This is a genomic window from Lacrimispora sp. 38-1 (assembly GCF_049890855.1).
Classification (GTDB): Bacteria; Bacillota; Clostridia; order Lachnospirales; family Lachnospiraceae; genus Lacrimispora.
The window spans coordinates 57,672-221,198 of sequence record NZ_JBANEW010000063.1 but is presented as its reverse complement, the minus strand read 5'-3'; the positions used below and the strand labels follow the sequence as shown (position 1 = coordinate 221,198).

Genomic DNA, 163,527 nt, shown 5'->3' with positions numbered 1-163,527 from the left:
ATACCAAAGCTTTCGGCAAAAGTCAACATGTTTTTCAAACTTTTTTGATTATTTTGAAAAACATAATTTTCATAACAATTAAGATAAAAAGGGAGCTCATCCCAACTTGCAGATGAGCTCCGGAATTTCTGTCTATGATCAGGCCTTTTTCCCACAGCATTTCTTGTATTTCTTACCGCTTCCACAAGGGCAGGTGTCGTTGGGATAGATCTTCTGAATGTTCTTCCTTTGAACACTTACTTCATCGAATCCCCTCATCACCATCTCATAAGGTTTATAACCTCTGTTTTGTACCATTCTGGTATTATTCCAGATATCAGTTACTATCACAGCCAGCTTTTCCATATGTTCGGAAGACTCCATGAGAATTCCTGCTGCCTCTAAATCGTTTACAACTTCCTGGAGTTGTCCACCCATACTGATCTCAGCCTGGACCTGACGTAGAATGAGCGGAATCATTTCATCCGGCACATTTAATTCAGAAACCAGGAATTGACTCAGCCTGCTTAATTCACCGCTCATTAAAAATCCGGAGTTATCCGCCATGAAGAGGATCTCCTGATGAGCAGGAATATAATAGGGAACTTTCTTCTGCGTACGCAAAAGGTTTGTATAGCTTTTTTGTTCTGATAATGCCGCATCTACGAAATTACCATCTATATAGGTTACCATTAAGCGGTAAGGTCTTAAAGATTCATATGCCTTTAAAAGTTCATCAGACGTCAGCTTCTTCTCTTCATATTTATTAAATGTTTCCAGAATAACAGACGGAGGGGTTATGGCATACAGGGAATTAGCCGCACAAAGATAGTCTCCGATTCTGCTTATGCGGGACCGTTCTTCCTGAAACTCTTCTGTATTAAATGCTTCATATGCCTTTATTACTTCCTTCGAAACCAGAAAACAGCGGTCTGGCCCTGAAGTTACATATCCTCCGGCATAAAGATAGTCCATATTTTCTGCTTCCAGAAAATTAAGCTCTGTGCTGCCGGATATAACCTGTTCAAATGCTTTCATCTCACTGTCGCGGACACAAAGAAAATAAGGCTTCATTATTTTTTCATTTAATATGTAAGAAATGGTCTTCTGCACTAATTCTTCTTTTTTTAACTTGCTGACACCATCCAAATGATGTCTTTTTGCGATTTCAAGAATGCTGTTTTTATCGTAGCAGTCAAATATATCTGAAATGATGATGTCTTCAGATTTATCAGCCATCTGTTCCAGACGCAGATTCACTGCCGCCATATCATATTCCATCCCTTTATCGGATGAAACTTCCATAAGACCTGCGTATTCTTCCAGGCTGCTGCAAGTCTCCGGAATCGATTCGCCCTTATATTTAATGACTCTTGCTGCAGTCTCCTGACATTCCTTTAAGTAATCTTCCGTCTGAATAACAAATTCCAAACTGCCTGCACCAAAAGATACATATGTAAATTTGGAATCCTTTGATATCTGCCCGTCAATGCGTTCCGTTACCAAATCATACCGGTACTGACCAGTATGTTCTATCTGATCTGATGCTGCCCGTATCTTCTCTGAACGAAACTCAAATTGATACGGGTATTGGCCGGACCAGCAAAATGACGCCTGAATCATATGGTGAAGTGTTTCAAACGTTATTCCTTCAGGTACCAGAATCCTTCTCCAAATCGGCGGCTTGCTTCCTTTGATCGTGATTTTCAGTTGATATGCTCCCATGAAAACGTCCTCCATTCTCGTATCCTTTGTATCCGTTCTTCAAATATTACGGAATCATCATTTGTTACTTCTATAATAAAATGCACGTAACAATTTACCACATTTGCTCCCATTCTGTCCAGTCCATCCCGCTATTTTTATAAAGAATAAAGGGATTTTTCCGTATTTCATCTGAAATTTCAGCATTTTTGAAACAGAATAGAAATGATTATGAATTTAAAGCTCTTTTCTGCAAATACTAGTTATGAAGAATTATACATCAATTATAGTGTTTTACACAAGCTTTACAGACTCTATACTAAAACATGATATCAGAAACACAGACTGACTGCTATACTCCATGATGTAAGCGAAAGCAATATTAAATGAAAAGAGGAGAAAGTGATTATGAAAAAAAATTTAGTAAAAATACTTGCTGCTGCCGGTATGGCAGTATTAACAATGGGAGCAATAGCCGGATGCAGTAACAGTACAACTGAGACTACTGCTGCCGAAACAAAAGCAGCTGAGACTACTGCCGCTGCCAGCGAAACTACTACCGCTGCTGCTGCAACAACCACCGCTAAAGCAACTGCAGACTTAAAGGGTTCCATCAGCATGGTTGGTTCTACCTCAATGGAAAAACTTGCAACTGCTTTAAGTGAAGTATTTATGGAAAAATATCCTGGTGTTACCGTTCAGGCTGAATTCGTTGGTTCCGGAGCAGGAATTGAAGCTGTTACCAACGGCGCTGCTGATATCGGAAATGCTTCCCGTAATTTAAAAGATGAAGAAAAAGCAAAAGGTGTTGTTGAAAATATTGTAGCGATTGATGGTATTGCAGTTGTAACCGATCCCGCTAATAAAGTTGAAAATCTGACAAAGGATCAGTTGATTGCCGTCTATAACGGAACAACTACCAACTGGAAAGACTTAGGCGGCGCTGATCAGCCTATCGTAGTAATCGGACGTGAATCCGGATCTGGTACAAGAAGTGCATTTGAAGAGTTATTAAAACTGGAAGATGCCTGCAAATACAGCAACGAACTTGACAGCACCGGCGCAGTAATGGCAAAGGTAGCATCTACCCCGGGTTCCATCGGTTACGTTTCCCTTGATGTACTTGACAAAACTGTAAAGACATTTAAGCTGGAAAACGTTGATCCTACACCAGAGAATATTAAAGCAGGATCCTACTTCTTAAGCCGTCCATTTGTTATGGCAACCAAAGGTGATATTTCCAAACAGAACGACAACGTAAAAGCATTATTTGATTATATCCATTCTGATGAAGGAAAAGAATTAGTAAAATCTGTTGGCTTAATCCCAGCTAACTAACCAGAACAGAAATAATCGTTTTTTCACATCATGAATGTACTGCATGGGGACGCAGCTGTAAGCTTACGCTACGTCCCCATTTCACGAAAGGAGCCATGATATGCAATCAAAGTCTTATTCCATATTTGGCGGTCACGGAAGTAAATCTGGTATTGAACATGCTGCAGAAGTGATTTTTACGATCTGCGGCTTCTTTGCTGTTCTGGCTGTGGCGTCAATCAGTATTTATATGCTAACAAGCGGTACTCCCGCTTTATTCAAAGTCGGAATTCTGGATATTTTATTTGGTTCTGTTTGGAAACCGGACGCGGCCGTACCAAGCTTTGGAATTCTGTATGTTATCTTAACCTCTATTGTGGGGACTGCCCTGGCAATATTAATCGGTGTGCCCATCGGGGTTATGACGTCCGTGTTTCTGGCAGAGGTAGCCCCTAAAAAACTGGCCGATATCGTTCGTCCCGCAGTGGAACTTTTAGCAGGAATCCCTTCTGTCATTTATGGCCTTCTGGGAATCCTGATTCTGAATCCTGTTATGTATGATCTGGAGCTGAAGATTTTTAAGGACTCTCCTACCCATCAGTTTACAGGCGGGGCGAATTTAATTTCAGCAGTTCTGGTGCTGGCTCTTATGATACTGCCTACTGTAATTAATATCAGCGAAACCGCACTGCGCTCTGTTCCCCAGCATTTTAGAAGCGCTTCCCTTGCATTAGGTGCAACAAAAATTCAGACTATCTTTCATGTGGTAATTCCTGCTGCAAAATCAGGTATTATTACAGCTATTGTTCTGGGTACAGGAAGAGCGATCGGTGAGGCCATGGCAATCAGTCTGGTATCAGGAAGTTCTGTGAACTTTCCACTTCCCTTCCATTCTGTCCGCTTCCTCACAACAGCCATTGTATCGGAAATGTCCTACGCCTCAGGTCTTCATAAGCAGGTTCTTTTCACAATAGGACTGGTTCTTTTCGTATTTATTATGATGATCAATGTGATTTTAAACGGCCTTTTAAAGAAAGGAGGGGACAAAAATGACAAATGATCTCACTATCCCCGTTCATAGAGATTCCATTGTTGTAAATAGTATTTATAATGGCAGAAAAAGAGTCTCAGACTCTCTCTTAACCTTACTTATTTATTTATGCGCTTTCATTTCCATTTTTATACTTATCGGCATTATGGGATACGTATTTGTAAGGGGGGTACCCCAACTGAGTATTGAGTTCCTGACTACAGTGCCAAGCACGATTAAAGGAACTTTCGGAATTGTTGGAAATATAGTAAATACTCTTTATGTTGTGGCAATCACGCTGGTTATCGCCACCCCAATAGGTGTAGGCTCCGCCATTTATTTAAACGAATATGCGAAAGGCGGAAAAGTGGTCCGTACCATCGAATTTACAACAGAAACACTCTCCGGCATTCCATCCATCATTTTCGGGCTTTTCGGATATGTATTCTTTGGCACAACCCTGGGACTTGGTTATTCCATACTCACCGGCGCACTAACCTTATCCATTATGGTTCTGCCGCTGATCACCCGAACTACACAGGAAGCATTAAAAACAGTTCCTGAAAGCTACCGCTCCGGTGCTCTGGGAATCGGTGCAACCAAATGGTATATGATCCGTACTATTTTACTTCCCAGCGCAATGCCAGGTATTGTAACAGGAATTATTCTTGCAATCGGGCGTATTGTAGGCGAATCAGCTGCTCTTCTTTTTACAGCAGGAAGCGGTTATATCCTTCCCAGAAGCTTTCTCGGTAAAATATTTGAATCCGGCGGTACACTGACGATCCAGCTTTACTTATGCATGCAGAAAGCCAAATACGATGAGGCATTTGGAATAGCGGTGGTACTGCTTGTTATCGTACTTGCCATTAATGGTCTCGCAAAATATCTGTCCCATAAATTCAACACGGAGGCGAAAGAATCGTGAATACCAATACAATTAAAATATCATCCAGCCATTTAAATCTATATTATGGTACCAATCACGCCTTAAAGGATGTGAACCTGGAACTTTACACCAACAAAATCACCGCATTTATCGGACCATCCGGGTGCGGAAAATCCACTTACTTAAAAACGTTAAACCGGATGAATGATCTGGTGCCCAATGTTAAAATTGAAGGGGAAGTCCTTTTAGATGGAGAAAATATCTATGATTCAAGGGTAGACACCACACTGCTGCGCAAAAAAATCGGCATGGTGTTCCAGCAGCCCAATCCGTTTCCCATGAGTATCTATGACAACGTTGCTTACGGACCCAGAATTCACGGTATCAAGAATAAATCGGAACTTGATGACATTGTGGAAAAAAGCTTAAAAGGAGCAGCTCTTTGGGAAGAAGTATCCGGGCGGTTAAAAAAGTCAGCTCTTGGTCTTTCCGGCGGCCAGCAGCAGCGTCTGTGCATTGCAAGAGCTTTGGCTGTAGAACCGGAGGTTCTGTTGATGGATGAACCCACGTCAGCCCTTGATCCTATCTCCACCCTGAAAATCGAGGACCTAATGGATGAACTGAAGGAAAAATATACCGTTGCAATCGTAACCCATAACATGCAGCAGGCAACCCGTATTGCTGATCACACCGCTTTCTTTCTGGTTGGTGAGGTTGTGGAGTACGCTCCTACAACTGAGCTTTTTACAGCGCCTAAGGATTCCAGGACTGAAGATTATATTACAGGCCGTTTCGGCTGATTCATTTTTAAATTTTTAAATAAATTAAAGGAGAACCCGACATGACAACAAGAGTAAATTATGAACATGAATTAAATCTCTTAAATGATGATATTAAGGAAATGGGACGGTTAGTGGAAAATTCAATTGAGCAGTGTTTCATCGCCTTTGAAGATCAGGATTTCGAAAAAGCGGAGGACATCATAAAAGGAGACCGTACCATTAATGATTTAGAGCGCTCCATAGAAGCCCGCTGCCTCTCCCTTATTCTTCGTCAGCAACCGGTAGCCGGTGACTTAAGAGTAGTTTCCAGTGCTTTGAAGGTGGTTACGGATCTGGAGAGAATTGGAGACCATGCATCTGATATTGCAGAACTGATACTTCGCATTAAAGGGGAGCATGTTTATCATGTAGTCCGCCATATTCCTTCCATGGCAACTGCAGCCAGAGAAATGGTGCGCAGATCCATTGAAGCATTTATCAAACAGGATCTGGATACAGCAAAAGAAATCGAGAAGCAGGATGATGTGGTTGATGAGCTGTTTGGTAAGGTAAAGGTTGATGTAGTAGATTTATTAAAACAGTCTACCGAGCATATTGACCAGTGTATCGATTTGCTGATGATTGCCAAATATCTGGAGCGAATCGGAGATCATGCGGTGAATGTATGCGAATGGACAGAGTTTTCCAAAACAGGGGCTCTGAAAAATGTCCGGATTTTATGATCTGTTTACAATATAATGGTGCCGCATAACAGCCGTCTGATGACTGTTATGCGGCACCATTGGTAAAATGCTAACACGGCTTCCTGTCAATCATTCTCATTCCTCTGCAATATGTCTCCACTACATCATAAGAATCATTCAGCACTACAAGATCCGCATCGTATCCGGCATTTAAACGCCCTTTCCTGTCATCCACTCCAAGACACTTTGCCGGGTTTATGGTGCAGGAATTAAGTGCAGAATCAAAGGGCACCATGGCTTCTTCCACCAGGAGTTTTAATCCCATGTTCATCTTTAAGGTACTGCCAGCTATGGTCTTAGTTCCCTTTAAATATGCAAGGCCATTCTCCCTGACTTCGATATCATGGCCGCCCAGCTGGTACTGACCTCCTGCCGGACAATTCTTGGCTCTCAGGGAATCGCTGATCATGATGGCGTAATCCCTGCCTTTTGCCGTATAATAGTTATTTAAGGCTGCCAGGTGGCTGTGACAGCCATCACAGATGATTTCCCCGTAAATATCCCGTACTCTGAGGGCGGTCCCTACCAGTCCCGGATCCCGGTGATGATAGGGTGTCATGCCGTTATAGACATGCGTCATGGAAGTGACTCCATTGGCAATTCCCATAAGAGCCTGGTCATACGTGGCAGCTGAATGTCCCATGCTCACCACTACACCATGCTTTTTGCAGTATTTTGTAAGAGCGAAGTTTTCGTCCCGTTCGGGTGCAAGAGTGATATATTTAATCTTTCCTTTAGCCGCCTTCTGATAACTCTCAAACTGCTCTACGGAGGGTTTTGCTATGGCCTCCGGAGGCTGTGCTCCCTTGTACTTCATATCCAGATAAGGTCCTTCAAAATGAATTCCCAGGATCTCAGCACCTTCGTAACCTTCATTCACCACATCTGCTATGTTGGAAACTGCTTTTTCCAGAACTCCGGGCATCTGTGTAACTGTCGTCGGCAAAAGTGCAGTAACCCCCTCTTCCGGAATCCTTTTAACCCAGTCTCTAAGTCCCTGGGGTTCTCCGTCATTGGTATCATAACCATATGCTCCATGGGTATGGATATCAATAAACCCCGGTACAATCCGGTTGTTTCCATAATCATGATCTGGCGGATGGGTTCCATACCCGTTCACTGCTGAAATTTTTCCTTCTGACAGCTCAAGCTGTGCCGGAATAAACTGTCCCGCGATCCAGACGCGTTTGCTCTGTATTATCATATTCGTACTCCTCTCTCCTTCCGGATTACTGTACTGGTGTGACAGACCGATTCTGATCTTTCTTCCAGTATAAACAGTTATTTTCCGGTTTTCAAGAAGTTTTGGAAATTATTTTTATTTTATTACTATTTTTGAAAATCATATCCTTACATAATAGGCCATCGTATCGTCACCCGGAATAAATCAGCCTCTGTTTCAACGGTAAGTTTTCCGTTCTGCAGCTCCACAAAACTTTTGGCTATTGCCATTCCAAGGCCGGAACCTTCTGTATTGCGGGCCTGATCACCTCTGGCAAAACGTTCCGTTATTTCCTCCGGATTAAAGGTCAGCTCTGCAGCTGAGATATTTTTTAATATAATAACGACCCAGTCATTATCTTTTTTCATGTCAATGTAAGCACGCGTTCCAGGCATTGCATATTTTATGATATTGGTCAGCAGATTATCAAAAATACGATAAGTCTTCTGGCTGTCCAGAGAAAGTATAATTTTCTCGTCGGGTAAGTTCCAGCGAAAATCAATGGTTGATTCCTCAATCTTATCACAAAGCTCAAAACTGACCTCTTTTAACAGACTGACTATATCAACATCCTCCAGATCCAAAGTCACATTATTGCTGTTCGCCTTGCTGATTTCAAATAAGTCCTCAATCAGCGCCTTTAACCGCATGGATTTCTGTTCCAGAATATCGATATAGGCTTTGCGCTGTTCCGGAGTGGCATGATCATCCTTTAATAAATTTACATAGGTTATTATGGCAGTAAGTGGTGTCTTTAAATCATGAGACATATTGCTGATTAAATCGGTTTTAAGTTTCTGGCTTTTTACCTCTTCATCAACCACCACCTTAAGGCCGCTCTGTATTTTTTGTATTTCCTTCTTAAATGCTTCAAACACACCCAGATCCTCTTCAATTACTACCTCTAAATTCCCTTCGGCAATCTGATTGGTTGCTTTTAACAGCATATTGTATTTGCTGCTTAAATCCAGGTAGTACTTTCTCATAACAAAAAACAGAATAATGGAATAAATAAATATTGCACCGATACCCAAAAACCACAGGCTGCATAAAACAGTAAGAACAATAAAATTCACTGCTGCAATTTTGAAGATTGTCCGGTCTGATTTATCCTGCAAATTGATGTTTGCCAGATATCCAAACAATTTTCTCAGACTCCTTATCACCCAGCCCCAGAACAGCCCGCATATGGTTCTCTCCCTTAAATAACGGCCGATACCGATGTGAAACACATCTCTGATACACAGGATGGACCAGTAAATGATAGCAAATGGTAGCAGCCACCAGAGAAAATTCCACAGCTTTACCATGATATCCGCTACCACAGGAAGAAAATTGGCACGTAAAAGAGCATTGTATAAATCCCCCCGGTTTGTCACAGCAACCAGGCTGGTAAGCCCTGCGCCAAAGGCAACCGCGCCTGCCCCGATGCCTGCCACCAGTTCGAAGGGGGTTCTTAAAAGAGCAGCACTGTCTGCAAGCGTTACATCAAAGCAGGAAATGAACAGGGCAAGAGCAGCCACTGCACAAATCAGTCCGATAAATATACGGGTAACACTTCCCGAGTTCTCATAAGCAGTCCAGATATTACCGTTGGTATCTTTCAAAGCAGAAATCTGCTGCTCCGACATGCCATAGGCAAATGTCACACTTCTGGGATTGGAAAGCCTTAACTTTCCTTCAGGAAAGTATTGTTCATCGTAATAACTCTCCATGGGATCTGCATCGCCGAAATCCTGAAGCTTATTGAGTAAGTAAGCTGTATTCTCACCTCTTACACAGGATATATCCATGCGTCCCAGTTCATCGTAATGCAAAACTGCCTGAAACACGTAATGGCTGTTGTTGGGGATAAACCGTCCTTCTGAATGATCCAGTATCACTTTGCCGTTTTCATCTATCATCTGATAATCAATGGAATTTCGAATGCTCCCGAAATACCGGTTCCAGTTTTCATATTCCCGGATGCAATTCTTGCGCAGACTCCTTAAATATTCAGTTTTTTCATCCCCGTCATCTGTAAAAATCTCATCATCAGGTGTCACAGCGCTCTTTTGGTTTTCACCGCCGCTTCCGGCTTTCAGCTCTGTCTCTGCTTCCGGTAAGAAATATTGAAAGGGCGAAAGTATCTTATTCTGCTCTGCCTGCGCATCTTCCATTGCCAGAACGTAGTTGCCGAAAACCAGGTGCCTTAAAAAAGCATTTTCTTCATATACCGGGGCTCCGTTCCGTGAAGATTCATTTTCAAAAAAGGGGTACAGCTCCACCATAACGAACGCCGCTGAAAAAACAACTGCAGCCGCAAGAAGCGCACTGATTCTATGCCTGTTTTTCAATTTTATATCCAACTCCCCACACCACCTTTAAATATTTCGGTTCCTTCGGATTTAATTCAATCTTTTCCCGGATTTTTCTTATATGCACCATAATGGTATCTGTATTGATAGCCCGCTCATTCCAGACTCTTTCATAAATTTCTTCCGCCGAAAATACCCTTCCAGGATTTTTCAGAAGAAGCGCAAGGATCTTAAATTCAATGGGAGTCAGCTTCACCAGTTTTTCATCTACTGTAACCTCAACCGTATCTTCATTTAATTCCAGCCCTCCGATGGAATAGACATTGCTTTTCTCTTTCTGTTCCTTCGCTTCCAGCATATCCATATACTTCCTATAACGTCTCAGTTGGGAATTCACTCTGGCAAGGAGTTCCATGGGGGTAAAGGGCTTTGCAACATAATCATCCGCTCCGATGTTTAAACCCATTATCTTATCCACTTCTTCTGACTTGGCCGACAGAATAATCACTGGAAAATCAAATTTTTCCCGCAGCTTCACAGTCATGGTAATTCCATCCATCCGCGGCATCATGACATCAACAATCGCCAGATGGATTTCCTCCTTCTCCAGTATTTTAAGGCCTTCTAAACCGTCTGCAGCCTGAAACACCTCGTATCCCTGACTTCTTAAGTATATTTCAACTCCCTGCCTGATTTCTTTGTCATCTTCAACTAATAAGATGTGGTTTGCGTCCATGTGATCTCTCCTTATCTATCATAATCCGCTGATTCCTCCCAGCGTTCCCTGCATTTATTATACCTCACTCCTATATGTTTTCTCTACATTCTTAGGATAAAATACCATTCTTAAATTGATTGACAGAGAAACCGAAAGAAATTCTAAAATTCCCCGTACATCTCTGCATGCAAAAAAGGTGCCAAGGAAAAACCGCTTCCTTATGCACCTTATAATCTAGATCTCGTTTGTAGTTTTTCTGATATTTGTATCCATCAGTCTGTTAAATCCAAGCCAGCCGTTATTATCCCCTGCAGCTTTCAGCACTTCAATCATCGTTTCCATCTTTGCATCTGTGTTATCCGCAAAGTTAAGAGCCAGAGCCTCTAAAAGAGCCGGTTTCTTCGGGGAACCGTATTCCAGTTCTCCATGATGGGCTAAGATGCAATGCTTTAATTCAGTAGCAGACTTCTCCGGGAATCCGGGAATAGTACGGATTCTCTCTCCCACCATCTCTGTTCCGATGATGATATGGCCAAGAAGCTGTCCGTCATCGGTGTAATCATTCTCAGGAAATGTGGAAAGTTCTTTTGTCTTTCCAATGTCATGAAACATGGCAGCCGTCAGCAAAAGATCCCGGTTAATCAAAGGATAGAATCCAGCATAATAATCGCAAAGCTTCACTACACCCAGTGTATGCTCCAGCAGTCCGCCTACAAATCCATGATGTACGCTTTTGGCTGCAGAGTGGAACTGGAACGCCTTGGCAAATGCTGCATCCTCTATAAAAAAGCTTTCTAGAAGTGCTCTGTAATGAGGGCTTTTTACAGAACGGATAAAGCCTGTCAGTTCTTCAAACATCACTTTTATATCTTTGGCAGAAACAGGAAGATAATCTCCCGGGATATATTCTCCTTCTTCCGCTTTCCTGATTCTCTTAATATTCAGCTGATTGGAATTCTGGAATACCGTTACATCTGCATCTATGTATACATAATCCAGAGTCTCAAAGTTTCCGATACCAGGGGATCCCAGATCCCAGATTTTAGCATCTACAGTCCCGGTTTTATCCTGAAGTATCAGGTTGCCGTACTCCTTTCCTGACTTTGTCAGGGAAATTTGCCTGTTTTTGCATAAAAACACGTCAGAAACATGCATTCCTTCCCGGAATGATTCAATATACTTCATTTTTTTCCTCCATATCTCACTGACAGCAACAAGGAAGCCAGGATATTTACCTGGCTCCGATGGTTACCTGATATTGTATCTTTTTATATTCTTCCCGTCCATTACGGGATACAGTCACGGGAATGATTTGCCCCGGACTGGATTTTTCCAGAACCACCTGAAAATCCTTCATGGTAACAATGGCTGCTCCGCCCATCTCGGTGATAATATCACCGCTCTGTATTCCTGTATTATAAGCAGGGCTGTCTGTATTCACTTCCACCACATAGACTCCCAGAGGCATACCGCTGCTGTTCATGACCGAAGTTACTTCCTGACCTTTGATTCCAAAGTACGGGAATGGCGCACCATTGCTCATCTTTTCCAAAATACTCTTATAATCGGATATGGCCATGGCTGCCGTCATATCTTTACTGCTGTCGTTCTTATATTGGTCCGTCACCCATCCGATAATCTGACCGGAAGTGTTCATGAGAAATGTACCGGTTCCGGCATTCCCCCTGACATCCGTATACAGGATTCTGGTCATACCATCTATCGTCTGTACATTCTTTGTTATAAAAGAAATAAAACCATATCCGGTGGAATGAACCATTCCTGCGGGAGCTCCGATTGCAACTACAATATCTCCCTGCTTAACCGAATAGGAATTGCCAAGTTCAATCGCCTTAATCTCTTCCAGCAGGGACCTGTTTAGTTCAGCTGTAGAAACGCTGACGATCGCCATACCTGACAGCTTATCTGTCTGCTTAATCTTTCCCTGAACTTCTGTTCCGTCGGAAAAAGCAACACGAATCGCTTCCGCATCTTCTACCGCACCTTCCGGCGTCAATATCAGAAGCTCCTGGTTAGCAGATGCAGTAATCACTCCGGAAAACAGACCTGAGTTTTCTACCGGATTATTAAACCAGTCCGTCTGAGTCTTTACGGAATGAACCGTAACGATTCCCTTGTCCGCCTTTTGTACCACAGATTTTAAGCTTCCGTATAGAGTACTCAGATCATCCACGGAAAATGGATATTTTTCCATGGCAGACTTCAGAATATCCTCTATCGGTTCCGTCTCAGCCACAGTTGAAGCGGTTTCAGCCGCAGAAGTAACGGTCTCAGGCTCATCCTTTGGTATGGTCACCGGAGTCGTCTCACCGGTGGATTCTCCCACAAGTAATCTCTCAGCTACAGGTCTGGATATGACAAATGTAACCGCCGCAACCATTCCGAAAATAACTGCAGTCACTAAAAGACCCAGAAATCTCTTAAGCATATCCCTTTTTGACATGGGCTGTTTTACAATCTTTTCATTGATAAAACGGCGAGGCTCCGCCTTTCTATCATCTGGCCCGTTATTTTCCGGCATACTTACCCTCCTTCTCAGAAGACCTAAGTACTATTATAAGGTTCTTCCCGGTTTTATGCAAGAAAAACATATGAAACAACCATAATAACCAGGAAAACAAAAACCAGAGGATTGCAGTTTTTATCTCTCCTATGCTATACTGTAACCGATCCCATTATTCAGGAACCGGTTATGATACCGGTCAATTATCCATAAAGAAAGCAGAATAATAAGGTATAATTTATGAACCAGAAAGCACTGAAAACATTAGAATACCACAAAATAATCGAGCAGCTCACTGAATATGCCTCCTGTGAATCCGGAAAAGAACTTTGCCGTAAACTGGTTCCATCCACGGATTATGAGGAAATAACCACCTCCTTACGTGAAACCACCGATGCAGTCACCAGAGTCCGTCAGAAGGGCGGAATTTCTTTCGGAGGTGTTAAGGATATCCGGGCCTCCTTAAAACGGCTGGAGGTAGGGAGTTCTCTCGGAATCATAGAGATTTTATCCATCAGCTCTATCCTCACTGCCTCGGCAAAAGCAAAGGCTTATGGCCGCCATGAGGATCAGGAGATTTCCGAAGATTCTCTGGAAGAATTTTTCCGTATACTGGAACCACTGACTCCTGTTAACAACGAGATCAAGCGCTGTATCATTTCTGAGGAAGAAGTCAGCGATGATGCCAGTCCCGGACTCCACCATGTCAGACGTTCCATGCGCTCGATCAATGATAAGATCCACACACAGATGAATTCAATTTTAAATTCCAGCCGTTCTTACTTACAGGATGCGGTTATTACCATGAGAGACGGAAGATACTGCCTCCCGGTAAAGGCCGAACACAAATCCCAGGTTTCCGGAATGGTACATGACCAGTCTTCTACCGGCTCCACACTCTTTATCGAGCCTATGGCAATTGTGAAGCTGAATAACGATTTAAGGGCTCTGGAAATCCAGGAACAGAAAGAAATTGAGATGATCCTGGCAGATTTAAGCAATCAGCTGGCACCATATTTAGAAGAGCTGGAGACAAACTTCCATACTCTTACCAGACTGGATTTCATCTTTGCAAAGGCGGCGCTGGCCAAACATTATAACGCCAGTGAACCTGTTTTTAACACAAAACATGAAATTCACATCAAAGACGGACGTCATCCTCTGCTGGATCCGAAAAAGGTTGTTCCCATTAACATTCACTTAGGAAAGACCTTCGACCTTTTAATTGTTACAGGTCCCAATACCGGCGGTAAGACAGTATCATTAAAAACGGTTGGTCTGTTTACCCTGATGGGACAGTCCGGTCTTCATATACCGGCATTTGACGGTTCGGAACTGGCAGTTTTTGATGAAGTGTTTGCGGATATCGGTGATGAACAGAGCATTGAACAGAGTCTCAGTACCTTTTCCGCTCACATGACGAATATCGTACAGATCTTAAGCAAGGCAGACAGCAATTCTCTCTGTCTGTTTGATGAGCTTGGAGCCGGTACGGATCCTACGGAAGGAGCCGCCCTGGCAATCTCCATCCTCTCTTTCCTTCACAATATGAAGTGCCGTACCATGGCAACCACTCATTACAGTGAATTAAAGGTCTTTGCCCTTACCACTCCCGGCGTGGAAAATGCCTGCTGTGAATTCAATGTAGAAACGCTGCAGCCTACCTACCGGATTCTGATCGGCGTACCAGGAAAAAGTAATGCCTTTGCCATCTCAAAGAAGCTTGGACTCCCGGAATATATCATCGATGAGGCAAAAAATCATCTGGAAGCAAAGGATGAGACATTTGAAGATCTGCTGACACATCTGGAAGAGAACAGGGTTACGATTGAAAAAGAACGGATTCAGATCGCCTCCTATAAGCTTGAAGTGGAGCAGTTAAAAGCACGCTTAACCCAGAAAGAGGAGCGGCTTGACGAACGCCGGGATAAGATGATTAAAGATGCCAGGGAAGAGGCCCAGAGAATCTTGCGGGATGCCAAGGACACGGCGGATCAGACCATACGCCAGATCAACAAGCTGGCTTCCGATTCCGGAGTCAGCAAGGAACTGGAGGCAGAACGAAGCCGGTTAAGAAATAAACTTCAGGATGTGGATTCTTCTCTGTCTTTAAAGAAAGAAAAGAAAAGTTCCGGAAAGGGTATTGATCCGAAAAAACTGAAGCTGGGAGACGGAGTCAGGGTTTTAAGCATGAACTTAAACGGAACCGTAAACTCCCTTCCTAATGCCAAGGGTGATTTATACGTTCAGATGGGCATTCTCCGGTCACTGGTTAACATATCGGATTTGGAACTGCTCTATGATGATTCTGTTTCGGCTCCTTCAAACAACGGAGCTAAGAAGTCAGGAAGCGGAAGCAGTACTACCCGTATGTCCAAATCCTTCTCCATTTCACCTGAAATCAATTTAATCGGCATGACCACAGATGAAGCGATTCCTCAGCTGGATAAATATCTGGACGATGCTTATCTTGCCCATCTTCCCCAGGTACGGGTGGTTCATGGTCGCGGTACCGGTGCCTTAAAAAATGCGGTCCATAAGCACTTAAAGAGATTAAAATACGTAAAAGAATTCCGGTTAGGTGTCTTCGGTGAAGGAGATTCCGGAGTAACCATTGTTATATTTAAATAAATTTAGAACGGGGGATCCATTATGGCAGAGAAACAGCGGATATTAATTGTGGACGACGACAGCAATATTGCAGAACTCATTTCCCTATATCTTTTAAAGGAATGCTACGAAACAGAAATCGTTGGGGACGGAGAGGAAGCGCTTCGGGTCTTTCCTGAGTTCAAGCCCAACCTGGTTCTGCTTGATTTAATGCTTCCAGGTATGGATGGCTATCAGGTCTGCAGAGAACTTCGGACCGGATCCCAGGTACCCATTATCATGCTTTCAGCAAAGGGCGAGGTATTTGATAAAGTACTGGGTCTGGAACTGGGCGCTGATGACTATATGATTAAACCCTTTGATTCCAAAGAGCTTGTGGCGCGGGTGAAGGCAGTGTTAAGGCGGTATCAGACATCTCCTGCTGCTGCCGCTTCTCACACAGACCAACAGGGTGACTATGTGGAATATCCGGATCTGATTGTAAACTTAACCAACTACTCCGTTATTTATATGGGGCATTCTATCGAAATGCCTCCAAAGGAGCTGGAACTTCTTTATTTCCTTGCTTCCTCTCCCAACCAGGTATTTACCAGAGAACAGCTTCTGGACCATATCTGGGGTTATGAGTATATCGGCGATACCAGGACCGTGGACGTTCACATCAAGCGTCTGAGAGAAAAAATCAAGGACCATTCTGGCTGGGCACTTTCCACCGTATGGGGGATTGGCTATAAATTTGAGGTCAAGAGGTAATTTCAGGTGATTAATAAGAGGCTGTCGCAAAATGAATTTTCCTTGCATTTTGCGGCAGCCCCTCTTTCAGTTTCACTTAACTGTCATTTTTACCTGGGTGATTGTTATAATTTCTAACTATATCATATAATAAGCGAAACACTATTGGAACAATGATAACGAACCACAATAGCTCATGCCTGAAAATGGTTCTTAGTCTGCCATACCCCTCTGTTAAACCATAAACATTAAATAACTGTATAAAAAGCCCGATCCCTAAAACCTGAATGATACAAAATATTATGTCACCAATCAAAAGGTCTTTTAATTTAATCTTTCTTAACAGCAGGACAACTCCGGTAAAAATAAAGAATAAGTAACAGGATATGAAAAAACCATTTGTAAAATAGCCTGAATATCTTTTCAGATTATCAGCCTGCAGGAGCATTAATTTCTTTACTTCCTTAGACGTTATGTCATTAGACTTTAACAGGATATTGAGAGAACGATAAACAAACCCTAATGCAGCCATATGCAGCATTAAAATTATTAATGAAAATGCAATTGTACAGAACTGATAAACCCGGTTATATTTATATTTTGTCACACAATCAATCTCCCCTCCTTTATTTTCCATGCTTTCATATTATATCATCTCCAGGCTCACTTCAATGCTAATATAAAATTTATCCACTCCAGACAAATGAAAATAAGGAATGACATGAATACTAAAAAGATGTATACTTGTTGCATCAGATACTCGAAAATATACAACTAAACATTTATATAAAACGCTATTGTTTGAGGTGAACATAAAATGACACACTCTTTATATTACAAATTTATCATGGGTTACTTACTCTTTGGTCTTTTAGGTTTTGTAACCATCGCATCCTTCTCTTCAAGGATCACGGACCAGTACCTCCTTCGCCAGCAGTCGGAATGTCTGTATGACGAAGCCAATCAGATTGCCACATCCTTCAGCAGCATGTATCACGGAAAGGATATGAAGCTTTCCTCATCCTATCCGGGACTTGTGAATGAAGCCGATTATCTCCATGGACGCATATGGATTGTGGACCGCCAGGGTAAGATCGTATCCGACAGCCTGCAGCCAGGTAAGGAAGGGGATATGATAGCGAATTTTGATCCTACCATTATGGGGAATAAATCCTACACAATCGGTAATTACTACAATGAATTTCCTTATGATGTGTTAAGTGTTCATGCCCCCATAACAGGAAACTATACCACTCACGGATATGTGGTTATTCATCTTCCCCTGTCCGATTTACAGTCCCAGAGAAATGGGATTTTAAATATTGTATACATTACCTCAGCGGTAGTATTCGGCTTTTCTCTGATTATCCTGCTGGTCTTTACAAAAAATGTTTACATCCCTCTGAAAAAGATCACAGCCGGAGCCAATGAATATGCACAGGGCAATTTAACTCATCATATTGATGTAAATACAAGGGACGAGATGGGATACCTGGCCGCCACTCTCAATTACATGTCCGATGAGATCAATAAGATGGAGGAATACCAGAGGACCTTTATCGCCAACGTTTCTCACGACTTCAGGTCCCCTCTTACTTCAATCAAGGGATACTTAGAAGCGATACTGGACGGCACAATTCCAACTCAGATGCATGAAAAGTATTTAAACCGGGTTATTTCTGAGACGGAACGGCTGAATAAACTGACGCAGAGCATGCTGACCCTTAATTCCCTTGACTGCAAAGGATATTTAAACCGGACCAATTTTGATATTAACCGGGTTATTAAAGATACGGCCGCTTCTTTAGAAGGTACCTGTAATTCAAAGAACATTACCTTTGATCTCACCTTCTCTGACAGCATTCAGATGGTCCATGCAGACCTTGGAAAAATCCAGCAGGTCCTTTATAACCTCATTGACAATGCCATCAAATTCAGCCATAACGATTCCACCATTTACATACAGGCTTCCGGCAAGTATGAAAAAATCTTTGTCTCCGTCAAAGATACGGGAATCGGTATTCCAAAGGACAGTATTAAAAAGATATGGGAACGATTCTATAAAACGGATCTTTCCAGAGGAAAGGACAAAAAAGGAACCGGACTGGGCCTTGCAATCGTCCGGGAGATTATCCAGTCTCACGGAGAAAATATCGATGTGGTCAGTACCGAAGGGGTAGGGTCTGAATTTATTTTCAGTCTTCCGAAATCAACTAATTTATAGGAAGTTCCTCATAATATAAAATAAGGCAGATAAAATCAGACTCTTCATTTGTCTGATTTTATCTGCCTGTTTTCTACCGGCTCAGCCACTCGCCGTTACTTGAAAACTCATATTGTTTTCCGTCAATTTCCAGGGTTGTATTGGTAACCATGGCTCCCTGCTTATCTAAATAAAACCATGTTCCATTATAATTCAACCAACCCGTGACATAGGAATGATTCTTTACATAATACCAGCGCTGATTATTTATGTACCAACCATCCGGGCGGTTTATTTGATTGCTGACCTGCGTTGTGTTCTTTGCAGGTACAGCATTCGGTTGCAATTCTGCCATTGCACCGTCAGCACCTAATTCATGTCCCTCTACAACAGTATTTTTTAATTTTACTCCATGGTTATCATAGTAATACCAGTTTCCATCTGATATAACCCAACCGACTGTAACATCATCCATAAATATATTTTCGGCATTTAAGGCATAAACAGGTATGTTATTAGTAAGTATTACAAATGCAGCCACTGTACATCCCAATACAGCGCTTGCCTTTATCTTATAGGATCCCTTTTTAAACCCTTTTATTAACCAGATTCTGTCACGTATCTGGGTTTTTGTTTCAAAAAATACTGGTAATTGTGAACCGTGACGTGTAACTCTATATAACTTCGAAAGATTTAAAAGAGTCATTCCGTATTCCACATTCTCTTCTTCATTCAGAAGTTCAAGAACGCATGCATCACAGGCACATTCTCTGCACAGATTCATCTTCTTAACTGCAATCCACACAAATGGATTAAACCAATGCAGAAAAAGTGCAAGGATTCCAAAAAAATTATAGATCAGATCTTTCCTTTTATAATGTATTAATTCATGCAGTAAAATGTAGGAGAGCTGATTTTTATCGTTCATATGCAACACATAGGTTGGAATATAAATTCTGGGTCTTAACACTCCTGATATACAGGGACTTTTTATGTCATCACACAAGTATACCGGAATCCTGGTTTTTATATTACACTTTCTAATCAGATTATCGATCTCAATATCACATGCGGCGTCTTTCGTCTTTTTGGCGAATTTAAGCTGAGATACAATTAGAGATAAGGTTAAAAAGCTAAAACCGGCAATCCAGATAACGGTCATTGACTTAAATAAAATCAAACGAAAATCCTTATTTTCATCTATTGACGCTGAAACCTGGCCGTAATTTACACCGGCATTTTGCTGATTGTAATCTGGAATCAAATCAGACTGATTGGTCCTTCCATAGTTTTCCTGTAATATACTAAAAATATTTGTATCCGCGTTGCCGTAAACAGGTATGAGTATTTTTATAAGCACCAGAATCCATATCCAGTTTTTCACTCTTGTACTGATTTTCTTATTGAATATTTTTAAAACTCCAATAACCACTAAAATAAGAATGCTTCCTGTGAATGAAGATTTTAAAATACACAAAAAAACACGAACTAACCAATCCATGAGCAGATCACCTTCATCGTATCAATTTTCACTTTAACGGCTCCTTGCTATCAGATGAATTTTTTACCTTTTTGTCCTTAAGAATACTTTCCAGTTCCTCAATCTGCTCCAGTGACAATTCTTCATCCAAAAACTTTGTAAAAAGCATATTCAGGGCACCGTCATAAACCTTTTTCAGGAAAAATTCATTCTCTGATCTGATACATTCCTCTTCAGAAAGCAAAGGATAATAGTAATAAATTCTTCCCTTTTTTTCAAATCCTATGGCTCCTTTTTTAATAAGCCTTGTTATAAATGTTTTAATTGTCTGTGCTGACCACATCATTTTAGTGGATAACTGATTAATGATCTCTTCTGAAGTTAATGGATTTGACTTCCATATTAATTTCATAATTTCCCATTCTGCCTCAGATATTTTAGGAAGTGTGCTCATTTATATGACTCCTTTTATGGTCTACATTTGTAAATTTCTTTTTAAGTTTATACCTGTAAGATATTTTTGTCAATTCAGAATTATCATTCTTTATTGGTACATATCCCCGCTTCTGAAAATATATAATCTTTGCCTTCAATTTCTATCGTTGTATTATGAATCATTGCACCCTGATCGTCCAGATAAAACCAGCTGCCTTCCAGGTTCAGCCAGCCTGTTACGTATGCATGATCCTTAATGTAGTGCCACTTTGGTTCCTTCTCCCCTTTATTTATATACCAGCCATCAGGCTGATTTAACTGCTCCTCCATAGATACCGTTTCCATATTTAATGCTTCATCTACTTGTGACTCAACCATTGCACCATCAGTGCCTAACTTATGTCCCTCTACAACCGTGTTCTTTGCCATGTCTCCCTTCTCATCATAATAATACCACTTTCCATTTGATTGTACCCAGCCTGTTGTTTTAGTGTTACAGGCTGATATTAACAAAATCGCCGTTAATACAATACCTGCCAATGCTGTAATCATTATTTTTTTTAATACGGACTTCATGCTGATTCTCCTTCTTATTCAATCTACAAATGTAAACTACTAATTTAGTTTACATTTGTAGATTGAAATTGTCAATACCATTTTCCACTTTTAACATAATAAAATAGGCATTCCATATGCTTAAGTCATCAGTTTGGGCTTGTGTCAAAAAAATTTATCAGGAATATTATAATATTGTAAACAAGTCTTGAGGGGCGCGATGTCGTTATGAAAATACAGGAAAATGCATTAGAAGAGTTGAAATCAGACGTATTAAAATCAATAGAAGGAAAATCAGATGTTGAAAAAATGGAATTCTTAAGAAAAAAATTTAACATTGACTGGGACATCCCCAGATGTTGTGAACGCAGACCATGTAAAACATGGTATGCACAAGTTTTTTCTTATTGTAGCGCAAGTGAGTTAGAGAGAGAATTAAATTTCTTCTTGTTCTTAATCAACCTTTTTGGCCACATTTTTGGTTTTTGCTTCAACGAGGAGAGTACAGTCTTTTTAGGCTGTACCTGCCATTGCGGTAATAAACAAGTGATTCTTTATTATACAATTACCTTTAGAGATTAGTAATCTTGCCGTCTGTTTATGTATATAAGGTTTCCCTGGTTCATTTACCGGGGAAACCTTATGGAAATTAAGAACTCTACATTCGCTTTACCGCATCCATTGCCAGCACAGACCGTTCGCATTCCTCTGCCTGCAGAGTGATCTGCCAGCACAAAGAACTTCCTTTCATATGTTCTGCAGCATAGCTGAGTCCGTTGGTCCGCTCATCAAGAAACGGGCGGTCAATCTGATTTGGATCCCCCAGAAGTACTATTTTAGTGCCTTTTCCAGCCCGGGTTATGATTCCCTTTACCTGATTAGGTGTCATATTCTGGGCCTCATCGATAATCAGGTAGGTCTGCACTATGGAACGCCCGCGGATAAAGGTCAGGGCTTCTGTCTTAATCATACCTCTGGCAAAAATCTCTTCTATTTTTCCAGCCAGTTCATCCTCATTCTCATATCGTTTTTCCTCATTGGAATCAATGAGCTGTTCCAGATTGTCAATCACAGGTCTCATCAGAGGGGAGATCTTCTCCTGCTCATCTCCCGGAAGAAATCCGATGTCTGAATCGAACTGGGCATTGGGCCGGCTGACGATGATCCGCCTGTATTCCCCTGTTGGATTATTTAGAACCTTTTCAAGTCCGACAGCAAGAGAATAAAAGGTTTTTGCGGTCCCTGCCATGCCCTTAATAATAACTAACGGTGCTGTTTCTGCCGGCTGCATCAGGGCTTCCTGGGCGAAATACTGTCCTGCATTTCTGGGGGCCACCCCGTAAGGCCTGCTTTTCAGGTAATCAAGCGGTACTATTTTATCTCCATTTACTCGTCCCAGCACCGTTTTTCTCGTTGACTGGTCCGCTTTTAAAATCACAAACTGATTCTCCCACAGCTTAGGGCTGTTTTTTGCCCCCGACCCATCGGTTACATAAACCCGGTCTGTAGAAATTCCTTTTTTCTTGAAATCCTTAAAATTTTCCTCCGGAGCAAAAACCTCGATTCTTCCTGTGTATTGCTCCTCACGTCCGGATACCTGCTCGGTTGTAAAATCCTCCGCCCGAATCCCGATGATCTGCGCTTTAATACGCAGCAATATGTCCTTTGTTACCAGTACAACCTCTCCCTCAAGCCCCTTGCACACCTTGAGAATGCGGTTATCCATTTTGTCATCGGGAAGGTCTGCAGGCAGTACAACATCTACAAAGTTTTTTTCAATTCTTATTGTTCCTCCATGCTCCAGTTGTACTCCTGTCAGTAAATCTCCCTGATGACGCAGCTGTTCCAAAAGTCTTATGGCTTTTCTTGCATTGGCACCTGTTTCGCCCTCAGCTTTTTTTAAGTGGTCCAGTTCTTCCAGTACTGCTACCGGAAGAACCACCCGGTTATCCTCAAAGCAATTGATGGCGTAAGGGGCCTGAATCAGAACATTGGTATCTACCACATAGGTTTTTATCATTTACCGGACTCCTTTGCAATTTCAGAAACTCTGGTTTCTGTAAATCCGATTATACCCTTTTCCAATTACTGCTGTAACCACAGTTTCGTAAAAGAAATGTAAAAACAGATTCATTTTTCTGGAATCCGGTTCCAGATATCCTAAATTTTATTATATGTGCTCCTGTTCTTCTTCCTCCAATGGCTCCGTCCGGGCTGGTCCTTTCAGCAGTATTTTCTTTAATGACCAGATAATCAGAATTGAACCCGTAATAAAAAACAATATCATAAAGACCAGCTGAATTATGTTTCTAAACCCGGAAGAGATAAGAAGATCCGGCACCAGCTGAAATGCCAGCCATACTAAATATCCGCCTCCCACCAGTCTTAAAAACAGGGTAATTGGTGCAGGCGACTCCCCCTGCTTCTTCTTATCTTCACTCATGTTCCCCCTCCTATACTCTGACGCGAACGGAATCCCGTTCCACTGCCTCGGAATCAAAAAGATAATTCCCATCGAAATAGGGATTCTCAATCATACGAATCATATTTTCTGCCGCTTTTTTACCCAGGGCCTCCATTGGGTGGGGATATGAAGTAATGGGAACCTCACCCAGAGAAGCAAGCTCTGAATTATCTATACTGACCAGGGACAGATCTTCAGGAATCAGAATTCCTCTTTTCATACAGATTCCTGACAGCATATAGGCCACCTCATCATTATAGCAGACCAATGCCGTACAGTCCTTTAGCCGGTCAAAAAGATAGTCGGACCAGGATTCCAGATCATTCTGGCTCTCCGAATCAATCCAGACGATCCCCCTTCTGTCAATGCCGAAACCAGCCTGCTTCATTGCCTTTACAAATCCCAGATAACGAAGATGCCCCTGCCCGTCATCACATTTAAAGATGCCGCCGATTCTCCTGTGCCCTGCACGGATCAGATACTCAACAGCCTTCCTGGCCACCAGTTCATCATGCAGTGCCACACAGGGAAATGGCAGCTGGGGATAGCTGCTGTTAAAGAACAGAACGGGAAGCTGCCGTTTCGCCAGCCTGCGGTAGGAATCCAGATTTGGATTTGGGAGCGCACTTTTCGCCGGTTCCACGATCAGCCCGTCAATGAACCCTTTTTTCAGCAGCTTATCAAGGATTTCTCCTTCTTTTTCAATCCTGTTTCCTGTAAATGCTACCTGCATGGTATAGCCGGCTTTTGATAATGTCTTTTCAATTCCTTTTAAGACAGGCGGAAAAATATAGCTGTCCACATAGGTACTGATCACCGCAATATTCTGATACCGATCCTTTCTCACTTCCCGGTTTCCCACGCCTAAATACGTTCCGCTTCCCCGGATTCTGGTGAGCATATTTTTCTGCTCCAGCACATCAATGGCATGACGGACGGTCTGCCTGCTCAGTTCAAACTCACGGCTCAGTTCGTTTTCAGACGGCAGCTTATCCCCTGTCTTAAACACTCCGCTTTGAATCTGCTCCATAACCCAGTTTACAACAGCCATATATTTTGCTTCCTGAGACTGCATCTTTTCTCCCACTGTCATTTATTATTTTTTCCTTTTGGATAATAAGTCAACCGTAACTGCACCTAATAACACAGCGCCTTTTACGATCTTCTGAATATCCGTAGACCAGCCGTAAAGAGACATGCCGTTGTTTAAGATTCCCATGATAAATGCACCTACAACCGCTCCTATGATGGTTCCGATTCCTCCTGAAGTTGCAGCACCGCCGATATAGCAGGAAGCAATGGCATCCATCTCAAACTGGTCTCCTGCCTTAGGCGTTGCCGATGCATTTCTTGCGGAAAGAACGATTCCTGCAATTGCGCACATGATTCCCATATTGGTATAAACCCAGAAAAATACTTTTTCCGTATTAATACCGGACAGGCGGGCTGCTTTTGCATTTCCACCCAATGCATAGATCTGCCTTCCTGCCACAGTCTTGCTGGTAATAAAGTGGTACAGGGCAACCAGAAGTCCCATAATAACGAGGACAAAGGGAATTCCGTTGTAACGTGCCAGTTTATAGAAGAAAAACCACACAATAACCATGACTACGCCCACCTTGACAGCCGTCTGCCACAGCGGATTAACAGGAAAATCGTATTTCTTTTTTGTTTTTATACTTCTGATTTCCGACAGGATAATGAAGGCAAATGCGATGAGTGCCGCACCGATGGATACCAGATCCAGTGTTCCCCCTCCAAAGGGGATTTTTACAGTTGGAAGAAATCCTGCGCCTATGTAGGTATAATTTGCCGGAAGCGGACCTTTGGTCTGTGCCTTTAACAGAGTATAGGTAAGCCCACGCCCCATAAGCATGGTTGCCAGTGTTACGATAAAGGGAGGTATGGAAAGCTTAGACACAAAAAATCCAACGAACATACCGGAGAGTGTACCTATAGCCAATGCTGCCAGTATTGCCACCCACATGCTGGTTTTATAATCTACGATCATAATTCCCACAACCGCTCCGCACACGGCGACAATGGAACCAACCCCCAGATCAATGTTACCGGTCAGAACACAAAGAAGCATGCCTACCGCAAGAATTACAATATAGCTGTTCTGCATGATTAAATTGTTAATGTTTGCCGGAGACATGTTTTTTCCGCCGGTCATTGCCGCAAAGATTAAGAAAACTACTATAAGAGCCAGAATCATACCATACTGCTTCATGTTAATATTAACTGTTTTCTTCTTATCCATCTTTATTCTTCCTTTCCGTTGTCTTCCATGATACACTTCATAATCTTTTCCTGTGAAACCTCTTCCCTGGTAAGTTCTCCGCAGATATGCCCTCCGTTGATGACATAGATGCGGTCACAGGTTCCGATTAACTCCTGAAGCTCTGACGATATGACAAGAATGGCCTTTCCGGCCTTTGCCAGATCATTGATGACACAGTATATTTCATACTTGGCGCCAATATCAATGCCCCGGGTGGGTTCATCAAGTATCAGGATATCAGGCTGGGTCAGCATCCATTTGGCGAGGACGACCTTCTGCTGATTTCCTCCAGACAGAGAGCTGACTGACTGGTTGATGGAATTAGACTTAACATTAATTTTTTTCCGGTAGTTTTCTGCGGAAATGATTTCATCATTCTTGTTAACAATACCTCTTTTGGAAAAGAAGTTTCTAAGAGCTGCCAGCGTCATATTCCCTTTCACAGTGTCTATGAGAATCAGTCCGTAGTTCTTACGGTCTTCCGATACATATGCCAGCTTGTTATTAATGGCATCTCTCACATTCTTTATAATAACCTGCTTCCCGTTAATTTTTATGGTTCCCCTGATTTTCTGCCCATAGGATCTCCCGAAAAGGCTCATCGCAAGTTCCGTTCTTCCTGCACCCATCAGTCCGGCAAATCCCACTACCTCACCGCCCCGTACATGAAAGGATACATCCTGAATCACATGGCGCTCAGGATCATCCGGATGATAAGCATTCCAGTTCTCCACCTCAAATATCTTATCTTTAATTTCGCTGGTCCTCTCCGGATAACGGTTCGTCAGTTCCCGTCCTACCATTCCCTTTATGATCCGGTCCTCACTGATCTCATCTTTCCCTTTATCCAGAGTCTCAATGGTCTTTCCATCCCGGATAACGGTAATGGAATCCGCAACATAACTGATTTCATTCAGCTTATGGGAAATCATAATGCAGGTTATTCCATGCTTTTTCAGTTCCAGCATAATGTTTAAAAGACGCTTGCTCTCTTCATCATTAAGCGCTGCCGTAGGTTCATCTAAAATCAGAAGTTCCACCTGCTTTGCCATTGCTCTTGCAATCTCAATTAGCTGCTGCTTGCCAACTCCAAGACTGTTTACCGGTACATTTAAATTTTCATTGGCAAGTCCGACTTTCGCCAGCATTTCCTGTGCCCGTTTATGGGTTTTGGTCCAGTCAATCACACCTTTTTTCCCTGTCTGCTCATTTCCCAGGAAAACATTTTCTGCTACAGACAGATATGGGCTTAATGCCAGCTCCTGATGAATGATTACAATGCCCTTTGCCTCACTTTGTTTAATGTTATGGAACTGGCACACCCCTCCGTGATAGACAATATCACCGCTATAGGTTCCATAAGGATAAACGCCGGAGAGTACGTTCATAAGCGTAGACTTTCCGGCCCCGTTTTCTCCGCAGAGAGCATGGATTTCCCCGCGTTTCACCTTGATATTCACATCATCAAGCGCCTTTACACCATAAAATTCTTTGGTGATGTGATTCATCTCCAGGATATAATCGGCCATCTTTCCAACTCCTTTTCTTTTTATCCTTCACGAAAACAGGCGGCAGTCTTTTCCACCGCCGCCTGTATGTACGTCTCTGCTACTGTGCCAGCTGTTGTTCTGTATAATAACCGCCATCAATAATAATCTTTTTGTAATTGTCCTTGTCAACTGCAACCGGTGTACACAGATAGGAAGGAACTACCACCTTACCGTTGTTATACTGGGTTGTATCGTTAATCTCAGGTTTTCCGCCTTCTAACACTGCCTGAACCATCGTTACACATTTTTCAGCCAGGAGTCTTGTGTCTTTATAAATGGACATGGTCTGATAACCGGAGATAACATTTTTTACTGCCATTAATTCTGCATCCTGACCAGTTACTAACGGCCAGTCAACACCTACTTTATAGCCTGCTCCCTCTAATGCAGCCTTGCATCCATAAGCAAAACCGTCAAATGCGGATGCACAGATATCAAGCTTTTTGTCTGCATAGAAACCGGTTAAGTAGTTCTCACAGTTCTGCTGAGCCGTTTCCTGAGACCATCTTAAGATACAGGTATCTTCAAATGAAGTACGTCCGGATTCGCATTTTAAGGTTCCGTCATCCAGATATGGCTTTAATACTTCCATTAATCCGTTATAGAGGAACAGTGCGTTGTTATCATCAGGAGAACCCATAAAGAATTCAATGGTATAGGATTTTCCTTCTGCTTTTGCCTTATCTAACTGCTTTGCTTCTTTGATGTACTCACCAATGGCTGTACCTACGCCCTTATTATCAAACGTTGCATAATAGGAAACAGCATCTGTATCCATCAGCAGGCGGTCATAGGCAATGATTGGGATTCCGGCGCTCTTGGCCTGAGCTTCCACGTTGACCAGAGCTGAGGAGTCGATGGAAGCAATGACCAGACACTTAACTCCGGAAGCAATCATGTTCTCAATCTGGGATACCTGCATCTGTACATCATCCTCGGCATACTGTAGATCTACCTCATATCCCAGAGCCTCCAGCTGTTTCTTCATGTTGGCACCATCATTAATCCAGCGTTCAGAAGACTGGGTTGGCATCGCCACACCTACTTTTCCGCCCTTTCCGGCTGCTTTAGCCGCTTCTGTGGCTGCGGTAGTTGTACCGGCTGTTGTCTCTGCCGCTGTTGTCTCTGCCGCTTTGGTTCCCGCCTCTGTGGTTGCAGCTGTCTGGGAAGTGCTGCATCCAAATAATGCAGATGCCGCCAACACTGCACTAAGCATGACTCCAAGTACTCTTCGTTTCATCATTTCATACCCTCCTAATAATAACTTTTTTAGTATATACAATTTGCACACAATGCAAATATGTATTTTGTTTGATTCGACATGTTTTGTCGAATTGTGACAGACGATGTATGTAATAATTGTTATATTATTTTTTTACATCCATTTTTTTCTAGTTATTTTTACTAAATTTAGTTATAAAACAAATATATAATTTCATCATTGTTTTGTCAATACATTTTTTAACATTTTAAGTAAATTTATTAAGTTGTATGTACAACTTTATGAAATTACCAAATTATGGTCGACAGTTTCGGACATGAAATCACAAAAAAACGGCTTGTTCTTAAAAACAGGAACAAGCCGCAGAAATCATTAATCATCATAGATATTCTTTTTAATAAATAACATGAAGCTTTTTATCATAAGCATTACCCAAAAGGGTCTCGACGTAAGCAGAGGGTGTAAATCCCGACATTTTCACAAACTCTTTTATAAAATGGGACTGATCATAATATCCTGATATCAGCGCCGTATCCGCGCCATTTGCACAGTGAATGGTTTCTACCAGCCTGCTGACTGATTTCTGAAATCGGATAAACCGGATCAGGTTTTTGGGGTTCATGCCAAAATCCTCATGAATTTTCTGATTTAAGTATCGCTCCGAATAGCCTGTATAGCTGCTTAATTCCGAGAGTTTCAGATTTCCGTCTGAATTCAGGATCCTCTGGTGAATTACGTACTTTAAACTATGTTTATCTTCCGGATGGTTAAAAAAATACTTCAAATAAAAGTCAAGAAATACTTCAGTTTTTTTATGAAAGGACCCGGCCTCGTACATACGCTCCAGTAAAGCCTCTCTCTCTCCTGCACTGGTTATAATATCCCCCAGGCTGATCTCGTTATTTACCAGCTCACTAAGCTTCACATTACCGGTAACAGGGCTGACTCCCGGCAGAAATCGAACTCCAAAATACTGACAGTTTAATTCCGTTTTCGTTATACCCTTTTCTAAGAAGGTACCAGCTGCCTTGGCTTTCATTACCCCATTTTTTTCCCAGAACAGCATATCAATACAGGCATCTGGAATCACTCCCATATGGTCTGATTCAGCGGTAAACTGATAGAAATGGGAAAGGTTATATTTCATAATACATTTCTTCGAATAGTCAGTCGTTGCCAGCACAAACTCGGGCTGTCTGGGACTAAGTGTTACAGCCTCTTCTTTTCTCCAGTCATTAATCATTTTGCCTGCTCCTTTCTGTTTTATCCTGATTTATAGGGGAAAAGACACAAAGGGTTCAGAACGCCTTTGTGTCTTTTGAAGCATTTTATCATCTTCTCTTTTCAAGGTCAAGAAATATTCTCATTTACAACCTGTCAGTTCTTTCCTTTCGACTTCCGATTTTTACAATACCCATATACCGAAAACAGTTAGAATGACAAAAAAAGACAGCGAGGTCTTATGATTCCATATCATAAGGCCTTTTTTAATGAAAGGAGGTACATGAGTGAAACGTATGAACTTTTCCTCCGGTGCTCCATTAGAGGAGCTGGTGGGTTACTCCAGGATGGTAAAAATCGGAGAACATATTTATATCGGCGGCACTACCGCCATCCTGCCCGACGGAACCGTAAACGGAGAAACAGCACTGGAGCAGGCAGATTATATCTTCAGAAAATTTATCAACTTATTAAAAGAAGCAGAAGCAAACGCCGGTGATGTTATAAAAATTAAGGCTTATGTAACTGATATGGGTTACGCAAAGGAAGTGGGAGAAGCTTACTCCCGTTATTTCAAACAAGTCCGTCCTTTATTTACCATAATCCAAACACCCAAACTCAACCGCCCGGCTCAAATGGTTGAGATTGAGCTGGAAGCGTTTATAACTGATAAAGCTTAAGAAAGAAGAGGAAAAACATATGGCATATCCTGAGGTTGATTTTATTTATCTAAATGAAGAAGACATGGTGAAAGCTGGGGTTACCGATATGAAAGGCTGTGTAGAGGCCATGGAAGAAATGTTCCGGCTGCTGAAAGCAGGCGATTTTAGAATGGGCGGTTCCAATGCCAATTCACATGGCATTATGATGACATTTCCGGAGGCATCCCCTTTTCCAAATATGCCGACAGACGGACCCGACAGACGGTTTATGGCGATGCCTGCCTACCTTGGCGGCAAGTTTGATATGGCAGGTATGAAATGGTACGGCTCCAATACGGAGAACCGAAAAAAGGGACTTCCCAGATCCATACTCATGCTGACGCTTAATGATAAAGATACGGGAGCACCGCTCGCCTATATGTCTGCCAATATTTTAAGTGCTTTCCGGACAGGAGCAGTACCTGGGGTTGGAATCAAATATTTTTCAAGAGAAGATTCCAAAGTTGTAGGCATCATCGGGCCAGGCGTCATGAGCAAAACTGCTTTTGATGCCGCAATGGCTGTCAGAGATCAGATTGAAACGGTGAAAATCAAGGGAAGAAGCCAGAAATCAGTGGATGGCTTCATCCAGTATGTCCGGGAAAAATATCCCCAGATCAAAGAGGTGATTGTAGTGGATACGGATGAAGAAGCAGTCCGGGATGCAGATATTGTAAGTATTGCCACTTCAAGTCCAACCGGAGATCCTTCCCTGTATCCTTACATCAAAGAAGAATGGATCAAACCAGGTGCCATCCTCTGCTGTCCTGCAGCTGCCAGATTTGACGATGACTTTATCTTAAACCGGGCAAGAAATGTGGCGGACAACATTCAGCTATATGAAGCCTGGGCGGAAGAACTGCCCTATCCTTCCTACAATTCTGTTCCCATACCTGCAGTACACTGCATGGATTTAATAAAGGACGGAGTCATGAAAGCAGACCAGGTGGATGATCTTGGGGATATGCTCACCGGAAAGGTTCCTGTTCATAGAAAGAAAAATGAAATCGTGATTTATTCCGTTGGCGGAATGCCTATTGAGGATGTGGCCTGGGGAACCATTGTTTACAGAAATGCCCTTAAAAACGGGATCGGGACCAGGCTGAACCTATGGAAAGAACCCTACCTCGCTTAAAAATTAAGGAAAAGGAGCTGACGAAATGAGAATAGAAGAACACCCTATACTGGGAAAACCGGAAGAACGAAAAGTCATTTTATTTACATACGACGGTACGCCGCTTACTGGTTATGAAGGGGAACCGGTCGCAATGGCTCTGGAAGCTGCAGGCATAATGATTCACCGGTATACAAAAAAATACCACAGGCCAAGAGGGGTTTTCTGCGCAATCGGCCGCTGTACGGACTGCGTTATGGTTGTGGACGGAATTCCCAATGTCAGAACCTGCATCACTCCTTTAAAAGAAGGTATGGTTATACAAACCCAGTACGGGGTATCGGCACAGGAGGAATAAATATGAATCGATATGACTTGATTATTATAGGAGCCGGACCTGCGGGATTATCTGCCGCCATCAGCGCCGCTAAAAACGGGCTCTCCGTGATTGTTTTCGATGAAAATTCCAAACCTGGCGGACAGCTCTTTAAACAGATTCATAAATTCTTCGGTTCAAAAGAACATAAGGCAAAGATCCGGGGCTTTCGTATCGGAGAAGAATTATTAAAAGAAGCAGAAGAATTGAACGTAACGGTTGTATTAGACGCAATTGTAACCGGGCTTTATCAGGATAAGGAAATAACCGTTAAAATCGGAGAAGAGATCTGCCACTATAAAGGGGATGCCGTGATTGCCGCTACAGGAGCCACAGAAAATATGGTTCCATTTGAAGGCTGGACGCTTCCGGGTGTCATCGGAGCCGGTGCTTCCCAGACCATGATGAATTTACATCACATAAAGCCGGGGAACCGGGTTTTGATGCTTGGAACCGGAAATGTAGGGCTGGTGGTCAGCTTCCAGCTGCTTCAGGCTGGCTGTCAGGTTGCCGCGCTTGTGGATGCCGCTCCGAAAATAGGAGGATATGGTGTGCATGCAGCCAAAGTCGCCAGATGCGGTGTTCCTTTTTTCCTCTCCCATACCATAATTAAGGCGGAGGGCGGGGATCGAGTCAGGGGAGTTGTAATCGGAGAGGTGGATTCTTCCTTTCAGCTGATCCCAGGCACAGAAAAGCATTTTGATGTTGACACCATCTGTCTCGCAGTGGGTTTATCTCCCATGTCACAGCTTCTTCATATGGCGGGCTGCAAGATGCAGGACACTTCTCTGGGATATGTCCCTGTCATTGATAAAAACGGTGCCACCAGCATACCCGGAATTTATGCGGCAGGCGACGTCTCAGGTATTGAAGAGGCCAGTTCAGCCATGATAGAGGGGCGAATTGCAGGAGCTAAAGCAGCGGAGTATCTGGGTTTTCTTTCAGAAGATGCCGCAGAAGAAACAACGGCTGAATTAGAACTGGCATTGGACCGTTTAAGAAAAGGCATGTTCGCACCGGAGAACCGGGGAAAGAAAATCACCCTGACAGACGAAGGGATCCCGGTTTCAGAAAGCCTTTTAACAAAAGGATATTTAGATGAGGATGAATTGGACCGTTTTCCTGGAATTGCAAAAGGAAAAGGTATACACCCAGTGATGGAATGTACCCAGAACATTCCCTGCAATCCCTGTCAGGACGCATGTCCCAGAAAATGCATTAAAATCGGGGAAACCATAACATCTCTCCCGGTCATTGATGAAGAAAATACATGCAGCGGCTGCGGAATGTGCGTTGCTTCCTGCTCCGGGCAGGCAATCTTTCTCCTAAACGAGGAATACGAACCCGGGTACGCTTCCATTACTCTTCCCTACGAATTCCTTCCGCTTCCGGTGAAAGGAGATACAGGAACCGCTCTTGACCGAAGCGGAAAAGAGGTATGTCAGGCGGAGATTATAGAAGTGAAAACTTTAAAGGCCTTTGATCATACCAGTTTACTGACTATGAAGGTTCCTGTTGATATGGCAATAAAAGCAAGATTTTATAAAAGCGGGGGGTGTTCCCGTGAATAAGCGAAACGACCGTTTTACGGAGACCGGACCATTCATTCCCCAGCCGGATGATGATATGATTATTTGCCGCTGTGAGGAAGTGACAAAGGGAGAAATCAGAAAAGCTGTACACGAAGGAATGTTTACTCTGACAGAAATACGGAGGTACTTGAGGGCTGGAATGGGACTTTGCCAGGGGCAGACCTGCTCCAGACTGGTAAAATCCATTGTGGCAAAGGAACTGGGGCTTACTCCGGGTGACATAGAACCAGCCGTAGCCCGTGCTCCCATGCGCCCCATAGAAATGAAGATTTTAGGCAATGACAGAAAGGAGGTATGATGGAATGGGAAACTGTGCTGATGTGATTATCATAGGCAGCGGAATAATCGGAAATGCAACTGCTTATTATCTTGCAAAGAAGGGCTGTTCTGTCATTGTCCTGGAGAAAAGTGACCACATAGGTGGCGGAGGTTCTTCCAGAAACGGCGGCGGCGTCCGACAGTCAGGCCGGGACAAGCGGGAACTTCCTCTGGCAATGTACGGAGCTTCCAGCCTTTGGCCTCACCTTTCTGAAGAGCTTGGAATGGATGTGGAGTATTATCAGAAAGGTAACTTACGCCTTGGAAAAACTGAGGATCATCTAAAAATATTAAAAGGTCTTACGGAGCGGGCGAGTGCCCAGGGTCTGGGAGTCACCATGATTGACGGGAAAGAAGCAAAGGATATCTGTCCATATCTTTCCGACCAGGTAACGGGCGCAAGCTGGTGTCCTACAGATGGTCACGCAAACCCTATGCTTGCAACCCTGGCTTATTACAGAAAAGCAAGACAGCTGGGAGTGCATTTTATTACCGGAGAAGAGGTTACTGAGATAAAAAAATACAGGGGGAAAGCAAGGCAGGTCCTTACAGACAGAGGAGTATATGAAGGAGAGACCATCATACTGGCAGCCGGATACGAAAGCCGGAAAATTGCGGCTACGGTAGGAGTGGATATTCCCATGACCCAGGCACTCTTGGAGGTTCTGGTAACAGAAGCCCAGCCCCCCATGTTCTATCAGATGCTGGGCACCGCAATGGCTGATTTTTATGGGCACCAGAGCACCCACGGTTCCTTTGTCTTTGGCGGTTCCTCCGGTTTTGAGGATTTTAATAAGAATAACGGGACTCCTGTAACCAACAGCCAGACTGCCTCCTGCATCTGCCGGGGGATCATGAAATATTTTCCCTGTCTCTCCGGTGTAAAGATCGTAAGGACGTGGGCAGGATTCATCGATGTCTGCGCCGATCACGTTCCTGTTATCAGCCATGTGGAGGAAGTTCCCGGACTGATTATCGCCTGTGCATTTACCGGCCATGGCTTCGGAATTTCTCCAACGGTTGGAACCATTTTATCCCAGATGGCTACAGGAGAAGAGCCGGTTTTAAGTATCAAAGATTTCCGGTACGACCGGTTTCAAACAAAGATTTGACACTATGGCAAAGACGTCTTTTTTAAGATGTCTTTGTTTTTTCACTTCATCGACTACATAAAAGGAGGAGCAATATGATCAGTAAAAAAATGGGACTAGGAAGTGCAGTTTCCGTATGTGTTGGATTAATCGTGGCAACCAGCTGTCTGTTGTCTTTGGGACTTGGTACCGGTCTTGCCGGAAAAGGCTTTATCATCGCTATGTTCATTGTCGTAATTTTAAATATTCTTCTAGCACTTTCCTTTCGTGAGCTTCACGATTTGATGCCGGAAGCCGAAGGAGGCCTGGGGCAGTATACACTTGCTGGACTGGGTCCTGTCCCTTCCATTGTCTCCAATCTTTCTGCCTATGTAATTACCAACATGCTGGCCGGGTCCGTAGAACTGGCCATGTGCGGACTGGTAATTCAGGAAACCTTTTTAAAAGGAGTTCCTGTACTGGTAATCAGCCTGTCCCTTCTTGCGTTCTTAACAGTTGTCAACTATCTGGGCGTGGATATCTTTGCTAAAATACAGAATTTAACGGTAATAGCGCTGATCGGTTCTCTGATTCTTCTTGGAGTTATCAGTACTTTAAAATTAGGAATCGGAACACCTCTTGCTCCAGGCGCCCAGACACCCCCTGTTGTGACGGGATTTTCAGGAATCCTCTCCCTCACCGCTTTGGCATTCTGGATGTTTATCGGAATTGAATTTGTCATCCCGGTTTCAAAAGACTTAAAAAATCCCAGGCGGGATGTTCCTCTGGCCATGATCCTTGGTGTATGTCTCCTGTTTCTTGTTCAGAGCTTATTAAGCACCGGCATGAGAAACTACGTTTCACTGGAGGAGCTTCGTAACAGCAGCATGCCTCACATTCTCTTTGCACAGCGGGTTATGGGTAAAGCGGGCAGCTACTGGATGGGGCTTATCACCATACTGGCCGGAATCAGCACCATCAACACGGTACTGGGCAGCGTAACCAGGATTTTATGCGGTATGGCAGATGCCGGTTTAATGCCATCTAATTTTAGTAAAAAAAATAAAAGAGGAACTCCAACACCAGGCCTTTTCCTTATGACAGGCGTTATCTCTTTCATTCTCGTAAGCGGCATTGCAAACTCATCCGGTTTAACCAACTTCCTGCTTGCAGCCTCCTGTTTTTGGCTCACTTCCTACATCCTGGTGAACCTTACCGTCCTGATGCTGCGCAGACGGTATCCCAATGCTCCTGGCAGGGATAAAAGTTTTACTTTATGGGGCATTCCCCAGATTATCTGTATTATAGGAGATGTTTACATGATCTGGAATATTGCAGAAGGCGATGCCAGAATATTTATTTATAAAATTTACTTTGCACTGCTTATTATTACTTTACTTTTTGCGTTCTTCTGGGTGAAGGTTATTAAAAAGGCAGATGCATTCCGTCCTGTTTCATTAGATGAGATCAATGATGTGAAACTGGAAAATCAGGCAGAAGATAGCCAGACTCCTGCTTCCCTGCTGGTCAATTAAATACAATTTTTATAAAAATACGCCTTAACCATGATATAAAAAACAGGTCAGGGCGTATTTTTTCATATTATTCTTTCCAATGCAGATGGTGAAGTTCTCCCTGCATAGTCATACGTTCAAATCCGTTCTGCCTTAATGCTTCATAAAGAACAATAGAAACAGAATTGGATAAATTGAGGGAACGTATATCACCCCACATGGGAATTCTCACACAGCGGTCCTCATTTTCTACAAGTATTTCTTCGGGTATTCCGGCGCTTTCCTTTCCAAACATGAGAAAGCAGTCCGGCTCATACTTTACATCAGAGTAAACATGATGCCCTTTTGTAGTTGCCATATAGATTTTTGCTCCTGGATTCCGGTCCAAAAAATCCTGATAATCACTGTATACGGTAACATCTAATTTATCCCAGTAATCAAGCCCCGCCCGTTTTATCAGCTTATCATTCAGCTTAAAGCCCAAAGGCTGAATCAGGTGAAGCCTGGTATCCGTAGCAACGCAGGTTCTGCCGATATTTCCTGTATTTGCCGGCATCTCCGGTTCCAATAGTACAATATTCATGATAATTACGCCTTTCCATCCAGTTTCTTGATAAAGCGGTCCATACGGCTTAAAGCTTCCTTTAAGCTTTTTAAGGAATACGCATAAGAAATACGCAGATAACCCTCTCCGCAGTCTCCGAATGCAGTACCTGGAACAACCGCCACTTTTTCTTCCATCAGAAGCTGGGTGGCGAATTCATCAGAGGTCATGCCAAACCGTTTGATACTTGGAAACATATAAAAGGCACCGTTAGGCTCAAAGCACTCAAGCCCCATTTCCTGAAATGCATGCATTAAATAACGTCTTCTCTGGTCATAGGATTCCCGCATGACTGCCACATCCTTATCCCCATCCCGCAGCGCAGCAACTGCTGCATACTGACTGGTCGTAGGCGCGCACATAATGGCAAACTGATGGATCTTTAACATCTGCTCCAGAATCAGTCTGGGGGCAGCGGCATAGCCAAGCCTCCACCCGGTCATTGCGTAGGATTTGGAGAATCCGTTAATTAAAACAGTCCTGTCCCTCATTCCCGGAAAAGCGGCTATTGTGGAGTGATCGCCGCCATAGGTAAGCTCTGCATAAATCTCGTCAGAAATAACGAATAAATCCTTTTCAAGAACAATATCTGCAATCTCCTTCAGCTCACTGGCATTCATAACAGCCCCCGTCGGATTGTTTGGAAACGGGAGAATGAGAACCTTTGTCTTTGGAGTGATCTTCTCAAGAAGCTTTTCCTTTGTCAGTTTAAACTGATCCTTTGCTTCCAGATCAATGATGACAGGGACACCGTTGGCCAGAATGGTACAGGGCACATAGGAAACATAGCTGGGCTGCGGAATCAGTACTTCATCTCCAGGATTCAACATGGCACGGAGTGCAATATCAATCGCTTCGCTTCCGCCTACCGTTACCATCACCTCATGATCAGGATCATATGTAACTTCAAAGCGGCGGCTTAAATAGCTGCAGATTTCCGTCTTTAGTTCTTTTAAACCAGCATTGGAGGTATAAAACGTCCGTCCCTTTTCCAGCGAATAAATACCCTCTTCCCTGATATGCCATGGCGTATCAAAATCAGGTTCTCCCACACCAAGGGAAATGGCATCCTTCATCTCACTTACAATATCAAAAAATTTACGGATTCCCGAAGAGGGAATCTCTGTTATTCGGTCTGATAATGGATTTCTCACGGCGTAATCAACATCCTTTCATCCGGTGTTTCTTCCGCAAGAACCGTCCCGTGATCTTTATACTTCTTCAACACAAAATGGGTGGCTGTGCTCAGTACGGATTCCATGGGAGAAAGTTTCTCAGATACAAACTGTGCTACTGCTCTCATCGTCTTTCCTTCAATAAATACGGTGAAATCAAAGGCTCCTGACATTAAATAAACTGCATTAACCTCGCTGTACTGATAAATGCGTTCTGCAATCTTGTCAAAACCCATGCCCCTTTGTGGTGTAACCTTTACTTCAATTAAGGCTACGACCTTTTCATCGCTGGTATTATCCCAGTTAATCAGGGTATGATATCCGCAGATGATATGTTCCTTTTCCATATCGGCAATCTCATTGGCAATGGCTGCCTCACTTTCTCCAAGAAGAACCGCCAGATCCTTTAAATCAATTCTGCTGTTTTTTTCAATAATTGCCAGTATCTTTTCTCTCATATCCTACCTCCGATTTACCTTTTTTTGGATAACACCTTATAAAGTTCGTCCTCTGAAGGGCGGTCCAGATAACCGATCCCGTCTTCATGGACAATAATCCGTTTGATGCCGCCTGTCACTTTCCCGATGACCGCAGCTTCCAGCCCATGCTCTTTTAAGGCAGATACTATATCTCCACCGTTGTCTGCTGCCAATACAAAGCAGCCATCAGAGAAAAGCCGGTATGGGTTTAAGTCATACCTCTCACAAACCTCTATCGTTTCCTGCCTTACAGGGATTTTATGGAGGTCAAAACGAATGCCCGTCATATATGCGCCGGATAAATCCCAGAGAGCCTTTAATATTCCACCCTCAAGTGCCGGTTCCCATTCAGTTGCTCCCAGATTCTTAAAAAACTCCGGTTCTTTCACCGGTAATAAAAATTCCCCATTTAAAATCCGGTCAATATATTGCGAGGAGAACCACTGATGCAGTTCTCCTTCTCTTTCTCTTACTATTTTTACCGTCCCGGCTAATCCTGCAAATCCTGCTGTCACAAGATCCTGCCCCGGCTTTACCGTTCCCGTATTCTCTCTTTCAATCCGTCTCATCGTCTGTACTTATTCTCCCGGTCCTGCTTCCGGACTATCCCCGGTATCCTCCCATTCAGGTTCTGGTGCTGCTCCGGAATCAGGCGCCTGTGCCGTCTCCTGAGATGGCTGGGTAACAACCTGAGGGATTTCAGACGGCTGAACCGGTATGGGCTCTGCCACTGCCGGTGCTGCCGGACCTACCTTTATGATTGCTTTGGAAGGATTATAGGTATCTGTGTGAAGAATCTCTCTGCTCTGTTCTGCACCGTCTACATAGACAATCTTCCAGAGTCGTGATTTAATGCCCTTATGAGCTGACTGAACCTGTTTTCTGGTTCCAGGCGGCATAGCGGGATCCACTACCTCTTTTGGTGCCCCCGGATCTGTTACACTGAGTGTTTCTGAAACAAATTCAAAGGTTCGGTTTGCGGGTCTGGTCTCTTTACCGTATATGGTAAAGGTAAGAGTCTTTCCCGATGTATAACCCTCTACATAAATCGGTGTGCTGTAATTGTTGGTTAACTTAATGTCTTTATAAGTTCCGGCAATTGCAGCATCCTCCGACGGTCTCACATAGCTTACCACCATGGAATGATTCTGTCTCTGGCTGATGTCTAATTCTGCCCTGAGTGCGGCATTATAAATCGTAGTTGCGATCTGGCACACCCCGCCTCCTACACTGTCAACCACCTGCCCGTTTTCATATGCAGCAGCAGTGGCGTAACCATTGCCTACTGTAAAGGGATGCATGCAGTCATAACCGGATAAAGTCTCTCCAGGCATCAGCACATGGCCGTTGATCTTGCCTGAACCCACCTTCAGGTTTTTTGATCTGGATGCGCCGCTGGATGAAAAATTGGTAGAGAAAGTTCCCAGCACATCCTGAATCGTGGATAAATCTTCCGTTGTAATAGCCGGTTTTACTTCAGCAATAACCGCATTTACCGTAACAGGATCTTTCAAACCATTTGCAAATGCCGCATTCAGCGCCTGCTTTGTGGCTTCCACATCCACTGTTTTTCCAATAACAGAAGGTGTGACTGTAAATGCTCCATTCTGGCGGATAATGGTGGCATTCTTTGGTTCCGTAACCGCTGGAGCACATTTTTCTGCTACAAATGACGCCAATCTGCCGTCATCCAGAGCGGTCTCCAAAGGAATGATCACAGGATTGTGTTCAATATCCTTTTTATTTAAATATCGCTTTAATAAATTCCCTCCCTGCCAGGAGGACGCTGCCTGGGCAACCGCTTCCGGGTTGCTCCAATGAAACCCCAGATCCTTAGCTGTCGTCTCCACCGGCTGTCCGTCCACAACCAGTGTGATTTTCTGATTTTCCATCTCATTAACCAGGCCCTGAACTTTCTGCCCGGCTTCTTCCTCTGTCAAACCGCCCAGATTATAATCTCCGACATAGATACCGTCCGGAAGCGTATCAGCCATAACGTATGCTGGTGAGAAAAAACCGATTCCCAGTGCCAGCAAGGAGGCTGCCAGGCATATGGACAAAGTCTTCTTTTTCATATTCATTCCTCTTACTCTATTGTTTCCGCTTGGCGGTCTTCCAAGTAAAAACGATTACATAAAACTGAACATCATGGGTAGTACCATTGCTACGATCAGTAAAGCTACGACTACGATTAAAACTACTGACATTAACTTCTTATTGTTCTTATTATTAAAATTAATCATTTTGTATCACCTCTCTTATATTCTTCCATATTGTGCAATGATTTTATCCGTGATTCTGGATATTTCATTTCTGGATAAATGATCCAATTGCACAGATAAAGCTATTTTATGATATTTTAATAAATCCTGCAAGTGTTCTTTTTGTCTGTTTGATGCCGGCTGTTCCTTTTTTACCTTATAAATCAGCACGTCTGAGTCAAACGCTTCGGATTTTGCCTGGCCGAACTCCCTTTTCATTGCCTGATACAGCTCATGAGCTGCGAAAGCATCGCATAAAGCACGGTGACTCTGTTTTATTTCTATACCGAAATACCGGCAGGCTGCAGAAAGGCTTTTGGGAGTGTCTTCCGGCATAAATTTTCTTGCAAGCTTTAACGTATCAATTCCCTGCCGTTCATAGCCTGATCCACTGTTTACAGCTGCGCGTTTTAAAAAACTGTAATCAAAGATAACATGATGTCCCAGAATGGGCAGATTTCCTGCGAAATCAAGGAACCGGCCGATTACTGTTTCAATCCCCTCTGCCTGATTCAGCTGACTGTCAGTAATTCCAGTCAGGGAAATTACACGTTCCTCCAGACTCCGGTACGGATTTACAAAGCACTCAAACGTATCTCCTGCCTCGCCTTTGGTCACACGCACTGCTCCGATTTCAATAATTTTATCCCGCTTAGGGTCAAGACCGGTAGTTTCTAAATCCACAGCAACATACGATGATATCACGTCCTGTTCTTCCTCTCCTCTTTTTCCCCCGTCACAGCGCCGGGACACAGCTCCTTTAAAAAGCAGTCTCTGCATTTGGGATTTCTTGCAATGCAGATGGATCTCCCCAGCGTGATAATCTGAATGTTCCACAGGATCCAGTGATCTCTTGGCAGTATCTCCATCAGTTCATACTCGATTTTTTCCGGATCTTCCGATTTGGCAAATCCCAGTTTTTTCGATATCCGCTTTACATGGGTGTCAACCACAATACTCGGTTCAAAATAGATATTTCCCAGAATAACATTAGCCGTTTTTCTCCCAACTCCCGCCAGACTTGTCAGTTCTTCCATGGTCTTTGGAACTTCACCGCCGTACTTTTCCATCAAATCCGTACAGCAGGAAATAATATTTTTGGCCTTCATATGATAAAATCCCAGGGAATGGATATCCTGCTCCAGCTCCTTTAAATCAGCCTTTGCAAATTTCTCCGGCGAGTCATACTTTTGAAATAAATCTGCAGTCACCATATTGACTCTGGCATCGGTGCACTGGGCACTTAAAATAACTGCAATCAGCAGCTGCCATGGTGTCTCATGGTTTAAATAGCAAATATATTCCGTTCCGTATTCCTGGTCAAGAGCCTCTAAAACTCTGTTTACCCTGGCTCTTTTCTCCGCTTTTGTCTCTTTTTTAGCCATCATTTCCTCCATATGCCAAGCTCATGGACTGCTGCATTATGGGAAAGTGCATCTCTCCTCTTATAATCGAAAAGAACTGCTCTTCCATTATGAAATACCTCAATATGAGCCATCTTTATCAACTGTCTGGCTTCAAATCCCTCATAACCTTCCTTTAAGTAACAATACCTGACCGCCTCATCAGCAAAAAATGCCTTTATCTGGTCTTTATAAGGCTCCTGGTCAGCAGAAAAATCAGGACGGCTTTTTAAGTTCTCCCTCAGATATAAGTCATATACCAGAAGATCTCTGTAATAAGGCCGCTTTTCGGGAACCCGAAGGCCGATAAACATATCTAATATCTCGTACCTCGCCATTCGGCTGTGACTTAGCTTTGACAATTCCTGTTTATCATAATATTCAGCCAGTGCCTCAAACATATCAAAGGGAGTATGAAATTCCCTGCAAAGTTCTTCCATCGTCGTTTGAAACTGTCCGCTGTTGCCATAAACCTCAAGCATCTCTTCCAGTCCCTTTAATTTAAGAACTTCTCCATAGTCAAGCCATCTGGTGGATAAGACTTCATAGGTCGGCTTTTCCTTATAACGGATCTCATAGTCTTCTGCCTTCTGTGACATATGGGAACCCTTTAATACCTTTAAAAATCCCAGCTGAAGCTGTTCCGGCTTCATATCATAGACCTGGTTAAAGGAGCGCCGAAAGCTTTCGTAATTTTCAAAGGGAAGTCCCGCGATCAGATCCAGGTGCTGGTGAATGGTTCCATAACTGTTTATGATTTCAACATTCTTCCTTAAAACAGAAAGATCCATACTCCGGCGAATTTCCTTAATGGTGGTTTCATTGGTACTCTGAACCCCGATCTCCAGCTGAATTAACCCTGGTCTCATACGGGACATCAGCTGTAATTCCTCCTGGTTCAGTAAATCCGCGGAAATTTCAAAATGGAAATTAGTTACCCCATTGTCATTCTGGATTAAATATTCCCAGATACGAAATGAGTGGTCTCTGCTGCAGTTAAAGGTTCTGTCTACAAATTTTACCTGAGGAACCCTTTTTTGAAGAAAAAATCCCAGCTCCTTTAATACCAGATCCGTATCACGGAACCGGACAGATTTATCAACAGAAGACAGGCAATAGCTGCAGGAAAACGGGCAGCCACGGCTGCTTTCATAATAAACGATACGGTTTTCAAAACCAGTCATGTCCTCATACAGAAATGGAATCTTGTTTAGATCAACTGCTGATTTTAAAGGATTTATAACCGTTCTTCCATCTTTATCTCTGACAGCGGTTCCATCTATCTCCTGAAAGGCTGATTTATTCCACCCCGTAGTTTTTCTCTGCTGATCCAGATAGCAGCAAACCACCTTTTTAAAGGTTTCTTCCCCTTCTCCCATCATAATGCCGAAAACATCAGGTTCTTCTTCTAAAATCCGGGCTGCATCGTAAGAAACCTCAGGACCTCCCAGCCAGATCTCCACATCAGGGAGAACTTTCGGAAGGTCCCGTACCAGTTCTAAAATATAGGAAATATTCCAGATGTAACAGGAGAATCCCACTGCATCCGGTTTTCTTCTATAAATATCGCTCAGTATTTCATCCATCTGATTATTAATGGTATATTCCCCGATTTCTATCTGAAACCTTCCGTCACGAAGCTCCGGTTCTCTGATCCACGCCTGCGAATAAGCCTTTAAACTGTAAACGCCCGGATTGGAGTGAATATATTTGGCATTCAGCGCCGCCAGTAAGAACTTCATATTAAACCTCAATCTCTATTTTTCTGCCGGATGGCTGATATTGATAATAGCGGACTCCTGCCGCATTGAGCATGCGCTTGGAGGCATTTACTGCGGGTGTTCCCGCATATTTGTCCGAACCATAAACAATTGTTTTAATTCCAGACTGAATGATTGCTTTTGCACACTCATTACAGGGAAAAAGTGTTACATAGAGTTTAGAACCTTCCAGGCTTCCTCCCCTGTAATTAAGAATAGCATTTAATTCACTGTGAGTGGAATAGAAATATTTGGCATTATAGGGATCCTCTGCCTCATTTTCTCTGCCCCAGGGAAACTCATCATCAGAACATCCCAGCGGAAATCCGTTATAACCCATGGATAAAATCTTATTATCCTGGCTGACGATACAGGCTCCTACCTGGGTGCTGGGATCCTTGGAACGTTTCCCTGATAATACTGCAACCCCCATAAAATATTCATCCCAGGTAATATAATCTTCTCTTTTTCCAGTCATCGTTTCTGCGCCTCCTTATCAAACCTGAATAATGTGGTATCCCGCTGCCTTGGTCAGCCGGTTCATAATCGCCTGTCCCAGATGATTTCTGGAAAAGCTTTCAGAAAATATATAGTCTGCATTTAAATCATCAAACTCCCGCAGAACTGCATATAAATTATGGGCAATGGATTCCTCCTGTACACGGCTGCCAATGCTCCTTATCATGCCCTGGGGATATAAATATAATGTCTCATCAGTACAGATTACACCAACGCGGTATCCTGCTTCCAGTTTTTCCTGTACCAGTTTATTAATGGCGGCTGCCACAGTTTCCTCTCCGCCTTCAAACAGTGTAAGATCTGCCTTGGGCGCATAATGCTTATACTTCATTCCAGGCGCTTTCGGTCTTACATCAGCCTTTAACGGCCCTGAAGTGATTGCAGGATCAAGGAAGATCTCTTTTCCTAAAACTGCAGAAGCCATCTCCTGAGTAACCGCACCAGGCCTGAGTATCATGGGCTCGTCCCCGGAAACATCAATAATTGTGGATTCCACACCGATTCCCACAGCACCGCCATCCACAATCATCTGGATCTTTCCGTTCATATCCTGCCATACATGATCTGCAGTCGTAGGGCTTGGACGGCCGGAGGTATTGGCGCTGGGAGCTGCTATGGGAACTCCTGCCAGCCGGATCAGAGCGCTTGCTGCGGGATCTGCAGGCATTCGGACTGCTACAGTATCAAGTCCGCCGGTGGTTCCATAGGGAACCAGACCGCTTTTGGGGAAAATTAAGGTCAGGGGACCCGGCCAGAATGCTTCCATGAGTTTTCTCCCCGCTTCCGGAACCTCAGTTACCAGAGGAAGCAGATCGTTAAAATCTGCAATATGAGCAATGAGAGGGTTGTCCGATGGTCTTCCCTTTGCCTCATAAATCTTTTTTGCAGCCTCTTCGTTTAAAGCATTAGCCCCAAGGCCGTAAACAGTTTCCGTAGGAAAGGCCACAAGACCGCCCTCCCGCAGTATTTTCGCCGGTTCCCTAAGCTGCTCTAAATCCGGATGCTCTTTGTCTTTTAATATAATTCGTTTCGTATTCATATCTTTCTGCTCTTTTCTTTTCACTTCCATTTATCATATCACAGCGTACAAGCTCATGCAATGCTTTTACCCCTTGCAAACTGGGCTTTCCCTGTCCTTTGTAATTAGCAGTTGTAAGTTTTTCATATCAATGATACCATAATAGCAGTATGTGTTGAAAGAGGAGAAAAACATGGAACTGATTATACCGCAAAACTATGATCCCAGGCTCTCTGTCAGGGAGACTCAGGAAGCAATTAAATACATAAGGGATACTTTTCAAAAAGAGCTTGGCAGGGAAATGAACCTGGAGCGGATATCCGCACCCTTATTTGTGGAACGCAGCAGCGGATTAAACGATAATTTAAACGGAGTGGAACGTCCGGTTCAGTTTGATCTTTCAGGGATCCCCGGAGAAACCATGGAAGTGGTACACTCCCTGGCCAAATGGAAACGCATGGCACTTCACGAATATGGTTTTCAGCCGGGAGAAGGACTTTATACCAATATGAATGCCATCCGCAGAGATGAGGATCTGGATAATCTTCACTCCTGTTATGTGGACCAGTGGGATTGGGAAAAGGTAATTACAAAGGAAGAAAGAAACGAAGATACATTAAAAGAAACCGTGAAAATTATTTTTAAGATCATCAAGCACATGGAGCATGAAGTCTGGTATAAGTATCCCCAGGCAGTCAAGCAGCTTCCTGATGATATCACTTTCATTACCTCCCAGGAACTGGAGGACCTCTATCCAGATCTGACGCCCAAGGAGCGTGAAAACAACATAACAAAAGAGCACGGATGTGTCTTTCTTATGAAAATCGGGGATAAATTAGGCAGTGGAAAACCTCATGACGGCAGAGCACCGGATTACGATGACTGGCAGCTGAATGGAGACATTCTTTTCTGGTTTGAGCATTTAAACTGTGCACTGGAGATCTCAAGCATGGGAATCCGCGTAGATGAAACAGCCCTGACGGAACAGTTAAAGAAAGCCGGATGCGAAGACCGCAAGGGACTTCCCTACCACAAAATGCTATTAAACGGGGAACTTCCATATACCATTGGCGGTGGAATCGGACAGTCCCGCCTCTGCATGCTTTTATTAGACCGCGCACACGTCGGTGAAGTTCAGGCCAGTATCTGGCCCGCCGAAATGCGGACAGAATGCAGGAAGAACAATATATTTCTTCTTTAATTTTTACATAGGAAGTGAATGAAATGAACGTATTTCTTTGTGATGACCAGGCGGAGTTTATGCATGAATTTGCAAATGATCTGGAAGGATATTTTCGTACCAGGAAAATATCCTTCCGGCTTTTCCTTTTTACAGATGGTGCAAACCTTCTTTGTTCCGGCATAGCTCCTGATATCATTTTTCTGGATATAAAAATGGGAAAAGAGTCCGGTCTGGAAACTGCCCGTAAAATCAGGGAGATCAATACGCGGACAAAAATTGTTTTTCTGACCGCCTATAAACAATATGTATTTCAGTCCTTTGATGTGGAAGCGTCACATTATCTCATTAAGCCGGTAAGCGAACAAAAGCTCTATGCAGTGCTGGATCATGTAATCAGACAGCTTAATCCGTTGAAAGAACCCCCCATTATAGTGAAATCCGGACAGACAACCTTATGCGTAACCTGTTTTGATCTCTTATATATTGAAGTAAATAATAAAACAGTGACACTTCATAATAAAAATGGCATAATAGAATATTCAGGAAAACTGGAGGCCATTGAAACGGATCTGCCTGCCCGGTTTTACCGGTGCCACAGAAGTTATATTGTTAACATGGACTATGTTGTCCGATTTGACAGAATGGATCTTCATCTTGCAAACGGAGAATCAATTCCAATCAGCAAACGAAAATACCAGGATTTTTCCAGCGCCTTCCTGAGACATATGAAAAAGGAGGGCTTGTTATAATTCTTCTCTTTTTTACCACTTATATAAACTATCGTTTCTTTAGCAAAATGCTGAGATGCAGGTATCACAAGTTTTTTACGCTTATTGGTGTTGCCGTCTTTTCTGGAGCCTCCAATTTTATCAACATTAATTTAGGACTTTACCGCATTTTTCCACAGGAATTGTTTTATTTCCTTACTTCACTGTTGATGATCTGGGTTTTATTCCAGTCCAGTGCCGGAAAAAAGGTGATGATTGCTATTTTCACTGACGGACTGGGATATACCTGCAATTTTGTTTTTCTGCCTCTGATTCAATATATCAGCAAAAATTTGATCGAAAGACCTGTTTTCTATGATCTTGCTTACAGACTTTGCGATATCTTAACCATACTTCTATACTCCTCTATATTGGAATGGGTTGGAAGGAAATACTCCAATCTTCATGGTGAGATTACGATGGCTGAGAATTTGTTCCTCCTGATTTTATGTTTCTTCACCAGGCAGACCGTCATTTACTATGGCTGTAGCCAGTTTCAGCACAACAACACTCTGATTTCAAATATAATGGCTACTGCAGTGGCGGCAGGCGGTGTTTCTCTCATTACTTTCTCCTCCTACTATGCGGACCGGAAGCTGAGTCTGCTGCTTGCAAATGAGAAAAACGGAATACTGGAAAAGCGGATTGCAGCATGGCAGGGAGAAGAAAAGCAACTGGCAGGGTTCCGCCATGACTTTAAAAACCATATGCTGTGTCTTAAAAATCTCCTCTCAATGAATAAAAATCAGGAGGCTGTAAAGTATCTGGACTGTATAACCGGAACCGTTAATTCTTTTTATCCGGAGTATTCTTCGGGAAATGCTTATGCAGATGCAGTCATACGGGAAAAGCTTGCTCTTGCGCGCACCTGGGAGATCCGCCTGGAAACGGATCTCATCTTCCCCGCCTCTGATCTGATTAATCCTGCTGATCTGTGTATTATTTTAAGCAATGCATTGGACAACGCACTGGAAGCCTGCCGGAAATTAACCGGTCAGACTGATAACCCGATTATAAAAGCGGCTTCCTGTGTCCGAAGTTCTTTTCTTATAATTGAAATAACGAATCCGGTACCATATGCCAGGAAGCTTAAGACCACCCACTTACACTCCACAAAAGAAGAGCCTCATCTCCACGGAATTGGCCTGTCCAATATCCACGATGCCGCTAAACGCTGCCATGGCACTGTGGAGCTGTCAATTTCGGAAGGAGTATTTCATTTCTGCGTCATGCTTCCCCTTTTCCCGCCATCTCTTTAAACTGGAACCCGTTTATACCAGTATCTTTACCGTTTACGCCAAGACGATTATTTCATCATTGTATCTGCCGATTTATAATCAGAACACAAGGAGGGAATGTAATGTATATAGGTAAAATGGAAACTCAGCCGGCAAAAATAAATATTGCTTCACTCAATCGCTCCGCTCATCAGAAGTACCAGGCACTCTACGGAAAAAATAAGGAAAAGGAGCAAACCGATGATGTGAAAATTTCCCCTGCCGGAAAAAAGCAGAGTATGCTGAAACAGCTTATGAATCAGAAACAGCTTATTCTGGAAAGAAAGCAGGCAATGCTGGATTCTGACCAGGCAAACGGCGCAGACAGCATGAACGAGAAGCTGAAAGAATATGAGAATCAGCTAAAAGCGATTGATGAACAGATAGCACAACTCCAGACAGATGAGCCGGATGATGCAAAATCCGATTCCGATGATCAAACCGGTACTATCTATAAAAAGCCAAAGTCTAAAGAAGAAGCAAATTCAGAACAGTTAAATGAGATAACAAAATTATCATCCGGAGTATCCCAGACAGAAGTAATCTCATCAGCGAAAGACCATATTGACAGAAAGATTAAGGTCCTGAAAAGTGAAATTGAATCCGGATATGGAAACACCAAACAGAAAATTGAAGATGTGGGCAGGCTGCAAAGCCAGTCCGATGAACTGGCCACACAAAAGTCTGAAAAGCTGGGTGAAATAAATAAGGCCGTTTCCACTCAAACCGTAGCGAAAGAACGCGACACTGAAACAGACAACGAAGCTGAGATGGAAAATGAATTACAGCCAAAAGAATAAATTCCATGCCGCTGACAAAAAACAGGAACCTCCTGCTTATGGGTTCCTGTTTTTATCTTTTACATCTATTTTTCATTTAAATATCTCATGATTCCCATGTGAATAGTCCACGCCACCCGGTCCTGATAATCTTCCGTATTTAAGAGTGCCGATTCTTTTTTATTTGTTAAAAATCCGCATTCCACAATTACAATCGGCGTCCTTACATGAAGCAGCAGGTAATAGTTGTCATTCGGCTTCGCAAGTCTTGTATTCTTCTCTCCTAATAAGAAATCAAACCGGTCCTGGATAATTTCAGCAAGCTTTTTCCCTTTTTCAGACTTTTTATAATAAAAAACCTGACCTCCCGAAATCTCCTCCTGATGATAACTGTTTTGATGGATGCTCACAGTCAGTGCAGGCTTGGTTTTATTGATGATCTCACACCGTTTGGTCATATCAGCCATCTTTTTTCTGTTATCTTTGACTGAGTAAAGTCCATTGTCATTATCTCTGGTAAGAACAACATCCACATCCGATGCTTCTAAATATTTTTTCAGCTTCATAGCGATCTGCAGATTAATATCTTTTTCCAGGCTGCCGTCTATTCCGATCTTTCCTGGGTCATTCCCGCCGTGACCTGCATCAATGACAACTACCGGCCTTTTCTTTCCCACAGATGGAACGTTATTTACTGCTGCCATCTTTCCCGCCTGGCTTGATATGACATAAACCAATATCAGCAAAATCACCGCCATAAACGGTTCCCATTTTTTTAAATTCACGTTTTTTACCTGATTCGCATTCTTAATGAATTATACTTTTTGGTGAATTAAAAAAGAACCGGTACAAATGACTTTCCTTCTAATTAACGCTTAATGTATTATAATCTCTGGCACCATCGGCAGTAATCCACTCCAGGTACTGGGATAGAATGCTGGGATAACCTTCTTCCTGCCACATCTTATATCCCTGCTTTGCCATAACCTTCTCACGAATATCCGCTACTTTTCCCTCATAACATGCAGTATTCAGCTCGGCGTACACCTTAGCCATCATATCCTTCTGATACTCGGTAAGACCCTGAAGGGAATTGAAACTCTTAAACTCATCCTGTGCCTGATTATAAAATACCTTGCTTAAATATTTTTTCCCGTAATCACTAAAATTCAAAAGATTCTTATCAGTGTTTCCTGTTTTCTCCGCCCAGGCTTTCATATCCAGAGATTTAGTATGGTAGTTAAACGTTCCCTTCGCTCCGTACTCCAGTATTCCGTAAAGGCAGGGCGGCGTAGAGAGGGAACCTGTCACAATCTCATAGATTCCGGTATCATCATGGGATCTCTTATAGTGCTGGACATGAAGGTGCCCGCTTAAAAATAAGGGGACTTCCCAGCTCTCCAGCTGGTCAATGAGCTGTTCACTGTGCTCAATGGTACAATCCTGAAGATAAACTTCACTCTCATCAAGAAGATTGTGATGGGCTACTGGAATCACGTTCATGCCCAGATTCCATGCTTCCTCCATCTGTTCTTCAATCCAGCTGTATGTATCATCCTTAATCATGCCACCTACCAGATTTTTAGGATCATACTGGCAGCTGTCAAGCATCAGTGCTCTGGTTTTATCATCGATCTGGTAGATATAACTTAATGAGGCAGGATCCCGGCTGACCGCCTCGCTATAACCGAACTCATCATAAATCTCTTCAAATTCCTGGGGAGAAATACTCTCCGTACTGATTATGGAATCTCCTTCAAACCGGCAGGCCTCAGGATTATTGATGTCGTGGTTTCCAGGAATGACGATAACAGGAATCCCTGCTTCCTCAATGGACTCCAGCTTTCCTGCAAGCTCTATATGGCTTTCCCGTTCCCCGTTATAGGTTAAATCTCCCTCTAATATTACAACATCCGGCTTTTCTGCTTTCACCTCTTCAATGAACGCATCTGTAATCTCCCAGATATACTTCATCACTTTCCCGTCACCGTGATCAGCCGTATATTCATAACTTTTCTGCATATCCGTCAGATCCCTGGCCAGATAATGAATATCCGTAGCTATGATGATCCTGGCTGTTCCTTCCTCCGGTACCTGGGATTGTTCTGGAAGTGACTCTCCGGTTGTCTCAGGAACTTGTGCTGTGGAAGGAGTCTGCACCCCGGTAACTGCTGTCTCAGGCTGCACTGTACTCTCTCCCTGTGTTTGCTCCGGCACTCCTTTTTTAAAAGAACACCCGGATGATACACAAACTGCAGCCGCCAGTGCTGCCAATAATACCCTCTTTCTCATAACCTGACCTTCCTGTCTGTCCATTTCTTATGTTATTCCTTATCAAGCCGGACTTCATCCCACAAATCAGCCGGCTCAAATCCCAGCTTCCAGCATGCCACACCAGCCAGATCGTACTGCCGGATCAAATTCATCTTCAGACCAATGGAGCGTTCCTCCTCAAGCCATACTGACTTTTTACCTTCTTCTGTCTGGAGTTCTCCATAATACTGTCCCAGTTCCTCCTGCCAGTACAGCTTTACGTCATTTTTAGTAACCCATTCCTTGGATTTTGCTATGCCGATGGAAGATGATGAAGTTTTTCCATCCGCTCCTTCTGTCCATATTCTGGTGTAAAAAGGAATCCCGTTAATAACCTTTTCTTTGGGAACAACTTTAAGAGTATTCTTAATTCCATCATCCACATATTGAATGGACGACACAGATCCAGCCTCTCCCCCTGCATAATGTTCATCATATCCCATAATAATCACATAATCAGCCACAATTCCCTGTTCTTTACGATTGTAAAATTCATTTCCCGGAACTGGAACGTAATTATCCACAGAAAGGACAAGCCCATTCTTTCTGCAGGGTATGGATAATTCTCTTATAAACTGGATATAGTGCGGTCCCGCTTCCTCCTTAATGCCCTCAAAATCCAGATTAATACCATCAAATCCATAGGTTTTTGCCTCTGCCATCAGAGCATCTATGAGTTTTTTTCTGGTGGATGTTTTAGACATCAGGATCTCTGTATTCACATTGTCACTGAAATTATTAATTAGCGCCCATACTTTTAATCCTTTTTCGTGAGCCTTTTTCACATAGCCCGCATCTGCAAGTGATCGGAACCCTCCTTCATTATCGGTTAATTCATACCATGTGGGAGAGATCACGTTAACTCCTGCTGTATTGGCTATCATGCTGTCAAAAGAAGAGTTCCCGTCTGCCGAGGTCACCTGATGCCATACCAGACAGACAGGCTGATCCATGGTTATATTCTTGTAAACCGGCTTTTCAAAGTTACTTACAGATGCAACTTTTTCTGTTTTTCCTAGTCGCCTGCGTTCCACATAACCAATAAAACCATCCTCTGTCCTGATTTTGTTCCATTTATCCATAGAATCAAGAACCGTCACCTTGCTTCCCTCAATTATATGAGTTGCAATCGGGCTCTTTACTCCGCCTTTAATACGCACATTGCCACTTTTTACAACCAGTGCCTGTTCTTTTTCTGTCCAGTTATTGTTGATAAACACCCGCTTATTTAAAGCTGTATCATATGCTGTAAATTCGGCATCTGTATAATTAGCGACAAGACCCAGGGATAAATACACTCCATCCTCTTTCTCCTGAATCAGGGATTTTCCGGAAGGACCTTTTGTATCACGGTCTGCATAAACAATGGAATCCGGCAGTGCATACACTAACAGCTTCTCGTTGCTGTCCCAGTAAAAACGCTCATTTAAATTTTCATTGATCCAGCTGATGGGAAGGTAGGTCTGACCCTCTGTAAAAAGACCTTTGGTTTCCTGAAGATTCTCATTGAAATAGACTGCCACCTCATCCCCTGTAACTCCCAAAACCTCAGTCAAATCTGCCTGCTCACTGGATGGAATATACCGCTCCAAAAACCGGATTCCGAAAAAACCGGCAAGAACCAGCAAAATCAATCCCAGCGCCACCATAACCGGCACTGCTCTCCTATTCATCTGTTTTCCTCCTGATCATGGATCGTATCTTAAGAACTTATTTCTGTAATATCTTCTAGATTATATCATACTTCTTTATTTTTGGAATTTACATTTTCATTACATTCTGTCCCCTAACCCTCCCTGACACGCATAAATTGATTCACTCCGGGCTGAAGATGGAATCCACCGGCGCGCCCCTGATCACATGTTCCAGAAATTACCGGTTGTATACACGGTCAAATCTGATTTCCTGCAGCTTACCTGTTTCCTTATCGGGAACATAGTCTGCCATATAAAAACTGTCATCCTCCCTTATTTCAAATATTTTCCCCCAGTCTGTCTCCGGGAGTTCCTCCCCATCAATTACTATGGAGATTCCCTTATTTCTGTACCTTTTCAGTCCTTCCAGATACTGATCTCTATTACCTTCTTTCCATTTACTGCTGTCCTCTTTACTCATATTGTTTTCTCCCCGCTACCTTTTCTTTTGTACTGTTAAAATAATTGCTCGTAAAAACTTATGATCTCAGCAGTGACAGAAAATGGATCTGTAGAAAACGGAATTCTTCTGACAGGAACCTTCAGTCTTTTTTCCAGACTTTTTCTTGCTTCCTCGCTTCCAAATGATACCAGACTTTCCCAGCTTCTTTCCGCTTTTATCTCCCTTTTTTCAAATTCCAGAAACTCACTTATCTGCCACTCGCTAAGACTCCCTATTACTAATTGCCTGCCGCATCGAAAAAACTCTCCCAGATTGCCTTCCTCTGCAGTCCCATAATCCACAATTACAGCCTGATAGCCGGACTTTTTACACAACAGCAGCGTATCAATCCCCGCTTTTGCAAAATAATCTGTCTCTAAAACCCGAAACGAATTTTCACCTTTTTTTTCACCACCGCAGACAGCTCCCATAGCATGAATGGACTCATGACTGTTCCACTCCAGAACTGCACACCGTATTCTCATCACACCGCTTAAGTATCCGGCTGTCATGACCGCAAAATGAGTCACTCCCGTACCCCTTCCGGTGCCGATGATGCCAATCAGTTCCGGTACTGCTTCTTCATTAAATGGTTTTATCATTTTCCAGACTCTTTTTACGATTCCCTTCATAGAAGTTTAATCCTTTCCCGACCGATGGCGCTCCCTTGTCCTGAATCTTTTAATTATGACTTTTATCCAGTATTTAAATTGAAAATACCGTTTATGACTTCCCCCTTTCCCCACCAGTATTGCATTTGTGACAGCCTGATAAAAAATCTCCGATTCATCACAGACTGTAAAGGGATCAGGGAAAAAAGGAGCCCGAAAAAATGATGATTGTCCTGCTCCTTTTGGAGTAAAGATTTTCATGCCAATAACCCAATGGTTATATATTACGGCATATGGAATTTTGGATTTCACTACTACTTCCACAGCTTCCCGGGCATGTATTCTGTTCCAGATACTGGCATCACACACCAGAATCACGGCATCAGGTTCCATGCTGACCGCCTGGCTTAAGTTCTCTCCCCAATCCATCAGACGCACACGAAAGGGCGGATCCTTTAATTTCACTCCGGGTCCGTAATAAGGCTTTACAATTAAATTCCTGTAATGCAGCAGCCCGCAGCTGTCACGCTTTGCTTTTGTGAATTTGAAAAGACTGGCCCCCATGAATGAGTCCTGTTTTTCTTCCAACAAGTTGGGATATCCCTGATTTCTTAGGTAGACAGACAGGCCGATTCCTATGTGGGTTGTTCCTGCCCCAGATTTGCTCCCTGAAAGAGCAATTGTAAGAGATGATGATTGCAGACGTTTTTTTGCATCCGTTCCCGTTTCTTTTAACTGACAGAGCCGTTCCACAAGCTCCTGTGCCGTTGAAAACCTGTTTTCTTTCTCTTTGCAGACGCACTGACCGATAACAGCTGCCAGGTCCGGATCCATCGAAGGATCTGGTATAAAGGGCAGCACAGGAAATGTTCCGGTGTACAGATAACAAAGAATTGTTCCAATCGCATAAATATCCGTTCTTTCATCAAGCACTCCGTCCGTCTGATACTGCTCCGGGGCAGCGCAGCCCACTGTACCGTACCGTTCTCCCGGCTCATTTGCTTCTTTTATAGACGCAGCCAGGCCAAAGTCGATGAGTTTTATGGTATCATGGCATAATAACAGGTTTTTTGGCTGTAAATCCAAATGTAATATAGGGGTTGTTCCTGCGAGATGCAGGTAATTAATGATGCTGGCAAGCTGAATTCCATAGAATACGGTCAGCTCCCGCGACAGATGACCCTGTTTTTTCACAAGATCATATAAAGAATCTCCTTCCAGATACTCTTCGATTAAATAACTGTAACTTTCATCTTCCTCTAAGTCGAATATAATGGGAATTCCAGGATGGCGCAGCTCCTTTAAAATGAATGCCTCGCGCCTGAATTGTTCATAATTGAGAAAGCTTTTGGATACACGTTTCACTGCCCTGTATTCCTCAAGCCCAAGATGAACCGCCAGAAAAACTGTCCCTTCCCGACCGGTTCCCAAGATACCGCATAGCTGATATTTTCCAAACAGAACGGTGCTTACTAAAATCACCTCCTTGTGTCTGTTCAATATCATCTCTGGAAATTATTGTAATATAATATTCTTCATTTTTCAACTATTTTATAATTTTTTCACATTTTTAGTGAGCGGGGCGATGCCCAAAACAATATCTCTGGAATTATTCTCCACGAATCAAAGAAGATAGCATTATGGAATTAAACTCAAATGAACACGCTGTTGTCCTGACAGTATTCGTCTTCCCTACATCAAAAGGGAATAAGAAATACTTGTGGATAAATCTGTGGAAACTCAAGTATATCTTACTATTGAAATACTAAACCAAATATGCTATATTAGAATTACAAAAGGAGCAACCGCCCCAATACAAGGGGTGGCCTATATTATGTATGATAGAGAACTCCACCCTGCACAACACGCCATGTTTTACAAGGGTGGTTTTCTATTGCCTGTTTCCAGGACTTTATAGAAAAACGTTACTTACAATTAATGAAAATAAAGGTAAGTAATGCGACTATGAACATACCAAAGGCCATAAGGTCTTTAAAGTCATATTTCATCCGCACCACCTCCCATCTATATATGATGGAAGGCCAACGCCCTTGCAGTGACACGATTGTTCCATACCACTATCGTAACATATCCCATTTCAATGTGCAATTACTTTTCCCAGGTATCAAGCTATAACGGTCCTGCTGTCGTATATTGACTTTCCCTTCGCTTTTTTCATTCTTCCCTCATGATTAGTATCATATCAGTATCACGCTGAAAATCCAAACTATTAAATCCCAGCAATTAGATAGGATACCCGTTTTTTTGCATATAAACCTTAAATTTATATAAATTTTTTCACATAGTAATTGCCTTTTTGCTATAATATATAGTATAGTTATGTTGAGGAAGTATGTAAAAAATATTCACCATTTTAAAAAGAACAGGAAGTGATCCTATGAAGATAGAACGTATCAATGAAAATCAGATCCGTTGTACGCTTACCAGCTTTGATTTAAGCGTCCGAAACCTTAATTTAGGCGAACTTGCCTACGGCAGTGAAAAAGCCCGCAACCTGTTCCGCGAGATGATTCAAAAAGCCTCTAACGAAGTGGGATTTGAAGCTGAAGACATTCCTCTCATGGTAGAAGCAATTCCGTTATCCAACGAAAGCGTGATGTTAGTGATCACTAAAATCGATGACCCGGAAGAATTAGATACAAGGTTTGCAAAATTTTCACCATCAACAGACGAAGAACTGGATTCCATGCCGGCAGATCTGGCAAGCGAGCTTCTAGAAGGTGCCGATGGCCTGTTAAATCTGTTGGGTATTGACAAAAAAGAAGAGCCGGAAGAAGAAAAACCCAAAGAGCAGTCAAACACTTCCTCAGTAAGAATCTACTGTTTTCAAAGTCTGGATCAGATTTCTGATGCCGCAAAGATCATCGGACAGGTTTACGATGGCAGGAATACTTTATATAAAAAACCAAATACCAGACAATATTATCTGGTTATACGTAACACCCCTGAGAAGTCTCTGGACTTCAGCCGGGTATGCAATCTTCTTGCAGAGTACGGAACCAAGATTCATCAGGATTACGCTTCCGAAGCGTACTACAAGGAACATTACGAGGTCCTGATTGAAGGGAATGCCCTTCAGTCACTTGCACAACTTTAATCCGTTCCTTTGTTCATAGTACTTCATCACAAGTCAAAATGAGGTTCGGCCCGCTATGGACCGAACCTCATTTTTAAATTTCTTCATTATCCAGAAAGAAAGCAGAGATTATCTCTAATGTCGCATCTGTCTCCCTGCATGGAATTAAAATCCAGTCATGAACCATGCCTGCTCCCTTTTTATAAACCAGCTCTGTATGATCGAAACTTCCCGCTTTCTCTGCAAGCAGATCACAGTCCGGAGTCATAATATCTTCCGTCCCTGAAAATACCAGAATTTTACCCAGATGATCCCAGTTTCCATATAGGGGTGAAACAAAGGGGTGATCGGATGCAAGCGTACCGCAGTAACGAATCCCAGTTTCTTTTAATGCTCCTGCAGGAAGGAGGCGGTCTGCCTTTTTCGCAATCTTTATCATGGGATTATCAAGTGTAATATCCAGCCAGGGCGAGATCACTACAGTCTTAACAGGCAAAGGCAGAATCTTCCTGTCCCGAAGCTCCTGTAAAAAGGAAAGCGCCAAACCTCCCCCTGAAAAATCACCTAAAAAACAGAATTCATCTTCCGGATATTCATTAATCAGGCGTATATAAACATTTAGCAGATACTGGTGTACTGCTAAAGCTGTGTATTCCGGTGACAGCGGGCAAAACGGGATGGTTACTTTCATTCTTTTTTTAATGGCAAAATACTCTGAGATTTCCAGATAACGGCGGGAAGGTTCCAGGGAATAAGCACCTCCCGGCAGCATTAAAATATGCTTTTGGCCGGTATAGCTTCCGTTGATGGTAACTCCTCCGAATCCATCAACGTCCCACTCCTTCACCCTTACCTTCCTGGTGAAATGATCCCGGTTGATGACGTTCCCCCCTCTTGGAGGTGCTGCAAGCTCCGCTTCCATCTTTTTTTCTGCATTAACAATTCCTGCTAAAAATTTTGTCATTTGTATTTTCAGGCTCACAGCTGTCTTTCTCCTTCCGGTTAAAGCTTATCAGGCCTTGCAGGCTCTGTCTAATTTACGTAATTCATGAATGATAAACTGACTGACTATCATCGCTGATATAATATCTGCCATAGGTCCTGCATACAAAATTCCATCCAGACCGAAGTAAAGAGGCAGAATCAGAATCAGGGGAATTAATAATAAAAGCTGTCTAAGCATGGATAAAACAGAAGCTTTTAAAGGCTGTCCGGTTGACTGGAAATAGCTTGTGCTCACAACCTGAAACCCGGCAGTAAAGATTCCAAGCATGTAAATTCTTAAGCAGCGTTCTGCAAACAGGTTAAACTGAGGATCCTGGGTACCAAACAGACTTAAAATTGCTCCCGGGAAAAGCTGACATACCAGCCAGCCGCACACTGCCACACCGGTGGATGCTGCCGCCGCGACCAGGAACGTTTTTCTCACCCGTTTCGGCTGATCTGCACCTTTATTAAACCCAAAAATTGGCTGAGATCCAATTCCGATCCCAAGGCAGACTGACAACAGAATCATTCCGATTTTATTGACAATTCCCATGGCACTGAGTGCCACATCCCCGCCTACTGCATTCTGATTACCATAATACACCAGAGAATTATTCATGACAACCTGTAATATAGTGGAAGCCACCTGTGTAATTCCGCTGGAAATACCCAGAGGAAGTGCCTGCCGGCATATTTCCGGATCAACAAACATGGTTTTTTTATGAAAACGCATATTTTTACCTTTTTTCATAAAATATACAATTAAAGCCACTGCTGAAATAATCTGGGAAGTGATGGTTGCAATGGCAGCTCCCGTAACGCCCCAGTCAAAAACAAAAATATAGATCGGATCCAGTATGGTATTTAAAAATGCTCCCACCAGCATAGCATACATTGCCAGCGCCGGACTGCCGTCGGTTCTTGCCATATTGCTCAGCACCACTGCCAGCATATTAAACGGAGTTCCGATTAAAATCACTGCAGTATACTGTCTGGCATAATCCATGGTATTCTCTGTAGCGCCAAAAAGCTTTAACATCGGATCAAGAAATAAAAAACCTGCAGCCACTACTACTGCACTTGCCGCCAGAGTCAGTACGGTAACGGTTCCTAGAGTTTTCTGTGCTTCCTCTTCTTTCTTTTCACCAAGCTTAATGGCAGCATACGCGCTTCCACCCGCTCCCAGAAGCGTTGAGACTGCTAAAATAATCGTTACAATTGGAAACGCGATAGTGGTAGCTGCATTTCCCAAATAGCCGATTCCCTGTCCAATAAATATCTGATCTACAATGTTATAAACTGAGTTTACCAGCATAGCAACAATTGCAGGAAGAGCGAACTGCATCAGCAGATGTCCAATTGGTTTGTATCCCAGGGGATTCCCCCCCTGATTTATCTTGTTGTGTTCCATAAAGTGTGTCATTCCTTTCCTTTTTGCTTCGCGTTAAATTGGTGTGCATTGGCAGCCATACGGATCAGCAGCTGCTCTGCTTCCTGACGCTCTTCGCCTGTAAGTCCTTCTAAAATAATTTCCGCCCATTCATCCACACACTCCATAGTCTTCTCCACGACCGGTTTTGCCAGGTCAGTCAGATAGATCCGCCGAACCCTTTTATCCCCTTCTTCTGTCTCTGTCCGGACATACCCCTCTTCTTCCAGCTTTTTTACTGCCCTTGTAGCTGTTGCCTTATCATAATGGCCGTTTAATGCCAGTTCATGAAAATTCATGCCTGGATTTTTAAAAATCTGCAATAAAAAAAACTGTTGTCCACAGCCTATCTGAAAAGAGGATAATCGGTTTGCGAAAAACATATTATTGAGTCTTTGGAGAATCGAAATATATTTCCCGATTTCCCTGTGTTTATCCAATTCATTCACCTCCTGGTGTCCAAACACATACATATAAATGCATTATTTCAAAAACAGCATATCACAAAATAGTTGCACTCGCAACTATTTTGTGATAATAAATATGAAAAAATATATGGTAAAAGGACCGGCCCTAAGGACCGATCCCTTTCAATTTAAAAAATAGTCACCAATTTTCAATTTTGGAAGATCTGGCAGGCTCTGGTACAGGCAGCCTCTGTTGCTGCGCACCCTCCCAGCGCCGTTTCTCTTAATTCAAATGGTATAGAACGGCCAACCACCATCATGGTTTCCACCATCTGGTCAAATGGAATCAGCTGTCTGATTCCGGCCAGAGCCATTTCGGCACAAACCAGGGCATTGGAAGCACCTATTACATTCCGGCTCTGACAGGGACATTCCACCAGTCCTGCTACCGGGTCACAGACAAGTCCAAGTAAATTAACAATGGCTGCGGAAGCCGCATCCATACACTGCTGGGGTGTTCCTCCCATAATTTCCGCAGCTGCCGCAGCTGCCATGGCAGAAGCTGCACCCACCTCAGCCTGACAGCCAGCCTGAGCACCTGCAACGGAGGCATTCCTCATAATTAAATATCCTATGGCACTTGCTGTAAAAAGTCCGTCAATGATCTGTTCATCATCAAGAGAAAATTCTTCCTCCAGAGCCAGTAAAAGACCGGGAAGGACTCCGGAGCTTCCGGCAGTGGGTGCCGCCACGATCAGGCCCATGGAAGCATTCACCTCAAGAACTGCCAGGGAATAGGTGATTGCTTTGGAAAGCATGCTTCCGCATATGGATTTTCCCTGCCGTCTTCTGTCCCTCACCTTTTTTGCTTCTCCCCCGATGAGACCACCAATGGAGGGAACCGGTTCATCTAACGGCTTATGACAGGCCTCTTTCATGATCCGGAATGCTTCTTTCATTCGTTCCGTTATTTCTTCAGCAGTCGCCCCATATTCACTGATCTCACGCTGACGCATGATATCGGAGATCCGGCAGCTGTTCTCTTCGCACAATTGCAGTAACTCTTGTCCTGAAATAAAATCCATAGCTCCTCCTAAACCTGAATCAGCATTACATCTTCAACTTTTTCATGTTCCCGCAGTTTTTCAAGAAGCTCCTGGGGGATCTCTTCATCTGATTCCACCACAGAATAGGCAGTCGCCCCCTTCTTTTCCCGGTACAGACGCATAAATGCAATGTTAACATTTCTTTCGCTTAAGCAGGTAGCGATATAGGCCACCATTCCGGGATAGTCCAGATGCCGGATTACCAGAGTGGAGTATTCTCCTGTAAAATCAACATCTACACCGTTGATTTTGACAATTTTTACCTTACCGCCGCCTATAGACACTCCTCTTACAGACATAAACGACCCATCGGTGCCGGTTAAATGAATCTCAACGGTGTTTGGATGAACTTCCGTTTCTTTTTCGTTGGTGACAAAGGAATAGATCAGCCCCTGTTCTTCCGCCAGCTTAAAAGAATTCTTAATTCTTAAATCGTGAGTTTCAAATCCCAGCATTCCTCCCAGCAGGGCACGGTCTGTGCCGTGCCCCTTGTAAGTCCTGGCGAAGGAACCGTATAATACGAATTCAACCTCTTTTATAGAACCAGGAAACAATTTTTTTACCAGAAGTGCGATGGCTACTGCACCTGCCGTATGGGAGCTTGACGGTCCAACCATATTGGGACCGATCACATCAAATATACTGATTGACGGCATATCATTTGCTCCTTTCAAAGCATGCTAGTTCTTTTTTTCTTTTTTAATATATTTGCGGTAGTAAGATTCTACCAGCGCACTGATTGCATTGTCACCGGATACATTGCAGGCAGTTCCAAAGCTGTCCTGTGCAATATACATTGCCTGTAAAAGGCTGGCAATATCTCCAACTGCCGGAATACCCACAATCGGGAAAAATGGTGTAGCGGTAAAAATGGAACCGCCAGGAGCTCCCGGAGATGCCACCAGAGCAATTCCCAGCACACAGATAAATGGAAACAGTGTGAGGAAGCCATGAGGCATTCCGTAGATCAGTAATGTGGCTGTCACACAGCAGGTGATGGTAATCATGGAACCTGCCATATGTATGTTGGCACATAACGGTACAACGAAATTACGGATTTCCTCGGAAACTCCGTTGCTTTCCGCACATTTGATATTAACCGGAATGGTAGCAGCTGATGACTGGGTACCGATCGCGGTTAAATATCCCGGAATCTGATTCTTCATCATAGTAATTGGATTGCGTTTTGTTATGGTTCCTGCAAATGTAAATGCAATCACCAGGTAAAGAAGATGGAGTATAATAACAATCAGGAAAACCTTCCAAAGTACAGACATAATGGCAAACGTAGTTCCCTGATAAGTCATTTTCGCAAATGTTCCGCAGATATACATAGGAAGCAGCGGAATGATTACACGGTTTAAAACTTTGGTAATAATCTCAGAAAGATCTTTCACTACATTATAAAGCGTATCACCGATTTCCTTGCCTCTCATTGTACTGATTGACACGCCCAGTACAAAAGCCAATACTACCGCTGCTGTTGTTTCAAGCAAAGGTGTAATGGTCAGGGAGAAATAACCTCCTATCGCCCTGTCACTTGCAGCCGCCACTTTGGAAACAACCTCCTGATTAACAAAGGTTGGGAAAAAGTTACTGGCTACAAAATAAGCGGCACTTCCTGCCATCAGGGTAGACGCATAAGATATTGCTGCTGTAAATGCCAGCAGCTTCCCTGCTCCCTGTGACAAATCTGCGATTCCCATAGTTACAAATGCTACAACCATCAGCGGGATAATAAACATTAAAAACTGTTTAAATAAATCTGCCGCCGTAATCAAAATGGAGATTACAAAGCTTGGAGAGTAAAGTCCCAACAGAATACCGATAATGATGGCAATGATTAATTTGGGGACAAGTCCAAGTTTCTTTTTACTTCTTTCCATTTCAATACCTCCCTTTCATTGGTGAATAAAATATTTTTTATTACTGTTCTTATCAGTGTAATTTATTTTATCATAAAATTTTAATAAATGCAATATTTTTGTGTGATTGAGCAAAAAATAAAATGTCCTGCATTATTTTTTGTTTGTTTTGACAAACAATGCAGGACATTTCACTATCCTTTCAGGACTCTGAATTAAAATTTACTCATTTCTCTTTCTCTGCTGCAGATCCGGCATTTCTGATATGCATGTACACTGTATTTTTAGATATATCCAGATACTCGGCAACCTTTACTACTGCATCCTTTAAAGTAAAAACCCCCTGCTGGCAGAGTATGTTGATGATTTCCTTATTTTTAAGAGAGGGAAGAATCTGGTCATTCTCCATAACCTCGTTTCGAACCTCTGAAACCTTACTGTAAATCAGTTCATCCAGATTGTTGGCAAAGGTCTCCGTCTTCATCTGGGCACGGGATGAAATCTCCGGGATGAAGCCGGTAAGAATCTCTGAAAAACTTGTATTTAAATAAAAATTTATACAAAGCAGGCCAATGATCCGGCTCTCCTCTCCCCGTACAACAATGGTGGTTGACTTTAAGGGTTCTCCCTTCTTATTCTTTGTAAAATAGGAAATGTAACCCTTTTCGCCTTCCTTTTTGATCTCTTCCAGCATTTGAAGGGCCAGATCCGTAATAGGCATACCCTCAGTCCGTCCGGTATGATGACCGTTAATGATTTTAATCACGGAATGCTCTGTATCTTCCAGACTGTGAAGCACCATCTCGTAACCGCTTCCCATATAATCTGCCATCCCTTCCAGTAAAACCTTATAGGAATCAAGTATGATCCGGTCAATCAGAGTTAAATGTACATTATAATCTTTCATTGAAACCCTCCTCTTTTTTTAGCCATATGAGGAAACACCCATAATTTTTATAAAATTATAACATGCAATGAAATATTTTTCAACAGATTCACCATATTCCAGATAAAATAATGTAAAATATTGCATTAATAAAGTCCGGACTTCCCTGGTCCGGACTCAGCTTTATAAATAATTATTTACTTATACCAACTTTTGTTTCACAAAGAATAGAAGTGAAGCAAAATCACCTGTTTCCTTAAAGAAATGGTTTCTGTTAATGGGAAGCCCTGCGTACATCAGCTCGCTTCCATAATATTCACCTGTATCCCCTTCCACTTCCACCTGATAAAGCATATCCTCACAGAGTCCTGCAAGCTTTAGTCTGAGCCAGCCTGCATTAGCCGGGTTTAAGGTCTGATAGTAAGCTGCAATCGCCTGTGTCTGATCCTCTGCCACCACCATCCATGCAGTATCGTTTCCTTCAAACGGGCTTTTCAACCGGTAAAATGTTCCCTGGTGCAGAAGTCTCCGGTTTTCCTTATAGATTTCAATCTGCTCTTTTACCAGCTGCACTTCTTCCTCACTTAAATGATTTAAATCCAGCTCATATCCAAAGGCTCCGAAAAACGCGGCATTGCCTCTGGTTTTTAATGGAGTAATCCGGTGGATCTGATGATTGGGAACAGCGGAAATATGCGCACCAATGCTGGATACCGGATAAACCATGCTGGTTCCATACTGGATTTTCAACCTGTCAATGGCATCTGTGTTATCACTGCACCAGGCCTGAGGCGCATAATAAAGCATTCCCGGATCAAATCTGGCGCCTCCGCTGGCACACGATTCAAACAGTATCTGCGGGAAATCATGAATCAGGCGGCTGTAAAGATCGTAAACTCCCAGAATGTATTTGTGCATCACCATTCCCTGTTCGTTTTTAAGCGCGCCCCTTGAGAAGCATTCTGTAATATAACGGTTCATATCCCATTTGATGTAAGATATTCTGGCTCCCTCTATCACATTTTTCAGCATCTCATAAACGGAATCCACAATTTCTTTTCTGGAGAAATCCAGTACATGCTGCTGTCTGCTGGGTGTCTCGTAACGCCCTGGAGCGGATATAATCCAGTCCGGATGCGCCTCATAGAACCTGCTGTTTTTATTGACCATCTCCGGTTCAATCCACAAACCAAACTTAAGCCCCATGGCCTCTATCTTCTCTGACAATCCGGATATGCCTCCCGGCAGTTTTTCCTTATTTACATACCAGTCACCCAGGCTGCGGTCATCGTCGCTGCGGTCACCGAACCAGCCGTCATCCAATACAAACAGCTCCACGCCCGTTTCCTTTGCTTTTCCTGCGATGGAAAGAATCTTTTCTTCATCAAAATCCATATAGGTGGCTTCCCAGTTATTTAAAAGCACTGGCCTTTCCCTGTCTCTCCAGTATCCTCTGGCGAGTCTGGTCCTGTAAAGCCTGTGGAATACCTGGCTCATGTGAGACAGACCCTGATCAGTATAGACCATAACAAGCTCCGGAGTCTGAAACGATTCTCCGGTTTTTAAAGGCCATTCAAAGGTATCCGGGTGAATTCCCATTAAAACCCTGGTCGTATCATGAGAGCAGACCTCTGCCTGTGCAAGAAAACTGCCGCTGTAGACCAGACTGAAACCATAAGCAGTTCCGCTGCTTTCTGTAGTCGTTTTATCCGTCAATGCAACAAAGGGATTATGTTCCGCACTGCTGATGCCTCTCATGCTGTAAACAGACTGTATCCCCTGTTCTAACGGCCTCCGTTTTACATATCGTTCTCTGGACCATGCGCCGGACAGATGAATCATATCGTAATCTGATTCCGGTAAATCCACCGCCGCACTCATGGCATTTAATAGTACAATTTCTTCCTGCCCGCTGTGTTTGAAGAAGGCATTTCTTGTAATCACCGGTCTCTCCTCATATATGGTATAAGTCAGGACCAGATCTGTATCAATCAGATCATCATGCAGTCTGATCTTTAATGTAGATGCCTCCGAATCATCTTCCGTATAGGTGGAAGGAAGCGGTTCCATAGAGGGCTTTCCTGCCAGGATCATGTGATCTGCATAAGTAAAATTTGTAATCCTGCTGCCGTTTTCCTGCCTTACCTGATACGCCCCATACCGGTAATCTCCGGTTCCGTATGCCGGATATTCCTGCTTCGTATACTGCAGGCATAAGTTGACGGGATTCGGGCAGCTGATTGCAGCATGAGGGCGTTCTCCTGTCTCAAAAAGATACTCAAAAGACTCCCGGTCCTTAATCCGCTTCCCATAATACAAATTGCCCAGCTGACCATTTCCCATAATCTGAATGATATAACTGACGGACTGGTTATACAGATGAAACTCTTTTGCTTGTGGATGATAAATGATTGGCATAGTGTATACTCCTTTATAATTTTCCTCCTGATGTTGCAATTCCTTCGATAAACTGTTTCTGGAAAATCAGGTATATGATAACCATGGGAATACAGGCCAGCAGGGAAGCCGCCATAAGTTCCGGATAGTTGGTCACAAACTGTCCCTGCAGTTTTGCAAGAGCCGCAGAAAGAGGCATGGTATTTTGCTCAGTATTGACGACTAACGGCCACATCAGTTCCTTGAAAGCAAACAATGCGGTGAAAATCCCCAGTGCTACCATGGATGATTTTGTAAGCGGTGCCATGACATACAGGAATGTCTGGCCGATGTTGCAGCCATCAAGCCTGGCCGCTTCCTCAAGCGATAAGGGAAGCCCCATATACGCCTGACGGAGTAAAAAGGTTCCAAACGCAGTAACCAGCCCTGGAAAGAGAAGACCAAAGGATGTATTTAACAGTCCCAGTCTGCCAACCATCAGATACTGAGGAATAATAAATATCTGGGACGGCACCATCATCTGAAATAATACAAGGGAGAAGGCAAGATTTTTTCCTTTAAAATGAAGCCTTCCAAAGGCATACCCCGCCATGGTTGCCGTTAAAACTGCACAGGCTACCCGCTCTATAATAAGAACCATTGTATTCCAATACAGTCTCAAAAAATTCATTTTACTCAATACAGATAAAAATGCGTCCTTTTTCCATACAGTGGGAAAGATGATAAACGGGTTCATCTGAGTTGCCTCAGACGTTGATTTAAAAGCCGTAAGAATCATCCATAAGAAAGGAACCAGCATGACGACAGAACCGGCTGCAAGTATGAAATACTGAAAACCTGACTTAAATTTTCTATTCTTATCCATCGTTCTCCTCCTTAGCTGTAATTAACCCACTTCTTCTGGCAAAGAAGCTGGATTACCGTAATGAGCAGAATCACCAGAAGCAGCAGCATGACAATGGCGGAACCATATCCTTTGTTGCCCTCAACAAAGGAATATTTATAGAAAAGATAAACCAGAGACTGAGTTTTCACCAGTGCCGGATTAGCCTTTTCCATCATCATATATATACTGTCAAATACCTGCATGGCTCCGATTACCCTGGTCACAGTCACGAAAAACATGGTGGGAGAAATCAGAGGAAGCGTAATGTAGAAAAATTGTTTTACTCCCCCGGCTCCGTCAATTTCCGCAGCTTCATAATAATCTCGCGGAATCTCCTGTAGGCCGGCAAAAAACAGGACCATGTTGTAGCCGATCACTGACCATATTCCCACAATCGCTACGGAAATGTAAGCAATTTCAGGATCTGAGATCCAGTTCACAGAGGAAAGCCCAATCCGGTTTAACAGGTGATTGATTAAACCGAATTCTGAATTATAAAGCCATCTCCAGACCATGGCTACCGCCGCAGGAGCTGCAACCATAGGCAGAAAATAAATGGTTCTCCAAATTGAACGGCCTTTTATCTTTCCATTTAGTATAACAGCAAGCACCAGCGCGATTGCGATGGAAAAGGGTACTTCAACAAGTGCATACTTAAAGGTATTCCAAAGCGCCTGCCAGACTGTACTGTCCTTCATAAGCTTGCTGTAATTACTGAGTCCTACGTATACATTGCCCTTTCCAAAGGCACCGGTTTTAAAAAAGCTTTGGTAGATTGTCTGAAAGATTGGTATAATATTCAAAATTATGAGGCCTGTCATAGTAGGCAGCAGAAACAGCCAGCCCCACAAAAATTCACTTCTCTCCCGTCTTGATACCGTTTTTTTTCTGTTCATGCAGTCCCTCCGCAATTTCGTTAAAAGGGGAGGCAGCCGTTGTATCTGCCTCCCCGCCCATACCTATTCTTCCGCCAGCATGGCATTCATTTCCTTATCAATATCCTTGCAGACTTCCTCTACACTCTTATTTCCGTTCCAGGCATCAATCAGTTTTTCATGAATCATATTGGTCCATGCAACCGTTGATTTGGAGTACGGACGAATCACAAGATCATCCATCATATCAAGATATGCCTGTAAATTAAAGTCCGGATATGCCTTAATCCAGTTATCAGTAGTTCCCTGATAAGCAGATATTACAATTCCAAGATCAGACTGCTTCTGCTGAGCTTCTTTGGAACCCATGTATTCAATCAGCTTCCAGGCTTCTTCCGGCATGGAGGTATTGGCAGAAGCTGCCCAGCCAAGGCCATTATAGATGGAAGCGCGTCTTCCCGTAGTTTTGTCTTTAGGAAGAACAGCAATGTCACAGTTTGCCTTTACATAATCATTATTACAAAGCTCTGAAAGCATCCAGGACCCCTGGGTAATCATAGCCACCTTACCGGCCTCAAATAAAGCTTCTTCCTTATTCTCGGCAATTACTTCATATGGCGGTGCATACCCTTCTTTCATAAGATCAGTAAGGAAGGTCAATGCCTTAATGGTTCCCGGCTGGGTAAATCCGGAAGATTTTTTGTCATCGCTGATTACATATCCGCCCATGTCATAGACCGGGTTGCACCAGCCTGCCTGGTCATTGGTAGGACTAACCGCAAAGCCATACTGGCTTCCGTCAGCCTTAGTAAGCTTCTTTGCTGCATCTGCAAAATCATCCCAGGTCCAGTCTTTGCTTGGATAGGAAATCCCTGCCTCGTCAAACATTTTTTTATTGTACCAGAGTGCAATGGTATCAATGTCTTTCGGAACTGCATACTGCTTTGTTCCCTGCCAGTTGTAAATGTCCACAATCTCTTTGGGGAATTTATCCATCTCAAGCGTCTTACTGGCCTTGATCCGGTCTGTTAAATCCAGCAGCATCTCATATTCCGAGTACCGCGCGATTTCATTGGAATGCATCCAGAATACATCAGGAAGGGAACCTCCCGTAGCACCGGCTTCCAGCATGGTCCAGTACTGATCCCATGGTGTTACCTGTATCTGCGTCTTAATCCCTGTCTCTTTTGTGAAATCAGCCATAATTTTGGTAAGACCTGGTTCCTGATTTTTATCCCAGATAGCTACAGTGAGTGTCCCGGAAGCGCCTCCCTTTTCTGTCTCAGCTGCGCTTGATTCCTGCTTTGACTCCTGCTTGGTCTCCTGTGATCCTGCGGCTGTTGTCTGGCTGCTGCTTTGCTGGCTGGAACAGCCGATCAGTGCAGCTGCTGCAATAACTGCCATTGCTGCTGGTAATCCCCATCTCCGTTTCATTTTGCTACCTCCCATAATTTGTCACTTTAAATAGTTACATAATTATTACCCAGTTATTTTTTGTTACTTTTTATTATTATGGATCTAATTATAATCTGTTCTTTGTTAGTTTTACATAGATTAATGTGATTTTTATATGGTGTTTTGTTACATTCACGAATCAGCTTTGTGAAACTGCCTGCGATACTGCAGCGGAGATTCCCCCTCTGCTTTTTGGAAATATCTGCAGAAAACAGAGGCATCATGAAAGCCGCAGGAAAGGGCTGTTTCCGTTATACTTAACGAGGTATCTTCCAGGAGACGCTTTGCCTCAAGTATCCGATACTCCGTCAGATAATGCTTGGGAGATACCCCTTTATGCATCATAAAAATCCGGTAAAGATAGGTCCGGTCAATTCCAACAAACCTGGCTACATCCGAAATTTGTATGGGATAGCTGTAATTATGCCGGATATACGTTTCAGCCTGCTCTATATAATTTTTTTCAAAGAGATCCGATTGCACGGCATTTCCGGGAAAATGAGAAAAAAGAAGATAGAGATATCCCCTCATCTCGTCCATATTATGGGAGGTTCCGGAAAAAGCCGCAACAAGAGCCATAATAATCTCCCGCCACTCGTTTCCTCTGTCAAAACGATAGCAGTATCCCGCCTCTTCTCTCCGGTACTCGGATACCAGACGTTCTGCCTCGGTTCCGGAAAATGCCACCCATGCATATTCCCATGGTTCCCTGTTATCCGCCTGATAGTAAGTCACTTCCTGAGGCTTAATTAAAAACGCCTCACCTTCCATAAGCCGGTACTCCCTGTCAGAAGTCCTGTAAACTCCCCTGCCTTTCAGTACAACATGAAGAAGGTAATGCTTACGGACAGCCGGCCCGAAAAAATGGCCGGGTATACACGTTTCGTGTCCGCAGTAATAAATGGTAAGTCCCCTTGCTGATTGATTCATGACCTCACCTCCATACAACAAACTGACAATTTTTCGAAACAAACTTCCTATCTTTTTTTCTCCTGTAATTATACAATAGCCTCATCTGGCAGACAAGGAAAACAAGGAGGAATAACAATGATAAAAATAACTTTTATGGGAGCAGGAAGTACGATATTTGCTAGAAATGTCTTAGGAGACTGTATGTGCACGCCTTCCCTGCGTGACGCTGAAATCGCTCTGTATGACATCGATCCCATCCGGCTTTCGGACTCGGAGCTTATAATAAGTGCAATCAACAAAAATGTAAATGATGGGAGGGCCGGCATACGCACTTATCTGGGGCCGGAAAACCGGAGGGAGGCTTTGTCTGGTGCAACTTTTGTTGTAAATGCAATCCAGGTAGGAGGATATGATCCCTGCACAATTACCGATTTTGAAATACCGGAGAAATACGGTCTGCGTCAGACCATAGCCGACACGCTGGGAATCGGCGGGATCATGCGGGGCTTAAGAACCATTCCGGTCATGGAAGAATTTGCAAGAGATATGGAAGAGGTCTGCCCAAATGCCTGGTTTTTAAACTATACCAACCCCATGGCAATCCTCACCGGATACATGCAGCGGTATACCTCTGTCAAAACCATCGGTCTGTGCCACAGTGTTCAGGTCTGTTCGGAAAATCTGCTGAAAGAACTGGGTATGGAGGACTGTCTGGAAGGCCGGACAGAACTGATTGCCGGAATTAATCATATGGCATGGCTTTTAAATATTCACGATCACAACGGCAGGGATCTTTATCCGTTAATCAGGCAGAAAGCTCTAAAGATGAATCAGGCAGGCAGCCACAAGGATATGGTACGTTTTGAGTACATACGAAATCTGGGTTATTACTGCACGGAATCCAGCGAGCACAACGCAGAGTATAATTCCCTGTTTATTAAGTCCCGGTATCCGCAGCTGATTGAAGAATTTAATATCCCGTTAAATGAATATCCCAGACGGTGCATCAAACAGATTCATGAGTGGGAAGAGGAAAAAGCATCAATCTTAAACAACGGTGCCATCACTCACACCCGTTCTCTGGAATATGCTTCCTATATTATGGAATCCATCATAACCAATCACCCGTATAAAATCGGAGGAAATGTTTTAAACAGAGGTCTGATTGAGAATCTGCCTTCTGATGCATGTGTGGAAGTACCCTGTCTTGTCGATGGAAGCGGGATAACTCCCTGTCACGTCGGCCGTCTCCCGGTCCAGCTGGCTGCCATGAATATGACAAATATCAATCCCCAGCTGATTACCGTGGAAGCCGCCCGAACAAGAAGCAGGGATGCGATTTACCAGGCCGCCATGCTGGACCCTCACACCAGTGCAGAGCTCAGTATCAGAGATATCCGGGCCATGGTGGATGAACTGATTGACGCACACGGCGATTATATGAGCATGTACCGCTGAATTTCTTCTATAAATAAGATTTGCAAGTAAAATCTGCTTCCTGTATAATAGATATGAATAATCAGTATCCGATTGAGGGGGCATAGCTTTGACTGAAAAACAGACGAGTTATAAATGTGTGGCGGGATTCCGTTGTTTAAGAAACATCAAGCGTCAAACCAATGATTTGTATCTGGTCCACTGCGGTATTCAGCAGTGTCCTCCCGGATACACCTACAATCACAAGATTCCCAATGAATATCATCTCCATTTTGTGCTGGGAGGAGCGGGTGTTCTGGAAACAGGAGGAACCCGTTATGAGTTGGAAACTGATGATATCTTCATGATTCCCAAAGGCCAGCCGATTCAGTATCATGCAGATTATGATAACCCATGGGAGTATATGTGGATCACCTTTGACGGCACCATGGCGGAAACCTATCTGGGATATGCGGGCCTGTTAAATGAACATTGTGCCATCCATTCCCAGATCCCAAACCGGTGCTACCTGCCTATGATACAGAAGATTCTGGATACCAACCAGCTGACATTTGCCAATGAAATTAAGCGTGTGGGATATTTATACGAGATCCTGTCCACGCTGATTGAAACACAGAGCAGCCTGCGCACCAGCAAAAATCAGTACGATTATTCCATTGATACCTATATTGATTACGCGCTGCAGTATATCAAGCTGAACTATGACCGCATCAGGGTTCAGGATATTGCTGATTACATTGGAATCAACCGTTCCTATTTAACTTCAATCTTTAAAAAGAAGCTGGAAGTATCTCCTCAGGAGTATTTAATGCGATTCCGTTTAAACATTGCAGCCCGGGAACTGGCCGGCACCTGTCGGTCTATACAGGAAATTGCCACCAGCATCGGTTATGATAATCCGCTGACCTTTTCCAAGATATTCAAGCAGGAATACGGAGTGAGTCCCAGGCATTACCGGGAAGAAAAAAAAGAAATGAAAAATAAGGAGGCTGATCCTTAGGACCGCCTCCTTAAATACTCTATCTGTCTGCTAAGACTTCATTAATCTGAGAAACCAGAACATCACAGTCAATTCCATGAACCTGACAAGCTTCCTCTAAAGACTCTCCCTGAGATGCGGGACAGCCAAGACAATGCATACCTGCACGCATAAGCATCGGTGCAATGTTGTCATCCATCTCAAGCAATGCTCCGATCAGCATATTTTTATCAATCTGCATCTTGTATTCCTCCTTATAAAATTGTACATACTGTTTTTATAATATAATACTTTTCCAGGCAATTAGCAAGGGTTTCATACCGTTTTTTCTTTTAAACGCTTATAGAAAAATTTCTCAATAAGCGCTATTGACATTGTATACAGTATTCATATATAATGTATTCATACAAAGGTCCTAGGAATTATAACCTTTGATGACACTTATTTATTATTGATACTTATTATAAAGATTTTTTATGGAGGTACAAACAAATGAGACCGGAATGGAGAGCTTTTAGCAACGGTATATGGGAACATGAGATTAACGTCAGAGACTTTATTCAGAAGAACTATACCCCTTACGACGGGGATGATACTTTCCTTGCAGGACCAACAAAGAAAACTGAGGAACTATGGGCACAGGTAATGGAATTAAGCAAAAAGGAGCGGGAAGCCGGCGGCGTTCTGGATATGGATACAAAGCTCGTTTCCACGATTACCTCTCATGGCCCTGGATATTTAGACAAGGACAAAGAAACAATTGTTGGATTCCAGACAGATAAGCCTTTTAAGCGTTCCCTGCAGCCTTACGGCGGCATCCGAATGGCAGAAAAGGCCTGTGCAGATAATGGATATACCATTGATCCGGAAGTAAAGGAATTTTTCAATATTCATAGAAAGACACATAATGCGGGCGTTTTTGATGCTTATACGGAAGAAATGCGTAACTGCCGCTCCAGCCACATCATTACCGGACTTCCGGATGCTTATGGCCGAGGACGTATTATCGGTGATTACCGCAGAGTTGCTCTTTACGGAATCGACCGTCTGATTGAAGATAAGGAAGAACAAAAGAATACAACCCGTACTACCATGTATTCCGATGTAATCCGTGACAGAGAAGAGCTGTCTGAGCAGCTCCGTGCTTTAAAGGAATTGAAGAAACTTGGTTCTATTTATGGATTTGATATTTCAAAGCCTGCCATGAATGTGAAGGAAGCCATTCAGTGGACTTACCTGGCTTACTTAGCTGCAGTAAAGGAGCAGAACGGTGCTGCCATGTCCCTTGGACGTACATCTACTTTCATTGATATTTATGCTCAGAGAGACTTAGCGGAGGGCACTTTCACCGAAGAAGAGGTTCAGGAATTTGTGGATCACTTCATCATGAAGCTTCGTCTTGTGAAGTTTGCACGTACACCGGAATACAACGAGCTTTTCTCCGGTGATCCTACCTGGGTAACAGAATCCATCGGCGGTGTGGGAATTGACGGACGCCATCTGGTAACAAAGATGTCCTACCGTTATCTTCATACCCTTCAGAACTTAGGCACTGCACCAGAACCTAATTTAACCGTTCTCTGGTCAACAAAGCTTCCGGCTAATTTTAAGCGTTTCTGTGCAAAAACTTCCATCGCATCCTCTTCTATTCAGTATGAGAATGATGATTTAATGAGAGTTACCCACGGTGATGACTATGCAATCGCCTGCTGCGTATCTTCCATGAGAGTAGGAAAAGAGATGCAGTTCTTCGGAGCACGCGCCAACCTGGCAAAATGTCTCTTATATGCGATTAACGGCGGCGTGGATGAAATCACAAAGAAGCAGATAGGACCGAATTACCGCCCAATTACCTCTGAGTATCTAGATTATGATGAGGTAATGGATGCTTATAAGGATATGATGCAGTGGCTTGCAAGAGTCTATGTAAATGCTTTAAACATCATTCACTATATGCATGACAAATACAGCTATGAGCGCATTCAGATGGCTCTTCATGATAAAAAAGTAACCCGTTGGTTTGCAACCGGAATCGCAGGTCTTTCCGTTGTTGCCGACTCGCTTTCCGCCATTAAATATGCTAAGGTGAAAGCAATCCGTGATGAGAATGGCATTGTTGTGGATTATGAAATTGAGGGAGATTTCCCAAAATACGGTAACAACGATGACCGCGTGGATCAGATTGCAAATGATCTGGTACACACCTTCATGAACTTTGTGAAGGCAAATCATACTTACCGCGGAGGAATTCCTACAACTTCCATCTTGACAATTACTTCCAACGTAGTATATGGTAAAAACACAGGAGCAACTCCTGACGGACGTAAGAAAGGCGAAGCATTTGCACCTGGTGCAAACCCAATGCACAGAAGAGACACCCATGGTGCAGTATCATCTCTGGCATCAGTGGCCAAGCTTCCATTTAAGGATGCTCAGGATGGTATCTCCAATACCTTCTCTATCGTTCCAGGCGCTCTTGGCAAGGAGGATAAGATTTTCTCCGGAGACCTGGAAGTTGATCTTGAACTGGCTTTAAGCGAGGACCAGAAGTAAGGAGTGACTGTTATGGCAGATCCGAAAGAAAAACAAATTGATGATATTGTCTCAATGCTGGATTCATTTATGACCAATAACGGCGGTCATATGAACATCCGTGTAGCGGAGGACGGTACCGTAAACGCCGATAAGACTATGGCGAAAACTATCACCACTACCAATTCTCTTGACTGTGCCGAAGGCGATGTAGCCTGCCGCGTTCCCACCCTGTTTGAGGGTATGGACCTGGAGGAGGAAGACCAGCCGGCCGTCAGGAATACGAAATGATTGAAAACACATAAGGAGGATAATACAATGGCAAATATCAGTGAATCTCAAATCGACAATCTCGTGAACTTATTAGATGGCTATGTGGAAGAAGGCGGACATCACTTAAATGTCAATGTCTTTACAAAGGATACTCTTCTTGATGCACAAAAGCATCCGGAGAATTATCCTCAGCTGACCGTTCGTGTATCCGGTTATGCAGTTAACTTTATCAAACTGACAAAAGAACAGCAGGATGAGGTTATCTCCCGTACATTCCACAGCAATATGTAACAATCAGAAAAGAAGGCGAAGCACTTATGACAGGACGTATCCATTCCATTGAAAGTTTTGGTACCGTCGACGGTCCAGGCGTGCGCATGGTGGTATTTTTTCAGGGCTGCCCCATGCGCTGCCAGTACTGCCATAACCCGGATACCTGGGAGTTGGCAGGCGGCAGTCTGATGACAGTCGAGGATATATTAAAGCAGTTTGAGTCGTCCCGGCATTTTTACCGGGGCGGAGGTATCACAGCCACAGGCGGTGAGCCGCTTTTGCAGCTGGATTTTCTTACCCAGCTGTTTGAAGCCGCAGGAAAAAAGGATATTCATACCTGTCTGGATACCTCTGGAGTGACTTTTAACAGAAGCAATGAAGAATATTTAAAGAAAATCGACCGTCTTCTTGCTTCTACCAGCCTGGTGATGCTGGATATCAAGCAGATTAATGATATCAGACACAAGCCCTTAACTGGTCACTCCAATGCAGATATTCTGGATTTTGCACGCTATCTTGATGAAAAAGAAATTCCTGTCTGGATCCGTCATGTGGTGGTGCCCGGAATCACAGACGAAGCAGCAGATTTATACCATCTCGGGCGTTTTATCGGTCAGTTGAAAAACGTGAAGGCCCTTGATGTTCTTCCCTATCACGATATGGGAAAAGTGAAATATGAAAGTATGGGCATGGATTATCCGCTAATGGGAGTACCCCCTTTATCAAAGGAAGATGCCATATCTGCCAAGAAGATAATCCTTACCGGAATTAAGGATTCACGCAATGGTGCGCCGGATCCCTATTGCTCCTAAAATTAAACATTAATTGTTACAATTTCTACTTGATTAAATTTTATTAATAGTATAAAATATAGAAAAATGTATAGAATATAAGGAGGTTATTTATCATGGCACGTGTTATTAGTGACGCTTGTGTAAGTTGTGGTTCATGCGAAGGCGAATGCCCAGTAAGCGCTATCAGCCAGGGTGATTCTCAGTACGTTATTGATGCAGATGCTTGCATCGACTGCGGCGCATGTGAAGGTGTATGCCCAACAGGAGCTATTTCTGAAGCATAATTATTGAATACATATATGCCTCTTCCGTAAGGGAGGGGCATTTTGTTATTGATTCCCATATCTTTTTATTATCACTCATGTTATTTCTGAAAGGAAGTCTATATGAAAAAACCGCTGATAGGATTAACGCCTGCCCACGATACGGATAACAATGATATTAAGATGAGACCTACTTACTTACGGGCTTTAAAAGCGGCGGGTGCGATTCCTGTTGTTTTGCCATTAGAAGCTGATGATGATGAGTTGAGACAGCTGGCTGATGAGTTTGATGGATTTTTATTTACTGGCGGGCCAGATGTTCATCCATTTCTCTTCGGTGAGGAAACACAGGTGCACTGCGGTAATGTATCGGAGGCTAGAGATGGGATGGAGATTGGATTGCTGCCCTTTATACTGGAGAAAAGGAAGCCGGTTCTTGGGATTTGCAGAGGTATTCAGGTATTAAATATTGCCATGGGCGGGACGATCTGGCAGGATATCTTTTCTATGACAAAACCGGAATTTCCTATTGCACATAGCCAGCCATTTGCCTATCATATGCCCAGCCATACGGTTTTACTGACGCAGGGTACGCTGCTGCATGAGATTGCCGGTATGGATACACTACGAGTTAACAGCATGCACCATCAGGCTGTGAAGGATTTGGGGGAGGGGCTGATTGCATCGGCTTACTCTCCGGATCATTTGATTGAGGCGCTGGAAATGCCGGGTTATCCCTTCTTTGTGGGAGTCCAGTGGCATCCGGAATATCTTTGGGAAAACAGCGGGGAAGCCTTACGGCTTTTTAAGAGATTTGTAGGAGCCTGCTGAGAATTAAGACGTTCAAAAAAATCCGCAGTTTACACTTTCAGTGGCAGCTGCGGATTTTTTGCCTGAGCAGTTTCCCGGCTCTTTTTATCTGAAAGTGAGAGAATGTTATAACTTTTTTCCGTTTCGACCAAATTTTTTTTTGCGGTTAAAGAAGGGGATTTTGGATGCTGCTGCTTCTGCACGGCCTTTGTTGTCCTTTTGATAGGTACGTAACAGCTCGTCCAGCTGTTTGTAGCGTTCTTCTTCTTTTTCCTCTTTTAAGTTCATTAAGTATTCCATTTCCTTAATGACCTTGTCATTGACCAGACTGCTTACATCCTGGCTCAACTGCTCATTATTCAACTCCAAAGCACGTCCAATGATGTGATTCATGATTTCCTGAAACTGTTCCATCTTTCCCTGCGCAATAGAGACCTGTGCTGTGTTATGTACTTCCAGGCCTGACTCGCCGTCTTCCCCGGCCAGTCCACTGTCTTTTAACTCCTGGGTCATCTGCCCCTCCAATAACTCATCAGGTATAACCGGATCCCTTCCGTCCCCAATGACTTTTTCAAGCGCTGTCTTAATGGCTTTTAACTGATATCCCTTTTCCTTTAAGTCCTTGATCTGCTTGAATAAACGGATGTGTGCTTCGGTGTAATACCGGTGTCCCATCTCATTTCTGGGAATGTTTAACTCTAGCTCGTCCTCCCAGTATCTAAGGACATGGGATTCTACATCAACTTTCTTTGATGCATCCGATATTAAGTAATGTATCTCAGCCATAGCTATATCCTCTCCTTTGGTTCGTTTAGTTTTCATAACCTTACTATTTATATCTTATGCGGAACTAATACGAATTATGAATGAGATTGGAAAATTTTTTAGGGGTATATCGTTGAATCATCTGAACTGCTTCATGTATCTGTTCAAAGCCTCTGACCTCTCCATACTGATCGGAAAGGTCTGCATCTGTAACAATAAGAAAACGCCCTTGTGGATTGGAAACGGGCACGGTGGAAATATCTTTTCTAACCAGTTCAATTTTAGGATAGGAACTGTTTTTGAGGCCTTCTACCAGTATGATGTCTGCCTCCTTATAAAAAGAGATTATGTTCTCAAGGGGTACGTCAGCCATCTCTTTCATCAGCATCAACCGGTATCCGGAGTATACCGCAGTTCCGTAAGCTCCTGCTTCCTGATATTGAAAGCTGTCTGTTCCTGTCGTATCACTCTGAAAATCATGTCCGTCATGTTTAATCGCGGCGACCTTATAACCAAGTTCTGCGAACTCTCTGATGAGACGTTTCATATACGTTGTCTTCCCTGAATTCTTTACACCGCAAATACAAACCACATTCTTGCTTACATTGGTATCACACATACCTGATCCCCTTTGTGAACTCCGTAATTTCCTGCCGGTATTTCTATCAGACAGTTGCAGCCGGCCATGGAGCTTAAAATACCGGACGAATGCTTATTTGTCGGAATGGTTACTTTGCCATTATTTAAGTACCCTCTTACATAACGTGTCACACGGCTTCCTTTTTCAAATCCCTTATCAATTGGTACGGTTTTCCGGTCCGGTTCCAAATCTCTATTAAGCAGCATTTTAGAGAGAACCGGCTTGACCAACAATTCCATATTTGTTAAAGCAGCAAATGGATTACCGGAAAGACAGATAATCAGTGTGTTATTATATTTACCGCATAAAGTAGGTGTTCCGGGTTTTACGGAAACCTTCCAGAATAACGTTTTTACACCAGCTTGTTTGAATACTTCATGCATAATATCTTTTTTCCCTACTGAAACACCCCCGGTGGTAATAATTAAATCCGTATAATTGCTGATCTCCTGTATAGCACAAACCATCCTGTCCGTGTGATCGTCTACATGCATGATGCATTGCGGTAGAACCCCTAATTCTTTTAACCGGCATCCCAATGTAAACATATTGGAATCATATATTTTTCCCGGTTTCAATGGAGGGCCAGGCATCATTGTCTCGTCGCCAGTCGTGATTAATGCTACAGCAGGCTTTTTGTATACCAGAACATCCGGTTTTCCGCAGCTGGCAATGATCCCGATTTCCGGAGCTGATAATATCACACCTTTTTTCAGAAGGAGCTGCTGATTCTTAAAATCTTCTCCTTTAAAACAATAATTATCATATTGCTTTAACTCTTTATATATTTTTACCTCTTTTTCTCCATAATCAGTATCCTCCTGGCGTATGATACAATCAACGCCTGGGGGAATGGGGGCTCCTGTCATAATTCTTACGGCTTCCCCGTTTTTTACGTGATGTCTTCCCACATAGCCTGCCATAATTTCATCAATGACTTTCAATTTTACGGGCTGGTTTTCCAAAGCTCCCGTTGTATCTTCACTTTTTAGAGCATATCCATCTAAGGGTGATCTGGGAAACGGCGGCTGATCCATCTCAGAGATGATATTCTCACCTAATACTCTCCCTGATGCATTCCACAAACTGATCCGTTCTGTTTCCACCACCGGTTCGCAATTGGAACATAAACATTCTACTGCCTCACTTAATGACAATTTCTCCATTTTTTTCTCCCTGTTCCTTTAAAAAAGTTTGATATTCTTCTACTGTATTAATATTTTTAAACTCTTCTGCACCGAAACCATATTCCTTTACGTCAACGTATCTTGTATTTAACTGGTCCAACAGATTTTTAACGCAGAAAGTACCCTGCTGCAGCTGAATTCTTACCTTCTTTCGTATTCTCTTCTGGTAAACAGCTGCGAGGGGTTCTGGCTTTCCATTGACAATTGGTATGACTGCATCATAATGTTCTATGTATCGAAGTAAAATAGTAAATAATTCTTTCTTCAACATAGGCATATCACAAGCCGCTACGATCAATATCTCATTTTCGCAGCAGGCCAGACCGGCTTCAATACCGGATAACGGTCCGCAGTGGGGATAATTATCATGAACAATGGAAAAACCTTCTTCCCCTTCTGCCTTATTCTTCTGCTGGGAAATCAATATTTCATCAGCAACGTTTTCCAGCTCACTGATCAGTATTTCCAGGAAATTTTTCCCTTTTAAACTCAATAACGCCTTATTCTGATAGTTCATTCTGCTGCTTTTGCCGCCAGCTAACAAAACTGCACTTACCTTCATACAGATTTTCTTTTTATCAGCATTGATAAAAATTTTAATAAAACATAGCCGATAATCATAGCTGTTATGTAAAATTGCAGCCCTGTAATCTGTGTAATGATACTGCCTGCCTTCTCATATCCCATGGTTCCCAATACTCCCGCCATTTTACCGGATGCCACTGTTCCGATCGCCATGGGGAATGTCATACCGGCATATCCGGGATAAAAATCGAAGCTGAAAAATTCCGGCAGCTTTAAAATAATAAAAAGACAGGATAGCAGAACACATACATATAAAAAAACAAGAAGGATCATATTTATCTCATCTATATAATTTATATAAGATGTTACACACAGACTGCATGGCGCAAGTACTACAGCCTGCGTGTGAAAATATGCCGGATTCACAGGCTTTTTAACAAGACGGTACACCATAAACGGGATCAGGACAAGATAGATCCCAATACCGTAATAAACAATTATTTTTCCAAGCAGCGGTTCGTTCATGACACCTCCCACCACTGTGGAGACCATAATTCCATTGTAGGTAACGAACCAGCTTGGCATAAACGTATCCCATGCAAATCCTTTTCCGATACTTTTATAAGTAAAACAGATAATATGGCAGGCCTGAATCACGATACCCGCAGCCCACAGCCCTTTGCCGAATACCGGACTGTAAGCGTACACATAAGCCCCAACCCCCATCATAATCATGGCAAATCCTGCATATAACGACCTTAAAATCGTATTTTCATATTCTTTTTTGCATACCCGGGGATATAAAATCATTTTTCCCAGATAAAAAAGCCATACAACTGCTGCACTCCATAAGGTGATATGACGTATCCATTCATACCCAAATCCTTTCATGAAATTAGCAAGGGTAATTGCTCCTACCATAGTTGGCAGTATTGGTACGGGCATTCTCTCCAATCGTTTTACAATACTGTCTTCTCTCATACTTTCTCCTGTTCATCATACATAAATTCGAAATTATTATTTAAATGGAAAAAATCCGAATAATCAATCTTAAAGACAGGTTTTTTTACCTTTGAAACATCAATGTTTCTTCTTATGATCTGCGTCAGAACTCCGGCATATGCCAGATCTTTCTGAAGTATGGCGCCATAAATACGACCGTCTTTAAAAATAATCTTCTTATAATCTCCACCGTCTGTTTCCTGTATGATTTCCTGATAGGTTTCATCCGGCCTGGTATTTACACCAAGGGATAATGTGGGGATTCCCAGGAAATTCATAGTCGACTTACTGGCAAAGAAATCTGTCATACATTTATTTCCGCCAGCCATATTACACCCGGCAATCAGACCTTCCTTTACTGCTACCGGCCAGATGGGATTCCTTCCCGTCACATCTCCAGCACCATATACGCCTTCTATATTGGTTTTTCCTGTTTCATCGATCAACAGTCCCCTCTGGTCCGTTTCCACGCCGGAACCCGATAGAAAACCGATATTGGCCCTTATCCCCGCTGTTACTACCAGCATATCACAAGGCAGAACTTCCCCATTTGTTAAAATTACTTTCCGCACATGATTGTTTTCATCCATAACCACTTCATTTATCCCAACCGCGAAATACTGTCTGACTCCCTTTTCAAGAAATGCCTGTTCATAAGCAGAGGCCGCCTTTTTATCCAATTGTATGGCCAGCATATGATCCTGCATTTCAACCAGAGACAGATTCTTTTTTAACGGCAGCAAGCCGCTTATGCAGTCAATTCCTACCAGCCCCGCCCCCATGACAACAATGCTCCCGGCGGTCTTTGCCCGTACCATGATCTGTTCGATATCCTCCAGATTACGAAATCCAAAAACGCCGTCAGCCTCCCGAAGATTTAAAACCGGAGGCAAAAAGGAGTGGGAGCCGGAGGCGATCAGAAGTTTATCATAAGCGATGAGACTCCCATCCTCCAGGGCCACCTCCCGCTTATCACTGTTCAATCCGGTCACTGCTTTCCCCGATACCCACTGAACCTTATGCTTTTCAAAAAAATCCTTTTCTATAAAGCTCAATCTTTTTAAATCACGGATACCTTCCATGTAATGATGAAGGATGCATCTGGAATAAACAGCCTCGTCTTTTGAAATCAGAATGATCTCACCTTCTTTATCTTCCGAACGTATTCCCCTGATACCATTGATTCCCGCTGCAGAAGATCCAATTACCACATATCTCATTTTTCCACCTCCACAAGTGTGATTGCCTGCATGGGACATTTTTCAACGCACATTGGTTTTGGTGAACCATCATCGGTTCTATGTACACACATATTGCATTTCATAATTTCTTTATGGTTGATTTTATCGCTCTTTAAAACGCCGTAAGGACAGGCCATAATACACATATAGCAGCTTGCACATTGTTCCTTATCATATTCTACAAATCCGGTAATGGGATTTTTATGCATGGCACCTGTCATACAGGTATAGGTACACTCCGGCAGCTCGCAGTGACGGCAAAAAATCGGTGCCGCTTTAATCTCACTGTCAATGACAACACGATTTCTGGCATCATCACTTTCATGGCTGACCACACAGGCCGTAACACAGGTCAGACAGCCGATGCATTTTGAACGGTCAATCCTGATTCTAACCATTGATACTACCTCCATCCTCTTTTTCAAAACATACGGGCGTTGCTTTATAAGAAGGCTCTCTGGAATACTTGTCATAAATGGATGGGGTGATTTTATTACATTCTAAATAATGAATCGGTGCAAATAGTTCATCATGAGTGACATTTGAGGTCACTAAAACGTGAAATACAGCATTCTCTCCATTAACAGAATGCACCCTGATCCGGTCCATTTCTCTGATGCCATATTCCTTTGCCGTCTCCTCATTCATATACAGATACGCTTTCCTCGCAGTCACATCTTCTATAAACTGCACTTCTCTGGTCCGGGACTGGGTATGCCACTGGCCCACGCTTCCCCTTCCGGTATTCAATATGAAAGGAAATTCTCTGGTTACCGGCAATGGATTGGGCATCACTTCCTCAAAAAGAAATTTTAATTTTCCATCTGGATGCCAGAATTTACCGTCTTCGTAAAGACGCCTCTCGTCCTCAGCCAATGTTTCCCCCTCTCTCAAAGGCCACTGGACACCATGGGACGCTTCCAGACCTTCCCAGGTAATTCCGGAGAAATCACAGGGCATTCCTTTGGCACATTTCTGCATGGTCTCAAAGCATTGCTGCACAGTCTCAAACCCATTCAGCAATTTTCCCATTCCAAGGGCTTTTCCAACTCCCAGTATCGCTTCGTAATCACTGATTTCATGTTTCCCCCGTTCCAAAACAGGCCGCATGGCAGACATCCTGCGTTCCATATTGATATAAGTCCCAGCTTTTTTAATACCAGGCACTACCGGAAAAAATACCGTACAGTCCTCTGAGCTTTCAATATCATCGTAGATGTCCTGTACCACAAACAGCTCCAGCTTCTTAGCAGCGGCAGCGAAGGTTTCATTGTTTGCCCAGCTGTGTCTTGGATTGGTACACAGGATCCAGAGTGCTTTGATTTTTCCTTCATTGATTCCTGTGATGATCTGGTCATAAGGAATCGTCGGCTTATCGATTAAATCCTGTGTCTGGCATCCGATTGCTTTAGCGACTGCTTCTCTTCTGGCATCATTGTTAAAGTCACCGCCTCCAAACAGACAGGAAGTATTGCTGTAAGCCCTGGAACCCATGGCATTGCACTGACCGGTTATGGAGTTGGGGCCGGTACCTGGTCTGCCCGATATTTCCCGTCATTGCCGCCAGATTAATAATTGCCTGTGCGGTTCGCACTGCTTCATATCCCTGATTCACTCCCATGGTCCACCAGAAGGAAACACGTTTTCCAGTGTGGATCAGCTCCGCCAGCTGTATGATCTGGTCTTCTGACAATCCGGTTGCCTCTGCCCCGTATTTACAATCATATTTCCGGACAAATCCGGCAAAATCCTCATAACCATTGGTATGTGCTTCAATATACTGGTGGTCTACATAGTCTTTTTCAATGAGAATATGTGCCAGGGTATAGAAAAGCGCCAGGTCGGATTTCCACTTCAGACCATACCAGTAATCCGCATTCCTGGCTGTTTCTGATTTTCTGGGATCTAAGACAATGATCTTTTTATCCGGAATTTGATTTCGTTTCACCCTTTCCCAGAGAATCGGGTGGGCAACCACCGGATTAGCTCCTATAAAAATGATTGTATCCGATAATTCCAGATCTTTTAAGGTGAATCCGGGAGCATCAAATCCATAACTCTGCTTGTGGGCCACTACGGCGGTGGCCATGCAAAGTCTGGTATTTCCGTCAACATTGGCCTTTAAGTAATTTCTCATCACGTGTCCGAAAATGGAAAATTCCTCCATGGTCAACTGTCCCGTACTGATTCCAGCTACACTTTCCGAACCATGTTTTTTCTGGATTTCCTTCAGCTTGTCTGCTACATACTGAAAACCATCTTCCCAGGATACTTCTTTCATTCTGCCATCTTCCTGTCTGATTTTGGGAAGGCTGTTTGGTTTCACCGTGGTCTGCTGTTTATCAAGAGACAAACCTTTGATACAGGAAAAACCATCGTTGACAGGATAACCTTTCGTGGGCACTACTTTTACAATTTTGTTATTTTCCACATAAAAATCCAGATTACAGTCCAATGCACAATAATTACAAGTAGATTGTATCTTTTTCATCTTTTGAACCCCCTGCTTTTGATTGTCAAAATTTGGGTTTGACTAATATTTAACAATAACTATAGAATAAAATGCAAAAAAATTCCGTGACATCTATCACGGAATTTTTATCAATATCTATTAAATTTAATTTTCCGGCAAAACACCTTTTTTATAAAAATATGCCAGCCTGTCAGGTGAAATCAGATATATCTTTTTGTTCTCCATTTTAATGAGCTCATAGCCTGAAAGCAATTTACAGATTCGGGAGGTTGTCTCCCTTGGTGCTCCTAAAAAGTCTGCTAACTCTGTAATACTCAGCGGAATATTTATGTAAAGTCCCTTTTCATCACGTTTTCCGAAATCACGTCCAAGCTTCCAAAGCTTTGCAGCCAGCTTTCGCTCCATATAAATACTTCCCATGGTGTTTTTTAACTGGTGACCCATTCTCCAGATCTTTCGTTCTAATTCTTTTACCACTGCCTGGGTCAGAGCGAAATCTTTTTTCATTATTTGGTTAAATATATCTGACTTTATAATAAAAACATTACAGGGAACCATGGTATGACAGCTCACCGAGACGAATACATCTGGTGTTATGCAGTCATTTAATAACTCTCCAGGTCCAAGATAGAAAATGGTTTTTTGTCTTCCGCAATGGGTCAGATTATAAATCGCAGCACTTCCATCCAGCAGAAAATACAGATAAGAATTTTTATCTTTCGCCCGAAAGCATTCTGTATTTTTATCATATTTGACTATTTTCCCTGAACGCCAGATTTCATCCACGGTATCTTCACTTAAGTTCTGAAAGATTGAAACGATGTCCAGTCTGTTCATGAAACCCCTCTTCTCCTTGCAGCTACTTCCTTAAGAATCAGGAAATGCTGCATTACCCTTTTATTGCCGGGCCATGTTAGCAAACTTGGTATACTCCGGCCTCCACACCAGATTCACGGTTCCAATCGGACCATTTCTCTGCTTCGCTATAATTACTTCCGCAATATTGGGCATATCAGTATCTTTATTATAATAATCATCTCGATATAAAAACATTACCACGTCGGCATCCTGCTCGATGGCTCCTGACTCTCTAAGATCAGACAGCATCGGCCGGTGATCCGGCCTTGTCTCGCAGGCACGGCTAAGCTGAGACAGTGCTATTACGGGTGCACTCAACTCTCTTGCCAGGGCCTTCAATGAACGGGAGATCTCAGAAATCTCCTGCTGACGGTTCTCTCCGCCTTTTCCACTTCCGCTCATTAACTGCAGGTAGTCAATAATGACGATACTTAACCCATGCTCCAGCTTCATCTTTCTGCACCTTGAACGAAGCTCCATAATGGAAATTCCAGGGGTGTCATCGATGATTAACTTGGAATTTCCAATTACTCCGATTCCTTCCACCACCGCATCCCAGTCACTGTCGGATAAGGTACCGGTTCTTAACTTCTGGGAATCTACATTAGACTCCATGGCAAGCATACGGTTTACTAACTGCTCCTTTGACATCTCCAGACTGAAGACCATAGCTGGAAGCCCCTTCTTCACCGCTATATGATCTACCAGATTCAAAACGAAAGCTGTCTTTCCCATAGAAGGGCGGGCGGCAATCAGGACAAAATCCGATGGCTGAAGACCGGAAGTCTTATAGTCCAGATCAATAAAACCTGTTGGAACTCCTGTTACGGTTCCCTGATTTTTGGAGGCTTCCTCAATCTTTTCCAGTACATTCATGGCAACCTGGCGAATGGGTACGAAATCTCCGGAATTACGGTTCTGGAGTAAGTCAAATATGGTCTTCTCCGTAGATGCCAGAATATTCTCAAGCGGTTCTTTTCCTGCATAACAAGTATTGGCTATATCCTCGTTTATCTTAATCAGACGCCTTAATACAGCCTTGTCCCGCACAATTTTGGCATAAGACTTTACATTGGCAGAGGTTGGAACGGTTGTAATAATGTCTCTTACAAATTCCAGACTGGATACCTCGGGGGGAACATCCTTTTCTTTTAAGCGGTTCTGCAAAGTGACTAAGTCAACCGGCAGATTCTCATTAAAAAGCTCCAGCATGGCTTCAAACATGACGCCATACTGGTGCTGATAAAAATCTCCTGCTGTAACGATCTCGGAAGCAGCAATGATCGCATCCCGATCCATCAGCATGGATCCGATGACGGACTGCTCGGCCTCAATGCTGTGAGGGAGAATCCGTTTGATCAGGGCCTCATCCATAACTCTGCCTCCTAGCTTTCTATTACCTTAACATCTAATTTTGCAGTTACATCCTTATGAAGCTTAATGGGAACCTCATGAGTACCAAAGGTCTTTAACGGCTCGGGAAGAACCAGTTTCTTCTTATCAATATCAAGCCCAAGCTGACTTGAAATTGCCTGGGAAATCTCCTTGCCTGATACGGAACCAAATGCTCTTCCGCCTTCTCCTGCACGGATTGTAACAGTAATAGAAGCTTCTTCAATCTTCTTTCCAAGCTCTTTTGCTGCTTCCAGCTGATCTGCTGCAATCTTTGCTTCATTGGCTTTCTGAAGCTTTAAGTCATTTAAGTTTTTTGTCGTCGCTTCAATTCCCAGTTTTTTCGGGAGAATGAAATTTCTTGCATATCCGTCATTAACCTTAACGATCTGTCCCTTTTTCCCTAGTGCTTTTACATCTTCTAATAATACAATATCCATTATGATATGTCTCCCTTCTCTAACATCTCTTTAATAACCGCTTTTACCTGGTTTCTTGCTTCTTCTATGCTTACACCGGCAAGCTGGGCACCTGCAATGGTTCTGTGTCCGCCGCCGCCAAGCTTCTCCATCATCACCTGAACATTGACTTCATCAATGGAACGGGCACTTAAATATACCGTATTGTTATACTCTGTCATAACGACAGACGCCTTAATTCCTGATATGTCAAGCAGTTCGTTGGCAGCCTGGGCACCTACTACCGTAGGGCTGTCAATTCCTTCAGAGGGGCATAAGCTGATGGCAAAGTTCCCTTCAAAAATCTCAGCCTCCCTGACTGCTTCCGCTTTTGCCTTATAATCATCAAGATTATCCCGAAACAGTTTTCTTACACGGACTACATCTGCACCGTTCCGCCTTAAAAAGGCTGCTGCTTCAAAGGTTCTCACTCCTGTCTGGTTGGTGAAATTATGGGTGTCGATGACAATACCTGCATAAAGAGCATCTGCTTCTGCAGATTTAATCTTAATCCCGTCTGCAATGTACTGAAGCACCTCTGCTACCATCTCGCAGGCAGAGGATGCATATGGCTCTACATAGGATAAAACTGCATTGTCAATGATCTCACTGCTCTGCCTGTGGTGATCCAGTACCACAATGGTTTTCACCAGCCGCAGAAGCTGTGGTTCATCCGTAATGCTGGGCCGGTTTACATCAACCACAACAAGCAGTGTATTGGCATCAACAAGACTTGCCGCTTCATCACCTCTTAAAAATAAATCCTCCGGATAATCCGGATTTCCTACGAACCGTTCCTTCATGGGACGCACGAAGGTGGTCACTTCATTAATGACGATATTGGCCTTTTTGTCCATGGCGGTAGCGATCCGGTAAATACCTACCGCAGCACCGAAGGAATCAATGTCCGTCATGCGATGACCCATAATCAGGATGCGGTCCTTGGTTTCCATCAGTTCCCTTAATGCATGGGCCTTTACGCGGGCCTTCACACGGGTCGTCTTCTCCACCTGAGGCGCTTTCCCGCCAAAATACTGGATACGCTCTCCGTCCTTGACCACTGCCTGGTCGCCTCCGCGCCCCAGCGCCATATCAATGGCAATTCTTGCAAAATCTAAATTCTTATAGTAACTGTCTCCATTCATTCCAAGACCGATACTTAATGTAACTGACATCTCATTACCGATATTGACAGTCTTAACTTCTTCCAGGATGGAAAAACGGTTCTCTTTCAATTCTTCAATGTAACACTGCTTGATGGCGATGAAGTACTTGTCCTTTTCCAGCTTTTTCACAATTCCGTTCATGTTGGTGATGTACTTTGTAATCTTCCGGTCGATAAGCGCAGTTAAAAGGGAGCGGCGTACCTCCTCCACGCTTTCCAGCGCCTCATCGTAATTATCCAGATAGATAAGACCTGCCACCATCTTCTGGTCATCTACCATCTGTTTATATGTGAGAATCTCTGTTTCATCAAATAAATAAACTGCCAGCAGCATCTGTTCCGCACTATCCATGCCTGCTGTATTACTCATCAGCTCCGATGCATCATTCATGTGCACCGCTTTCAGCTGTATCTGGTACTTCCTGTCATTGCATATGACATGAAGTGTCACAGCCCCGTCTCCCAGCTTTAAAACCTCTCTTGTGATCTCAGGAAAAATGCCGGTTAAATTCTTCCGTGATGCCCTCAAGTGTTTCTCTTCCCCTAAAACCACAGAAAATGCATCATTCCCCCATAGAATTCTCCCGCTTTCATCCGCGATTGCGTACGGAATCTCAAGATCATTAAGGAGTTTCTTCTGCATCCAGGAGTACTCTGCTGAGAATTCCACAAGGCCGCTTAACAGACGTCTTCTTCTATAAAAAGAAAGCCAGAATGCGATTCCTGCATACATCAGCGTAAACAGGGCCATAATGATCCCTGCTTTTGTACTTACTGCACCGATCACTGCATTGGCAGCAATTAAAAGCCCGGTTAAGTAAAGAGGCCATTGCATGTAAATCCCCAGCTGTCCCTTTATTTTAAACTTCTCTTTCATATTTGACTCCTTATGGAAAAAAGGTTCTTTTTTCACTATCTTCTTATTATAACATAGGATACAGGGTTCGTCCATTAAAAAGCATAAACACAGTTTTCTTCCTCCCTGTGACGAACCATCCTCCGCGTCTACGGCAATCTGTGGTGATCGGTTTGCAGTACCTGTTTTTCTCTTTACTTTTTCTTTGCAGGCTACCTGGTGAATGCAGGACTTTCATCTTTAATAATATGCACCTGCCGGGCGCATATTATTAAAGGGCGTGTTGCAAAACTGTTTTTACAAATGGTTTTGCAGCACATTCTTTATTTATGGATAAAAAAATAAGACATATCATTTAGATTGTCCTTTTCTAAGTTCTGTATGGTAAAAACAGTTGATATCCCTGATTAAGTTCGGTATCAAGGCACAAAAAGGGAGCTGCTACTCAACTAACTTAATGTTAGTTGAGCAACAGCACATATTTGGCAGAAAATTGGTAAATATAATATTATTTTATAAAACTTACATTTTTACAGATTTCTTCTGTTGCTTCATCTTTTCTTTGGTTATAAATGATTTTATTCTCTTCGAATATATTTCTTCCATGTGTATCAATTGATACGATCAGCGGACCAAACTCTTTTACTCTGCACACCCAAAGCGTTTCAGGCATACCCAGATCCATCCACTGTGAATCTTCAATCTCCTCAACACAAGTTGCCGCAACTACTGCACAGCCTGCAGGAAATACACAATGTATTGCTTTGTTTTCCTGACATCCTTTCATAGTTTCTTCTCCCATGCCGCCTTTTCCTACTATTACCTTAACATCTGTCTGTTTAATAAATTCCCGTTCAAATTTTTCCATACGCATGCTGGTAGTAGGACCTACAGAGATCATCTCATATTTTCCGTCACTATCAGGAATCGGTCTTACAATGGGACCTGCGTGAAGAATCGCACCACCCTTTACATCAACAGGCAGTTCTCTTCCTTCTTCAATCAGACGACGGTGTGCTACATCACGGCACGTAACAATATGTCCTGACAGATAAATGATATCACCTGCATGAATCGATTCCAGATCTTCTGCGGTCAATGGCGTTGTCAGTACTTTTTTATCCATTATAAAGCCACCTCCTTATGTGATGAGATAGTATAGTTTAAGTCTTTGTCAAATTCTATATGACCTCTTCTATGAGACCAGCATCCGACATTTACCGCAACACCAATAGTAGATGGATGTCTGGCAGTATTCTCAATATGGACTCCCATAACAGAATAATTACCGCTCATACCCTGAGGACCAAGTCCTATCTTATTTATACCATCTTCAAGCATACGCTCCATGGAAGCTGCTCTTTCATTGGGATTATGGCTTCCTAACGGTCTCATTAATGCCTTTTTGGAAAGCAGGGCTGCTGTTTCTACAGAAGTTGCCACACCTACGCCTACCAGCAGTGGCGGGCAGGCATTTAAACCATAACTAGTCATTACATCCATAACAAATTTTGTGACGCCTTCGTAACCAGCTCCCGGCATAAGAACCATAGCTTTACCCGGTAGTGTACAGCCACCTCCAGCCATATAAGTATCAATGCTGCAGCAATCGCTTTCTGGTACGATTTCCCAAAATACAGTAGGTGTACCCTTGCCTACATTTTTCCCCGTGTTGTACTCATCAAAAGTCTCGACACTATTGTGGCGTAAAGGTCCCTGAATCGTAGCAGCAATAACGGCTTCCCGTAAAAGATCCTCCAGTTCTCCAATAAGTGGAAACTGGGTACCGCATTTAACAAAAAATTGAAGTACCCCCGTATCCTGACAGCATGGACGGTCTAATTCTTTTGCCAGCTTCTGATTCTCAAACATTGTATCATATATGGTTTTTGCCAGCGGACTGGTCTCTTTATCCCGCAGTTCCTCAAGCTTTGCATAAACATCATCTGGAAGTACCTTTCCGGAATATGCAACGAATTTCGCCATAATATCTGTCATGTGAGCGACAGCCTGGTCCTTGTTCATAATATTTCCTCCTTAAAATTTATTCTATCATCAATTCCCTATTAAACTTACGGATAAAAAGGGAAGAAAATAGGCAGCAAAATCAGACTTACGACCGTTGAAACCAAAATCAATGGGAGTCCCGCTTTTACATAATCCATGAATTTATAACCACCAGAGGATATTACCATTGTATTGGCCGGCATTCCTATAGGAGTTGCATATGCACAGGAACCACCAATAACTGTTGCCATTAGAACAGCTCTCGGATCTGCTCCCATACCGGCTGCAATGGAAACACTGATCGGAACAAGCAGTGCAGTGGTTGCAGTATTTGACATAAAATTAGTCAGTACACACGCAATCATAAAGACTGCTACAAGCAGCATAAACGGAGATGCATTCTTTCCAAGAAGACGTATCACCGTATCAGCAATCGCTTCTCCGGCTCCAGTTGTTTCAAGCGCTTTTGCTAAGGAAAGAGTTCCTCCAAAAAGAAAAATTGTCTGCATATCAATGGCTTTATAAGCCTGCTTTTCTGTGATAACACCAGATAGTACCATAATAAGTGCTCCAACACAGCCAACAATTTCTAATTTAATACCAATCTGCTTTTCGAAAATCATTCCTAAAATAGTACAGATCAAAACGATCAGGGAGAGGTTTTGCTTCCAACGGGGTACGTTACTATAATCCTTCTGTGCACCTGCATCAACATTTTCCTGCAAATCTTTTTCTGGAAGGAACCTATAACCTATAGTTGTAAAGTAAATAATACCACATATGAGCATGGGTAGTCCTATCTTCGCATACTCAAAAAAGCCAAAACTCATTCCCATTTCCTGTAATGCAGTCTGAGCGATTAAGTTGCCAGGTGCACCAATCAGGGATAAGTTCCCTCCAAGTGCTGCAGCAAAAACCAGAGGCATTAAAAGACGTGATCTGGAAAAGCCTGATTTTGAGGCAATACCAATAACAACCGGAATCAAAACTGCGGCAGTTCCGGTATTGGATAAAAAACCGGACATTGCCCCAACAACAATCATAATGGTTGCAATCAGCTGCCGTTCTGTTTTGGCAAACTTTGTTACAATTCCCCCGATCTTTCCTGCCATACCTGTTTCAAACAGTGCCCCTCCTACGATAAACATTGCAACAAATAGTATGACATTACTATTTGTGAAACCAGCAAAAGCATCTTTTGCCGGTAATACATTCGTCAGTATCAACCCAATACACACAATCATGGATGTTACTGCTAAAGGTATTTTTTCCCAAACAAACATAACAATGGTAAACAGTAAAAATAAAAGTGTAATTTGTAATGGACCCATTTGATCCTCCTCCTTTTGGATACTGATATTTGATATATGATAATGTATCCATTTATAAGAAATAGATTATACTTTTATACTTAATTTGTCAAGGCATTTGTTTAAATTCATCATTTTACACTATATTTCATCTTCTTTATTGTTTATATTTTCATATCGTTCAAATCGAGTCAGAATATTATTCATGCTGCGGATTATATGCTGCTGCATATTTTTTCTTGCTCTTTCACTATCGTGAGCTTTAATTGCATCAAGAATCCTTTTATGCTCATATATAGAAATTTTTGCATAGTCTTCTTCCGTTACCTTATGTCCCATGGAAAGCCCATTCCACATAGAAGAGAGTAATGATTTCATTTTCGAATTATCAGCAGCTTCCCATATTCCCATATGAAAAAGCTGGTTATAACGGGAATATTCTGATGAATTATTTTCTTCAAGTGCTCTCTCGGAAATTTGATATGCTGTTTCTACCTCAGATAAATCCACTCCTACAGCGCTTGCTCTGGCCGCAGCTTCTCCCTCCAGAACAGCCCTTGTTTCGTAATGATCTTTGATTGTCTTTTCATTTACGCCCAAAACAACTGCCCCTTTATTAGGTCTAAGCTTAATTAAACCATCGGAAGAAAGAATTTGAAATGCTTCCCTGACCGGTGTCACAGAAACCCCTACCTCACCTGCAATTTCTTCTAAAGTAATCTCTTGCCCTTCCTGTAGTTCCCTGGATAATATAGCTTTTCTAAGTACAGATGCCACCTGCTCCCTTGCAGGAAGCAATTTTACTTTATTTATGTTCATGAACTTTCTCCAAACTTTTTAAAAGGTGATCAGCCATTGATTTATAATAAATTAAAAGCTTTTCTTTAAGCAGTTCTCTATCTTTAAGATTAATGGTTCTTATTATCTCTTTTAACTGTTCCAGGACCTCTTCCTTTTCCCTTGAAACGAAAAAAATTGCATAAGAAACAAAGCTATTTAGAAAACTCATATAACTGGGGTTTATATATGGATTATTAAGCACTGCCCCCGCATTTTGATGAAATATAAGTTCTTTATTAAAAAATTCAACCTGCTCCATTCTTTCTGACTTAAAACAAAGCACTTCTAATTCATTAATAAGCTTTTCTTTTTCATATGTATTCATATAACTAAATAATTCTGTCTCGAATATGCCTACCATGTAAAATATCTCAATTATATGCTTCTTCTTCATCTCCGCCACCTTCATATGACGGTTTTGTAATCGAAGAAGAAAGCCCTCCTGCTCTAAAACCTGAAAAGCCTCCCGAACAGGCATTCTTGAAACTCCAAGCTGACTGGCAATTCCTTCCTGGGTTATTTCTTCTCCCGGTGTCATTTTACCAGATAATATCTCTCGTCTTATTTCTTGTATTATATAATCTTTTGTCTGTATTGTCTGAACTTTATCCATTTTTTCCTCCGCCCTTTTCTTTAACATTGTATCCAATCTTAATCAAACTGTCAACATAGCCATTATTCAGTAAATATATCTTCTAAAATATAATTGTTTGCTTTTCCCCATATAAGCGTATCACCTTACTGATCTGAGCCCTTGTATAAGGTTTTACAATAAAAGCAAATACACGGATTTTAAATGCTTCCAGAGAAAATCCCGGAATTCCGGATAAAAGCACAACCTCCGGCGGATCCGGAAGTTCGTAAAGCTTGGAGGCCAGCGTAATTCCGCTGATATCCGGCATGACAATATCCGAAAACACAAGATCTACCGGATTCTCCTTTATATACTGCATGGCTGCAATGGCTTCCGGAAAGCTGCCGCACAGCTCAATTTCACTCATATCGTTCAAAATTCCCGTCAGTTTCACTAATAATTCCTCTGAATTATCTACAACTACAACCCTGATACTCATAACTCCTCCGATGGTTCTTTCATTCTTTCTTCTAATCGTTATGGAAATATAATTATTATAACGATTATCTTCTTTTATTTCAATGGGCTTACAGCCCGATATATCATATTCATTCCCACAAAAAAAGGTTTCTAACAAAAAAGGGAAGTAAAACCGGAAAAACGGCTTTACCTCCCTTTTTTTGAAACTATCTGATTGCATCATCTCCCCGCTCTCCGGTACGGATTCTCACAGCATCCTGTATATCAGAAATAAAAATCTTGCCGTCACCGTATTCACCAGTATACGCTTTCTTAATGATTGCTGAAATGACAGCCTCTGACTGATGATCTGCTACAAACAGTTCTATTTTTATCTTGGTCAGGAAATTATAATCCACCTCTGCACCGCGGACAAATTCCGTCCAGCCCTTCTGGTTTCCACAGCCCATAACCTGCATAATACTTAATCCGTTTAATTTCAGTTCTTCCATAATTTCTTTTATATCTTCCAGTTTTTCAGGCCGGATAAATGCTTCTATTTTTTTCACTTAAAAATCCCCCTTTGATTAATCCATTCCATTAAATGCAGGATAAGCAGTTTCCCCATGCTCTGAGGTATCCAGTCCTATCATTTCAGCTCTTCCTGAGACCTTAATTCCTTTCGTTATCACAGACGCAATTCCTGCAGCGATCAGAGTCCCTGCAACTGCAATCAGGATAGTAATTGCAATGGCCGCAATCTGGCGAAAGATTAACTGGCCCTCACCGTAAACCAGTCCATTGAATGGCAGATCCGGATTAATGCTTTTACTGGCAAAAATACCAGTTGCGATACCGCCCCAGATTCCTCCGATTCCATGACAGCCGAATACATCAAGCGCGTCATCATACTGAAATTTTGGTTTCACCTTACTGATAAAGAAATAGCAGATGGGACTTACCAAAGCTCCAATTATTACAGCAGACCAGATCGGAACATAACCGGCTCCCGGTGTGATTGCAACAAGTCCGATGACAAGTCCTGTTGAGGTTCCTACCAGGGTAGGTTTCCCATTTTTAATCACCTCAATCAGTATCCAGGAAAGCATGGCAGAAGCTGCAGCTGTGTTGGTCGTCATAAATGCATGGGCAGCCAGCTCATTGGCTCCCAAAGCGCTTCCCCCATTAAAACCGAACCAGCCGAACCATAAAAGGGCTGCACCCAGAAAAACAAAGGGAACATTGTGGGGATGATAGGGCGCTTTCCCAAGATTCTTACGTTTTCCAAGTAAAACAGACAGGACCAGTGCGCTGACACCGGAACTGATGTGGACTACATCGCCTCCTGCAAAGTCCACAGACCCCATTTGAAACAGCAGTCCTCCCCCCCACACCATATGAGCCAGGGGATAATAAATGAGAAGAGACCACAGCACCATAAAAATTACCAGGGAAGAAAACTTCATACGTTCCGCAACCGCACCGGTTATTAACGCCGGTGAAATGACTGCAAACATCATCTGAAAAATAGCAAATATAAGTGTATTGGGGTAAGGATAGGTAACATCATTCAGAGTATCAAAATTAAGTCCAAACCAGTTAAGATTCCCTATGACACCCCCGACATCTCCGCTAAAGGACAGTGAAAATCCAATCAGAACCCACATAACTGACCCGATTCCCATCATGATTGCAGAAGACATCATCATGTTTATAACACTTTTCCGTTTCACCATACCCCCATAAAAAAATGCCAGTCCCGGGGTCATAAGAAGAACAAGCGCGGAGCTTATCAGCATCCAGGAAATATCTCCGTGATCCATAAAAACACCTCTTCCATTAATTTTGCGCAAAAAAATTAAGCCATAATCCTGTGCGTCTCTGCACTGATTATGGCTTCTTTGCCTTAAAGTTAACTTTATAAATTACATAGCTAGACTAATACATGATTTCAGTTTTGTCAAGTAAATTATTAAAGTCAAATTGGTATTTTTATGAAGTAAATCTAAACTAATACATTTTTACCTGTATTTGTCTCTGCTTCGGTATCTTTTGCAACTAATTTTTTTAATCCCTCTATGGCAACCACTACTCCCAATATCAGCAGCAGCACTGCAAAAACCAGCTGAAGTGCATTACCAAATACAAATTTTCCGGACAGCGCCGAAATTAAGTCTTTAATTTTTAATCCCAGGGCGGTGAAAGTCACTCCCAGCATAATAACCATAGGTCCCCAGAGCATAAAGCCCTTTCGGTTGGTTTTCTTTAAAAATACGGCACAGGCAATTAATGCCAGGGCAGATAAAAGCTGATTTGCAGATCCAAACAGCGGCCAAATGCTGCTATAACCGGCTCTGGATAAAGCATAGCATAAGATCAGCGTGATTATTGTTGCAAAATACTTATTCGTCAGAACCTTATTCCATGAACTTCTTTCCTCTTCCGGAGTATCATCAGCAAAAAATTCCTGAAATGCAATTCGTCCGACCCTGGCCACAGAATCAAGACTTGTCATGGCAAACGCAGATATGGACAGTGTAATAAGCGTATAACATAACGATTCCGGAAGACCGATTGTTGTTAAGAATACTGCGATTGCCTTTGCAAAAAGCTGAGGCGGGGTTCCTGCAGGAAGTCCCTCATTCGTTGCTACAAAGCCTGCCGCGATCAGGGCCGCGATTGCCAGCAGGCTTTCTAACAGCATTGCGCCAAAGGAAACCGGCAGCATATTTTTTTCATTCTTAATCTGTTTTGATGCGGTTCCGGAAGCCACAAGAGAGTGAAACCCGGAAACTGCGCCGCAGGCGATGGTAACAAAAAGGGTTGGAAACAGATATGATACGCTTCCGCCTGCACTTACCAGTTTAAAACCGGTAAAGGATGGTAAATTCATGGAAGGATTATACACTGCAATTCCGATCACAGATCCCACAATCATGGCAATAAGAAGGTAGCTGTTTAAATAGTCCCGGGGCTGAAGCAGCGCCCATACCGGAGTCACACAGGCTATAATTACATAGATAAATACAAAAATAAGCCAGATATTCTGAGGGATGTAGATTGGAAAAAGCAGCCCCAGTCCAACAGATAACATCAAAAGTCCAATTGCAGTCAGCGTATTAATCATTTTCCCAAATTTACAATATTTTAAAATAAAACCAAGGACTACTGCAAACACAATAAACAGCATTGACGTGGATGCAACTGCTCCATTGGCAGTCACCTTTGCTCCCTCAGCAGAAAAACCATTAAAGGTTCCGGCCACAATATCGGCAAACGCCGCCACTACCAGAATAGAAAACAGCCAGGTAAATAAAAGAAACAGCCGTTTTCCCATTTTCCCTATGTAAAGCTCAATAATGTATCCAATGGAACGCCCCTTGTTCTTTACAGAGGCATACATTGCCGAAAAGTCCTGTACAGCGCCAAAAAATACTCCTCCCAGCAGTATCCAGAGCAAAACAGGCAGCCAGCCAAACATGGCAGCCTGTATCGGTCCGTTAATGGGACCTGCACCTGCTATGGAAGCAAACTGGTGGCCGAAAACAACATTGGTATCTGCGGGGACATAATCCACCCCGTCCTCCAGTTCAAAAGCCGGAGTCTTAGCCTCCGGGTCAATTCCCCAGGTTTTTGCGAGGTATCTACCGTAAATTAAGTACGCTCCTCCAAGGACTACAATAGCAAGAAACATCATCGTTAAACCATTCATCGTATCTCTCCTTTCATACACAGACAAAAGCCACATACAGTTGTCCCGGATAACGAAAAAGTCCCTGCATCAAAAAGATGCAGAGACGAATGAACCAATCCGCGTTACCACTCTGTTTGCTGCAAATTGCAGCCGCTTTAATCCGCCGCCTGTCGGGCAGCAGCTCTTCGCTAACGGAAAGACCCGTCCTTACTTAATCAATCTCCTGTCGGGAGGCCTTTCAGTTCGGAACTCCTGGGTGATGGCCTGTTCCTTCCTATGCGCCCTTTCCATCTGACGGGCTGCTCTCTGTAAAGGAATGTGGGGAATCAGACTGTGTCCCAGTCATTGTTTTTTTCGATATCACACTTGCTGAAATGGAGTTTACCACTTTACAGTGAGAAATACAATAATTTTCCAAAATATGCTTATACATAATTTCTATGTCAATTATAACCTGGAGTTATGCAAAACCAGTCCTCCATTTTGCACGATCTCTGCATCAGGGTGTTTTTTTAAATACTCAAGAGCCAGCTGGGGAACCTCTGTACCAAGCCGTTTTAATACCGGACACTGTCTGTAGACCTCATATCCTCCGGTGCCGCTTGCACGGTAATCACTCATGCACAGCTTCAGTTTCCTTCCCTCAAGAGATTTCCCCTCAAAAATGATATTTACCACCCGGTTCCCCACCGGTCTTTCTACATCAACCTCAAATGTGATCCCGGCAAAATAGTCATAATTATAATGCTCCACCTTAGGTTTTAAGAAAACCTCCGATATTTCAATCTTCCCTTCCTTCACAGTAAAGTATTCCGCACAGCGTTCCAGTGCCTGCCGTATAACCTCCTGCGTTACCTCCAGCACAACCAGAGTATTGGAAAAGGGATAAACTCTTACAAGATCCCGCATAGTGACGTGAGCAGGCAGGGCTATGGGATTGTTTCCCAGACCGATGCAGGAAATATCCGCACCGGTATACGCCAGCTGAATCTGATTAAAAAAATCTGCCACTCCGCTGCCGCCTAGGGCCATCTCAATTTTCTCTTTTTGAGGAATTGCTTCCTTTAAGCTCCCAATCTCAAGATCCAGCCATTTCTGTACCTGCTGTTCCAATGGAAGCAAAGATTCATAAGGTTCCCGGTTGTGGTGCGTTCCTGCAGGCAAAATGGAGGAGGATACCGTGCAGGCACCGTCCTCATACTCAATCTCAATACAGGCATACTGAACAGCATTAGCTGTCAGCTGCAGCGTATGGGTTCCAAAACAATCTCTTCCCTTTACCGTCATATGCTGATGAGCGGTTAACACAATGTCGTAGTCAAGCCCCTTTAAGATCCGGTATCCGATGTTTTCATTTCCTGATGTCAGTACTGTGCCGGTATCCAGATCACATTCATAACCGCCGTGATAGATGCAGATGGTAACATCTGACTCTTTTTTTAACAGCTCCAGTTCTTCCTTTGCTGCCTTAAATGCATCCGTTATCTGTATCTGTTCCAGATGCTCAGGGTTTTCCCATACATTTACATAGTCAGTAACAATACCCCCAACACCCAGGCGAAGCCCGTTTTCCAGAGCAAAGATATGACTGGATACAATTCCTGTTGCACCCTTTAAATCCTTTGCATTGGCACAAAGGCAGACAGCGCTTAATTTCCCCAAATAGTGGGCAAGCCGGTCATAACCGAAGTTAAAATCGTGATTTCCCGGAACTACTGCATCATATCCAGCTGCGTTGTACACCTTTGCCAGTGGCTCACTTATAAGCAGCTCACCAGCCTGTTCTGTGATAAAAGCAGCCATGGGGGAGCCGGAAATGGTGTCTCCCCCATCAAGAATCAGTGTATTTCCATCTTTTTCAAAATTGGTAATACAGTTTAAAAGTCCCATGGGACGTTCCGTCTTATCCCCATAATTTGTTGGGAACAGATACCCATGGACATCCGAAGTATAATAAATTTTTGCCTTTTTCTTCAATCAATTACCCCCTTGCCAGCTTCACCCGGATCCTGGTGGAGATATATTCCACAATCAGAACCAGAAGTATGAGCCCTACCAGAATCGCTCCTGCCTCATTCCACCGGTAAGAATTCATGGCAAAGATTAAGGGAGCGCCGATACCTCCCGCTCCAACCAGACCAAGAACTGTGGCATCTCTTAAGTTAATATCAAACCGGTATATTACCGTTGATGCAAAATTAGGAATCAGCTGAGGTAAAATTCCATACCGGATCTTCTGAAAGGTATTGCAGCCGCATGCATCTAAGGATTCTAAAATTCTGGTATCTAAATCCTCTATCGCCTCTATGTACATCTTGGAAACCATTCCGATGGAACAGACAGACATGGTGAGCAGACCTGTAAATGCTCCCGGCCCGCTGACACGGATAAACATGAGTCCATATACAAATGCAGGAATCGTCCGCACTGCCATGATCACCAGACGCGTAATATAAGCAATAGGGGCAGGCATTAAATTAGATGCGGATAAAAAAGATAAGGGAATCGCCAGAAACGCTCCCACAATTGTTCCTAAAAAAGCAATGCAGACAGTCTCCAAAAGCAGGTAGGGGACTCCCTGAACTGTAAAATTAAATAAAAGCTTACTGTCCGGATGGAAAATACCGCTTAAAATATTTCCGGCAATCTCTACTCCCGAAAGTCCGGTTTTGGAAACGTCCACTGCTGATCCGGACCAGATAAGCAGTGCAACGACAATGACAGAAACGCTAACCTGGTATACGGTATTTCTGGGACGCTCTTCATAAGCCTTTTCAATCTGTTTATTCATATGCGGCCTCCTATACCAGTTTCCGGCGGCAGTAACGGCTCACCGTCTCTATAAAAAACACAGTAACAAACAGCATGATCAGAATCATGCCTACACTGGGATACTCTCTCCAGCCCAGTTTTTCATTTAAAATCAGTCCAAGACCCCCTGCACCTACATATCCAAGAATGGCGGCATAACGGACGTTTCCCTCAAAACAGAACAATCCGTTTGATATGTAAGACGGAAGTACCTGGGGAATAATTGCCCGGACAAATGCCCGGACCTTTGTGGCTCCAATGGCTTCCATTGCCTCAAATGCCCCCATATCGGCAGTTTCAATCTCTTCGTAAAGAATTTTTCCCATATAGGCAAATGTGAACACGGCGATGGCAGTGGTTCCCGCCAGAGTACCCAGTCCAAAAACATAGGTGGCGATCAAAGCAGTTACCAGAGTCGGAAGCGTTCTCACAATACTTAAAAATAACCTCATTATGCTTACTGCTGCATTATTTTTAACGATATTGGTAGAAGCTGCCATGGCAAAGGGGATAACCGTTACGGCGCCGATAACCGTACCAAGAAGTGACATCTTTAAGGTATCAAACAACGGTTTCCATACCTGGGAGCTGTAGCCCCATTCTGGAGGTGCCATCATTCCAAGAATGACAAAAAACTGGCTTCCCCGTTCCCGTAAAACCCCTAAATCGAACCCTGTGATCTTAACGGAAAGGGCAGTAAAGAAAACCAGAATCAGTGTAATAAGAGGAAGTCTGGAAGCTGGCTTTAAGACTGTTTTTCCGTTTGAGAGCACCATTTTTTTCGGCGGAAATATCTTGTCATAAATGCTCATCCCACTGCCTCCTCTTCTGTTTTCCCTTCATAAATCTCATCAAGAATCTCCTGGGTGACTTCCGACGCCGGACCGTCATAGACAATCCTTCCCGCCCGGATTCCAACCACCCGGCCTGCATATTGAAGGGCTAAATCAACATGGTGGATGTTTAAGAGAATGGTTATGTTCATCTCCTTATTGATCCTTAAAAAGTCCCCCATAACCTGCTTCGCTGTAACCGGGTCCAGAGAAGCAACCGGCTCATCTGCCAGAATAATCTGAGGGTTCTGGGCCAGTGTTCTTGCAAGAGCAACTCTCTGCTGCTGTCCTCCGGAGAGCTGGTCTGCACGGACAAAAGCCTTATCTAAGATTCCCACTTTATCAAGTGCCTCTAACGCTTCCAGCTTATCCTTTTTAGGAAATATTCCAAAGAGGGCCTTAAAAAACGGAAGATCCGGTACCTTTGACATGAGAACATTATTGATCACCCGGGTTCTTGTCACCAGATTAAAGGACTGGAAGATCATGCCGATTCTGCGGCGGAAACGGCGCAGCGCCTTCCCTCTTAATCCCATGACATTGACTCCGTCCACGGTAAGAGTGCCTTCCGTGATGTCATGCATGCGGTTAATAGTTCTTAAAAGAGTGGATTTACCAGCTCCGGATAAACCGATGATGGCTACAAATTCTCCCTGCTCAATCTTTAAGTTAACGTCTTTTAAAGCCTGAAAACCGTTGGAATAGGTTTTGCCCACCTGATTAAATTCAATCATACATACCCTCATTTCCCAGTAAAAAACGGAGGCGCGCTTTTCTTTCCGTTCACGTCGCCTCCGCAGCCTGTTTTATATTATTTATTTCGCATTTAATTCCTTGATCATCTTCTGAGCTGCACGTTCGTCATCATAATCGGAGCTCTTAGCCGCCTGATAACCCTTGTGGCTGTAAATAGCAATGACTTTCTTGCCTTCATCTGTATTTCCGATGTTGATCATTGCAGTCTGTACAGCTTTCTTGAAACTGTCATCCATGATCTTGGAGGTCTTGCTTACACTGACTGTATCGTTAAAGATTGGAGGGGTTACGCCAATAACATTGGTCTCTTCCCAGATAGAACCGGTTCTGCCGTATTCAGATTTCCATTTCTCCTCATAATCCCTGCGTGCATCTGCATATGTACATAAAACGTCTACCTGACCGGAAGCCAGTCTGGCAAATGCGCTGCCGTAAGAATCGGACTGAACCGCATGGGAAAGGTTTAAAATGTTCTTCTCAAAGTTCTTCTGAAGCCATAAAGATGGGTAAATGTATCCTGCTGAGGAGGAAGAGGACATTACGCTCCAGTTTGCTCCGTCTAAATCTTCAAAGGTCAGCGCTTCGCCGCCGTTAATCTTTGCAGCCAGAGCTTTTCCCTTTTCAGAAGGTCCTGCAATAATCAGGGAACGGTAGGAGGTTGCCTGTTCTGTGGTTGCCTCAGTCGCCTTGCCGTCATTCCACTCCTTGGCATTATCAAAATTCTTGCTCAGTCCGTCTCTGGTTGCAGTCAGAATCACCTCTGCGCCATCATCATAAAGAGCATAAGTGCCTCCAGGAATAAAACCGATGTCTGCGGTGCCTGCAGAAAGAGCTTCTCCTACTGCTTCGTAGCTGGTTCCTACCGTGATTACCACTTCACCGATATCATAGCCCTCTTTGCCAAGCTCTGTCTTTAACAGGTCCTTTAAAGGCTCTGTAGCGGTAACGATCTCCTCCGGCTCTCTGGAAGGTACAAAATAAACATTCAGCTTGTCGATCTTCTTATTCTCTGCTTTCGTTTCCGCTGCGGTTGTTGCTCCTGCTGCAGAAGAAGCGCTTTCTGTCCCTGCAGCGGTTGTCTCTGCCGGGGCTCCGGTCTTGCCTGCGCCAGAGCATCCGCCGATCATAGTTGCACAGAGTGCTGCTGCCATTAATACAGAAACTGATTTTTTCATACTGCTCTCCTTTTCGTGTGATTCATCGGTTTTTTCTTGGGATCATGAGGCATTACGCGCTGTCTCCCACCTCCAGCTTGGTGGGAAGAAAAATTGTCATATTGTCTTTCCGGCCTTCTGTAATCTGTTCCAGCAAAAGCTTGATGGCTGTCTGCCATACAATATCAGGGAACATTCGGACTTTGGTATAGGTGGGCCATTTGGACTCAATCGTCTCAATGTCCTTGTAGATTACCACCGCAATATCCTTTGGTACACGAAGTCCCGCATCCTGAAATGCTTCCAGAGCTCCTTCCGCAACTTCTTCACTGCCTAATAAAACAGCTTCGGGCAGATGTCCCGATTCAATAGCTTTCTTAGCCAGCTCATATCCGCTTTCCCGGCTGATATCGCCTATGTAGAAATTCTCTTCTTCATAATAGCCGCTTTCAGTAAAGGAAGCCCGGATTCCCTCCAGTCTCCGGTAACCGATCTTTACCTGTCCTTCTTCATAAAGACCGCCAATAAAGCCAACTGAACGGTACTTTTTCCGCACCATAAGATAATCAAGCATCTCATGGATTCCCTTTGTAAAATCCATAACAATACTGTCATACTCATAATTCTTGGGATCCGAGTTAATAAATACAATGCAATAGCTCTGCATTCTTAAAAACTCCATCTCTTCCTGGGAAAAAACACCGAAAGCCATAATTCCGTCATATTGATCCGGATGATTCTTATCAAGGCGGCAGAATTTAACTTCCTGCTTACCAGACATGGACTTTACAATTAAGTCCAGGGAGGAAAGCCTGATGTTTGCTCTGTCCTTGCGGATAATATGCCAGTCAGCCACTCCTATGACAATTTCTTTCTTTTTCTGCGCGTGACGCATTCTGGGTGGGACATATTTTAATTCGTGGGCAATTTTAAATATCCTTTTTTTTACCTCCGGGCTCACCGCAATGGTATCATCCTGGTTCAGCACCCGGGACACCGCAGCGGCGGAAACACCCGCAAGCTTTGAAATCTCTTTAATCGTAGCCATAATCTATATCCTCACCTTTCAAATTCATTATAATGACAGTCCATGTCACCGTCAATAAGTAAAGTAAAATTTTACTAAACTTTTACCAAAGTATGTTAAAAACTTTTCATAATTAGAAATACCGGAAAGAAAATTAAGTTTCCTTCCGGCATCCAGCGAGACTCTGTCAGTCTTTTTCTCCCCCTAAATTCAACTTTGCAAACGCATCCGCAAAAGGAGAATTAATTGGCTCAGCAGCCTCATTTTTCTGCTTATTTAAATATTTTGCCACATCCTTTTTAGAAACTCCGGCACCCTCTTTTGTCCGGCGTTCTTTAAAGGCAGTCAGTTTTTCTTTATATCCGCATCTGCAGACAAAGATCTGGCCATCCCCTTTTCCTTTCAGCTCCAGCTTTTTATGGCAGACCGGGCATCTGGCGTTGCTGGTTCTTGAAACCACTTCCCGGTGCCCGCATTCCCGGTCCTGACAGACCAGCATCTCACTGTTTTTTCCTTTGACAGAAAGCATTCGTTTTCCGCAGACGGGACATTTGGTATTGGTCAGATTATCATGGCGGAAGTTTCCTTCTCCGGTCTTGATCATCTGTATTAATTCTTCTGAATACAGTCTGATATCCTTCATAAAGGAACCACGCTTCAGTTTCCCGGTTGCGATGGCGGACAGCTTCATTTCCCAGTCAGCAGTGAGCTCCGGCTTTTTTAAATCTTCCGGTACCAGAGTGAGAAGCTGCTTTGCCTTCGATGTAAGGAATATATCCTTTCCTCTTTTCTCAAGAAGAAAGCTGGAAAAGAGCTTTTCTATGATATCAGCTCTGGTTGCCACAGTCCCAAGACCACCTGTTTCTCCCAGAGTTTTCGCCATATCCCGGTCCTTTGTCTCCAGGTAGGAAACAGGGTTCTCCATGGCTGAAAGCAGAGTTGCCTCATTAAATGGAGCCGGAGGCTTTGTCTTTCCTTCTGTCATCAGCAGCGTGATGCCTTTGACCGGATCACCTTTTTTCACGGAAGGAAGATTCTGTTCTTTTAATTCCTGTTCTTCATCCTCATCTTCATCCGGTGTTTCATAAACTTCTTTCCACCCTGGTGCCTTTACCGTTTTTCCTCTTGCAACGAGAGTTTCCCCTCCTATCATCACCTCAAGCTCTGTCTGCTCATACTCAAAGGGAGGATATAAAACTGCAAGGAACCTTCTCACTACCAGATCATAAACTCTTCTCTCATCAATCGTCATATGATCCAGCTGAACAAACTGCTCGGTGGGAATGATGGCATGATGATCGGATACCTTTTTATCATCTACAAAACTGGGTTTGGCTTCAATCTTCACATTGTATAATTTCCCTGCAAGCTTTCTGTAAGGTCCCACGCCGCAGGCCTCCAGCCTTTCTTTAATAGAGGGGACAATGTCGGAGCTTAGATACCGGGAATCCGTTCTGGGATAGGTCAGTACTTTATGATTCTCATACAGTCTCTGCATGATATTAAGAGTCTCTTTTGCAGAATAGTTAAACTTCCTGTTTGCTTCCCGCTGAAGCTCAGTTAAGTCATACAGCTGGGGAGCAAAACTCTTTTTCGGAGTGCTTTTTACCTCAGTGATTACACCATCTTTACTGGAATTCATCTGCTTTAACAGACCTTCTAACCGTTCCCGGTCAAAAGAACGGTAACTTTTCGACTTGTCATCCCGCCAGATAAATGTCAGCGCCGGCTGGGAAGCCTTTGCCGTAATGCCGTAATAGGACTTGGGAACAAAGCTTTTGATTTCTTCCTCTCTCCTTGCTATCATGGCTAAGGTTGGTGTCTGGACACGCCCGCAGCTTAACTGGGCATTGTATTTACAGGTCAGAGCTCTGGTTGCATTGATTCCCACCAGCCAGTCCGCTTCTGCGCGGCACATGGCTGCATCGTAGAGATTGTCGTATTCATGACCGTCCTTTAAACGGGCAAAGCCTTCTTTGATTGCTTTATCTGTGACAGAAGAAATCCAAAGCCGTTTCATCGGTTTTTTATTTCCAGCTTTTTCAAGAATCAGACGCGCTACCAGTTCTCCTTCCCGGCCCGCATCGGTTGCGATGATGATTTCACCTACATCATTTCTGTGAAGCTGCTTTTTCACCACGCTATACTGCTTACCGGTCTGCTTAATTACCTCAAGCTTAAACTGATCCGGCATCATGGGTAGATCTTCCATCTTCCATTCCTTATATTTAGGATCGTAATCCTCCGGGTCTGCCAGAGTGACTAAATGGCCTAACCCCCAGGTAATCACATAGGCATTTCCTTCCAGAACGCCTCCCTGATTCTTGGTACAATGAAGCACCCGGGCAATATCCCGGGCGACGGATGGTTTCTCTGCTATAATTAAAGATTTCATTCTATTCCTCCAAATGGCATTTCTCTCTTTATTATAGCTCATTGGATGGATTATGACAACCGGCGGCATTCCACTGTTTTATCTCCATTTATTCCTCCGTTAATTAAAAATCTCCGGCCGCTTTCTCGCCTTTAAGCAGCATAAGGGCAAAAAGCCGGTATGGATCATCCTGACAGCAACTGGCTCAAATCCGTTTTCTGCAACAAAAGCAGTTAACGATTTATCGTCCCAGCTGTGAAAGGTATGAAACCCAAGCAGGTTTAGTATTCTGGTACTCAGATAACCTTTTTCCCCTTTTGCCGCTACAAAAGTGGGAGCAAATAAAAAGCCCCCTGGTTTCAGAACTCTGTTAATTTCAGACAGCGCCTTTTCAGGGGCCGGCATAATGTGCAAAGCATTGGCAATCACCACACCGTCAAAAACCTCCGGTTCAAACTGTAAATCGGTTGCATCCTGAACAGAAAAGCGAAGGTTCTCCGGTGCCTGCTTCTTCTTAGCTGTATGTATCATGTTTTCCGAAAAATCCGTCGCTTCCAAAAATCCCACTGATTGGGAAATGAGGAAAGAAAGCTGTCCCGTACCGCATGCCAGCTCCAAAACTGTCATGCTTTTATCTAAATCCGCACCGATCTCCCTGCTGATTTCCTCATACATCTTTCTGTCCTTCTTCATAAAAAGCCCGTATACTCCTGATACCTTCTGCCAGAATGTTTTATTTGCCTGATCCTTCATCTTTTTACACTCTCCCTTTTTATCAGATATAATAAATTTACCCAATGATAGCACCCGCCGCATTTCATGTCAATGGCCGCCTGGATAACCAAAAAAGCCGTACTGTCATGCGGTAACAGGTACGGCCTTTTCGTAGGAGTCATGATCCCTCACGGGTCAAATGAAGGATGCAATCAGAGGGTTAGTCTGATGTTAGAATATTCACACGCAGTTAGCATTAACTAACTGTCATAATAATATCATAAGCATTCAGAAAAAACAAGCCCTCTTTTTGGAAAAGAATTATCAACTAAACCGGCAGCATCCACTGCAGAACATTCTTAATATAATGATCCCAGAAATCCCAGTTATGACCTCCCGGTCCTTCCTCAAAAAATACATGAGCTCCCTTTTCTTCCATGATTTTTTTTACTTTGGTGTTCATTTCATAAAGAAAATCTTCTGTTCCGCATGCCTGATAAAGCTCGGGTACAATCCCATCTTTTACACAGCGGTCATACAGATGCATCAGATCTGCATTGCTTCCTGAAAGTTCCTCTGGATTTTCAAAAATATTTTTCCAGGGAAATGGTCCGTCAATGGATCCGTTTTTGATACCTTCAAATGTTTCTACGATATTCAGCGCACCTGACATACTTGCAGCCTTTGCATACTGCTCCGGCTTTGACAGCCCTAAAAACCAGGCTCCATAGCCTCCCATGGAAAGACCTGCCACAAAGGTATCTTCCCGCCTTTTTGAAACCGGGAAAATGCTTTTAATAAATGCAGGAAGCTCTTCTGAAAAGAAGGTAAAGTAACGGCTGCCACGATACATATCCTGATAGAAGCTGTTTTCCGCTGACGCCATGATTACCACGCAGCAATGCTTCTGGGCATAACGCTCTATGTTGGAAAAACGCATCCAGGAGCTGTAATCTCCAAACGCTCCATGAAGCAGATATAAGACTGGCAGACCTTTTTCATAAGGAAATGCTTTCTTTGCCGATTCACTGGTGATCTGCTCATTTCCCTCGGGTGTTGGTACAAAAACGTTGACATCCACAGTATGTCCCAAAGAATAACTATAATAATGACAATTCATACTGGCCATGGTTGAAACCTCCCTTTTTTTCCTTCATTATATTCGTCTTTCCCTGTCAGTACTAGACGAAAATTGCACTATTTTGATATAACCTATACTTATTTTGCTCTTTTATTCTTTAGTATTCGTCTGTATCCAGCATATTTCACTCTGAAAGAGTGCAAGATATGTATAGTTTTGGCTGACAGTCTGCAATTTTAGTCTAGTATTCGATTGCTGTTTTCTTTATGATTATAGCACAAACCTGTTTTAGAATTACATTAAAGGAGTATATGCCTTATGAAGCTATGTACAAACGTGAATGAAGTAAAGGAGATGGATGGTTATTTTCAGATTATTACCAATTCCATCGAAATTCGGGTACAGTTTTTAACAGATTCCATTTTAAGAATCCGTGCAGGATTTGACGGGGATTTTGCGGAAGAGTCCTACAGTCTGGTTATGACTGCATGGGAGGACCGCATGGACGGGGTTCTTAAAAACCAGAGAAAACGAGTAACCCCAGCCGCCGCAAGTCTCAGCCAGACAAAAGACCAGGCAGTTCTAAACGGCTCCCAGTTAAAGGTTATTATTGAGAAGGACCCATTCCGCATCTGCGTTTACGATAAAGAAGGCACTTCTCTCCATTCTGATATTGTAGACCTTGGATATTTAGAGGACAGCAACCATCGCAGGATTCACACCAGCGAGATTTCACCGGAAGACTGCTTCTACGGATTCGGTGAGAAAAGCGGACAATGGAATAAGGCCCAGAAATTCTTATCCATGAGTCCCAAGGATGCCATGGGTTATAACCCGAAAGAGACAGATTCCCTGTATAAGCACATTCCGTTTTATATTAAATTAAACCGCAGTTCAAAAAAGGCAGTGGGATATTTCTATCATAATACGTATGAATGCGATTTTGATATGGGCAGAGAGAAGAGCAATTACTGGAAGCCACACAGCCGCTACCGTACCGACGGCGGAGATATTGATTTATTCCTCATCGCCGGTCCTTCCATTCGGGAAGTGGTTTCCCGGTATACGGATCTTACCGGTAAATCCGCCATGCTTCCCCGATATGCGCTTGGTTACCTGGGTTCCTCCATGTACTATCCGGAACTGGAAGCAGATTGTGATGATGCAATCACAGAATTTATCGATACAACAAAAGAAGAAGATATACCGGTAGATGGTTTTCAGCTTTCCTCCGGTTACACCTCTCAGGATACGGAACAGGGTGTAAAACGCTGTGTATTTACCTGGAATAAAAAACGTTTTAAAAATCCAGGGGATTTCTTTGCACAGATGAAAAAAAGAGGAATCACCGTATCTCCAAACGTAAAGCCTGGGATTCTTCTGTCTCATCCCAATCTTGAACAGATGAAAGCAAAAGATATCTTTGTAAAAGACAGCCAGAACGACGAGCCCGGTATCGGTACCTGGTGGGGCGGCAAGGGGGTTTTCGCCGATTTCACAAAACCTGTAACCCGCAGCGTATGGAAGGAATTGTTAAAGGAAAATGTTCTGGAAATGGGAACCTGCTCCGTGTGGAACGATAACTGTGAATATGACAGTATGGTGGACAAAGACTGCCGCTGCGATTTTGAAGGCAAAGGCGGCACCATCGGCCAGTTAAAGTCCGTAATGTCCAATATCATGTGTCAGATTACCGATGAAGCCATTCATGAGACTTTTGACAACACCAGACCATTTATCGTATGCCGGTCCGGACACAGCGGCATTCAGCGCTACGCACAGACCTGGGCTGGAGATAACTTAACCTGCTGGGATTCGTTAAAATATAACATCGCAACCATACTGGGCATGAGTTTAAGCGGGGTGGCAAACCAGGGCTGTGACATCGGCGGCTTTTACGGCACATCACCGGAAGCAGAGCTGATGGTCCGCTGGATACAGAACGGTATTTTCCAGCCAAGGTTTTCGGTTCACTCCGTAAATACAGATAATACGGTAACAGAGCCCTGGATGTACGGAAACCACACCGGATACATCCGGGATGCCATCAAGTTCCGTTACAGACTGATTCCTTACCTCTATTCTCTTATGGAACGTGCCCATGAGACCGGACTCCCCATCATGGAGCCTATGTGCAGCGCATTCCAGAATGACCCCGCATGTTATGAAGAGGGGATCGATTTTATGATCGGGGATTCTCTGCTGGTAGCAAATATAGTGGAAAAAGGCGCTCTTACAAGAAAGGTCTACCTGCCGGAGGGCGAGACTTTCTATGATTTCTATGCCAGAGAGAAATACGAGGGAGGACAAATCCTTGAGTTCCCGGTAACAATGGCAAGTATCCCGCTCTTTGTACGGGAGGGTGCAATTATTCCTATGGCGGCGAACCAGATGAATAACTTAACAACCGAATGCGTCACCGGTATCCATCTGCTTCTTGCTGCTGGCAAGAACAATTCCTTCACTCTCTATGAAGATGACGGCACTACTTTAAATTACCAAAACGGAGATTATTTAAAGACTAAAATTGAAATGACTGCAGGTGAACAGACTGTTGTGGAATTTAATCAGGAAGGCAGCTATCAGACGTCTGTTGAAAACATTTATTTAGATGTAATCCGCAGAGACAAAGCACCGTTCTGGATAACTTTAGACGGCAAAGAGCTTCCTCATTTTCTGTATCGTAAAAAATTCGAGGCGGCAGACTGCGGCTGGTATTACAGCCAGACACTGAAATCCGTTCAGATTAAATATCCGAATCCTAAGAAAAACTGCAGGCTTGTAATCTCATTCCAGCAGTTTGATATGATCGGTATGTAACAATACCAAAAAGCCCGTCCCTGTCATGCGGTTACAGGGGCGGGTTTTTTGTAGGAGTCATGATCCCTCACGGGTCAATGAAGGATAATCTCAGAGGGTTAGTCTGATGTATAGAATATTCACATATAGTTAGTTGCTACTAACTGTATTTATAATATCACAGGAGTAATAAAAAAGCAAGAACATTTACCGAGATCATTTCTCATTAATCCCATATTGATATCCTTCCATTAAAACGTTATAATGAAGCCAGCCTTACGCAGGGAGGTAATATCTTGATTGACACAGCAAGTTATATAATGGCAGGGGGCCGCATGATTGCCAGTGAACGCATTCAGGGCGTGAACGATAATATGGCCAAATCCCATTATCACGAATACTTTGAATTATATTATCTGGAATACGGAACACGCTACCATATGGTGAACGATAATATTTATTCCTTAAACTCAGGGGAATTCATCATCTTTCCTCCCTATTCCATGCACCATTCCTACGGAGATAATGACGTGCCCTTTAAACGGGTTCTGGTTTATTTTTCCCCGGAAACGATCATTGTACCGGAAGTTCTCCACACACTCAGCCAGTCAGCCGGAGTTTACCGGTTTGATACAAAAGCCAGCCAGTCCGTCCATCTTCTGTTAAATGATATTTTAAAAGAACAGGGCGATGAGGAAGGGTTTCATTCTGATGCCATGAAGATGCTGCTCAATCTCCTTTTAATTAAAATCGCCAGAAGATCGGATGAAAAAGCAGCCCCGGAAAACCGGAGCCGCATTACGGAAATTCTTCACTACCTTCACAGCCATTCTTCGGAAAATATCACCCTGGAAGATCTGGCTTCCCGATTTTATTTAAGCCCTTATTACCTGTGCCGGGAGTTTAAGCGCTACACCAACAGCACCATCATCCAGTATATCAATAACATCCGGATAATCCATGCTCAAAGGCTTTTTATGGAGACAAACCGGACAATCACAGATATCAGCAAAGAGGTGGGATTTTCCAATGTAACACATTTTAACCGTGTATTTAAGTCCATAATCGGCATGTCACCTTCTAAAAACCGCAAACAGTATTCCGATCAGAAAAAAGCAGGGCAATGAGAAGAGTTCCTAACGTACCTCTTCCCAGAAACGGACGGCGTCTGCCAGCCAGCCATCAAGTTCAGTCCCGTTTCCAAGCCCAAAGCTGTGACCGCCATGTTCCATAAACCGCACTCTGTGAGGGACATTTAAGTTCATTAACTGTTCTTCCATTAAGAAGCTGGCTTCAACATTAACAACCGGGTCATCCTTGCTGTGAACCAGATAGCAGGGAGGATAGTCCTGATCCATTAGGAATTCCACACTATATTCCCCTAACCCTTCTTTTGTAAAATTCTCCCCTCCGATCCGTTCTAAATACTTCACAGCTGCCGCCCGTTCGGAATCGGAAGCCCGCTCCATATCCTTTAAAAACTGAACCGTTGAGATGCTTGGATAACCGAGAAACAGAGCACCCGGCTTATGAATGCCATAGACCCCACATCCCTTCTCTTTTGTTCCCCACATAGCTGCCAGATGACCTCCTGCTGAAAATCCCGCCACTCCATAACCTTCCATTCTGATCTGAAACTCATCCTGATTGGCTTCAAGGAATTTAAGTGCAGCCGCAGTATCCTCCAAAGGTTTGGGTAGAAGGTTCTTCTGACCTGTTCTGTAAATCAAGATAAATGCAGAATACCCCATTCGGTTTAACTGTTCAGCAATGGGGTAGCCTTCAACCAGTACCCATTCCCTTGCGTACCCTCCTCCTGGACACACTAGTACAAAGGGTTTATTCGGTTCTCCGGGCATATGAATCAATTTTACTTGTTCCTTATCCGGTTCTTTTTCCCATACCTCTTTTGGATAAACATCATAGATTACCTGGCTTTTCTCATCCATCACCTCATAAATCCGTTTTATAGCAGGCAGTATCCCACACCGTTCATTTCCATAATCACTGATTTTACGCTTCCACACATCCTCTGTCATATGAGTAAAAAAATAATTGGAAAACTGGGAAAGCTCCTTCTTTGTGCAAAGTTCTTCAATGGTTGTATCAGCAGAAACCGACTCAAACATAATCCCTTCTCCTCTCTTATGCTTCATGATCCAGAACAATATTCTGAATCCATACCCCTTTTTTTACCAGAATAAAACCGATGATGCATTTAATAATCTCTACCATCTGGCACATAAAATACAGCGGAACAATGGGAATCTGGGTATACCGGCTAAGCAGATACGCTGCCGGAATGCTTGCCACCCACATAAACACACTGTCAAAGAAAAAGGTTACAACCGTCTTTCCTCCGGAACGCAGTGTAAAATAAGAAACATTCATAAATGCGTTCATTGGCATAAGAAGAGCCAGAATCCGGATTAACTGAACCGCTAAGTTCTTCACCTCATCGGTTGTATTGTAAATCATTGGGAAAAGAGGTGCCACAATTGCCAGTATTGTACCCATAACAACACAGGAGGCAACGGAAAATACGATCAGTTTCGTATCCGTCTCTCTGGCTTCCTCCATCTTTCCCGCACCTAAGAGCTGGCCTACAATAATGGAAACAGAGATTCCAAGTGCCATATAAACCACATTAAATACATTGCCGATGGTATTGGAAATATTTAATCCAGCCACAGCAGTCAGCCCCCTGATGGAATAGCATTGCATTAACATTGCCATTCCGCTTGCCCACAAAGCTTCGTTTACAATCAAAGGTGTGCCCTTCACTAAGATTCTTCCAATCAGGCTGGCAGGTATATGCATGCTCTTATATGCACCTTCGATAAATGGAAAGCGTTTCTTATGTTTATGAGTCCAGACTATAACAATTGCAGTCTCTATATACCTTGCAGTAACAGTGGCAATTCCTGCTCCCACCACGCCAAGAGCCGGTGCCCCGAATTTACCAAAGATAAGAATATAGTTAAGAACCAGATTCACCAGCACTGCAACGATTCCGGCCTTCATGGGAATTACCGTTTCCCCGCATTCACGAAGAGTACTGGTATACGCCTGCTCAATACTAAAGGGTAAAAGTCCCAGCATCATAACAAGCATGTATCTGCGTCCATTGGTAAGTGCAAGTGTAAGATCTCCGCCAGTTTCTTCTCCATGCAGGTACATGTAAATTAAGTTCTCTCCGTAAAAATAGAATATGACCCCAGCCACAGCTGACAAAAACAGGCAGAACAAAAATTTAAACCGAAATGTGTGCCTCACTCCGTCATGCTTACCACAGCCATAAAACTGGGCGCCAAAGATTCCCGCGCCGGAAACGATACCAAAAATACTGACATTAAAAACAAATATCAGCTGATTTACAATAGCAACCCCGGACATCTGCCCGGTACCCACCATTCCCACCATAATGTTATCAAGCAGACTGACGAAATTGGTAATTCCATTCTGTATCATAATGGGAATTGCAATGGTCAGTACCATTTTATAAAACGCTTTGTTTCCAATAAACTTTTTCATACATTTTCCAGTAAAAGCGTACTTTTTCTGTACTACCTCCGTTTTGCCAGATTTCATTCCTGCACTTTTGAAAAGCAGGTTTCCTCGATTATAATAAATATAACCTGCAAAGGCAATCAAAACTTCTCCATAATTTCTACAAATCGGAATATTACCATTAACTTAGAATTTATTGCAGGAGGTTATGTCAATGAAACTTGGACAGCGAATAAAAAAAGCATTTCAGAACTACCTGGCTGATTTGGCCAAAACGAACAAAGAAACCTTTGGCAATCATACGATGGACTGCTGCAATCTTAACCGCAGACCGGAGATCAGGAAAAAAAGCGACCAAAGATGAAAAAAACAGGAGCCGGTGGAAGGCATATTCCCCCGGCTCCCGTTTCATTCACCTTTTATTACTTTTCCTTTGCCTTTGCAAACAGACTCTGAAGAATAATAAAGAATGCAAGCAGCGCTGCGATTGTTATCTTGGTCCACCAGGAAGACAGCGTCCCCTGGAATGTAATAAAGGTTTCAATGGTTCCCTTAATTAAAACACCAAACAAACTTCCAAATACGTTGCCTACACCTCCGGTAAGCAGGGTTCCTCCTATTACTGCAGAGGCGATTGCTTCCATTTCAAATCCTTTTGCCTGCTCAACAAAACCAGCACAGGTATTCAATGCGAATAAGAAGCCTCCTAAAGAACATAAGAAACCATTGATTACATAGACAAGCAGCTTGGTCCGTCTGACATTTAATCCCATCATCAGCGCCGACTGCTCATTTCCGCCTACTGCATAAATGGTTCTTCCAAACTTCGTAAACTTTAAAAGAACAAATATGCCGATCAGAACAGCCAGGGCAATGATTACACTGGGATAGATAAACGGATAATTAACCACACCCTTTTTGTTTACGGTACCGCCTAAAAAGGTTAAGTTGATTTTGCTCTTCGCCCATTTTAGAAACATTTCATTTTTAATACTGATCATTTCCTGACTGATAATAGCTGTCATACCTCTGGCAAAGAACATTCCGGCCAGAGTAACAATAAAAGGCTGAAGCTTTAGATATGCGATTAAAAATCCCTGTGCCAGACCAAACACAATTCCCATAATCAGAACAATGAAAAGAGCGGGAACCGCCCCCATTCCTTTAATCTCCATCATCCACGCAAGCATCATACAGGTCAGTGCAACAATGGATCCAACAGAGATATCAATTCCTCCGGTTATCATAACCATGGTCATGCCCGCTGCTATTACAATCAGACCGGCATTGGAGATAAACAGATTTAAAAATACCTGTGGTTTGGCAAACCCTTTGCTTTGAAATATAATCAGACCGGCTGCATACATCACCAAAAAGAGAACGATGGTGATAATCAGTAAAAATACTTTTCCATCAATTTTTTCCCTCTTCTTCATTATGCCACCTTCTTTCCCGACTTAACATTCATCTGCAGTTTACTGACCATGCGCTTTAACTCGGTTGACTGCAATGCTACAATCACTACAACAACAACCGCTTTATAAACCGGAATCTGATCCGGAGAAACACCCATGGCATAAAGGGTAGTGCTCAGTGCCTGAATGGTATATGCCCCGATCACACTTCCTAAAAGTGAAAATTTTCCGCCTGCCAGACTGTTTCCGCCCAAAGCCACTGCAAGAATGGCATCCAGTTCCAGATTCAGTCCGATATTATTGGCATCAGCAGAATAGATTCTGGAAGAAGCCACCAGACCGGAGATCCCGGCGCAGAGACCGCAGAAAACGTAGGAGAGGAAAATAATCATAGCGGATTTGATTCCCATAAGCTTGGAAGCTTTGGCATTGATTCCCACAGTCTGAATATAAAGCCCCAGTGTCGTTTTCTTTAACAGAACATAGGTGAGCAGTACTACAATCAGCGCCACAAATACCGGTGTTGGAATCGGAATTCCTGGAATACTGGATCCCAGCATTTTATAGGATTCCACACGGATATAGGTGATCTGTCCCTTTGTAATCAGCTGTGCGATTCCCCGGCCAGCCGTGAATAAAATCAGAGTCGCTACCATGGGCTGAATCTTAAGCTTCGCCACAAGGAAACCATTAAAACAGCCACAGAGAATTCCTGCGAGGATTGCAGCCAGCACTCCCAGAATATAGGGATTTACAAATTCGTTCACTGTCTGCTGGCCCCCTGAAAGAATGAAGCAGCATACCGCTCCTGCCACAGACATGACAGCCCCCACGGAAATGTCTGTACCGCCGGAGGCAGCTACTACCAGCGTCATTCCCACAGCTAAAATAACCAGATCGCTGGCGCGGTTAATTACATCAATGATATATCCGTAGAGGACACCGTTTTTAATCGTTACCTCAAAGAAACCCGGAGTTTTAATTAAATTGGAAAACAGAACAAGCACCAGACAGAAGAGGGGCAGAAATAAGCGGTATCCTGTCAGTCTTTTTATAAATGCCTTTCCCTTATTCATCTGATCCACCTCCTGCAATTGCCTTCATGATATGGTTCTGATCAAGTTCATCCTCCATTAGTTCAGAAACCTTCTCCCGGTCTCTTAAAACCGCCATCCGGCTGCAGGTACGGATCATCTCCTCAATTTCCGATGAGATAAACATAACAGTAACGCCCTCTTTTGCCAGCTGGACCACCAGTTTCTGAATCTCAGTTTTGGTACCAACATCAATCCCCCTGGTCGGTTCATCAAGAATCAGGAAATCAGGATCAGTAAGAAGCCATCTTCCCAGAATTACCTTCTGCTGGTTTCCTCCGCTTAAGCTTCTTACAGGAGTATCCAGGCTGGCCGTCTTGATCTGCAGCAATTTCACATACTTGTTTGCCAGTTCCTCCTGTTCCCTGCTTCCAATGGGATGAAACATGCCTCTCTTGGCCTGGAGAGCGAGAATCAAATTCTCCCTTACCGATAAATCAGCAACAATTCCTTCTTCTTTCCGATTCTCCGGAAGATATGCCATACCCGCCATCATGGCATCGAGAGGTGTACGGACCACCACTGCTTTACCATTCACCTTCAGTTCTCCGCTGTCCGGTTTATCCGCTCCGTAAAGGCTTCTTGCAAGCTCGGAACGTCCTGATCCCAAAAGTCCGGTAAGCCCGATTACTTCTCCCTTGTGGATCTGTAAATCGTATGGTTTAATAGTTCCCTGCCTGCCGATTCCCCTGGCATCAATCACTGCTTCACCGGATTTTTCAACACTGCTGCCCTCTTTATTAATGGCTGCCAGATCATCAAAATCCTTGCCCATCATCTTGGCTACCAGCTGGACTCTGGGAAGCTTTTCCGTTTCATATTCGCCCACCAGTCCGCCGTTTCTAAGTACCGTTATCTTATCGCATACCTCATATACCTGCTCGAGAAAATGGGTTACAAATATGATTCCGACTCCGTCTGCTTTCAGACGCCTCATCAACCCAAACAGCTTTTCAACCTCATTATCATCTAAAGATGATGTGGGTTCATCAAGAATCAGAACTTTCGCTGACATATCAACAGCTCTTGCTATGGCAATCATCTGCTGCAGCGCAATGGAATAATTCTCCAGAGCCTTTGTCACATCAATACTCATATCCAGTCTTAAAAGAAGCTCTGCTGCCTTCCGGTTCATGGTCTTCCAGTCAATCAGTCCGGCTCTCTTGGGTTCCCTTCCAATGAACAGATTCTCAGCCACCGATAAATTCGGGCAGAGATTCACCTCCTGATACACGGTACTGATTCCATGCTCCTGGGCTTCCTGAGGGGAATGGTTGATAATCGCCCGGTTCCCTCCTTCAATTCGTATCTCACCTGATTCAAATTCCTCTACCCCGGTCAAAACCTTTATGAGCGTTGATTTGCCTGCTCCGTTTTCTCCCATGAGAGCATGGATCTCCCCGCTTCTTAAGGTAAAATCCACATGGTCTAAGGCACGCACCCCAGGAAATGTTTTTGATATGTTTTTCATGCTCAATACTATCTCATTGGGCATAAGATCCCTCCTTTTTCTCCACTTTTTCTGCTTTTCACTGCACGTCAGGAGATTAAAAAAGGTGCCTGGAGGAGGACTGTCCCCGTCCTCCATTCCCTGCACCTGTTTTTCTGGCTATCATTCTGCTTTCAGCGCCTTAGTCCCAACCAATTAATACTGTCTCTTTGGTTTTTCAGCTTCGGCTGTATCTGCCGGGAATACGCCTTCCTTTACATATGCAATCTTATCAACTTTTTCGCCCTTCTCCAGCTTCTGAATGATCTCAGCTACGCGAGGGCCGTGAAGAGGATTACACTCTACGGATACGTTCATATCTCCTGCGATCATGGAGTCAAATGCTGCAGCAACTGCATCAAAGGAAATGATGGTGATATCGCCCTTAGGTCCGCAGGTCTTTCCTGCAGCCTTGATGGCATCAATGGCACCAAATGCCATGTTGTCGTTCTCAGCAATTACGACATCAATGTCATCATAGGTCTTTAAGAAGGATTCCATAACTTCCTGACCCTTTGCCTGAGTAAATTCTCCGGTCTGACGCTCTAACATCTTCCACTTCGGATGGTCTTTCATCTTCTCTTCCACACCGTTGGTACGTCCAATCTGTGCAGAAGAACCGATGGTACCCTGAAGAGTAACGATATTGATGTCATCATCTGCTCTGTTATTCTTCTTTAAATACTCATCCAGCCATGTAACCGCATCATAACCTTCCTGAAGGAAGTTGGAACCAACCCATGCGGTATATAAGGAATCATCCGATACATTGATCATACGGTCAACGATGATTACCGGAATGCCTGCATCCTTAGCTTCCTGTAAAACGGTATCCCAGCCGGTTTCCGTAACCGGTGCGATAACGATATAATCAACATCCTGCTGAATAAAGTTACGAACTGCCTTTAACTGATTTTCCTGTTTCTGCTGTGCATCGTCAAAAATCAGCTTGTAACCATTTGCTTCTGTAAACGTTGACTTCATGGATTCGGTATTGGCCGTTCTCCAGTCAGATTCTGCACCAACCTGAGAAAATCCTACTACGATCTCCTTTTTCTCTGCAGGTGCCGCTGTGGTTGTGGCTGCCTCCGTTTTTGCTGCCTCCGTTGTCTCCGCTTTTGTTTCAGCAGAAGCCGGAGCTGCTGTAGTCGCAGCTGTCTGTGATCCGCTGCAACCGGATAAAATCATGGCGGTTGTCATAACCGCAGCTGTCAAAAAGCTTAAAACTCTTTTCTTCATATCCGTTCCCTCCAATAAGAATCATTTACTATTAAGTAACTACCTGTATCATAGTCCCATCCCCCTGTTTTCTCAATACAATATCTTTTGCAAAGGGTTGAGTTTCTTACGTCATTTCACTGTATTCCAAAAATTAGTTGATTTTTTTCGGATAAAAGTTGATTTTCTTATTTATTTCCTCTTCTCACTGCCGGAATTCTCACCGTGACTGCAGTTCCAACTCCGTATTCGCTTTCAATGGTAAGTCCGTATGCTTCACCAAAATTCAACCGGATTCTCTCTGCCACATTGGCAATCCCAAATCCTTCCCCTACATGAAAATCCTCTTTGCTGCCGCCGGCAATCTGATGTTCCATCTTCCTTACCTCTTCCGGTTTCATTCCAATGCCGTTGTCCTCCACCTTTAAAAGAATATCTTCCTTCTCCTGCCAGCCGCTGATCCGTAAGAATCCTTTTTTTCTGCAGTTTTTTATTCCGTGGTAAAGAGCATTTTCCACAATCGGCTGCAGGGTAAGCTTTAATATGGAATAATCCCTGATCCGCTCTTCAAAATCAATCTCATAATCCATAATATCCTCATAACGGAAATGCTGGATCAAAAGATAGCTTTTTATATGCTCCGCTTCCTCTTTTATGGTGATGAAATCCCGCCCATTGTTCAAACCGATTCTTAAGAAAGAAGACAGTGCGGTAATCATCTCCACCACTTCCTGATGCTGCTTACCCTCAGCCAGCCAGACAATGGTATCTAACGTGTTATAAAGAAAATGAGGATTAATCTGAGCCTGAAGAAGCTTCAGTTCTGTTTTTCTCTTTAACTCCTGCTCTTCCTTGATATGCCGGATCAGGTCTCCGATCCGGATCACCATCTGGTCATACTGTTCCCCCAGCACCTTAATTTCCCTGATGTTGCTTTTGGGTGCGCTGACTTCTAAATTCCCGTCTGCCAGCTTCATGGTGTATTCACACAGTTCCTCAATGGGCTTTGTAATTCTTTTTCCAAATGAGGAAAAGGAGGCAATTAAAAATACGATGAGATAGGAAGCAATCACGATACAAAGAGCGATAACCTGTCTTGTCTGGGTGTCAAGCTTCTGCCGCACAGACTCCAGTGTCTTTGTCTCATTATAGATATAATCGGACATGGACTCCTGGATCAAATCGGTAATCGCATAAATATCCTGGTCAAGGCGTTCCATATTCCGGTCATAATCTCCAATGATGTTGCTGGTCTGGATATCCTCAATTCGTTTTTCCAGCATTCCAATCAGAACCACGATCCCATCCAGTCCCTTTTTGCTGGTTTCCTGAGGAGTGGAGTCTTTCAGTTCCAGAAAGATCTTCCTGGAATTTTCCAGATCCTCATACGGGTTTAAGGATTCAAAGGTATCGGCTCCGATTACAATCCGGTACATCTTATAATCAATGTTTGATTTAAAATCAAAATTAAATTCCGTTGCCATGGTTAAGTTCCGTATGCTTTGACGATATTGCTGATTCTGCCACTCCATGGTATATAGCAATATCCCAATCATAATAATGACCGGGATAAATACAATTGCCTGCATGGTTTTTAATTTTGCCTTAATCGAATCACTTTTGTACTTCATTTTCTCCCCCTGACCGAAATGCTTTCGGTGTGATTCCGTGAATCTTCTTAAACAGGTAGCTGAAATAATGGGGATCCTTATATCCCACCTGATACCCGATCTCCGAAGTCCTCAAATCTGTTTTCATAAGTAATTCCCTGGCTGCATCCATGCGGACCTTAGTTAAATACTCCACAAATGTGATCTCCATCTCCTGGCTGAATATGGTGCTGAAGTGGTTGGGACTGATATTCACCGCCGAAGCCACCGCATTAAGGGAAATGTCTTCATCCTGATAATGAGCCGCAATATAATCCACCGCCTTCTCAAGTACCAGCCGGTACTTTTTCTGGGAGCAGGTGGTTCTGAAACCAATGGCCTTTGTGAGAATATCCCTGGTATACTTAACTGCGGAATCCATGGAGTTCACGCAGGGCTGGAGGGTCTTGGCATCGCCAAACTCCTTTAAAACCTGCTCCGGTTCAAATCCAAGCTGAGACACAAACCCAATGACTGCCAGATACACATCCATCAGTATGTACTGTCTGAATATCAGCGAATTGATATTATTTCCGCAGGCCTCCATATACTCCTCAACAAAATATTTCACCTCAGGAACCGATCCGTTCTTTAAAAAGTTAGGAATGATATCACGGCTTAACTTGGTTATATCGATTCCTTCCAGGCTGATGCTTCCGGTATCATTATGAATCCGCACTGCCGCCTCTGCGGTTAAAATCTGGTTGCGGTCCAGCATATAACGGCAGGCATACGCCCTGCTTGCTGCTTTAAAAGAGGTACGGATCTCACTAAGTCTGCAGACCGGGGTCCCTGTCCCTCCAAAATACTCCATCCCAGGAAATGACTCCGCCAGCCGTATCAGAAGCTCCGAATAATATGCCACCTTCCGCTCCAAATCGGACTCTTCTCCCATAATCAGAAAGCCATACCCCTCCGACAGCCGGTTAAATCCGATAATATCGGCTCTTCCCTCCAGTTCTTCCTTCAGCCTCTTATCAAAGAGTACATTCTCATCGGAGTACTGCTCCTGGTTCTCCGCCCCCTTTGCCTGAAATAAAATGAGGTTATACATGGGAGCAGATAAGGAAAGATTATGCTCCTGCCCCTTCCTAAGCAGCTCAGAAAGACTCAGCTTTCCCGACACAATGATATCAAACAGCCGGTCTCTGTCCATCTGCTTTCTTTCTTCCTGCTGTTTTAAAAACTCCTGCTTATATCCCTTTTCGCTTTTTTCCTGCATGATGGTTTCACTCATGCGCTCCAAAGCTTCCAGAAGCTGGCTACTGCTCACCGGCTTTAAAAGATAATCAGCGGCTCCGATCTTAATTGCCCGCTTGGCGTATTCAAAATCATCATATCCGCTGAAAAACATAATATGTATATCCGGCAAAGCCCGTTTCGCCATCTCCGCCAGTTCCAGTCCATCCATAAAAGGCATCCGGATATCCGTAAGCAGTATATCCGGTTTCGATTTTAATATCATGGGATATGCCAGTTCCCCATCCGGCGCTTCCCCGGCAAATTCAAACCCGTATTTTTCCCAGGCAATTCCGTTCTTAATTCCTTCACGGACGATTTTTTCATCCTCAGCAAGAAATATCTTAACCATGTCTGATTCCCCCTGTCAGCCGTATTTCTATAATTCGATTATATAAAATCCTCTATGGAAATATAAGAGAATAATTTCCGCCTCTTGATTTTCATTCGTAAAAAAACATACCTCTCCCCATATAGTACCACAAAAAAAGAGATTCGTAACTCCCGGTTTTTCAGGAAATACAAATCTCTTTTTCAAACCTTATTTTACGTCACTCCAAAGGCTCTTATTACCGTAATGCTCATCCAATGCGCTGCTGAACCAGCGTCCGTTTAAAACATTTTTTATCATTTTATCCTTAATTTCCGGAGAAACACTGGTATCCTGATCCATGGCTGCCATGATGTCCTGATACGTAGTGGTTACATCTTTCTCCTCCACAACTGCATCGTTTTCCGTGGCATCAAATACCATGGAACCCTTTTTATCCGGTGTCCAGCTGCTCCATGATGCCAGCCCCTCACCATTAGGATCTCCTGATTTCAAGAAGTTTGCCAGATAACTGTTATACTGCTTTGCCATGGCCTGATAGCCTGTCTTACCAAATGCATCAGGGAAAAAATCAAGATAATTGTGCTTTGAAGAAAGCATGGGTACAAAAATGCCATGGAACGCACCATAGTCTCCCAGATCTTTGATTGAAGACTGTTCACTGCCGTAATTAACCTGGCAGATGTAAATGTCCGACTGATAGTGATCAGACATCTTCACCGCACTTTCCTGCGCATTAAAGATCCGGTACATATCACTTCCGTATTTGCTGGCAAATGCTTTGGCCGCCTTAATCTCATCTTCTGAATACCCTGCCATGTCATCACTCTTAAAATAACCATCCCCCAGACAGAACATGGAGAACTCAGAGCTTCCGGTCAGCATCATAAGAGGAACGCTGTTGTAATCAGTCGTATCGAAGCCGTTTTCCGGTATTACAACCCCATCCTGGTAGAGATGAGGGAATACACTCATACGGATTGCCGCATTCCCCATAAGAGGTGCCAGACGTTCAGCTGAAATGGAATAAAGATATTCCTTTACATCTGCGGCATCTGTCATCAGCCACTGATAAGCGGCATCTTCATCTGCTGCCTTCTTATCCTCAACAGCAAGCGGTGCTATCGCTTTCGCAATCTTCTTTCCGCTTAAATCTTCCGGTGCAGTGGTCATGCCTCCGCTGAATGCAATAGCCTTCTGAAATTTACCCTTAAACTGGGGACTGATCAGCATTGCCATTACATCACGGCCTCCAGCTGAGAATCCTGATATGGTAATATTGTCCGGATCTCCGCCGAATGCTTCAATATTTTCCTTAACCCAGTCAAGAGCATATGCAATGTCAAGCATTGCAAAATTTCCGGTTCCATTCTCCCCGGCTGTTAATGCCGGCAGACAGTTAAAACCTAAAAGGCCAAGCCGGTAATCCACAGATACATAAACGCAGTTGTCATTCTTTACCAGATCAGCTCCGGGAATTTCCCCTGCCTTTCCGGTCTGGTTGTTGCCTCCGTGAATAAATACAAGCACCGGAAGCTTTTTACTTCCCTCTTTTGCATATACATCAAGCTTTAAGCAATCCTCGCTTCCCTTTACCTCCGTGCCGGAAAGCTGAATTGCAGGCTGTGATGCTTCGGTACAGTTTAATTCCTCCGTCCAGGCATCCGGTGCTGCAGGTGCCTGCCACCTTAATTCACCCACCGGCGCCTTTCCGTATGGAATCCCGTACCAGGTCAGGAGCTCCCCTTCCTGTACCCCTTTTACCGGACCGTATGCGGTAGTAACCACTGCGGCTCCGTCTTTTGTATCGCCTGAAGCAGCGGATATCGCTGCTGCCGTAGTTTCGGCTGTTACTTCAGCTGTTGTCTGCGAAGCATTTGTTTCTGTCTTTGCAGGACTGCCACAGCCTGCTGCCATAACCATAGCCATTAAAACAAGACCGGCTGCCAAACCTCTTTTTTTCATATTGATAACTCCCCAGTTATATTCATTAATCTAATACTTCTCCATTGGTTTCAATTACTTTCTTATACCAGTCAAAAGATTTTTTCTTCTTTCTGGATAAATCTCCGGTTCCGTCATCGTATTTCTCAACATAGATGAAACCGTAACGTTTTGCCATTTCTCCTGTGGAAGCACTGACCAGATCAATGCAGCCCCATGGCGTATAACCCATTAAATCCACGCCGTCAGCAACAGCCTCACGCATCTGCCCGATGTGCTTCTTTAAATAGCTGATCCTGTAATCATCCTGAATGCTTCCGTCTTCTTCCTTCTTATCATAAGCGCCCAGACCGTTTTCAACAACCATGAGCGGAATCTGATAGCGGCCATAAAGCTCGTTTAATGTATAACGCAGGCCCTTGGGATCAATCTGCCAGCCCCAGTCACTTGATTCCAGATATGGGTTCCTGGCACCGCCCATTAAATTGCCGGATGTTTTTTCAAGATCCGGATCAGCGGATGCACAGTTGGACATATAGTAGCTGAATGTATAATAATCCACACAGCCTTCTTTGATAATCTCTAAATCCCCTGGTTTCATCTTAATTTCAAGGCCATTTTCTTTGAAATAACGATCCATGAACTTAGGATACTCACCACGAACCTGAACATCTCCGCAGAACTGGTTTAAGATCTGGTTTCTTTTTTGAGCTTCCAGAATATCATCCGGATTACAGGTCATTGGGTAGGTGGTAATATGACAGATCATACAGCCGATTTTACAGTCAGGATCAATCTCATGTCCTGCCTTCACAGCCAGGGCACTGGCAACAAACTGATGATGCAGTCCCTGGTAGCGGAGCTGTGGATTATCGACCTGATTGGTGAAATCCGTAGTTCCTTCATTTAAAATTCCAAGAGAGAGAAAACCTCCCATTGGCATTGTTCCGGCATTGATTTCATTAAATGTCAGCCAGTACTTCACCTTTCCTTTATAACGTTTAAAAAGTGTCTTGGCATATTTGACAAATAAATCAATGCATTCTCTGGAAGACCAGCCATTATACTTTTCAGTCAGTGCAAATGGCATCTCATAATGAGAGATGGTAATGAGAGGCTCAATATTATGGCTTCTGCATTCGTCGATCACACGATCATAGAAAGCAAGCCCCTCTTTATTAGGAGTTTCCTCCATGCCTGTTGGGAAAATCCTGGTCCAGGCTATGGAGAAACGAAATACTTTAAATCCCATCTCTGCAAACAGAGCAATATCTTCTTTATAGTGATTATAAAAATCAATCGCTTCATGGCTTGGGTAGAAGGTGTCAGGCTCTAAGGTCCTTGTGATCCGCTTGGATCTTGTATGGGAACCTCCAGTACATACATCGGAAGCGGATATTCCCTTCCCGTCTACATCCCAGGCACCCTCACACTGGTTGGCTGCTACTGCGCCTCCCCACAAAAAGTTATCAGAAAATACAGACATCTTACACCTCTTTCAATAATCAGACAATTGTTAATAAAGTTTCACCTGTTTTCACCTGTTTTTTATCGGTGGTCTTCAGGCTGACAAAGTTTACCATATTGGATACCAGAACCGGAGTGGTAACCGGGAAACCAGCTTCTTTAATTTTATTTATATCAAATTCAAGAAGCAGACTTCCTTTTTTCACCTTGTCACCAGCTTTGCAGTGAAGTGTAAAGCCTTCTCCTCCCAGCTGAACGGTATCAAGACCTACATGAATCAATATTTCAACTCCTGTATCTGTGGTAATTCCTACTGCATGTTTGGAATCGACAACTGCACTGATTACCCCATCAGCAGGAGCATATACTTTTCCTTCAGAAGGTATAATTGCCAGACCTTCTCCTAAAACCCCGCCGGCAAATACTGCATCCTCTACCTGGCTCAGCGGAATTACATCTCCGCTTAAAGGACTTTCCAGTTCAATTGTTTCTACCAGTGTCCTCTTCTCCGGAACAGGAACTTCGATGATTTCTTCTGGTGAATCTTCTTTTAATTCCGGCTTATAAAGGACTAAGGTCATAACAAAGGAAACCACCAGTGATATAGCAAGAGTTACCACACCGTTTAATAAGTTCCCGAATCCTGTTCCGCCAATCATCTGAATTAAAGATAATCCGGATGGAGATCCTCCCATGGAATAAGCTACCAGATGCGTGATTCCTGCATAAAGACCAGCAGCACCGGCGCCGATTACAGCAGCGATCATTGGAGTCTTATATTTTAATGTAACACCATACATAGCGGGCTCTGTTACACCGGCTATAATTGCAGAAATGCCTGAAGCAGATGCTGTAGATCTTGCATCTTTATCTTTCGTACGAACTGCAACTGCTAAAGACGCTCCGCCCTGTGCTAAGTTAGAACAGAACATGGTAATAATTAAGATTGCATCAAATCCCATATTTGTAAGACCGGTTAATGCAATCGGAATTAATGCATAATGCATACCTGTCATTACGATAAACGGCATACCGGCAGAAAGTATCATAATTGCAAGCCAGCCTGCCTTACTGTATAGTAAATTAATACCAGAAGCCAGGTAATTACCAAGGATGCTTCCGATTGGTCCAACTACAATAAGAGCAATGGGAATTGTAATAAAAATAACAAGTAAAGGCTTCAAAAATACTTTGACCAGGCTTGGGCAGACTTTATCTGCAAATCTCTCCACATAACCCATAAGCGGTACAATCAGCAATACAGGCAATACAGATGAGGGATAAGAGGCTGCTGTTACCGGCAATCCAAAATATGTGGTATTTCCCTGTGCCAAAAGAGCTGTAATGTTTGGATGAATCATTAATGCGGCCACTACCATTGCAAGGTAAATATTAGAGCCCAGGCGTTTTGCTGTTGTCATGGCAAGCAATATTGGCATGTAGTAAAAGAATGCATCTCCTGCTGCATTTAAAATAATATAAGTGCTGCCTGTGCTGTCAATCAGACTAAATGTAGTAAGAAGTGTCAGAACTACCTTAATCATACCGCAGCCAAGCATGGCAGGAAGAAGAGGTGTCATACAGCCCGCAATAAATCCGGAAAGCCGTGAGAACAAATTCTCCTTGGAGCCGCCTGCTGCTGAGCCTGTACTTTCTTCAAAATGACCCAGTTTTAACAGCTCTTTGTAAACATTGCTGACTTCATTTCCAATTACCACCTGGTATTGTCCGCCCTGGCGTATTACCCGGATGACTCCCGGAATTTTTTCAACGTCTGCATCTTTCGGGATCGCTGAATCTTTCAATACAAACCGCAAACGTGTCATGCAGTGTGTCAGTCCTGATACATTTTTTTCTCCGCCGACTTTATCTAATATTGTCTCAGCGGTTTTAGCATGATTTAATGCCATAAAATTTTCCCCCTTTTATAAGGTTATTTTTTAGTCTATCTGAAAAGGTATCCTTAACCGGCACCTGTTCATTCAAAATAAGTTACAAAAAAAGACCCTGCTAAAAGCAGACTGCCTTCTACCGCAGCCGCCTTATGTGCAGGGTCCTGCCCGGACTTTCAGTCCGGTAACAATCCCAACTCTCTGTTTTTACTGTGCTCCTGAAAAGAACTAAGTCAGTTCTCTCGTCACTTTCTCTATATGAATCATCAGATACATCATCTCTTCCCGGTCCATCTCATAATAGTACCGGTCATGGATATAATCAGCTATTTTAACAATACAATTGTATGATTTGCGGTATTTATTCTTTAAAAGCTGATACCATTCATCATCCGTAGATTCATACTGCTTGTTCTGCAGCATGCGCTGTGCAAAAAATCGAATGTGTGTTACGAAACGACGGTAATCCCAGGTTTCCGTATTTAGTTTCACCTGATAGGCAGCCTCAACGATATCCACAATGTCACGGATAATACCGGTTATTAACTCCAGATTATCAGGCTCCTGCCTCTTGTTCTGTCCATAGACAAAATGAAATGCCAGAAACATGGCTTCATCCTCTTCCATGGAAATATTAAGCCTTCTTCGGATTAAATCAACCGCATACTCACCGACCTTAAATTCACTGGGATAGAACCGTTTTCCTTCCCACAGCATGGCATTACGAAGGATCATTCCTTCTTTATAACGGTCAACCGCTCCTGCAATATGATCGCAGATCGTCAGTATGATCCTGGAATCCAGCTGCATGCCAAACTCATTCTTTGCAAAATCAGCCGTCTGTTCGCTGATCTCCCAGTATTCCTGAGGAAGTTTTGCAAAATATTCTTCAAAATGACGGGCATCACGCTTATCATTCTGAATAAATACACGCTCTACCAGTTTGTGGTCCACTTCATCGCCTTTTTTCTTGCCAAAGCCGATGGCTTTCCCTTTCAGTATGATTTCTTTTCCCTCAGTATTATAAGCTAATACCATATTATTATTCAGAACCTTCTCTATCTTCATAAGCCCCTTCAGATAAAAAAAATAGACAAGCTACCAGGACAACTTATCACATTCTGCTAACATGTGATATCAACCCTGTAGATCTTGCCTGCCTTACCAGTCACAAACTACACATCTATTTTCTAGGTACAGTATATCATGTATATCTATGGAGATCTATATACAAATCCGATAAAATTCCTGTATCTTTTTGTCGAAAATGCACAATACAAGTATCCTGCACATAGCCGCACTCTATTATCAATCATACCATATTTTTCAATTCAAGTCTACAATTTTCATATTTTTTAGTATAAAATTATTAAGCCGGCAATAAAAAAATTGGAGGAACTATAATTGATAGCAAAAGAATCAGACTGGTATAAAAAAACATGGAGCCTGGATATAAAAAATCATTCATGGGTGGAGGATACCAGACAACAGACTGACTTTATTATTGATACATTAGGCTTGAGAAAAAACCAGCGTATTCTGGATCTGGCATGTGGTTTCGGAAGGCATAGTCTGGAACTGGCCAGAAGAGGATTTGAAGTTGTGGGAGCAGACATTACCAAAGACTATATAACAGATGCAGAAAATGCAGCAAAAGCAGGAGGGTTAAACGCCCAGTTCATTCTTTCTGATATCCGTGATCTAACATTTGATCAGGAATTCGATGCTGTTTTAAACTTAGCAGACGGAGCCATTGGTTATCTGGAAAATGATATTGAAAATTTAAAGATTTTTGATGTAATCGCGAAAGCACTGAAACCTGGCGGAAAACATTTTATGGACATATGCAATGGTGAATATGCAGAATTATATTTTCCATCCACCAGCTGGGAGGCAGGTGAAAATGCCCTTACTCTCTCCCGGTTTGAGTGGAACAGAGAAACGAAAATCATGCTGTACGGCGGTAAAAACATCACTTATGGAGATCCCTTAGTCAAACCGGAAAACTTTTTGGGGGATCCAATCAGACTTTATTCCCATAAAGAACTGGATGGAATTTTAAAGAAAAGAAATATGGAGATAAAACAGACCTATTCCAATTATTATGGGAAAGCTGAAACACCAAAAGAGCTTCAGCTGATGGTATATTCAATTAAACTTTAAAATCTGTCACCGCAAAACCCGGAGAAATGTACTGTGGTCACTCACTTGTACATTTCTCCGGTTATCTGCAGATTGTTTCAGCAGGTTTCTCCCTGGGAACCCACATCCTCCAGCTTTATTTTTATTTCCTTCCCATTATAAGAAAAGATCTTTGTTCTTCCTGAAGAAGTATAAACTACACAGGAACGCCCGGATATGGACTGAGAAAATACAAATTTGCTTTCGCCCAGACACAGTTCCTTTTCAGTATCATTCCATGAGACCGGAATCAGGTTATACTTTCCGCTCTCGTATTCATACCCATCTCCTGCATCCTCATATAATTCAAAAAATCCATCTTTTCCTTCATATATATGGAATTCAAATGGTGTATCCACAGCTTCTCCCGTATATTGAAGTGCCTGTTCCTCCGGGATAATCCCGCCTTCCCGTACAAAGACCGGTATCCGGTCAAGTGCCGCTTCCACTGTAACCCACTGTCCGCCTTCCTGTTTTTCTCCTGTTTGAAAATCATACCAGCAATAACCAGAGGGAAGATAACAGTTCCACAGCTTTTTTGTCTCTATGCTGTGATTTTCCGGCTCATAATACATGGGTTCTGTTACAGGGCAGACCAGCATGGAGTCCCCATACATGAACTGGCAACCGATTTCGCAGGCAGTCTCATCCTCCGGAAAGTCAAACAAGAGGCTGCGGAACATGGTATAATCACGCAGCACCACTTTTCCTGCCAGGGAATAAGTGTATGGCAAAAGCTGGTATCTTTGCCGGATGCATTTCTCCAGCGCATCATAAAACATGGTTCCAGGCTCACCGAAATTCCAGATTTCTCTTGGAGTATCGGTTCCATGGGAACGGAACATGGGAAGAAATGCGCAAAACTGGAGCCACCTCACATATAGTTCCCGGTAGGCTGCATCATCTGTTCCCAGCTCATATCCGCCCTGCCAGAACCATTTGGGCTCCGGATCATTATGGCAGCCGCACCCCCGGCTCTTCCAGTTGTCCTTAACTACAAAGAAACCACCTGCATCCAGGGTCCAGTAAGGGTGTCCGCTCATGCAGAAGTTCAGTCCCTCCCGGATCTGCTTCTGAAATATCTCCCAGGTTGCGCAGATATCTCCTGACCAGAGAACAGTACCATAAGCCTGAGAACCTGCATAGCCGGAACGGGTCAGATTTAATACCCGCTTATCCCCGCAGCATTTCCTCTGATTCTCATAGATTCCTCTGGCATGAACGGCACCATATAGATTAGCAGCCCCTGGGTCTAAATATTTCTTATGTTCTTCCCCAACAAGCAGATATCTCTCCCACGGTTCCTTTTTATAGCAGCCCTTCCAGTCAGGTCCACTGAACGGCTCTGTGGAATCGCACCACCAGGCATCCACACCTGCCGAAAAAAGTTCCTGCTCAAGCTGCTTCCAATACATTTTTCTTCCGTCCGGGTTAAACGCATCATAAGTGGAAATATCATTTAAAAGCAGATTTTCATTTAAAAATTCCTTATAATTTTCACCATCGGAGCTCATACTGGGCCATACGGAAACCATTACATGTACGTGTTTCCTGTGAAGTTCCTTTACTGCAGAGGGGAAATCCGGATAACGACTTTTATCCAGAATCTTATTCCCCCATTTTCCATCCTCCCAGGTGTTCCAGTCCTGTACAATTCCGTCAATTGGAATTTCCCTGCTTCTGTATTCATTTACTACATCCAGAAGTTCTTCCTGGGTATGATAAGCCTCTTTTGACTGAATATACCCATAGGACCACTTGGGCAGCATAGGGACCTTACCGGTCAGCCTTCTGACTCCTGAAATTATTTCATCCAGATTATTACCCTGTATAATATAGTAGGAAAGCTGATCTACCGTATCAAAGCACACATAAGAACCCCGGGAATCATCATTGAACGTCATTAATGATCCGCAGTCAAATAAGATACCATAGCCCCGGTCTGATACGAGAAACGGGATCGGACTCCTCATGTTATGCTGGTACAGATACTGGGTGGTTCCTCTGTAATTATAGATACCTTCCTCTCCCTGCCCCAGGCCGTGAATCCGTTCCTTCTCCTGCCATTTAAAATACAGTTTTCCCCGGTAAGCAGTCCGTACCTGGCGGCAAACCAGATTATTAATAAAATTCCGTTCTCCATCTACGGTTTTTACCCTCTGAACATCCGGGCTTTCCCCGCTTGTTGTATAATGAAAGACAGGAATCTCTTCCAGCTCCCTTCCTGTTTCCTCAAAGAGCAGTTTTCCTGTTTCGGTAAGAGTCCAGCGCACTTTACCGGATCTTATGTCAACTTCAGCATTGATCCGGTCATTTCCCAGCAGATAAGAAAATTCCGTGCTCTCATAATCCAGTTTCCCCTGCTCCGGCAGTTCAATTCCCAGAGGGGATGTTACCTGCTTGTGTCCATCTTTGCTGCATCTGCAATGGATAATATCTGATGCAATATTCCGATAAGTGAGGGTCACTCCCCCTGCCTCTATCACAACCGGCCCGCTATTATTCTCTGACATAACGTTATCCTTTCACTGCTCCGGCCGTCATACCGGATACAATATATTTCTGTCCCAGTAAATATACCAGGATTACCGGAAGGCTGGTCAGCAGAATATCTGCACAAACCAGATTCCAGTCTTTAAAATACATACCGAAAAAATTATATACGGACAATGTCATCGGCCACTTTGAAGAACTGCTTAAAAAATACAGCGGTGAAACAAATTCATTCCAGGTATTTAAAAAAGTCAGTACAATCACCGTAGCAACAGCAGGCTTTAACAGCGGAAGAATAACCGATACAAACAGCCTCACCGGTGAGCATCCATCAATAACAGCCGCTTCATCAAGCTCTGCCGGCAGCTTTGCCACAAATCCATGAATCAGAAACACCGAAAATGGCAGCTGCATAGCCGTATACAAAAGTACAATTCCCAGTCTTGTATTATTTAGTGTAAGAAACATCATGACTTTTGTCAATGCCACATAATTAACCGGCATGGTAATTCCCAGTACCATGTAAAGGTAGAGAAAGCGGTTTAACTTTGAACGGTTTCTTGAGAATACATAAGAAGCCGTTGCTGCAAGCACCGTACACAGAAAAACGCTGACTGCGGAATAGATGCAGCTGTTCATAAAAGAGGTAAGAAGCTTCCCCTTTTCAATTACCACCAGAAAATTGTTCCACTGCAGAGGAAGAGCCGGAAGTTTTAGATTCATCTCCGATGCTCCCAGACTGTCTTTAAAAGAATTCAGGAATATCAGCAGCATGGGAACCAGACAAATTGCCGTTATGAGACACGCCGCTGCGTTCACGGCGGCAGCGGCTGCTTTCTTTTTTGCTTTCATTATTCCTGCACCTCGTCTTTCGTCATCAGGCGGATCATAAAAAATCCGATAAACACCATGAATAAAAACATAACGGAGGAAAGGGCCGTACCTATGGCATACTGACCTGTGCCAAATTTTTTAAATACTGCCGTATAGAGTACCTCAGTCGTCGCCTTCCCCGGACCTCCATTTGTTAAAGCATAGATCATGTCGAATACCTTAAGTCCGTATATAACATTTAAAACAGTGGTTGTTGCCAGGGTCGGCAGAAGCAGCGGTAATGTGATGAACCGAAACTTCTGCCAGCCGGATGCACCGTCGATACTGCAGGCCTCATAATAATCCGAAGATATGGACAGGATTCCGGCAATTAATATTGTCATTATGTATCCGGTCCCTCGCCAGATATCCACTGCCATCACCGAATTGAATGCGTAAGCGGGACTTGTAAGCCACGGTTTGGCAAGCCCCACAAGCCCTATACTCCGGAAAAATGTGTTTAATAACCCGGTTGATGGATTTAAAATAGAGGTAAAAATCATACCCAGTATCAGAGTGGACAGCACAGAGGGCATAAACATGACCCCCCGGTGAAAATTTAAAAAGCGAATGGACTTTGTAAGCAGAACTGCAAGCGCAAGTCCCAGTATATTTTTTATTATAGTTGTTCCAAGAGTGAATACCAGAGTGTTTTTTATAATCTTTAGATAATTTCCATCAGCTGAAAATACAGTCTTAAAATTCTCCAGCCCCACAAATTTCAGCTGGTCTGAATAAGATGACCAGTCTGTGAAGGAATAACCGATTCCAATCACTCCGGGAAGGACAAATAACACCGAATACAGGAGCAATGCTCCAGCCGCAAACCACGTAGGATATATCTTTTTTCTATTCATAGTATTCACTCTCTTTCAACTGATCTTCCATGCTGTCATTTCCAGGCCGGATCGCCTGCTGCCTTTGCCTGCTGGGCTCTCACTTCATCAATAGATGCCAGTACTTCCTCCGGAGTCATTTCTCCAACGATCATGGCGGACAAGTTTGCTCCCATCTCACTCCATTGCGGATTCACATATTTTACAGCAGTCTGAATTACAGTACCCTTTTTGTCATATCTGTTATAAAAATCCTGAATTGTTTCCGTATACATGCTGGGAGCATTATTAAATGGCAGTTTGTTGAACTTGCCTACATTTTCAGTGAGGTACTTAAGATTTTCTTCCTTTGCCAGGAACTCTAAATACTGCTGCGCTTCAGCTGCGTGTTTGGAACCGCTGAATATGAATCTTGCAGGACCTGCCGGGTTAACGTTTAATGTCTGGTTGTCAGCCAGCGGAATTACGAAATAACCAATGTCATCCACTGCAATCTCAGGATTAACCTTATTGACTTCCACTCCAAACCCCTGATTGGCAACGGTCATAGCATATTTGCCGGAAGCAATGTTTTTTGCTGAATCCGCATAGGTATTGGACATGTAGTCTTCTCCCCAGTAACCTTTTGCCACCATATCATTGATCTGGTCCAAAATTGTCATTAAGGTTGCATTTCCTTTAAATGGTACCTGGTTGCTGTTCCATTTATCAACGATACCAGGCTCTGCTGTTTCAGCCTCAACGCCTGCCTCAGGCAGCCATAATGTATGATGCCAGCCATCTGATACACACTCATAGACAGGAGTGATTCCTGCTGCCTTAATCGTATCACAGACTTTTTGAAAGCTTTCATAATCTTTGGGAATCTCCAGATTCAGCTTTTTGAAAATCTGTTTGTTATAACCGATTGCCCATACAGAGGATACGTCCTGAATCGGCTGTCCATACAGCTTTCCGTCTACAGACAGCTGATCAGCCACCAATGGTTCAACCTGGCTTCCCCATGACGTTTTAGTTAAATCAACCGCATTTTTTTCCACATTGATCTGTGCCTTAATATCAAATTTACCACTCTGTGCGCCAAAGATGTCCGTACACTCCCCAGTGTTTAATTTTGTCATCAGAAGGTTCACATACTGGTCGGAAGGAATGATCTGATAATCAACCTTGATTCCTGTTTCCTCAGTAAATTTTTTGGACAGTTCAATTTCCGCATCCTGAATCCAGTCCTGGCTGGCCATAAAAGAAAGAGTAACGCCGCCTTTTTCCTGCGCAGCAGATGTCTTTGCTTCTGCAGCTGTACTTTCTCCTGCAGCTGTGCTTTTCTGCGGTGCGTTTTCCTCTTTTGAACAGCCGGAAAAAGCAAGGACAGCAGCCAGAGCAAGACTTAATACAGCTAATTTTTTTAACTTCATAAAAAATACCTCCCCAAAATTAATTGTTGACTTTTATCATGTTACCTGTATTATATAGTGTAATATAGACATTTTTGAATGAACATTTCGATCTGTTTTCATGTATATTTTTAACCAGCAGAATAATCCCCAGGAAAGAAGAATTTAAAATGGCAGCAAATAAAACAAAGAATGTTAAGAAACGCAGCATAATGTCAACACTTTTCCTTCCCTATACTGCTTTATTCATTGCAGTAATCCTGGCATTCACGGTTCACACAGTCATCAGTGAAACCGGCAAGATAAAGGTAAATGCCTTTTCTTCCCTTCAAAATAACGCCGCCATGATCATGGGCAGCTTCGATTCTGTTATCCATGACCTTGATACTGTATCTCAGAATATCATTTATTCCAACCTGATTAAAGAAAAATTTAGTATCTATGTCAACTATCAGGACAACACCTTAAGCTCAAACGAAATTTACGAAAATATCAATAACACCAAAATCCTGTTTGACCTTATAATCGCCATGATCGGTCCCAATTCCCCCGCGGACCAGACTTACCTCTATTCCCTCGATTACGGTAAGTTTGGAGTGGGACTTGATAATACTGCATCCAAAGAACGGGTAACTGAAAAAGACTGGTGCAGCAAGGTAGTTCAGGCTAAAGGAATGAAGTTTATTTACTGCGATAAGGACAACACCCTGGGCCGCTTTTATTCCTATTCCGGTGATAATTATTTTGTCTCACTCTGCCGCATGTATTATAGCCCGCTCAACATCCCACAGGGCATTGTAGAAGTTAAAAAATCCTTCAAAAGCATAGCAAATACAATAAATACGTTTAACAGTCCCTATAAAGAATACGTATACATTTTCAATCCGGAAGGAAAAGCCATCTATACAACCGGAAGCAGCGGCACACCAGACAGTTATTATGATTTGATTCAGGCGCAGCAAAACAGCCCCTCCCAAGGCTCTGGCGCAGCCCCCATTTATTTAAAAGCGGAAAATAAATACGTCATTTTTTCTTCATCAGACTATACCGGTTTTACTACAGCACTTGTGATTGATAACCGTATGCTGATGCAGCCGGTCCATCAGTACTTAAACACAGCTTTCATACTTCTGTTTACCGTCATGGTAATAACCGTTATGGTGTCTTATCTGATTTCCCGGAGAATTGCCACTCCGCTTTATAAGATCTACCATCAGGTACGGGCATTCCAGCTGACCGGAGAGGAAAAAGATACAACTGAATTTGAGGACATGGAAATTAATATCACAGAGGTGAACACCTTATACCAGGCTTTCTTAAAAATGCAGAGACAGGCAAGAAAATCAATGGAGCGGGAACTTCAGCTTCAAAACAGCGATATGCAATCCAGAATGCTGGCACTTCAGGCTCAGATGAACCCTCATTTTCTTTACAACTCTCTGGCAACCATTCAGGCCATGGCGGATGAGAACATGAACAGCGAAATCATCCTCATGTGTCAGACCATATCCAGAATCCTGCGTTATATCTCCTCAGACAGTGAGCAGATGGTTCTGTTAAAAGATGAACTTGACCATACCCGTGATTATCTGGAATGCATGAAGGTCAGATACTGTGACTCACTTCAATTTGAATTTGACATACCGGATAAAATGCATCAGGTCCGGCTTCCCAAGCTTTGCCTTCAGCTGATCGTGGAGAATGCCATCAAATATTCCACCAAATCAAGCCCTCCATGGAATGTAAAAATTCTGGGTATCATGACAAGCACCTATTGGGAGCTGCAGATCCGGGACAACGGACCAGGCTTTTCCAGTGAAGATTTAGAAAGGCTGAAAGACCAGATAGACCTGATTGAGAAAAACGGCGTTTTGCCCAATTTGGAAATAGACGGTATGGGACTCATGAATATTTATATCCGTTTTAAAATTCTTTACCGGGGCAATCATATATTTAAGCTGAGCAACAATGTACCCCATGGTGCCATTGTTGTCATAGGAGGAATGATCCCTTGAAATATTCTGTTTTAATCGTAGAAGATGAAGCCTTAATTGCCAGAAACATAGCCAGAAAAATCGAACAGTTAAATACCTCCTTCAAGGTAACGGCCATTGCAACAAACGGCCTTGAAGGACTGAATATGGCCAAAGAGCATCTGCCCAATGTGATTTTCACAGACATACGGATGCCAGAGATGGATGGACTTGAGTTAGTCCGGAATATACACGAAACATATCCCTTTATCCTGTGTGTAATCATAAGCGGCTATACAGATTTTGAATACGCAAAAGAAGCACTCCGGTATGAAGTGAGCGATTATTTACTGAAGCCAGTCAATTACGAGGAACTGGAAAAGACTCTGGCTGCCCTGGAGACAAAACTTCTTGCAACTCAGGACCGGTTTGACTCCGTCACACTGCTTCACTCCTCAAACAGGGCAAAAGAAATAGTGGAACTGATAAAAGAATATATTCACAAGAACTATCAGACTCAGATTGATTTTACCACACTGGCTTCCGAATTTGGATTTTCAGTTCCCTATTTAAGCAAAATTTTTTTCAAATACACAGAGATTACTCCTTCTAAATATTTGAGAAACTACAGACTTAATATTGCAAGGCAGCTTCTGCGCAACCCCGAATTATCCATTGCCGATGTAAGCCAGCTCACCGGTTACCTTGACCAGTTCCATTTCAGCAAAACCTTTAAGCATGTTTACGGCATCAGTCCCAGTGAATACAGAAATGAATGAAAAAAAGCTGTTTTCCCGCCCCACAGACAGGAAAACAGCCATTTATTAATCTAAAATTTCTTGTATCATTTCATAAAGTTTCACAACATCGGAAATTCTTGTAGCTCCCGTTTCTTTATCAATAATCGAAGAATATACATGGGGAATGATGTGTTCCACTCCTGCATCAACCGCAATCTTCAGGATCTCAGAGAAGTTATCAAGATCAATTCCTCCGGTTGGCTCCAGTCCAAATCCGCTCTCTGCGCAGGCTGCGGCGACCGCCTCATACTCCTCTTTCACCTTCAGTCCGCCCATGGGAAAATACTTTAAGGAATCGGCTCCCTGCTCCTTTGCCATTGCAATTGCAGTTTTAACCGGAACGATTGCCGGCTCCATATCCTTACTAAGTGGACCAGTTGATATTTTAACATAACCCGCTTTACCACAGGGAGCAACCATAGAATTTAAAAATGGTCCCTCACCCGTTTTGGCTCTGGTATATCCGCCTGCCGTAAAGGTCTGGTTGATGTGCTTCGGTTTAATCTGCCCGGATATATCCGCAACTGCTTTCCACTGTCCGGGATTTCCTGCACCAAGTCCAACGGAAATATTATTGTCCACTGCTTCCTGATATCGTTTCATATCCTCCACTGCATGTTCCACATCCGGATAATTTGCCGACAAAATCCCGACTGCAACATGACCCTCTGCAGCCTCATAAATTGCCTTAGCATTATCAACGGAATTTGTCAGACAGTTTAAGCAGACTCTTCCTTTGTAAAAATTTAATCCTTCCATCCCTTATTTCCCTCCATTTGCTGATTTGTGAATCTCTTTAAGCCTCTGTTCAATGATTTCCAGTTCTTTCTCACTGTTTAAAGGCCTGGGATCAATTGCGATGGAACCGATATTTGCCTGATAATCTCTGGTAAAGACTGCTACATCTCCCCGCTGCAGCTCTCTTACCACATCTTTTGCATTCATCCCGTAAAGTTCGGGATTAAAATCAATTTTACAGCGGAATATTTCTCTTCCTGCCTCATCCTTAATAATTGATGTTTTGCAGCCTGGTATCTCCCCTACACAGGCCGCAAACCGTTCCAGCTCTTCTTTGGAGACAGGACTTGTCTTTTCCCCGGCAATATATTCCTCCACTGCCTTTACAAGTCCCATGGTACACTCTTTTCCTACCTTCATGGCTCTGCCGATGCCTTTGTACTGAAGTCTCATGTTGTCTGCCAGTTCTCTCGTCTTGCAGGCAGCAAAACCGCTGGTAGGCCCTTCTATGGCCTTTGCTCCGCTGTAGCATACAAAGTCGGCGCCCATGGCTGCATAGATTTTTAAATCTTCTTCTGCTGCCGCATCCACGATACATGGAATCCCCAGACGTCCTGCCAGCTCAATGACTGATCTGGCATCCGGCATCTCCTTCTGAACACAGTGATGGGATTTCACAAAAAGTATTGCCAGCGTATCCTTTGTTACTGCCTGTTCAATATCTTCAACAGAAGCCCCGTTGGCATATCCGGCCTCAACGATTTTTCCTCCCCCAATCTGTACCATCTCTGCAACCGGAGCCCCAAAGTCCACGTTCTGCCCTTTTAAGAGAATTACTTCCCTTTTAGAAACAGAAGGCAGAAGGTCATAGAGGTGTTTTACTTTCTGTAGGTTTCCTCCGCAGATTAAAGAGGCAACTGCCAGTGCAATTCCAGCGGAGGCGCTGGATGTAACACAGGCATCAGCGGTTCCAATAAGATCCCCAATTCTTCTGCCTGCATAGACATAGAGATCGTCTATTACCACATAGTTGCCGGCTGCCTCCACCAGTGTTTCCCCCACACCTTTCGATATGGTGGAAACACCCAGCTTTGTCATTCTTCCGGAAGCATTAATCACGGCCTGCAGGCCGCTTTTACTGTATATGTTTTCCATTATTACTCCTTAAGACCATTAAAGAATTCCAAGCAGAGAAGTGATGACAGATACTGCCACGACTGTAAGCAGAATTCTGTTATAATACGGTCCTTTCTTTCTTAAATAAAAATAGATGATAAATACGGCTGCCAGAGGAAGAAGACCTGGTGCTACCGTATTCAGTATGTCCTGTACCACAATCTGCGTTCCGCTGGAAAAACCAAACTTCAGCGGCGTGGATATGGTGACGTAGCTTGCGGATAATGCCCCCATCATCGTAAGACCAATGACGTTTGCAGTGAAAATAATTGATTTCATCTTGCCGCCATGAAGCAGTGACACCACTGACTTTTTCCCCAGTGTGTAGCCATTATGAATCAGCCAGTAAGCAATGGCAATGGTAATGGCGGGATACAGGATCAGAGGAAGAATGCCTCCCAGTGCAGAACCGCTGCTTGCAAAAGGAAGAAAGATAGAAATAATGATCGGCATGATGGCTGCCCATACAATCGCATCTCCCATTCCTGCAATCGGTCCCATCAGTCCGGTTTTAATTCCTGTGATAGCCTCATCTGTTACATTCTCTCCATTGGCTTTCTGTTCTTCCATGGAAATGGCAATTCCCTGAATGATTGCTCCGAAGATTCCTTCCGTGTTAAAGAAAACCAGGTGGCGTTTTAAGGCTGCACTCAGTTCCTCGTCTGTATCATACAGCTTCTTTAAAACTGGCGTCATGGACGCACAGAATACAAGACTCTGCAGACGCTCATAGGAATTGGAAAGTTCTGCTCCGGCGTAATAAATCCACATGGATTTGGTAATATCTTTTTTATTCAGTTTTTTCACCTGTGTCTGCTCTCCCATCTTAAATCGCCTCCTCCTTTAACTGGAATAAACCTAACAGCAATGCAACGCAGGTTGCAAAAATGGCTACAGCCATTGTATCAAGCTTTAAGTACATAACTGCGAAAAATCCTGTTATAAAGAACGGTATCAGTGACTTCTTTCCAATCACGGATAAGGTAATTGCAAAACCGAGAGCTGGAAGAATTCCTCCCATGATTTCAAAGGAATGCATCAGCCACTGAGGAAGAACCGCGATCAGCTTCTCCACTGCTGTTACACCAAAAAAGTCAATTGCAAATACGATTGGAAAACGGATAACCAGTCCTGCGATAGCCGGATAAAGAAACGCTGCCCGTAAAATCCCTTTTGTATCCGCTTTTTCTGCATAGCGGTCTGCCATATGAACCCAGACTGCATTGGTACTTCTTCTTAACTGATCCACAAATACTCCAATTACTCCAAATGGAATTGCCAGAGCAATGGCAACCTCAGGAGTCATGTTGGACATTACTCCAAGAGGAATTGCAATACATCCTGCAAGAGCAGGATCACTGGGTACATTGCCGCCGGGAGTGGATGTAACCCCTAAATAAACCAGCTGAAGTCCTGCACCAATCTTCATGGCCAACGGCATGTTTCCCGTCAGAAGCCCTACAAAAACACCGATGACAACCGGCTGCAGAAGCATGGAAGAAAAGGTATACCCAAATCTCAAACGGCAGAACCAGTAATAGAACCCCATACATACAGCTAACATCAACACACTCATATCATACTCTCCTTAGTTATTGTATTTTTTTAAAATGGTGTGAAAATCCTGCGGTACATCTTCCGGAATTGTCTGGAAGATAATCTTAACTCCTGCCTCCTGTAACGAAATCAACTTTTCCACATCTGCATCATCCAAAGTGATATTCTGAAACACCACTTTCCTGTTAGGAGCTCCCCCCAGCCCTCCTACCTGAATATCAGTGACCTTAATTCCTCCGTCATATACTTCCTTCATGCTTTCTAAATCCGGAAGCAGTAAAAGTACCCGGCCGCTGCCAAACTGGTCTTCATTCCAATTCTTTACTGCATCTGCCCTGCTTAAACATTCTACCTTAACCCCTGCAGGTGCAGACATTAAGTAGATCTCCAGCATAAATTCATCCGCAGCCAGACTGTCGCTTACTACAACAATCCGATTGGCTTTTGACTGATTCACCCATTTGGTCATAACCTGTCCATGAATCAGCCTGCTGTCAATTCTGCATAATACAATTTCCGCCATTTTAGCTCTCCTTCTTTCCCATTGACTTTGTGACCTCACTGATCACATCAATGACTGATGACTGCCCCTGCTGCAAAACCACATCAAAGTTGCAATCCCCGGTGTACTGGATCTGGGTACAGGCTTCAATCATGAGTGGAGCGTTCAGCCCTGAAACCACCTTAATATTCCGCTCCCGTCCGATCTTAGCCCCTGCATTGGTGGTTGTTCCGCCAAATACATCCGTAAAAATCAGAGATTTTTCCGGCATTCCGGCTGCATATTCATCCACCATGGCGTAATACTCTGCAAACGTAACCTCCGGAAGAAGCGGGATTTCATGAACAAAATCAACGCTTCCCATAATCATTTTCAGACTTTCCGTCAGCGCCTTTCCCCAGCCTCCGTGAGTTAAGAGCAAAATCTGCGGTTTCTCCATATCGTACCTCCTCATTTAACAGTTTTGTATTTCCTTTTGTAATTCGAATTGTAGCATACTACATTTTTCATGTCAATATTGTATTTATATTATTTTCACAGTTTTAATTATGTATTTTGCTACTTTTTTGTAATTATAACTTTTTTAATCAAGGAATATTGAATTATAAATCAGAAATATGATATACTTAATCTGAAATTCACTACATAACTGCTACAGAAATAACAACACGGCTTCCCTTTTCCGGGAAGATTGAAAGGAAGGCTGTATTTCAAATGACAGAAAATTATGAACTGTTTACTTTAATGGCCCGTATTGACGGCATGTCCAATCAGTTCACCAAAACGGACTGGAAAATCGTACAATACATTAAAAAATCCACAATGAAATTCATTGAGCTCAGTGCCCAGGAACTTGCAAAGGAGATCGGTACTTCCGATGCAAGCATCATCCGTTTTGCCCAAAAAGTAGGGTACTCCGGTCTGAATGAATTAAAATACACCATGCAGAAGGAAATTGACAAAAGTTCTTCCTCTGTCAATCATTCCGACTACTCCGCCCTGCTCAACGACTACAAAATGCTCTTAGACAGCCTGTTTCACTTAACCAACCCTGCGGATATCAGCCATACCAGAGAGCTGATGTTAAAATCACGTCGGATCTTTATTATCGGACTGAATTTCAATCAGAACATAGCGGAAATTATTGCCCACAAATTTATGACTCTGGGCCTTACTGTTCAGGCACTTACCAACTATGATACACTGAAGTTATATCAGAGTCTTTCTCAGGAGACCGATCTCTTTATCACCATATCTCTCTCCGGCAATCACAGGCAGCTGGCTTCCATACTGGCTGATTTTAAGAAAAATGGCAGCAGTGTCCTGCTTATTACCAATTACGAGAAGTCCCTCTGCTCTCCCTATGCCAATATCATCCTGCTGATTCCAAAGACAGATCTGCTTCTAAGCAGCAACACCATAACAAGGGAAATCCTCATACTGGTTCTCTTTGATATGTTGTTCCATAATTTTCTGTCTGAGGATGTGAAGTCATTCCAGTTCTTCCAGAAAGCTGCATCCTATTCCAAATTAAACAGTGATGACACCAGAGACGGACTGCAAAAATTTATGGATCTTCTTTAGTATGTAAATGCATTAAAAAAAGAGCCCACAGTTTAACAGAATTTAAGTATCTGTAAAACTGCGGACTCTTCAGCCTGGCCTGGAACCAAAGCGGCGGTCAGATGTCTCACTGCTGTTCTTTATCAATTACAGCTCCCTCACGTTCCCTGATTAAGTCCCTTGACAAATCTGTAAAAAGCGATTCTTGTCCAAATCCCCCTGATTTTGATATCAGGTTTATCTTTCTTCCTTTATAAAGCGCTACTGAAAGCACCACCCCCCGCTCTAATTCACAGACAGGAGAAATGGCTTTTATTCCTGTCTGCTTTGCAAACTGATAAAGGAGATCACCCCCCATAAGAAAAACAGTGGCTTCCAGTCCCCTGTCTAGCAAAGCTTCAATCATGTATCCCATAACAGATACAACATCTGTCCGCAGCTGTTCCTGTAAGATTCCATTTTTTCTTGCATATTCATAAGTTGCTTCCGGTTCACCGGGACCATTGGCATTTAAAATAACAACTGGATTCTCTTCACAGGAATGCAAAAGCTCTTCAGCCAGAGCATTGAAATACCCACTACCCGGCCAGGAACGGTTAAGCTTTTCTTCCGGGGACAGACAGTGCTGGGGTACTCCTTTTGCTTTGGCATAGCTGCACTGGGCAAGTGATACCGGGTGAATACTGGCACAGGCGATGAAGATATGAGGCGGTAAAACAGGAATTCCAGGACTCCTGCCTTCAATTCCAAGCATTTGGGGCAGCAGAGCCGCAAATCCCGCGCAGCCTGCCATCAGACAGGAATTTTTCCCAGCCATAAGCCTTTCAGCAATCTTTTCCATATCCTCAGATGCTGCGGAATCGTATATCAGTATACCCTCCATATCCTCCCCTGCATTTTCTTCCAAATGGCCAATCACATGAGCTGGAACTGTTGTCTGTAAGGATATAATACTGGGAATATCCGAATAAAGAACCGGCTCAAACGGATCTTTCCCAAAAATACTTTCCGCTATTGGCACGCCATCTGCATAATGTACTCCATTTTTTGTTGTCCGTCCCATTTCAGGATATGCGGGAATAAAATGAATCTGTTTATAACCTGCGGCATCCCTTACTGCAGCAATCTCCGCTCCAATATTGCCTCGCAGCACAGAGTCTGTTTTTTTATATACATAGGGAATTCCTGCTTTTAGCGCCCGCCCGGTTATGGAAAACACCGTCTTGTACGCTTCTTCCGGGTTCAAATGACGGGTTTCCGTATTTATTACCAGAACATCAATATCCGGAGCAAAATCGGATATATTAAATTCAGATTCCAGAGTCACATAGGTCGCCGCACCGCCAGAAGAAAGCTGAACGCCTGTATCCAGTGCACCTGTAAAATCATCCGAAATTATTAATAATTTAATCATATGTTTACCTTTTCCAGCATTTTGTTTGTATTGGGTTCTGAATCAGATACCTTCATTTAATATACACATCATACCATACAATTTTATCTGTGAGAATAAACTCAAAGCCTGTTTTGGTTTATATATGAAACAGGCAGAAAAATTTTTTTCCTTTTTTTCTGATGGTTGTATACATTTTTTTTAAAATATTTAAAAATGATACGAATTATGCTATAATATATCAAACGACAATGTTTCAAATAAGAACATTTTCACAAAAGGAGGACGACCATGTCTGATAAGATACGAATACTGGCAATAGCGCCATATGAAGGCATGAAATCTATCATGTCGAAGCTTGCGGAGGAATATCCCAGCATCGATATAACCATCCTGGTGGGGGACTTAAAAAAAGGTGTGGAAATTGCCCAGAGTAATTTTTATGAAAATTATGATGTAGTTATTTCCCGCGGAGGTACAGCAAAGCTGTTACGGCAATCCATATCTCTGCCTGTAATAGAAATCCATACATCCGCATACGATATTCTGCGCACCTTAAAGCTTTCCAATGCAGACACGAAGAAAGTCGCCATTGCAGGCTTTTCAAGCATCACAGAACAGAGCCAGTTTCTAAAAGAGGTCCTTCCTTATCCCATCGATGTTTTTTCCATCAATTCAACAGAGGAAGCCTTACCGGTTCTTAAGCAGATTGCAGGCCTTGGCTATGAGGCAATTCTCTGCGATATGATCACCTATACCACGGCGAGAACCCTTGGCATGGATGCGTTTCTTCTCACCTCAGGAGTTGAAAGCATACGTGATGCCCTCAATACTGCACTTGAATACTGCAGATACTACACTCAGCTGAGAAATGAAAACAACTTTTTCAGAAGCCTGGTTAAGCTGAGAGATATGAGGACAGTAGTTTTTGACAATGATGGGAAACTGATCTTTTCAACAATAACAGAAAATGATACTGCAATTCTCGATTCACTTCATTTAGAAATAAACAACATACCGCCAGATGAAAAGCGCAGTTTAATATACCGGAGAAACAACCTGATTTACTCCGTACAGGCTCAGCGTCTTCTTTCTGCAGGAATTGAATATGTTGCATTTTACATTACCGTAAACAAAGCTCCCTCAGGCGGAGCCAAAAGCGGAATCCAGTACAGCAACCAGAGAGATGTGGAAAAAGAATTTTACGAAAGCATATACAGCGTCACTAATTTCTTCGCTCAATTCTACAATACCATTGACCAGGTCAATAAGGATTTATATCCGGTCATCATAACCGGCGAAGAAGGCACGGGCAAAGAACAGATCGCAAAGGCTATCTATCTGCGCAGCTCCGTTAAGGATCAGCCGTTCATCGAGATAGACTGCAGCTTATTAAGTGACAAGGTATGGGACTACTTAACCAGCCATCACAATTCTCCTCTCTGCAGCTGCGGAAGCACGATTTTTATAAAGAACATGAATTTGCTGAGCGAAGAACGGCAAAGGCAGCTTTGGATCAATATCACTGATACCGATGCCTGCAAAAGAAACCGGCTTCTTATATCCTTTATCTGCAATTCCCACGGAATCACAGATTCCGGCTCCATGGAATTCATTAACCGGCTGAAATTATTTGTATTTACTCTACCGACTCTTAGAACAGATGTATCGCGGATCGAACCCATTGCAAATCTCTACTTAAACCAGCTGAATATGGAAAATGAAAAGCAGGTACTGGGATTTTCATCAGATGCCATAGAAGAATTGCAGCGCTACCACTGGCCCTATAACTATATGCAGTTCAGCCGGGTCATGAATAACCTTTTTGTCCTGTCTCAGGGACCATATATTGATATTAATGACGTAAAAGAGGTTCTGACCAAAGAAGTGACCCTCACTTCCGCATCTGCCAGCGGTTACATGAATATGCTGAACTTATCACAGCCCTTAAATAAAATCAACCGGGAGGTCGCGCTTATTGTACTGGATACACAGAACGGAAACCATACAAAAGCCGCCAAAAGCCTGGGAATCAGCAGAACCACCCTGTGGAGACTAATAAATTCTGATAATTAAAGAAAAAAAGGGAAACACTATCTATCACTGATCAAATTCAACATACAAATAATCTATAGGAGAAAAACAATGCAAAAAGAATACTTATTGGAATCCAATGAAGTTATAATCCAGCTTGAGACATCTCCTCAGGGACTTACCGAATCCCAGGTTGAAGAACGCCAGGAGAAGTATGGTTTAAACAAATTAAAAGAGGGAAAAAAAGCAAGTCTCTTCAAAAAATTTTTAAAAGAACTTTCCAACTTTATGACAATCGTCCTGATTGCTGCTGCAGTCGTCTCCGGAGTCACCTCTTTCTATGAGGGCGAAGGCATGATCGATACGGTAATCATTCTCCTCGTAGTTGTAATTAATGCAATTCTTGGAGTCTATCAGGAATCCAAAGCCGAATCTGCCATTGCCTCCCTGCAGGAGATGACGGCAGCGACGTCAAAGGTAATCCGAAATGACAAGCTTGAAATTATCCGCTCGGAGCAGCTTGTTCCCGGCGACATCATTGTTCTGGAGGCAGGAGATTCAGTCCCTGCCGATTCCCGGATTTTGGAGAGTGCAAGCTTAAAAGCAGAAGAAGCGGCGCTGACAGGTGAATCTGTCTCTGTTTCCAAACACAGTGATGTGATCAATGCCAAAAATGGCGAAGTTGCTCTGGCAGACAGAAAAAACATGATCTATACCGGATCTACTATCGTTTATGGCCGTGGAAAGGCCGTCGTCTGCTACACCGGTATGGAAACAGAGATCGGCCATATTGCGGATGCCCTCAATACTGCCAAAGATGAAGAAACTCCCCTTCAGATCAAGCTTAATCAGCTTTCTAAGGTATTGTCCATCATGGTTCTGGGGATTTGTGCCTTAATGTTTGCTGTAAACATTTTAAGAATTGGTTTTTCCGGAAACGGCATTCATCTGGAAGAACTGATTGATACCTTCATGATTGCTGTTTCATTGGCTGTTGCCGCAATTCCAGAGGGTCTGGCAGCAGTAGTAACCATACTTCTTTCCATCGGCGTAACAAAAATGTCCCGCAAACATGCAATTGTCAGAAAACTGACAGCTGTAGAAACCTTAGGCTGCACTCAGATTATCTGTTCGGATAAAACCGGTACTTTAACACAGAATAAGATGACTGTGGTTGAACATTCCACTTCAGATGAATCTCTTCTTATGACAGCGATGGCCCTCTGTTCAGATGCAGTTCTTGATCCTGACAGCCATCAGGCGGTAGGCGAACCTACAGAATGCGCCCTGGTAAATGATGCATATAAAAACAGCTTATCAAAGCCGGTACTCTCCAGTGATTATGAGCGTATCGGAGAAGCGCCGTTTGATTCCGTAAGAAAGATGATGTCTACTGTACACAAAAAGAAGGACGGCACTATAATCCAGTTTACAAAGGGCGCCCCTGATGAGGTATTAAAACGCTGCAGCAAGGCATGCATGAATGGAAGCATCGTAAAGATGACAGATGATATCCGACATGATATCATACAGTCCAACAAAGCCATGGCCGACCGGGCACTTCGTGTTTTATGCGCTTCCATGCGGGAGTGGGAAGACGCCCCGCCTGCTTACGCACCAGAAACTCTGGAAAATGAGCTGATCTATCTTGGACTTTCCGGCATGATAGATCCCGTTCGTCCAGAAGTAAAAGCAGCCATCAGGGAATGTCAGAATGCCAGTATCCGCCCGATTATGATTACAGGAGATCATAAGGACACTGCCGTAGCCATAGCAAAAGAACTGGGTATTCTTGAAAATGAAAGCATGGCTATTACAGGTGGGGAACTGGAAAAATTAACAGATGAGGAACTGGAAAAAAAGATTACGGACTTATCCGTCTATGCCAGAGTACAGCCTGAACATAAAGTCCGTATTGTGAAAACATGGAAAAAGCTCTCTAAAGTGACAGCCATGACCGGAGACGGGGTCAACGATGCCCCTGCAATTAAGGAAGCCGATATCGGTGTTGGAATGGGTATTACAGGAACTGATGTTACTAAGGATGTTGCGGATATGGTTCTGGCAGATGACAATTTCGCCACCATTGTTGCAGCAGTAGCCGAAGGGCGCCGTATTTATGATAATATACGTAAAGCAATTCAGTTCCTGCTCTCCTCTAACCTGGCAGAAGTGATTGCAGTATTTGTCGCCAGCCTAATGGGCTTTACCATCTTAAAGCCAGTCCATTTACTATGGATCAATCTGATCACAGACTGTTTCCCTGCTATCGGACTGGGCATGGAAGCGGAAGAAGCTGATATTATGAAACGCGCTCCAAGAAACCCGAAAGACAGCATCTTTTCTGATGGCGTAGGTATTGAAATCGCACTTCAGGGCTTTGTCATTGCACTCCTGACGCTGACAGCCTACTTTGTGGGGCATTATGTGGAAAGCGGAGTCTGGGAAATTGCAAAAAGTGCAGACGGCATGACAATGGCTTTTCTTACCTTATCACTGCTTGAGATGTTTCACTCTTTTAATATGCGTTCCAGATACAATTCCATTTTTCATTTGAAGTCAAGGAATGGATTCTTAAACAGCTCCCTGCTTATGTCCTTCATTTTAACAACTTCTGTTATTTACATTCCATTTTTAAGAAATGCGTTCTCGTTCGAGCATATCTCACTTATGGAATATGCCATCGCTGTACTGATTGCAGTCTCAATTATACCGATTATGGAAATCGTAAAATTAATGAAACGCAGATAATATCGGGCGTCCGGATTCATCCGTATCCTTCAGTAAGCGGATGAATCCGGCCGCCCGATTATTTCTGCCACATCAACAGACAATCTGTTTTCTCACTCTCCAGGGTAATCAAATACTTTTTTCAGATGCATAAAGAGCTGCGTATGTCTGGTCAGTTCCTCATACCCCTCATTTTTCAGGCACCATTTCATTGCGGTCAATACAAGAGCCGCATATAAATCTGACAAATAATCCAATAACTCCAATGACTTTCTGTTAGTCATTTTCTGTCTCTCATAAAAACTTTTTTGTAAGAAATCGTACATATCTTCATATAAATGAATGGATTCAGTATGAATGGTAAAAAGGGCCAGGATTTCTTCTTTTCTGTCAGATAAAATCTGATACATTGGTTTAAGTACCATAAGGATATGTTCCGTTGTGTCGCAGTCAAACCGCTCTCTGACAGCCGCCTTCAAAAATTCAAATACTTCATCGCAGAGTATTTCCGCCAGCTGATATTTGTCCATATAGTGCTTATAGAATGTGGAACGGTTAATTAAAGCACGGTCAAGAATATCCTGAATCGTTATTTTATGAAAATCCTTTTCTCTCAACAAGGAGATAAACGCATTCTCAATATTTTTTCTGGTCTTTTTCACACGCAAATCATTCTGGTTCATATGCATTCCTTTCCCATTACTATTCTTATACATTCATAATAAATAAGCAACACTATGTATTGTTTTGTAGCTTAAGTATATAAGGAATAAAAATCTGTTGATTGAAACTTTCTGCCATTTGATTAAAATAATAATCAAAAAAGGAGAGATTCAATTATGAATGAATTAAGATGGTTTACCTGGTTATTCCCCTTATTATTTATTGTACATGATATGGAAGAGATTATTACAGCAAAACAGTGGTGTAAAAAGGGATTTAAACAGTTTATCCCGCTTCCCATCACACCGTTCGGCAACTCCAAAAGCACAGCAGGCCTGGCTGTCGGGGTGTTGGAAGAACTGATTTTATGGATTCTTGCTACCCTGCTTGGAAATATCACCGGCTTTTATGGTTTATGGTACGGCCTGCTGGCAGCGAATATTATTCACCTTATTCTATTCCATATTGTTCTGCTGCCCCTGTCTTACCGGCATTACGTGCCTGGGGAAGTTACCGCATGGCTGACACTGTTTCCCTGCTGCTATATCCTGATTCTTGCGCAGAGGGTCTTAAATTATTCAGCAGTTGAAATAACACTCTGGGTTATAGCCGGCTTTGTTTTTGCATTTGTGAATATGAAAGTACTTCACAAGAACATACAACAGCTGGCAAGGATTGCAGGGGAATCGGAATAAAATGCATGCATCTATTTATAAAAATGTATGATTTTCCTTTCTTTTCCTGCCAGCATGAAAAAATATGGTTCTAAAAAAAGGCAGACGCAGCCTGGCTGTTCTGGCAGCTTTCGGGCAGACTTTTACGCAGGCATAACAACGAAGACATTTATTTTCACTGATCTTTAAGGTTTCGGGATCAATGGCACCCACCGGACATTTTTGCACACAGGCTCCGCAGGAATTGCAGGAAGTCCCGTATATCCGGGGCTGCCTGACCAGAAACCGTGTCCCCGAATCCGGAAACTCTGTTATAAAACCAGGCAGCATACTTTTCGGTATTTCAGGACACGTAAAATTACCCGAATCTATCTTCTTCTGAATACTCTCAGCAAAAAGCTCAGCCTGCTGTATGTCCTGACCATCCGGTCTGCCATATGCAACAGGAGCCTCTTTGGAGGCATAAGTATGCTGACCAATAAATGTTCCTGCAGCAATCAGTCTGAAATTGTTCCTCTCCGCAAAATTTTTGAATTGCTCCAGACTGATTCCAAATCCCATATTTCCATAAACTGAGACCACTGCAAGGGGTGTTCCATTCCCCTGTAATCGATTTATATAATCAAATAAAAAATGAGGAATTCTTTCCCCGTAAACCGGAATTGCTATAATTACTAAATCACTGTCAACTGTTATAATATCTTTTCGTTTATCCGGCAGAGTTATATCCGTAAAATGAACCTTACCTTTTAAACCTTTTGAAATTGCTGTAACAATTGCTTTTGTTGTACCTGTAGCAGAAAAATAAATAATTTCTGTCTTCATATTTTCACAATCCGCTTCCTAGATTTCTTTAATAAAAAACATCTCCATGGGCTGCTCATACCCTGGAATATTAATAATCACTCCACCGCTGTCTTTATATCCCATTTTTCTATAGAAGTGCTGGGCATTTTCATCAACCTGCGTGGAAGTCAAAAGCATTCCATACCCCAACGTCTTCATATCTTTTTCCCAATTCTCCATTAATTTTCTTCCATAACCCTTACCCTGACTCTCAAAATCCACATAGAGCATGGTGCAAAATGGAGTATTGTCCCAAAAAAGATTATATCTTAACAAACCTGCAGGAACATTATTTTCAAATAAGACATACCCCATTTTGTCCCTGATCTTTTTCTCAAATTCACTCTCCCGCAAATGCTTATCCAGTTTAAACCAGAAAGCTCTGTCTTCTTCCTGTACACATCTTATTCTAACCATAACAGACCCCTTACCGCTTATCGCATATCCTAAACAAAAATTATTGAATTCTCCAATACACCCCATTAGGCATCTTACATAGATAACCAGGATTTCTTTCTTTTACCTCACCCGTATCAATATCTCTGATAATTATATTTTCATGATACTCAGGATCTTCCCACCACTCGGAAAAATAAAGATATTTTCCCTCACGGAAAAGCAGACTCTCCGTATCCCCTATCTCAATTCTTTTATTTTCCGGCCAGACAATTTCGTACACTCCATCGTTCCCAGCCCTCGTCAGCATAAGAGGCGATACTGTTAACATCAGATTGTAGCAATCTTCCACAATTACTAAGGGCAATTCTTTTATAATTTCAAGCCTCTGGCTGTGTGGGAAATAACTATATATCTGTATTTTTTGTTTGGAAAAATCAACCTCTAAAAAATAAAAAGCACCCTTGTCCCAGACCGGCCGTTCAATATACACATTCTCCTTTTGTTTAAATGGGCTGTAAACCCGTCCCTCCGGATAATGAATCAGATGACACACCGTACCGGAATATCTCTCTCCGGATTTTACTATTTCCTCTGCCTCGTATAAATCACAAGAGCTGTTATTGCTTTCTTTGCAATAAAACCATTCGAAGGTACCCTCTATCGGTTCTGGATACGAATCCGATATACCTTCAATTTTAATTACATTCATTCTCATTCCCCCGTTTAACATTTTTACTATTTGAAAATCTAAGAAAATATAAATCTACTTTCGCAAGATTATCATACTATGCAGGCTATATCCTAACAGACTCTTATCCTCACATGTCTTCAAATGAAATTGATACCACTTGCTAAAATTCTCCTCATCAGCATTATTAATTTTACTGGAAAGTAAGTAGTTTATCCCATCTACAGCGATATGTGAAACAATATTGGTGTGAAAACTTAATGCCATCTCCTCCATTTGAAGAGGCGTCATATACAGGAATAGTCCGTCATTGGTTTTATTATCAAACCATTTGTCCGCCTGGTCCATGTTCTTTAAACCATCATCCAACCCGGAAATTACACCAGCCATCGTATTGATATAGGAAACAGCCAACAATCCGTCCGGTTTTAATACACGCAGGCATTCTTTCATTATGCGGGGTCTTATCTCATCATCAGTATGATAAAAAGCCCCCATACATAAAACTGCATCAAAACTTTCGTTACTAAACCTGGTAAGATCCAGCATACTTCCGATATAAATATCTTTTAATACAGGATTATTCTTTTGCTTGTCCCTGATAATCTCAATATTACCAGGAACTATATCTCCTGCAACAACTTTATATCCCAACTCAGCTAAAGGAAAAGCATAATTTCCTGTCCCCGCACAGCCGTCTAATACCAAAGACTCTTTTTTAATATATTTCTTTAAATAATGCATACTGGTCAGCCATTCTATCTTATGACTATTGTTCTTAAATAACCTTCCTTCTTCGTCATATGCTTTATAATAATTAATAATATCCTGATCCATAAGCCTGTCCCCTAATCTGATATTACTTCCCACACATAGGATTTTGTTTCATATCATTCTGTAACTTTTAAATAGTAACATATTTTATCACCCTTTTCCCGCTGTTTATTCCACGTATTTTCTATGGCATCCTTAACATTTTTTGCATCCCGAAAAGCAGCTCCTCTTTTTTTACAATGCTCCGCAAGCAGTTCGTCACTTATGTCCAGATATACAATCACTTCACAATCCAAAAGTATCAGAGTAAATAATGGATACCCAGCTTTAACCGTCACTCTTTCTCTTACCAGCCTGCCTGCAAAATCTCCAATTTCTTTCGTCCATGGTTTCTGGCAGATATATGCTTCCTCTTCTTTGGTCAATTGGGGCCACAATTCATTATCCATATCCACGGTTCCTGGAATCTGCTCATGTAATGTTGACTTGCCACAGCAAGTGGTCGCCAATATGCAGATTCGATCCTCTTTATGTTTCTCAAATATTGTATTTAAAGAATTTATAGTATCATTTGCCAATGTTTTTATTTCCATTTTTATCTGTTCCTCCGTTCTTGTCTGAACGTAAATATATAGAGATCTGGTTCCGTCCATTCTCTTTGGATCGATACAGTGCTTCATCGACCTCTGAAATCCCCACACTAATCGTCACATGGTAACATCCTTCTTTTTCCTCACTTACAACCATTGCAAGAACTGCATTCCCAAGCATATGACCATATGTATCATTTTTCTCCTTAAAATGATCAATATCAAACATAAACAAAATTTTTTTCCTCTTCCGGTTTTTTCGAAGAAAAGTCAGATACAATTTGGAGAATTGCTTTCTATTTAGTAATCCAGTCAGCATTGCTAATAAGCAGTATATGTTTTTTCACATCAGACTCCTCTTTGAATATACTAATTTACCATCAAATTTTACATAAAAATGAATAAACAACCCGTTTACTCATTTTTAAGTTTATCATTTTTATCCATATATTTCTACAGTCATTATTAATAACTCTGACCAGATTTTTTAGCAAATTGCGGAAACAAATAATTGAAGAATTAAGTGATTAAGAGAAAAAAGAGAGTAGATTTATTGTTAAACAAATTAATTCACTGGCATACTTCTGGTGAAAATCAGAAATATACCAGTGAATATCAAATTATTATTTTGTCCAGCATTCAGAAACTTTTACACTGTCACCCTCCTGGACGAAATGGAGGAACTGCATTACGTCTCCAGCGTTTTTCTCATTCGTTGCCTTGTCAGTATTAGTTACTCTGTAATGAATTGCAGCCCAGTCACCGCTGATCAGCATATTGTCAAAGAAGAGGCGCTTATTTTCTGTTTTCTCTGCTTCCTCTTTAACAAAAGACTTGATACCCTCAAGCCCCATATCCTCATCTCTGCCGTGTAACTGAAAATCCTTTGTAAAGTAGGTATCTGACCAATTACTCCAGACCTCCGCACCCTGATTCCAATTATCGAAATCCTGCAGGATGGCAGCCTGAATCTTTTTACCCATGCCGTCATCAATGGAGGTAGGATTTAAAACCGGATACTTTGCGGCGAGTTCTGTGGTCTCCGGAATTGTATAATTAACAACCTCCTGCAGAGCTTCCTGTTGCTTTGTCTTCTCTTCTTCTGTCTGGAAATTTGAAACACCATCAAAACTCTTATCCTTAGTACCTGCCCAGCCTTCCACAACACGAGTGCCTAAATCATCACCATAATCCTTAAAATGCACAAATTCCATTACCGTACCATCGCTGGTCTTTCCAGTCTTCTTATTTGTGTTATGGGTATCATAACGGATGGCTGTCCAATCATCGCATATGACCATGTTGTGAAAAACACCCATCTGTATGTCGGTTGCTTTCAGCTCAATATCCATAGCTTTCTGGTACTCTGCAAGGGTAAGCTTTGCCCCATGAATATTATAAAGGGAATCTGGTGTATAGAGAATATCTCCCCAGGCCTTCCAGGCGTCAAATCCACGGTTCCAGTTTTCAAAACCATTAAGCAGCCGATTCTGAATGTTCCTTTCCATATCAGAGTCCACCGGGGTCAGATTTTCAATTGGAAACTTTGCCAGAAGCTCTTCATTATTGTCATAGGAATTAGAAATTCCGACTGCTGAGGATGTCTCAGTATTGGCAGCCTTAGTGGTTTCTGCTGTAGCAGTCTGTGCGGCTGCGGGGGCGGTTGTTCTGCAAGCAGTCATTGCAGCACTTGCGAATGCTGCCGTGGCAATGGCGGTGATCAGTACTTTCTTTTTCATAATTTTTTCTCCTTCATTATAAGCAATTTAGATATCACCACAGCTAGATGATATGTTTTGTTGCCGTCTGTATTTATTCTGTTTCATCGAATAAGGTTTACTTCGCCTGTCGATGATTGTATTATAGAAATAAATTATTTGTTTTATATTTGGCAAATATTAGCAGATTGTTAAGATGAACCATTTCCGCTAACATTTTGCTAATATTCTATTGATAAAATAAGCACTGATGACCTGGTGACCCAGAAATATTCCGGAAATGAATGACTAAAAAAAGAAAGAAAAGGAGATTGACATGATTCGCATATTACTTGTAGAGGATGATCCGGATCTAAACCGCACCGTATGCCGGCATTTGGCGGCTCATAATTATACAGCCACAGGCTGCATCAATGCTGAAGAAGCCTATGATGCATTATATTCCGGGAAATATGAACTGATTATTTCGGATATAATGATGCCCGGGATAGACGGATTTGAATTTGCTAAAACTGTCCGTGAGGATGATCCCAATATTCCGATTATATTTATGACAGCAAAGGAAGATTATCCTTCAAAGAAAAAAGGCTTCAGCCTGGGAATTGATGATTACCTGGTAAAGCCAGTGGATCTCAATGAACTGCTCCTCCATATCACGGCAATTCTTCGCAGGGCAAATATTACCACCCAGAAAAAGATCACGGTTGGATATCTGGAACTGGATGAAGAGGGATTCTCTATTACTCTGGATGGAGAACCGGTACCATTGACGACCAGGGAATTCCAGCTATTGTTCAAGCTGCTATCTTATCCAAACCGTGCCTTCACAAGGCATCAGCTGTTGGAAGAGTTCGGTGGAATCGACAATGAAAGCGGCCCCCGTTCCATTGATGTCTTTATTACGAACATCCGCGCAAAGATGGGAGACTGCGAAGATTTCAAAATCGTAACGGTCCGGGGCATTGGATACAAAGCAGTAATTAAGTAGAAGAAAGGTACAGTTATGAAAAAAGAATTGGATCCCCGAATTAATGTAAAGCTTATCACGAAGAGAATGATACTGCTGGATGCCGCCATTATCACACTACTTTTTGGCATTCTTATTTATATCATGGAAGTGGTTCCCTTTGTTTCAGAACACTCTTTTTACCTGAGTATTGCAATTACTGGATACATCGTTTTAACAGCATGGATCATTTCTAAGGTGTTTTCCCATACACGCTATATAAAGCATGTGCTGCCTCTCCAACAACTTGCAGCGGCAGCCCGTCAGGTAACATCCGGGGATTATTCCGTTCGTCTTGCACCCTACCGCAAAGACCATATGATTGATGAAATTGAAACACTGCGTATGGACTTTAACCAGATGGTAGACGAGCTGGCCAGTACAGAAATCATGAAAAACGATTTTATTTCCAACGTTTCCCACGAACTGAAAACTCCCATTGCCGTCATCAGCAATTATTCCACTATTTTACAGAGTGACACGCTGACTGAAGAGGAACGGAACGATTACATCGGACGTATCAATGCGGCCTCACTGCAGTTATCAGATCTGATCAGCAACATTCTCCAAATAAGCCGGCTTGACAATCAGAAGATTGCAGCTAAACCTTTGGAATATGACTTGAGCGAACAGCTCCGTCAGTGCATTTTGGGATTTGAACTGGTGATGGATGAAAAAGGTATAGATCTACAGCTGGATTTTGACGACAGTATCCTGATAACCTGTGATGAAGGCCTTCTTAAAATCGTTTTGAATAATCTGCTCTCCAATGCTCTAAAATTCACAGAACATGGCGGTTACGTCGGCATAAAAGCAAGACAGTATGCGGAGAATACCGTGGTCATCATTCAGGATAATGGCTGCGGCATCAGCGAAAAAGCCCAGCACCATATCTTTGATAAATTCTATCAGGAGGATATCTCCCGTACCACCAAAGGCAATGGCCTGGGGCTTGCTATGGTCAAACGGATTGTCGAACTTTTACAGGGGTCAGTCAAGGTAGAAAGTGCAATTGGTAAAGGATCCACCTTTACGGTCACTTTACAGAACTGCTATAAATAGGAAAGTCTTCATTAAAAAAAGACCTCACACTCTCATGTGAGGTCTTTCCATATTAAACTCTTATAAAATAAAGATTTACTCCATAGTGTAAGGCATAAGAGCGATATGTCTTGCTCTCTTGATAGCAACAGTCAGTGCTCTCTGATGCTTTGCACAGTTGCCAGTGATACGTCTGGGAAGAATTTTTCCTCTTTCAGACACGTATCTTTTTAATTTATTTACATCTTTATAATCGATAACGCCATTCTTCTCGCCGCAGAATACGCATACTTTTTTTCTTCTGCGCATGCCGCCTCTTCTCATCTTAGCGCCATCAGCTTTATCATTCCTGTTAAATGCCATTGGTATACCTCCTGTTAGATTTAGTTGAATGGAAGTCCTTCGTCTTCGACTCCATCCGGGATATTCATAAATCCATCGCCGATTGCACTGGAGGGAGCTGGTCTGGAGGTTGGCTGATAGCCGCCGCCTTCGCCTGGAGCGCCGCCCTTGCTGTCTGCGAATTCCTGATCTTCTACAACAATATCGGTTGTATATACTTTAACGCCGTCTTTATTCGTATAACTTCCAGTCTGGATCCTTCCGGAAATCAGTACTCTCATACCCTGACGGAAATACTTCTCCGCAAACTCACCTGCTCTGTCAAATGCAACGCAGTTGATAAAATCAGCGGTCTGCTCATTGCCGTCCTGACTTCTGCGGCTTCTGCGATCAACAGCAAGGGTATACCTTGCAATGGCCATAGCACGCTCGCCCTGGGAATATCTTACTTCTGGATCACGGGTCAATCTGCCCATAAGGATTACTCTGTTCATACGATCACGCTTTCTTTATCTATTATGCTTCTTGTTTCACGCATAAGTATCTGATAACCGGCTCCATAATACGAACGTTTTCTTCTAATTCGTTCGGTGTTGTGGACGCGCCATCAAATTTGATGAAGTAGTAGAATCCTTCTTTCATTTTCTGAATTTCGTAAGCTAATCTCTTCTTACCCCATTCATCAACGCCTGTTACAGTGCCGCCGAAGCGAGTAATGTAACCATTAATTTTTTCCATGGCAGCTGCTCTCTCTTCATCTTCGAGCTTTGCGTTCAGAACAACGGTTAATTCATATTTGTTCATGCTTGTTTACCTCCTTGTGGTCTCTGGCCCCTGCCTTCAGTTACAGGAGCAAGGATTAATATATGTCACGGTACAGTATTATACCGGAAATCTTTGATAAAAGCAAGTCCTTTTCCCACTTTCAGCACATTTTTCTTTTATTATAAGGTTTTTATGACTTCGGCTGTCCATCTTTTCCCTTTAATCCCCTGGTATTCTTCTCTACCAGCTTCCTGGATACCATAATCATATGACCGCAGCCCATGCATTTCAAACGAAAATCAGCCCCAACACGCAGGATTTCCCATTCCTGACTCCCGCATGGATGCTGCTTTTTTAATTTTACAACATCTCCAACTTCATAAATCATACCATACACCTGTCCCGTACGCGCTATTTTAATATAATATCAATTTCCTTCAGCTCCTGTTCAGTAAATGACAGATTCTCCAGACAGGCTGCATTATCTTCCAGCTGCTTTACGCTGCTGGCTCCTATTAAAACTGATGTCACTGCAGGCTCCCGAAGAACCCAGGAAAGCGCCATCTGTGCCAATGTCTGACCTCTCTTTCCAGCCAGCGCATCAAGACTCTTAATCTGATTAAGCCTTTCCTCAGTCAGATATCGTCCGCCTATGGTGGTTCCCTCTCTGGCAGCCCTTGAATCAACCGGAATACCATTTAAATATCTGTTTGTCAATGCGCCCTGGGCAAGAGGACTGTAGCAGATACAGCCGGTTCCCTGCTCTGACAGAGCTCTGAACAGGCCGTCCTCCGCTCCCCGTTCCAGCATGTTATATCTTGGCTGGTCAATGAGGCACGGCACTCCCATATCCCTTAACATGGATATTGCTTTCACCGCTTCCTGCTCACCATAATTAGATATTCCCGCATAAAGCGCCTTTCCCTGCTTTACAATATCTG

At 43.0% G+C, this 163,527-nt stretch carries 152 protein-coding genes and 1 pseudogene (1 of these 153 cut by a window edge); 41 read left to right on the top strand and 112 right to left on the bottom strand.

Going from position 1 to position 163,527, the window contains the following annotated elements; translation table 11 throughout:
• Nucleotides 1–138: 138 nt before the first annotated feature.
• Nucleotides 139–1,704, bottom strand: a complete 1,566-nt coding sequence (locus V7D18_RS18975; RefSeq protein ID WP_426156476.1) for a plasmid pRiA4b ORF-3 family protein — start codon at nucleotides 1,702–1,704, stop codon at nucleotides 139–141.
• A gap of 387 nt (nucleotides 1,705–2,091) precedes the next feature.
• Between V7D18_RS18975 and V7D18_RS18970 the strand changes: the two genes are divergently transcribed.
• The 5 genes from V7D18_RS18970 to phoU all read left to right on the top strand — a co-directional run bounded on the left by V7D18_RS18970 (nucleotide 2,092) and on the right by phoU (nucleotide 6,423).
• Nucleotides 2,092–3,021, top strand: a complete 930-nt coding sequence (locus V7D18_RS18970; protein WP_426156474.1) for a phosphate ABC transporter substrate-binding protein — start codon at nucleotides 2,092–2,094, stop codon at nucleotides 3,019–3,021.
• A 100-nt stretch (nucleotides 3,022–3,121) separates the two neighbouring features.
• Nucleotides 3,122–4,060, top strand: coding sequence for a phosphate ABC transporter permease subunit PstC (gene pstC, locus V7D18_RS18965; RefSeq protein WP_426156472.1), 939 nt, complete (start codon nucleotides 3,122–3,124; stop codon nucleotides 4,058–4,060).
• On the top strand, nucleotides 4,050–4,958 hold the full coding sequence (gene pstA / locus V7D18_RS18960; RefSeq protein WP_426156470.1) for a phosphate ABC transporter permease PstA: 909 nt from the start codon (nucleotides 4,050–4,052) through the stop codon (nucleotides 4,956–4,958). The genes pstC and pstA overlap by 11 nt, the downstream gene beginning before the upstream one ends.
• Nucleotides 4,955–5,719, top strand: coding sequence for a phosphate ABC transporter ATP-binding protein PstB (gene pstB / locus V7D18_RS18955; RefSeq protein WP_426156468.1), 765 nt, complete (start codon nucleotides 4,955–4,957; stop codon nucleotides 5,717–5,719). The genes pstA and pstB overlap by 4 nt, the downstream gene beginning before the upstream one ends.
• Nucleotides 5,720–5,760: 41 nt before the next feature.
• A complete protein-coding gene (phoU, locus tag V7D18_RS18950) occupies nucleotides 5,761–6,423 on the top strand; it encodes a phosphate signaling complex protein PhoU (protein WP_426156466.1) in 663 nt (220 codons plus the stop codon).
• A 70-nt stretch (nucleotides 6,424–6,493) separates the two neighbouring features.
• Here phoU and nagA read toward each other — a convergent pair whose 3' ends face one another.
• The 5 genes from nagA to V7D18_RS18925 all read right to left on the bottom strand — a co-directional run bounded on the left by nagA (nucleotide 6,494) and on the right by V7D18_RS18925 (nucleotide 13,223).
• The gene (gene nagA, locus V7D18_RS18945; protein WP_426156464.1) at nucleotides 6,494–7,648 is read right to left on the bottom strand and encodes an N-acetylglucosamine-6-phosphate deacetylase; all 1,155 of its coding nucleotides are present in this window, start codon (nucleotides 7,646–7,648) and stop codon (nucleotides 6,494–6,496) included.
• 146 nt (nucleotides 7,649–7,794) lie between these two features.
• On the bottom strand, nucleotides 7,795–10,014 hold the full coding sequence (locus V7D18_RS18940; RefSeq protein WP_426156463.1) for a sensor histidine kinase: 2,220 nt from the start codon (nucleotides 10,012–10,014) through the stop codon (nucleotides 7,795–7,797).
• Complete coding sequence (locus V7D18_RS18935) at nucleotides 9,986–10,699, bottom strand: response regulator transcription factor (RefSeq protein ID WP_426156462.1); 714 nt, start codon at nucleotides 10,697–10,699, stop codon at nucleotides 9,986–9,988. The genes V7D18_RS18940 and V7D18_RS18935 overlap by 29 nt, the downstream gene beginning before the upstream one ends.
• Nucleotides 10,700–10,915: 216 nt before the next feature.
• Nucleotides 10,916–11,866, bottom strand: a complete 951-nt coding sequence (locus V7D18_RS18930; RefSeq protein WP_426156461.1) for a 3'-5' exoribonuclease YhaM family protein — start codon at nucleotides 11,864–11,866, stop codon at nucleotides 10,916–10,918.
• 46 nt (nucleotides 11,867–11,912) lie between these two features.
• Complete coding sequence (locus V7D18_RS18925) at nucleotides 11,913–13,223, bottom strand: S1C family serine protease (RefSeq protein WP_426156459.1); 1,311 nt, start codon at nucleotides 13,221–13,223, stop codon at nucleotides 11,913–11,915.
• Nucleotides 13,224–13,445: 222 nt separating this feature from the next.
• Between V7D18_RS18925 and V7D18_RS18920 the strand changes: the two genes are divergently transcribed.
• Nucleotides 13,446–15,836 (top strand): endonuclease MutS2, encoded by a 2,391-nt coding sequence (locus tag V7D18_RS18920; RefSeq protein WP_426156458.1) that lies wholly within the window; start codon nucleotides 13,446–13,448, stop codon nucleotides 15,834–15,836.
• Between the two features lie 21 nt (nucleotides 15,837–15,857).
• Nucleotides 15,858–16,568, top strand: coding sequence for a response regulator transcription factor (locus V7D18_RS18915; RefSeq protein ID WP_117419640.1), 711 nt, complete (start codon nucleotides 15,858–15,860; stop codon nucleotides 16,566–16,568).
• A 76-nt stretch (nucleotides 16,569–16,644) separates the two neighbouring features.
• On the opposite strand, the gene V7D18_RS18910 is transcribed toward V7D18_RS18915, so the two are convergent.
• On the bottom strand, nucleotides 16,645–17,154 hold the full coding sequence (locus V7D18_RS18910; RefSeq protein ID WP_426156456.1) for a hypothetical protein: 510 nt from the start codon (nucleotides 17,152–17,154) through the stop codon (nucleotides 16,645–16,647).
• A 210-nt stretch (nucleotides 17,155–17,364) separates the two neighbouring features.
• Here V7D18_RS18910 and V7D18_RS18905 point away from each other — a divergent pair, with 210 nt between their 5' ends.
• Nucleotides 17,365–18,771 (top strand): sensor histidine kinase, encoded by a 1,407-nt coding sequence (locus tag V7D18_RS18905; RefSeq protein ID WP_426156454.1) that lies wholly within the window; start codon nucleotides 17,365–17,367, stop codon nucleotides 18,769–18,771.
• Between the two features lie 73 nt (nucleotides 18,772–18,844).
• On the opposite strand, the gene V7D18_RS18900 is transcribed toward V7D18_RS18905, so the two are convergent.
• From V7D18_RS18900 to V7D18_RS18890, 3 genes are all read right to left on the bottom strand, one after another.
• Nucleotides 18,845–20,251 (bottom strand): M56 family metallopeptidase, encoded by a 1,407-nt coding sequence (locus V7D18_RS18900; RefSeq protein ID WP_426156452.1) that lies wholly within the window; start codon nucleotides 20,249–20,251, stop codon nucleotides 18,845–18,847.
• Nucleotides 20,252–20,279: 28 nt separating this feature from the next.
• Entirely contained in the window at nucleotides 20,280–20,684 is a 405-nt protein-coding gene (locus V7D18_RS18895; protein ID WP_426156450.1) for a BlaI/MecI/CopY family transcriptional regulator, read from the bottom strand.
• 83 nt (nucleotides 20,685–20,767) lie between these two features.
• Nucleotides 20,768–21,241, bottom strand: a complete 474-nt coding sequence (locus V7D18_RS18890; protein ID WP_426156448.1) for a hypothetical protein — start codon at nucleotides 21,239–21,241, stop codon at nucleotides 20,768–20,770.
• A 207-nt stretch (nucleotides 21,242–21,448) separates the two neighbouring features.
• Between V7D18_RS18890 and V7D18_RS18885 the strand changes: the two genes are divergently transcribed.
• Nucleotides 21,449–21,802 carry a hypothetical protein gene (locus tag V7D18_RS18885; RefSeq protein WP_426156447.1) on the top strand — a complete coding sequence of 118 codons (354 nt, stop codon included), beginning with the start codon at nucleotides 21,449–21,451 and terminating at the stop codon, nucleotides 21,800–21,802.
• 76 nt (nucleotides 21,803–21,878) lie between these two features.
• On the opposite strand, the gene V7D18_RS18880 is transcribed toward V7D18_RS18885, so the two are convergent.
• From V7D18_RS18880 to V7D18_RS18850, 7 genes are all read right to left on the bottom strand, one after another.
• Nucleotides 21,879–23,240 (bottom strand): PhoH family protein, encoded by a 1,362-nt coding sequence (locus V7D18_RS18880; protein WP_426156445.1) that lies wholly within the window; start codon nucleotides 23,238–23,240, stop codon nucleotides 21,879–21,881.
• A 150-nt stretch (nucleotides 23,241–23,390) separates the two neighbouring features.
• Nucleotides 23,391–23,663 carry a hypothetical protein gene (locus V7D18_RS18875; RefSeq protein WP_426156444.1) on the bottom strand — a complete coding sequence of 91 codons (273 nt, stop codon included), beginning with the start codon at nucleotides 23,661–23,663 and terminating at the stop codon, nucleotides 23,391–23,393.
• 10 nt (nucleotides 23,664–23,673) lie between these two features.
• A complete protein-coding gene (locus tag V7D18_RS18870; protein WP_426156496.1) occupies nucleotides 23,674–24,759 on the bottom strand; it encodes a GntR family transcriptional regulator in 1,086 nt (361 codons plus the stop codon).
• Nucleotides 24,760–24,780: 21 nt separating this feature from the next.
• Nucleotides 24,781–25,947 carry a multiple monosaccharide ABC transporter permease gene (mmsB, locus tag V7D18_RS18865; RefSeq protein ID WP_426156443.1) on the bottom strand — a complete coding sequence of 389 codons (1,167 nt, stop codon included), beginning with the start codon at nucleotides 25,945–25,947 and terminating at the stop codon, nucleotides 24,781–24,783.
• Nucleotides 25,948–25,949: 2 nt separating this feature from the next.
• The gene (gene mmsA / locus V7D18_RS18860) at nucleotides 25,950–27,497 is read right to left on the bottom strand and encodes a multiple monosaccharide ABC transporter ATP-binding protein (RefSeq protein ID WP_426156442.1); all 1,548 of its coding nucleotides are present in this window, start codon (nucleotides 27,495–27,497) and stop codon (nucleotides 25,950–25,952) included.
• Nucleotides 27,498–27,576: 79 nt separating this feature from the next.
• Nucleotides 27,577–28,758, bottom strand: a complete 1,182-nt coding sequence (gene chvE, locus V7D18_RS18855) for a multiple monosaccharide ABC transporter substrate-binding protein (RefSeq protein ID WP_426156495.1) — start codon at nucleotides 28,756–28,758, stop codon at nucleotides 27,577–27,579.
• 376 nt (nucleotides 28,759–29,134) lie between these two features.
• Nucleotides 29,135–29,983 (bottom strand): helix-turn-helix domain-containing protein, encoded by an 849-nt coding sequence (locus tag V7D18_RS18850; RefSeq protein ID WP_426156440.1) that lies wholly within the window; start codon nucleotides 29,981–29,983, stop codon nucleotides 29,135–29,137.
• Between the two features lie 274 nt (nucleotides 29,984–30,257).
• Between V7D18_RS18850 and V7D18_RS18845 the strand changes: the two genes are divergently transcribed.
• The 7 genes from V7D18_RS18845 to V7D18_RS18815 all read left to right on the top strand — a co-directional run bounded on the left by V7D18_RS18845 (nucleotide 30,258) and on the right by V7D18_RS18815 (nucleotide 36,667).
• Nucleotides 30,258–30,641, top strand: coding sequence for a Rid family hydrolase (locus V7D18_RS18845; RefSeq protein WP_426156493.1), 384 nt, complete (start codon nucleotides 30,258–30,260; stop codon nucleotides 30,639–30,641).
• A 19-nt stretch (nucleotides 30,642–30,660) separates the two neighbouring features.
• Nucleotides 30,661–31,797, top strand: a complete 1,137-nt coding sequence (locus tag V7D18_RS18840; protein WP_426156439.1) for a tyramine oxidase subunit B — start codon at nucleotides 30,661–30,663, stop codon at nucleotides 31,795–31,797.
• Nucleotides 31,798–31,822: 25 nt separating this feature from the next.
• Nucleotides 31,823–32,134, top strand: a complete 312-nt coding sequence (locus V7D18_RS18835) for a (2Fe-2S)-binding protein (protein ID WP_426156437.1) — start codon at nucleotides 31,823–31,825, stop codon at nucleotides 32,132–32,134.
• Nucleotides 32,135–32,136: 2 nt separating this feature from the next.
• Nucleotides 32,137–33,723, top strand: coding sequence for an FAD-dependent oxidoreductase (locus tag V7D18_RS18830; protein ID WP_426156435.1), 1,587 nt, complete (start codon nucleotides 32,137–32,139; stop codon nucleotides 33,721–33,723).
• Nucleotides 33,716–34,042 (top strand): (2Fe-2S)-binding protein, encoded by a 327-nt coding sequence (locus tag V7D18_RS18825; RefSeq protein WP_426156433.1) that lies wholly within the window; start codon nucleotides 33,716–33,718, stop codon nucleotides 34,040–34,042. Before V7D18_RS18830 ends, V7D18_RS18825 begins: the two co-directional genes overlap by 8 nt.
• A 4-nt stretch (nucleotides 34,043–34,046) precedes the next feature.
• Nucleotides 34,047–35,174, top strand: coding sequence for an NAD(P)/FAD-dependent oxidoreductase (locus tag V7D18_RS18820; protein WP_426156431.1), 1,128 nt, complete (start codon nucleotides 34,047–34,049; stop codon nucleotides 35,172–35,174).
• A gap of 74 nt (nucleotides 35,175–35,248) precedes the next feature.
• On the top strand, nucleotides 35,249–36,667 hold the full coding sequence (locus tag V7D18_RS18815; protein WP_426156429.1) for an APC family permease: 1,419 nt from the start codon (nucleotides 35,249–35,251) through the stop codon (nucleotides 36,665–36,667).
• Between the two features lie 67 nt (nucleotides 36,668–36,734).
• Here V7D18_RS18815 and trmL read toward each other — a convergent pair whose 3' ends face one another.
• From trmL to V7D18_RS18765, 10 genes are all read right to left on the bottom strand, one after another.
• Nucleotides 36,735–37,232 (bottom strand): tRNA (uridine(34)/cytosine(34)/5-carboxymethylaminomethyluridine(34)-2'-O)-methyltransferase TrmL, encoded by a 498-nt coding sequence (gene trmL, locus V7D18_RS18810; protein ID WP_426156492.1) that lies wholly within the window; start codon nucleotides 37,230–37,232, stop codon nucleotides 36,735–36,737.
• 2 nt (nucleotides 37,233–37,234) lie between these two features.
• The gene (locus tag V7D18_RS18805; protein WP_426156427.1) at nucleotides 37,235–38,404 is read right to left on the bottom strand and encodes an aminotransferase class I/II-fold pyridoxal phosphate-dependent enzyme; all 1,170 of its coding nucleotides are present in this window, start codon (nucleotides 38,402–38,404) and stop codon (nucleotides 37,235–37,237) included.
• On the bottom strand, nucleotides 38,401–38,883 hold the full coding sequence (locus V7D18_RS18800) for an Lrp/AsnC family transcriptional regulator (protein ID WP_097004673.1): 483 nt from the start codon (nucleotides 38,881–38,883) through the stop codon (nucleotides 38,401–38,403). The genes V7D18_RS18805 and V7D18_RS18800 overlap by 4 nt, the downstream gene beginning before the upstream one ends.
• A gap of 14 nt (nucleotides 38,884–38,897) precedes the next feature.
• Entirely contained in the window at nucleotides 38,898–39,473 is a 576-nt protein-coding gene (locus V7D18_RS18795; RefSeq protein WP_426156426.1) for an AIR synthase-related protein, read from the bottom strand.
• A gap of 9 nt (nucleotides 39,474–39,482) precedes the next feature.
• On the bottom strand, nucleotides 39,483–40,979 hold the full coding sequence (locus tag V7D18_RS18790; protein ID WP_426156424.1) for a VanW family protein: 1,497 nt from the start codon (nucleotides 40,977–40,979) through the stop codon (nucleotides 39,483–39,485).
• Between the two features lie 183 nt (nucleotides 40,980–41,162).
• The gene (locus V7D18_RS18785) at nucleotides 41,163–41,870 is read right to left on the bottom strand and encodes a 3'-5' exonuclease (RefSeq protein ID WP_426156422.1); all 708 of its coding nucleotides are present in this window, start codon (nucleotides 41,868–41,870) and stop codon (nucleotides 41,163–41,165) included.
• Nucleotides 41,867–42,550, bottom strand: a complete 684-nt coding sequence (nth, locus tag V7D18_RS18780; RefSeq protein ID WP_426156490.1) for an endonuclease III — start codon at nucleotides 42,548–42,550, stop codon at nucleotides 41,867–41,869. The genes V7D18_RS18785 and nth overlap by 4 nt, the downstream gene beginning before the upstream one ends.
• Complete coding sequence (locus V7D18_RS18775) at nucleotides 42,550–44,310, bottom strand: B12-binding domain-containing radical SAM protein (protein WP_426156420.1); 1,761 nt, start codon at nucleotides 44,308–44,310, stop codon at nucleotides 42,550–42,552. Before V7D18_RS18775 ends, nth begins: the two co-directional genes overlap by 1 nt.
• 1 nt (nucleotide 44,311) lies before the next feature.
• A complete protein-coding gene (locus tag V7D18_RS18770) occupies nucleotides 44,312–44,806 on the bottom strand; it encodes a deoxycytidylate deaminase (protein WP_117419584.1) in 495 nt (164 codons plus the stop codon).
• A gap of 18 nt (nucleotides 44,807–44,824) precedes the next feature.
• Entirely contained in the window at nucleotides 44,825–45,886 is a 1,062-nt protein-coding gene (locus V7D18_RS18765; RefSeq protein WP_426156418.1) for an L-threonylcarbamoyladenylate synthase, read from the bottom strand.
• Nucleotides 45,887–46,058: 172 nt separating this feature from the next.
• On the opposite strand from V7D18_RS18765, the gene asnA reads away from it, so the two are divergent.
• From asnA to V7D18_RS18745, 4 genes are all read left to right on the top strand, one after another.
• The gene (gene asnA / locus V7D18_RS18760; RefSeq protein ID WP_426156416.1) at nucleotides 46,059–47,066 is read left to right on the top strand and encodes an aspartate--ammonia ligase; all 1,008 of its coding nucleotides are present in this window, start codon (nucleotides 46,059–46,061) and stop codon (nucleotides 47,064–47,066) included.
• Nucleotides 47,067–47,089: 23 nt separating this feature from the next.
• Nucleotides 47,090–47,797: a LytR/AlgR family response regulator transcription factor gene (locus V7D18_RS18755; protein ID WP_426156414.1), complete on the top strand. Its 708-nt coding sequence runs from the start codon at nucleotides 47,090–47,092 to the stop codon at nucleotides 47,795–47,797.
• A 230-nt stretch (nucleotides 47,798–48,027) separates the two neighbouring features.
• Nucleotides 48,028–49,074 (top strand): sensor histidine kinase, encoded by a 1,047-nt coding sequence (locus V7D18_RS18750; RefSeq protein ID WP_426156412.1) that lies wholly within the window; start codon nucleotides 48,028–48,030, stop codon nucleotides 49,072–49,074.
• A gap of 101 nt (nucleotides 49,075–49,175) precedes the next feature.
• A complete protein-coding gene (locus V7D18_RS18745) occupies nucleotides 49,176–49,892 on the top strand; it encodes a hypothetical protein (RefSeq protein ID WP_426156410.1) in 717 nt (238 codons plus the stop codon).
• Between the two features lie 65 nt (nucleotides 49,893–49,957).
• On the opposite strand, the gene V7D18_RS18740 is transcribed toward V7D18_RS18745, so the two are convergent.
• From V7D18_RS18740 to V7D18_RS18715, 6 genes are all read right to left on the bottom strand, one after another.
• Nucleotides 49,958–50,629 carry an N-acetylmuramoyl-L-alanine amidase gene (locus tag V7D18_RS18740; protein WP_426156488.1) on the bottom strand — a complete coding sequence of 224 codons (672 nt, stop codon included), beginning with the start codon at nucleotides 50,627–50,629 and terminating at the stop codon, nucleotides 49,958–49,960.
• A 106-nt stretch (nucleotides 50,630–50,735) separates the two neighbouring features.
• Nucleotides 50,736–52,163: a metallophosphoesterase gene (locus V7D18_RS18735; RefSeq protein WP_426156408.1), complete on the bottom strand. Its 1,428-nt coding sequence runs from the start codon at nucleotides 52,161–52,163 to the stop codon at nucleotides 50,736–50,738.
• Between the two features lie 32 nt (nucleotides 52,164–52,195).
• Nucleotides 52,196–53,857 (bottom strand): glycosyl hydrolase family 18 protein, encoded by a 1,662-nt coding sequence (locus V7D18_RS18730; protein WP_426156406.1) that lies wholly within the window; start codon nucleotides 53,855–53,857, stop codon nucleotides 52,196–52,198.
• Between the two features lie 199 nt (nucleotides 53,858–54,056).
• Nucleotides 54,057–54,299 carry a hypothetical protein gene (locus V7D18_RS18725; RefSeq protein WP_426156404.1) on the bottom strand — a complete coding sequence of 81 codons (243 nt, stop codon included), beginning with the start codon at nucleotides 54,297–54,299 and terminating at the stop codon, nucleotides 54,057–54,059.
• Nucleotides 54,300–54,334: 35 nt separating this feature from the next.
• Entirely contained in the window at nucleotides 54,335–54,952 is a 618-nt protein-coding gene (locus tag V7D18_RS18720; RefSeq protein WP_426156403.1) for a hypothetical protein, read from the bottom strand.
• A 6-nt stretch (nucleotides 54,953–54,958) separates the two neighbouring features.
• A complete protein-coding gene (locus tag V7D18_RS18715) occupies nucleotides 54,959–56,431 on the bottom strand; it encodes a serine/threonine protein kinase (protein ID WP_426156402.1) in 1,473 nt (490 codons plus the stop codon).
• Between the two features lie 898 nt (nucleotides 56,432–57,329).
• On the opposite strand from V7D18_RS18715, the gene V7D18_RS18710 reads away from it, so the two are divergent.
• On the top strand, nucleotides 57,330–58,049 hold the full coding sequence (locus V7D18_RS18710; RefSeq protein ID WP_117419571.1) for an adaptor protein MecA: 720 nt from the start codon (nucleotides 57,330–57,332) through the stop codon (nucleotides 58,047–58,049).
• A gap of 73 nt (nucleotides 58,050–58,122) precedes the next feature.
• Here the strand turns inward: V7D18_RS18710 and V7D18_RS18705 are convergent, their stop codons facing one another.
• From V7D18_RS18705 to V7D18_RS18650, 12 genes are all read right to left on the bottom strand, one after another.
• On the bottom strand, nucleotides 58,123–59,010 hold the full coding sequence (locus V7D18_RS18705; protein ID WP_426156400.1) for an alpha/beta hydrolase fold domain-containing protein: 888 nt from the start codon (nucleotides 59,008–59,010) through the stop codon (nucleotides 58,123–58,125).
• 30 nt (nucleotides 59,011–59,040) lie between these two features.
• A complete protein-coding gene (locus V7D18_RS18700) occupies nucleotides 59,041–60,426 on the bottom strand; it encodes an MATE family efflux transporter (protein ID WP_426156399.1) in 1,386 nt (461 codons plus the stop codon).
• Nucleotides 60,427–60,434: 8 nt separating this feature from the next.
• Nucleotides 60,435–60,893 (bottom strand): MarR family winged helix-turn-helix transcriptional regulator, encoded by a 459-nt coding sequence (locus tag V7D18_RS18695; protein ID WP_426156397.1) that lies wholly within the window; start codon nucleotides 60,891–60,893, stop codon nucleotides 60,435–60,437.
• A 167-nt stretch (nucleotides 60,894–61,060) separates the two neighbouring features.
• Nucleotides 61,061–61,936 carry an L-serine ammonia-lyase, iron-sulfur-dependent, subunit alpha gene (gene sdaAA, locus V7D18_RS18690; protein ID WP_426156395.1) on the bottom strand — a complete coding sequence of 292 codons (876 nt, stop codon included), beginning with the start codon at nucleotides 61,934–61,936 and terminating at the stop codon, nucleotides 61,061–61,063.
• A gap of 8 nt (nucleotides 61,937–61,944) precedes the next feature.
• Nucleotides 61,945–62,613, bottom strand: a complete 669-nt coding sequence (sdaAB, locus tag V7D18_RS18685) for an L-serine ammonia-lyase, iron-sulfur-dependent subunit beta (protein ID WP_426156393.1) — start codon at nucleotides 62,611–62,613, stop codon at nucleotides 61,945–61,947.
• A 24-nt stretch (nucleotides 62,614–62,637) separates the two neighbouring features.
• The gene (locus V7D18_RS18680) at nucleotides 62,638–63,843 is read right to left on the bottom strand and encodes a dicarboxylate/amino acid:cation symporter (protein ID WP_426156391.1); all 1,206 of its coding nucleotides are present in this window, start codon (nucleotides 63,841–63,843) and stop codon (nucleotides 62,638–62,640) included.
• A 205-nt stretch (nucleotides 63,844–64,048) separates the two neighbouring features.
• Nucleotides 64,049–64,729: a helix-turn-helix transcriptional regulator gene (locus V7D18_RS18675; RefSeq protein WP_426156390.1), complete on the bottom strand. Its 681-nt coding sequence runs from the start codon at nucleotides 64,727–64,729 to the stop codon at nucleotides 64,049–64,051.
• A 180-nt stretch (nucleotides 64,730–64,909) separates the two neighbouring features.
• On the bottom strand, nucleotides 64,910–67,126 hold the full coding sequence (locus V7D18_RS18670; protein WP_426156389.1) for an alpha-galactosidase: 2,217 nt from the start codon (nucleotides 67,124–67,126) through the stop codon (nucleotides 64,910–64,912).
• Nucleotides 67,127–67,139: 13 nt separating this feature from the next.
• Nucleotides 67,140–67,970 (bottom strand): carbohydrate ABC transporter permease, encoded by an 831-nt coding sequence (locus V7D18_RS18665; protein WP_426156387.1) that lies wholly within the window; start codon nucleotides 67,968–67,970, stop codon nucleotides 67,140–67,142.
• A gap of 11 nt (nucleotides 67,971–67,981) precedes the next feature.
• The gene (locus V7D18_RS18660) at nucleotides 67,982–68,887 is read right to left on the bottom strand and encodes a carbohydrate ABC transporter permease (RefSeq protein ID WP_426156385.1); all 906 of its coding nucleotides are present in this window, start codon (nucleotides 68,885–68,887) and stop codon (nucleotides 67,982–67,984) included.
• A gap of 63 nt (nucleotides 68,888–68,950) precedes the next feature.
• Nucleotides 68,951–70,300 carry an ABC transporter substrate-binding protein gene (locus V7D18_RS18655; protein WP_426156383.1) on the bottom strand — a complete coding sequence of 450 codons (1,350 nt, stop codon included), beginning with the start codon at nucleotides 70,298–70,300 and terminating at the stop codon, nucleotides 68,951–68,953.
• 153 nt (nucleotides 70,301–70,453) lie between these two features.
• Nucleotides 70,454–71,251, bottom strand: coding sequence for an AraC family transcriptional regulator (locus tag V7D18_RS18650; protein WP_426156381.1), 798 nt, complete (start codon nucleotides 71,249–71,251; stop codon nucleotides 70,454–70,456).
• A gap of 117 nt (nucleotides 71,252–71,368) precedes the next feature.
• Here V7D18_RS18650 and V7D18_RS18645 point away from each other — a divergent pair, with 117 nt between their 5' ends.
• Nucleotides 71,369–72,691, top strand: coding sequence for an alpha-glucosidase/alpha-galactosidase (locus V7D18_RS18645; protein WP_426156379.1), 1,323 nt, complete (start codon nucleotides 71,369–71,371; stop codon nucleotides 72,689–72,691).
• 88 nt (nucleotides 72,692–72,779) lie between these two features.
• Nucleotides 72,780–73,670, top strand: a complete 891-nt coding sequence (locus V7D18_RS18640) for an AraC family transcriptional regulator (protein WP_426156377.1) — start codon at nucleotides 72,780–72,782, stop codon at nucleotides 73,668–73,670.
• 19 nt (nucleotides 73,671–73,689) lie between these two features.
• On the opposite strand, the gene V7D18_RS18635 is transcribed toward V7D18_RS18640, so the two are convergent.
• Nucleotides 73,690–73,890, bottom strand: a complete 201-nt coding sequence (locus V7D18_RS18635) for a DUF1858 domain-containing protein (RefSeq protein ID WP_097004642.1) — start codon at nucleotides 73,888–73,890, stop codon at nucleotides 73,690–73,692.
• Nucleotides 73,891–74,141: 251 nt separating this feature from the next.
• On the opposite strand from V7D18_RS18635, the gene pflB reads away from it, so the two are divergent.
• From pflB to V7D18_RS18605, 6 genes are all read left to right on the top strand, one after another.
• The gene (gene pflB / locus V7D18_RS18630) at nucleotides 74,142–76,202 is read left to right on the top strand and encodes a formate C-acetyltransferase (protein WP_426156375.1); all 2,061 of its coding nucleotides are present in this window, start codon (nucleotides 74,142–74,144) and stop codon (nucleotides 76,200–76,202) included.
• Nucleotides 76,203–76,214: 12 nt separating this feature from the next.
• A complete protein-coding gene (locus V7D18_RS18625; protein ID WP_426156373.1) occupies nucleotides 76,215–76,472 on the top strand; it encodes a hypothetical protein in 258 nt (85 codons plus the stop codon).
• Nucleotides 76,473–76,499: 27 nt separating this feature from the next.
• The gene (gene grcA3 / locus V7D18_RS18620) at nucleotides 76,500–76,745 is read left to right on the top strand and encodes an autonomous glycyl radical cofactor GrcA3 (RefSeq protein ID WP_426156371.1); all 246 of its coding nucleotides are present in this window, start codon (nucleotides 76,500–76,502) and stop codon (nucleotides 76,743–76,745) included.
• A gap of 26 nt (nucleotides 76,746–76,771) precedes the next feature.
• A complete protein-coding gene (pflA, locus tag V7D18_RS18615; protein WP_426156370.1) occupies nucleotides 76,772–77,539 on the top strand; it encodes a pyruvate formate-lyase-activating protein in 768 nt (255 codons plus the stop codon).
• A 95-nt stretch (nucleotides 77,540–77,634) separates the two neighbouring features.
• A complete protein-coding gene (locus tag V7D18_RS18610; RefSeq protein ID WP_117416328.1) occupies nucleotides 77,635–77,805 on the top strand; it encodes a DUF362 domain-containing protein in 171 nt (56 codons plus the stop codon).
• Between the two features lie 102 nt (nucleotides 77,806–77,907).
• On the top strand, nucleotides 77,908–78,615 hold the full coding sequence (locus V7D18_RS18605; RefSeq protein WP_426156368.1) for a gamma-glutamyl-gamma-aminobutyrate hydrolase family protein: 708 nt from the start codon (nucleotides 77,908–77,910) through the stop codon (nucleotides 78,613–78,615).
• 105 nt (nucleotides 78,616–78,720) lie between these two features.
• Here V7D18_RS18605 and V7D18_RS18600 read toward each other — a convergent pair whose 3' ends face one another.
• From V7D18_RS18600 to V7D18_RS18455, 30 genes and pseudogenes are all read right to left on the bottom strand, one after another.
• Nucleotides 78,721–79,380 carry a helix-turn-helix domain-containing protein gene (locus tag V7D18_RS18600; RefSeq protein ID WP_426156366.1) on the bottom strand — a complete coding sequence of 220 codons (660 nt, stop codon included), beginning with the start codon at nucleotides 79,378–79,380 and terminating at the stop codon, nucleotides 78,721–78,723.
• A gap of 64 nt (nucleotides 79,381–79,444) precedes the next feature.
• Nucleotides 79,445–79,978, bottom strand: a complete 534-nt coding sequence (gene mobB, locus V7D18_RS18595; RefSeq protein WP_426156364.1) for a molybdopterin-guanine dinucleotide biosynthesis protein B — start codon at nucleotides 79,976–79,978, stop codon at nucleotides 79,445–79,447.
• A complete protein-coding gene (gene glp, locus V7D18_RS18590) occupies nucleotides 79,960–81,165 on the bottom strand; it encodes a gephyrin-like molybdotransferase Glp (protein WP_426156362.1) in 1,206 nt (401 codons plus the stop codon). The genes mobB and glp overlap by 19 nt, the downstream gene beginning before the upstream one ends.
• Entirely contained in the window at nucleotides 81,143–81,748 is a 606-nt protein-coding gene (locus V7D18_RS18585) for a molybdenum cofactor guanylyltransferase (RefSeq protein ID WP_426156361.1), read from the bottom strand. Before V7D18_RS18585 ends, glp begins: the two co-directional genes overlap by 23 nt.
• Nucleotides 81,745–82,692, bottom strand: a complete 948-nt coding sequence (locus tag V7D18_RS18580) for a TDT family transporter (RefSeq protein WP_426156359.1) — start codon at nucleotides 82,690–82,692, stop codon at nucleotides 81,745–81,747. Before V7D18_RS18580 ends, V7D18_RS18585 begins: the two co-directional genes overlap by 4 nt.
• A complete protein-coding gene (locus V7D18_RS18575) occupies nucleotides 82,689–83,933 on the bottom strand; it encodes an NAD(P)/FAD-dependent oxidoreductase (protein ID WP_426156357.1) in 1,245 nt (414 codons plus the stop codon). Before V7D18_RS18575 ends, V7D18_RS18580 begins: the two co-directional genes overlap by 4 nt.
• A complete protein-coding gene (locus V7D18_RS18570) occupies nucleotides 83,930–84,352 on the bottom strand; it encodes a 4Fe-4S dicluster domain-containing protein (RefSeq protein WP_426156355.1) in 423 nt (140 codons plus the stop codon). Before V7D18_RS18570 ends, V7D18_RS18575 begins: the two co-directional genes overlap by 4 nt.
• Nucleotides 84,348–86,387, bottom strand: a pseudogene (locus tag V7D18_RS18565) (molybdopterin-dependent oxidoreductase); the annotation flags it as partial. The pseudogene V7D18_RS18565 and the gene V7D18_RS18570, both read right to left, overlap by 5 nt.
• A 184-nt stretch (nucleotides 86,388–86,571) precedes the next feature.
• Entirely contained in the window at nucleotides 86,572–87,264 is a 693-nt protein-coding gene (locus tag V7D18_RS18560) for a Crp/Fnr family transcriptional regulator (protein WP_426156353.1), read from the bottom strand.
• Between the two features lie 60 nt (nucleotides 87,265–87,324).
• Complete coding sequence (gene dnaB / locus V7D18_RS18555; protein WP_117416325.1) at nucleotides 87,325–88,659, bottom strand: replicative DNA helicase; 1,335 nt, start codon at nucleotides 88,657–88,659, stop codon at nucleotides 87,325–87,327.
• Nucleotides 88,660–88,670: 11 nt separating this feature from the next.
• The gene (gene rplI, locus V7D18_RS18550; RefSeq protein WP_314462811.1) at nucleotides 88,671–89,117 is read right to left on the bottom strand and encodes a 50S ribosomal protein L9; all 447 of its coding nucleotides are present in this window, start codon (nucleotides 89,115–89,117) and stop codon (nucleotides 88,671–88,673) included.
• Nucleotides 89,117–91,177 (bottom strand): DHH family phosphoesterase, encoded by a 2,061-nt coding sequence (locus V7D18_RS18545; protein WP_426156351.1) that lies wholly within the window; start codon nucleotides 91,175–91,177, stop codon nucleotides 89,117–89,119. Before V7D18_RS18545 ends, rplI begins: the two co-directional genes overlap by 1 nt.
• 487 nt (nucleotides 91,178–91,664) lie before the next feature.
• Nucleotides 91,665–92,282 (bottom strand): L(+)-tartrate dehydratase subunit beta, encoded by a 618-nt coding sequence (ttdB, locus tag V7D18_RS18540; RefSeq protein WP_426156350.1) that lies wholly within the window; start codon nucleotides 92,280–92,282, stop codon nucleotides 91,665–91,667.
• On the bottom strand, nucleotides 92,282–93,181 hold the full coding sequence (ttdA, locus tag V7D18_RS18535) for a L(+)-tartrate dehydratase subunit alpha (protein WP_426156348.1): 900 nt from the start codon (nucleotides 93,179–93,181) through the stop codon (nucleotides 92,282–92,284). Before ttdA ends, ttdB begins: the two co-directional genes overlap by 1 nt.
• Before the next feature lie 47 nt (nucleotides 93,182–93,228).
• Nucleotides 93,229–94,494 carry an SLC13 family permease gene (locus V7D18_RS18530; protein ID WP_426156346.1) on the bottom strand — a complete coding sequence of 422 codons (1,266 nt, stop codon included), beginning with the start codon at nucleotides 94,492–94,494 and terminating at the stop codon, nucleotides 93,229–93,231.
• A 120-nt stretch (nucleotides 94,495–94,614) separates the two neighbouring features.
• Nucleotides 94,615–95,292 (bottom strand): GntR family transcriptional regulator, encoded by a 678-nt coding sequence (locus V7D18_RS18525; protein WP_426156344.1) that lies wholly within the window; start codon nucleotides 95,290–95,292, stop codon nucleotides 94,615–94,617.
• Nucleotides 95,279–95,926: a GntR family transcriptional regulator gene (locus V7D18_RS18520; protein WP_426156343.1), complete on the bottom strand. Its 648-nt coding sequence runs from the start codon at nucleotides 95,924–95,926 to the stop codon at nucleotides 95,279–95,281. The genes V7D18_RS18525 and V7D18_RS18520 overlap by 14 nt, the downstream gene beginning before the upstream one ends.
• Before the next feature lie 82 nt (nucleotides 95,927–96,008).
• The gene (locus tag V7D18_RS18515) at nucleotides 96,009–96,590 is read right to left on the bottom strand and encodes a LytR/AlgR family response regulator transcription factor (protein WP_426156341.1); all 582 of its coding nucleotides are present in this window, start codon (nucleotides 96,588–96,590) and stop codon (nucleotides 96,009–96,011) included.
• A complete protein-coding gene (locus tag V7D18_RS18510) occupies nucleotides 96,574–96,915 on the bottom strand; it encodes a P-II family nitrogen regulator (protein WP_426156339.1) in 342 nt (113 codons plus the stop codon). Before V7D18_RS18510 ends, V7D18_RS18515 begins: the two co-directional genes overlap by 17 nt.
• Before the next feature lie 18 nt (nucleotides 96,916–96,933).
• Nucleotides 96,934–98,169 carry an ammonium transporter gene (locus V7D18_RS18505; protein ID WP_426156337.1) on the bottom strand — a complete coding sequence of 412 codons (1,236 nt, stop codon included), beginning with the start codon at nucleotides 98,167–98,169 and terminating at the stop codon, nucleotides 96,934–96,936.
• Nucleotides 98,170–98,351: 182 nt separating this feature from the next.
• A complete protein-coding gene (locus tag V7D18_RS18500) occupies nucleotides 98,352–100,058 on the bottom strand; it encodes a carbon starvation CstA family protein (RefSeq protein ID WP_426156336.1) in 1,707 nt (568 codons plus the stop codon).
• Nucleotides 100,059–100,487: 429 nt separating this feature from the next.
• Nucleotides 100,488–102,017 (bottom strand): bifunctional metallophosphatase/5'-nucleotidase, encoded by a 1,530-nt coding sequence (locus V7D18_RS18495; protein WP_426156334.1) that lies wholly within the window; start codon nucleotides 102,015–102,017, stop codon nucleotides 100,488–100,490.
• A gap of 4 nt (nucleotides 102,018–102,021) precedes the next feature.
• A complete protein-coding gene (gene phnE, locus V7D18_RS18490; RefSeq protein ID WP_426156333.1) occupies nucleotides 102,022–102,831 on the bottom strand; it encodes a phosphonate ABC transporter, permease protein PhnE in 810 nt (269 codons plus the stop codon).
• Between the two features lie 10 nt (nucleotides 102,832–102,841).
• Nucleotides 102,842–103,663 carry a phosphonate ABC transporter, permease protein PhnE gene (gene phnE, locus V7D18_RS18485; RefSeq protein ID WP_426156331.1) on the bottom strand — a complete coding sequence of 274 codons (822 nt, stop codon included), beginning with the start codon at nucleotides 103,661–103,663 and terminating at the stop codon, nucleotides 102,842–102,844.
• The gene (phnC, locus tag V7D18_RS18480; RefSeq protein WP_117416314.1) at nucleotides 103,660–104,418 is read right to left on the bottom strand and encodes a phosphonate ABC transporter ATP-binding protein; all 759 of its coding nucleotides are present in this window, start codon (nucleotides 104,416–104,418) and stop codon (nucleotides 103,660–103,662) included. Before phnC ends, phnE (V7D18_RS18485) begins: the two co-directional genes overlap by 4 nt.
• 81 nt (nucleotides 104,419–104,499) lie before the next feature.
• Nucleotides 104,500–105,615: a phosphate/phosphite/phosphonate ABC transporter substrate-binding protein gene (locus V7D18_RS18475; RefSeq protein WP_426156329.1), complete on the bottom strand. Its 1,116-nt coding sequence runs from the start codon at nucleotides 105,613–105,615 to the stop codon at nucleotides 104,500–104,502.
• Between the two features lie 52 nt (nucleotides 105,616–105,667).
• Nucleotides 105,668–106,642 (bottom strand): LacI family DNA-binding transcriptional regulator, encoded by a 975-nt coding sequence (locus V7D18_RS18470; protein ID WP_426156328.1) that lies wholly within the window; start codon nucleotides 106,640–106,642, stop codon nucleotides 105,668–105,670.
• A gap of 166 nt (nucleotides 106,643–106,808) precedes the next feature.
• Entirely contained in the window at nucleotides 106,809–109,016 is a 2,208-nt protein-coding gene (locus tag V7D18_RS18465) for a DNA topoisomerase III (protein WP_426156326.1), read from the bottom strand.
• Between the two features lie 99 nt (nucleotides 109,017–109,115).
• Complete coding sequence (locus V7D18_RS18460) at nucleotides 109,116–109,748, bottom strand: class I SAM-dependent methyltransferase (protein ID WP_426156324.1); 633 nt, start codon at nucleotides 109,746–109,748, stop codon at nucleotides 109,116–109,118.
• Nucleotides 109,749–110,037: 289 nt separating this feature from the next.
• Nucleotides 110,038–110,838 carry an alpha/beta hydrolase gene (locus tag V7D18_RS18455; protein WP_426156322.1) on the bottom strand — a complete coding sequence of 267 codons (801 nt, stop codon included), beginning with the start codon at nucleotides 110,836–110,838 and terminating at the stop codon, nucleotides 110,038–110,040.
• Between the two features lie 270 nt (nucleotides 110,839–111,108).
• On the opposite strand from V7D18_RS18455, the gene V7D18_RS18450 reads away from it, so the two are divergent.
• Nucleotides 111,109–113,610 (top strand): TIM-barrel domain-containing protein, encoded by a 2,502-nt coding sequence (locus tag V7D18_RS18450; protein ID WP_426156321.1) that lies wholly within the window; start codon nucleotides 111,109–111,111, stop codon nucleotides 113,608–113,610.
• A gap of 275 nt (nucleotides 113,611–113,885) precedes the next feature.
• A complete protein-coding gene (locus V7D18_RS18445) occupies nucleotides 113,886–114,716 on the top strand; it encodes a helix-turn-helix domain-containing protein (RefSeq protein ID WP_426156319.1) in 831 nt (276 codons plus the stop codon).
• A gap of 9 nt (nucleotides 114,717–114,725) precedes the next feature.
• On the opposite strand, the gene V7D18_RS18440 is transcribed toward V7D18_RS18445, so the two are convergent.
• Together V7D18_RS18440 and V7D18_RS18435 are read right to left on the bottom strand one after the other, a co-directional pair.
• Nucleotides 114,726–115,718, bottom strand: coding sequence for an alpha/beta hydrolase (locus V7D18_RS18440; protein ID WP_426156318.1), 993 nt, complete (start codon nucleotides 115,716–115,718; stop codon nucleotides 114,726–114,728).
• A 16-nt stretch (nucleotides 115,719–115,734) separates the two neighbouring features.
• Nucleotides 115,735–117,123, bottom strand: a complete 1,389-nt coding sequence (locus tag V7D18_RS18435; protein WP_426156316.1) for an MATE family efflux transporter — start codon at nucleotides 117,121–117,123, stop codon at nucleotides 115,735–115,737.
• 190 nt (nucleotides 117,124–117,313) lie between these two features.
• On the opposite strand from V7D18_RS18435, the gene V7D18_RS18430 reads away from it, so the two are divergent.
• Nucleotides 117,314–117,463 (top strand): LDCC motif putative metal-binding protein, encoded by a 150-nt coding sequence (locus V7D18_RS18430; RefSeq protein WP_426156314.1) that lies wholly within the window; start codon nucleotides 117,314–117,316, stop codon nucleotides 117,461–117,463.
• 58 nt (nucleotides 117,464–117,521) lie between these two features.
• Here the strand turns inward: V7D18_RS18430 and V7D18_RS18425 are convergent, their stop codons facing one another.
• From V7D18_RS18425 to licT, 10 genes are all read right to left on the bottom strand, one after another.
• Entirely contained in the window at nucleotides 117,522–118,535 is a 1,014-nt protein-coding gene (locus V7D18_RS18425) for an ABC transporter permease subunit (protein WP_314462849.1), read from the bottom strand.
• Nucleotides 118,535–119,590 carry an ABC transporter permease gene (locus V7D18_RS18420; protein WP_426156311.1) on the bottom strand — a complete coding sequence of 352 codons (1,056 nt, stop codon included), beginning with the start codon at nucleotides 119,588–119,590 and terminating at the stop codon, nucleotides 118,535–118,537. The genes V7D18_RS18425 and V7D18_RS18420 overlap by 1 nt, the downstream gene beginning before the upstream one ends.
• Nucleotides 119,583–121,103 (bottom strand): sugar ABC transporter ATP-binding protein, encoded by a 1,521-nt coding sequence (locus tag V7D18_RS18415; protein WP_426156310.1) that lies wholly within the window; start codon nucleotides 121,101–121,103, stop codon nucleotides 119,583–119,585. The genes V7D18_RS18420 and V7D18_RS18415 overlap by 8 nt, the downstream gene beginning before the upstream one ends.
• Before the next feature lie 150 nt (nucleotides 121,104–121,253).
• On the bottom strand, nucleotides 121,254–122,336 hold the full coding sequence (locus tag V7D18_RS18410) for an ABC transporter substrate-binding protein (protein WP_426156308.1): 1,083 nt from the start codon (nucleotides 122,334–122,336) through the stop codon (nucleotides 121,254–121,256).
• Nucleotides 122,337–122,503: 167 nt separating this feature from the next.
• On the bottom strand, nucleotides 122,504–123,946 hold the full coding sequence (locus V7D18_RS18405) for a sensor histidine kinase (protein ID WP_426156307.1): 1,443 nt from the start codon (nucleotides 123,944–123,946) through the stop codon (nucleotides 122,504–122,506).
• Nucleotides 123,930–125,555, bottom strand: coding sequence for a response regulator transcription factor (locus V7D18_RS18400; protein WP_426156305.1), 1,626 nt, complete (start codon nucleotides 125,553–125,555; stop codon nucleotides 123,930–123,932). The genes V7D18_RS18405 and V7D18_RS18400 overlap by 17 nt, the downstream gene beginning before the upstream one ends.
• A 189-nt stretch (nucleotides 125,556–125,744) precedes the next feature.
• Nucleotides 125,745–127,499, bottom strand: coding sequence for a carboxylesterase family protein (locus V7D18_RS18395; RefSeq protein WP_426156303.1), 1,755 nt, complete (start codon nucleotides 127,497–127,499; stop codon nucleotides 125,745–125,747).
• Nucleotides 127,500–127,524: 25 nt separating this feature from the next.
• Entirely contained in the window at nucleotides 127,525–128,964 is a 1,440-nt protein-coding gene (locus tag V7D18_RS18390; RefSeq protein WP_426156302.1) for a glycoside hydrolase family 1 protein, read from the bottom strand.
• A gap of 19 nt (nucleotides 128,965–128,983) precedes the next feature.
• Complete coding sequence (locus V7D18_RS18385) at nucleotides 128,984–130,855, bottom strand: beta-glucoside-specific PTS transporter subunit IIABC (protein ID WP_426156300.1); 1,872 nt, start codon at nucleotides 130,853–130,855, stop codon at nucleotides 128,984–128,986.
• A 210-nt stretch (nucleotides 130,856–131,065) separates the two neighbouring features.
• Nucleotides 131,066–131,905 carry a BglG family transcription antiterminator LicT gene (gene licT / locus V7D18_RS18380; RefSeq protein ID WP_426156299.1) on the bottom strand — a complete coding sequence of 280 codons (840 nt, stop codon included), beginning with the start codon at nucleotides 131,903–131,905 and terminating at the stop codon, nucleotides 131,066–131,068.
• 336 nt (nucleotides 131,906–132,241) lie between these two features.
• On the opposite strand from licT, the gene V7D18_RS18375 reads away from it, so the two are divergent.
• The gene (locus V7D18_RS18375; protein ID WP_426156297.1) at nucleotides 132,242–133,000 is read left to right on the top strand and encodes a class I SAM-dependent methyltransferase; all 759 of its coding nucleotides are present in this window, start codon (nucleotides 132,242–132,244) and stop codon (nucleotides 132,998–133,000) included.
• Nucleotides 133,001–133,077: 77 nt separating this feature from the next.
• Here the strand turns inward: V7D18_RS18375 and V7D18_RS18370 are convergent, their stop codons facing one another.
• Genes V7D18_RS18370 through V7D18_RS18355 form a run of 4 tightly spaced genes read right to left on the bottom strand, consistent with a single transcriptional unit; the run spans nucleotide 133,078 to nucleotide 138,635 of the window.
• Complete coding sequence (locus tag V7D18_RS18370; protein WP_426156296.1) at nucleotides 133,078–135,531, bottom strand: TIM-barrel domain-containing protein; 2,454 nt, start codon at nucleotides 135,529–135,531, stop codon at nucleotides 133,078–133,080.
• Nucleotides 135,532–135,535: 4 nt separating this feature from the next.
• On the bottom strand, nucleotides 135,536–136,363 hold the full coding sequence (locus tag V7D18_RS18365) for a carbohydrate ABC transporter permease (protein ID WP_426156294.1): 828 nt from the start codon (nucleotides 136,361–136,363) through the stop codon (nucleotides 135,536–135,538).
• On the bottom strand, nucleotides 136,363–137,241 hold the full coding sequence (locus V7D18_RS18360) for a carbohydrate ABC transporter permease (protein WP_426156292.1): 879 nt from the start codon (nucleotides 137,239–137,241) through the stop codon (nucleotides 136,363–136,365). Before V7D18_RS18360 ends, V7D18_RS18365 begins: the two co-directional genes overlap by 1 nt.
• A gap of 35 nt (nucleotides 137,242–137,276) precedes the next feature.
• The gene (locus V7D18_RS18355; RefSeq protein WP_426156290.1) at nucleotides 137,277–138,635 is read right to left on the bottom strand and encodes an ABC transporter substrate-binding protein; all 1,359 of its coding nucleotides are present in this window, start codon (nucleotides 138,633–138,635) and stop codon (nucleotides 137,277–137,279) included.
• Between the two features lie 149 nt (nucleotides 138,636–138,784).
• Between V7D18_RS18355 and V7D18_RS18350 the strand changes: the two genes are divergently transcribed.
• Together V7D18_RS18350 and V7D18_RS18345 are read left to right on the top strand one after the other, a co-directional pair.
• Nucleotides 138,785–140,629, top strand: coding sequence for a sensor histidine kinase (locus tag V7D18_RS18350; protein ID WP_426156289.1), 1,845 nt, complete (start codon nucleotides 138,785–138,787; stop codon nucleotides 140,627–140,629).
• Nucleotides 140,626–141,366 carry a response regulator transcription factor gene (locus V7D18_RS18345; RefSeq protein WP_426156287.1) on the top strand — a complete coding sequence of 247 codons (741 nt, stop codon included), beginning with the start codon at nucleotides 140,626–140,628 and terminating at the stop codon, nucleotides 141,364–141,366. Before V7D18_RS18350 ends, V7D18_RS18345 begins: the two co-directional genes overlap by 4 nt.
• A gap of 45 nt (nucleotides 141,367–141,411) precedes the next feature.
• Here the strand turns inward: V7D18_RS18345 and dagF are convergent, their stop codons facing one another.
• Genes dagF through V7D18_RS18315 form a run of 6 tightly spaced genes read right to left on the bottom strand, consistent with a single transcriptional unit; the run spans nucleotide 141,412 to nucleotide 145,799 of the window.
• A complete protein-coding gene (dagF, locus tag V7D18_RS18340; RefSeq protein ID WP_426156286.1) occupies nucleotides 141,412–142,146 on the bottom strand; it encodes a 2-dehydro-3-deoxy-phosphogluconate aldolase in 735 nt (244 codons plus the stop codon).
• A 3-nt stretch (nucleotides 142,147–142,149) separates the two neighbouring features.
• Nucleotides 142,150–143,280 carry a DgaE family pyridoxal phosphate-dependent ammonia lyase gene (locus V7D18_RS18335; protein WP_426156284.1) on the bottom strand — a complete coding sequence of 377 codons (1,131 nt, stop codon included), beginning with the start codon at nucleotides 143,278–143,280 and terminating at the stop codon, nucleotides 142,150–142,152.
• An 18-nt stretch (nucleotides 143,281–143,298) separates the two neighbouring features.
• Nucleotides 143,299–144,126 carry a PTS system mannose/fructose/sorbose family transporter subunit IID gene (locus tag V7D18_RS18330; protein WP_117416279.1) on the bottom strand — a complete coding sequence of 276 codons (828 nt, stop codon included), beginning with the start codon at nucleotides 144,124–144,126 and terminating at the stop codon, nucleotides 143,299–143,301.
• 1 nt (nucleotide 144,127) lies between these two features.
• The gene (locus V7D18_RS18325) at nucleotides 144,128–144,877 is read right to left on the bottom strand and encodes a PTS sugar transporter subunit IIC (protein ID WP_314462871.1); all 750 of its coding nucleotides are present in this window, start codon (nucleotides 144,875–144,877) and stop codon (nucleotides 144,128–144,130) included.
• Between the two features lie 12 nt (nucleotides 144,878–144,889).
• On the bottom strand, nucleotides 144,890–145,381 hold the full coding sequence (locus tag V7D18_RS18320; RefSeq protein WP_314462872.1) for a PTS system mannose/fructose/N-acetylgalactosamine-transporter subunit IIB: 492 nt from the start codon (nucleotides 145,379–145,381) through the stop codon (nucleotides 144,890–144,892).
• A 1-nt stretch (nucleotide 145,382) separates the two neighbouring features.
• Nucleotides 145,383–145,799 (bottom strand): PTS sugar transporter subunit IIA, encoded by a 417-nt coding sequence (locus V7D18_RS18315; protein WP_426156282.1) that lies wholly within the window; start codon nucleotides 145,797–145,799, stop codon nucleotides 145,383–145,385.
• Between the two features lie 275 nt (nucleotides 145,800–146,074).
• Here V7D18_RS18315 and V7D18_RS18310 point away from each other — a divergent pair, with 275 nt between their 5' ends.
• Complete coding sequence (locus V7D18_RS18310; RefSeq protein WP_117416276.1) at nucleotides 146,075–146,944, top strand: MurR/RpiR family transcriptional regulator; 870 nt, start codon at nucleotides 146,075–146,077, stop codon at nucleotides 146,942–146,944.
• Between the two features lie 106 nt (nucleotides 146,945–147,050).
• On the opposite strand, the gene V7D18_RS18305 is transcribed toward V7D18_RS18310, so the two are convergent.
• On the bottom strand, nucleotides 147,051–148,337 hold the full coding sequence (locus V7D18_RS18305) for a four-carbon acid sugar kinase family protein (protein WP_426156279.1): 1,287 nt from the start codon (nucleotides 148,335–148,337) through the stop codon (nucleotides 147,051–147,053).
• A 270-nt stretch (nucleotides 148,338–148,607) separates the two neighbouring features.
• Between V7D18_RS18305 and V7D18_RS18300 the strand changes: the two genes are divergently transcribed.
• Both V7D18_RS18300 and V7D18_RS18295 read left to right on the top strand, forming a co-directional pair.
• The gene (locus V7D18_RS18300; protein WP_426156277.1) at nucleotides 148,608–150,392 is read left to right on the top strand and encodes a PrpR N-terminal domain-containing protein; all 1,785 of its coding nucleotides are present in this window, start codon (nucleotides 148,608–148,610) and stop codon (nucleotides 150,390–150,392) included.
• Between the two features lie 69 nt (nucleotides 150,393–150,461).
• Nucleotides 150,462–153,101, top strand: coding sequence for a calcium-translocating P-type ATPase, PMCA-type (locus V7D18_RS18295; protein ID WP_426156276.1), 2,640 nt, complete (start codon nucleotides 150,462–150,464; stop codon nucleotides 153,099–153,101).
• Nucleotides 153,102–153,193: 92 nt separating this feature from the next.
• Here the strand turns inward: V7D18_RS18295 and V7D18_RS18290 are convergent, their stop codons facing one another.
• A complete protein-coding gene (locus V7D18_RS18290) occupies nucleotides 153,194–153,763 on the bottom strand; it encodes a TetR/AcrR family transcriptional regulator (RefSeq protein ID WP_426156274.1) in 570 nt (189 codons plus the stop codon).
• 156 nt (nucleotides 153,764–153,919) lie between these two features.
• On the opposite strand from V7D18_RS18290, the gene V7D18_RS18285 reads away from it, so the two are divergent.
• Nucleotides 153,920–154,438 (top strand): HXXEE domain-containing protein, encoded by a 519-nt coding sequence (locus tag V7D18_RS18285; protein WP_426156272.1) that lies wholly within the window; start codon nucleotides 153,920–153,922, stop codon nucleotides 154,436–154,438.
• A gap of 15 nt (nucleotides 154,439–154,453) precedes the next feature.
• Here the strand turns inward: V7D18_RS18285 and V7D18_RS18280 are convergent, their stop codons facing one another.
• The 7 genes from V7D18_RS18280 to V7D18_RS18250 form a co-directional block, all read right to left on the bottom strand.
• Nucleotides 154,454–155,242 carry an EFR1 family ferrodoxin gene (locus V7D18_RS18280; protein WP_426156271.1) on the bottom strand — a complete coding sequence of 263 codons (789 nt, stop codon included), beginning with the start codon at nucleotides 155,240–155,242 and terminating at the stop codon, nucleotides 154,454–154,456.
• Nucleotides 155,243–155,260: 18 nt separating this feature from the next.
• Nucleotides 155,261–155,680: a GNAT family N-acetyltransferase gene (locus tag V7D18_RS18275; protein WP_426156269.1), complete on the bottom strand. Its 420-nt coding sequence runs from the start codon at nucleotides 155,678–155,680 to the stop codon at nucleotides 155,261–155,263.
• A gap of 40 nt (nucleotides 155,681–155,720) precedes the next feature.
• The gene (locus tag V7D18_RS18270; RefSeq protein WP_426156267.1) at nucleotides 155,721–156,371 is read right to left on the bottom strand and encodes a hypothetical protein; all 651 of its coding nucleotides are present in this window, start codon (nucleotides 156,369–156,371) and stop codon (nucleotides 155,721–155,723) included.
• Between the two features lie 54 nt (nucleotides 156,372–156,425).
• Entirely contained in the window at nucleotides 156,426–157,187 is a 762-nt protein-coding gene (locus tag V7D18_RS18265; protein WP_426156265.1) for a class I SAM-dependent methyltransferase, read from the bottom strand.
• Between the two features lie 53 nt (nucleotides 157,188–157,240).
• Nucleotides 157,241–157,717: a hypothetical protein gene (locus V7D18_RS18260; RefSeq protein ID WP_426156263.1), complete on the bottom strand. Its 477-nt coding sequence runs from the start codon at nucleotides 157,715–157,717 to the stop codon at nucleotides 157,241–157,243.
• The gene (locus V7D18_RS18255) at nucleotides 157,692–158,033 is read right to left on the bottom strand and encodes a GGDEF domain-containing protein (protein ID WP_426156262.1); all 342 of its coding nucleotides are present in this window, start codon (nucleotides 158,031–158,033) and stop codon (nucleotides 157,692–157,694) included. Before V7D18_RS18255 ends, V7D18_RS18260 begins: the two co-directional genes overlap by 26 nt.
• Nucleotides 158,034–158,337: 304 nt before the next feature.
• Entirely contained in the window at nucleotides 158,338–159,453 is a 1,116-nt protein-coding gene (locus V7D18_RS18250) for a nuclear transport factor 2 family protein (protein ID WP_426156260.1), read from the bottom strand.
• A gap of 295 nt (nucleotides 159,454–159,748) precedes the next feature.
• Between V7D18_RS18250 and V7D18_RS18245 the strand changes: the two genes are divergently transcribed.
• Together V7D18_RS18245 and V7D18_RS18240 are read left to right on the top strand one after the other, a co-directional pair.
• Nucleotides 159,749–160,420 (top strand): response regulator transcription factor, encoded by a 672-nt coding sequence (locus V7D18_RS18245; RefSeq protein ID WP_426156259.1) that lies wholly within the window; start codon nucleotides 159,749–159,751, stop codon nucleotides 160,418–160,420.
• A 15-nt stretch (nucleotides 160,421–160,435) separates the two neighbouring features.
• Nucleotides 160,436–161,500, top strand: coding sequence for a HAMP domain-containing sensor histidine kinase (locus V7D18_RS18240; protein ID WP_426156257.1), 1,065 nt, complete (start codon nucleotides 160,436–160,438; stop codon nucleotides 161,498–161,500).
• Nucleotides 161,501–161,575: 75 nt separating this feature from the next.
• Here the strand turns inward: V7D18_RS18240 and rpsR are convergent, their stop codons facing one another.
• From rpsR to mgrA, 5 genes are all read right to left on the bottom strand, one after another.
• A complete protein-coding gene (gene rpsR, locus V7D18_RS18235; RefSeq protein ID WP_097004577.1) occupies nucleotides 161,576–161,842 on the bottom strand; it encodes a 30S ribosomal protein S18 in 267 nt (88 codons plus the stop codon).
• A gap of 20 nt (nucleotides 161,843–161,862) precedes the next feature.
• On the bottom strand, nucleotides 161,863–162,315 hold the full coding sequence (locus tag V7D18_RS18230) for a single-stranded DNA-binding protein (RefSeq protein WP_117418526.1): 453 nt from the start codon (nucleotides 162,313–162,315) through the stop codon (nucleotides 161,863–161,865).
• Between the two features lie 22 nt (nucleotides 162,316–162,337).
• Nucleotides 162,338–162,625 carry a 30S ribosomal protein S6 gene (gene rpsF / locus V7D18_RS18225; protein WP_097004575.1) on the bottom strand — a complete coding sequence of 96 codons (288 nt, stop codon included), beginning with the start codon at nucleotides 162,623–162,625 and terminating at the stop codon, nucleotides 162,338–162,340.
• A 151-nt stretch (nucleotides 162,626–162,776) separates the two neighbouring features.
• On the bottom strand, nucleotides 162,777–162,974 hold the full coding sequence (locus tag V7D18_RS18220) for a DUF951 domain-containing protein (RefSeq protein ID WP_426156255.1): 198 nt from the start codon (nucleotides 162,972–162,974) through the stop codon (nucleotides 162,777–162,779).
• Nucleotides 162,975–162,997: 23 nt separating this feature from the next.
• Nucleotides 162,998–163,527 carry the 3' portion of an L-glyceraldehyde 3-phosphate reductase gene (mgrA, locus tag V7D18_RS18215; RefSeq protein WP_426156254.1) on the bottom strand. 460 nt of this gene lie beyond the right edge of the window, so only the last 530 of its 990 coding nucleotides appear in the window; the start codon falls outside the window, past its right edge; it ends in the stop codon at nucleotides 162,998–163,000.

Coding starts and splice junctions, on each gene's coding strand:
- V7D18_RS18975 (WP_426156476.1), bottom strand. CDS start 1,704: ATGGGAGCATATCAACTGAAAATCACGATCAAAGGAAGCAAGCCGCCG.
- V7D18_RS18970 (WP_426156474.1), top strand. CDS start 2,092: ATGAAAAAAAATTTAGTAAAAATACTTGCTGCTGCCGGTATGGCAGTA.
- pstC (WP_426156472.1), top strand. CDS start 3,122: ATGCAATCAAAGTCTTATTCCATATTTGGCGGTCACGGAAGTAAATCT.
- pstA (WP_426156470.1), top strand. CDS start 4,050: ATGACAAATGATCTCACTATCCCCGTTCATAGAGATTCCATTGTTGTA.
- phoU (WP_426156466.1), top strand. CDS start 5,761: ATGACAACAAGAGTAAATTATGAACATGAATTAAATCTCTTAAATGAT.
- nagA (WP_426156464.1), bottom strand. CDS start 7,648: ATGATAATACAGAGCAAACGCGTCTGGATCGCGGGACAGTTTATTCCG.
- V7D18_RS18935 (WP_426156462.1), bottom strand. CDS start 10,699: ATGGACGCAAACCACATCTTATTAGTTGAAGATGACAAAGAAATCAGG.
- V7D18_RS18930 (WP_426156461.1), bottom strand. CDS start 11,866: ATGAAGTATATTGAATCATTCCGGGAAGGAATGCATGTTTCTGACGTG.
- V7D18_RS18925 (WP_426156459.1), bottom strand. CDS start 13,223: ATGCCGGAAAATAACGGGCCAGATGATAGAAAGGCGGAGCCTCGCCGT.
- V7D18_RS18920 (WP_426156458.1), top strand. CDS start 13,446: ATGAACCAGAAAGCACTGAAAACATTAGAATACCACAAAATAATCGAG.
- V7D18_RS18915 (WP_117419640.1), top strand. CDS start 15,858: ATGGCAGAGAAACAGCGGATATTAATTGTGGACGACGACAGCAATATT.
- V7D18_RS18905 (WP_426156454.1), top strand. CDS start 17,365: ATGACACACTCTTTATATTACAAATTTATCATGGGTTACTTACTCTTT.
- V7D18_RS18900 (WP_426156452.1), bottom strand. CDS start 20,251: ATGGATTGGTTAGTTCGTGTTTTTTTGTGTATTTTAAAATCTTCATTC.
- V7D18_RS18895 (WP_426156450.1), bottom strand. CDS start 20,684: ATGAGCACACTTCCTAAAATATCTGAGGCAGAATGGGAAATTATGAAA.
- V7D18_RS18890 (WP_426156448.1), bottom strand. CDS start 21,241: ATGAAGTCCGTATTAAAAAAAATAATGATTACAGCATTGGCAGGTATT.
- V7D18_RS18885 (WP_426156447.1), top strand. CDS start 21,449: ATGAAAATACAGGAAAATGCATTAGAAGAGTTGAAATCAGACGTATTA.
- V7D18_RS18880 (WP_426156445.1), bottom strand. CDS start 23,240: ATGATAAAAACCTATGTGGTAGATACCAATGTTCTGATTCAGGCCCCT.
- V7D18_RS18875 (WP_426156444.1), bottom strand. CDS start 23,663: ATGAGTGAAGATAAGAAGAAGCAGGGGGAGTCGCCTGCACCAATTACC.
- V7D18_RS18870 (WP_426156496.1), bottom strand. CDS start 24,759: ATGCAGTCTCAGGAAGCAAAATATATGGCTGTTGTAAACTGGGTTATG.
- mmsB (WP_426156443.1), bottom strand. CDS start 25,947: ATGGATAAGAAGAAAACAGTTAATATTAACATGAAGCAGTATGGTATG.
- mmsA (WP_426156442.1), bottom strand. CDS start 27,497: ATGGCCGATTATATCCTGGAGATGAATCACATCACCAAAGAATTTTAT.
- chvE (WP_426156495.1), bottom strand. CDS start 28,758: ATGAAACGAAGAGTACTTGGAGTCATGCTTAGTGCAGTGTTGGCGGCA.
- V7D18_RS18850 (WP_426156440.1), bottom strand. CDS start 29,983: ATGATTAATGACTGGAGAAAAGAAGAGGCTGTAACACTTAGTCCCAGA.
- V7D18_RS18845 (WP_426156493.1), top strand. CDS start 30,258: ATGAACTTTTCCTCCGGTGCTCCATTAGAGGAGCTGGTGGGTTACTCC.
- V7D18_RS18840 (WP_426156439.1), top strand. CDS start 30,661: ATGGCATATCCTGAGGTTGATTTTATTTATCTAAATGAAGAAGACATG.
- V7D18_RS18835 (WP_426156437.1), top strand. CDS start 31,823: ATGAGAATAGAAGAACACCCTATACTGGGAAAACCGGAAGAACGAAAA.
- V7D18_RS18830 (WP_426156435.1), top strand. CDS start 32,137: ATGAATCGATATGACTTGATTATTATAGGAGCCGGACCTGCGGGATTA.
- V7D18_RS18820 (WP_426156431.1), top strand. CDS start 34,047: ATGGGAAACTGTGCTGATGTGATTATCATAGGCAGCGGAATAATCGGA.
- V7D18_RS18815 (WP_426156429.1), top strand. CDS start 35,249: ATGATCAGTAAAAAAATGGGACTAGGAAGTGCAGTTTCCGTATGTGTT.
- V7D18_RS18800 (WP_097004673.1), bottom strand. CDS start 38,883: ATGAGAGAAAAGATACTGGCAATTATTGAAAAAAACAGCAGAATTGAT.
- V7D18_RS18795 (WP_426156426.1), bottom strand. CDS start 39,473: ATGAGACGGATTGAAAGAGAGAATACGGGAACGGTAAAGCCGGGGCAG.
- V7D18_RS18790 (WP_426156424.1), bottom strand. CDS start 40,979: ATGAAAAAGAAGACTTTGTCCATATGCCTGGCAGCCTCCTTGCTGGCA.
- nth (WP_426156490.1), bottom strand. CDS start 42,550: ATGGCTAAAAAAGAGACAAAAGCGGAGAAAAGAGCCAGGGTAAACAGA.
- V7D18_RS18775 (WP_426156420.1), bottom strand. CDS start 44,310: ATGAAGTTCTTACTGGCGGCGCTGAATGCCAAATATATTCACTCCAAT.
- V7D18_RS18770 (WP_117419584.1), bottom strand. CDS start 44,806: ATGACTGGAAAAAGAGAAGATTATATTACCTGGGATGAATATTTTATG.
- V7D18_RS18765 (WP_426156418.1), bottom strand. CDS start 45,886: ATGAATACGAAACGAATTATATTAAAAGACAAAGAGCATCCGGATTTA.
- asnA (WP_426156416.1), top strand. CDS start 46,059: ATGGAACTGATTATACCGCAAAACTATGATCCCAGGCTCTCTGTCAGG.
- V7D18_RS18755 (WP_426156414.1), top strand. CDS start 47,090: ATGAACGTATTTCTTTGTGATGACCAGGCGGAGTTTATGCATGAATTT.
- V7D18_RS18750 (WP_426156412.1), top strand. CDS start 48,028: ATGATTGCTATTTTCACTGACGGACTGGGATATACCTGCAATTTTGTT.
- V7D18_RS18745 (WP_426156410.1), top strand. CDS start 49,176: ATGTATATAGGTAAAATGGAAACTCAGCCGGCAAAAATAAATATTGCT.
- V7D18_RS18740 (WP_426156488.1), bottom strand. CDS start 50,629: ATGGCGGTGATTTTGCTGATATTGGTTTATGTCATATCAAGCCAGGCG.
- V7D18_RS18735 (WP_426156408.1), bottom strand. CDS start 52,163: ATGAGAAAGAGGGTATTATTGGCAGCACTGGCGGCTGCAGTTTGTGTA.
- V7D18_RS18730 (WP_426156406.1), bottom strand. CDS start 53,857: ATGAATAGGAGAGCAGTGCCGGTTATGGTGGCGCTGGGATTGATTTTG.
- V7D18_RS18725 (WP_426156404.1), bottom strand. CDS start 54,299: ATGAGTAAAGAGGACAGCAGTAAATGGAAAGAAGGTAATAGAGATCAG.
- V7D18_RS18720 (WP_426156403.1), bottom strand. CDS start 54,952: ATGAAGGGAATCGTAAAAAGAGTCTGGAAAATGATAAAACCATTTAAT.
- V7D18_RS18710 (WP_117419571.1), top strand. CDS start 57,330: ATGAAGATAGAACGTATCAATGAAAATCAGATCCGTTGTACGCTTACC.
- V7D18_RS18700 (WP_426156399.1), bottom strand. CDS start 60,426: ATGGAACACAACAAGATAAATCAGGGGGGGAATCCCCTGGGATACAAA.
- sdaAA (WP_426156395.1), bottom strand. CDS start 61,936: ATGGATTTTATTTCAGGACAAGAGTTACTGCAATTGTGCGAAGAGAAC.
- sdaAB (WP_426156393.1), bottom strand. CDS start 62,613: ATGCCGTCAATCAGTATATTTGATGTGATCGGTCCCAATATGGTTGGA.
- V7D18_RS18680 (WP_426156391.1), bottom strand. CDS start 63,843: ATGGAAAGAAGTAAAAAGAAACTTGGACTTGTCCCCAAATTAATCATT.
- V7D18_RS18675 (WP_426156390.1), bottom strand. CDS start 64,729: ATGAAAGATTATAATGTACATTTAACTCTGATTGACCGGATCATACTT.
- V7D18_RS18670 (WP_426156389.1), bottom strand. CDS start 67,126: ATGCCAATCATTTATCATCCACAAGCAAAAGAGTTTCATCTGTATAAC.
- V7D18_RS18665 (WP_426156387.1), bottom strand. CDS start 67,970: ATGGATAAGAATAGAAAATTTAAGTCAGGTTTTCAGTATTTCATACTT.
- V7D18_RS18660 (WP_426156385.1), bottom strand. CDS start 68,887: ATGAACAGAAAAAAAACGGTATCAAGACGGGAGAGAAGTGAATTTTTG.
- V7D18_RS18655 (WP_426156383.1), bottom strand. CDS start 70,300: ATGAAACGGAGATGGGGATTACCAGCAGCAATGGCAGTTATTGCAGCA.
- V7D18_RS18650 (WP_426156381.1), bottom strand. CDS start 71,251: ATGAATCAATCAGCAAGGGGACTTACCATTTATTACTGCGGACACGAA.
- V7D18_RS18645 (WP_426156379.1), top strand. CDS start 71,369: ATGATAAAAATAACTTTTATGGGAGCAGGAAGTACGATATTTGCTAGA.
- V7D18_RS18635 (WP_097004642.1), bottom strand. CDS start 73,890: ATGCAGATTGATAAAAATATGCTGATCGGAGCATTGCTTGAGATGGAT.
- pflB (WP_426156375.1), top strand. CDS start 74,142: ATGAGACCGGAATGGAGAGCTTTTAGCAACGGTATATGGGAACATGAG.
- V7D18_RS18625 (WP_426156373.1), top strand. CDS start 76,215: ATGGCAGATCCGAAAGAAAAACAAATTGATGATATTGTCTCAATGCTG.
- grcA3 (WP_426156371.1), top strand. CDS start 76,500: ATGGCAAATATCAGTGAATCTCAAATCGACAATCTCGTGAACTTATTA.
- pflA (WP_426156370.1), top strand. CDS start 76,772: ATGACAGGACGTATCCATTCCATTGAAAGTTTTGGTACCGTCGACGGT.
- V7D18_RS18610 (WP_117416328.1), top strand. CDS start 77,635: ATGGCACGTGTTATTAGTGACGCTTGTGTAAGTTGTGGTTCATGCGAA.
- V7D18_RS18605 (WP_426156368.1), top strand. CDS start 77,908: ATGAAAAAACCGCTGATAGGATTAACGCCTGCCCACGATACGGATAAC.
- V7D18_RS18600 (WP_426156366.1), bottom strand. CDS start 79,380: ATGGCTGAGATACATTACTTAATATCGGATGCATCAAAGAAAGTTGAT.
- mobB (WP_426156364.1), bottom strand. CDS start 79,978: ATGTGTGATACCAATGTAAGCAAGAATGTGGTTTGTATTTGCGGTGTA.
- glp (WP_426156362.1), bottom strand. CDS start 81,165: ATGGAGAAATTGTCATTAAGTGAGGCAGTAGAATGTTTATGTTCCAAT.
- V7D18_RS18585 (WP_426156361.1), bottom strand. CDS start 81,748: ATGAAGGTAAGTGCAGTTTTGTTAGCTGGCGGCAAAAGCAGCAGAATG.
- V7D18_RS18580 (WP_426156359.1), bottom strand. CDS start 82,692: ATGAGAGAAGACAGTATTGTAAAACGATTGGAGAGAATGCCCGTACCA.
- V7D18_RS18575 (WP_426156357.1), bottom strand. CDS start 83,933: ATGAGATATGTGGTAATTGGATCTTCTGCAGCGGGAATCAATGGTATC.
- V7D18_RS18570 (WP_426156355.1), bottom strand. CDS start 84,352: ATGGTTAGAATCAGGATTGACCGTTCAAAATGCATCGGCTGTCTGACC.
- V7D18_RS18560 (WP_426156353.1), bottom strand. CDS start 87,264: ATGAACAGACTGGACATCGTTTCAATCTTTCAGAACTTAAGTGAAGAT.
- dnaB (WP_117416325.1), bottom strand. CDS start 88,659: ATGGATGAGGCCCTGATCAAACGGATTCTCCCTCACAGCATTGAGGCC.
- rplI (WP_314462811.1), bottom strand. CDS start 89,117: ATGGATATTGTATTATTAGAAGATGTAAAAGCACTAGGGAAAAAGGGA.
- V7D18_RS18545 (WP_426156351.1), bottom strand. CDS start 91,177: ATGAAAGAGAAGTTTAAAATAAAGGGACAGCTGGGGATTTACATGCAA.
- ttdB (WP_426156350.1), bottom strand. CDS start 92,282: ATGGATAAAAAAGTACTGACAACGCCATTGACCGCAGAAGATCTGGAA.
- ttdA (WP_426156348.1), bottom strand. CDS start 93,181: ATGAACAAGGACCAGGCTGTCGCTCACATGACAGATATTATGGCGAAA.
- V7D18_RS18530 (WP_426156346.1), bottom strand. CDS start 94,494: ATGGGTCCATTACAAATTACACTTTTATTTTTACTGTTTACCATTGTT.
- V7D18_RS18525 (WP_426156344.1), bottom strand. CDS start 95,292: ATGAACATAAATAAAGTAAAATTGCTTCCTGCAAGGGAGCAGGTGGCA.
- V7D18_RS18520 (WP_426156343.1), bottom strand. CDS start 95,926: ATGGATAAAGTTCAGACAATACAGACAAAAGATTATATAATACAAGAA.
- V7D18_RS18515 (WP_426156341.1), bottom strand. CDS start 96,590: ATGATGCAATCAGATAGTTTCAAAAAAAGGGAGGTAAAGCCGTTTTTC.
- V7D18_RS18505 (WP_426156337.1), bottom strand. CDS start 98,169: ATGGATCACGGAGATATTTCCTGGATGCTGATAAGCTCCGCGCTTGTT.
- V7D18_RS18500 (WP_426156336.1), bottom strand. CDS start 100,058: ATGAATGGTTTAACGATGATGTTTCTTGCTATTGTAGTCCTTGGAGGA.
- phnE (WP_426156333.1), bottom strand. CDS start 102,831: ATGAATAAACAGATTGAAAAGGCTTATGAAGAGCGTCCCAGAAATACC.
- phnE (WP_426156331.1), bottom strand. CDS start 103,663: ATGAGCATTTATGACAAGATATTTCCGCCGAAAAAAATGGTGCTCTCA.
- phnC (WP_117416314.1), bottom strand. CDS start 104,418: ATGATTGAATTTAATCAGGTGGGCAAAACCTATTCCAACGGTTTTCAG.
- V7D18_RS18475 (WP_426156329.1), bottom strand. CDS start 105,615: ATGAAAAAATCAGTTTCTGTATTAATGGCAGCAGCACTCTGTGCAACT.
- V7D18_RS18470 (WP_426156328.1), bottom strand. CDS start 106,642: ATGGCTACGATTAAAGAGATTTCAAAGCTTGCGGGTGTTTCCGCCGCT.
- V7D18_RS18465 (WP_426156326.1), bottom strand. CDS start 109,016: ATGAAATCTTTAATTATAGCAGAGAAACCATCCGTCGCCCGGGATATT.
- V7D18_RS18460 (WP_426156324.1), bottom strand. CDS start 109,748: ATGAAGGATCAGGCAAATAAAACATTCTGGCAGAAGGTATCAGGAGTA.
- V7D18_RS18455 (WP_426156322.1), bottom strand. CDS start 110,838: ATGGCCAGTATGAATTGTCATTATTATAGTTATTCTTTGGGACATACT.
- V7D18_RS18450 (WP_426156321.1), top strand. CDS start 111,109: ATGAAGCTATGTACAAACGTGAATGAAGTAAAGGAGATGGATGGTTAT.
- V7D18_RS18440 (WP_426156318.1), bottom strand. CDS start 115,718: ATGTTTGAGTCGGTTTCTGCTGATACAACCATTGAAGAACTTTGCACA.
- V7D18_RS18435 (WP_426156316.1), bottom strand. CDS start 117,123: ATGAAAAAGTTTATTGGAAACAAAGCGTTTTATAAAATGGTACTGACC.
- V7D18_RS18430 (WP_426156314.1), top strand. CDS start 117,314: ATGAAACTTGGACAGCGAATAAAAAAAGCATTTCAGAACTACCTGGCT.
- V7D18_RS18425 (WP_314462849.1), bottom strand. CDS start 118,535: ATGAAGAAGAGGGAAAAAATTGATGGAAAAGTATTTTTACTGATTATC.
- V7D18_RS18420 (WP_426156311.1), bottom strand. CDS start 119,590: ATGAATAAGGGAAAGGCATTTATAAAAAGACTGACAGGATACCGCTTA.
- V7D18_RS18415 (WP_426156310.1), bottom strand. CDS start 121,103: ATGCCCAATGAGATAGTATTGAGCATGAAAAACATATCAAAAACATTT.
- V7D18_RS18410 (WP_426156308.1), bottom strand. CDS start 122,336: ATGAAGAAAAGAGTTTTAAGCTTTTTGACAGCTGCGGTTATGACAACC.
- V7D18_RS18405 (WP_426156307.1), bottom strand. CDS start 123,946: ATGAAGTACAAAAGTGATTCGATTAAGGCAAAATTAAAAACCATGCAG.
- V7D18_RS18400 (WP_426156305.1), bottom strand. CDS start 125,555: ATGGTTAAGATATTTCTTGCTGAGGATGAAAAAATCGTCCGTGAAGGA.
- V7D18_RS18395 (WP_426156303.1), bottom strand. CDS start 127,499: ATGAAAAAAAGAGGTTTGGCAGCCGGTCTTGTTTTAATGGCTATGGTT.
- V7D18_RS18390 (WP_426156302.1), bottom strand. CDS start 128,964: ATGTCTGTATTTTCTGATAACTTTTTGTGGGGAGGCGCAGTAGCAGCC.
- V7D18_RS18385 (WP_426156300.1), bottom strand. CDS start 130,855: ATGGCATTAAATCATGCTAAAACCGCTGAGACAATATTAGATAAAGTC.
- licT (WP_426156299.1), bottom strand. CDS start 131,905: ATGAAGATAGAGAAGGTTCTGAATAATAATATGGTATTAGCTTATAAT.
- V7D18_RS18370 (WP_426156296.1), bottom strand. CDS start 135,531: ATGTCAGAGAATAATAGCGGGCCGGTTGTGATAGAGGCAGGGGGAGTG.
- V7D18_RS18365 (WP_426156294.1), bottom strand. CDS start 136,363: ATGAAAGCAAAAAAGAAAGCAGCCGCTGCCGCCGTGAACGCAGCGGCG.
- V7D18_RS18360 (WP_426156292.1), bottom strand. CDS start 137,241: ATGAATAGAAAAAAGATATATCCTACGTGGTTTGCGGCTGGAGCATTG.
- V7D18_RS18355 (WP_426156290.1), bottom strand. CDS start 138,635: ATGAAGTTAAAAAAATTAGCTGTATTAAGTCTTGCTCTGGCTGCTGTC.
- V7D18_RS18350 (WP_426156289.1), top strand. CDS start 138,785: ATGGCAGCAAATAAAACAAAGAATGTTAAGAAACGCAGCATAATGTCA.
- dagF (WP_426156286.1), bottom strand. CDS start 142,146: ATGGAAGGATTAAATTTTTACAAAGGAAGAGTCTGCTTAAACTGTCTG.
- V7D18_RS18335 (WP_426156284.1), bottom strand. CDS start 143,280: ATGGAAAACATATACAGTAAAAGCGGCCTGCAGGCCGTGATTAATGCT.
- V7D18_RS18330 (WP_117416279.1), bottom strand. CDS start 144,126: ATGGGAGAGCAGACACAGGTGAAAAAACTGAATAAAAAAGATATTACC.
- V7D18_RS18325 (WP_314462871.1), bottom strand. CDS start 144,877: ATGAGTGTGTTGATGTTAGCTGTATGTATGGGGTTCTATTACTGGTTC.
- V7D18_RS18320 (WP_314462872.1), bottom strand. CDS start 145,381: ATGGCGGAAATTGTATTATGCAGAATTGACAGCAGGCTGATTCATGGA.
- V7D18_RS18315 (WP_426156282.1), bottom strand. CDS start 145,799: ATGGAGAAACCGCAGATTTTGCTCTTAACTCACGGAGGCTGGGGAAAG.
- V7D18_RS18310 (WP_117416276.1), top strand. CDS start 146,075: ATGACAGAAAATTATGAACTGTTTACTTTAATGGCCCGTATTGACGGC.
- V7D18_RS18305 (WP_426156279.1), bottom strand. CDS start 148,337: ATGATTAAATTATTAATAATTTCGGATGATTTTACAGGTGCACTGGAT.
- V7D18_RS18300 (WP_426156277.1), top strand. CDS start 148,608: ATGTCTGATAAGATACGAATACTGGCAATAGCGCCATATGAAGGCATG.
- V7D18_RS18295 (WP_426156276.1), top strand. CDS start 150,462: ATGCAAAAAGAATACTTATTGGAATCCAATGAAGTTATAATCCAGCTT.
- V7D18_RS18290 (WP_426156274.1), bottom strand. CDS start 153,763: ATGAACCAGAATGATTTGCGTGTGAAAAAGACCAGAAAAAATATTGAG.
- V7D18_RS18285 (WP_426156272.1), top strand. CDS start 153,920: ATGAATGAATTAAGATGGTTTACCTGGTTATTCCCCTTATTATTTATT.
- V7D18_RS18280 (WP_426156271.1), bottom strand. CDS start 155,242: ATGAAGACAGAAATTATTTATTTTTCTGCTACAGGTACAACAAAAGCA.
- V7D18_RS18275 (WP_426156269.1), bottom strand. CDS start 155,680: ATGGTTAGAATAAGATGTGTACAGGAAGAAGACAGAGCTTTCTGGTTT.
- V7D18_RS18270 (WP_426156267.1), bottom strand. CDS start 156,371: ATGAATGTAATTAAAATTGAAGGTATATCGGATTCGTATCCAGAACCG.
- V7D18_RS18265 (WP_426156265.1), bottom strand. CDS start 157,187: ATGGATCAGGATATTATTAATTATTATAAAGCATATGACGAAGAAGGA.
- V7D18_RS18260 (WP_426156263.1), bottom strand. CDS start 157,717: ATGGAAATAAAAACATTGGCAAATGATACTATAAATTCTTTAAATACA.
- V7D18_RS18255 (WP_426156262.1), bottom strand. CDS start 158,033: ATGCTGACTGGATTACTAAATAGAAAGCAATTCTCCAAATTGTATCTG.
- V7D18_RS18250 (WP_426156260.1), bottom strand. CDS start 159,453: ATGAAAAAGAAAGTACTGATCACCGCCATTGCCACGGCAGCATTCGCA.
- V7D18_RS18245 (WP_426156259.1), top strand. CDS start 159,749: ATGATTCGCATATTACTTGTAGAGGATGATCCGGATCTAAACCGCACC.
- V7D18_RS18240 (WP_426156257.1), top strand. CDS start 160,436: ATGAAAAAAGAATTGGATCCCCGAATTAATGTAAAGCTTATCACGAAG.
- rpsR (WP_097004577.1), bottom strand. CDS start 161,842: ATGGCATTTAACAGGAATGATAAAGCTGATGGCGCTAAGATGAGAAGA.
- V7D18_RS18230 (WP_117418526.1), bottom strand. CDS start 162,315: ATGAACAGAGTAATCCTTATGGGCAGATTGACCCGTGATCCAGAAGTA.
- rpsF (WP_097004575.1), bottom strand. CDS start 162,625: ATGAACAAATATGAATTAACCGTTGTTCTGAACGCAAAGCTCGAAGAT.
- V7D18_RS18220 (WP_426156255.1), bottom strand. CDS start 162,974: ATGATTTATGAAGTTGGAGATGTTGTAAAATTAAAAAAGCAGCATCCA.